We start from the raw sequence: 167,479 nt of genomic DNA on the forward strand, positions 1-167,479 counted from the left end.
TGGCGCCAGCGCATTGACCCAGCGGATCGCATTGATGATGGCGGGATAGCGGCTGTCCTGCGTGGGGTTCGACATCACCCAGCGCAAGATATTGCCGCCATTCGAGTGCGTTTCCACCACCAGGTCCGTGATGTTGTTGTTGACGATGAACGGATGCAGCTGGTCGGCCAGGCAGCCTGCCGCGCCGGCGGTCCACATGTACTGGTCGAAATCGCAGTTGATGACGATATACAGATTCTGGTTTGGCAGCCCCTGGCGCACTGAATCAATCATTTCCCGGGTCCAGTAATCGTTGGCCGCGTCAGTTTGCTTACCCGTGCCGTGTACGAACGCCAGTCCCGTATTGCCTGCCATTGCCGGCAGCGCGGTCAAGGCCAAAGCCAGCGCGCTGCCCATCACTGCCAACTGCTTTTTCAACACCATTGTCGTCTCCTGTTTTGGTTTTAAAAAAACGCTCGTGCCAAACCAGTCTAGGAGCCGGATTTGCGCCAAGTATTGTTAAAAAATGTCACGGTATTGATTTATTACGCCATGCGCTTGAAGAACGGTCGTGCGGTTTGACGGGTATGATGTTGCGTTATCTCTACACGCAAGGACACTGTCATGGACACTTCCCGCTTCAACCTTGATCAAGTCAACCTGCGCAGCAAAGGCAAGCTGCCCGAGCACATGGGCATCCGCTTCACGTCCATTCAAGATGGCGAATTACAGGCGGAAATTGAAATCCAGCCCTTCCATTTGGCGCCGAACGGCTTCCTGCACGCGGGCAGCATCGTGACCCTGGCGGACACGGCATGCGGCTATGGCTGCATCGCCCACTTGCCGCAAGGCGCGGAGAACTTCACGACGATTGAACTGAAATCCAACCACCTGGGCACGGCCCGCGAAGGCGTGATTGCCGTGACGGCAAAACCCGTCCACCTGGGCCGCACCACGCAAGTGTGGGACGCGACGGTGATCCACAAAGACACGGGCAAGACCATCGCGTTGTTCCGTTGCACACAAATGGTGTTGTGGCCGAAATAAGCGCTGGCCGGGCGCGGCGGTAAGGGTGTGATCTGTTACATTGAACCGTCAGTGATACATTGTCGAGGACAAACAATGCGGAAAAACACCCTGTTGGCAACCGGCCTGCTGCTCGCTTCTTCGCTGGCGCTGGCCCAGACTCCGTACACGGAAGACTCCACGTTCCGCGGCCTGGGCGGCAAGGAAGGCATCAAGCAGATCACCGATACGTTCCTGGAACTGGTCTTGGCCGATCCCCGCATCAAAGATAACTTTGCGGATTTTGATATCCCGCAAATCAACCAACGCTTGCAAGAGCAATTTTGCGAATATGCGGGCGGCCCCTGCAAATACACGGGCAAATACCGCGACAAGACCATGGATGGCGCCGGCACCGTGCGCGACATGAAGTCGGTCCACATCGACTTGAAAATCACGGACGCCATGTTCAATGCGCTGGCGGAAGATTTGCAACTGGCGATGGCACGCCATGGCGTCTCCACTGAGACGTCGAACCGCCTGATTGCCAGGCTGGCGCCTATGCACCGCGATATCGTCACGGCACACGCTCCCTTGGCGCCATTGCAACCCGACATGGGCCGCTTCCTCGCTACCGGTGGCGTCAGCATGGTGGAAGGCGCGGGCGGCGGCGGTATTTCGCCGTGGGCGCTGATCACCGGTTACGGCACGCGCGACAGCTGGGGCGGCAATGCGCACTTCACGCGCGTGCAAACGCAGGATTATTCGCTCGATACCCGCGGCGTCGCCGTGGGCATTGCCGACCGCGTGGAATTATCAGTGGCGCGGCAAGATTTCAAAGGCGATTTGGCGCCACTGAATTTGCTGCGCATCCAGCAAGATATCCTCGGCTTGAAAGTCAGGCTCGCGGGTAACGCTGTCTATGACCAGGACCGCGCCATGCCGCAAGTATCGATGGGCGCCATGTACAAGAAAAACAAAGGCATCAACGGCTTGCGCGCACTGGGCGTCACCAGCGTCAGGCAGCTGGGCGCCAAGGATGACCGGGGCGTCGACTATTACGTGTCCGCGACAAAAATCTGCCTGGAACACAGCCTGCTCGTGAATGGCACGCTGCGCGCCACCAAGGCCAACCAGATGGGCATCCTCGGCTTCGGCGGCGACCAGGGCGACACGGTGAAGCTGCAGCCGGAAGTGTCGGCCGCATGGCTGGCGCACCGCACGCTGGCCATCGGTGCGGAATACCGGCGCAAGCCGCATAACCTGGGGGTGGATCCGGAAAAGTCGTATTACGACGTGTTTGCCGCGTGGTTCCCGGCCAAGCAAGTGTCGCTGACCGTCGCGTATGCGAACCTTGGAACCATCACTGTCTTCAATCCGAAGACACAGAAAGGGTGGTATTTATCGCTGCAAGCTGGGTTATAAGCCCGGCATGGATCAACCCTGCAGCGCTTTTTCCAGCAATTGATGCAGGGCCGGGAATTCCGGCTCGCCCACATAGCGCTTGATGATGCGGCCCTGCTTGTCGATTACGAACGTGGTCGGCGTCATTTTCACGTCGCCATATGCCTTGGCTGCATCGCCTTTGACGTCCAGCGCCACCTTGAACGGCAACTGGCGGGTTTCCGCGAAATTCAGCACGTAATCCGGGCGGTCTTCCTGCATGGCCACGGCCACGAATTCCAGCCCTTTTGCCTTGTATTTATTGTACGTATCGACCATTTGCGGCATTTCTTTGACGCACGTGGCACAAGACGTGGCCCAGAAATTCACCATCACGACTTTCCCCTGCAAGCTGGCCGGCGTGATTTGTTCGCCGTTGATGCCAACGAACGTCACGGGCGGCGCCGGGTTGGCGCTGTTGAGGGAAAAATAAGCAGTCAAGCCTATGCCGGCCAAAACAGCGGCAGCCAGTGCGGGTTTGATCCAGGCGCGGGAAGAAGTCATGTCAGGCATCCAAGGACAGCAATGAATCCATTATAGGGCGCGTCGGCGCTGTACGCTGCGGCGCCGGCAATAACCGGTACGCCGCCTGCAGATAGCGGTGCGGGTCAGTTACCGGCTTTGGCCTGGTACTGTTTCCACTCATCTTCGGAAATGTATTCGAAGACTTTGACGACCTTGTACACGCCAGGCACGCCACGGGCGACTTCCGCCGCGATGTTGCCTTCGCGCTGCGTCACGCGGCCCATCAGGTACACGTTGCCGCGTTCGCTGACGACTTTGAAAGAATTGGCGGAAATATCTTTCGTGTCCACCAGGCTGGCTTTGACTTTGGTGGTCAACAGCACGTCGTTGGAGCGGGACGTGTAGCTCGACACGCCGGCAATTTCCAGTTCATTGGTCACCGACACGACGCCTTCAATGGCGCGCACTTCGCGCTCGACGGCATTGCGCATTGCTTCATCGCGCACTTCACCAGTCAACAGCACGCGGCGGTTAAAGCTGGCGATATTCACGTGGCCGGCATCGCCCACCACCGAAGGGAATTTCGTTTCCGCTTTGACTGCAATGGCTTTGTCTTCCGTTTGCGCACCAAACGTGCGGCGGTCGGACGCAGCCAGGGTGCCGCCCACGGCGCCGGCCGCCACCAGGCCCACGCAACCGGACAGCGACGACGCCAATGCGGCGCCCAACAACATGACCGCCAGCGGACGCTGGATCTTACGTACTGCCTTATTCATTCACATCTCCACCAAACAGCGCGACATCAATGCCGTCGCACAAGGCATGGATCGTTACCAGGTGCACTTCCTGGATCCGGGCGGTACGGTCCGCCGGCACACAAATATGCACATCCGCATCCGTCAGCATCTTGCCGATCGCGCCGCCGCCTTTGCCGGTCAGCGCAATGACGCGCATTTCCCGCTCCAGCGCCGCTTCGATGGCCGCCATCACGTTGGCGGAATTACCGGACGTGGAAATAGCCAGCAAGATATCGCCAGCCTGGCCAAACGCTTGCACTTGTTTGGAGAAAATTTCACGGTAGCTGTAATCATTGGCCACGGCCGTCAGGATCGACGTGTCGGTGGCCAGTGAAATCGCCGGCAGCGGGAAGCGCTCACGCTCGAAGCGCCCTACCAGCTCCGCCGCGAAATGCTGGGCATCGGCAGCCGAACCGCCATTGCCGCACGCCAGGATTTTGTTGCCGTTAGACAAAGCCGAAAACATCATTTCAATCGCTTGCCCAATAGGCTGCGCCAGTACCGTCGCGGACTGGATCTTGATTTCGGCACTTTCGTGGAAGTGGGAGAGGATGCGTTGAGTATTCATTAATATCCCTGAGAAACCCCGCTATGCAGAGCAAAGAGGAGAAACGGCAATTTTCGTCGATTCTCCAAAAATTTTGAACTTTTTCGCATTTTGATTCTCTAAGTTATAGCGCTTCAGGTCAGTCGTTAGACGCCGGGGTGCCAGCATCACCACGATTTTTCCAGTCTGCGGTCGCCATAGGCGAGGTCGAAAGATATCCCGCAGAACTGAATAAGGCAGCAGGCATAGGCCAGCCGCCCCTCTCGGACGTGAGAGGCCAGCAGTGGGAGTTCCCTCATTTCAGCAGGGGAAGACGTCAAGGCTCAGAATTATAGTGCAGTCATCAGCAAGCTCTGACAAGCGAGGTTAAAAATGCTTACATTCCTTCAACTATGGCGTTTCGCAGCCACTGCAAGCTATCGCCATCGATGGCAATGACATCAAAGCGGCACGGGGGAAGTTTCTTATAGCGCAACAGGTAAAACTGCGCGGCGCGCACCATGCGGCGCTGTTTGACCGGCGTCACGCTGGCCAGCGCGCCGCCGAAATCCCTGCTGTCGCGGCGGCGCACTTCGACAAACACCAAGTTCTGCCAGTCTTGCATGATGAGGTCGATTTCGCCCACCTTGCAGCGGAAATTGCGTTCAACCAGCGTCAGACCGTGGCTGGACAAATACTCCAGCGCGCGGTCTTCGCCCGCCTGGCCGTGCAGTTGGCGGCCGGTGGCGGTCATGTCAGGGTTGCTGGCTCAACGTCAGCGGTACGGGTACGCCATTTTTATAGACGGCTTGCAATTCGCGCCGCTCAAAACGGGCCGTGCCGTCGCCAAAGCTGACATTCAACTGGCCGGTTACCCCATCGAGGCGGAACTTGGCCGTGGGTTGGTCTTGCTGGCGGGCGATTTCACGGGCCACACGGTACGCGTCAATACCCAGCGCATATAAACGCTCCATATCCGCATCCGGCTTGCGCTCGCTGCCGGGCGCCAGTTGTGGATAGACCATGACAGCCGGATGGTCGCGCTGCAATTGCCACGGCATGTCCAGCAAGCGCACGCCATCCATTTCCGTGCCGGCAATTTGCCGTGAACGGCCCGGGTTCAGCGACGACGTGCCATAAATGGGGACATCGCCCAGCGGCGGCGCGGCCAGTGCGATGCGCAGCTGGCGGGTCTGGTCCGGGTCCAGCGCGGCAAAGACGACGGCGCCCGGTTCCATTTGCAGCTTGCCGCGCAGCGCCACCAGTTCGCCATCGTTGAGGTAGCCGTTGGCGGTGCTCAGTTCCACCATCTTGGCCGACAGGCCGACGCGCTGCCACTGCGCGGCAAACGCACCCGCACTGCGGCGCTGCCACGCCACGCTGCCGCCCACGACATAGGCTGTGGCGCCCGGCTGTTCACGGCTGGCCCAGTCCGCCATCTGGCGCGCTTCATCTTCAATCGACAAGCCGATCAGCATCATTTGTGGCGGCAACGATGCGGTATCGCGGTTATCGGGGTAATTCAGCGCAATCGTGGGTTTGGCGACTTTGCGGCTGTTCGCCACGGCGGAGACGGCCGAACGGGATAGCGGGCCGACTATCATGTCTTGCTGGGGCAGCGCTTCGGTATAAGACGCCAGCACATCCGGCGCCGCGTCACCGGTTTCAATCACGGACACTTCGACGCCTTGCCTGTCGCGCTCCCAGGCGGCCAGGAAACCCGCGCGCAGGGCTTCGGATGCCTGGCGCAACGCATCGGAACGCAATGGCAGCAGCAAGCCGATGCGGTAGGGGACGGCAGGCGCGCCTTGCTGGGTGGCGGCAGCTTTGGTTGCCAGGCTGCCCGGCGCGATGGCGGCGCCCGGCAGCGCCGCCCCGCCGGAAAGGCCGGACACGGTTGCAGTACCGGCGGCAACCGTTGCCCGCGACGTGCCCGATGTACCCGATACACCGGACACACCGGAAACTCCCGAAACGCCGGATACTCCCGAAACACCGGACACGCCGGACGAATTGCCGTTATCCGCGCCGCCAGCCTGATCTTCCTGCGTACCGGCAGCATTACCCTGCTGAGGCGATCCATGCGCGTCCGAACTGCCTGAACGGCCGTCCGCGCCGGATCCGCCAACCGTGTCCGGCTCAAGTGGCGTCACGTTTTCAACTTTCAGCCGCGGTTGCGCACTAGGCATGACGCCAGCCAGGTCAACCGGGAACACTTCCACCTCGGCAGGCGGCCCCATTTCACGGCGCGGGGCGGTCGAATATACAGGGGCAGGTTTGGGCAGCGGTACGGCTTTTGGTACGGGCGCACTTGTCACGGCAGGGCCGGACGCGCACAATGGGCCGCTTGTGCCGCAAGACATCTGCGGCATCGGCGAGTTGCAGGCGCTGGCGAGTCCGGCTACCAGGCAAACCAGCAGCAATTTCACTTTTATCGGCAGCATCCCAATCTCCAATGACAGATCAAGCAACCAGCATTGCCACCCTGCCCGTCCTGGGCGAAGCAGCCAACCAGACCTATCCTATCGCAACATTGTATGTAGTGGCGACGCCCATAGGAAACGTTGCGGATATTAGTGTCCGGGCCTTGCATGTCTTGAGTTTAGTCAATGCGGTGGCCTGTGAAGATACGAGAAATACCGCGCAATTGCTGACCCGCTTCGGCTTGAACAAGCCCTTGATTGCCGCGCACCAGCATAACGAGCGGGAAGCCGCGGAAAGTTTGATTGCGCGTTTGCAGGCAGGGGAACGGATTGCCCTCGTGTCCGATGCGGGTACGCCCGCCGTGTCCGATCCGGGGGCGCGGATTGTCGATGCCGTACGGGCCGCCGGGTTGCGCGTGATGCCATTGCCGGGTGCGTCGGCTGCCGTGACGGCCTTGTCCGCCAGTGGCCTCGTCAACGACCAGTTTCATTTTGTCGGCTTCCTGCCATCGAAAGCGAAACAGCGCGAGACCACTTTGCAGCAATTGCGCACCGTGGCCGCCACGATGGTGTTTTATGAAGCGCCACACCGCATTGTTGAATGTGCGGAAGCGCTGGCAGCCGCGTTTGAGCCCACGCGTCAAGTCGTGTTTGCCCGCGAATTAACGAAATTATTTGAAGAGATCCACCGCTGCCCGCTGTCGGAAGCTGCGCAATGGCTGGCAGCGGATGCGCACCGGCAAAAAGGCGAATTCGTCGTGCTGGTGGAAGGCGCACCGCAAGCCAGCGATGCGGAAGATGCTGAAGCGGAACGGATTTTGAACATTTTACTGGCGGAATTGCCTGTTAAACAGGCAGCGGCACTGACGGCGCAGATCACGGGTAAGAAGAAAAATGCGCTGTATGACCGGGCATTGCAAATTAAAGGTTGACGCTCAGTCCAAGACCCGCTATAGTCTTGCTTCTTCGGAGTGTAGCGCAGCCCGGTAGCGCATCTGGTTTGGGACCAGAGGGTCCAAGGTTCGAATCCTTGTACTCCGACCAAATTTAAAAGCCTGTGAAATGGAAACGTTTCACAGGCTTTTTCCTTTCCCGGCTTCAATAAAATATCGCTTATCCGCCGCCAGCTATTTGACCAACGGGCTTGCAGCGGGTATGATGTGAACCATTCGGAGTGTAGCGCAGCCCGGTAGCGCATCTGGTTTGGGACCAGAGGGTCCTAGGTTCGAATCCTAGTACTCCGACCAAATTCAAAAGCCCGTGAAATCGCAAGGTTTCACGGGCTTTTTCGTTTTCTGCTCATTCCCGGCTAAGCCAAGCGCCGCAAGTTTTCAATATCGCGCCGCGGCGGCGCGCCAAACAGCCGGCTATATTCGCGGCTGAATTGGGACGGGCTTTCATAGCCGACGTGGAATGCTGCCGTGGACGCATCCAGGTGTTCCGCCAGCATCATGCGCCGCGCTTCGTTCAAGCGCAGCCATTTCTGGTATTGCAACGGGCTCATCGCCGTCAACAGGCGGAAATGGTGGTGGAATGTCGATGCGCTCATTTGCACGTGCGCGGCCAGCGCATCGATGCGCAGCGGACTCGCATAGTGCGACTTCAGCCATTCGATCGCGCGGCCGATGCGGTGGCTCTGGCTGCCCACGGACGCAATTTGCCACAGGCGCGCGCCCTGGTCGCTCATCAGCAGGCGGTAGCAGATTTCCCGCTGGATCAGCGGCGCCAGCACGGGAATGGACGATGGATCGTCCAGCAATTCCAGCAACCGGGTAAATGCCGTCAACATGGCCGGCGTGGTTTCCCCCAGCATCATGCCGCTGTCGGCCTGCTGTTCGGACGGCGGCGCCATCCCGCTCTGCATCACGACTTCCGCCACCACCCGCAAGTCCAGCTTCATCACCACGCCCAGATAGGGCTTTTCCGGGCTGGCGTCGACCACGCGCATCATGGCCGGCAAATCCAGCGACGTAATCAGGAAACGCGTGATGTCGTAGTTATAGACGTTATCCCCCAGCAGCGCCTGTTTGGCGCCCTGCACGATCAGCGCCACGCTGGGTTCCACCATGCACGCCGCAGCCTGCGACGGTTCTTCGCGGCGGAAAAAAGTCAGGCCGGGAACCGGCGTCACGAACTGGCCGGCGCCGCGCGTCCAGCGTGCTACTGCGGCAGCCAGCGGCTGGCGCAGCGTTTCAATGGCGTTGGTGTCCTGGCGGGGGATATGGGCGAGCTGGTTCACAAAAACTCCTGATTCAATGCTGCCGATGGTAATCCACCTTTATCCATCTGTGGCGGGCTTCACAGGATTAGGCAAAAAACTCACAGGATCGTGCTATCGGTTCGCGCGTGGCGCGGACGAAAATGCAGACGCGAATACAGTCGGATACCTACCAGGAGCTCCCATGATCACTCTCGACATCAACGGCAAAGCGACCCGCGTCGACGCCGCCCCCGATACCCCGCTGCTGTGGGTATTGCGCGATACGCTGCAAATGACCGGCACCAAATATGGCTGCGGCATGGGCTTGTGCGGCGCGTGCACCGTCCACCTGGCCGGTGAACCGGTGCGCTCGTGCAGCACGCCCATCTCCGCCGCAGTTGGCAAGAAAATCGTCACGATTGAAGGCGTTGATCACGCAAAGACCGCCAAGGTGGCCAAGGTGGTGCAAGACGCCTGGCAAAAGCTCGACGTCGTGCAGTGCGGCTACTGCCAGTCGGGCCAGATCATGAGCGCCGTCGCGCTGCTGGAAAAAAACCGCAAGCCATCGGACGCCGATATCGACGCCGCCATGGCCGGCAATATCTGCCGCTGCGCCACGTATGTGCGCATCCGCGCCGCCATTCATGACGCGGCCAAATCGCTGGCTTAAGGAGACACCATGAACGCTCGTATTGAAAACGCCAGCCGCCGCAACTTCCTGCAAGGCGCAGCAAGCCTGACACTGGCCCTGTACCTGCCGGGCGCGGTTGCCTCGGCTGCAAACGCTGCCACTGCATCCGCCGCTGCGCCATTCGAGCCGAATGCCTTCCTGCGCATCGGCGCGGACGGCACAGTCACCGTGATTTCCAAGCACCTGGAAATGGGCCAGGGCACGTACACGGGCCTGGCCACGCTGGTGGCGGAAGAACTCGATGCCGCGTGGGCGCAAGTGCGCATTGAGGGCGCGCCTGCGGATGCGAAACGCTACAACAACTTGCAGTGGGGCCCTGTGCAGGGCACGGGCGGCAGCACGGCCATGGCCAATTCGTGGGACCAGTTGCGCCAGGCCGGCGCATCGGCGCGCGCCATGCTGGTTGCGGCGGCGGCCCAGCAATGGCAAGTGCCTGCAGACAGCATCACGGTCAGCGAGGGCGTCGTCACGCATGCGCCGTCGCAGCGCAAGGCCACGTTTGGCCAGTTGGCGCAGGCGGCGGCAGCACTGCCGGTACCGGCCAGCGTCCAGCTCAAAGACCCAAAGGATTTCAAGCTGATTGGCAAGCGCGCGCCGCGCAAGGATACCGCCGCCAAGATCCGCGGCCAGGCCCGCTTTACGCAAGACGTGCATTTGCCCGGCATGCTGACCGCCGTGGTGGCGCACCCGCCCCGCTTCGGCGGCAAGGTGAAATCGTTTGACGCCAAAGCAGCCCTTGCAGTGAAAGGCGTGGTCAACGTGGCCGCCATTCCGTCCGGCGTGGCGGTGCTGGCCAAAGACACGTGGAGCGCGAAGAAAGGCCGCGATGCCTTGCAAGTCGAATGGGATGACACGAACGCGTTCAAACTGGGCACGGATGACATCTTTGCGCGCTACCATGAACTGGCGAAATCCCCCGGCGCAGTGGCCCGCAAGGAAGGCGATGCCAATGCAGCGTTTGCGGCGCCGGCGCGTGTGTTGCGCGCCGCGTATGACTTCCCATACCTGGCCCACGCGGCCATGGAACCCATGAATTGCGTGGTGCACCTGCAAAAGGACCGCTGCGATATCTGGAATGGCGAGCAATTCCAGACCATCGACCAGGCCAAAGTGGCCGGCCTGCTGGGCTTGAAGCCGGAACAGGTAAATTTGAACATGCTGTATGCAGGCGGCAGTTTCGGCCGCCGCGCCAGCAAGGATGCCGACTATATCCTGGAAGCCGTGCAAGTCGCCAAAGCCATCGATGGCAAGGCGCCCGTCAAGCTGGTGTGGCTGCGTGAAGACGACATGAAGGCGGGCTACTACCGCCCGGCCTTCCACCATGCGCTGGAAGCCGCGCTCGATGCGCAGGGTAAGCTGATTGGCTGGCGCCACCGCCTCGTGGGCCAATCGATCCTGGCTAATACCGCATTCGCCGGCATGATCAAGGATGGCATTGATTTCGTGTCCGTCGAAGGGGCGGCCAACCTGCCGTACGCCATCCCCAACATGCTGGTGGACTTGCACTCGCCGCAGGATATCGGCGTGCCGGTGCTGTGGTGGCGCTCCGTGGGTTCCACGCATACGGCCTATTCCACTGAAACGTTTATCGATGAAGTGGCAGCGGCGGCAGGCCAGGACCCGGTGGCATTCCGCCTGGCGCTGCTGGAACACCATCCGCGCCATGCCGCCGTGCTGAAACTGGCGGCGGAAAAAGCTGGCTGGGGTACGCCGCTGGCCAAGGGCGCCAATGGCGAACGGCGCGCACGGGGCGTGGCGGTGCACGAGTCGTTCAAGACGTATGTCGCGCAAGTGGCGGAAGTCACCGTCAAGCTTGACGGCAGCGTGGTGGTTGACCGCATTGTGTGCGCGGTCGATTGCGGCATCGCCATCAACCCGGACAACGTGCGCTCGCAAATCGAGGGGGGTGTGGGCTTTGCGCTGTCGGCTGCGCTGCAAGGCGCCATTACGCTCAAGGATGGCGTGGTGGAACAATCAAACTTCCACGACTATGCGCCGCTGCGCATCAACCAGATGCCGAAGGTCGACGTGCATATCATGCCGTCCGCCGAGAAGCCGACCGGTGTCGGTGAACCAGGCGTGCCGCCGGTGGCGCCGGCCGTGGCCAATGCGATAGCCGCGGCCACGGGCAAATACCTGCGCAACCTGCCGTTCAGCACGGATGCATTGAAAGCATAAGGAGCCGACATGGATTCCGCCGATATCTCTGTGCTGAAACAGGCGCATGCCTGGTCCGCCGCAGGACATGACACCGCGCTGGTGACGGTGGCCGCGACGTGGGGTTCATCGCCCCGCCCTCCCGGGTCGCTGATGGCCATCCGCGCCGATGGCATGGTGGCGGGGTCCGTGTCGGGCGGCTGCATTGAAGATGACTTGATAGCCGGCGTCCATGAACGAGGACTGGACGGCTTGTTCAATGGCCGCCCTGCCTTCGCCGTCCGGTATGGCATTGATGCCGATACGGCGCACCGTTTCGGCTTGCCGTGCGGCGGTACGCTGGAACTGGTGATTGAACGCGTGGGTCCCGGCACACGGCTGGCTGAATTGCTGGAAGCCTTGCAGGGGCGGGGCCTGGTGGCGCGCGAACTGCATTTGCCGTCAGGCCGCGTGACCTTGGGCGAGGCGGAAAGCTTCCGTGAAGTGGCGCTGGACGGCGACATGCTGACGATGGCGTTCGGCCCGCGCTACCGGCTGCTGGTCATCGGCGCCGGGCAACTCAGTGCGTATCTGTGCCAGGTGGCGCTGGGACTGGGTTTTGACATCACCGTGTGCGATCCGCGCGACGAATATGCGCAGTCGTGGCACGTGCCGGGTGTGACGATGGTGCGCGGCATGCCGGACGATGTGGTGCTGGCCATGCAGCCGGATTGCAGCACGGCGGTGATCGCGCTGACGCATGATCCCAAGCTGGATGACCTGGCTCTCATGGAAGCATTGCGCTCGCCTGCGTTTTATGTGGCGGCAATAGGTTCGCGCTTGAATAACGCGAAACGCCGCATGCGGCTGATGCAGCACTTCGGGCTGGAACATGAACAGCTGGACCGCTTGCATGGCCCGGCCGGGCTATATATCGGCAGCAAGACGCCGCCGGAAATTGCCCTGTCGATTTTGGCGGAGATGGTGGCCGCGAAGAATGGCGTGTCGCGCACCGTTAAAGGCTTGGCAGTGCAGGAAGCAAAAGTCGCATTGGCCGCGTAGGGCGGGTTTGGCTCGGCGCCCCCGTAAAACCCGCCCGCCAACGGTACCGCTTAGCCCGCGCGCTTGGCCGCGATGGCGTTGCCTGCGCGGCTGGAACCTTTGCGGTTCAAGATGCCGGAAATGTACTGTCCCGCATCGACCACGATATCCAGGTCGATGCCCGTCTCGATGCCCAGTCCATTCATCATGTACAGCACATCTTCCGTCGCCACGTTTCCGGTGGCGCCCTTCGCGTATGGGCAGCCGCCCAGGCCCGCCACGGACGAGTGGAAAATCGATACGCCCACTTCCAGGCTGGCGTAGATGTTCGCCAGCGCCTGGCCGTAGGTATCGTGGAAGTGGCCGGAAATGCCATCCAGGCGGAATACCGACGCGGCGCGCTCCATCACGGCCTGCGTCTTGCGCGGCGTGGCCACGCCGATGGTGTCGGCAATATCGATTTCATCGCAGCCCAGGTCGCGCATGCGGCCCACCACGTCGGCTACCGCGTCCAATGGAACGTCGCCCTGGTATGGGCAGCCAAACGAGCAGCTGATGGAACCGCGCAAACGCAAGCCATGGTCTTTGGCGGCTTTCGCCACGTCGACGAAGCGGGCAATCGATTCTTCGATCGAGCAATTGATGTTCTTTTGCGAGAACGCTTCAGACGCAGAACCAAAGATCACCACTTCATCGGCTTTCGCTGCCAATGCGCCTTCCAGACCTTTCATATTCGGCGTCAGCGCGGAATAAATCGCACCGGCGCGGCGCGTGATGCGCTCCATCACTTCGGCGCTGGTGGCCATTTGCGGCACCCACTTCGGCGACACGAACGATGCCGCTTCGATATTGGCAAACCCTGCCGACGACAGGCGGTTCACCAGCTCGATTTTCACGTCGGCGGAAATGGTTTCTTTTTCATTTTGCAGGCCGTCGCGCGGACCGACTTCAACGATTTTGACTTTCTTGGGTAGTGCGTTCATCTCAACTTCCTCTCAATATCCTATGCTGCGGTCAATCACGTCAGCGACAGGCTCACCCTGCGCCATTTGCCGCATCTTGCCCGCGATTTGCTGCACGCTTTCGCGGCGCAACGTCAGCGCGGAAATATGCGGCGTAATCGTGATGCGCGGTTCTTTCCAGAACGGGTGCTGCGCCGGCAGCGGTTCATGGCGGAACACGTCGAGCGTCGCCGCTTCGATATGGCCGGTGCGCATCAAATTCAGCAAATCCGGTTCCGACACGTGGCCACCCCGTCCCACGTTCACGATGAACGAGCCTTGCGGCATCTTCGCCATGTTGGTGAGGTTGAGGATGTTGTTGGTCTCTTCCGTCAGCGGCAGCATGCAGACTGCCACGCGGGTGCCGCGCAGGAAGGTATCGAGGCCATCGGCGCCGTGGAAACACTGCACGCCATCGATGGCGCGCGCCGTGCGGCTCCACGCGCGCAGCGGGAAGCCAAACGGCTTTAACGCTTCCAGCACGCGCGAACCCAGCACGCCGGTGCCCATCACGCCCACGGCGAAATCTTCGCGCACGGGCGGCAGCAGTGGCGCCCACTCGCCGGCACGCGCCAGTTCTTCATATTCGTGGAAGCGGCGGTAGTAGCGCAGCACGGCATGCACGACGTATTCCGCCATCTGTGCGCCCATGCCGGCATCGGTCAGGCGAACGACAGGGATGTGCAGCGGGATGGCGTCGCCAAACCGCAGGATGCCGTCGGCGCCGGAGCCCGTCAGGAAAATACCTTTCACATTCTGTAAATCTGGCAGCATCTCTTCCGGCGGTACAAACACGACGGCGTAATCGCACGGAGGGGCTGGCACGCCTTTCTCCCACACGACCACTTCCGCCTCCGGCAAATACCGCGCGAAGTCCTTGATCCATGGCTCAGTCTTGCCATCCGCGCGGTGCAACAAAATACGCATTTGCTCCTCCTGCAACTGCGTCATCAGGCTGCGCGGAACGCCAGCAGTGGCGCGCCGTCCGCCACCTGGTCGCCCACCGCATACAGCACGTCATCGACCACGCCATCATGCGGCGCGGAGATCGTGTGTTCCATTTTCATGGCTTCCATGATGACCAGCGGATCGCCCTTTTTGACTTCCTTGCCTTTTTCCGCCAGCACCGCCACGACCTTGCCCGGCATCGGCGCCGTCAGGCGGCCGCCTTCTGCTTCAGATTCGCCCGCATGGGCCATCGGGTCGTTGTAGTTCAGCGTGTAGTGCAAGCCATTGGTAAAGACATGGAACACGTCGCCATCGCGCCGTACGCTGCCATGTACCGCCGTCTCGCCCAGCTTGATGCTGATATCGGCGCCCTGCTGCGACATCAGCGTCAGCAACTGCGGCTGCGTATCCGCGCTGCCGAACATCCAGCCATCGTTCAGGTACGTCACGTCCACGCGATAATCCTTCGATGCATCGTCGGCAAACGACAGCTTGCGCACGTATGGCTGGTTCATGCGCCAGCCTAATGCCTGGCCCCATGGGTCGCCGGCATTGGCGCCCGACTGCGCAGCCGATTTTTCTTTTTCCGCTTCGATCAATGCAACGGCTGCCAGCGCCAGCGCACCTGCCGCCGCAGGCTGCGCTTGCGGGAACAGCGCGTCGTGGTTACGCTCGATCAGGCCCGTATCCAGGTCTGCCGTGGCAAACGCTTCGCCCTGCACCAGCCGGTTCAGGAACGCGATGTTCGACGCCAGGCCGACGATCTGGTATTGCGACAGCGCCTGCGACATCCGGGCCAGCGCCTGCTTGCGGTCCGCGCCCCACACGATGAGTTTCGCGATCATCGGGTCATAGAATGGCGAAATCGCATCGCCTTCGCGCACACCGGCATCGATACGCACGCCGGCGGGGTGGCCAGGGATGCCGCCCAGCTCAAAATTCACGGCATCGGGCGTGCCCAAATGGCGCAACGTGCCGATCGATGGCAGGAAGCCCTTTTCCGGATTTTCCGCATAAACGCGTGCTTCGATCGCGTGGCCATTGATCGCCAGTTCGCTTTGCTTCTTCGGCAGCGCTTCACCGGCGGCCACGCGCAACTGCCATTCCACCAGATCGGCGCCCGTGATCATTTCCGTCACTGGGTGTTCCACCTGCAGGCGGGTGTTCATTTCCATGAAGTAGAACGAGCCATCCTGGTTGGCAATGAATTCCACCGTGCCGGCGCCCACGTAGCCGACCGCCTTGGCGGCAGCGACGGCCGCTTCGCCCATGGCGGCGCGGCGCTCAGCCGTCATGCCTGGCGCAGGCGCTTCTTCCAGCACTTTCTGGTGGCGGCGCTGCACCGAGCAATCACGCTCGAACAAGTGGATGCAATTGCCGTGCGTGTCGGCGAACACCTGGATTTCAATGTGGCGCGGGCGCTGCAGGTATTTCTCTGCCAGCACCTTGTCGTCGCCAAAGGAACTGATAGCTTCGCGCTTGCACGACGCCAGCGCATCGCGGAACGCTTCCGACGATTCCACCACGCGCATGCCCTTGCCGCCGCCGCCGGCCGACGCCTTCAGCAGCACCGGGTAGCCAATGCGGTCAGCCTGCGTTTGCAGGAATTCCGGATCCTGATTGTCGCCGTGGTAGCCCGGCACCAGCGGCACGCTGGCTTTTTCCATCAGCGATTTCGCGGCCGACTTGGAGCCCATCGCGCGCATGGCGGAAGCCGGCGGGCCAATGAAGACCAGGCCAGCCTCGATGCACGCATCGGCGAATTCCGCGTTTTCCGACAGGAAGCCATAGCCAGGGTGGATCGCTTCAGCGCCGGTGGCTTTGGCCACGGCGATGATTTTATCGCCGCGCAGGTAGCTTTCCTTGGCGGCCGCAGGGCCCAGCAAGACTGCTTCATCGCACACGGCAACGTGCTTGGCGTTGGCGTCCGCTTCCGAGTAAACGGCGACAGTCTTGATGCCCAGGCGGCGCGCGGTGGCAGCGACGCGGCAGGCGATTTCACCACGGTTGGCAATCAGGATTTTTTTGAACATGGTCTCTCTCTATTCAGCTCGTGGCCGGGATTTTTTTAAGAAATGCGTTCTGGGCCACCATGGCCCAAGCCCGTGGACTTGTGGTGCGGGCTTGGGTGGCAGCGTGTGGGGCGGCTCAGCAGCCGCAGCGTTCCTTCTGCACCGATTCCAGCGTATTGGCGCGGGTCTTCAGGCCCAGCTTGGCCAGCAGCGCGCGGTCATCGTTGGCTTCCGGGTTATCGGTGGTCAGCAGTTTGTCGCCGTAGAAGATGGAATTGGCGCCCGCCATGAAGCACATCGCCTGCACGGCTTCGCCCAGTTCGCGACGGCCTGCCGACAGGCGCACGCGCGCTTTCGGCATCGTGATGCGTGCCACGGCAATGGTGCGCACGAATTCCAGCGGGTCCAGCGGGTCCAGGCCGTGCAGCGGCGTGCCTTCCACCTGCACCAGGTGGTTGACCGGCACCGATTCCGGGTACGGGTTCAGGTTGGCCAGCTGCGCAATCAAGCCGGCGCGCTGGGCGCGCGTTTCGCCCATGCCGACGATACCGCCGCAGCACACTTTCAAGCCCGCGTTGCGCACGTGGCCCAAGGTATCCAGACGGTCCTGGTATTCGCGGGTCGAGATCACGTTGTTGTAGAACTCCGGCGCCGTATCGAGGTTGTGGTTGTAGTAATCCAGGCCCGCAGCTTTCAGGCGCTCGGCCTGCTGCGCTTCCAGCATGCCCAGCGTGGCGCAGGTTTCCAGTCCCATGGCCTTCACTTCGCGCACCATGTTTTCCACTTTATCCATGTCGCGCTCTTTCGGGCTGCGCCATGCGGCGCCCATGCAGAAACGGGTCGCGCCATTGTCCTTGGCCTGGCGCGCCGCTTCCAGCACGGTGTCGATGTCCAGGATTTTCTTGGCTTCCACGCCCGTGTCATAGCGCGCCGCCTGCGGGCAATAGCCGCAATCTTCTTCGCAGCCGCCGGTCTTGATCGACAGCAGGGTCGCCAGCTCCACATCGCCTTCCGGCCAGTACGCCTTATGCGTCTGCTGGGCGCGGAACATCAGGTCGTTGAACGGCAGCTCGTACAGCGCCATGACTTCTTCCAGTGGCCACGTGGCCGCTTCGGGCAAGGTAATGGCTTTCGCTGGGCGGTGCAGCTCCACGGTCTGTGCAGTCTTAGGTTCTTGCAGGGTCGCTTGCGACATCATGTTTCCTTCACATTCATTGAGTATTGCGGCGGGTGGGCCAGTTCGGCAGGCCCGCCAGATTCAAATATTCGGCAGCGGCGGCAGCGGTAGGCTGCGCCAGGCGCGGGATGCGCCCCAGCAGCGGCGCACCAATGCGCTGCTTCAACGCTGCCACGTTTTCATCGGCGAACGCCATGTCCGGCTGGACTTCATTGGCAATCCACCCCACCAGTTTCAAGCCGCGCGCGGCAATGGCTTCGGCTGTCAGCAGCGCGTGGCTGATGCAGCCCAAGCGCAAGCCCACCACCAGGATCACCGGCAAGTCGAGCTGCTGCGCAAGGTCGGCTGTGTCAAAGCTGTCGTTGAGCGGCACGCAAAATCCGCCCACCCCTTCCACCACGACGGCATCCGACGCGGCCGCGATTTCAAGGTACGCGGCCAGGATCGGCACCGGATCGATGGTCACGCCTTCCAGCGCGGCGGCGATATGCGGCGCGGCAGGCTCCATCAGCATGTACGGCGTCGTCAGCGATTGCGGCATCGTCACGTTGCCGGCCGCGATCAGCATGTCGGCATCATCGTTATGCAGCACGCCGTTGCGCAGTTCCGCGCCGGCTGCCACCGGCTTCATGCCGCACGCACGCACGCCCTGGCGCACCAGCGAATGCAGGATCGCGGACGATGCCAACGTTTTGCCGATTTCCGTATCCGTCCCCGTGACAAAGCACGTGAAACGGGGCGGCCAGCCCGCAGGCGCCGACGACGGCTGCGGTTCAGCTTTGGGTTCCTGATGAGCGACAGCGGCGCCCACCACGGTTTCTCCCACCACCACAACCGGCAAATCCGCCGTCGGGGTCAAATTCGTAACATCCGGCTTGCTCATGACTGCTCCTCCAGCACATGAATTGCCGCGATCACACGGTCCAGCTCTTCCAGCGTGTGGCCGGCCGCCAGGGTCAGGCGCAAACGCGACGTTCCCACCGGCACGGTTGGCGGACGGATCCCCCCCACCCAGAAGCCTTGCGCGTACAGCGCGGCGGATACGCGCATGGTTTCAGCATTATCGCCGATCACGATCGGCTGTACCGCCGTATCGGATGGCATCAGTTGCCAACGTTTCAACTTCAAGTTGGCTTTCAGATGCGCAATCAGCGCCTGCACGTGCGCGCGGCGCTGGCGCCCTTCTTCACCTTCAATGATATCAACGCTGGCCAGCAATGCGTGCGCCAGCGCCGGCGGCGCGGCCGTCGTAAAGATGTAAGGGCGGGCGCGCTGGATCAGCGTTTCAATCACGAGTTCGTGCGCGGCAACGAAGGCGCCGCCGACACCGGCCGCCTTGCCCAGCGTACCGACATAGACGAGATACGGCGAGCGCAAATTGAAGTGTTCAAGCGCGCCGCGGCCGTTTTCACCGAGGGTGCCGAAGCCGTGCGCATCATCGACCACCAGCCACGCCCCATGTTTTTCACACAGCGCCAGCAATGCCGGCAGCGGCGCCAAATCGCCGTCCATGCTGAACACACTGTCCGTGACGACAATCTTGTTGGCTGCCGTGCTTTGTTCCAGCAACGTTGCCAGGCTTGCCACATCAGCATGGCCGACTACTTTGACCGTGGTGCGCGACAGGCGCGCGCCATCGATCAGCGACGCGTGGTTCAGCGATTCGGAAAAGATTTCTGTATCCTTGTCGCCTACGGCGAGACCCGTCAATACCGCCAGGTTGGCCATGTAGCCGGTGCAGAAATACAGCGCTTTCGGCGATTCCAGGTATGGGCCGACAAAACCGGCCAGGCGTTCTTCCAGCTGCGCGTGGGCGCGGCTGTGACCGGAAATCAAATGCGACGCGCCACTGCCGGCGCCATACAGGGACACACCTTCCTGCAGCGCAGCCATGACCTTCGGATGGCCGGCCAGGCTCAGATAATCATTGCTGGAAAAGCACAGCATGTCGCGGCCATCGACTTTGACGCGCGGGCCGGTCGGCGTTTCCACGTGGCGGCGCTTGCGGATCAAGCTTTTTTCTTCGAGGCCGGCCAGCTGGAGCTGTAATTTATTCAACAAATCCATGGTCACTCCCCGGCGATGGTGGTTTCGAACACCGACAGGGTGCGCGCAGCCAGGCCGTCGATTTCCTCATCATTGAGGATATACGGCGGCATCAGATAAATCGTGTTGCCGATGGGGCGCAGCAGCAATTCCTGACGCGTGGCTTCCGTAAAGAAGCGGCGCGAGAAGCCTGGTCCGGCATCGATGGCGTCAAACGCCCAGATCATGCCGCGCTGGCGCGCGTTCGTGATGCGTTCGTGATTCGCCAGCGGCGCCAAGGCTTTGGTCAATTTGTCCGCACGCACCTTGTTCGCTGCCAGCACATGGTCTTCTTCAAAGATATCGAGCGTCGCCAATGCAGCACGGCACGCCAGCGGATTGCCCGTGTACGAATGCGAATGCAGGAAGCCGCGCGTGACGTCGGCGCTGTAAAACGCCTGGTAAATTTCTTCGCGCGCCAGCACGATCGACAGCGGCAGGTAGCCGCCGGAAATGCCCTTCGACAGGCACAGGAAATCCGGCCAGATACCGGCCTGTTCGCACGCGAAGAACGTGCCGGTACGGCCGCAGCCGACGGCAATTTCATCGAGGACCAAGTGCACCCCGTGCTGGTCGCACAGTTCGCGTACCAGCTTCAAATACAGCGGGTCGTGCATCGCCATGCCGGTGGCGCACTGCACCAGCGGTTCGATAATGATGGCGGCAATGGTGGAAGCCTTTTCTTCGAACAGCTTTTGCACGTCGGCGGCGGCGCGGCGGGCCACGTCCTGCGCAGTTTCGCCTTCGGCAGCCTGGCGCGCATCGGGCGACATGACAATGCGCGACGAACGCAGCAGCGGGCCATACGCATCCTTGAACAGCGCCACGTCGGTGACGGCCAGCGCGCCGATGGTTTCGCCGTGGTAGCTGCCCTTGAGGCAAACAAATTCCTGCTTGTCCGTGTGGCCGGCATTACGCCATGCATGGAAACTCATCTTCAATGCGATTTCCACGGCGGATGCGCCGTCCGAGGCGTAGAAAGCGTGGCCCAGCTGGTGCTGCGTCAATGCGGATAAGCGTTCCGACAGGCGGATCACGGGTTCGTGCGTGAAGCCGGCCAGCATCGCGTGTTCCAGCATGTCCAGCTGCTCTTTCAGCGCGCCATTGATGCGCTGGTTGGCATGGCCAAACAGGTTGACCCACCACGAACTGATGGCGTCCAGATAGCGGTCGCCATGGTGGTCATACAGCCACGGACCACGGCCGTGGCTGACCGCGATCAGCGGGACCGTTTCATGGTGCTGCATCTGCGTGCATGGGTGCCAGACGCTGCGCAGGCTGCGCGCCACCCAGTCGCCATCGGCATTTGCGCTCAGACTTGCGCTCTGTTGATTTGCTTCCAAAACTGCTCCGTTTCCGTTACCGCCACGGGCTGCGTGCGCGCTACAGCCAGGATGGCTTGCGCTTCTCCAGGAAGGATTGCACGCCCTCGCGGCCCTGCTCTGACGCGCGGATATTGGCGATGCGCAGCGCCGTGTCAGCCAGTAGCGCATCGTCGACGGGACGTCCCGCCACATCGCGCACCAGCGTTTTCGCTTCGCGCACCGCGTTCGGGCTGTTGCCCAGCAGGGCCTTGACGAGTTCCGCCGTCTTCGCATCGATCGTGTCTGGGGTCGCCAGTTCGTGTACGAAGCCGATGCGGTGCGCCTCGGCCGCTCCAAACCGCTCGGCGGTCAGGAAATAGCGGCGCGACGCTTGTTCGCCCATGGCTTTAATGACATAAGGTGAAATGGTGGCCGGGATCAATCCCAGCTTCACTTCGCTCAGGCAGAAGTTTGCCACGTCTGCGGCAATCACGATGTCGCATGCCGCCACCAGGCCCATGCCGCCCGCGTAGCAATCGCCATGCACTTTGGCGACCACGGGCTGCGGGCACTGGTATATGGTGCGCAGCATTTCTGCCAGCAGCATCGCATCTGCATTGTTTTCGGCGTGCGTATAGCCCGCCATTTTCTTCATCCAGTTCAAGTCGCCGCCGGCGCAAAAGGCGGGGCCATTGGCCGCCAGCACAATGGCGCGCACGCCGTCCTGCTTGGCCAGCGCATCAAACGCCAGCGTGATTTCACTGATGGTCGTGTCGTTGAACGCGTTGCGCACGTCCGGACGGTTCAGGGTGACGGTGGCCAGTTTACCGTCGATCGTGACATTCAAGGTTTCGTAAGTCATATACCGATCCCCCTTACATGCGGAATACGCCGAACTTCGTGTCCGGGATTTCCGCATTCAACGCGGCGGACAGGCCCAGGCCCAGCACCATGCGGGTGTCGGCCGGATCGATGACGCCGTCGTCCCACAGGCGCGCCGTCGCATAGTACGGGTGGCCCTGGTGTTCATACTGGTCCTTGATCGGCTGCTTGAACGTGGCTTCTTCTTCCGCCGACCATTGGCCGCCCTTCGCTTCAATGCCATCGCGTTTCACGGTGGCCAGCACGGATGCCGCCTGTTCGCCGCCCATGACGGAAATACGGGCATTCGGCCACATCCACATAAAGCGCGGCGAATACGCGCGGCCGCACATGCCATAGTTGCCGGCGCCGAAGCTGCCGCCGATCACCACGGTGAATTTCGGCACCGCTGCCGTGGCAACCGCCGTTACCATCTTGGCGCCGTTGCGGGCAATGCCTTCGTTCTCGTACTTGCGCCCCACCATGAAGCCGGTGATGTTTTGCAGGAACACCAGCGGGATCTTGCGCTGCGCGCACAGTTCGATGAAGTGCGCGCCTTTCAATGCGGACTCGGAGAACAAAATGCCGTTGTTGGCGACGATGCCGACTTTCATGCCATAGATGTGGGCAAAGCCGCACACCAAGGTGGTGCCGTAGCGCGCCTTGAATTCATCGAATTCGCTGCCATCGACGATGCGGGCAATGACTTCGCGGATATCGAATGGCTTGCGGGTATCGACCGGAATCACGCCATACAATTCATTGGTCGGATATTTCGGCTCGACGGCTTCCCTTAACGCGCCCTGCTGCGGCTTGGTGCGGTTCAAGTTCGACACGATGGTGCGGGCCATCGACAGCGCATGCAAATCATTTTGCGCCAGGTGGTCGGCCACGCCGGACAAGCGCGTGTGCACGTCGCCGCCGCCCAGGTCTTCCGCGCTGACCACTTCACCCGTTGCCGCCTTCACCAGCGGAGGGCCGCCAAGGAAAATCGTGCCCTGTTCCTTGACGATGATGGATTCATCGCTCATGGCAGGAACGTAGGCGCCGCCCGCCGTGCACGAACCCATGACGACGGCGATTTGCGGGATGCCTTTGGCCGACATATTGGCCTGGTTGAAGAAAATGCGGCCGAAATGGTCGCGGTCCGGGAACACGTCATCCTGGTTCGGCAAGTTGGCGCCGCCCGAGTCCACCAGGTAAATGCACGGCAAGTTGTTCTGGTCCGCGATTTCCTGCGCGCGCAAATGCTTCTTGACCGTCATCGGGTAATACGTGCCGCCCTTGACGGTGGCATCGTTACACACGATCACGCATTCCTGGCCCGATACGCGGCCGATACCGGTAATGATGCCGGCGGCCGGCGCCGCATCGTCATACATGCCATAGGCTGCCATTTGCGACAGTTCGAGGAACGGGGTGCCGGGATCGAGCAGCATTTGCACACGGTCGCGCGGCAGCAATTTGCCGCGCGCAACGTGCTTGGCGCACGCCGCTTCGCCGCCGCCCAGGGCCAGCTTGGCGACTTTGTCGCGCAGGTCGTCGACCAGCGCTTGCATGGCGGCGGCATTGGACTTGAAGTCGTCGCTGCGCGGATTGAGTTTGCTTTCGATGTGCGGCATTCTGGTTCCTCTTCTCAAGGCGGCGTCTCCGGCCGCGTCTCAGTTGATCACTGAGTTGGTCAGTGGTTATTCGGGAAAAGTACCGTCAACGTAGAACCAGCGCAGCCCCTCTGGTGAAGGTTCGCGCAAAAAGCGGCTGACTTCGTGCAAGCGCTGGCCTTTGCCTTGAACGCGGAATCTTGCAACGAATTCAACATAATCTTCGTTTTCTGCTTTACGTTGACGTAAACGTAAAGCAGATTTTACCTCAAGTCCCAGCCATTGCAATTTTTCATTTGGGCTGACAACCGGCTCATTCGGGCGCGTGCTGGGGTGCCACGTGGCCTGCAGGTACGCCTCGTTTTTTTGCGTGTACGCCGTGTAGCGCGAACGCATCAGTTGCTCGGCGGTTTGCGGTACGGCGGCGCCTTCTATATAAGGGCCGCAGCAAGTGGCGAGGGAGGAACCTCCGCAAGGGCAGGCAGGGGACTTGGATTTGGACATCGGGATGCTGATATGTGAAAGCCTGGCCTGAAGGCCCGGCACCCAGGTTTCTTAAAGAAGCGGAAATCCCGCCATTATCCGCCATATTGGGTATCCCGGCGCATGTTGCTAATTTGACAGCACTAGCCCGTTCAGCGTCGTTGGCGTGGATTTTCCCTGCATCAAGTCCGCCAGCAGTGCCGCCGTTCCGCACGCGAAGGTGAACCCCAGCGCCCCGTGCCCCACGTTCAGCCACAGGTTCGGATAGCGGGTGGCGCCGATAATGGGAGCGCCGTGGGGTGTGGCGGGGCGCAGGCCGGCCCAGGATTCCGCGTGGCCATAGTCGGCTGCGTGGGGCAGGGTGGCGCGGGCCAGGCGCTGCAGCGACGCGATGCGGTGCGGGTCGATGGCCGTGTCATTGCCCACCAGATCGGCCATCGCGGCCACGCGCAAATGGTTGCCGATGCGCGCATACAGCACTTTGCGCTCGAAATCCGTCACGCTGATTTCCGGCGCACGATCGTGATCGCGGATCGGCGCCGTCAGGCTATAGCCTTTCAGCGGGTAGATCGGCAAGGCTATCCCTGCGGTTTCAGCCAGGCTGCGGCTGCAGACACCGGCCGCCAGCACGTAATGGTCCGCATGCAGGCTGCCGGCGCTGGTCAGCAGTCCATCGATGCGGCCCCGCTGCACACGCAATTGCCGCACGGCCGCCTGCACCATGCCAGTAAACCGGGCATGCGCTCGCACCCGCAGCGCCAGTGCTTCGCAAAACGCATGGCAATCCGCCACGGCTTCGCCATCGTTATAAATCCCGCCCGCCAGTTGCGGCGCCAGTTCCGCCAAGGCCGGTTCGCGCTGTACGATTTCCGCCGGGGACAGCACGTAACGCACATGGTCCGGGTCAGGCCGGGCGACCACCGCATCGAACGCTGAACGCGACCGGTACACCACCAGCTTGCCTGCGTTGCGCCATGAAAATTCCGATAGCGGTAGAACCAGCGCCAGCTGCGCCATGGCATTGCGGCTCAACTCTCCCAATTGCAACAGCGTGGCTGTCGTGCGCCGATTGGCTCTGGCATTGCAACAGGCAAGAAACCGCGCCAGCCAGCGCCACTGGCGCCAGTCCGCTTCCGGCTTGAAGCGCATTGGCCCATCCGGCTGCAGCATCCATTGCAATGCTTTTAACGGCACGCCCGCGTCGGCCAGCGGAGCAACATAGCGGTAACTGAGTTGCCCGCCGTTACGGTAGCTGGACCCGAGGCCCACTGCTGCCGCCTGTTCCACCAGTGTCACCCGGTAGCCTGTTTCCAGCAGCCACCAGGCCGACGCCAGCCCCACGACGCCGCCGCCGATGACTATCACCTGTTGCGCAGAAGTTGACCTGTTTGCCATGCCTCCAGCTTACCGGTGAAATGCGGCATGTGCGGCACATAACGCAGTCAATAAGGTTGGTTCAAGCAAAGATGGACGCAAAAGCGCCGCCCCGTTTACACTGGAGGCTTAGGAGAAAACCGTATGAGCCAGACCAGCGTTGAATTCCACGCAGATGTATCAGACAATTCGCCGCTGTATATGCAGATCGCGCGCAAGCTCAGTGACGACGTGCGCAACGGGCGCTACCAGGTCGACCAGGCGTTGCCGTCCGAGCGCACGTTGTCGGAACTGTTGAATGTTTCGCGCGTCACGGCGCGCAAGGCCATCGACCAGCTGGTCGAGCAGGGCCTGGTGGTGCGCCGCCGCGGTTCGGGCAATTACATTGCGCCCCGCATCGAACAGCCGTTGTCCAACCTCACCAGTTTTTCAGAACAGTTGCAACAGCGCGGCTACACGCCGAAATCGCGCTGGCTGAAGCGCGCCATCGTCACGGCATCGGCCGACGAACAAATGAGCCTGGCCCTGTCGCCCAGCAGCAAAGTCGCGCGCCTGGAGCGGCTGCGGATGGCGGACGACGTCGTGATGGCGTATGAGGTGTCCGTGCTGCCGCAGCATATCGTGCCGAAACCGGAAGCCATCGGCGATTCGCTGTATGCGTTCCTGGAATCGACCGGCAAGGCGCCGGCGCGCGCGCTGCAGCACATCCGCGCCATGAATGCGCCGGCCGAACTGGCGCAGCAGCTGGAAGTGCCGGAAGGGCAGGCGGTATTGTTCATCACGCGTATCGCCTACCTGGATTCCGGCGAAGCCGTGGAACTGACCCACTCGTATTGCCGCAGCGATCATTACGACTTCGTGGCGGAAATGCGACGCGCCCCCGCATAGCAACCCTAACTTCCAGGCCGAGCGATGCTGAAAACTGAAACCCCCAGTGTTCGCCACGCACAACTGGACCAATACGCCGATGCGGACCTGGTCGGCGCCTTTGTCGACGACCAGCTGCAGGCCGTGCACGCCGTGCGCCGCGCCGCGCCCGAGATCAGCGCCGCGATCGCCGCCGCCGTGCCCCGTTTGCAGGCTGGCGGGCGTTTGCTGTACGTCGGCGCCGGCACGTCCGGCCGCCTTGGCGTGCTTGACAGCGTTGAACTGTATCCCACGTTTTCCTGGCCCCATGAGCGGGCGGTCGCGCTGCTGGCAGGCGGCGCGGGCGCCATGTTCCAGGCCGTGGAAGGGGCGGAAGACAATGCGGAGCAGGGGGCGGAAGATATCAAAGCCGTCACGCCGGGACCGCATGATGTCGTATTCCTGCTGGCCGCATCGGGCGGCACGCCTTATGTGCTGGGCGCACTGGCGGCGGCGCGGCAAGCAGGCGCACTGACGATCGGGATTGCCAACAACCGCGATGCGCCCGTCGCCATGCGAGCCGATATCGGCATTACGCTCGACACGGGCGAAGAAGTCATTTCCGGCAGTACGCGGTTGAAAGCGGGAACGTCGCAAAAAATCGCGCTCAATACGATTTCCAGCGCCTTGATGGTGCGGCTGCATAAAGTGTACGGCAACCTGATGGTAGACTTGCAGGCCACCAACGCCAAGCTGGTGCAGCGCGCCGTGCGCCTGACCATGCACGCGACAGGCGTAGACGAAGCCACTGCCCGCGCCACGCTGGAACAGTGCCGCTACCACGTGAAAACCGCCATTGTCGCGCTGCTGAACGGGCAGACGCCGGAACAGGCTGAAGCCGTGCTGGCGCAAGCTGGCGGCAGTGTGCGGGCAGCGCTGGCATCCGACCGAACCAACTGAAAGTCCACTTTGGAAGCAACCGAACAACGCAACGCCTGGCGCTGGATACCGTCGCTGTATTTTGGCCAGGGCATACCGTACGTGGTCGTCATGACCTTGGCCACCGTGATGTACAAAAACACGGGCTTTTCCAATACCGACATTGCGCTGTACACGGGCTGGCTGTACTTGCCATGGGTGATCAAGCCATTGTGGTCGCCGCTGGTGGAAATGTTCGGCACAAGGCGGCGCTGGGTCGTCGTGCTGCAATTCCTGCTGGGAACCAGCATGGCCATGGTGGCGCTGACCACGCATTTACCCGCGTTTTTCCAGGCCAGCCTGGCCGTGCTGTGGCTGATGGCGTTCAGTTCCGCCACCCATGACATCGCGGCGGACGGCTTTTACATGCTGGCCTTGCGCAAGCAGCAGCAGGCCGCGTACGTCGGCGTGCGCAGCACGTTTTACCGGGCTGCGACCATATTGGGGCAGGGCGCGCTGGTTTCCCTGTCGGGCGTCTTGATAACACGCTATGGCGATGCCCATACGGCGTGGGCCATCGTGTTCGTGGCGCTGGGCGCATTGTTTTTGGCGCTGTTCGCGTGGCATGCGTTGGTCTTGCCCCGTCCCGCAGCGGATCAGCCGCCGGCTGCCGGCCATGCGCTGTACCGCGAATTCTTCGACACCTTTGCTGCTTTTTTCCGCAAGGAGGGCATTGCCGTCATCCTTGGCTTCCTGCTGCTGTTCCGCCTCGGCGAAGCGCAATTGCTGAAAATGGCCACGCCATTCCTGCTTGACCCGCGCAATGTGGGCGGGCTGGGATTGTCGAACACGGATTATGGTTTTGCCTATGGCACGGTGGGCATCCTGGCACTGACGGCGGGCGGCTTGCTGGGCGGTGTGACGATTGCCCGCTTTGGCTTGAAACGGTGCCTGTGGCCGATGGCGTTTGCCGTGCACGTGCCGGACCTGGTGTTTGTCTGGCTGTCCACGATGATGCCGTCCAGCCTGGCCGTGATTACCGGCGCCATCGCGCTGGAACAGTTTGGCTATGGCTTCGGCTTTGCGTCCTACCTGATGTTCATGATCATGGTGTCTGATGGCGCGCACAAGACGGCGCATTATGCGATTTGCACGGGTTTCATGGCGCTGGGCATGATGGCGCCGCAAATGGCCAGCGGCTGGATCCAGCAGCAGCTGGGCTACCAGCACTTCTTCATTTATGCGTGCCTGGCCACGATCCCGGCGTTTGCCGTGACGGCGCTGATCAAGGTCGATCCCGCGTTCGGGCGCGAGGGCTGACACACTTACCGCTACAATACGGGCGCAATCACTGAATCGAGGTATGGTTTTGAATCCGAAAAAGCGGCTGACCCTGACCGCCGGCGCTGCCGCCGCCCTGGCGGCGCTGATGAGCGCCTGTTCCACCACGTCGCTGGCGCCGCCGTTGCCTGACGCGCAGCCATCCGGCGCGGGTACGGTTCCCGGCGCGGCGCCTTTGCCCGCCACTGGCAAAGCGCCAGCCACCAATGGTGTGTTGCCGCCGCCCGCACCGCGCGAATTCCGTGCGGCGTGGGTATCGACTGTCGCCAATATCGATTGGCCCAGCCGCAGCAACTTGCCGGTAGCAAAACAGCAAGCAGAAGCCATTGCGATTTTGGACCGCGCCCGCGCGCTGAATTTGAATGCCATCGTGCTGCAAGTGCGTCCCAGCGCGGATGCGATTTACCCGTCCGAACTGGAACCGTGGAGTGAATTCCTGACAGGCCAGCAAGGTAAAGCGCCTTCGCCGGCCTATGATCCGCTGCAATTCTGGATCGACCAGGCGCACGCGCGGGGGCTGGAATTGCATGCATGGTTCAACCCTTACCGTGCGCGCCATGCGACGGCAAAATCCCCGGCAGCGCGCAGCCACATTTCCGTAACGAAGCCCAATACGGTGAAAACCTATGGCCGTTACCAGTGGATGGATCCGGGCGAGCAGGAAGCGTCGAAACACACGCTCGACGTGGTGCTGGACGTGGTGCGGCGCTATGACATCGATGGCGTGCATATCGATGACTATTTCTATCCTTATCCGATTGAAGCGCCTAGCGCCACGGGGGCAGAAACGGCTGCGCTGGATGTGCCGTCTTCCGGCGGCATGAAGCCGGAGCTGGAATTCCCGGACCAGCCGGCATGGCAGCGCTACGTGCAGGGCGGCGGCAGGCTGGATCGCGCGTCGTGGCGCCGGCAAAACGTCAACCAGCTGATTGAAGCGCTGTACACGGGCATCCACAAGGAAAAAGCGTGGGTGCGCTTTGGCATCAGCCCATTCGGCATCGGCCGCCCGGACCGCCGGCCGCCCGGCATAGTCGGCTTTTCCCAGTATGACAAGCTGTATGCGGATGCGGAACTGTGGCTGAAAAATGGCTGGCTCGATTACCTGGCGCCGCAGCTGTATTGGCCGATTGCCCAGCAACCGCAGGCGTTTGACGTGCTGCTGGATTACTGGCTACGTGAAAACACGAAGGGCCGCCATGTGTGGCCGGGGCTTTACACGAGCAGGATCGACAACACGGCGAAGTCGTTTGATGCGGAGGAAATCGTCAAGCAAATCGGCATCACGCGCAGCCGGCAGGGCGTCAATGGGCACGTGCACTTCAGCATTGCCGCATTGATGCAAAACCGCAAAGGGGTGGCGGACCAGCTGCGCACGGCCAGCTATACCAGCGCGGCGCTGGTGCCGGCCACGCCGTGGCTGGGGGCCGATGCACCGGCTGCGCCGCGCGTATCGGCGCGGCGGGGCGTGGGCGGGCTGGATTTGAGCCTGTCCACCGGCAAAACCACGACGCAGTTTGCGATCTGGGCGAAATACGGCAACGAATGGCGCTTTATCACGGCGCCATCGAATTTGACGGAAGTGACGTTGGCGGACGATGGCGCGTTGCAGCCAGTCATTGCCGTGGTCAGCGCCGTGGATCGCCTGGGCAATGAAAGCGAAAGAGTCACTGCACAGCTATAACGAATCGGCATTTCGTTGGCTGGAAATAGTTGCAAATCACGTTGGTGCCTGGCACCAAATTATTTCGAAAGATTTGACATGACAACGCTGGGCTTGGGGATTGATGCTGGCGGGACGCAAACGCGTTGGGCGCTGGCGGATGCCGAAGGGCCGATCGTGGCGGAAGGGCATGTCGCGGGTATGTCGGCGTTGCAAATGCACAGCGACGCAGGGCGGGACGTTATGCACAGTGTCTTTGCAGAAATGGCCCAGGCGGTGCTCGCTTGCGGACAACCCACGCGCGTTTGCGCCGGGTTGACAGGCTGGGGCAGCGATAACACGCTGCCCGCGCAATGGCTGTCTGAATTGCTGGGCATCACACCCGATCGCGTCACCATGTCAAACGACGTGGAAATCGCCTACCTCGACAGTTTCACACCTGGCGCAGGCTACCTGGTCTACGCAGGCACCGGCTCGATAGCCGCCTATATCGACGAACACGGCGCCTTCCACCGCGCCGGCGGCCGTGGCGTGGGCCTCGATGATGGCGGCGGCGGTTACTGGATTGCCCGCGAAGCGTTGCGCCACATCTGGCGCCGCGAAGACGAACAGCCCGGCGCCTGGCGCGATTCTCCCATGGCGCAAGCCGTCTTCGATTATGTCGGCGGCAGCGAATGGGACCGCTCGCGCCAATTCATGTATGGCAGCGAACGGGGCGCCATCGGCAAACTGGCGCTGGCCGTTGCCGCCAGCGCGGAACAAGACCCGGCGGCGCGCACGATCCTGCAGCAGGCGGGCCGGGAACTGGCGCGCATCGCGATGGCGCTGGTGTCGCGCTATGGCGTGCGCCCCGTAGCGCTGTCCGGCCGCGCGGCGGATTTGCACCCGCTGATCGAAACGGCTATGCGTGATACGCTGGCGCCCAATGTCCCCATGCACCGCCATGCCGCTCAGCCCCATTACGCGGCGGCCCGCCTGGCGGCACGGCCCCAGAACTGATACCGGAGAATATCCTTGCTTAAAAAGCTGCTGTTGCCCCTGACCGCTGCATTGCTGACCGGCTGCGCCACCGCGCCCCCAGCCGCGCGGCTCGATAACACCTACACGGCCCGCAGCCAGAGCAGCCGCGTCAAGTTTGTCATCCTGCATTACACGGTGGGCAATTTGCCAAGCGCGATCAAGACGCTGACGGAACAAGTGGTCAGCAGCCATTACCTGCTGACGGATGAAGCGGAACCGAAGTTTTATGTGCTGGTCGATGAATCGCGCCAGTCCAACCACGCAGGCTTGTCGAGCTGGAAAACGTTCTCCAACCTGAACCCCGCATCGATCGGCATTGAAATCGTCAATCCCGGCTATACGGACAACGCGCGTGGCGCGTATGCGCCATTCAGCCAGGCCCAGATCGACCAGTTGATCCTGCTGTTGAAAGACATCGTCAAACGCCACCAGATCGCGCCGCAAAACATCCTCGGCCACGCCGACATCGCGCCGCAGCGCAAGCAAGACCCCGGCCCCATGTTCCCGTGGAAGCAATTGGCGGACGCCGGTTTGATTACCTGGCCCGATGCAGCCCAGGTAGCGGCGCAGCAAGCCGTGTTTGAAACACAAATGCCGGACATCATGTGGATCCAGAAACGCCTGGCGCAGCATGGCTATGCACTGGCGCAAACCGGCGTGCTCGATGACGCCACCCGCAACGTGCTGTTTGTGTTCCAGTCCAAGTACCGCCAGTCCAAATACGATGGCGAACCGGATGCGGAAACCGCCGCCATCCTGGACGTGCTGACCCGCCCGCAAGCTGCCGCGCCAGTGGCGGCGACGCAGGAACTGCACTAAGCTGTAGTAACGATGCCGGCCGATACAAAGCCATACACGCCGGCAGGAGAGCATGGCATGACCCGTACCATCGACAGCGAAAACGTGCCAGCGCATCCGGACTTCCGGGCGCTGGCCACCATTGCCGGCATCCGCACGGATTTGCGCTACGCCACCGCCAACAACTTTGTCGGCCGCGACCTGTATTCACCTTATGACTGCGCCTGGCTGCACCGCGACGCAGCCGCTGCGCTGGAACGGGCCGCCGCATGGCTGGCGCATGAGCGTCCCGGCTATACGCTGCTGGTACTCGATGCGCTGCGTCCGCAACGGGTGCAGCAACTGCTGTGGGATGCGCTGCAGGGCACGGACTTGCAAATCTACCTGGCTGAACCGGCACGCGGTTCGATCCATTCCTTCGGCATGGCAGTGGACGTCACCATTTGCGATGAACAGGGCAATGAGCTGGACATGGGCACGGGCTTCGACGACATGACGGACCGTTCCCACCCTGCGCTGGAAGGACAGATGCTGGCCCGCGGCGAACTGACGGAAGCGCACGTGGCCAACCGCGGCTTGCTGCGCGGCGCCATGCAATCGTCGGGCTTTGCCGGCATCAATACCGAATGGTGGCATTTCGATTGCGGCGACCGGGCACTGGTACGCCAAACCTATACCCGCGTGCTGTAACCCTGGGGTCAGACGTGCATTCGTGCGTATCCCTGCTGGGGTCAGACGTGCAATCATGCATCGGGATTTTCCGCTGGCTCCCCAAAGAACCAGCAGAACCGGGCACGCCTGCAACCATGCTTGGCCAGCCATCACTCGCCGCTGTGCAAATTAAACTCAGCTCGGACGCAAAACGCCATCAATTGAAATGGCTTCGCAGGGTGCGGAAAGCCCAATGCACTAATGCACGCCTGACCCCACTGGGTTGACGCATCAATGCACGTCTGACCCCTGCGCTGCCACCCATTCGATCAGCGCATCGCCCACTTTGCGGCCGTTGCCATTGCCTGCCAGGTCGTGGTTGATGAACGCCACCACGATGCACGGCTCGCCATGCGCATCGGGTGCGTAGCCGGCAATTGCCGCCACATTTTTCAAGGCCCCGGTTTTCATGCGCGCCCGCATGGCGGCGGGCGTGCCTGCCAGGCGGCGGCGCATGGTGCCATCCACGGCGGCAATCGGCAGGCTGGAAAGGAATTCCGGCTGCCACGGCGAACGCTGCGCCGCTTGCAGCAGCGCTGCCATTTGCGCAGGCTTGATGCGCTCAATGCGCGACAGGCCGGAACCGTTTTCCAGCACCAAACCCGTATCATCAATGCCCTGGCGGCGCAGCCAGCCACGGATGGCCTGCTCGGCACGCACGGCGGTCAGTTCCGGCGCGGAGGGCAAAATGGCCGCCGCAGGCGCACCGGCATTGCCAGGGGCCGGCCCGCCGCCGATGACGGGAATGCGCGACGCTGGCACGGCCAGTGGCCTGCTGCCCAGCCAGCCGTCCGCTTCCAGGCTGCCAAGGCTCAGGTACAAGGTGCGCGCCAGGCCGTTGTCGGATGTCTTGTTTATATCGCGCAGCACGTCCGCCAATGGCCGCGACACGTGTTCCGCCAGCACCCTGGAGGACGCAGGCGTGGCGTTCTCCACCTCCGCTTCGCGCGCCGCGCCCCTGAACGTCCCCCCCAGCTTCGACCACGTATTGCGGAACAGCCGCTCCGCATAGTCGCTGCGGTCCAGCAAATTCACGTTGACCGTCTTCGGCCCGCAATGGCGGGGAAACGAGCCGCGCAATGTCACTGTGATGCGCGATCCATTGCGCGTCCACGTGGGCGGCTTCCACGCATCTTCCCATTTGGCGCAATCGATATCGGCCAGCACCATCTCCGAGGCCACCGATACGTTGTCCAGCTGCGGCAACATATCAAAGCGCAGCTTGCCGCCCGTGGAATCGATCGTAATGCGCGACATGTTCATGTTCAGCAGCAGCGCATCGGGAATCACGTTGTAATACGCATCCGGATATTCATCGAACTGCACGGCGCCGATATCCGGCCGCGCCGGCTGGAACAGCGTGCGGTCCAGCACCAGATCGCCGTCGATCTTGCGGATGCCCGCCGTACGCAGCTTTTCCAGCATGTGCACCAGCGCATCTTCATTGAAGTCCGCATCGGCCCCGCCCCGCAAATACAGGTCGCCTTTCAGCGTGCCGCCCGCCACTTCGCCCGTGCTGCGCAATTCCGTGCGCCCGCGGAATACAGGCCCCAGCAAGTCAAGGCCCGCCAATGTCGTCACCAGCTTCATTGTCGATGCAGGCTGCATGACCTTGTCCGCCTGGTGCGACAGCAGCACGGCATTGCCCCGCAAAACCACCACACCCACGGCGTCTTCCGGAATATTGGCAGCCTGCAGCTGCTTGGCCACAGGTTCAGGCAACGCGGCATGCGCAGCGCCATACGCCAGCAGAATGGAAAACATCAGGCAGCGCATCGTCAGGCACCTCCTCAATGGAAGAACAAATAGGCGACCGCAATCGCCGCGACCACACCAGCGAAATCCGCAATCAGGCCGCATGAAATCGCATAGCGCGTGCGGCGAATGCCCACAGAGCCGAAATACAGCGCGACGATATAAAACGTCGTATCGGCCGAACCCTGGAACACGCACGTCAGGCGGCCGACAAATGAATCCACGCCATACGTTTTCATGGCGTCGATCATCATGGCCTTGGATGCGCTGCTGCTCAACGGTTTCATCAATGCAGTCGGCAAGGCCGGCACAAAATCCGTATTGAAGCCCAGCCCGGAGAAAATCCAGTTAAAGCCGGACACGACGAAATTGAAAATACCGGCATTGCGGATCACGCTGATCGCCACCAGCATGCCCACCAGGTAAGGAATCACCGTCAGCGACGTCTGAACGCCCCCTTTGGCGCCCTCGATAAACGCTTCATACACGTTGACTTTCTTGCGCAGCGCGCCGACGATAAACACGGTAATGACGCCAATCAGCACCAGGTTGCTGAACACCTTGGAAAACGTCTCGATTTCCGTCTTGGTCAGGTATTGCGTGAAGTAGTAAATCATCGACACGATGGCGGCCGTGATGCCGCCCAGCCAGGACAACACGACGCTGTCGAACAAGTTGATGCGCTGGCGGATAGCCACCGCAATGATGCCCGTCACTGTAGCGACGTAGGTGGCGATCAGGCACGGGATGAAAATGTCGGACGGGTCAGCTGCGCCGAAAATGGAACGCTGCGCCATGATCGCCAGCGGAATCAGGGTCAGTCCCGACGTATGCAGCACGAGGAACATGATTTGCGCATTGCTTGCTTCATCCTTGCTGGGATTGAGCGTTTGCAGGCTTTCCATCGCTTTCAGGCCAAACGGCGTGGCGGCATTGTCGAGGCCGAGCAAGTTGGCAGCGAAATTCATCACCATATGGCCCGTGGCGGGATGGTCTTTCGGCACATCCGGGAAGATGCGGGAAAAGAACGGCGAAATGATTTTCGCCAGCCAGCCAATGGCGCCCGCCTTTTCGCCCACGTTCATGATGCCCAGCCACAGCGTCATCACCCCGGCCAGCGGCAGCGCGATATCCATGACGCCCATGCGCGCGGATTCAAACGTGCCATCGATAATGCGCTTGAAAATCTCGTTGTCGCCAAGGAGTATCCACTGCGCCAGCGCGGCGGCGAAGCCCACGAGGAAAAAGCCGGACCAGATGTAATTGAGGGACATGGGCGTAGAGAAACCGGAAGTAAAGGCTGACGAAGTCCCAAAGTATACCGGTCCGGCATGGCTTTGGCTTATGCTGTTGGCCGTAGCTTATCAAACAGGACGACATGACACGATTCCGCATACCCGCGCTGGCAGTGCTGGCCGCCTTGCCCCTGCTGTGCGCTGCGGCCGATACCCTGCCGCCGCCCGCACCGCATGACAAGGTACTGCGCACGTTCCTGTCCACCGGCGAGACGGCGCTGGACCCTGCCACGGCATCGGATATCGCCACCCTGGCGCTGCTGGAAAACCTGTTCGATCCGCTGCTGCGCTACGAATACCTGGCGCGCCCCGTCAAGCTGCAGCCGAATACCTTGCGCGACATGCCCCGGCTGGACAAGGATGGCGTCACTTACACGTTTCACCTGCGCCCCGGGATCTACTTCACGCCGGACCCCGTCTTCAAGGGGAAACGGCGCGAAGTCACGGCGGAAGACTACGTGTACAGCATCAAGCGCCTGTATGACCCCGTATTGAAGTCGCCATGGCTGTTCCTGTTCGACGGCAAGCTGGCAGGCGATGCGGCGCTGAAAAAGCAGTTCGGCTATGCGACGGTGATTCCCGGCTTGCAGGCCGTCGACCGCTACACGTTGCGCATCCGCCTCAACGGACCCGATCCCAATTTCCTGTTTTACCTGGCCATGCCTGCCACCAGCGTGGTGGCGCACGAAGCGGCGCAAGCGTATGGCGCACAGCTGGGCAATCACCCCATCGGCACAGGCCCGTTCATCGTGGGCGAATGGAAGCGCAGCGACAAGATCACGCTGCTGGCCAATCCAGCCTTCCGCGACACGGTGTTCCACGCCGGCCCGGATACACCGCGGGAAACACGCAGCTATGCGGCCAAGCTGGAAGGCAGGCGCCTGCCGCTGGTGCAGCGCATCGAAGTGAAAATCATGGAGGAATACCAGTCGCGCGTGCTGGGCTTTTTGAACGGGGAATTCGACTATATCGAGCAAGTGCCGGAATCCATGCGCGACATGGTGCTGGCCGACAGTACACCGCCCGCACTGAAACCGGAATTGGCCAAACGGGGCATGGAATTGTCGCCGTTTCCCGTGCTGCAAACGTATTACATGTGGATGAACATGGAAGACCCGGTCATCGGCGGCTATGGCAAGGACAAGGTCGCACTGCGGCGCGCCATTGCACTCAGCTATAACGGGCAGGAAGATGTGGCGCTGTTGAAGAAGGGCCTGGCGCTGCCCGCGCAATCGCCGCTGCCGCCGAATGTGCGCGGTTACGATCCGGCCTACAAAAGCCCTGTGGCTTACGATCCCGCGCTGGCCCGCGCGCTGCTGGACCGCTTTGGCTACAAGACCGGCAAGGATGGCTTCCGCACGTTGCCGGATGGCCGCCCGCTGCTGTTGACGATGCATACGGAGCCTACCACCGTGGGCCGCCTGCGCGATGAACTGTGGCGCAAGAACCTCAATGCCATCGGGCTGCGCGTGCAATTCAAGAGCGACAAGAAAACAGAAATCATCAAGGCGTCACGGCTGGGCAAAGTCATGATGTTCGAGACCAACTGGATCGCCGATTTCCCTGACGGCGACAATTACTACCAGCTGCTGTATGGCCCCAACAGCGGCCGCGCCAATTACGCGCGCTTCAATTTGCCCGCTTATAACGAGCGCTATGAACAGGCCCGCACGATGGATGACACGCCGGCGCGGCGCGCGCTGTACCGCGACATGAACCAGTTGATCCACGCGTATAACCCCTGGGTCGTGCTGACGCACCCGATTTCCGCCGATATCCGCCAGCCTTGGCTGAAAAACTACAAGCGCCACCCCGTCGAACAAACCAACTGGCGCTACCTGGATATCGACGTTGCTGAGCGTAATAAGGCTGTAGCGCGCTGAGAACTGCCCAGCATGCGTACAATAAACGCATGCGAATACTCAACCGTAAGGCGGCCGCCTGGGTTGCGGCCCACCCCGTTGCATTTTTGCTTCAGTGCATCAATGGCTTCCGCGCCAACCAGGGATTGCTGCTGGCGGGCGCGGTGGCGTATTACTCGCTGCTGTCCATCGTCCCGTTGCTGATGCTGGTGGCTGTCGTACTGTCGCACTGGTTTGACGATGTGGAATTGCTGCAAACCATAGGCCGTTACCTGGAATGGCTGATTCCGGGCCAGTCGCGCGCCATCGTTCGTGAAGTCAGCCTGTTTCTGCAGCAGCGCAGCGTGATTGGCTGGGTGCTGGGCGTGACGATGCTGTTTTTCAGTTCACTGGCCTTCACCGTGCTGGAAAACGCCATGTCCGTGATCTTCCTGCACCGGGTGGCGATCCGGCGCCGCCATTACCTGGTTTCCGCCATCCTGCCGTATTGCTACATCCTGTCGCTGGGCATTGGCGCGCTGCTGGTGACGGTAGCGGCAGGCGTGCTGCAAGTGCTGGGTGAAAAGGAAGTCGTGCTGCTCGGCCATACGTGGTCGCTGCAAGGCGTGTCTGGTTTCCTGCTGTATTTGCTGGGCGTGGCCGGTGAAGTGCTGGTGCTGACGTCGATTTACCTCGTGATGCCGGTGGGGCGGCTGTCGTTTTCCCATGCGCTGATCGGCGGCGTCACGGCCACGGCGCTGTGGGAAGTGGCGCGCCATGTGCTGGTGTGGTACTTCACGACGCTGTCGCAAGTCAATGTCGTCTATGGCTCGCTGACGACAGCCATCGTCGTCATGTTCAGCCTGGAAATCGGCGCCACATTGCTGCTGTTTGGCGCGCAAGTGATTTCAGAATTCGAGCGGGTGGGGCGGGACAAGCACAAACCGGTTCCCATGCGCGTTTAAACCGGCAAGCGCACGGTAAAGCGTGCGCCGCCCAGCGGGCTGTCTGCCGCCTGCACGCTGCCGCCATGCAGCGCCACGGCCTTGCGCGCAATCGATAAGCCCAGGCCAAAGCCGCCCGTATTGCGGTCGCGGCTGCGGTCCAGCCGGTAGAACGGTTCAAAGATGTGCTCCCGTTCATCCGGCGGGATACCCGGGCCGTCGTCATCCACGATGATTTCCACACTGTCCGGCAACCGCGCGGCCGCCACCACGACGCGATGCGCCGCGTATTTACGGGCATTGCCCGCCAGGTTGCCCACGGCGCGCATCAGCAGCCGCGCATCGCCATCCACTGTACCCAGGTCATCCGCCAGTTGCAGTTCGATGTCCGCGCCTGGCGGCAAGCCGGCCACGCAATCGCGCAGCGCATCGGCCAGGCCAAACGGCTGCCGCTGCAAAGGCTGGCCACTGTCGAGCCGCGCCATGCCCAGCAACTCGCTGACCAATGCATTCAATTCATATAAATCCTTTTCCATCGCGGCGATGCGTTTTTCCAATGCCGGATTGGATTCCGCATCGGCCGCGCTGCGCAGCAATTCCAGCCCGAATTCCAGGCGTGCAATGGGCGTGCGGATTTCATGTGATACGGAATGCAGCAAGCTGCGCTGCGACTCCAGCAATTGCCCGATACGGGCCGCCATCGCATTCATGCGCTCAGCCAGCGGATAAATGCTGGCGGAACGGGGCATGACAGCCCGCGCCGACAACTGCCCCGCGCCAAAGTCATCGGCCACTTGCGACAAATGCTGCAATCCCTTCCAGTGCGACCGTGACCACAGCGCAATCGGCGCCAGCAACGCCAGCGCCACGACTGCATAGCGCAGCCCTTCCTGCCACAGTGCCTGCGACGTATCGATCGGCAGCCCTTGCGCGTGGATCACGTCTTCGTCGCTGCCCACATAGCGCTCGCCCTTCAAATCCACACGGCGGAAAAACGCTTTATGCGCCACATCGATGACGACGTCGCCCCGCGCCAGCGCCGCGTGGCGGCTTTCCGGCAACGCGGCGCGCACTTGCGCCAGCGGCACCAGGTCATAGCGCACGTCGGACACTTCACGCACCTTATTCAACCGCGCCAGCCATTCGTCGGGCGGCGCCTGGTCCACATAGTGCTGCAACAGGAAAATCTGGGCCGCAGCCTGGCGCCGCGCGATATCTTCCAATGGATCGCCATACAGCCGGCTGATCGCAAAATGCACGGCAAACGCCGCCCCCGTGATGGCCAGCATCACGAACAGGAAGAAGCGGAAGAACAGGCGGTTCATGGGCCGGGATTGTATAAGGATTAACTTCCGGAAAGCCCGAAATTACAAATTTTAGACAATTCGCGGACATTTCGAAGGGGAAGTTTCTGCCCCGGCTGCCTAAAATGGTTGTATCAAATACAAAAATCCCCTTTAGGAGGCATCGTGATCAAACTGGCTGGACTGAAAAATTCTTCGCTGCGGCTGGAACCACTGGCGCTGGCAATGGCAGCACTTGTTTCACTGAGCGCCTGTGGCGGTGGCGGCGGCATGGCGGAACAAATGAGCGCGGCGGTGACGCCCGGCACGCAAGGCATCGCCGTGGGCGAACCGAATCCTTCCGCACTGGTGGACAAGGCAGTCTTCACGAAAATGGCGCAGGGCGCCGCCTGCAGCGACAAACTCAATCGCCTGTACATCATCGACAACGCGCAAGTATTCTGGGATGTGGCCGGAAGCTGCGCCGATGCGTCGTATTCGCAAGCCTTGTTTGGCGCCACGCCGGAGTTGAAGCGCTGCTCGTCGGGCGACTCGATTGCCGGTCCACGCACCAGCTGTACGGATGAGCGCTACCGTGAAACGTTTGACACCATCATCAAAAACCGCGACAAGGCAGACCTGGGCCTCGGTACTTCGCACAAGATCGAAGTGGTGGATTTGACGCCGCAATTGAAAGCAGGCGACACGGTGCCATTCGAACAGCTGGTGGTGAATCAATACTCCGGCAATAGCGAATTCAAAACCGCGGCGGTCACCGATGCCAAAGGCTGGACGGTACTGTGGCGCCAGATCAACGCCAACCGCACCGAAGTCCCTGTGGAGCCATCCATCGACTTCAACAAGAAAATGGTGTTGGCCGTGTTCACCGGCTATGGCGATGGCTGTGCCGGCGTCAGTATCGTCCGCACTTCCGTGCTGGAAGGCGTACTGCACGTGGAATATGCCAAGGCGCCGCCTCCTGCACCCGATGTCGCGTGCACCATGGTGGTCACCAGCCCTGTTGCTGTCGCCGTCGTGGATAAATTCGATGGCAAGATCAGCTTTGATGAATTGAAAGCCACGCCGGTGAAATTCAAGCGCATTGACGCCCAAATGAGCGCGACCGACAAGACCGCGCCATTTACCGCCACCGTGACGGATGAACTCAAGCTGCGCAAGCTGTGGAACCAGTATGTGGATGCCGCCACGCCGATGCCATCGATCGACTTTTCCACGCAAACGGTCTTGTTTGCGTGGGGCGGCCTGGGCATGACGTGCCAGTCGGCCACGTTCACAGGCGTAACGCGCGCCGGCGGCAAGCTGTATGCCAGCGTGCAAAACCGTACGCCTGGCCCGGCAACCGATTGCATCCAGGGCATGAAAGGCGCCGGCGACGTGGTGATCATCGAACGCAGCGACGAGCCGGTCATCTTCGCCACCAGCGTGGCGCAGTTTTAACGGAGACGGATGGAGAGCAGGGGCGCTAGAATGACGGCCTGTCCCGTCATCCGGCTTTGACTATCCATCCATTATGCGCAAGTCCCTCTCCCTCTTCCTGGCCGGCGCCGCAACCTGCGGCGCCGTTTCCGCTTGGGCGCAAGCACCCGAACCTGGCCTGATGCCGGACGGTAGCTATGACATGTATGCCGGCCTCGGTGTGCGTTCGGCGCCGAATTATGAAGGGGGAGGCGACCGCAAGGTGCGCGCGCTGCCGGTGTTGCAAATCGGCTGGAGCAATGGCGTCTTCATTTCCGGCATGAACGCCGGCTGGCACCTGTCCTCGGCGCCGGGTATCGAATTTGGTCCGCTGCTGTCCGTGCATCCGGCCCGCAGCAAGAATGGCTCATCCGTGCTGGATTCGGCCGTCGCCATTACCAACACAAATTCTATGGGCATTACGCTGCCACCGGGTATGGTCACCACGGCAGGCACGAAATACAACCTGTCGTACCGTTTCCGCGATATCGGTGCACGCGCAGAAGGGGGCTTCTTCTTCAACTATTACCTGGCCGACCGCCTGCGCATCACCAACAGCGTGCTGTATGGCGCTGGCGAAGCGCGCAATGGCTTGCGCTGGACGATTGACGTGCAGCGGGGCGCCATCGAACTGGCGCCACACCATACGCTGTCGCTGACGGCAGGCGCCACGCTGGGCAACCGCGCTTACAACACGGGCTATTTTGGCTTGCGCTCGGAAGACGTGCTGAGTGTCATGCCTGTTGCCGCCATTTACGATGGCAAGCCTGTTGCACCTGCGCCGGTGTGGGCGTATTCAGCATCCGGCGGCATCAAGGATCTCCACGTGGGCGCGCGCTGGAACTGGGCGCTGTCCCCGGCATGGCTGCTGACGACCAATGTGCAGGTCACGCAATTGCGCGGCGATGCGAAAAACAGCCCCCTGACCGACCGCGCCAACGGCATGGCGGTGTCCACTGCGCTGGCTTACCGCTTCTGACCATGAAACAGATCCAGTCCCTCATCGCCTGCCTCGCACTGGCCGCCACCGCGGCCTGTGTGCCGGCGCATGCGCAAGAGGGCGACTGGCTCAGTTACCGCGACGCTTACCGCGGCATGGTGGCGTTTGAAAAGTACGGCAAGCCGAAACAGTTCCTGCAACAGCATTACCAGGTCAGCGCCCGCGATGGCAGCCCGCTGCCACCGGATTTCAAGCTGGTCTTGTCCGGCAAAAGCATGCAGCTGAATTTGCCGCTCGATGCGGTGGGGCGGGCCGTATTTCCGCTGCTGAAAGCTGCGTATGACGAAAACGCGGCGTTGACCATCAACCGCAAGCTGGGCGCCTATGTCTTCCGGCCGCGCGTCTCGATAGCCGTGCGTCCGGATGGCGTGTATGAAGGCGCGGAATTGCGTGCCGCGTGCGAACAGGCGCTGGATTTCCAGCGCACCGTCAATGCGGCCGGTTACCGCGACAAGCATTGCGTGGGCGTGCGTTTCACGTTCGCTAAAAAATCGGATGCGGACGTGCGCTGGAAAGGCCGCGATGGCGCACCGCTGCCGGTGTTATCCGGCCCGGCCTTCCCGGACGAAGCAGGCAATGCCTACAGCGTGGTAACGGTGCGCTTCGATGCGGCCACGGACAAGGGACAGGTGATCAGCCAGAATGCGCCGCTGGCACTGGCGCCCGTGTTTGAATAATTACGGCAAGCTGTAGCTGAAGGTGTACGCGTGCTTGCCGCCTTCCATATTGATGGTCATCGTTCCCTTCAACCCCTGCAATTCGCCGGTACCGGAATCCGGCACCACATTGACCGTCAATGTTGGCGTGCCTTTGTCCATCAAGCCCGAATGCTGCAGGAAGAACATCCCCTTGCGGCCGTCCAGGGTCGCGGTCACCTGTTCCAGCGCCACGTAGCCTGCCGACCCTTTGGTGGCGGTCCGCACCGCCAGCATTTCACCTTGGCTGACGCCATCGAGCGGCCCATGGAAAACCTTTTCAAGGCGCTGCCGGCCCCACGGCTGGGCGTCTTGCTGGGGCGTCAACGTGATGTCAAACGTACCGCTGGCTTGCATGGTATTACCTCCCGCTGCATGGGCTGCCACGCACGTGGCGAAAAGAAAAAGGGATACTGCGCGCTTCATCATGGCTCCTGTAAGATGCGAGTCCCACAGTAAACTGCATCCACCGCCGCCATGATTGGAAAAACGCGACACGCAACGCCGTCCGGGGAACCACGCGGCGTGCTGGTTCCCCGCCTCGGCCAGGGCCAGTTCAGCCATGAACGGCAGTTGCCTTGCGCGGCGCTGGCAGAACTGGTTGAACATTACTGGCACGTGGCGTGGAACATGCAGGGCCACCCGCCTCAGACGCAGGAAACGCTGCCGCATCCGAATGTGCACCTGGTGATCGAGCACGATACGGAAGGGATACATGGCGTGCATACGGCGCGCTTTACCAAACTGCTGGAAGGACAAGGCTTCGCGTTCGGCATCAAGTTCCGTCCTGGCGGTTTCCAGCCATTCCTGGGCAAGCCATTGGCCGCCATCGCAGACACCACGCTGCCGCCCGATGCCGTGTTCGGGGTGGAAGGCGTGGCGTATGTACAGGATATCCGCGCCTGCTGCGATGCCCAGGCAAGGTTTGCTGCCGCGGAACGCTTGCTGCTGGCACGCCTGCCGCGATTGAACGTGCATGCCGACGTTGCGCGCGCCAATGCACTGGTGGCAGCCATTGCCGCCGATACCGGCATGGTGACTGTGGAAGCGCTGGCGCAGCAGTCAGGCTTGACCAAACGCAGCCTGCAGCGCCTGTTCCAGCATTATGTCGGCGCCAGTCCCAAATGGGTCATCAAGCGCTACCGCATGCATGAGGCAGTGGCGCAATTGCAGGCCGGTGTTCCCGTCAAACTGGCGCAACTGGCGCTGGACCTGGGCTACTTCGACCAGGCGCACTTCATCAATGAATTCACGGCGCTGGTGGGCAAGCCGCCGGGAGAATACCTGCGGCAATTGCCAGGCGCCGCATAAAATTCACCCCCACGCCGACGGCGAAAACAAATACCCCTCGCCCCACACAGTCTTGATGCGCTCCCCGTCGTGGTCGTCGAACTTCTTGCGCAGTTTGGAAATGCTGTTGTCAATGCTACGGTCCAGGCCATCGAATTCAATGCCGCGCATTTTCTTCAGCAGGGTATCGCGCGACAGCACGGTGCCGGCCGATTCCGCCAGGACCAGCATCAATTTGTATTCCGTATTCGACAGCGCCATCGGCTTGCCGTGCCAATGCACGACGCGGTCCGTCAAGATGATTTCCAGCGCGCCAAAGCTCAATATGTCCGTGCGCGGCGCGGCAGGTGCAGCCGGGGGCGCCGCGCGGCGCAGCAGGGCGCGCAGGCGGGCCAGCAATACGCGGGGCTGTACGGGCTTGTTGACGAAATCATCGGCGCCGTATTCCAGCAGCGCCACCTGGTCGTAGCTGTCATCGCGCGCCGTCAGCACCAGGACCGGAACCTGGCTGACCGCCCGCAACTGGCGGCACACTTCATTGCCGGGCAAGCCTGGCAACATCAAGTCCAGCACCACCACATCCGGCATAAACGCGTGAAAGCAAGCCAGCGCTTCATCGCCGCGCGCCACCACGTGCACGTCGAATTCGTTGGCAGCCAGGTATTCCGCAATCAGCGACGACAGCCGTTCGTCGTCTTCCACCAGCATCAGTTTCGTCATGACACCTCCTGGCCGGTATTGTAGCCAGCCAAGCGGTTACATGCCATGGCCAGTGTGGTGTGTTTTGTAACGGTACATGGCGGCATCCGCTTCGCGCAAGATCGCCGCCGGGTCCATCTCGCCTCCCATGAAGACACTGACGCCGATACTGGCGCTGCCGTGGTGCAGCAGCGCGCCCAGCAAATACGGTGCGTCGAGCGCTTCGTGCAGCTTCTCCGCCAGGAGCGCGGCCGCGGCTTCCGCCTGTCCCCGGTCTTCGCCCAGCCCCTCGGCCAGCACGACAAATTCATCGCCCCCGAGCCGCGCCACCGTATCGCTGGCGCGCGCCGCCAGCAATAAGCGGTGCGCCACTTCCATCAACAGCAAGTCGCCCGCTTCATGGCCATGCTGGTCATTCAATTGCTTGAACTTGTTCAAGTCGATAAACAGCACGGCGCCATGGCTGTGGCGGCGCTGGCTGGCTTGCGCCGCATGGGCCAGGCGGTCCATGAACAGGCGCCGGTTCGGCAAGCGTGTCAGCGCATCGTTCAGCGCCAGCTGGCGCAATTCTTCTTCCATCTGCTTGCGCCGCGTCAGGTCCGTCAACACCAGCACCAGCCCGCCGCCCTTCATGTTGCGGCCATCGATACGATTGCAGGCAAACAGTAGCCAGTGCTGCCCCAGCCGCACTTCATGGCGCAGCGTGCGTCCCGGGCTGTCGAACCAGCAATTGACGGCATGTTCCCATTCCGCGGTGTCGCCGTCAGCTTGCGTCATGCGCAACGCCAGTTCCACCCAGCGCTGCCCGGCCAGCGCGGCGCGGGGCAATTGCACCAGTTGCACGAACGGTTCGTTGAACAGCACCAGCCGCTGCGCGCTGTCAAATACGGCCACGCCGTTGGGCATGGCCTGGATCACGGACGCCAGCTGCGATTCCGCCGCCTGCAACGCCTGCTGCGTGTGATGCAATTCCAAGGCATTGCGCTGGAACACCGCGACTGCCGCCGCCATTGCACCCAAATCATCTTGCCGGTGCGCCCCCAGGTCACCCAGCTGCGTATCGCCGCCGGCCAGCCGCGTCATGGCGGGCGCCAGGCGGTGCAGGGGCCGCAACGACAGCCATGCCGAGACCACGGCAGATAACGCCGCCAGCGTGGCCAAGGCCAGCGCCAGCGGCCAGTACACCCCATAGGGCTTGTCCAGCATGGCGTCCAGTTCCGCCTGGGCCGCTTGCGCCTTGCGCTGCTCCGCTTCCAGCCGCACCGCCACCGCATTGCGCAGCGCCGCGTAGCGCGCCGCCGCCAGTTCTGCCGCCACGCGCCCGGCAGCGGGATCGCCGCTCATTTGCGATACCGCCAGTTCCACCTGCGCCTGATATGCGCTGATGCGCTGTTCCAGGAATGGTTCCAGCTCGTGCGCCAGAAGCTGCACTTGCCTGCTGTCTTGCCGCAACCGGGTACGCAGCATCGCTGCCAGCATTTGCCCGCCGGAGCCCGGTTCCACGCTGGCCAGCCGGTGTACATCCACCTGCATTTGCGCCAGGCCCGCTTGCAGCCGCTGCAGCGCCGCATTGCGCATGGCGGCAGACGCGGGCTCCCGCAGCGCCACCGCCTGCTGCTGCACTTGCCGCGCATGGTTCCATCCGGCTGCCAGCCCCCCCGTCAGCAACACCATGCATAGCATCGGTACCGCCAGCATGCGCAGCGCCAGCGGGCAGCCGCACCAGAAGCGCCGCACAGCGTCAGCCAATGCGCGGCAGCGTACCCGCAGGCGCAGCGTGCGGCGGCTCATGAAGCGCCTTGCGGGGCGGGATGGCAGGGCGGCTGGCATGGCAGGCAATCAATTCATGCGCCACTCGGCGCCATTGCCCGGTTCATACACGAGCTCATAACCCATGCGCAGGCGGGGAAAATGCAAATGCTGCCCGAGGTGCTGGTCATGCTCGGCAATTTCAGCGAGACAGTGGCGGATCGCGCTGCCCACGGACTTGCGCATGCGTTCACGGTCCGGCGACAGGAAGCGCTTATCCTTGCCCAGCGCACCGGCCCGTTTCAACTCGCCCACCACCCAGTCCATGCCGGCCTGGGCCTGGCGCAGCATGGTCAAGTCGCCTTGATCCAGCGCGTCGTGGCGCTGCGCTTGCAGCTTGTCGACCTGCACCGAGTAATGGCGCAGCGTATGCGCATCCAGCATTTGCCGCGCATCGGCAAGGAAATGCGAACGCTCTTGCGGCGACAGGTGAAACACCAGTTCTTCGACAGGGAAATAGCGCCCCGGGTACAACAGCAAATGCATCAGATAGCACGCGCCCGGCGTATCGGACAGCACAAACGGCGCGGCGGACTGAAACCGCACTTGCCAGCCGTCGCTGGTCCAGCGAAACAGGTTGGTTTCGTGAACGGTTTGCCCGCTGCGCTGGCGGTGCAATTCATCGATGCGCGCCTTGACCGCCAATTGCCGGCGCACGCGCGCCAGCACGACCTGCCCATCGAACGGCTTCGTGATGTAATCCGCGGCGCCCACTTCGAAGCCATGCGTTTCATCTTCCGTTTCATCCTTGGATGTAATGAAAATCACGGGAATGTCGCAGCTGCGGGGGCGCCGCTTCAATTCACGGCACACGGCATAGCCATCCATGTCCGGCATCAGGATGTCGAGCAAGATCAGATCCGGCGCATCAGATGCGACAGCGTCCAGCGCATCGTCGCCGCGTGTGGCGACGCGGATATCGTAGCTGGGCGACAGCAGGCCGGCCAGCGCCCGCAAGTTCGACGGCGTATCGTCAACAACAAGAATGGAAGGGGTGGCATGCACGGCGGCGTTTCCTGTCACAGTGTCAGGTGGAGCAGGAAGCGGTCTGGCTGCGCACTTGCGCCAGCGCGGTTTCCGCTTCACGGTAATCGAACCGGTCCAGCGCCTGGATGAACGTTTCCAGCGCCGGCCTGGCGTCTGCGCTGCACAGGGCGCGCATGGTGGCTATCTGTTCTTCGGTCACCAGGCGGCGTGTTTTCAGCCGCTGCGCGGCATCATCGAGCAATGCTGCGAAGCCGCCGTCTTGCGCAGCGGGATGCAGCGCCACCGCCCCGCTGTTTTCCGGCATGGTACGGTCCACTTCCAGCTGCGCCACGCTATCCTGCACTTCCGCCATGCCAGTGCGGATACGCTCCACCAGCGCCGCCGCGCCGCTTTCCTGCACGGAGTTTTCACCGCCATCTTCGGCAATTTGCGCGCACAGGCGTTCCAGCGCGGCCGCCGCATGGAATACCGCCAGCGCGCCGCTGTTGCCGGCCGCGCCTTTGAGCGCGTGCGCCAGGCGGCTTGCTTCGCCCCATTCGCCGATGGCAGCATGGCGCATCAGCGCATCGGCCACACCCATAAAATCTGCCGTAAAGCGGCGCGCAATGCGCACGAAGTTGGCGCGGTTGCCCGCCACGACTTTCAGGGCGGCGGCAATATCAATGCCTGGCAGGGTGGCAGGCAATTCAGGCCCCTGGTCCGCCACGCCGGTAGTGGTTGCGGGCGGCGCCGCATCCAGGGCAATCTGCGCTGGCAGCCATTCTTCCAGTGTGCGGTACAGCTGTTCCGGGTCGATGGGTTTCGTCAAGTGCGCATTCATGCCCACGGCCAGGCACCGTTCGCGGTCCGACGCCTGCGCGTGGGCCGTCATGGCGATGATAGGCAGGCGGCGCCACGCAGCATCCTGGCGGATGATGGCTGTCGCCTGCAAGCCATCCAGGCGGGGCATCTGCAAGTCCATCAGCACGGCGTCGACCGGCATGCGGTACAGCTTTTCCAGCGCATCTTCGCCATGCTGGGCCAGCACCACGCTGACCCCGACTTGCTCCAGCAAGCCTTGCAGCACTTCCTGGTTGACGCGGTTATCTTCCGCCACCATCACCGTACGGCCATTCAGTGCGCGCTGCCAGCGCGCCATGCGCTGTTCAAAGCCGCCATCATCAAGCCCCGGCGCCAGGTCATGCTGGCCGATCAATTCCAGCACCGTATCAAGCAGCGCGCTGGGGTTGACGGGCTTGGTGAGGAAACGGCGGATGCCTGCACTCTCGGCTTCCTGTCGCACGGCTTCGCCATCGTAAGCGCTGACCATCAGCAAAGTCGGCTGCACACTGCCGGCATAGCGCGCCGCGATGCGGCGTCCTGTTTCCAGCCCATCGAGTCCTGGCATGCGCCAGTCCAGCAAGATCACGTCATACGGCGCCGGACTGGCGGCATCGCCCAGCAGCGCCAGCGCTTCTTCGCCGGATTCCGCCGCCACCACGGTGCGCGCCACGCCGCGCAAGGTTTCACTGAGGATTTCACGGGCAGACAAATTATCGTCCACCACCAGCACGCGCAAGCCGCGTCCTTCCAGCAGCGGGCAAAACGCGGCGCGGCGGCTGTCGCCATAGGCCAGGCACAGCGTAAAGGAAAACGTGCTGCCGGCGCCCGGTTCGCTGGCCACGCCCATCTGGCCGCCCATGCGGCCCACCAGTTCCTTGGTAATCGATAAACCCAGTCCCGTGCCGCCAAAACGGCGCGTGATGGAGCTGTCTGCCTGGGTAAATGGTGTAAACAGTTTTTCCAGCTTGTCGTGCGGGATGCCGATGCCGGTATCGCGCACGTGGAAGCGCACCGCCACGGTATCGGGCCCCACGGGCCCCGCCAGTTCCGCCGTCACCACCACTTCACCCTGTTCCGTGAATTTCACGGCATTGACCACCAGGTTGGCCAGCGCCTGCCCGAGACGCAGCGGATCGCCGATCAGCGTGCCGGGAATGGCGGGATCGAGGTGAAACGCCAGTTCCAGCCCTTTCTGGCTCGCCTGCAGCGCGATCACGTTGGCGATATTGGAAAACACATCTTCCAGGTTGAACGGCACCCGTTCCAGTTCCAGCCGGTTCGCTTCGATCTTCGACAAGTCGAGGATGTCGTTGATCAGGTTCAGCAGGATGTAGGTGGAGCCCTGCACTTTTTGCAGGTAGGACTTGACCTTGGGCTCGGGCGACGCGCGCAGCGCCAGCTGGGTAAAGCCAATGACGGCATTGATGGGCGTGCGCACTTCATGGCTGACATTGGCGAGGAAATCGCTTTTCGCCTGGCTGGCCGCTTCCGCCGCCCAGCGCGCCGCCTGTTCCGCCGCCCTTGCCAGCTCCAGCGCGCGCCGGTATTTCAACTGCATCCACGTGATCACCAGCACCAGCACGCTGAGCAACGCAGCGCCGGCATACAGCATGCTGCGCCCGGGCCAGGTGGCGCTCCAGCCGCCGGCGGGGCGGCCAGCCAGTTGCCAGTAGCCGGCCGGCAGGCTGACAGTGGCCAGCACGGAGTCCGGCCCAGGTTGTGCCGGTCCAAACAGCGCGGGGTCGCCGGCTATCACGTCGCCCTGCGCGCCCTTGCCATCCTTGCCCCGCAGCGCCCATTCGACATCGGCCACGGCGTCCGACAACCCCGTATCGCGCAGCAAATCCGTCCAGTTGATGAGGACTGTGGCAAAGCCCCAGAAATGCTCGCCTGCCGCCGCGCTTGGCGGCACCGGGCTCGATAAACCCGTGCGCCCCGCTTGCTGCGCCATCGCCGTGGCGGTACCGGGGCGGTGTTCCGACGCCAGCTCGCCTTCCTGGAACGCTGCCGCTGCGGCGGCCGCCGTGCTGGTATAAATGGGCATGCGGCCGATCAGGCCGACGCCGCCCTGGCGCAGCGGCATGGGGCCGGCCAGGCGGAATTCACGGGTTTCCAGCATTTCCAGGATGACGCTGCGGGCCCGTTGATCGCGCAGCAAGTCATGGCCCTGCGCCCCTTCGTTGCCGGCCAGCGGGTACAGATAGGAAATAACGCCACCGGGCGCCAGTTGCAGGCTCATGATGCCGGCCTGGCTGCCCAGCAATTCCCGCGCATAGACCTCGAACGCCTGGCGGTCGATTTTCGGCTGGCTGCGGGCAAACGCCGCCAGCCCCCGCACCAGGTGCAGACGCTGGTTCAGTGTTTTTTCCAGCTCGGCGCGGATGCCGCCCACTTTGCTTTGCACGGCGGCGCGCTGGTCCTGCAGGAAGCGTTCCCGCTCCGACCCATCGATGCGCCACACAGCCGCCCATATCAGCGCCAGCATCAGCGACGCCGATACCACGGTCAGCCAAAAGTCCTTGGAGGGGCGCCGATCCATCATGGTGGTCCACATTGCAATATGGAAGCCTGTACATTATGTCACGCGGAAATAGGCCAGGCGCAAGACCGGCGGTAAATGTTGCAGGATTGCCGCTACCAGTTCACAGCGGCAAGAAAAATGCTATCGGTTTTGCTGATCCGATTAAGCGGAGTCAGGCGGATTCACGCAGGCGCGCGGCCACTCAGCCGCTCCAGCTGCTCTTCCAGACGGTCCAGGTTTTCGCCATTGGCGGAAATGACAAAATCGCGCACTTTGGCGCAAGCTTCCGCAGTGGGGAAGCGCATGGTCCAGTGCAGCAAGGTTTTACCTTCCTGCTCGATAAACGCGAAAATGGCCTTGAACGGCGTGCCCAGCACATGGTCGAATTCAATCCGTTCCGGGCGCGTGATCAGCGAAAAAACTGATTCATTGGGATAATTGACACCGTCCGGCCCGTGCATGGTGAATTTCCACAGGCCGCCTGGTTCGAAATCAAATACTTTGAAAGTATTGGTGAAGCCATCCGGCCCCCACCAGCGGGCCAGGATGGAGGGATCGCTAAAGGCGCGAAACACGCGCTCGCGCGGTGCATCGAAGATACGTTCAGTGACGACATCGCAATCACTCATCGTAAGCTCCCTCATAATGTCGGTTTTGGCATTTTAATGCGATTAAAACATTTTTTCCGGAGATATGATGCAAAACAGGCTAGTTTCGCTGCCGCCCCTCGATGCCTTGCGCGGATTTGTAGCCGCCGCGCGGCGTTTGAGCATTACTGCCGCGGCGGCAGACCTGTGCCTGACACAGTCGGCCGTCAGCCGCCAGATCCAGGCGCTGGAAGAGCGGCTGGGCGTGCAATTGTTTATCCGCAATAGCCGCAGCATTGCGCTGACGGAAGCAGGCGAACAATTATTCCACCTGGCGTCGCCATGGCTGGACAAGCTGGCGGATTTGTCGGATGCGCTGCAACAGGAAAAGCGCATCAAACCGGTGACGATTTCCGCCAGCATCGGCGTGGCGTCGCTGTGGATCTTGCCGCGCCTGGGTGCGTTCCAGGCGGCGCACCCGAATATCGATATCCGGCTGGCGACCAGCAACCGCCTTGTTGATTTAAAGCAAGATGAAGTGGACTTGGCGATCCGCTATGGCGGCCGCACCCACGTGCCGGACGATGCCCTGCATTTGTTTGGCGAAGCCGTGGTGCCGGTGGCCAGCAGGGCGCTGGCGGAAACCGCTTTTAAGCAGCCAGATGGCGTGCTCGATCACGTGCTGCTGGACCTGGACGACCGCGGCCGCACGTGGCTGCACTGGATGCCTTGGCTGTCGGCGCACAACATGAACCGGCGCCCACCCAAGGGTTACCTGCACTTCAACCAGTATGACCAGGTGATCCAGGCTGCCATCGAAGGCCACGGTGTGGCGCTGGGCCGCCTGGCGCTGGTGCTGCCGATGCTCAAGGATGGCCGCCTGGCGGCGCAAATGGACCAGCGCATGCAGGTGGAAGGCTATGGCTACTGGCTGCTACAGGCGGCGCCCCATCCGCGCCCTGACGTAGCCGTGTTCCGCGACTGGCTATTGCAGCAGGTGGCGCAAACGTCGCAGCAGATGGCGGTACTGTGATGTGATTGCCCCGAGCGCCGTTATCCGGCCGTACTCCACGTCTTCGCGCTGCAAATCAAATGCCGCGTGCGGCACCCGCCCCAGCGCAGAAAAATAATGCCGTTCAGTGGGTGGCAGCACGGCACTGTCGCCCGCCCCCAGCACGACGTCTTCGCCGTTGCGGAATCCCGTAATCCACAAAAAACCTGCGTGGCAGCGCACCCGTACCGTGCCTGCCTGCGCCAGCGCGGCGCTTTCCCCTGCTTGTAGCGTGAATTGCATGATGACCTCCGTTGCGTGTATGCCTGCATTGTCGGCGGTCAATATTGGCGGGACAAACGGTGAATTCGCATCCATCGCATGCATAGCGCGCATTGGTGGCATGCCAAATGACCGTTGGCGCGCGCGGACCCTGTGCCGCTATGCTGGATTCACGGTAATCCAACGGAGACGGGCATGGACAAGCTGAAATCGCCGCTGGCCGCCATCGTGTGCGGCGGCATCATCATGGGACTGGCGCTGGGCATGCGCCACGTGCAGGGTTTATTTATGCTGCCGATGACGTCCGCACGGGGCTGGGGCAGGGAAGAATTCGCGCTGGCGATAGCGCTGCAAAACCTCGTGTGGGGCATCGCGCAGCCATTCACGGGCATGATGGCGGACCGCTGGGGTTCGCGCCGCGTGCTGGCTGGCGCGTGCCTGCTGTATGGGGCGGGACTGTACCTGATGGCCCATGCGGCGACCGGCGTGGAACTGGCGCTGGCGGGCGGGCTGCTGATCGGGCTCGCGCTGTCCGGCACGGCGTTTGGCACCGTGTACGGGGCGCTGAGCCGTATCGTGCCGCCATCGCGGCGCAGCTGGGCATTGGGACTGGCGGGCGCCGTGGGCGGCGTCGGCCAGTTCGCCATGGTGCCCGCCACGCAAGGCTTGATTTCTGCGCTGGGCTGGCTGGTGGCGCTGGTGCTGATTGCGTTCGTCTTGGCGTTTGCCGCGCCGCTTGCGTATCCGCTCGATGACAGCGCGGCAGCGCGCAATGGGCAGCAGGGTGGCCAGTCCATGCGCCAGGCCATCGCGGAAGCGCTGTCGCACCGGGGTTTCTGGCTGCTGAACCTGGGCTTTTTTGCCTGCGGCTTCCAGCTGGCTTTTATTGCCGGGCATTTGCCGGCTTATCTGACGGATAAAGGGCTGTCTGCCAACACGGGCGTGGCGGCGCTGGCCATCGTGGCGCTGGCCAACGTGGGCGGCATTTACGTGTGCGGGGAATTGGGCAATGTGTACCGCCGCAAGCATTTGCTGGCTTACCTGTATCTGGTGCGCTCGGCGGCCATGCTGCTGTTTGCCACGCTGCCGCTGTCGGTGGGCGGCGTGTATGTATTTGCCTTCGTCATGGGCGCCACGTGGCTGGGCACAGTGCCGCTGACGAACGGGCTGGTGTCGCAAGTGTTTGGCGTACGCTATATCTCGACACTGTTCGGGCTCGTGTTTGTCGGCCACCAGCTGGGCGGCTTCCTCGGCGTATGGCTGGGCGGACGCGTGTTCGATGCAACGGGGTCGTATTACATCATGTGGCTGGCGTCCGTCGTCATCGGCTTGATCGCGGCAGCACTGCACTGGCCCATCGACGACCGCGCCATTGCGCGCGTGCAGCCGGCATGAACAGCAAAGCGCAATGGCTGCTGGCCATGCTGCTGGCCGCAGTCAGCGCCTGGGCGCTATGGGCGATGCAGCAGCCGGACATGGTGCACCAGCTAGCCATGCTGGGGACCCTGTGCTGACTTTATGCGGCGACCGCACGTTTGATGGCCATCGCGGCAGGCGGCGCCAAACGCCCCGTCTCAAAGCACTTGCGGTATTGCGCGCAGCGGTGGCAACCCGGCGGATGCATGTCGTGCCGCCCCAGCTTGTCGCCCAGTTCGCGGAAGATAAACCGCTTCCATTTTAAATCCGTGACATTGCGCTGGAACAGCGGCTGGAAATACAGCTTCATCAGCGCCGTCACTTCATGCCGGCCCGCCAGGCCCAGGTCTTGCCACAGCATGCGGTTCCCCAGACTGGCAGCGGCAATGGCGCGCGCCAGCCAGTTCACATGCTGCGCATCCGCCTCCGGCGTGCGCGACGCCATCAAATGCCCCACCACTTCATGGAACAGCGGCGGCACGGTGCCCAGCACCACGGCATATTTGAGTTCGGAAATCGGCACATACGCGTCATGCGGCCGGCAGCACTCCAGCGCGGCCATCAGCTCGGCCTGGGGCAAGCCCAAGGTGCGCACAAACGGCGGCAGCACATCGACACTGGCATGCCGCAGCACGCCGGACACGGCCTTGGTCAGCAATTCGTAACCAGACCGCATGGGCGACAGCTCGGCAGCCGGCCACAAAGGGAAAGTCGGACTCATACAGGCGATACCTCCGAGATCAGCAGTAAAAACGGCTTGCTACATGCTTACTTCAGGTGAAGCGATATCAACAAGAGCCTTATTACTTTGATACGATTATTAATTTCTGCGCCCGGATAACTATCAGTTGCACAAGATAGTAAATATGCATGAATCGATCTGGACATCGCGAAACCGTCTGCTTGCGGTGTATCCTATCGGGATGGAAAGTACGAAACCAACCATTCCCTCGAATCCGGATGCGGCCCCGCCCCGCAAGCGCGTCAAAGTCTCCCGCACCACCAAACTGATGGGCCGCTTTGCATGCGCCGTGCTGGCTGCCGCCTTTGCCTGCTACGTGACGATCAATAACCCCGTGCTGCTGTCCTATGGCACGCCGGCCGTGGCAGGCATGTCGCTGCTGGGCGCCGTCATTGGCTTTTTTGTCAGTGAAATGGTGGTCATGGTGGCTGCCGTCGTGATCGGCATCGTGCTGTATTCGCTGCTGCGCTGAATGTGATCAGCGCGGCAGCAATTTCTGCGCTTCCCGCCCGATTTGCACGGCAAGGCTGCGGTCTTTCTGATACAGCGCGTAATACGCGGCGGCGCATGCGGAAAAACCTGTCGCCGGGCTCAGATAGCGGGCAATGCCATCGCTGAAATCGCGGATGTCCGCCGCATCGGCAGCCAGCTCTTTTCCCCTGAGCGCAAGATACAGCGCCGCGATGACTTCCGCGCGGCGCGTCGTCAAATCTTCGTGGTTCAAGTCAAAAAAGCGGATCGTCACTTCGGCCCGTTCATACAACGGCCCCGCCGCATGCACCGGTACCGCCAGCACGCCGATAAACGTGATGAGTTCCGCCGGGTCCACGTCCAGCCCCGCAATCGGATAGACCAATAATGGATCTTCCGAACGCAGCAGCCCCGCATCTTCTTCGCGGAAGTTGCGGGTACCCCGCACGGGAAAATAGTCGGACTTCAAACTGGAATTGCAGCGCGTGCACGCGATCGCGTAATTGAACGGGTTATACGCATGCAGGTAATAGCCCGTTGCGCTGGCGCCACCGGTCGCGCAGGGCGGCGTATAGCCCTTGAGGCGCTTGATGTCGCCCGGCCACGCACGCAGCCGGCTCTTGGGCCGGAAATGCTCCACTTCGTGCACCTTGGCCGCATACGCTTTACCGGCCAGCTTCATTTCACAGTACGCGCATTTTTCGTGCTGCAGCGCGATGTACACACCCTTGATTTCGCCCCAGAATTCGCCGCCTTCCACATAGGCTCGCGCCTGCGCATAAGCATCCTTGCGGTCGCGGGCGCGCGCCAGCCAGCCCGGCTTTTCCTGTTCAATGCGGGCAATTAACTCAGCCGGATCGATCGGATAAGCGATCACGATGCGATCTTCCGCTTGGCCAGCAATTTCAGGTATTCCAGCGCCGCTTTCGGGTCGTCGGCGGTAGCCTGGTCGGCCAGCTTGCGCAAGTCTTTCGCCACTTCGCGCGTACGTGTGCTCTCCAGGCCGAAATAGGGACTCAACAGGATTTGCTCGGCGCTGGCGCCATGTACTTTTTCAGGACGGCGCGTCACCAGCGCGCCATCGCCAGTCACGTCCAGCACGAACAGGTTCGATGCTTCCAGCGAGCCCACTACCAGCGGACTGTGCGTCGTCACGATGAATTGCACGTTCGGCAGCGCCTTCGACAACGTCGGCAGCACGGTCTGCTGCCATTCCGGATGCAGATGCAAATCCACTTCGTCAATCAGCACCACACCATGGTTTTCCACCAGCTTTTTGCCGCTCGGGCTATTCATGCACACGTGGTACAGCATGTCGCCGATCCAGCCGATATAGGCTTTGTACCCGTCAGACAGCGCGCGGAACGGCACCACCGTGCCAGCCATCTCGAACAGGTAATCGCGCTGGGCGCCATCCGGCAAGACTTCCGCCAGGCGGCAATTCGGCGGCAACAGCTTGTTGATCAGGTGGATCACTTGCGTATAGCGGCCGCGGTTCTTCTCGCGATAATCCGGCAGCCACGATTCCAGCGGAATCAGTGCGATATGGTCTTCAAACAAGCCGGCCACACGGGCGTAGCGGGGCGAGCGCGCCTTGTCGCGCGCGGTGGGATCGAGCCGCTCCGACGTTTCCACGCGGCGCGTGGCGCCATAGCCTGCCAGGAAAAATGCGGAACTCTGGCGCTTGTAATACGTGTCGGTCAATTGCGCGGCCACGTCTTTCGCCGGCTGGTCGGTCCACACGAAGCTTTCAAAATCGCCCCGCACGGCGATTTCACCGGCCAGCGACAGTTCGCCCTTCCCAGGCAACGCAGGGGCGGTTGCGGGCCAGTCCTGTGCGTGCAGCGTCAAGGTTACGCCGGCGCGTCCCGTCAGCGGCGGCGCGCCTTTGGCCGCCTTGCTTTTGGCGCTGCGGCCCTTCACCGATGGCGCACGCCGCACCATGGAATCCGGCCGGTAGCCGGAATCGCCCAGGCTGGGGGCCAGGATGCCCATGGCAATCGCACGCAGCAGCGTACTCTTGCCCGCGCCATTATTGCCCAGGATGACGTTGACGTTTGGGTACAGCATGCCCCGTTCAGCGGGATTGTTCAAAGCCAGCCTGGCGCTGGCAATGGAGCGCAGGTTATCGATGGTGGCGGAAAGGACGTGCATACAAATCCAGTCTATGCATGGGTTCAAGCCCGGCCAGGGCCGGGCGCTCTCCACACATTATCGGATATTCCGCGTCCTTACGGCAGGCGCGTCAGCTTCGCGTCGGCCAGCACCAGCTGTTCCACGTCGAAGAAGCGCAGATTGCCCGTGACGATGGCCTGGCGCTGGCCCATCAGCTTGCGCGCGGCGTCGCGTTCGAACGGCACGTCGATGGCGACGTCGCCCACTTTGACGGAATACGTTTGCGTATCGGCGTTATAGCCGACCAGCGTGACCAGCGCGCTGTAAGGCGACGTCCAGTTGCTCATGCGCTTGTGGTATTCCGCGCTCGACTCGAACTGGTCTTTCACCAGCTGGTTCGCTTCGCGGATTTCCGGCAGCGCCCACAGCTTGGCCACGTTATCCGTGCCCACCGTCACGAGGCGGCGGCCATCATCGGAAAACAGCGCGCCCGTGATGGCGTCCAGGTGGCCTTTCAAGTGGCCGATGGCGTCGCCGTTTTCCAGGCTCCACAACGTCAGCAAGCCCGTTTCCGTACTGGTCACGAACAAGCCGCCTTTCGGCGACATATACGCGCTGACCTGGCCCGGCATGCGCGCGATCGGCGACAGCGTCTGCACGTCGACCAGGCGCACGCCTTCCGTTCCCTTGACGATGACGCGGCGGCCGTCCGGCGACACGTGCAGCAATTCCGCGCCGGCCAGGGTCGACAGGCGCTTCAAGTTGTTCATGTCGAACACGTACAGGTTGCGGTCGCCCGCATTGACGAACAGGCGCGAACGGTCCGGCGAGAAGCGGTAATTGCGCACGGTGATGCCATCGCCCAGCAGGCTGCCGACAAAGTTGCCGCTGGCCGTGTCCCACACGCCCAGATGCATGACGGCGCCCAGTTCCTGGCGCGCGCTGCGCAGCACATACGCCAGCAAGCGTTTGCCGTCCTGGAAGAAATCGGCAAATTGCGGTACCGGATTGCCGTCGCCGAAATTGAAGCGGCGCAGGCTGTCGCCATCGGACATGCGGAAAATCACCGCCTTGTCATTGGCTGCGGCGCTCATCAAGAAGGCGCCGTCGCGGGAAAAGCGCGTCATCGCCACCGGGTCCCAGTGGTCGCTCATGCGCGCCACCTTGGTGCCCTTGTCGCTGTCCCACAGTTTCATCGTGCTGTCACGGCTGCCCCACGTCAGCAGGCGGTTGCCGGTGGGCGCAAATTCATAACGGGGTTCGCCATCGACGCTGTCCAGCTTTGCCATGCGCTGGCCGCTTTCCGCGTCATACAGCATGAAGCCATCGTCGCGCGTATAAATGACGAGGCGGCGGCCATCCGGCGACAGGCCGGCTTTGGTAATCCCGGCCGGCAAACCCGCCAATACTTTCGGCGCCGCCTCGTTGTGCAAGTCCGTCAGCGTAACTTTGCCATTGTCGGCAAGGCCCAGCAGGAAGCGGCGGTTGGCCGACTGCGACGGCACGCCGTAGCCGGGCTCCGTCACGGTCGCCATGCCGGTATCCGTATTCCATACATGCAGCGTCTTGTCGCCCGTCACAAGGGCGAAGTGGTGGCCGCTGGCAGAGAAGCCGCCTTGCGCCGCACCGGACTGGATCGCGAAGTTGCCGGCCAGCTGATAGTTTTCAATCAGCTTGCGGGGAATCAGCGTTTGCGACGCGTTGCGCGCCATCGCGCCCACGCGCGGCGCCTGCGTGGCGCTGACGACGGGTTGCGCCTGCTGTTCCGCCGTCGGATTGAAATAGAAATTGCCGGTAATCGAAGACATTTCCCACGGCGTTTGCTTGCCTTCCGACTCCGCCTGCACGCCTTCGCGCACGCGCTTGAACACGTCTTCGACTTTCATGCCGGGTTCCGCCATGGCGGCCAGCAGCTGGGCCGTGTACAAGCCATTGCCGCCGCTGCCGTCCGACGCCGTGGAGCCGGGCGACGTTGCGTACGCCACCAGCGTGCCTTTCGGCGTTGAATCCATGCTGGCCAGGCCGCGCGAACCGGAACGGAAGCTGCGCGCAAACGGGTTGTCGCGGCACGCGTCGAGCACCACGAGGTTGATACGATTCTTCGCCGTATCCATTTTTTCCAGCACTTCGTTGGCGTTGTAGGCGCGCGTCGCCAGTTCATCTTCGCGTGCGATATTCGCGTCGACCGGCACCAGGTAATTGACGCCCTTGGCCTGGATGCCGTGACCGGCGTAATAAAACAGGCCCACGCCGCCGTTTTTCAGCTGGTTGCCAAACTCGCGCACGGCCGACATCATTTCTTCCAGGCTGGCGTTTTCCTTCTTGATGACGGTAAAACCCAGTTGCTGCAACTTGATCGCCATGGCGCGCGCATCGTTGATCGGATTGATCAGCGGCGACGACTTATAGGCGGAATTGCCGATCACCAGCGCCAGACGCTGTTCAGCGCCCATGGCCACCATTTCCGGCGTGGCAGGAGCGGCGGGCGCCTGCGCGTCCTGTGGCGCGGCGGCAGCCTGCTCGGCGCCGGCGGCCGGCAGGGCAGCCGTGCCTGGCGCCGCAGCGCCCCGCATCAGCGCCGTCGGCGACAGTGTCGGCGCCGCCAGGGCTTCCTTGATACGCGCCTGGCGTTCGGCTTCCGCTTTCGCGGCTTCGATGCTGCCAACGCCGGAATCGGCCTTGCGTGCATTGGCCTCCGCGACAGCCGCAGTGAGTTCCTGCTTCAGCTTCTCGGCAGCCGACATTTTCTGCGCGTGGACGGGAACGGAAGTCAGGGCCAGCGACGCGCACACGGCAGGCAGACCGGTACGCACGAACGATTTCAAAGTCATGGTGTATCAGGGGAAGGCGCCACACCTGGGCAAGCATGGCAAGGCTTACAAGATTGAACAGCTAAACCCCTCACTCTAAAGGGTTTTTTGTCCGGTAGCAATCATTGTTGCATTGCATAGATGGTATGGATGTAGTTAATTTGACACTTCACGCGCCAAACCGGTCCACGACAAACTCGACAAAACTACTGAGTTTAGGCGTAGCCTGGCGGTCGCGTGGATACATCAAGTGCATGGGACGGGGTTCCGGCATGTATTCGCGCAGCACCGGCACCAGCCTGCCCGCCGCGATATCGTCCGCCAGCACCACTTCCGCCTGCATCACCAGTCCCAGCCCTGCCAGCGCGGCTTGCCGCAGCGCGGGCCCCTGGTTGGAGCGCAGCCGCGATACCGGCAATGGCGCGCCAGGCTCCATCCCTTTCAGCCGCCACCGCACGTCGCGCCGCCAATGCTGGAAGTCCACCGAATCATGGCGGCCCAGATCGGCCGGCGTCTGCGGCGTGCCACGGCGCGCCAGATAAGAAGGAGCGGCGCAAATCACCATGCGGGTAGGCCGCAGCGGCCGCGCCACCAGCGCGGAATCCTTCAAGTCGCCGATGCGGACGATGGCGTCCAGCCCCTCTTCCACCAGGTCCGCCGCCCGGTTCGACAATTCCAGCTCGACGCTGACGTCCGGATAGCGGGCCAGGTAATCGGCCAGCGCCGGGGCCAGGCAATGGCCGCCAAATGCCGCCGGGGTACTGAGCTTGATGGTGCCGCGCGGCGTGGCGCGCATGGCTTGCGCACCTTTTTCCGCTGCCTCCACCAGTTGCAGGATGTGGCGGCATTCGTCGCAATAGCGGATGCCGATTTCCGTCAAGCTCAGGCTGCGCGTGGTCCGGTACAGCAGGCGCGCGCCGACCAGCTTTTCCAGCGCCGCGATATGTTTGCTGACCATGACCGTGGAAATCGCCAATTGCCTTGCCGCCGCGGTAAAGCTGCCCGCGTCAACGACCCGCACGAAGACTTCCATGCTGCGCATTTTGTCCACAATTATTAACCTTTAGTTCACGATATTGTAAATATTACGGGATTTATTCCATTTCGTATCGATGTGATACTGGCTGCTCCTGACCCTCGCGGAGACGCCATGTTGAAAATCCTTGGAAAAGCCCCTTCGATCAATGTCCGCAAAGTGTTGTGGACCTGTGCGGAAATCGGATTGCCGTATGAGCTGGACGAGTGGGGGATGGGCACCAGCCGTCCCGCGCCCACGCGGGAATTCCTGCAACTGAACCCGCACGGGCTGGTGCCGGTGCTGGTCGATGGCGATAACGTGCTGTGGGAGTCGAATACGATTTGCCGCTACCTGGCCGGGCGCCATCAGCGCGCGGACTTGCTGCCGCCCGATCCGCTGGCGCGCGCCCACGTGGAAAAATGGATGGACTGGCAAGCCACGGATTTAAACGCAGCGTGGCGCTACGCGTTCATGGCGCTGGTACGCCGCCATCCTGACTTCACCGATCCGGCAGCCATCGCCGCCAGCGCGGCAGCGTGGAACCGGCAAATGGCCACGCTGGACGCGCACCTGGCGGCGACCGGCGCCTTTGCAGCGGGCGACACGTTTACGCTGGCCGATATCGTGCTGGGCGTCTCCGTGCAGCGCTGGCAAGCGACGCCGATCAGCCATGCGGATTTGCCGGCGGTACGCGCTTACTATGAGCGGCTGCGCCAGCGCGCCGCATTCGTCAGCCACGGCGCCACCCATCCGTGAGGCGCACATGCCACTGTCGCTGTGGTTATCGTTTGTCGCGGTCGCACTGGCCGCCACCTTCAGTCCCGGTCCCGGCGTGCTGCTGGCCATTTCCACCACCCTGGCGCTGGGCGCCCGCCGCACGCTGTACAGTTCCGCCGGCAATGCGGCCGGTGTCTTTATTGTTTCCTGCGTGGCGGTCAGCGGCGCGGGCCTGCTGTTTTCCCATTCACCCGCCGCCTTCTCCCTATTGAAGACCGGCGGCGCCGCTTACCTGGCGTGGCTCGGCATCCAGCAATGGCGCCAGGCCGCGACGCCCGCCATTCAGACGGCGGATGGCGACGGCAGCCGCCGTGCTGTCTTCATGCGCGGGCTGGCCGTCGCGTGCAGCAATCCTAAAAGTATTTTGTTCTTCACCGCGGTTTTTCCCCAGTTCCTGCCCATGCAGCAAATGACGGGCCCGCGCTTCCTGCTATTGAGCCTGACCTTCGTCGTGTGCATGTTTGTATCACACGCGACCTACGTTTTACTGGCTGCCAAAGCCGGTACGCGCCTGCTGCATGGCGGCGCCATGCGGGTTCTGCGCCGGTGCATGGGGGCGCTGTTCGTGCTGATGGCGGCGGGCCTTCTGCTTACAAAGCTGTAAGCATTTTCATCAATTGTAAGCACGTGTAAAGACCGTCAACGGCGGGTTTCCTGCGCCCGTTTTAGGCTCAAGTGACACAGCAAAGTGCACGAAACGAAGCAAACCAAACTACTGCAGCACATCTCAGAAAGAGAACTGAAACATGAAAAAAGTGACCGCCGTACTGATCGCCAGCCTGTTCGCCAGCGCCGCGTTTGCACAGTCCCAAACCTCCGCACCGGCCACGCCTGCACCAGCAGCCCCGGTAGCCAAGGCTGAAGTGAAAGCCGAAGCCAAGCCTGAGGTAAAAACCGAATCCAAAGCCGAAGTTAAAGCAGAAGTCAAAGCAGAAGTCAAAGCAGAAGCACAACCGACCAAGTAATGCCAGACAAGCGTTAATACTGAATAAACCGTTTATATAGAATTTAAGGACTACATATCATGACCAAAACCATCGCTACCCTGATCGCCGGCCTGTTCGCTACCGCAGCTTTCGCTCAATCGCCAGCTCCAGCCGCCGCACCGGCTGCAACGCCAGCCAAGACCGAAGCCAAAGCTGAAGTCAAAGCGGAAGCCAAGGACACCAAGGTTGCTGCCAAGGCCGACACCAAGGAAGTGAAAAGCGAAGTGAAGGCTGACGCGAAAACTGAAAAAACCGCGTCGCACACCAAGCACAAAGAACACAGCAAAGAAGCCAAGCCGGCTGAAAAAACCGCAGCGGCGACGCCGGCTCCGGCAGCAGCACCAGCCGTCGCCGCCACCACCAAGTAATCAGCAGCCGTACTGAATAAACCGTTTATACCGAATTTAAGGAACGAATATCATGACCAAGACCATCGCTACCCTGATCGCCGGCCTGTTTGCTACCGCTGCTTTTGCTCAATCGCCTGCCCCTGCCGCCGCCACACCGGCTGCAACGCCTGCCAAGGCTGAAGTGAAGGCGGAAGCCAAAGACACCAAGGTTGCCGCCAAAGCCGACACCAAGGAAGTGAAGAAGGAAGAAGCCGCGAAGACTGAAGCGAAAGGCGAAGTGAAGGCGGAAAAGACCGCGTCGCACACCAAGCACAAGGCCAAGGAACACGCCAAGAAAGATGAAACCAAGCCGGCTGAAAAAACCGCAGCGGCACCGGCTCCCGCCGCAGCACCTGCGGTAGCCGCCACCACCAAGTAATACACCGCCCCCTCCATAGAAAAGCTCCTGTCACGGCAGGAGCTTTTTTATTTTTCAGCGGAATTGCTTGCGGTATGCCGCCGGCGACACGGCGAACTTTGCCGTGAAGTGCTGCCGCAGCGACGCAGCGGAACCAAATCCGGCCTGGTCCGCCACCAGATCGATGGCCAGTGCCGTGGTTTCCAGCAAGCGCTGCGCCACCGCCAGCCGGCAATTGATCAGCCATTGCGCCACAGTGGTTCCCGTCTTCATTTTGAAGCGCCGCGTGAAATTGCGGCGGCTCATGGCTGCCCGCTCCGCCAGCAGATCGACGCTGACCGGCTGCGCCAGGTTCGCGATAGCCCAGTCCAGCGCCACGCTGAGCGGGTCGTTGCCCATGGACTTGGGCAATGGCTGTTCAATGTATTGCGCCTGTCCGCCATGGCGCACGGGCGCCACCACCATGCGGCGCGCCACCCGGGCCGCCACTTCCGCACCGTAATCGCAACGCAGCAAATGCAGGCAGCAATCAATTGCGGCCGCCGTGCCGGCTGACGTGAGGATATTGCCATCGTCGACGTACAGCACGTTGCGGTCCAGCGTCACGTTCGGATATTTGCGGGCGAAATCATCCGCCCACACCCAGTGCGTGGACGCCGTGCGGCCATCGAGCAACCCTGCTTCCGCCAGCACGAATGCCCCCAGGCACAAGCCGGCAATGCGTGCGCCGCGCGCATGGGCATCGCGCAGCGCCTGCAGCAGCGGCTGCGGCGGCGCGATATCGGGATCCGGCCAGGCGGGAACAATCACCGTGTCGGCTTGCGCCAGCGCGGACAAATCACGCTCGACCACGATGTCAAAGCCCGACATGGTGGCAATCGGGCCCGTTTTCTGACCGCAAATGACCAGGCCGTAGCGGGGCACATCAAGACGTAACACGTCGTCGCTGAACACCATGCAGGGGACTGACAGGTGGAAGGGACTGATGCCGTCGAATGCAAGGACAGCGACGGTGTGCGCAGGTTTCAACATGGCCCGATCCTAGCATATCTTGTCTTTTTGACGGCTTTCGGCAAATGCATACCAGCCCGATACTTCGCCCTGTTCTCAACTCAACACAGGAGCTTCAAATGAACCACCCGACCATCCGCACCATGGTGGGCGCTACCGCCCCGCACACGATCGAAACCGCTCGCACGGCGCTGCTGGTGATCGATTTTCAAAATGAATACTTCACCGGCAAGATGCCGATTCCCGATGGCTTGAACGCGCTGCGCAACACGCGCAAGCTGGTGGCCCATGCAGACCGCCACAACATCCCCGTCTTCCATATCCAGCACGTGACGCCTGCCGGCAGCCCCATCTTCGCGGCAGGCAGCGACAGCGCGCAACAGCACAGCGAGCTGCAGCCGGCGCCACGCCACACGGTATTGCAGAAATCCACCGTCAGTGTCTTCCAGAGCACCGGCCTCGATGCGCGCCTGAAAGCAGCCGGTGTGCAGCACGTGCTGATCACGGGCCTGATGACGCATGCGTGCGTGGCCGGCGCCGCGCGCGACGCGGAACCGTTGGGTTATAGCGTGCTGGTGGCCAGCGATGCATGCGCTACGCGCGACCTGGACATGCAGGATGGCGCCGTGCTGCCACACGCCGCGCTGCACCGTGCATCGCTGGCGGCGATCGCCGACACATTTGGCGACATCCTCGCCACAGAAGAGATCCTGCGCCTGCCAACAGTATAAAAATCAGCATCGATACAGGCCGCACCGGCAAACATGCCGGTGCGGCCTGCTTGCGTTTACAGAGGTGGATGACACGCAGATTGTAAGTAATCCCATCAATTGTAAGCACGTGTAAAGACCGTCAACGACAGTATTCCGGCGTCCGTTTTATGCTCAAGTGACACAGCAAAGTGCACGAAACGAAACAAGTAAAGCCAGCAGCAGAACAGACCAAGTAACACCAGACAGCCGTTAATACTGAATAAACCGTTTATATAGAATTTAAGGACTGAATATCATGACCAAGACCATCGCTACCCTGATCGCCGGCCTGTTCGCTACCGCAGCTTTCGCTCAAGCGCCAGCACCTTCCGCCACCGTTACCGCTCCAGCTGCGGCGCCAGCAAAAGCGGAAGCCAAAGCTGACGTGAAAGCGCCGGTGAAGGCGGAAGTCAAGGAAGCTGCGAAGACGGAAGCAAAAAGCGAAGTGAAGGCCGACGCGAAAACTGAAAAAACCGCGTCGCACACCAAACACAAAAAGCATCGCAAGGCAGCCAAGCCGGCTGAACAAGCGGCAGCGGCTCCGGCAGCACCAGCCGTAGCTGCCAAGTAATCCCGAAATACAGAATAAACCGTATATATCAAATTTAAAGGAAAACTATCATGACCAAGACTATCGCTACCCTGATCGCCGGCCTGTTTGCTACCGCTGCTTTTGCTCAATCGCCTGCTCCTGCCGCCGCGCCGGCTGCAACGCCGGCCAAGACCGAAGCCAAAGCCGAAGTCAAAGCCCCTGTGAAAACTGAAGTTAAAGCGGAAGCCAAGGACACCAAGGTTGCCGCCAAGGCCGACACCAAGGAAGTGAAGAAGGAAGAAGCCGCGAAGACCGACGTCAAAGGCGAAGTGAAGGCCGATGCGAAGACTGAAAAGACCGCTTCGCACACCAAGCACAAGGCCAAAGACCACGGCAAGAAAGAAGAATCCAAGCCAGCTGAAAAAGCTGCGGCAGCACCAGCGGCAGCGCCTGCAGTTGCCGCCGCCACCAAGTAATCCCGCTTCAGGTAATACAATAGTACAACTCCCGCCACGTCCAACCTGGCGGGAGTTTTTTATTTCACGGGCAGCCAGGAAGGCTTGGTGTCCGTGTGCAGTTCCCGCTGCACGGTTCCCGTATAAGCGGGATCCAGCGTACCCAAGGTCACTGCAATCCGGCCTTCCGCCTGCGTGCTGCGCCAGTACAAAGTGGAACCACAAACCTTGCAAAAGCCGCGCCGTCCGTGATCGGACGACGCATATTCCGTTACCAGGTCTTCGCCCCGCTCATACGCGAACGTGGCGCGCGCCACATTCGCATACGTTCCGGACGCCGCGCCATGCTGCTTCTGGCACATCGTGCAGTAACAGTGGCTGGTATGCTTCACAGGACCATCGGCCTTGTATGCCACGCCACCGCACAAACAGCTGCCACGCAATACGTCGTCGCCCATTGCAATCTCCTGATCAGAATTTCGCTGCCACGCTCATGCCGATCGCGCGCGGCGTCACACGGTAACCCTGCACGATGGACGCCACCTGCGGATGCTGGATCACCGTATGGTTGTCAAACGCGTTCTTCACGTAGGCCGTGAACTTGTAGCGGTCAACGGACAGGCCCGCACTGAAATCAGCCGTGTGGTAGGCAGGGCGCTCGTAATCCGTGCTGGTGGTATTGAGCGAGCCTTTGGATGGGCCGACCCACTGCACGCCGCCCGCGACAAACGCGCTCTTGTCGCCAAACACGGCGAAGTTGTATTGCGCGCTGACGGACGCGTTATATTTCGGCACGCCCTGTACCTGCGCACCGCGCACGGCTCCCAGCACGCCATTGTTGATGCCTTCGTCATTCGACAATTCCGCTTGCACATAGCCGCCCGCCGCGCTCAACGTCAGGCCGGATACCGGCTTGGCCTTGATGTCGAATTCAAAGCCCTTGCTGACGGCATTGCCCGCGTTGGCGTTGTACGTGTACGTGCAGGTCGGCAGATATACGCCCTGCTGGATATTTTTCCACTTGATGTAGAACACGTCCGCATTGACGGACACGCGGTTGTTGAGGAAGCGCGATTTGCTGCCCGCCTCATAGCTCCACAGGCTGTCCGATGCGTAGGTCGCCGGGCCTTGCGTCAGGCCGTTGGCCGCCAGGTCATCGCCGCACGTGGTAGGCGGCACGAAGACGTTGGAGCCGCCCAGGCGGAAGCCCTTAGCTGCCGTCGCATACACGGTGTGCTGCGGGCTGATGTCCCACGTCACCGCATACTTCGGCGTAAAGGCTTTCGACGACAGGCTGGTGCTGCTGTTGTTGCCCGCCCCCGCCAGATACAGGCCATTGCGCTGGTTCAGGATGGAATCGCCCTTCAGGTAGCGCGCGCCAATGGTCGCGTGCAGCGCCGGCGTGAAGTAGTAATTCGCTTCGCCGAAAATCGAACTTTGCTTTTCACGGTAGCGGAACACGCCCTGGAACGAGTTATCGCCCGGGAAGGAACCCGCGTTCCAGCCCGGCAGCAAGTCCGGATCCGGCGTCTTGTAGCCAAAGCTGGCAAACGTCGCGTTAACGCCGAAGATCGGGTCGTTTTCATCGATGCCTGTATGCTGGTTCGAGAAGTACATGCCACCCAGCCACGTCCACGGCGACACTTTTTCATCGTAAGGACGCGACGCCAGGCGGAATTCCTGCGCCACCTGGCGCACGCGGTTATTGATCAAGACTGCCGACGGCAAGCCTGCAATCGCATCGATCAATTCAGGCGGTGCATTGCCGCCGTCGTCGGTCGACGTCAGGAACGTGGACAGCGAATAACTGTTGTACGCGGAACCATTTTGCGTGCGGTCGAACTTGCGCTTGAAGTAGCTGGTGCTGGACACGAAATCAGCCCAGCCCAGATCCCAGTTCACGGCCAGGTTCGCCGTTTGCAGCACGTCCTTCGATGGCTCGCGCACCTGCTTTTTCGCCTGATAGGGCGGCAATTCGAAATTGAACGCCGCAATATCCTTCGCATCCACTTTTTGGTAATAGAACGATGGCGTGACGGTCAACGTGCGCAGCGGCTTCCACTTCAGCGCCATGCGCAATTCCTGGTCATCGATCTTGTTGATGTCGTTCGCCAGCACCTTGCCCGCGCCATCGACCTGGTCGATAAAGCCGCCGGCGCGCTGCGTCTGCACGCCGATGCGCAGCGCCAGTTCATCATCGATCAGCGGGAAGTTCGCCACCGCATTGGCGGAATAGCTGGTGCTGCCGCCCTTCAGCGCGGAGACATCCGCATAGGTGGTGAATTCGCGCTCCTTCAAGTCCGGCTCATTCGGCACGAACTTGATGGTGCCGCCCATCGAGCTGGCGCCGTACAGCGTCGCCTGCGGGCCGCGCAGCACTTCGACCCGGTCGATGTCGAAGAATTTCGGTTCCACCGTCCCCATCGTGTACACATTGCCCACGGTGAGCGACACGTCGCCCAGGTAAATGCCGACCGTGGCGGCGCCCGCGGCGGAACTGATGCCGCGCACTTCGATGTTCGACGTGCCGGGACCGGCCCCGCCATTGCCAGTGGCCGCCGTGAACGAAATATTCGGCACCACGCGCGTCAAATCCGTGAAGTCCGCCACGTGCTGCGACTGCAGCTGCGCACCGCTGACCGCCGAAATACTCATCGCCACTTTGTTCGGGTCTTCCTTGCGCTTTTGCGCCGTCACCGTGACGACTTCGATCTGGTCGGACTGCTGCTGCGCCCACGCGGCAGAGGGGAGAAAGGCAGCGGCAATGGAGTAAGCTAAGACGGTGCGGCGGATATGCATGGGAGCTCTTTCCTTGATCTAAGTTATAACTTTGTATTTTAACAATCCCATATTGTAACCACGTCCGTTACCCCGGTTGCCATCAAAGTAAAGATAGATATGTCGTGATTTTTCATATGCATATGCGGCGATAGACTACTTCACATCAATAAGCTAAAAAGCAGGAGATGGAGATGAAGGGCGCTATCGAAAAGTGTTTCAAGGACGTCAAGCTGTTCCCTTATTGGCTGGACAACCCGCTGGCGCCGCAAGTCGAACGTGAACTGATCGGCCAGACCACGGCCGACCTGGTGATTGTCGGCGGCGGCTTTACGGGCCTGTGGGCTGCCGTGCAAGCCAAGGAATTGATGCCGCACCTGGACGTGGTGGTGATCGAAGCCGGCAAAGTCGCCTATGGCGCATCCGGCCGCGCGGGCGGCATCATTTCCACTTCCGTCATGCACGGCCTGCCGAACGCCACCCGCGTTTTCCCTAAAGACCTCGACATCCTCGAACAATTCGGCCACGACAACCTGGATGGCTTCAAGGCCACCGTGGCGCGCTATGGCATCGACGCCGACCTGGAATGGAATGGCGAAATGACGGTGGCCGTCGACGACGCCCACCTGGAACACCTGGAACAGGATTTCATGCTGCACAAACAGCATGGCCACAACGTCGTGCTGCTGAACCGTGAAGAAGCGCAGGCGCAGCTTGGCTCGCCGCTGTATGCAGGCGCCATGTGGTCGCGCGACCGCAGCGGCATCGTCCACCCGGCCAAGATGGCGTGGGGCTTGAAAGCCGCTGCGCTGAAACTGGGCGTACGTTTGTATGAAATGTCGCCGCTGACGAAATTCGAAGATTGCGGCGCCACCATGCTGGTGCATACGCAGGCCGGCCGCATCCGCACGCCGCGCGTACTGCTGGGCACCGGCACGGCGCACGTCGGCATCAAGGATATCGGCCGCCGCGTCATGCAAGTGCGCGACCACGTGCTGGCCACCCAGCCTTTGAGCAAGGAACAGCTGGACCGCATTGGCTGGAAAAACCGCCAGGGCGTGTATGACACGCGCACGCAATTGAATTACTACCGCCTGACGAAAGATAACCGCATCATCTTCGGCGGCCTGGTGAGCTACCACTTCAACGGCAACAACAACCCTGCGCAAGACCGCGAAGAATCCACATATCACCCGCTGGGCAAAGTGTTTTATCAAACCTTCCCGCAACTGCATGACGTGCACTTCTCGCACGCGTGGGGCGGCCCGATCGACTATTGCTCGCGTGGCGCCGTCTTCGCGCGCCGCTACTTCAACGAGAAAGTCGTGTACGTGGCCGGCTATACAGGCTTTGGCGTGGCAGGCAGCCGCTTCGGCGCGCTGATGGGATTAAACATCCTGTTCGACCGCAAAACGCCTGAGCGCTCGCTGGATATTTCCACGCAGGGCCCGTCGTGGATCCCCCCGGAACCATTCCGCTGGGCTGGCGCCAAGATCACCTTCCACGCCTTTGATGGCGCCGATTCCGAAGGCGGATGGAAGCGCATGTGGATCAACGGTATCAAGAAGCTCGGCTTCCCCATGTAATTCCCGGCCGGCCCGGACTCCTCTTACTGCACATTTTTCTCTGCTGGCTGTGGCGCGACCACGGCCCGGCGGGACCGTTATCGAAAGGATTTGTTCAACATGCAAGCGCAAACCTCCCTGAACCAGCCTTTGGGCGGCAATGAGATGCCGCGCAGTGGCGGCATCGCGACCATGATGCGCCTGCCGCACGCGCCAACCGCCGAGGGTCTTGATGCCTGCTTCGTCGGCATCCCGTTTGACCTCGGCACCTCGAACCGCACGGGCGCCCGTTTCGGCCCGCGCCACGTGCGCTCCGAATCCGTGCTGCTGCGCCCTTACAACATGGCCACCCGCGCCGCGCCATTCGATTCGCTGCAAGTGGCGGACATTGGCGACGTCGCCATCAATTCCTACAACCTGCACGACTCGATCCGCCGCATCGAGGAAGCGTATGACGGCATCCTGGCCCACGGCTGCATTCCGATTTCGCTGGGCGGCGACCATACGGTGACCTTGCCGATCCTGCGCGCCATCGCGAAAAAGCACGGTCCTGTGGCGCTGGTGCACGTCGATGCGCACGCCGACGTCAACGACACCATGTTCGGCGAAAAAATCGCGCACGGCACGCCATTCCGCCGCGCTGTCGAAGAAGGTTTGCTGCAAACGGAATACGTGACGCAAATCGGCTTGCGCGGCACCGGCTATGAAGCGGAAGACTTTGACTGGTGCCGCAAACAGGGTTTCCGCGTGGTCCAGGTGGAAGAGTGCTGGAACAAATCCCTCGCTCCGCTGATCAGGGAAATCGCGCAGCGCATCGGCGACCGGCCCGTGTACCTGAGCTTTGACGTCGACGGCATCGATCCTGCCTTTGCACCGGGCACCGGTACGCCGGAAGTGGGCGGCCTGACTGTCGCCCAGGGCCTGGAAATCATCCGCGGCATGCGCGGCCTGAATATCGTCGGCGCCGACGTGGTGGAAGTGGCGCCGGCATACGACAACGCGGGCCTGACGTCGCTGCTGGCCGCCAACCTGGCGTTCGAAGCGCTGTGCGTACTGCCTGGCGTCGCCTACCGCTGATCCTTCGGAGACTCCCCATGAATACCCGCGACACCCAATGCCAATTCACCGTGGCCCCCACCGAACTGGCTTCCGCGCTGGCGCAAGGCGCCGCGCTGTCCCTGCCTGGCGCGCTGATTAACGGCAAATGTGAAAACGGCGGCGGCGGCCAGCATTTCGTGCTCGATCCGGTCACCGGATCCGCCATCGGCGAATTCCATGCCGCCACGGCTGTGCAAGTGGAAAAAGCCGCGAAAGCCGCCGCCCGCGCACTGCCATCGTGGAAGGCCAAAAACCGCCTGGAACGCGCCCGCGTTTTGCGCGCCATTGCGGACCGCATCGAACAGGCGCACGACGAACTGGCCGCGCTGCAGCGCCACAACAATGGCAAGCCTGCCGGCGAAGCGGAAGTCGACGTGCTGGATGTCATCAACACGTTCCGCTACTACGGCGACGTGTGCGCCAATATGAAAAACCTGCAGGTGGAAGACCTGGACCTCGGTGTGGCCAGCTATTGCGCGCAAATGCACTATGAAGCGTGCGGCTCGGTGGCGCTGATCGTGCCATGGAACTTCCCGATGGTGACGACCGCATGGAAAGTCGCGGCAGCGCTGGCGGCCGGCTGCACCATTGTGCTGAAGCCGTCGGAATTGACGCCGGTTGCCGAACTGGCGCTGGCCAATTTGATCCATGAAGCGGGCTTGCCGCCAGGTGTGTTGAACCTCGTATTCGGCAGCGCCGACACGGGCCGCGCACTGGTGTCGCATCCCGGCATGGCAAAAGTATCGTTCACGGGCAGCACGGAAACCGGCGTGGCCGTCATGCGTGAATGCGCGCAGCGCATGGCCCGCGTCAGCCTGGAACTGGGCGGCAAATCCGCGCTGATCGTGTGCGCCGACGCCAACCTGAACCTTGCCGTCGAACTGGCCGTCAGCGGCGCCTTTTGCAACGCCGGCCAAATGTGTTCCGCCACGTCGCGTATCCTCGTGCAGGACAGCGTCTACGATGAATTCACTTCGCGCCTGAAGGCGGCAGTGGAAGCGCTGAAAGTGGGCGGCCCGGACGCGAATATGGGGCCCGTCATCAGCGCCCGCCAGCTGGAAAAAATCCTGGGCTACGTGGCGCGCGCCCACGCCGACAACATTCCCGTGCTGGCCAAAGGCCATTTGCCGGAAGACACGCCCCCCGGCTTCTTTATCGCGCCGCGCGTGTATGCCGATGTGCCGCATGACCACCCGTTATGGACAGAAGAAATCTTCGGTCCGGTGGCGTGCGTGCGCCGCTTCAGCACCTACCAGCAAGCCGTGCAAATCGCCAACGACAGCCAGTTCGGCCTCGTCGCCACCGTGGTAACGGAAAACAGCGAAGCGGCAAAAACCATGTCGGACGGCTTGCAGGCTGGCCTGGTGTGGATCAATGCGCCGCAAATGATTTTCCCCGGCACGTCCTGGGGCGGCTTCAAACGCAGCGGCATCGGCCGCGAACTGGGTGTGGCAGGGATGCGCGCCTACCAGGAAATGAAACAGGTTTTGCGTACTGCCTGAAATTTAACCAACAAACGAATACGCACCATCACCAAGGAGATATAGATGACCAAGACCGTAGCAGATATCGTGGCCCTGAATGCGGGCATCGCCAGCTTCCAGAAACTGGACTATGGCATGGATGAAGGCGACTGGCGCGCCGCCGAAGGCGTGAATAAAGGTTATGCCGTCGGCCTGTGGGAAGGAAAACAGGGCGAAGTGGAATTCCCTGCCATGCCATACGACGAAGCGTGCTGGATCACCGAGGGCCGCGTGGCCCTGATCGACAGCGCAGGCGGCCGCCGCGAATTCGCGGCCGGCCAGGGCTACGTATTGCCGAAAGGCTTTGCCGGCCGCTGGATCACGATGGAAGACGCCAAGAAATTCTACGTCGTACTCGAATAAGGCCCGCCGGGTGGATGGCGTACCGGCGCGACCCACCCGACGCTGTGCTGAAGTTTTCGCATTCAACAACTGGGAGAGTTGAAATGAAATCGATCAAACATGTAGTGACCGCCGCCATGCTGGCAGCTTGCGCAACCGTATCGGCTCAGGAAGAAAAAGTCCTGAATATCTATAACTGGTCCGAATACATCGCGCCGGAGACCGTCGCCAATTTTGAAAAAGAGACGGGCATCAAAGTCCGCTACGACATTTACGACACCAACGAAATCCTGCATGCGAAGCTGGTTGGGGGAAAAACCGGCTACGACATCGTGGTGCCATCGTCGATCTGGGCCAAGATGCAGATTGAAGCGGGCCTGATGCAAAAGCTGGACAAGAACCAGCTGCCCAACCTGCACAACCTTGACCCGGTGGTGCAGGAACAGATTGCCAAGGTCGATCCGGGCAATGCCCACCTGGTGAACTGGCTGTGGGGTTATACGACGATCGGCATCAACGTGGACAAGGTCAAGGCCGCGCTGGGCAATACACCGATGCCGGCCAATGCGTGGGACTTGATCTTCAAGCCCGAATACGCGTCCAAACTCAAATCCTGCGGCGTGTCGCTGCTCGATGCCGCCTCTGAAGTCTTCCCGTCCGCCCTGCACGCCATGGGCAAAAACCCCTACAGCAAGAACACCGCCGATTACCAGGAAGCCTTCAAGGTCCTGCAGCAAGTGCGTCCCTATGTCACGCTGTTCTCCACCACCGGCTACATCAATGACATGGCGAACGGCTCCATCTGCGTGGCGCTGGGCTGGTCCGGCGACTTCAACTCGGCACGCCAGCGCGCCATCGACAACAAGACGGGCCAGAAAATCGAAACGCTGATTCCTGCCAACGGCGGCTTGCTGTCGTTCGAATCGATGGCCATTCCCGCCGATGCGCCGCACCCCAAAAATGCGCACCTGTGGATCAATTACATCTTGCGCCCGGAAGTGCATGCATCCATCACCAACAAGGTGTTGTACGCCAACGCCAACAAGGAATCGCTGAAGTTCGTCAAACCCGCCGTGGCGCAAAACAAGGCCGTATTCCTGCAGCCTGACGACATGAAAAAGATGGTGGTGCCCGACAGCGTCGGCACCGACATCCGCCGCACGATGACGCGCCTGTACACGAAGTTCAAAACCGGAGTCTGACCTTCCCCCCGCCCGCGGCCATGCCATGGCCAGGGCGTTATCCGATTCCAAAGCAGTTGAGGAGATCCATCATGGCCGAGATGAGCCAGGGCAGCGCTTTGCCCACCAAATTCCTTTCCATCGATAACGTCAGCAAGGTGTACGACAATGCCGTCACCGCTGTCGACGACATCAGCCTGAGCGTGAATAAAGGCGAAATCTTCGCGCTGCTCGGCAGTTCCGGCTGCGGCAAGTCCACGCTGCTGCGCATGCTGGCCGGTTTTGAAACGCCCACCAAAGGCCGCATTTCGCTGGCGGGCAAGGACATCACGGCCATGCCGCCGTATGAACGGCCCATCAACATGATGTTCCAGTCGTACGCACTATTCCCGCACATGACGGTATGGGACAACATCGCGTTCGGCCTGCGCCGCGACGGCATGCCGGCCAAGCAGATTGCGGAACTGGTGGAACAAAACCTGCGCCTGGTGCAGCTGGAAAAATACGCGCAGCGCAAACCGCACCAGTTGTCCGGCGGCCAGCAGCAGCGCGTGGCGCTGGCCCGCTCGCTGGCAAAGCGCCCGCAATTGCTGTTGCTGGACGAACCATTGGGCGCGCTCGACAAGAAGCTGCGCGAACAAACGCAGCTAGAACTGGCCAACATCATCCACCAGGTGGGCGTCACGTGCGTGATGGTGACGCACGACCAGGAAGAAGCCATGACGATGGCGTCGCGCATTGCCATCATGAGCGAAGGCCGCTTCCTGCAAGTGGGGACGCCGGAAGAAATCTATGAATCGCCGAATTGCCGCTTCGTGGCGGACTTCATTGGCAGCGTCAATTTGTTCGAAGGCACGGTGGAGGAAGACCACAGCGACCACGCGCTGATCAAGACGGCCAATTGCCCAATTTACGTGGGCCGCGGCGTGTCCGCCGTGCGCGGTTCGACTGCTGGTGTCGTGCTGCGTCCGGAAAAAATCTCGATTTCGCGCGAACCCGCCAACCAGACGTACAACACTGTGGCCGGCAAGGTCGAAGAACTGTCGTACTACGGCAATTTGACGGCATTCCACGTACGCCTCAAGGACGGCCAGCGCGTCAAAGTCACGCACTTGAACCATTACCGGCACGACGACCTCGGATTCAACGCAGGCGACCACGTTCACCTGCACTGGAGCGACGACGCCATGGTTGTCGTGGGCCGCTGAGGAGCCGCCATGTTCGAACGCATACAACAATGGCTGCTGCGTGGCGGCCTCGGACAGCGCCTCGTAATCGGCGTGCCGTTCGCGTGGCTGCTGACGCTGACGGCCATTCCCATGCTGATCATCCTGCAGTTCAGCTTTTCGCAAATGGGCGAAGCCACCATCATCAAGCCCTGGACGCTGGTTGATGGTGTCTTGAGCGTCAAAGTCGACTTTAACAAATACCAGTTCCTGTTCACGGATTCGCTGTACGTGGCGACCTACCTGTCGTCCGTCAAATACGCGGCCATCAACACGGTGCTGTGCCTGGCGATCGGGTATCCATTCGCCTATTTCCTGGCCCGCTCGCCTGAACATATCCGCCCGTCGCTGCTGATGGCCGTGATGCTGCCGTTCTGGACGTCGTTCCTGATCCGCATCTATTCGTGGAAAGGCTTGCTGGCCACGAATGGCTTGTTCAACAACGTGCTGCTGTCGCTGGGCGTCATCAGCGAACCGCTGCAAATGCTGAACACACCGTTCTCGCTGACCCTGGGCATGGTCTACACATATTTGCCGTTCATGATCTTGCCGCTGGTAGCCAACCTGCAAAAGTTCGATACGCGCTTGCTGGAAGCGGCCGCCGACCTTGGCGCCACGCCGTGGAAAGCCTTCTGGCTGATCACGGTGCCGCTGTCAAAAAACGGCATCGTGGCCGGCTCCATGCTGGTGTTCATTCCTTCGCTGGGCGAATACGTGATTCCGGAACTGCTGGGCGGCCCGGAAACACTGATGATCGGCCGTGTGCTGTGGGATGAATTCTTCGGCAATAACGACTGGGCCATGGCGTCCGCCGTAGCCGTCGTGATGATCATGCTGATCCTGGTGCCGATGGCAGTCTTCAACAAATTCGGAGAAAAATCATGATCCGCTGGTTTTCCCGCGCCTGGATGGCTGCCGTCTATGCCTTCCTGTACCTCCCTATCCTGTCACTGGTGGTGTTTTCGTTTAACGAATCGTCACTGGTGACGGTGTGGACCCGTTTTTCGCTGAAGTGGTATCAAGCGCTGCTGCGCGACGATGAATTGATTGCAGGCTTCTTCCTGTCGATCAAAGTGGCGCTGCTGTGCGGCCTGCTGTCCGTGATTCTTGGCACGTTCGCCGCATACACGCTGGAACGCTATAAACGCTTCCGTGGCCGCATGCTGTTCTCCAGCCTGATGAATTTGCCGCTGGTGATGCCGGAAGTGATTCTGGGCTTGTCCGTCATGCTGCTCTTGGTGATGGTGCAAAGCGCATTTGGTTTCGGCCAGCGCGACATGAGCACCATCCTGATCGGCCACACGATGCTGGGCATGGCGTATGCGTCCGTCGTGATTTCATCGCGCCTGCGCGAATTGAATGGCTCGCTGGAAGAAGCCGCGCAAGACCTGGGCGCCCGTCCGCTGCAAGTGTTCTTCCTCATTACGCTGCCACTGATCATGCCGGCGCTGCTGTCGGCCTTCCTGCTGACGTTCACCTTGTCGTTTGACGATGTCGTGATCTCGGCCTTCCTCGCTGGTCCGGGCGCCACGACGCTGCCGGTCGTGATTTTCTCCCGCGCGAAATTCGGCTTGAACCCGACTGTCAATGCCGTGGCGGCCGTGACCATCATGGTGGTGACATGCGCCGTCATCGTGTCCGGCCTGCTGGAAGCCCGTGCACGCCGCCGCCGTCTGGCGGAAACGCGCCGCGCCATGGCGGCGCCGGTGGCCGCGCCGGCCATCAAGCCAGTCACGCATACCCAGCCATCCGTATCCAAAACTGCTGTTGCCTCGACCGCACCAGCTCCAGTCAGCAGCACACATTAAAAAAGGAGACACCATGTTCAAGCACCTCACCCTGGCATTGCCTTGCCTGATCGCAGCGGCATCGTCGTATGCGGCGGATACTGAAATCGAACAGCTGCGTGCGGAAGTCAAGCGCATGCAAGTGAAAATCGATGCGCTGGAAGATGCGAAAACCGAGTCCGGCATGGCCGGCCTGAAGATCAGCGGCATGCTGGACCCAACGTATATCGCTAGCCGCAACCGCCGCAGTTCCGGCTTCAATTTCTTGAATAACTTCGACGCGATCGACCGTGGCGCCGCCGCGCAGGATTCGTCGTATGCGTTCGACAATTCCTTCTTCGGCATGGCCATGCTGCAAATCGATAAGGAAATGGAAGGCGGCACCAAGTGGCACTTGCAACTGGTGCCGCACAAGAGCGCCAGTTCCACGTTCAACCTGGGTTCCGTGATCCATGAAGCGACAGTGTCCGTGCCGCTGGAAGAACAGGATGTGAAACTGGTAGCGGGCCAGTTTGCCGACTTCACGGGTTACGAATACTTCCTGTCGCACCAGACCAAGCTGGTCACGCACAACTTGCTGTTTGATTTCACACAGCCCAGCTATTACGCGGGCGCCGGTGTGGAATTCGTGCGCGGCGCGTGGACCACGAAAGCGCTGCTGGCCAACATGAACAAGTCCAGCCACGCGGACAACAACCGCAGCCCGGTCTTCGTGTTCCGCACAGATTATGCGCACAGTGAATTTGCCGGCATCGGCGTGACAGGCCAGTTCGGCAAGTACATGGACAAGGGGTTGCGCATGCTGTCGACCGATGCGTTCTATACGCGCGGCGCGCTGTCGATCAATGGCCAGATCAATGTGGGCCGCTGGAAGAACATGGCGTTCAACGGCAGCGATGCGCAGTGGGCCGGGGTTTCCGTGCTGGGCACGTACCTGGTCTCGCCACGCCTGGAATTGATGGCGCGCGCCGATTACCTGAAGAACGACAAGAATGGCGGCGGCACGCTGGGCACGGTCTTCACTGGCTGCACTGACGCCACGGGCCTTCCGTTAGCGTGCTCGGATGCCTCCGTAGCCATGCTGGGCGCAGGCGACTACCGCAATGGTTTTGGCCCGACCGAGGCAGCCTTAAGCAATGCCGCGGCAGCCGGCACGCCGGGCAAAGTGCGGGGAACGAACCGTTCGGAAATCACGCTGGGTGGCGCGTACACCATCAACGCCAACACCAAGCTGAAATTCGAGTACCGCTACGACTGGGCCAACCAGGCAGTCCTGCTGGCGCAGAAAGCGGCGCTGTACCGCAAGAACAACTCGCTGCTGGCCACGTCGCTCGTTGTAACGTTCTAACCGGTATAGACGGGCCGCGCAGCCAGGCGGCCCGCCGTCCGTTAAAATGGGCCATCATCACCAAGCTAGCCAGCCACCTGATCCGCCATGCTGACCAACCTGTCCGATCTCGATTTGCGCCTGATCCGCGTTTTCTTAGCGGTGGCGGATGCGGGCGGCCTGTCGCTGGCGCAAACCATGCTCAATGTGAACCAGTCGACCATCAGCACGCAATTGTCGACCCTGGAAGCACGCCTGGGTTTCCGCCTGTGCGACCGTGGCCGCGCAGGTTTCCGCCTGACGCCGAAGGGCGAGCGCTTTGCGCAGGCGGCACGGCGCATGCTGGACGTGGTCAACGACTTTTGCGAAGAAGCGCGCAACATTGAAAAGAAACTCAGTGGTTCGCTGCGCATCGGCTTGATCGGCCATACGGCGCCTGCACAAAACGCCAAGCTGGGTGTGGCGATTTCGAATTTCCGCAAGCGCGATGAAGCCGTACGCTTCCACATCTTCAACCGCTCGCCCAATGAAATCGAAGAGCAGATGCTGGCCGGGGAACTGGACCTGGGCATCGGCTATTTCTGGCACCAGTTGCCGGAACTGGAATACGTGCCGCTGTACGTGGAAAAGCAGATCGCGTATTGCGGCCAGGGCCACTCGCTGTATGGCACGTCCGACAAAATCAGCACGGTCGACGTGGCCAATTATGAATGGATAGGCCGCAGCTACCCGGTACCGGAATTTGAAAGCCGCTTCGGCCAGCAAAACTATGGCGCCCGCGCCGACAACATGGAAGCGGTGGCGGTATTGATCATGTCCGGCCGCTATTGCGGCTTTTTACCTTCGCACTTCGCCGAGCCTTATGAAAAACTGGGGCTGCTGCAGGCGCTCAATACGGACGAACTGGCGTACCGCGTCACCATCCACACGTGCGCGCACAAGGCCAGCCGGCGCGGCGACATCATCGAAGCCTTCATGAGCGACTTGCGCGCGGTGATGGCGCTGCCGTAATTGACAAATTTGGTGCCAGGCACCAGCGTGATTTGCAACTATTTCCCGGCCGCAGGACCCACACCGCCACGCGCCTCGCCATCCTCCTTCTCCACCGGTACCCTCACTTGCGGTTTTTATATTCGATTTTTTCGACAATAAGCCAATAACTTTTCCGTTTTTTAAATCCGGATTTGTTTCGCATAATGGCTCCATTGGGTCGCGCAACACAGCATCCATCTGTGAAGCCGGCCAATTAACCAGTCACCGCTTTGTGCGGAAAACCTGTCGAAATTTTTGATTATATGGAGATGACATCATGAACTTCAAAACCCTCGCCAAATTCGCCATGCCAATCGTGATGGCCTTTGCCGCCGCCGCACCGTCGCAAGCCGCACAGCCGGCAGCCCAGCCATCGCCAAAACTGCTGTCCCCGGACAACCACACGCTGCTGCTGATCGACCACCAGCCACAGATGGCGTTTGCCACCCGTTCCATCGATATCGCGGAATTGCGCAACAACGTGACCGGCCTGGCCAAAGCCGCCGCCACGTTCAAGGTGCCGACCATCCTGACCACGGTGGCCGCCAAATCGTTCAGCGGCCCGATCTTCCCTGAACTGCAGGCCGTGTTCCCGGACCAGAAGCCGATCGACCGCACGACGATGAACACGTGGGAAGACCAGCGCGTGGTGGACCAGGTCAACAAATACGGCAAAAAGAAAATCGTGATGGCTGCGCTGTGGACCGAAGTGTGCCTGCTGCAGCCGGCGCTGTCGGCGATGGACCAGGGTTACGACGTCTATATCGTCACCGATGCATCGGGCGGCGTCACCAAGGAAGCACATGACATGGCCGTGCAGCGCATGGTGCAGGCTGGCGCGCACCCGATCACGTGGATGCAATACATGCTGGAACTGCAGCGCGACTGGGCGCGCGGCGCCACCTACGTTCCAGTCACGAATACCGCTAAACAGCACGGCGGCGGCTATGGCCTGGGCCTGATTTACGCCAACGACATGTTCAAGGCGCAAGAAGGCAAGTAAGCAACCGGCAACGCCGGCGCACCACGCCGGCTTTACAGTTCCAGGAGAACGCCATGTTCAAGCCCATCACCATGCTGATGCTGGCCGTGCTGCCGGCATTGCCGCCCACCGCCCAGGCCCATGACATGGCCCAGCGCCTGGCCCAGGGAAAAGCGGTCTACCAGGCCGTCTGCATGGCCTGCCATGCACCGGAAAACGTGATGGTGAGTTCCCCCAAGGCAGGCGACGTCCAAGCGTGGGCGCGGCGCGCGGCGCCTGATGCAGCCGGATTAAAGCAACTCACTGACCATGCAATCGACGGGCTGGGCGCCATGCCGCCCAAAGGCGGCCGTCCCGAACTGACCCGCGACCAGATCCGCGACGCCATTGAATTCATGCGCCAGCCTTCCACCAAAGGATAAAAACCATGCAAACCGTTTCTAAACATGCCCTGCTTGCCGCGCTGTTCGTGGCCGGCTACGCCCATGCGCAGGCAGACTTGATCCTGACCAACGGCAAGATCGCCACCATGGCCAAACCCGGCGAATTCGTGCAGGCGGTCGCCATCAAGGATGGCAAGATTGCCGCCACCGGCACCAGCGCCCGCATGCTGAAACTGAAAGGCAGCGCCACCAGCATCGTCGACGTGCAGGGCAAGACCGTGATACCAGGCTTGAACGATTCACATACGCACGTGATCCGCGAAGGCTTGAACTACAACATGGAATTGCGCTGGGACGGCGTCACGTCGCTCAAGCGCGCCATGCAAATGCTGAAGGAACAGGCAGCCCGCACGCCGGATGGCGAATGGGTCAAGGTGGTCGGCGGCTGGACCGAACACCAGTTCGAAGAAAAGCGCTTGCCCACGCTGGACGAAATCAATGAAGCGGTGCCGGACAAGCCCGTGTTCATCCTGTACCTGTACGGCCTCGGTTACCTGAACAAGAAGGGCATAGAAACACTGGGCTACAGCAAGGATACCCGCTACCAGGATGGCGAAGTGCAGCTCGATGCGCAGGGCCAGCCAACCGGATTGCTGGTGGCCAAGCCCAACGCCATGGTGCTGTATTCCACCTTGGGTAAAACCAGCAAGCTGGGACGCGCCGACCAGTTGAATTCCACGGTCCACTACTACCGCGAATTGAACCGGCTGGGTGTCACCAGCGCCGTCGATGCGGGCGGCGGCGGACAAGCATTCCCCGACGATTACGGCGTCAGCATCGAACTGGCGAAAGAAGGCAAGCTGACGGTGCGCACGTCGTATTACCTGTTCGCACAGAAGCCCGGCAAGGAATTGCAGGACTTCCAGCGCTGGGTGGAACGGACCCAGTTGAACAAGAATGACCACATGTTTTATCCAAATGGCTTCAACGCGGAAGGGGGCGGTGAAAACCTCGTGTGGAGCGCCGGCGACTTTGAAAACTTCCTGCAGCCACGGCCGGAGCTGCCGGAACACATGGAGGGCGAACTGGAAAGCGTGCTGTCGCTGCTGGTGGCCAACCGCTGGCCGTTCCGCATCCACGCCACGTATGCGGAAAGCATCGAGCGCGACCTGGCGGTGATTGAAAAGGTCAATAAGAAAACGCCATTCAATGGCTTGCGCTGGATAGTCGACCATGGCGAGACCATGACCGATGACCAGATCCGGCGTATCAAAAAGCTGGGCGGCGGCATCGCCGTGCAAAACCGCATGTACTTCCAGGGTGAAGCGTACTGGCAGCAATATGGGCCGCAAACGCGGCAAATGCCGCCGATCCGCAAGATGCTCGACCTGGGCGTGCCGGTCGGCCTGGGCACCGACGGCACCCGCGTCAGCAGCTACAATCCGTGGCCGTCGCTGTACTGGGCCGTGACGGGCAAGAGCGCGGGCGGTTTGCCGATGTGGCAAGCCAAGGATGTGCTGAGCCGCTATAACGCGCTGCGCCTGATGACGCAAGGCAGCGCGTGGATGAGCGGCGAGGAAAAAGTCAAAGGCAAGATCGCCCCAGGCCAATATGCGGACCTGGTGGTGCTGCCGGACGATTATTTCTCGATGCCGGCCGAGAAAATCAAGAACCTGGAAAGCGTGCTCACCATCGTCAACGGCAAGGTGGTGTATGGCGCGGGCGCTTATGGCGCACTGGCGCCGCAAGCGCCGGCGGTATCGCCGGCATGGAGCCCAGTGGCAACGTATGGCGGCTACCAGAACCGCTGAGCATACACCCTAGTCCCGGCCGCGCCGCCGCAGCAGCCAGTACAGTGCTGCGCCGGCCGCTGCCGTCACCGCCGCCTTGCGCACCAGCCCCGCCTTGTTGTGCTGCCACTCGGCTTTGATGCCCATTTCCGCCAGCACGTTCGGCACGTGGCCCCGCGCCAGGTCTTCACCCAGCCCTTCCACCATGTCGACCCGGTCGGCCAGCACCAGCATGAGGAAGTGGCGCACATCGTTTTCCGTCATCTTGTACGCCTGGCGCCGCAGCCATCCACTCAATCCTTTGGGCGGCGCCGTGGTGCCGAACACGGGCGTCAAGCCGTCCAGGTGTTCTGGCGACACCAGCACTTCGACCGATGGCGGCTGCTGTTTCAACGGCAGTGGCTGCACGTCCAGGCGCGGCGGCGTGCGTTCCATCGGCACGGCGGGGCGGTTTTTGCGGTCCAGGTCCGCGCCCCAGCCCTGGATGTGCGACATGTCGGGCAGCGGGCGCCGCGGCGCATGCAGGTGGTCGTGTTCGTGGCCTTCGTCGTAGCCGTGGCTGTGCGCCTGCGGCGGTTGCGGTTTCATTGCATCGGGGGTATGTCCGGTCGGTTCCATGGCGCCTCCTGTCAATGCATGGGTGCAGCGGTAAGCGACTGCACCTGCCGCGCGCCCGGCGTCACCAGGATGGTCTTGATGCAGTGATCGAGCTTGCCGGAAAAAATATGGTACGCATCCGACACTTCTTCGAGTGGAATGCGGTGCGTGATGATGTCGCTGGGTTTCACGTTGCCTGCGCGGACATGCTCGATCAGGCGCGGCAAGTGGCGCTTGACGCTGGCCTGGTTCATGCGCAGGGTCAGCCCCTTGTTCAGCGCATTGCCGATCGGTACCGCATTGAACGTGGGCCCGTAGACGCCGACAATCGACACATTGCCGCCCTTACGCACGGAATTGATCGCCCAGTGCAGCGCCGTGGCGGAACCAGCCTGCATCATCGTGTACAGGCCGGTCAAGGTTTGCGCGGCATTGCCGGCCGCTTCGCAGCCGACCGCGTCGATGCACACGTCGGCGCCGAGGCCATCGGTCATGCGCTTGATGTGCAGCGCCATGTCCTGTACTTCGCGGAAATTCACGACTTCACACTGCGCAAAGCGCTTGACGAATTCCAGCCGGTATTCGACGTGGTCGACCACGATAACGCGGCCGGCGCCCATCAGCCACGCCGACTTGGCGGCAAAGATGCCGATCGGCCCGGCGCCAAACACCACGACGGTGTCGCCCGCGTCGATGTCGCCCATTTCCGCTGCCTGGTAGCCGGTCGGGAAAGCGTCGGTCAACAGCACGGCGTCGTCTTCGTCGATATCATCGGGAATCACGGTCGGCCCGACGTCGGCCATCGGCACCCGCACCAGTTCCGCCTGGCCGCCGTCATAGCCGCCGGCCGTGTGCGAATAGCCGAAAATCGCGCCCACTGCCGTGGCTTCCGGATTCGTATGGTGGCAATTGCCGTACAGTTCACGTTCGCAAAAGAAGCACGCGCCGCATGCAATATTGAACGGCACCAGTACACGGTCGCCGGGCTTGAGCTTTTGCACGTCGGGCCCGACTTCTTCGACAATGCCGGTAAATTCATGGCCAAACGTGCTGCCGACGCGTGTATCCGGCACCAGGCCGTGATACAGGTGCAAGTCCGAGCCGCAAATGCAGGAGCGGGTGACGCGCACGATGGCGTCGCCCGGGTGTTCGATATGGGGGTCGGGTTTGTGGGCGGCACGGACACGGTAGGGACCGCGGTAATCCATCGCAAGCATAAGTCCTCCTCAGCAGTGATCCAGGGATGACGCTGCCATAAGCCGATGGCAGGGCCGGAATCATCGAGCTTAGAGAAGAAGCGCAGCACCGAATGTGCGCGGACGCACGCAGGCTGTCGTTCGCGCGGTCAAGCGGCGCCATGGCCACGGTGCACCCGCGCGCACGACACCACGCCGGCCAGCAGCAGCGCCAGCGCCACGCATTCCAGCGTAGCCGGCCAGCGCTGTTCCCACAGGTAGCCGTACAGCATGGCAAACAGGGTTTCAAACACGATCATTTGTCCCGTCAGCGCCAGCGGCAGCACGCGGCTGGCGTGGTTCCACAAGGCGTTGCCCGCCACAGAACACAGCACGGCAACACTGGCCACCAGGCCGATAAAAACGCACCACTGCTGGGCTGTATGCGCCATCGGGGCAGCCAGTGAAGCCGGAACCAGCAGCAGCGCCTCGGCGCCCGTGACAACGCCTGTCAGCAAGCTCCAGTCACCGGCCGACACGGAATGCAGCCGCGCCAGCCAGCGGCTGTTCTGCACAGCGTACGCAGTCCACGACACCAGCGCCCCCACGGCGCACAGCAATCCCGTCATGGAGCCCATGCCGCCGGCCGACAGCGATTGCCACGCAACACACGCCAATCCAGCCACGCTCAGCGCCACGGAAGGCAACAGCCGCCGTAGCGGCGCCGCACCGGCATGGCGGCTGCCTGCCAGGGTCACGGCCACCGGCAGCAAGCCGATCACCAGCGACGTCATGGCGACACCGCCCCGTTGCACAGCATTGGCGAGGAACACGTAATACAGGATATTGCCGAGAAAACTGAGCCACAGCAGCGCCCACCATTCGCGTCCCGTGAGCCGCGCTGTCAGCCTGCGCCATGAAGGCGCCACCAGGATGGCGGCCACGATGCCATAGGCGAGATAACGCCCGGCGGACAGTTGCACAGGCGCGAAGTCCGGCGCCAGCCGGGGTGCGATAAAGACCAGGCCCCACATGGCGCCTGCGGCGACGCCGGCCATGAGGCCGGAAGCCATCCCCGGCACCGAGGTATTGAAAGAATTCGTCGTCGATTGTGCTCCGGCCATCATGCGTCTCCCTGAAAGCAGGGATGTTGGCCGGATTGCGCGTGCCATTCCTGTCGCGTTCTACTGCGTTTTTGTCAAATTCTCCAGCATGCGCTTGCGGTACGCGGCAGGCGTGGTATCCATGGCCTGGCGCATGGCTTTGGTCAGCGCGCTCTGGTCGGCAAAGCCCGCTGCCAGCGCAATGTCCGCCACCTGCCGGCCACTGCCGGCCAGCCACGTGCACGCGTATTCCAGCCGCTGTTGCAACAGCCACGCGTGCGGTGTGGCGTCGAGTTCTTCGCGGAACAGCGCATGCAGCCGGCTGACGCTGACGCCGGCGCAGCGCGCCATCGTATCCGTGGTCCATGGCAAGCCCGGTTCGCCCTGGATGCGGGCCAGCAACGCCGCCAGCCGCGATACCGGCTGCGGGTCCACCAGCGCCAGCGTATCGAGCAGCAGGGGCAGCCAGCCTTGCAGCACGGCCGGTGGCGCCGCATGCTGTTCCGACATCATGCCGAGGTAGTCAATCAGTTTGCGGGCGGCAGGGCTGAGCGTCATGAACGGTTGATCCAGCAGCCGCGCCCACATGCCGTGCGTCATGGCGCCGGCATCCACATCGAGGATCAGCGAACGGTTGCTGACGGCGCTGCATTGCGCATGCCACGCGCCGGGCGGCACCAGCGCGCCATGCACGGGATCGAGCCGTCCCGCCTTGCCTTCAATGTCGAGCCGCACTTCGCCCGCCACGGGCAGCACCAGCTGCGCGTAGGCGTGGCGGTCCGGGTCTTGCAGCGCGCCATAGCTGCGCTGGTGAAGGGCAAGGGTGGGAATCATGGTCCCATGAGTCTAGCATGATGGCCGGCCGGGGACCGTGACGGCGGGTGCAGCGGCCCTCTCCACTTTATCTGCCGCACAAGGCTTCAACCGCGCCACCCCCAGCATCACGAGCGCCAACCCGCCCAGCTGGTAAGCCGACAACGCTTCCCCCAGCAGCGCCCAGCTGGCCACCACCGTCAACACCGGCCCGAGGCTGCCAAATGCCGCCGCCTGGGCCGCCCCCATGCGCTGGATCGCCAGCGCCATCCAGTACACCGGCAATGCCGTCGACAGCACCGCCATCAGCCCCGCATTCCACCACACGCCCGCAGGCAATGACAGCAAGGCAGAAGGGCGGCCCGCCATCCAGTAATGCGCCAGCACCAGCAGCGACGACGCGCCGCCGGCCAGCCCCGTCAACCGCATGGAGCCAATACGGCCCACCATGGCGCCCGTGCCGAGGTAATACAGCGCATACGTGACGGCGCTGGCAAACACCCACGCGCCACCGAGCCACACATGCGCGCCTTCCGATGCGGCGCCCGCGTCATGGATAAATGCAATGGCCAGCCCCGCATAGCAAACCGCCATGGCCTGCGCCACGCGGCCGGACGGCATGGCGCGGCGGGCGATGGCCTGGAACACCAATACCAGCGTTGGATACACGTACAAGATCAGCCGTTCCAGTCCCGCGCTGATGTATTCCAGGCCATAAAAGTCGAACAGGCTGGACAGGTAGTAGCCGAACAAGCCCAGTAACAGGATATGCACGATGTCCGCGGCGCTGAGCGGCGCCTTGGGCGTATCCCTGCTCAGCCACACCAGCCATGCAAACAGCGGCAGCGCAAATCCCATGCGCATCGCCAGCAGGGTCAGCGCATCGACCGGACCGGCCGCATACCCAAGCTTGACGAACACGGCCTTCAGGCTGAAGCCAGCCGCGGACAGCACGGCATACAGCCGCCCATCATGGAGCCAGGTTTGCAAGGGGATGGGTGCGCGTTTCATATCAGACCTCCGTGATCGAGCCTTATTTTGGCGCGAAGCAAAGTTCGCTAGAATGCTTGTTTCACATACCCACCCTTCTCGTAGGGAGAAACCCCATGCATTTCGACCTGGTGGACTTGCGGCTGCTGGTGGCCATTGCCGATGCGGGCAGCCTCAGTAAAGCCGCGGCAGCCTTTCCCATCGCGCTGTCCGCCGCCAGCAACCGGCTGCGGCATTTTGAAGAGCGCTGCGGTTTAACCATCTTCCAGCGCCATGCGGACGGCATGGACGCCACGCCGGCGGGCCGCCTGGTGCTGGACCATGCGCGCCACGTGCTGCAAGGCGTGGAAGGGTTGAAGGACACGGTGCGCGATTTGACGGGCCAGCGCCGCATCACGTTGCGGCTGGCCGGCACCACCGTCGCCAACAGCACGTTTTTGCCTGCCGCACTGGGCCCGTTCCTTGGCGATTACCCGGAAGTGGATTTACAGCTGGTGGAACAAAACAGTACCGACGTGCTGCATTCCGTGCAAACCGGCCTGGCCGATATCGGCGTCCTCGATGGCAATGTGGCCACCGGCAGCGTCACGTCGCTGCCATTCCGGCACGATAAGCTGGTGCTGCTGGTCCCGGCCGGCCACCCGCTGGCGCACAGCCGCGCCGTGCAATTGAAAGATGCGCTGGACTATCCGTTCGTGTGCCTGCCGCCGGAGCGCGCCATGCAGCGCTTTATCGAAGACATGGCCCGGCAAAATGCGCGGCCGCTGAAGATCCGCGTGCGGGCGCCCAGCTTTTCCGCCATCGCGCAACTGGTGGCGGAAAAAGCCGGCATCGCCATGCTGCCGGAAGTGGCTGCAGCGCGCTATATCCACGATTTGCCTGTCACGACGGTGGCGCTGGATAACGCGTGGGCGACACGCGAGCTGCGCATCTGTATCCGTGCGTGGGATACGCTGTCGACCCATGCGCGGCAGCTGGTGCATTACCTGTCCGGCGCTTCCAGCACAGGCCGCACGCCGCTGTTATCGTCAAAGTCATAGCCCACGTTGCCGAAGTAGACTTGCAAGTCATCTGACACCGGCAATGCCGTCATTGGCCTGGGCAGGCGCCCCCATGCCTGCGCACAATGTAAGCGCATGTAAAAGGCGGCAACACCCCGGCGCAGGATACGTACTCTAGATGCAATTCTTCCAAGCATCAGGAGCTCGTTATGACCAAGGCCATACTCTTTGCCGCCGCCGTGCTGCTGTCCGGCTGCGCCGCTGTCTCCACCACCGGTACCGCCGCTCTGCCAGACGGGAATGTCAGCTATGCACTGGTGGGACCGGCCAGCCCGGGCAATCCTACCGTGGTTTTCCAGTCCGGCCTCGGCGATGGAAAAGTCGTATGGAGCCAGGTACTGCCTGCCGTTCAGCAGCATGCGCAGGTATTCGCCTATGACCGCCCCGGCTATGGCGCCAGCCGCATGATCCCCGGGCCGCGCGATGCATGCACCATTGCAGCGGAAGAGCGGCGTGTATTGCAAGTGGCAGGCGTGAAGCCGCCATATCTGCTGGTCGGCCATTCGCTGGGCGGTTTGTACCAGTATGTATTTGCGAAGATGTATCCGGCCGACGTGGCAGGTATCGTGCTGCTGGACCCGACGCATCCGCGGCACTGGGAAACCCTGCAGCGCGACATGCCCACAACGGCTAGCGCCATAAAAACCATGGGTAGCGTCATGTTCCAGGCTGCCATGCGCCGGGAGTTCGATGACCAGACCGGCTGCCTGAACACCATCAACATGGCAGCGCCGCTGCATGTACCAGCGCGAGTCCTCATCAGCACGGAAACCAGCATGCTGATGTCCGCATCATTCAAGGAATCCGTCGATGGCCTCAGCGCGGACTGGGCCCGCATGACGGGTGCTGCCCGTGCCGAACCCATCGCCAAATCCGGCCACTACATCCAGCGCGAACAGCCACAGGCCGTCATCGACGCCATTACTGCCGTGTTGCGCTGATACGGCACGCGGCCTTTTACAGCGAGAAATCGTACGACACGTAATCCTGTTCCAGCTCCCAGCCATTGGCTTGATATAGCTGGCGCGCAGTGGCATTGTCCACGGCGGTCGACAACGTCAGCGCCAGCGCACCGTACTCGCGGGCAACCCGCTTGGCGTATTCCAGCAGTGCCGTGGCCACGCCGGCGCCACGTGCTTCAGGCAGCACGAACAAGTCATTCAAGATGAATTTCTTGCGCATCGAGACGGACGAGAAAGTGGGATACAACTGGCTGAATCCCACGCACGCGCCCGCGTCGTTCCGCGCCAATAAAATCACGGATTGCTGATGGGTCATGCGCTTGGACAGGAAACGTTTTGCCGCATCCAGGTCGGATGGTTTGCCATAAAAAACCCGGTATTGGTCAAACAGGACGGCAGCTTCGTTGACGTTGAAAATGGTGGCGATTTCGACAGGCATGCTGGATTCCGGACAAGTGATTGATCATGCCATTTTAGCAAGTGCCTTGTTTTTTCGCAGGGAACCAGTCATCACCACCGGCCGCGTCCCCGTATTGGTCAAACAGACATGCAGAAAAATCGATACATGTTATCTGGATGGCTGAATTCCCAATATATCGGCGGGCCGCTATAGTCGGCCGGCATGGAGAAGGGGAACCAGATGACCGATGACTGCCGCTACCTGCGCAGCGCAACGACGCGCGAGAAAACCGTTCCCGCCGTGCTGATGCTGGCCGCCATCGCCGCCGTGGCGCTGAACTTGCGGCCATTCATTACCGGCATTGGCCCGCTGGCCGCCGATATCGGTGCGCAGACGGGCCTGGATTTGCAAGGCTTATCGCTGCTGACCCTGGTGCCGATGCTGCTGATGGGCGTGTTTGCCTTTGGCGGCCCCTTCCTGCAAGCGCGCATCGGCGCGCGGCGTTCCATCATTGCCGCGCTGGCCTTGCTGGTGCTGGGGTCGATGCTGCGGCTGTACACGACGGCGGGCTGGCAAATCGTGGGCACCGCTGCCTTGATGGGGCTCGGCGTCGCCGTGATCCAGGCCGTCCTGCCCGGCATTATCAAGCGGCAGTTTCCAAAGCACGTAGGCGTTGTCATGGGGCTGTATTCCGCCATGCTGATGGTGGGCGGCGCACTGGGCGCGCAAATGGCGCCACGGGCCGCCAACGCAGCCAGCGACTGGCACGCAGGGCTGGCGTGGATGGCATTGCCGGCCGCCGCGGCGCTGGCGCTGGCCGCCTGCAGCCTGCCGCGCGATACCGGCACGCAGCCGGGCCATCTGGCCGTCATGGATTACTTGCGCAAACCCCGCGTGTGGCTGCTGATGGTTTGCTTCGGCTTGATGAATGGCGGCTTTTCCACCGTGGTGGCCTGGCTGGCGCCGTTTTACCGCGAACATGGCTGGAGCGCCGCCGCCAGCGGCAGCCTGTTCGCCATCATGTCGGCATGCCAGGCGTGTTCCGCACTGCTGCTGCCGATCCTGGCCCGCAAGCATCAAGACCGCCGCCCGTGGCTGTGGCTGACGATGGGGCTCCAGGCGGCCGGTTACGCGGCATTGGCATTCGTCCCTGACGTGGCGCCGGTTGCATGGGTATTGCTGCTGGGCGCGGGATTGGGCGGCTGTTTTTCGCTGTCGCTGATTGTCGCGCTCGACCATTTGCCAGACCCGGCCCAGGCTGGCGCGCTGTCGGCGCTGATGCAGGGCGGAGGATTCCTGATGGCGTCGCTGCCGCCGTGGATCGTGGCGGCGCTGCATGGCATGACGGGCAGCTATCTGGCCGGATGGCAGCTGCATCTGGCGTGCGTGGCGGTCGTGGCAGCGCTGTACTGGCGCATCAGCCCGGCCAGTTATGCGGCCACGATGCAGCCGGCGGCCCGAGCCGCGTAAGGCTGGCCATCAAAAGAATTTCGTTATCCGCAACTGCGAAAAATTCCCATGCCGGGCATTGCGGGACGCGGTGGTGGCCATGTACTGCAACGTCATCGCCGCATTCACCGGCTCCAGCCGCACGGTGTAAAACACGCCCGCATTGGTCGAGCGCAGCTTGCCGCTGCCCCAAGGATTCCCGCTGTCGGCCTGGTATTGCTGGACGCGCAAGCCGTTCAATCCCAGCACGCCCAATGAAGTCTGATAGCCTGCGGCCAGCTCCAGGCCGGCCCAGTTCCCGCTGCGTACATCATTGTCCCGGTTGCGGGTATTCACGGCCCACGTCACCTTGCCGGACAGCGCCACGCCGGCAACAGGCAGCCATGTTGCCTGCACTGCCGGCCGGAACGTGGTGTAATTGCCATAACCAGTGTCCGGCCCCGCCGCCGCGCTGTACTTACCGGTCGGGAGCACCACGGATGCCCCGGCCAGCACGCGCAACTGGTCCTGCACGTAGCGCCACCCAGCCTGCACTTCCACATCGCCCATACCGGTGGTTTCACCGCTTGATTCGCCAGCCTGTATTCCGATCTGCGCCTGGTACTGGCGATTGAAACTCGCCGTGACGGCGGCCCGCACGGGCGCCGGTATCGCCGGGCTCCAGTTCAGCGCCGGCGTCGCGGCCATGGCTTCGAAGCGCTGTGTTTTTTTAGCGAATGGGACGTTCAGCAAAAACGCCAGCCGCCCGCCGCCATAGTGTTCTTCAGTGATGTAAGCCAGTCCCAGATTGGCCTGCTTTTGCGTGCCCGTACCGGCAACCTGCGCCACGCTGGCGCTGTAAGCAGGGTATAAGGCGCTGGGCGTATTCGGCAACGGCACGGTCCCGCCGGGAATCGTGCGCGTCAGCGCCAGCCCGTTATCGCCCGTCACCCTGCTGTTTTCCATTGCGGTCAACGCCAGGCCGCCAGCCCAGCCAACCTGGTCGCGCGCGGCGAACAATTCGCCGCCGAGGTTGCCGGCCAGGTTGTACCGTAATTGAAAGTTGTCCGCTGCGGCCGCAGGTTGCGTTGCTACGCAAGCCGCAACAATGGCGGCCGCCGTGGTTTTCCAGGTGTGCATGTCGTCTCCGTTTCTGCGCGTTGCGGCCGGCATTGTCGGGCCGAAAAAGAGACTGCGCAAGGGGTGTCACTCCCCTTATGCGAAAGCCGTGTTACTGCTGGTTTTCCACAAACGCCTGGATCAACCGGTTAAATGCTGCCGGATTCGTCACGTTCATGCCGTGCGACGCGCCGGCGATGGTCTGCTGTTCCGCATGCGGCATCCACTCCACCAGCTTGTCGATATTGTCGCGGTACATGCGCGGGCTTTTTTCACCGTTGATCAACAGCGTCCGGCATGTCACTTCGCCGGCTGCCACGCGGCTATAGGCGGGCAGCGGATCGCGGAATTGCTTCGGCAGCGTGGCGGCATTGTCGATCGCCATGGTGCGGAAATTATTGGAACTCTTGCGCCAGATGCCGGGCATGCTGACGGAATCCACAAACATTTCCAGTCCCGCTTCCACGTCGCCCTGCTCGATCAATTCCGCAGCCTTGGCGCGTACGGCCAGGGTTGCGGCAGGCAGTACGGCTTCCGGCATGCCGTCGATTTGCAGCGGGCCGCCCGGATCGGCCAGCACCAGCGATTTCACGAGGTGGGGGTGCTGGCGCGCCAGCTGGAATGCCACGGCGCCGCCGCGCGAATGGCCCACCAGGTGCACGGGGCCCACGTTCATGGCCGTGATGAATTCCGCCAGTTCGTCCACGTGCGCCTGCCAGCTGAATTCACTGTGGGTGCGGGCGTCATCGGCCGGCCAGTAGTGGCTCAGGCTGGTGGAAACGCAGAAGAACTGTTTAGACAACACGTTGATCTGGCTATTCCAGTAGCGGTAGTCGCACAGGGAGCCATGCACGAAAAACACGGGTTCCCCAGCGCCGGACGCCACGTATGGCACGCGCATGCCGGACAACAGCGTGGCGAAGTACAGTTCAGGCGAAGCGAAGATGGATGGGTTGGTGCGTGCGTTCATGTGACCTCCTTTGCCACTACTATGCCCGACGTGTTAGCCTAAGAAAATCGCATAATATTGATTGCATCAATCAGTTTTTCTGATACCAACACCATGAAAGCACTCGACCTTGACGTTTTGACCATGCTGGTGGCCGTGGCCGACACGGGCAACATCACGCGCGCAGCGGAAGTCGTGCACCGCACGCAATCGGCGGTCAGCATGCAAATCAAGACGCTGGAAACCGCGCTGGGCAAGCCGCTGTTCGTGCGCAAGCCGCGCAGTGTGACGCTGACGCAGGACGGCGAAGTCTTGCTGACATACGCACGGCGCATGCTGGCGCTGCGCGACGAAGCGTGGGCCGCCATCGTGCGGCCAGACATCACGGGCCGCGTGGTGATTGGCGTACCGGACGATTACGCGTATTCGCTGCTGCCATCGATCTTGAAAAAATTCTCTGCCACGTACCCGAAGGTGCAAATCCAGGTGGTGGGACTGCCCAGCGTGGCGCTGGCGCCGATGGTCAAGGATGGCTCCGTCGATCTGGTGTGCGCCACGCGCGTCAAAGGCTTGTCGGGAGAGTTCATCCGCTTTGAACCCATGGTGTGGGCCGCCACGCCGAGTGCGAAAGATATCTGGCGCGAACGGCCGCTGCCGATTGCGGTTTTCCTGCCCGGCAGCGTGGCGCGCGAAAATGCGATCCGCAGCCTGGAGCGCGCCAGGATTCCTTACCGGACATCGTATGAAAGCCCCAGTTTGATGGGGCTGTTGAGCATGGTGGAAGCGGGACTGGCCGTGGCGCCGCTGGCGCGCTGCGCGGTGCCGGCTCACCTCAGCGTATTGGGCCAGGCACAGGGGTTGCCGGAAATTGGCGAGCTGGAGGTGATCCTCGCGCGCAGCAGCAAATCCAACCGGCCGCCGGTGGATTTCCTTGCGGAGAAAATCATGTCGGAATTGCGGCGCTGACGGTCTTACTTCAGCTGGCGCTGCACAAACGCCACCACGCGCTGGCGCGCATCGATTGCCGCTTTGCCCTTCTCGCTGAAATCAAAACCATGCCCTTCGCCGGGATACACCACCAGCTCCTGCGCCGCGCCCAGCGCCTGGGCTTGGGCATAAGCGGCTTCGCCATCCGCCAATGGAACCACAGTATCCCCGCTGCCGTGCAGCAGCAGCGTCGGTGGCAATGCAGTGATATCCGCATCCAACTCAGCGGTGCGCGGGAAGGCGGCGTACACCCCTACCAGTGCCTGTACGTCGGGGTTATTGGCCGCGCTGGCAATGGCCAGCCGGCCGCCCTGCGAAAACCCGAGCAGCGCCACATGGCCATCGGAACGCGGCTGCGCTTTGACGTTGTGGATGGCTGCACGCACGTGACCGGTCCATTTTTTGAAGCGGGCTGCATAAGCAGGGCCCTGGTCGAGGGTGCCGTCAGCGAGCGCACGCCGGTCGCTGTCGTCGTAATACTTGACGAAGTACACGTCGAGCCCCTGGGCATTGAGCATATCGGCATAGCGCTTGAAGGCCGGCATGCAATCGTCGATGCAGCTATAGCCATGCAGCATTACGGCAGACGCGTGCTTGCCGTCGCCAGTGGCGGGATAGAACAGCACGCCGGAATCGGCATTGGCGCTCGCATTAAAGGTCAACAGGATGCCGGCCAGCATGGCCAGCGCTTTGCGTTTGAAGTGGGTCATGGTTTTCCTGGATTGGACAAGTGCGCCAGGTAAGCGCACAGCATATCGGCCAGTGCATCCGCATAGGCCGTGATTTCTTCGCTGGTACGAGGCGTTTCTGAAAATTTCTGGCCGACGGCGCTCATGGCCGCCGTGACCAGATCCGCCGCGATGGCACGCGCGGCTTCGTCCACGCCGGGCAGCGCTTCTTGCATGAAGACTTGGAACATGCGGTCGCAAGTTGCTTTGGCTTCCAGCGCTTCCGGCGCGTCGCGGTAAAAGGGCGCCGCATCGTTGAGCGCAGTGCGGACATCCGCTTCCTCGCATTCCGACCGCACGAACGTGTGCACCAGCTTGCGCAACCGTTGCAACGGCGGCATGCGCGCATCCTGCAAAATCGCCGCCAGCATGGCAGTGGTTTGCCGCCATTCATCGCTCTGCAAGCGGAACAGGATCGATGCCTTGTTCGGGAAGTACTGGTACACCGAGCCCACGCTGACACCGGCCCGTTCCGCCACCCGCGTCGTCGTGAAGCGATGCGCCCCTTCTTTGGCCAAAACCTGAATAGCCGCCTGCAAAATCGCGCTGACGAGGTCATTCGAGCGGGCCTGTTTCGGCTTGCGGCGCGAGGAAATCCGGGAACTTGGGCGGTCGCTCATGGCGGGGACTGGGAACGCGAATATGAAATGTGAAGGATTCTTCATATTATTTCAGCTCTTACTTCAGAAAGGAATACCCCCATGACGACCCTGATGTCCGCCCCTGTCGCCGCGCTGCTGGAGCGCTTGTTTTCCGAAGCGGAAAACGTGCAAACCCCGGCGCTGGCCGAATTTGCCGCACTACCGGTAGCCGAGCGTGAACGCATGTTGAATAGCAAAACCGAATACCGCGCCGTGTATGCGCGCCTGAAGGATGTGGCAATCCCCGTGTCGCGGGAAACCGGCACGCTGCTATACATGCTGGCGCGCAGCAGCCAGGCGCGTGTGATCGTTGAATTCGGCACGTCGTTCGGCATCTCGACGCTGCACCTGGCCGCCGCCCTGCGCGACAATGGTGGCGGCCGATTGATCACGACGGAATTCGAACCCTCGAAAGCGCAGCGCGCCCGCGACAACCTGGCGGCGGGCGGCTTGCTGGACCTGGTGGAAATCCGCGAAGGCGATGCACTGGAAACCCTGCGCACCGGCTTGCCGGAACAAATCGACATGCTGCTGCTCGATGGCGCCAAAGGCTTGTATTTCGACGTGCTGCGCCTGCTGGAAGACCGCCTGCGCCCCGGTGCGCTGATCATTGCCGACAATGCGGATTACTGCCCGGAATACGTGGCGCAGATACGCAATCCGGACGGCGGCTATCTGTCGCTGCCATTCCCTGGCGAAGTGGAATTGTCGATGAAGCGCTGACGCGGATCGGGCTGCTAATCAAGCACCTTGCCCCGCAGCGCCTTGATTTGCCCGCTGCGGGCTTTGCCATCGAGCCGGCGGCGCTGCGATGCGCGGGTCGGGCGGGTGGGGCGCCGCACCGCTGGAATATCGGCAGCCTGGTCGACCAGTTGCTGCAGGCGGTTCAGCGCGTCCTCCTTGTTTTGTTCCAGGCTGCGCGATTGCTGCGCCTTGATGACGACAACGCCATCTTCCGTGATGCGGCTGTCACGCAGCGCCAGCATGCGCTGCTTGATATGCTGCGGCAGCGACGATGCGGCAATATCAAACCGCGCATGCACGGCACACGAAACCTTGTTGACGTTTTGTCCGCCTGGTCCCTGCGCGCGGATTGCGCTGAACTCGACTTCGGCGGGGTTGATGGTGACGGGCATGTAATCCTACAAATTCCTACACATTGCCGGGTGGCGTTCCGACATTGTACCGGTGGCGAACAGGTAAGCTGGCATCATCACTGCCAGGAGACACGCATGAACTTTCGCAACCTGCTTCCATCCTTCCTGATTGGCGCTGTCGCCAGCGCACGCGCCATGACGCCGATGGCCACCTTGGCCACGGCGCGCCTGGCGGACCGCCATACGTCAGGAAAACTGGTATTACTGGACCGCCCGCTGTTCAAGTATGGCGCGCTGGCCATGGGGGCCGGAGAGTTATTCGGCGACAAATTGAAGTCGGCTCCCGACCGTACTGTGTTGCCGGGACTGGTGGCGCGCGTGATGAGCGCCGGCATTGCGGGCGCCGCGCTGGCGCCACGGGGCCGCGAACCGGCCGGCGCCGTGGCGGCTGTCGCCACTGCCGTGCCGCTGGCTTACCTGACGCTGGCGGGCCGCAAGCAAGCCATGGCGAAAATAGGCCAGACCCGCAGCGGCTTGATTGAAGATGCGCTGGTCATCGCTGCCGGCGCCGCCATCGTGGCGCTGGCGACGCGGCGCGATCAATTTGCCGGTTAAAGCGCCTCCCGCATCATCGGCGGTTGTCGGTATTCCTTTCATCCGGACCTCATTCTTTGTCTGGGATGGCCGCAAACGCCTGCCCACCAGCGTGTCGCCGGGCAGGCATGGCTCCTGCATATCTACGCTTGGCCTGTGCAAGGCCATAGACCGTGATCGATCCAGGAGAGTTTGCCATGACAACGCTATATTCAAAGTGGGCAATGCGTACCGCCAGCGCATTGTTCGTACTCGCGTCCATCAGTGCGGTACCGGCCCGCGCCATGCCAATGGCTGAGGCACAGCAAGCCTTTGCCGCGCAATTGGAAAATGGGCGGTTTTTCTACCCCGTCGTTGAAAGCGGCCCGGATGCCGGCATGCTGGCGGTATTCCAGGATCCCGCCACCGCCTATGCCACCCATGATGGTTTCTGGCGCAGCCTGCTCAAAGGCGCCACCGTGGTGGCAGGCGGTGTGGTGGGGTCCGCTGCCGGCCCTGGCGGCGCCGCTGTCGGGGCGCTGGCCACCGCCACGGTGGTCAATGACATCAACCGCCAGGGCCCTGGACCCGGCCGGCGCTGGCTGATTTCCGATGCGCGGATTTACCGTGAAGTGCAGGTGGCCAGCGTCGGCAATATCCTGCCGAATGTGCTCTCTGCCGCGCAAAGCAACATCATTGCCAGCTACGGACTGTCGCCCGGCTTGACGTTATCCTTCGTCGATCCATCCGTCATCGGTGTGCACGTCAAGGACGCTGGCGGCAATCCGGTCAATTCCACCGATTTTGCTCAAGCGTTTGTACTGACCCGCACCGTCGGCAGCACCACGGAAGACCTGCTTGGCTCCGTCGTGCTCAACACCATCGGCGCCCCCGGCAACCGCGCGCTAAATGAAACGGACTACCTCGACATGGACGTCGGCCCGCTACTGACGGCGCCAGACGGTACACCGGTGACAATGAAGTCGACACTGATCGTTGGCTATACCGAGGTGCCGGAGCCTGGCACGCTGGTGTTGCTGGGCCTTGGATGGGCCGGCTTGCTGGCCACGGCCTGCCAAGCCCGGCGGCGTGGACATGGCGGGCGCGTTACGCCGCCGGGCCAGCCGCATCCATCAAGTTGGTCCGCAGCTTGACCACGGCCTTTTGCAGCGCCCGGAATTCATCGGGCGCCAGTCCCGCCGCCTTGGCGGTAATTTCGCGGTAATCAAACGCTTTTTCACGCAGCGCGCGCCCCGTGTCCGTCAGCGATACGCGCACGCTGCGCTCATCTTCCGCGTCGCGCTCGCGGCGCACGTAGCCCATCGCTTCCAGGCGCTTCAGCATCGGCGTCATCGTGCTGGGTTCCAGGAACAGCTTTTCACTCAAGCCCTTCACCGTCTGCCGGTCTTCTTCCCACAGGCAAATGATGGTCACGTATTGCGGGTACGTCAGGCCCAGCTGTTCCAGCACTGGCTTGTATACGCGCGAGTAGGCGAGGTTGGTCGAATAGATGGCGAAACACATGAAATCGCCCAGTTTTGCCGCGTTCTTGCGGCTGTTTTCGTCGTTGCTCATCTGACAGCTCCAAAAATTATTTATCGAGATAATGATTATCGTACTTGAAAAGTGCAGAAACCTTGGATATATTTACGAACATAATGATTATCGCAGTAATTAATTTGCCGCACCGAACCCCTCAATCACCCTGAACGGAGCATGTATGAACAAGCCAACCAGCAGTGTCCGCACCCGTATCGCCGCCATGGCCGCCCTCGCCGCCGCCGCACAATTTGCCCAACCGGCCCTGGCGCAGGCGCCAACCTTTGCCGCCATCAAGCAAATCGATGCAGGCGTACTCAATGTCGGCTATGTCGATGAAGGTCCAGCCAACGGTCCTGTCGTGATCTTGCTGCATGGCTGGCCATACGATATCCACAGCTACATCGACGTGGTGCCGCTGCTGACGCAAGCCGGCTACCGCGTGATCGTGCCGCACCTGCGCGGCTATGGTTCAACCCGCTTCCTCGACGCAAATGCCGTGCGCAACGGCGAACCGGCCGCACTGGCTGCCGACGTGGTGGCGCTGATGGATGCGCTGAAGATCGACAAGGCCGTGCTGGCCGGCTATGACTGGGGCGCGCGCACGGCCGATATCGTCGCTGCGCTGTGGCCGCAGCGGGTCAAAGGCTTGGTGTCCGTCAGCGGCTACCTGATCGGCAGCCAGCAAGCAGGCAAGCAGCCGTTGCCGCCCGCCGCCGAACTGCAATGGTGGTACCAGTTTTACTTCGCCACCGAACGTGGCCAGGCCGGCTATGAAAAAAACCGCCACGACTTCGCCAAGCTGATCTGGCAAACCGCGTCGCCGCAGTGGCGCTTCGACAATGCCACGTTTGACCGCAGCGCCGCTTCGCTGGAAAACCCGGACCACGTCGCCATCACGGTGCACAACTACCGCTGGCGCCTCGGCCTCGCTGCGGGGGAAGCGAAATATGCGGACCTGGAAGCGCGCCTGGCCCAATTCCCATCCATCACGGTGCCCACCATCACGATGGAAGGCGACGCCAACGGCGCGCCGCACCCGGAACCAGCTGCGTACGCCAAGCGCTTCACGGGCAAATACAAGCACCAGCAATTGCCCGGCGCCATCGGCCACAACTTGCCGCAAGAAGCGCCTGCCGCCTTTGCCCATGCGGTTATCGAAGTCGGCCACCTGTAATCTCTCTTATCAAGGAAAAACACATGAACGCCACCAAATTGCTGTCCGCCATCACCTTTGCTGTTAGCGCTGCCTTTGCCGCGCTGCCCCAAGCCCATGCGGAAGGGTCGATTACTGCCGCGCAGGGCACCCCGGCCAAGCCCACGATTGTTTTCGTACACGGCGCTTTTGCCGATTCCAGCAGTTGGGATGGCGTAGCGAAAAAGCTTGCTGGTAAAGGGTATCCGGTACTGAGCGTGGCCAATCCGCTGCGCGGTGTCGGCGCGGATGCGCGCTACGCAGCCAATGTGATCCAGTCCGTCAAAGGCCCCGTCGTGCTGGTCGGCCACTCGTATGGCGGCATGGTGATTTCCAAGGCGGCGGAAAACAATCCAGACGTCAAAGCGCTCGTGTATGTGGCGGCGTTTGCGCCGGAGCAGGGCGAGACTGTCGCGGGCCTGGCGCACAAATTCCCCGGCAGCACGCTGGGGCAGGCACTGGCGGATCCGGTATCGCTGGACGATGGCAAGGACCTGTACATCCGCCAGGATAAATTCCGCGCGCAGTTCGCTGCGGACGTGCCGGCGCCGCAGGCTGCGCTGATGGCGGCGGGCCAGCGTCCTATTGCCGTGGCCGCGCTGGAAGAACCGGCAACCGGGACAGCGTGGAAGCAATTGCCGTCGTATTTCGTCTACGGCAGCGGCGACCGGAATATTCCGTCAGAAGCGTTCCGCTTCATGGCGCAGCGGGCGGGGGCGAAAGACGTGCGGGAAGTCAAAGGCGCGTCGCATGTGGTGATGGTGTCGCATCCGGACGTGGTGGCGCAGGTGATTGAGGAGGCGGCGGTACGCTGAGTGCGCTCAATTGCGCCGGTATGATGGCGTTGGCCTGTTGCGGTGTCACTTGCGGCTGCGAGCCCTGGCTGAGGAAATTGCCGATGGTACCCGCCAGCGACGCCAGCATGGCCGGGCTGACATGCGACAGCAGCTGGTTCAGCATGCCTGCGCGCTGCGTGGGATCGCTGCGGCCAAACAGCTGGCTGACCATTTGAGCAAACGGCGGTGTCTGGTCCGAGCGCAACGCTTCAGTAATGCCCTGCGCCATCGCCGAGGAGGGCGCGTGCTGCGCCACGGTACCGAAATCTCTCTCGGCCTGGGCCGGATCGGCGGCAGCCAGACCGCCCACATATTGCGGCAATAAGTTTCCGAAGTCGAAAGCCATAGGTCCTCCTTTGGTGAAAGGACCGGCATACTGGCTTGGGTGGCGTGGTCTGTTCGTGCTTTAGCAGGCGAGAAGTCAGCATTTCATGGCTTTGGCTGCTGTGGTTAGTTTTTCAGATTTAGTACTCATATATAGGCCATTAAATTGCTTTAATATCCATATTTAGGCGATTAAGTGAAATTCTTGACGACACCTGCCGATTGCCCAATAATCACTCATAAAAGAGCATTTAAATTGATTAAAGTGCCTTTTGGAGGTATTAAAAATCATGAGCAGTCCAATTCCACTTCCCGTCGAGCGGGCCTTGGCCCAGTTGGGCCAGAACATTTCGCTGGCCCGGCGGCGACGCAACATGTCCCAACAAATGCTGGCGGAACGCATAGGCGCGTCACTCAACACTGTGCGCCGGATGGAGGAAGGTTTTGCCGGTACAGCGTTGCAGTACTTTGCCCGTGCCCTGCAAGTCTTCGGCGAGCTCGACAAGCTTGAAATGCTGCTGGATACGTCACAGGACAGTGTAGGGTTGGCGCTGATGGATGAGAAACTGCCGCAGCGCGTTCGTTCGCGGCGGCGCACACCGGACACGGGGTCATTCTGAGCATGGCAACGCACACACGCAAACCGCCTGCCACGACGCAAGTCGAGTTGGACGTGTTTCTCGGTGCAGCCGAGCATGCTGTCGGCAAACTTGTCTATGTACGAAACGGCCCCCGTGAATTTTCCCAGTTCGCTTACCGCGAAGACTGGCTGACGGATACGCGCTACTTCGACATCTCGCCTGACTTGACGAAAACAGCGGGATACCAAGTGCGCAAGGCCCCGACCAAGGATGACTCCACGTTCTTCTTTGCGCTGGCGGATACGGAACCTGACACCTGGGGCCGTCGCGTCATTGCGCGCGCCCACGCCAAAGAGCGTCAAAAAAATTCGTCCCTCGGGCCGTTAACCGAGCTCGACTACCTGTGCGCAGTCGATGACTACAGCCGCATCGGCGCGCTGCGTCTGCGCGATGCGCGCAAGCGCTATTTGCGCAACATCGAAGCCGGGCAGCGCACGACGCCACCACTACTGGAGCTCGAACACATGATGACTGCTTCCCGTGCGGTCGAGCTGAGCAAGGAATCGTCAGAGGACTTGAAATACCTGCTTGGCAAGGCGACGTCGCTTGGGGGCATGCGCCCCAAATGCAGCATATTGGATGAAGATGGTGCGCTGGCGCTGGGCAAATTTCCAAGTGTAAAGGACGAACGCAGTGTCACCCGTGGCGAAGTGCTGGCGTTGCGTTTGGCAAGTCTTGCAGGCATCGATGCCGCGTCGGCCCGCGTCGTCATGGTCCACAGCGAACCGGTGGCCGTCATTCGCCGTTTTGACCGCACCGCTGAACAGGCCCGCATCCCGTATATCTCCGGTACGACGTTGCTACAGGCCCGCCGTACCGATGAACACGCGTACACTGAGGTGGTCGATGCGATGCGTTCGAAAAGCCTGGCTTTTAAGGACGACGCACAACAGTTGTGGCGGCGGATGGTGTTCAACCACCTCATCACCAACGTGGACGACCACTTGCACAACATTGGTTTCCTTTACTCAGGCGCAAACTTGTGGCGTCTGGCGCCTGCATTCGACCTGAACCCGTTTCCGGACAAGGAACGGGAGTCCAAGACTTGGCTCAGTGAAGACAGCGGGCCAGTCACGTCAGTGGATGAGCTGTTGAAGCAGGCTGCGCGATTTGAATTGAGTGTGGATGATGCCAAGCGGGTAATGGCGCAGGTCGTGTCAGCTGTCGAGCACTGGCGGGAAGTCGCGCTGTCGCCGGGGGTTGGGATGGCGGCTCTGGAACTTGAGTCCTTCGCACCTGCTTTCGAACATGCTGAATTGGAGCGTGCCCGGGACAGGCTGGCCTGAGTCAAACGTAAGCACTATCACCCAGATCCCCCGCCTACGGCTTCAGAGTAATCTTCAACACCTGCGTATTCGTATTGTTCGGCACACTGTCCTTATCCCCCGCTGCATCGCTGGTGGTCATCCACAAATTCCCATCGATCGCTGGCTCCAGCGTACGTATCCGGCCATAGGTGCCAACAAAATATTGCCGCACGTTGACCAGGCTGCTTCCACTGATTTCACTGCGATATAAGCGCTTGCCTGCCAGGCAGCCGATGTACAGCGCATTGCCGACAATGGCGATGCCGCTGCACGATGCTTCCGTATTCCGGTACGTATATTTCGGTGCAATGTAGCCTGCCGTGGCGCAGCCCGTTCCGGCGCGCGAGATCACGCCTTCGCAATTCGGCCAGCCATAGTTGCCGCCTTTAACGATCAAGTTGGTTTCGTCCTGTGAATCGCCAAATTCCTGTTCCCACAAGCGGCCGCTGGCATCGAACGCCAGCCCCTGCGGATTGCGGTGGCCGTAACTCCACACATAATTGCCGAACGGATTATCAGGCGGCGGTGTGCCATTCGGGTTCAACCGCAGGATCTTGCCGGAAAGCCGTTGAATGTCTTGCGCAAACGGGCCGTTTTGTCCATCGCCCGTGGACGCGTACAGCTTGCCGTCCGGACCAAAACGCAGGCGTCCGCCGTTGTGGAATTTATTGCGCGGAATGCCCTTCAACAAGACTTCCAGCGATGCCATGTCGAGCTTTCCATTCACGTAGCGCAGGCGCACGATGCGGTTGTCTGTCGGGCTGGTGTGATAGACGTACAGCCAGGCATCCTGGTCCGGGAATCCTGGCGCGAAAGCAATGCCCAGCAGGCCGCCTTCGCCATCGGTCCCCTGCACGTTGGGAATCATGCCCAGCGACGTTTTGGCGCCGGTGGCCGGATCCAGCCGTATGATGTCTTGCGCGTCGCGCCGGCTGTACAGCACTGTGCCATCCGGCAAAGCGGCCAGTCCCCACGGGATATCCGTCTCGGCAGCGACTTGCGTTGCCGAGCAAATGACATCGGTGCAGCTCTTGCCCGAGGTCAGGGACAAAGCCGGCCCGCGCGGCGAGACATTGCCTTGTGCATCGCGGGCTGCGACCGTGTACTGGTACGTGGTGTTGGCAGCCAGGCCGGTATCGATGTAGCCGAGTGCGCTGGTGGTGCTGATTTTCGTGCTGTTGCGGTAGACGTCGTAACCTGTGACGCCGATATTATCGCTGGACGCATCCCATGCCAGGGTCGCCGTGGTTCCCGACACGGTGCCACGCAATCCAGCCGGCACTGACGGGGCTTGCGTGTCCGCCTCGCACTGCGGCACCTTGAGCGGAAGCGTCGTGCTGGCCTGTGACACATTGCCAGCGCCATCGCGCGCATTGACATACAAGCCCCAACTGGTCCCCGGCGTCAGCGCGAGCTGGACAGCCAGTGTGCTGGAATTGACTGTCCCCAAGGCTTGGCCATCACGGTAGACGTCGTAATAAGCGACGCCGACATTGTCGGTGGCAGCCTGCCATGTCAGCGTGGCAGAGCGGCATGTCAGCGCGCTGATGGCCAGCCCGCTTGGCGGTGTTGGCGGCTGCGTATCGTTGGTGGATGGCGGTACCGCGCTGAATGCCCACTGTTGATGAGACAGGCCCTGGCAGGGCCACATGTCGATGCCGGTGCCGTTTGCCGTGCGGCCGCCCAGCACTGTCAGGCACAGCCCGGACTGTACGCTGGCAATGGTTTTATCCGGCCGGATCGTCCATTTTTGATTGGCGCGGCCGTGGCACGGATACGATTGCACGATGGCCTTGGGCTCGGTGCTGGCGGCCCTGACGTCCAGGCAGCGGGCGCCGTCGAAGGTACGCAATTCGCCGGCTGCCGTGTATTCCCACTGCTGGTTAATTCTGCCGTGGCAGTCAAAAATGATGGCCGGGGTCTCGGGCTGCTGACTGCCGGAGTAGATGTCCAGGCAGCGTTGCGAGGCGCTGCCGACCAGTAGTTGAGTTGGGGCTGCGGTGGCGGTGGGCGGGATGCTGCACACGCCTATGCCAGCGATCACTTGCACCACTGCCATGCGGCGCGGATGAAAGGTTGCCGGCAAGCTTGCGATGAAGGGGACAGGTTTCATCAAACTCATCCTTACGAAGGTGATGCAGGCTAGCCGCAATGGCGACGGCCGCTTCATATGGAAAGACCGCTGGCGTGGCAGGCTATTGGTAGCCTTGGAGATGTCGGGAGGTTAGCAAATGCTGGAGGAATGCGGTTTTCTTTAGAAGCGGCGGGGGCTTTCGACAGCGCTGTTGCTCAAGAACAGCTGGTCGGCCATGCCTTAGGGCGGCCGAGAAAGGCATCCAAATTGCTGCGGGTAATTTGCGGGCGATATTTGCCTCGCAGTGATGGAGGGTAATGATGAAGTCGTGGTTAGTTTTTGTTCTTCCAGCCAGATTTTGGAAGTGCCTTGGCGGCATCCTCCAAGGCTCGTACGTTTGCCTCGGCACCTTCTGCTTCCATCATTAATCGCCGCCGGGCAGAAAAACTGCTCATACTGATCTTCGGCGTGGGCATCGGCCTGTTTCTTGGACACCCGTCCTGCGCCTTCAGGGACATCACGGTCGTTAAACTTGAGGAAGGCGTCCAGTTTTTCAGCCCAGTCCTTCAAGAAAACTTCCTTTCGGCGACGCGCCTGATCCTATGCGAAATCCAACCACATTGTTACGACGCCGCCAGCGGGCAACTGAAGCCGATTGTCTTGGCATCGAGTTTTGCCTACCGTCTGAACCACCTTACATACGCTTTTATTCGGGAAGTACCTGCAGCCGGGAAGTATCGTAATTTTGCAGCGCCTCTGCTGGCAGGAATTACAGGACCGGCCTCACCGCGCCTGCTGCGCCAATTTCACGACCTCAAACCCAACTGGCGATGGCAGCTCGTTGAGCGCTTTGATCGTATCGGCATTGCTTGTTCCCACGGCATGGCGATACGCCACATATGGCGCGCTGGTCTCACCGTAACCGGACGTGGAAAACACCACGATGATTTCACGCGGCGCCAGATACAGCCATCTTGGCCGGCTTTTTTCGGCAAAGTCCATTCGTTCCGGCGAACTTGCGCCTGGAGCGTACGTGACCACAAAGCCTTGCAGCGCGTTGGCCGTGAATTCACCAGACACAATCAACGCCCGCAGCTTTTTCCCGGCACACTGGACCAATATCGAGTCCCCCCTGGACTGCTCTGTTGTGCCAAAAAAGGGAATCCGATTGCCGTCCTGTTTCAGATAGTAGAGGTAAGTGGACGCGACTTTGGCGTCCTTGATGACGGAAACGTTTTGGTGGCGAACTCCCCCCACACTGCATGTCTTGACGACCGGCATCGCAAACGACACAGACGCTGCGCCGAAGCTGACAATACCAAGAAGTATCCTCATTTGACCATCTCCCTCAATACTTGCATCGATTCTGGATTGCTCTCCAGTTTGGCAGCGGCGGCCTTTGCTGTAGTAAATTCCGTTCCGCACGCCTCGGTAGTCCTTGTACGCTTCTTCGATTGCAGCGGGCATGCCAGCCGAAGCATGCTTATTGATCAGCGCTTGCAAGTAGGCGGTGCCCGTTTGAATATTGGTCGCCTCGTCAACGAATTCCGGGCTGTCGTGAAAGGTGTCGGCCTCGGTGTACAAAATCTGTTCCGGGCGGCGTTCGGCCTTTGGCTTTGCAAGATTGTTCAGGCGGGCGAGTTCCTTCACCGGCGACTTCAGTAGCTGCATCAATCCTCGCGCGGAACTGCCTTGTGCATGGGCATCCTTGTCAAAGCGTGACTCCATGTAGATCTGACAGATGATGATGTCGGTGCTGACCAAAGATCGGTTGTTTGCCACGACCAGCGCCCGGATCTCGCGCAGCCGCGCGGAGTCGTCAACTTTCACTTCCTCCGGCTCGGTATTTGAAATCGGCGTGAGCTTTGCCTTGTGGGTTTTGACAGCTTTTTTCTGCGTCATGTCAGCGGTCCCAAAACGGATTGATCGGGGTCGGATCCGGCGCATACACGTGGACGACGGCGTCCGCCGCATAGGCCGCGGTGATCTTAGATGTTTTACCGTATTGGTCAGTTCGGCCTTCAAGGCGCCAGCCATTGGCCAGTTCGATGGTGTAATGCCAATCCGATGCCGGGAGGCCGCTCAGCTCATCAATCACCAGAAAGTCCAGGTCATAGCCATCCGCATCCGGCGCCGCTGTTGAACTTAACTGCTGTCTCGTTGGCCGGGCGGATCTTGCAACGCCAACATTGGAGGAACCTTCGCTGATTGTTTGATAGCGTACGAACTGATTGGGCAGGAGTAGCGGCGGCGGCTGGCAGCCGCAAACGCACAAATCATTTTCCAGCGCGACTTGCTTGCCGTTCCATTTCTCTGGGATGCGCGGACCAACGCAAAGTATCTTTCCTTGCGATTTACAGGCTGGGCAAAATAGCATGTCGTCCTCTAACGCGATTCGCGCGCCGTTGATGCTGCCATGGCTACTTGCCTCAATGACTTTACCACCTGCTGTGGTTAATGCTCCGAGCGTTATAGTATGACGTCTCATGAGGTCTCCTGATTCGGATCGCGTGCGAAATCGAGGTTGAACAGGAAATAAATGCCGAGAGTCAATTATTGAACAAAGGCATCTTCATGATTTGCGGAAAGACAAGCCTTGCTACCGCGCTACCTGCACTTGAGCCTTGGTCCCGCAAGACAGGCATGCCTACAATGCGAGGCGGCTCGGGAAGCGATGCTGTGCCGGGACGCGGCGAACGCAGAGCGGGTGAAGATGGAAAAACGCTTGCGGCCCAGGCACTGGCCACCAAGGAAGCGAACGCTGTCCGACGGAAGGCAGCACAGGCCCACCTCCCTGTGCTGCATAACAGCATGGCCGATGGCGGTATGGTGCCGGCCATTCCAACTGGCGGTGACGAGCGTGTAGGCTGGGCGCTTTGCGCGCCCTCGCCGCTTATTCCACCGTCACCGACTTCGCCAAATTACGCGGCTTATCCACATCCGTCCCCCGCGCCAGTGCCGAGTGATACGCCAGCAACTGCAGCGACACCACGTGCAGGATCGGCGACAGGTGGCCATAGTGTTCCGGCATGCGGATCACGTGCACGCCGTCGCTGGACTGGATGCGCGAATCCACGTCGGCAAACACGAACAGCTGGCCGCCGCGGGCGCGCACTTCCTGCATGTTCGATTTCAGCTTTTCCAGCAAGGTGTCGTTCGGCGCAATCGTCACCACCGGCATTTCTTCCGTCACCAGCGCCAGCGGGCCGTGCTTCAGTTCACCTGCCGGATATGCTTCCGCGTGGATGTACGAAATTTCTTTGAGTTTCAATGCGCCTTCCAGCGCGATCGGGTAGTGCATGCCGCGGCCCAGGAACAGCGCGTTTTCCTTGCGGGCAAATTCGTCTGCCCACGCAATGATTTGCGGCTCCAGCGCCAGCACGGCAGAAACCGACGCCGGCAAGTGACGCAGCGCTTTCAAGTGCGCCGCTTCTTCCTCTTCGCTCAAGCGGCCATTGACTTGCGCCAGCGTCATCGTCAGCAGGAACAGGCCCACCAGCTGCGTCGTGAACGCCTTGGTCGATGCCACGCCCACTTCCACCCCGGCGCGGGTGATGTAGGCCAGTTTGCATTCACGCACCATGGCGCTGGTCTGCACGTTGCAAATGGTCAGCGTATGTTCCATGCCTTGCGCGCGGGCGTGTTTCAGCGCCGCCAGCGTGTCGGCCGTTTCACCGCTTTGCGAAATCGTCACCACCAGGGTTTTCGGATGCGGCACGGAATCGCGGTAGCGGTATTCGGACGCGATTTCCACGTTGACCGGCAGCTTGGCAATCGATTCGATCCAGTACTTGGCCGTCAGCCCCGCGTAGTAGCTGGTGCCGCATGCCAGCACCAGCACGCGGTCGATGTCCTTGAACACGTTATACGCGCCGTCGCCGAACAGTTCCGGCATCACGCCCGTGACGCCTTCCAGCGTATCGCCGATCACGCGCGGCTGTTCAAAGATTTCCTTTTGCATGTAGTGGCGGTACGGGCCCAGTTCCGCCGCGCCCGTGTGGGCGTGCACGGTCTTCACTTCGCGCTCGACTTGCTTGCCGTTGGCATCGACAATCCACACGCGGCCCAGTTGCAGGTCGACCACGTCGCCTTCTTCCAGATAAATGATCTGGTCGGTGGTGCCGGCCAGCGCCATCGCGTCGGATGCAACAAAGTTTTCACCTTTGCCCAGGCCGACGATCAGCGGCGAACCCTGGCGCGCTGCCACCACGCGGTGCGGTTCTTCGCGGCAGAACACGGCAATCGCGTACGCACCGTGCAAGCGCTTGACGGCCTGCTGCACGGTTTCAAACAAGTCGCCCTGGTACATGTGGTCAACCAGGTGGGCGATCACTTCCGTGTCGGTTTGGCTCTGGAACACGTAGCCCAGGTCTTGCAATTCCTTGCGCAGTTCGTCGTGGTTTTCAATGATGCCGTTGTGCACCAGCGCGATGCGGGCATTGTCCGACGTAGGCGAGAAGTGCGGGTGGGCATTGTGCGAAGCTGGCGCGCCGTGCGTGGCCCAGCGGGTGTGCGCGATGCCGGTAAAGCCGCTCAGGCCGGTTTCTTCCACTTGCTTGCCCAGGTCCGCCACGCGCGACGTCGAGCGCGAACGTTGCAGCTTGCCGTCCACGTGCAGCGCCACGCCGCACGAATCGTAGCCGCGGTATTCCAGGCGCTTCAAACCTTCAACCAGGATAGGGGTGATGTTACGTTGCGCTACCGCGCCGACGATGCCGCACATAGAAGTTTCCTCGAATGGGTGAGTTATTTAACACGACCCAGTGTAGAGCAGCACCTATGAAATATGCTTTCCAAATTCAATTGTGCATGAAATATTATTTCAACCATGTATCATGTAGAAATTAAATTTCATATTTAACTTGAATCTGAATGAATATTCCATCTTTCGACGACATCGACCGCCGCATTCTTAATGCGTTACAAGACAATGCAGCGCTGACCAATGCGGAACTGGCGCAACTGGTACATGTTTCCGCGCCGACGTGCCTGCGCCGCGTCAAGCATTTGACGGAAACCGGCGTCATTGCGCGCCAGGTGGCGCTGCTGGCGCCGGACAAGGTCGGAGCCGGTTTGACCGCCATCGTGGAAATCACGCTCGACGTGCAGGCGGCCGAGCGCATGGAAGAATTCGAACAGCATGTGGCGGGCGAACCGGCTGTGCTGCAGTGCTACCGGGTGTCGCCGGGGCCGGACTTTGTGCTGGTGCTGCAAGTGGCCGATATGCCTGCCTATCACGCGCTGGCGCACCGCTTGTTTGCCACCCGCACCAATGTGCGCAACGTGAAGACGTACTTCTCTACGTTCCGCAGCAAGTTCGAGACGCGGATACCCGTGTAAGCGCAAAGTTTTCCACTGCGGAGCCACGGTTATGCAACGGGTTCCCACAGCGTTACCCACACTGTTATTCACATTTCAAGCTTGAGATGGTGCTAAAAGCCTGTGGATAGTTATTCCAGCACTATCCCCTGTTTTTACACAGCCTTATGCACATGCGCATTCAGGTTATCCCGGCTTATTCGATGGCTATCCCCTGCTTATCAGACGCTTATCCAGCCCTTTACCCACAAATTTATGCACAGCCACACTGTCTCGGTGCACCACCTGCCCACAGGCTTTCCCAGCTAAATCACAGCCTGTCCTCTGGATATTCCCAGCTTTTCCGCACACTTTTCAACAAGGTTACCCACAGAAGCAATCCTGTCATCCGGCATACAGCTGATAGGCAATGCCGCCCGTGGTCGAGCCGATGACTTGCGCCTGGAATTCCGCACTATTGCAAAAGCCCAGCAAGACATCCGCTTCGCTGGCGCCGTGGTGGTCCATCTGGCCGGTCCACCATGCCAGGCCTGCCGCGTCGGGCTCACGCTGCAGCACGTTGCGGTACAGCGCCTGCAGATACGCGTCATGGCTGCCGCCATACAGGCTGGTGAATTCGCTGGCGCTGGTGAAACAGCGGGCTGCATCGGCCATGCTCATGCCCTGGTCCAGCATCTTGATCCAGTAGCCCAGCCCTTCCTGGTCCGGCGTCCGGCCCAGCGCCGCCCGGTACAGGCGATAGATGGCGCCGGCATTGCCGTCGATATCCAGCGCCAGCATGCCGTCGGCAAACGCCACGCGCTCGATACCGGTCAGCACGTCGTTCCCCTCGGCGCCCGACACATGCACGCCGTCCGCTCCCCGCAGCACGGTATAGGCGCTGCGCGCACCGCCATACACGGCCGTATCCGTCCCCGCGCCCCCATCGAGCCGGTCGTTGCCTTGCAAGCCCGCCAGCACGTCATTGCCCGCGCCGCCTTGCAGCACGTTGTCGGCGCCATTGCCGGACAAGGTGTCGTTGCCGCTGCCGCCCACCGCGTTTTCAATCACAGTGCCGTAATTGACGGTGATCTGGCCGGCGTCCGTGATCAGGTGGCCGCGCTGGCCGATATAGCCCCAGCGGCCAGGCTCCAGGTACAACGTGATGTCGTCGGCCAGCGCGGCGCCGCTGATGGTGTCGACGCCATTGCCGTCCCAAATGAAGTTGTGCACATCGGGCTGGTTGACGTCAAACGCCGCCTTAGTGAGCACATAGGTATCGTCCCCTGCGCGCGCAGCCGGATTGGGACCATACAGGTATTGCAGGGCGGCGATGTCGAGGCGGCCCAGGTCCGGCGGATCGAGCAGCGCATTGACCTTGGACGTGTACGACATCAGCGAGTTGTCCATATTGTCTTCCAGTCTGGGCAAGACGCCGCCCGGTCCCGCGTCAAACGGATGTTTCAGGCCCAGCGTGTGGCCCAGTTCGTGCTGCAGGATGGCGCTCCAGCGCACGGCATTGGCTGCCGCATCCCCCTGGCGGAAGTCGGTAAACGCCATCCACAGCTTGGTGCCGCCGTCATTGGGATAGCTGCCCTGGCCGGCAATCTTGCTTTCGCCGTCGCGGATGAAGTTATACAGTTCCAGGCCGTCGCTGCCACCGGACCGGCCCGCGACATAGTGCACGTTGACGATACCGGCAATCTTTTGCATTTGCGCTTCCACGAACGCGCGCTCACTGGCCGTGTACGTGCCATGCGCGGCATCGGTGGCAAACGAATACTTGATGGTATGGTCCGGTCCCAGCAACGCGCGCTCATTGGCCGCCATCTGTTCGGCAGTCTTGCCAGCCGTCCGGTACAACAGGCTGTCCACCCAATATGGAGTGGCATTGGGCTGCAGCGCCACCGTTGTCACGGCCGTGGCGGCAAGGGCGCCGTCGCTGAATGTCCACCCCAGGCGGATGGCTGACGCGGTTGACGCGGTGACATTCTGGTAAGCGATGGCGGCCAGCGCGTCATTGACGAGGGCGCCGGTGGCCGCCCCATTGAAATCGATGCGCAACATGCCGCCGCCAGTATGCACGGCGCCAATATCGATGCCATGCATCAGGACATGGCCCTGCTGGAAGGACAACGCGCCAGTCGCGCCAAACATGTCGTCCGCCACCGCACCGCCTTCCCGCTGCAACACAAGGTACGCACCCTGGTAATTGCCGCGGCCTTCCGCCAATTGCATCAATTCGCGGTCGTAGACGGCAATGCCGGCATTGAGCACGGCATCCGGACGGCCCTGTACATAATCAATGCGGTTGGCCGGCTGGGGCGGCTGCCAGGTCAAATCCGGCGTGCCATCGGCCAGGTATTTGGCAAACATGGGCGCGGCGGCGGTTTTGCCGGCCGTATCCATCACGGTTCCCACCAGCGTGACGCCGCCATCGGACGCCGGCAACAGCGTGCCCAGGTTAATCTGCTGCAGCGGTTCGAGCTGTTGCAGCGTGACTTGGCCCTGTTCGCCAAAGTGCGCGTCGGCTTGCCCGTCAGCCTGCAAACGCTGCAGGGCCAGCCGCGTCACGACGGTATGGTCGCCCTGCCGTACATAGACCAACTGGGCGCCCACGATGATACGTCCCGCACTGTCCACCGCTGCGCTGACCGGGCCCAAGGCACCCAAGCTTTCTTCGCCGGCCGTCATCGCGGCGGGAACGCGCACCACCGGCGTGGCCCAGCCCTTCGTGCCAAAACCCTGGTCCAGCGCGCCATCCGGGAGGAAGCGGGCGACCGCAAAATATTTGACGTCGATATCGTGGCCGGCATATGGGGCTTCGCTGTCGAGCGCGACCAGATACTTGCCGTCTTGCTGCAGCGTCAGCGACGGGCCAAACCTGCGGCTCTGGGTCAGGCCGTCGGTCTGGTTCAGATTGGCCGGGTATTCAAGGATTTGCAGGCCGCCTGTGCCGAACTGCGTATCGGCCGAACCGTCCGCATGGAAATGCAGCAGGGCAGGCGCATTGGGCCATGGCTCGATGGCCTGGCCGGCCAGCGCCGCCGGCAGCTTGCCATTCCAGCTTTGCGCCGCCACCAGCAAGCCGCCGTTCGGCAGTATTTCCATGTCCGTTGCCACCGACATCTTGTCCGGCGCAATGACCACGCCATCCTTGCCAAACTGGCGGTCCGGCACGCCAGTGCTGTCAAAGCGTGCCAGTATCACGTGGCGTTCGCTGCCCGCCCCGCTGGTCGCCTTGGCATCGATGGCCGCCATGGTGCCCGCGAGGACGATCTTTCCATCGGGCTGTACGCGCATCGCCTTCACGGCTTCGATCCCGCCCGCATCGGCAACCACCTTGCCCCCCGCGCCAAACGTGGCGTCCAGGCTGCCATCGGCGTTATAGCGGCGGATGAACATATGCGGATCGAGTCCCCGGTATTGTTCAGGCAAATACGTACCCGGATCCGCCACTGCCAGGCCTCCTTCATGGCCGGCCACCAGATACTTGCCGTCGGCGGTGACGGCCAGCGCGGTGATGGTTCCCCCCGCCAGCGAAGTAAACAGCGTGACTTTGCCGTCCCCGCCAAAAGTTGGATCGGGTTTGCCATCCGCGCCGAAGCGGAAAATACCAAACGGTCCCGTTGCCAACAGTTTGCCGTCGGCCAGCGCCACGGCACATTCGATTCCCCGCTCTCCCGGAACCGGGTCGGTTACATATACATTTGGCAAGCCAGTGGCGATCAGGGGAGCAGTATTTGCCATCACAGTGTCCGTAAAATTTCCAAAAGGAAATATTAAACAGCGATGTCAAATCAGCATACTTTTTTTACAATCGCGGCGACGATTTCTCATATATACAACATTTACCCACACGCTATCCTCAGGCTGCCCACAAGATATCCGCTGCTTAATCCCAGCTTCTCTACATGCTTTTCAACAAATTTATCCACAGCGTGCAAACGTAAAAAATGGCGCCACAAAGGGCGCCATTGCGAGGAAGCAGGCTGAATTACTTCTTGATCTTCACAGGGCGCTTCCAGCCCGCCAGCGACATTTGCTTGGTGCGCGACAAGGTCAGCTGCTCCGCCGGCGCATCCTTGGTCAACGTCGTGCCTGCGCCGATGGTGGCGCCGCGGCCCACGGTGACTGGCGCCACCAGCTGGCAATCACTGCCGATGAACGCGTCGTCTTCAATCACCGTACGGAATTTGTTTGCACCGTCATAGTTGCAAGTGATAACACCGGCGCCCACGTTGACTTTGGAACCAATGGTGGCGTCGCCCACGTAAGCCAGGTGGTTGGCCTTGCTGTGCGCGGCGATCTGGCTGTTCTTGACTTCGACGAAGTTACCGATGTGCACATCTTCGCCCAATTCCGTGCCTGGACGCAGGCGCGCATACGGTCCCACTTGCGAAGCAGCGCCAACAACGGCCTCTTCGAAATGGCAGAACGGCTTGATGTTGACGCCGGCGCCGACTTTCGTATTGACCAGCACGCTGTGCGCCCCCACGGTGACGCCATCCGCCAGTTCGACTTTGCCTTCGAATACACAGCCGACGTCAATTGTCACGTCGCGGCCGCAGATCAGCTCGCCACGCACGTCGATACGGGCCGGATCCATCAGCGTCACGCCTTTTTCCAGCAGCGCCTGGGCAATGTTGAGCTGGTGGATGCGTTCCAGCTGGGCCAGCTGCACTTTACTGTTCACGCCAGCCACTTCCCACTGGCCGGACGGCTGCGCCGACACGACCGGCACGCCATCGGTAACCGCCTGGGCCACGATATCGGTCAGGTAATACTCGCCTTGCGCGTTATTGTTTTGCAATGCGGACAGCCATTTTTTCAAGTGGCGCGTTGGCGCCACGATGATGCCGCTGTTGATTTCCTTGATGGCGCGCTGTTCAGGCGTCGCATCTTTTTCTTCCACGATCCGTTCAATGGCGCCGTCCGCATTGCGGATGATGCGGCCCAGGCCAAATGGATCGTCTTGTTCCACGGTCAGGATACCCAGCTTGTCGCCACCCGCCGCGTCCACCAGGCGCTGCAGCGAGCTGGCTGTCGTCAGCGGCACGTCGCCGTACAGGATCAACGTCGGGTGCGCTTCATCCAGCACCGGCAGCGCTTGCATGACAGCGTGGCCCGTACCCAGCTGCGGTTCTTGCAGTGCGGCGGAAATGTCGGTGCCGGGAATTTGCTTCTCTTTTTCCAGATGAGTCAGGACAGCTGCGCCTCCATGCCCGTAAATCACGCATAATTTGGACGGGGACAAGCCGCGCGCCGTGTGAATAACGTGCGACAACAGCGGCTTGCCGGCAAGCGGATGCAACACTTTAGGCAAAGCGGACTGCATGCGTTTGCCCATGCCGGCGGCGAGAATAACAACGTTCATAGGCCGAAAAAATGAGAGTTGAAAATATGGAAAAGTTTAACACGCAGCCCCTGTCTCACAGGGGCGCACGCTACTTTTTCGTCGTGCTGGTGCTGGCGCTGCTGGGCGCCTGCAGTTCGCTCCGACTGGCGTATAACAATGGCGATACCTTGCTGTTCTGGTGGCTCGACGCCTATGTCGACCTGACGTCCGACCAAAAACCCGGCGTGAAATCCGATATCGGCGACTTGTTCCGCTGGCACCGCAAAACCCAGTTGCTAGACTACGTGCAACTGTTGCGCACCGGCCAGCGCCAGCTGCAGGGCACGCCGACGGCGGCGGATTTACAGGCGGATTACCGCGAAGCGCGCGCCCGCGCCGAGACGGTGCTGATGAAGGCGGTGCCGGATATTGCGGAACTGGCGCTGAAACTCACGCCGGAGCAACTGGTTGCCATGGAAAAGAAGTTCGAAAAAAACAACCGGGATTTCCGCCGCAAAAACATGAAGGGCGACCGCACGGAACAAATGAAGTTCCGCTATAAAAAGTCGATGGAACAGTTCGAGTTGTGGTTTGGCGATTTCAGCCGGGACCAGGAAGCCATCATCCGCAAGGCGTCCGACGCCCGTCCGATGGATAACGAATTGTGGCTCGATGAACGCATGCGGCGCCAGCAAGCCATTTTTGAGCTGGCCAAGAAAATCCAGCAGGAAAAACCTTCGCAAGCCGTGGCGGAAGGGTGGATCCGCGACTTGGTGAAGGAATTGTTCGACCGGATGGAAAAGCCGTCGGACCGCAAGGCGTTCTTTGATGCCTATTTGGCGGGCAATATTGAACTGGTGCACACGGTGATCCGGATTGCCACGCCGGAGCAGCGCGAACATGCGCAGAAGCGCATGCAGGGGTGGATCGATGATTTAAATGCGCTTGCCCAGAAGTAAGGGGCAAAAACCGGCATGTTATAGTTCCGCCCATGCAAAAGAAGTCCACTAAAACCCCTAAAGTCCCGGTCCACGGCCCGAAACAAAGCAACCAGGTGCGCATCATAGGCGGCGCGTGGAAACGCACGCCCTTGCCAGTGCTGGAAGCACTGGGTTTGCGTCCGACGCCGGACCGCGTGCGCGAAACCGTGTTCAACTGGATCAACCACTTGCGCGACGCCAACTGGTCGCAGGCCAAGGTATTGGACTTGTTTGCCGGCAGCGGCGCCCTGGGCTTTGAAGCAGCCAGCCGCGGCGCAGCCAGTGTGCTGATGGCGGACACCAATACCGCCGTGATCCGCCAGCTCGACACCATCAAAACCAAGCTCAATGCCGCCAATGTCACGTTGCAGCGTGCCGATGCGCTGGTGCTGGCGCAATCGCTGGCGTCGCGCGGCCAGCAATTTGATGTGATTTTCCTGGATCCGCCCTATCAGCAAGACTTCCTGTCCCGTACGCTGCCGCTGTGCGCGAAACTGCTGGCGCCGGGCGCACTGGTCTATGCGGAATCCGGTTTGCCATTGACGTTCGAAGGGGAAGACGCCCCGGACTGGATGGCAGGCTGGGACGTGGTGCGCGCTGACAAGGCGGGCATGGTGTACTACCATTTACTACAGTACAACGGCTGACCTGAACGCTTGCTGCACTGCAGTAACGCTTTCAGGCATAATGCGCGTTCTATTGTTTGGAGTCACTGTAGGGAGCCGCAATGGTTGTAGCCGTTTATCCGGGAACATTTGATCCGCTGACGCGCGGTCATGAAGATCTGGTGCGCCGTGCATCGGGCCTGTTCGACCAGCTGATCGTCGGCGTGGCGGACAGTCAAAACAAGCGTCCGTTCTTTTCGCTGGACGAGCGCCTGACCATCGCCAACGAAGTGCTGGGCCATTATCCAAACGTCAAGGTCGAGAGTTTTTCCGGGCTGTTGAAGGATTTCGTGCGCGACCATGATGCGCGCGTGATCGTGCGCGGCTTGCGCGCCGTGTCTGACTTTGAATATGAATTCCAGATGGCGGGCATGAACCGCTACCTGTTGCCGGATGTCGAAACGCTGTTCCTGACGCCGTCCGACCAGTACCAGTTCATTTCCGGCACCATCGTGCGGGAAATCGCGCAACTGGGCGGCGACGTGTCGAAGTTCGTGTTCCCGTCGGTTGACCGCTGGCTGCAAAAGAAAATCGCCGCCACGCGCGGCACCGGGGTGTAAGGAGATCCATCATGGCGTTGATGATCACTGACGAATGCATCAATTGCGACGTCTGCGAACCGGAGTGCCCGAACGATGCGATTTACATGGGCCTGGAAATCTATGAAATCGATCCCAACAAGTGCACCGAGTGCGTCGGACACTTCGATGAGCCGCAATGCGTGCAAATCTGTCCGGTCGAGTGCATTCCGTTGCATCCGGACTGGCAAGAATCGAAAGAACAGTTGTTTGCCAAGTTTGAACGATTGACTGCGGCGAAAACGCCACCAGTTTCCGAAAAGAAATAAACGTCCTTCTCCATGGTGTTATAGTCGCCAGCACCTATAACGACACCACCATGGAGACAGCATGCAATCTTTCCGCAGAACTATTCTGAAATCCGCCGCTGCGGCCGTTATGCTGGCGGCCGCGTTCCCTGCATTTGCCGCCGTTGACGTGGCTGGCGTGAAATTCGACGATACCGTGACCGTGGCGGGCCAGACGCTGAAGCTTAATGGCGCGGGCTTGCGCACCAAAGTCGTGTTCAAGGTCTATGCGCTGGGCCTTTATTTGCAAGACAAGAAAACCACGGTGGCCGACGTGCTGGCTGCGCCTGGCGCACGGCGCGTGCATATCCACGTGCTGCGTGAACTGACGTCGGAAGATTTCGGCAAAGCGTTTATGGCGGGCTTGAACGACAACACGGATGCGGCCGAGCGCGGCAAGATTGTGCCGCAGACGAAACAATTCGGTGAAATGTTCGCATCGTTTCCCGGCTTGAAGAAGGGCGACGTATTGACGGTGGACTGGATCCCCAACAGCGGCACGCAATGTTATCTGAACGGCAAACCAGTCGGCGCCGTATTGCCGGACCAGGCGTTCTACAACGCCATCCTGCGCATCTGGATCGGCGACAAGCCGGTGGACAGTTCCCTCAAGCCGCAGCTGCTGGGTGAAAAGTAATTCTCATTCCGCAAAATGTTGCAATTTCGTTTGGTGCCTGGCACCAGACGTTTTTGCAATAAAAATCGGCGCCGGCTGTGGATAAGTCTTACGCGCGGGCGGCCAGCGCGCGCAGTTCGGCGGCGTGGCTGGGGGCAATTTCCATCGAGTTCAGCATGCGGTTCAAGACCAGCGCATCGCGCATCTTACGGCGCTGTGCGCGTTCTTCGCGGCTTGGCTTCGGGTGGATCACCAGCGCCAGCGCGCGCACCACACCCAGCAGCAGCGGCTTGAACAGCAACACCAGGAAAACTGCCAGCAGGGAGCCCAGTACCGCCTGCAGTGCGGTCATCAGCGAGACTTCCAAAAGTAGAGCTTGGACTGCAGAAATGAAGGTAGACATCGAAGTTCAGGAAACATTACAATCAAGCGTAACTATAGTGCGCTGCAACATATAAATCCAATTTCGTTTCCCGATATCAATCATTCGGGAAACGAATAAGTCCACACTTACATACCATGAGCTTTCTGACGCTGGACTTGAACTTGCTGCGTGTATTCGACGCAGTCATGACTGAACAAAACCTGACCCGCGCGGCCGGCCACCTGGCCATGACGCAGCCCGCCGTCTCCAACGCCATCAAGCGCCTGCGCGAAAGCCTCGGCGATGAATTGCTGATCCGCACCGCGTATGGCGTCAAGCCGACGCCCCGCGCCGAAGCGTTATGGCCTTCCGTGCGCAGCGCACTGGCCAGCTTGGAAGCGGCCGTCACGCCGGAAACCTTCGACGTGTCCAAAGCGCACGCCACTTTCCGCCTGGCGATGGCCGACGCGACCGCCGCCTTCTGGCTGCCGTCGCTGATGCGGTCGATCGAACGCGAAGCGCCCGGCGTCAATGTACGCATGGTGCCGCTGACCACGCGTGAGCCGCGCCCGATGCTGTTGCGCGGCGACGTCGACCTGGCGGTCGGCTTCTTCCCCGGCGTGGCGGCCCAGCTGTCGTCCGACACCAGTTCCCCGATCCGCCACGAACGCCTGTATTCCGGCCATTACGTGTGCGTGATGCGGCGCGACCACCCGCTGGCTAAAGTGGAACTGACTTTGGATAACTATTGCGCCGCCAACCATTTATTGGTGAGCTTTTCCGGCCGCGCGCACGGCCTGGTCGATGAAGCGCTGGCGCAAATGCAGCGCGAACGCCGCATCCTGCTGACCGTGAACCAGTTCTTCACAGCCGGCCGCGTGGTGGCCAACTCGGATTTGATTACCGTGCTGCCGAAGCACCTGATTGCATCGACCGGCATGACGGACGCGCTGGTGCACAAGGAATTGCCATTCCAGCTGCCAGCCGTGCACCTCGATATGCTGTGGCACGAACGCGATGCCCGCAGCCCGGCCCACAAATGGCTGCGCGCCAACCTGGAAGCCATGAATACCGTGGTGCAGAAAACGGCGCCGGGAACGGCGCCGCGCAGCGATATCGACTAAGCAGCAATGCCGGATTACGGCGGTTCCCGCCTAATCCGGCCTACAGCTACAGCCGCAGTAAGAGGTAGGCTGGATTAGCGCAGCGCGCGTAATCCGGCAAGCAGGCCCCGGACAGCTCAATGTCCCGCTGACTTGTACCCGATCCGGAACCCGCCCCAGTGCCGCCCATTGACGTAAATGGGCGCCGACAAGTCGTGCATGACTTCCCCCGTATCCCGCTTGTACGTCTGCAGCAGGAACGGCGCCGTATTCGAGCCGCACCGTTTCCCCGTGCGGTCGCTGAAGATCCGCTTGGTGCGGTTGTTGACGATGTCGATGTCGTAATTGCCCGTCAGCGGCTGGGAAAACTTCTTGTTATGTGTAGGGAAGTAGCCATTGTTGTCCACCGCGCCCGCATAGGCCAGCTGCGGCATGGCCGTCAGCAAGCCTTCCTGCAAATCCGGCAACACCTTGTCCGTGAAGCGGTCAAATTGCGTCGTATACTTGGGCGGGTCGGTATTCGGGATCGGCTTGTATTGGCGGTCGAACAGCGCCGCTTCACTGATCACGCCGCGCCTGATCGCATCTTCAAACAGCAAACCGACAGTGCGCGCGGCCTGCTGCGCCGCCTGCTTGATGTCGTCGTGCGCAGTCGGCACCTGGGCGCTGCCCAGCGCTGCCGTAATGACTTCGGCCCGTTCCGCCACCGCCATCGCGGAACCGGCCGCGCGGGGCAGTTCACTTTCCGTGGTCAACATGCTGTCGCGGATCTGTGCAATGGCTTCCGCAATCACGTGGGTGGTATCGACGTGCTTGCGCGACGCGCGCGCAATCTCGCCGATTTCCGTTTCCGACGCGGCCGATGATTGCTCGATCGATGACAGCAGGCCGTGGACGGTTTCCACATTCTGCGCCGCCTCGCTGACGCTGGACGCCAGCGACGTCATGCCGCGGCTGGCGGTTTCCGCCTGCTCGTTGATGGCCCGCACCATCAGCGAGATTTCATCGGTGGCTTCCTTGGTGCGCTGCGCCAGTTGCCGCACTTCGCCCGCCACCACGGCAAAGCCGCGTCCCTGTTCCCCGGCGCGCGCCGCTTCAATGGCGGCATTGAGCGCCAGCAGATTGGTGCGGGCCGAGATTTCTGTAATGGCGGTGGTAAAACCGTAGATGCGCCTGGCCTTGTCTTGCAATTCCGCCATCACGCCCGATGCCTGCTGCGCATCGGCGCGGGCGCGGCGGATGCGTTCCAGGCCCTGGTCTGCTTCGCTGCGCCCGGTTTCCGTTTCAGCGCGTACGCGGGCGGCCACTTGCGCAGCCCGTTCCGCGTTGGCGGCGATTTTTTCCGTGGTGCGCGCATTCTGGCCCGAGCCGGTGACGATTTCGCCGGCCGTGCGCACGTCGGATTCGATTTTCTTTTTGACGGAATCGACAAAATACGACGTTTCCGCCGCGCCGATCATGATGGCGTCAATTTCCTCGCCCACCGTGCGCGCAAAGCGCTGCGGGCCGTCGTCAGGGCGGCGCGCGCCTTTGATGTGCAGCGCCAGCACGCCTGTCAGCGCCGCCAGCGCGGATGGCCAGATCGATGCGGTGCTCCCCGCCATCTGTTGCGCCGTCCATGACACCAGGGACCCGGCTGTCACAGCCCCCACTACCCAACCAACGTGATGCACCTGCTTGCGCTGCAACTTCATTCTCTCCTCCAAGTCGCGCAAGCTTGCCTTGCATCCGCAAGTACGGGCCTGGATGGGTCAGGACAGGCGCGAAGGGGCGCCTGCCTGCCGGTCCTTGTTATGGCTGCGCCCGTGCAGCGGTTACTGCTGTTACTTGATAGGCAGCTTGCTTGTATTTTTCACTTCTTCCATCACCGCATAGGTATGGGTTTCCCGCACACCCTTCTGTAACAGCGTCTTGCCCAGGAATTCCCGGTAAGCCGCCATATCCTTGACACGCGCCTTGACCAGGTAGTCGAAGCCGCCGGCCACCATGTGGCACTCCAGCACTTCGGGGATCAATTGCACGCTTTGTTTAAATGCATCAAATACTTCCGGCGTGGTACGATCTAGCACGACTTCGATAAACACCAGCAACGACACATCCAGCAATTGCGGATTGAGTTGGGCGGTGTAGCCCATGATGTAACCGGACTCGTGCAGCTTGCGCACGCGCTCCAGGCAGGCGGCCGGCGACAGGTTCACGCGCGCAGCCAGTTCGACGTTACTGATGCGTCCGTCGCTCTGCAGTTCCATCAGGATCTTTTTGCTAATCTTGTCCAGCATGGATAAATTCCCCTTCTAATTTTATTTGGTGAAATTCTCTCACCAAAAACAATGTATGGCTAGTCCTAAGTAATACCAGAATTAATCCAGAAGAAATCCCTCTACAATCGAATCATCAGCAGTTGCACGGAAATACGCTCGCCCAGCCACAAGCCGGACGGGCGTTTTTTTAACAGGTTCCGTGCAGCGCGCTCCAACAATGACAACCTTTGTAGAGAGTTCACATGCAAGCAGCAGCAAGCACCACCACTCCGTTTTCCGCCCTGTCGGCGGAAATCCTGCGCGATCCTACCCCTCTGCGCGCAGCCATCACCGCGGCTTACCGCCGCGACGAAACTGACGCCGTGCAATGGCTGCTTAGCCAGGTACGGGATGACGGCAGTACGATGGAAGCCCAGGCGCTGGCACATAAGCTCGTGTCGTCCGTACGCAAGGAGCGCACCCGCGCGTCCGGCGTGGATGCGCTGATGCATGAATTCTCTCTGTCGTCGGAAGAAGGCGTGGCGCTGATGTGCCTGGCCGAAGCACTGTTGCGTATTCCCGACGCCGCCACCGCCGACCGCCTGATCGCCGACAAGATCAGCAAGGGCGACTGGCGCAAACACCTGGGCGAATCGCCGTCGATGTTCGTCAACGCGGCCACGTGGGGCTTGCTGGTGACGGGTAAATTAGTGTCTTCGTCGAGCGAAGAAGGCTTGGGTTCGGCCATCACGCGTTTGATTGCCAAGGGCGGCGAGCCGCTGATCCGCAAGGGCGTTGATTTGGCCATGCGCATGCTGGGCAACCAGTTCGTCACGGGCCAGACCATCGATGAAGCCATCAAGAATGGCAAACCGAATGAAGCGCGCGGCTACCGTTATTCGTTCGACATGCTGGGTGAAGCGGCGCTGACCGCTGCCGATGCAGACAACTACTATGCCGCGTATGAAAAAGCGATCCACGCGATTGGCCGCGCGTCAAATGGCCGCGGCATCAAGGATGGTCCCGGCATTTCCGTGAAATTGTCGGCGCTGCACCCGCGCTATTCGCGCGCCCAGCGCGCCCGCGTGATGTCTGAACTGTTGCCGCGCCTGACCGCGCTGGTGAAACTGGCCAAGCAATACAACATCGGCCTGAACATCGATGCGGAAGAAGCGGACCGCCTGGAACTGTCGCTGGACTTGATGGAAGCCATGGCGTTCGACCCGGAACTGGCCGGCTTTGACGGCATCGGCTTCGTCGTGCAGGCGTACCAGAAGCGCTGCCCGTATGTGCTGGATTACCTGATCGACCTGTGCAAGCGCAGCGGCCGCAAGTTTATGGTGCGCCTGGTGAAGGGCGCTTACTGGGACGCGGAAATCAAGCGCGCGCAAGTCGATGGCATGTCCGGCTACCCGGTGTATTCGCGCAAGGTGTACACGGACTTGTCGTACCTGGTGTGCGCGCAAAAGCTGCTGGCCAATACCGACGTGATTTACGCGCAATTTGCCACGCATAATGCACAAACCCTGTCGACGATTTACACGTGGGCCAAGCGCGACAACGTCACCAACTATGAATTCCAGTGCCTGCACGGCATGGGTGAATCGCTGTACGACCAGGTGGTGGGCAAGGACAACCTGGACAAGGCGTGCCGCATCTACGCGCCGGTCGGTTCCCATGAAACGCTGCTGGCGTACCTGGTGCGCCGCCTGCTGGAAAACGGCGCCAACTCGTCGTTCGTCAACCAGATCGTCGATGAAGCGATTCCGATTGAATCGCTGATCAAGAACCCGGTGGAAGTGGCGCGTTCGCACGGCGGCCAGCCGCATCCTGCGATTCCGCTGCCAGTGAACATGTTTGGCGCCGAGCGCCGCAATTCCGCCGGTATTGACCTGTCGAATGAAAATACGCTGCGCGAAGTGGCGGACGTGCTGGCGCAGCCGCGCACGTGGACGGCCGGTCCCTTGCTGGCGGGCGCGCTGACCATCGGCCAGCCTTCGCAGCCGGTGATCAACCCGGCACAGCGCACGGATATCGTGGGCCAGGTGACGGAAGCGGCTGCCGCCGATGTGAATACCGCATTAACGGCCGCATCGGCCTTTGCGCTGGAATGGCAGACGACGGAACCGTCCGTGCGCGCCGCGGCACTGAACCGCGCTGCGGACTTGTTTGAACAGCACCAGCTGGAACTGATGGCGCTGGCCATCCGCGAAGCGGGCAAATCGCTGCCGAACGCGATTGCGGAAATCCGCGAAGCGGTGGACTTCCTGCGCTACTACGCAGCAGAAATCTCGGGCAAGCCGAACACGCTGGCGCTGGGTCCTGTCACCTGCATCAGCCCATGGAACTTCCCGCTGGCGATCTTCACGGGCCAGGCCGCCGCCGCGCTGGCTGCCGGTAACGTGGTGCTGGCCAAACCGGCGGAACAAACGCCGCTGATCGCCTACCGCGCCGTGGAATTGCTGCACGAAGCGGGCGTACCGCGCGCGGCGCTGCAATTCCTGCCGGGCCGTGGCGAAGTGGTGGGTGCGGGCCTGTGCAACGACGCCCGCGTGCGCGGTGTGATCTTCACGGGTTCGACCGAAGTGGCGCAGCTGATCAACCGTACGCTGGCCAAGCGCGCCGTGATTGAAGGCGCGGACATTCCACTGGTGGCGGAAACCGGCGGCCAGAATGCCATGATAGTCGATTCGTCGGCGCTGCCGGAGCAGGTGGTGCAGGATGCCGTGTCGTCCGCGTTTGACAGCGCGGGGCAGCGCTGCTCGGCGCTGCGCGTACTGTTCCTGCAGGCAGATATCGCCGATAAGACCATCAAGATGCTGAAGGGCGCGATGGGTGAACTGAACCTGGGTTCGCCGGACCGCCTGGTGACGGACATCGGTCCCGTCATCGACAGCGAAGCGCAGCAAAACCTGCTGGCGCACATTGAAAAAATGCGCAAATCCGCCCTGGCATGCCATGCGCTGAACGTGCCGGCGGGCGCCAATGGCACCTTCGTGCCGCCGACCGTGCTGGAAATCCGTTCGCTGGAAGAATTGACGAAGGAAGTGTTTGGCCCGGTGATGCACGTGATCCGCTATCAGCGCGCGGACTTGGGCAAGATCGTCGACCAGATCAATGCCAGCGGCTATGGCCTGACCTTGGGTGTGCATTCGCGTATCGATGAAACCATTGATTTCATCACGTCGCGTGCGCACGTGGGCAATATCTACGTGAACCGCAATATCGTGGGCGCGGTGGTGGGCGTGCAGCCATTTGGCGGCGAAGGCAAGTCCGGCACGGGCCCGAAGGCGGGCGGTCCGCTGTACCTGAAGCGTTTGCAGCGTGGCGCCGTCGTGGCGGGTGCGCCGCAGCGTGCTGCGAATCCGGCACTGGATACGCTGGCGGCGTGGGCGAAAACCTCGGGCCGCGAAAAAGTCGCGGCGCTGGCGGAACAATATGGCCTGCAATCGATGCTGGGGGTGACGCTGGCGCTGCCTGGTCCGACCGGCGAGCGCAATACGCTGAGCTTTGCCCCTCGTGGCGCCATCGTGTGCCATGCGGCGACCCAGGCTGGCTTGCTGAACCAGCTGGCCGCCGTACTGGCGACGGGCAACCAGGCCGTCATCGTGCCGAAATCGGGCGATATCGTGCCAGTAGACCTGCCGGCAGCCGTAAAAGGCCGTATCGCGGCCGTAGGGGCCCTGGAAGCCTTCCGTGGGGACTTCCAGCTGGCCTTGGTGGAATCGCCGCTTGTAGCGGCTGTACGCGAGCCTATGGCGGCCCGCGACGGCGCGCTGGTCGGCATTATTGAAACTGACGACAGCGGCGCCATCCCGGTATGGCGTCTGCTGGCGGAACGTGCGCTGTGCGTGAACACCACCGCAGCGGGCGGCAATGCGAGCCTGATGACCTTGGGCGCGTAAATAGGTTGGTTGTGGAAAAGGGCTGAGTTATCCACGCAGCCTTTTTCATCCATACGCGTTCAGGCTGCCACACGCCGGTTCGAGCAGGGAACAACTGATTCTTTACATGCTGTGGAAAAGCGCCGGGTTATCCACCCGGCGTTTTTTATTGGGGCCTGGCCCCAAAAGCACTATCGTTCGCCCCATTTCTGCCATTTGAAAGCTATGACAGGGGCCTTGGCGCGCGTTCCATGATTTTTTGATGTATACCTCGCCAAACAGCGCCGGCATGCTTAATTCCCCGCAAAAGCTCTTGAATGCGCAAATGGCATGCTGATGGGATGCCTAGACTTCTTCGAATTCCATCTACATGTGCACCGCTGCACGTCGTGCAACGCGGTCACAATCGCTGCGAAGTATTCCGCCGCGAATACGACTACCTGATGTACTTAGCCGCACTGCAGTGGGCATTGGAACATTACCGATGCGATTTGCATGCTTACACGCTGATGACAAATCACGTACATATGCTCATCTCTCCCAGAGATTTGGATAGTTTGCCGCGCTTATTTATGTCGCTGGGCAGCCGCTACGGCGGATATTTCAACCAGAAATACCAGCGTTCCGGCTCGCTGTGGAGTGGCCGTTACTATGCATCCTTGATATTGAGCGACGAACACCTGATGCGTTGCTACCGTTACATCGAACTCAATCCCATTCGGGCTGGCATGACCGATGCGCCAGGAGAGTACCGATGGACCAGTTACCGTTGCAACGGGGAAGGACAGCTCGACGAATTAATCGTTCCCCACGAACTGTACCTGCGGTTAGGCCGGGACGACGCAACACGCCAGGCTAATTACCGGGATTTATGCGCGCAAGCACTGCTTCCCCAAGAAATGACAGAAATACGCCGCGCATTAAAACGCGGCACTCCGCTCGAATAACCATCAGCCCCTGTGGAAAAAGCCAAGGTTACCCACATGGAACGCTGTAGTCGATATTTCAGGGCCTGGCCCCAAATTTAAGTACGGCAAAAGTTTTGCAGCACGCCAAACGCATAGCGCGACGCCACCTTGTGGACAAACTCCATGAAATCCACAGGCGCATCTTCGTTGGCGTTGTCGGAGATGGTGCGGATCACGCCAAATGGGATGCCCAGTTCAAAACATACTTGCGCAACGGCCGCGCCTTCCATTTCCACTGCCAATAAATCCGGCAACGCATCTTTCAACGCGCCCAATTGCGCCCGGTGCTTGATGAATTGATCGCCACTGGCAATCAAACCACGGTGCAATTGCGGGGTGTCTGGCTCTTCTTGCAAGAATTCACGGGCCGCCAGCGCCAGCCGGCGGGTCAAATCACGGTCGGAAGCGATGTGCGATTGCCCGGTTAACGGAATTTCAAAGCGGGGAAACAGGGGACTGGCATCCATATCGTGCTGAACCAGTGATTCCGCCACCACGATATCGCCGACACGCACGCCCACATCGCCACTCCCAGCGACACCGGTAAAGACAATGTGGGTAACTCTAAACTTTTCCACAAGAATGCTGGCAGTCATGGCGGCAGCGACTTTGCCAATACGGGACAGCACACAGACCGCATCGATGTCCCACAGCTTGCCAGCAGTGTATTCACGCATGCCGTGCACCTGTTTTTCCACGTGTTGCATCGCATCGATCAAGCCCATCTGTTCTTCAGCTAGCGCGCTGATGATTCCTAAACGCATTCTTCCCCCGAGTTTTTAGGCTTTTGGTTTACAAGAAAAATATATAAAAAACATAGTAGTAGATAGTAAACCACCAGTTTTTTGTGGATAAGCCTGTTAACAAGCGAAAAATCAGCGGTTTACGCGTTTCAAAACCTGCTGAACAAGCATTGTATCGATGCAGGACGACTTTTGGACAACAAAAACCATTCACGCCAACCCTGGTTTTTCCACTATTGATCCTGTGGATATCCAACAGGTTGTTCACATTCGCTCTTTTTTGCGTTTTTCAGACCTGTCTACAGAACAACGCCAAACTACCTTAAACACTAAAGCTTTTTATTTAAAATGATAGTAGTAGTAAACGTGGCCTGAACTGTGGATAACCACGTTAACCATCAAAAAATCAGTTGTTTACGTTAACGATAAGGAGCTGGACAACCGCTGTACCAGCGTAGGGGTAAAAACTGGACAAAAAAATCCCGGTGCACAACCTGCAGGTTTACTCACATGCTGTCCTGTGGATATTGATGGACTTATCAACAGCCGACAGCATTTCATCGAGTTCATCACTGGTGATGGGAGCGGAAAACACGTAACCCTGGCCAAAATCACACCCAGCGGCCAGCAATTGCACTTGCTGGCGCTGGTTTTCCACGCCTTCGGCGATGACACGGATGCCCAGTTTGTGGGCCAACGCAATCACGGCTTCACACAAGGCGGGGCCGGCCTCGTTTTCCATGAGGAAGGATGGGTCGATTTTCAAGAAATTCAGTGCGTAACGCTTTAAAAACGCCACGGAACAGTAGCCGGTGCCAAAGTCATCGAGCGACAGCGCGATGCCAGCCTCATGCAATGCCTGTAATTTGTGCACCACGGCGTGGTCTGTATCGAGCAGCATGCTTTCCGTGACTTCCACGATGATGCTTTTCGGCGCCAGCCGCTGTTCGCCCAGGTAATCAAGCCACTCCGCCACGTTGACGCCCCTTTCGCGGAACTGGCAAATGGACCCATTGACGGACACCTGGAAGTTTTTATCGTGCAGCAACTGCATGCGCTTCACGGTTTGCACTGCCTGGCGGAATACCCAGTCGCCTATGCCGACGATGGCGCCCGTATGTTCTGCCACAGGAATGAATTCAGAAGGGCACAGTAACCCCCGCGCCGGGTGTTGCCAGCGCACGAGAGCTTCCGCTTTCACGACGTTGCCAGTGGATAACTCAATGACAGGCTGGTACAGCACGCGGAACTGGTTATGCATCAGTGCATCACGCATTTCATTGGCCAACGTCATGCGCGCACGCGTGGCTTCCTGCATGAACGGCGCGAAATAATTGAAGCGGTTGCGGCCCTGCTGTTTTGCCGCATACATGGCCTGGTCCGCATTTTTCAACAGGGTATCGGCATCGCGCGCATCGTCCGGGTAAAACGTGATGCCCAGACTGGCGGAAATATGGACAATATCCGTTCCCAGCTGGATCGGCGCCGACGTGGTTTTCAAGATTTCTTGCGCAATGCGCAACACGTCGGGCGGATCATTGAGCTCGGCCAGGATGACCGTGAATTCATCGCCGCCCAGCCGCGCCACGGTATCCGTGCCGCGCACACAATTGCCCAGCCGCGCCGCCACTTCTTTCAGCAACACGTCGCCCATGTCATGGCCCAGCGTGTCGTTGACTTCCTTGAAGCCATCGAGGTCAATAAAGACCAGCGCCATGGGCAATTGCGTGCGGTCGGATTTCTTCATTTCCTGGCGCAAGCGTTCGCCAAACATGCGGCGGTTCGGCAAGCCCGTCAGCGTATCGAAGTTCGCTTGCTTCCAGATCAATTCTTCCGATGCTTTTTTCTTCGTGATATCGGAAAACAGGGCGACGCGCCGGTAGGCTTCGCCATTCTGGTCAAACACGGCGTCGAAACGCAGCGCCACCAGGTAATGTTCGCCATTTTTGGCTTGCTGCCAGACTTCGCCTTCCCACTGTCCTGTATTGCGGATGGCGTTGCGCATCTTGCGGAAAAATTCATAATCCTGGCGGCCGGACGTCAATTCATATGCCCAGTGCCCCAGCACCTCCGCTTCCGTATAGCCGCTGATGCGGGTAAACGCGGGATTGACGGATAAAATCATGCCTTCCGCATCCGTCACCATCATGCCTTCGCTGCTGTTTTGGTACATCAGCGCGGCCAGTTTCATGGATTCATTGTTTTTGCGCCGCTCCGTGATGTTTTCCGCCATCACGAATAAGCCCCGCACTGCTTTGTCGGGCCCGAAATCCGGCACATACGTGATGGCGTCCCAGCGCAGGTTGCCTTCCCTGGTGCGCAGCGGACGTTCAAAATGCACGGATTCCCCCAGGAATGCCCGCTGCAGGTAGCGCGCCGACAACGCATACGCTTCCGGCCCGATCATTTCCTGCACAGTCTTGCCCAAGGCGCCGCCTGGCGGCATGTTGAACACTTCTTCAAAGCGCCGGTTGGTGAACGTATAGCGCTGCTCGCAATCAACATATGTGACCAGTGCCGGCAAATTATCGGCAATCAGGCGCAGCCGTGTTTCACTGGCCGCGAGTTTTTCTTCCATTTCCCGGCTGGACGCATACAGCAAGCGGTAGCGCGCTTCCCGGTCTTCGACTTTGGCATAGGATCTCAGCGCGAAGTGGCCGGATAACACCATCAGCACCAGCAACAGCGCCAGTCCGGACGTGCCCACCACAAACGCCGGACCGGAAAACCACAAGGCGTCGAGGTCGGAACTGCCCACGGCCACGATCAGCGGCAAGTTTTCCATGGCCCGGTAGCTGAAAATGCGGGGCAGCTTGTCGATTTTGCTCAATACCTGGTACGAGCCGGCAGGACTTTTCGCCAGGCTGCGGAATAACACGGTGTCCGATAAATCCGTGTTGAATGCGGTTTCAAAATTCGGCACCCGGGCAATGACGCGGCCATTGCGGTGGATCAAGGCAATGGTGACATCCTGGGCCATGCGGGCATTTTCAAACACGTTGGCAAAGCGCGCCGCATCGAGCGGCGCAGTAATGACGCCCAGGAACTGGCCATCCGGCCCCTCTACACGGCGTGCCAGGTAAAACAATTTTTGCTTGGAAATCTTGCCTATCGTGGGGCCACCCACGTAAAGCCCTTGCGCAGTCCCGTTTTTCAGCGCGATGAAGTAATCGCGGTCTGAATAATCTGTGCCGCTGACGGGAAAACGGCTGGTGCTGGCAATGGCTTTGCCTTGCGCATCAATAAATGTGATCCAGAAATCATGGTTGAACGCGTCACCGGGAGAAGACAGCAGCGCCCGCATCGTGGCTTCCGATGCAGTTTTTTCAGGTGGTAACACCTTGATGGCATTGGCAAAGCCTATCAGCGACAAGTCCACGAACTGGATCGCGTATTTCACGTGGGCTTCCATGGCCCGGACGAAGTGCTGGGTTTGCCGTTGCAATCCCGCCTCCCGCTCCAGCGCAGAAGAACGAATTTGCCAGGCGACCAGGGCAGTTGCCAACAACGCCATCAAGAACAACCCGGCCAGCAAACGGCGGCGAAAACGCAAGTAAGCGTTCGAGCGGGCGATTTCCGTTCGTTTGCGCAGTATAGGCACGGCAACTCCGGCGGGGTCTGGGATGGACGGTTGCCAATTCAGTATAGAAGAAGCCGATGTTGTCGAGAATCAGTTTCAATGGTGTAGCGGCTTTTCTTCGACGGCATGTGGGATTTTGCCGTCAGTGGCGCGTAAGATGCCTTTGGTTTACTTTAAAAGGATGTTTACAAAATAATAGTATTTGTTAACACCCCCGGTTTTCTGTGGATAAACCCGTTTACTGGAAAAAAATCAGCGGTTTACGGCCTGTACAAGCACCTGCGTAAACCGTGTATGTAAACGGGACGACTTTTGGACAAAAATCCGGGCGGGAACAACATCGCGGTTTACTCACATTTCATGCCTGTGGATATTCATTAGGTTATCCACAGGGCTATAAGGGGGAGGTATGACGTGGCTTTCACTGTTTGAACATCCGATTATTCAGGGGCCCACCGCAGGTGGCGCCAATACGCCAGACCAGGTGGCTGCCGTGTCGAATGCTGGAGCGCTGGGCTCGCTGGCCGGTTCTTTGCTGTCGCCAGACACGTTGCGCAACCAGGTTGCCGCCATCCGTGAGCGCACGGACCGGCCTTTTTGTCTGAATTTCTTTGTGCAAAACACGCCGTCGCCATCGGCGGACGAAGTGGCGCGGGCCGAAGTATTGCTGCGTCCCGTGCTGGATGCGCTGGGCTGGGACAAACTGCCGCTGCCCGCCAAATGGTGTGAAGATTTCCAGGCGCAATTTGAAGCGCTGATTGATCTGAAACCCGCTGTTGCCAGTTTCACGTTCAACCAGTTGCACAAGGAACAAGTCGCGCAATTGCAGCAAGCCGGCATTGCCGTGCTGGGCACCGTGACCACGGTCGATGAAGCGTTGGCGTGGCAAGCGGCCGGCGCGGATGGCGTGATTGCTTCCGGCATCGAGGCGGGCGGACACCGGGGCACGTTTATCGGACCGCAAAAGGAAGCACGGCTGACGACGTTTGAATTGCTGCCTGCTGTCGTGGCGGCGGTGCATATTCCTGTCGTGGCTGCCGGCGGCATCATGGATGGCGCGGACATCAAGCGGGCGCTGGCGCACGGGGCCCAAGCCGTGCAAATGGGCACGGCCTTCCTCGTGACGGATGAATCCGGTATCCATCCCGCGTATAAACAGCGGCTGTTGCAGGCAAAAGAACATACCACGCGGCAGACCCGCGCATTTTCCGGCCGGTATGCGCGGGGACTGGATAACCGCTTCATGCAATTGATGGGCGACGTGGAAGAGCAAGTGCCGGCTTACCCGGTGCAAAACGCATTGACGGGCAGTATCCGCGCGGAAGCGGCCAAGCGGGGCGATACGGAATGGATGTCGCTGTGGTGCGGGACGCAAGTACACCGGTCGCGCGGCATGCCGGCCGCGCAGCTGGTCCGCACGCTGGTTGAAGAAATGAAGCAATAAGGGGGCGGATTGGAATCGGCTGGCCAGTTTGACTACATCATCATCGGCGCCGGCACAGCCGGCTGTGTCTTGGCAAACCGCCTCACGCGCGATAAAAACGTGTCCGTGCTGTTGATCGAAGCCGGTGGCAAAGATGATTATTTATGGATCCACATCCCCGTCGGCTACCTGTATTGCATTAACAACCCGCGCACGGACTGGCTATACCGGACGGAACAGGATCCCGGCCTGGGCGGACGCAGCCTGATTTATCCGCGTGGCAAAGTATTGGGCGGCAGTTCGTCCATCAATGGCATGATTTATATGCGCGGCCAGGCCGGTGATTATGACCGCTGGGCCGACGTATGCGGCGATACCAGCTGGCGCTGGGAATCCGTGCTGCCCTTGTTCCGGCAAAGCGAAGACCACCATGGCGGCGCCTCTGCCTTTCACGGGGCCGGTGGCGAGTGGCGGGTCGAGCGCCAGCGTTTGTCGTGGCCCATCCTCGATGCATTCCGCAAGGCGGCGGCGGAAACCGGCATCCCCCAAGTCGATGACTTCAACCGCGGGGATAACCTGGGCTGTGCGTACTTTGAAGTCAATCAAAAGAAGGGGTTGCGCTGGAACACGGCGCGGGCGTTTTTAAAGACGGCGTTACAGCGCGGTAACTTGACCGTGATGACGGGCTGTCATGTGGAAAAGTTTGATATTGTCCACACGCCCGGCGGACCTGCGTGCCGCGGCGTGATCTTCACGGGTGGCGGCACACGCTGGCATGCCGCATCGGCCCGCGAAACCATTTCCACGGCAGGCGCCATCGGTTCGCCGCACTTGCTGCAATTGTCCGGTATCGGACCGGCCGATGTGCTGCAGCCATTGGGCATTAGCCCGCTCGTCGAATCGCCTGGAGTGGGCGCTAACTTACAAGACCATTTACAGTTGCGCATGATTTACAAAATCCAGGGCGCCACCACGTTGAATACGCTGGCGGCCAGCTGGTTCGGCAAGATGCGCATCGGCCTCGAATATGCGCTCAAGCGCAGCGGTCCCATGTCGATGGCGCCGTCACAGCTGGGCGCCTTTGCCCGTTCGCGGCCCGATGTGGCGACACCGAATCTGCAATACCACGTGCAGCCGCTGTCGCTGGAAAAGTTTGGCGAACCGCTGCATGGTTTCCCCGCGTTTACCGCCAGCGTATGCAATTTGCGGCCCACATCGCGCGGTTATGTCCGGCTGGTGTCGAGTGACCCGTATGCGGCGCCGAAAATCGCGCCCATGTACCTGGCTACGCCGGAAGACCGGCAAACCGCGATGGAAGCCATCCGTTTGACGCGCCGCATCGTGCAAGCGCCATCGCTGGCGCGTTTTCAGCCGGAGGAATTCCGTCCCGGTCCGCAATACCAGACCGATGGCGACCTGGTGCAGGCCGCTGCGGCAATCGGCACGACGATTTTCCATCCGGTCGGCACGTGCCGCATGGGCAAGGCGGACGATGGGCTGGCCGTGGTCGACAGCCGGTTGCGGGTGCGGGGCGTAACGGGACTACGGGTGGCCGACGCCTCCGTCATGCCTTTCATCACGTCCGGCAACACCAATTCGCCGACTGTCATGATTGCTGAAAAAGCTGCACAAATGATCCAGGAATGCAAAATCTGATGCCGCGCAATGCAGTGAAAAAAGCGGGAACTTTACCAGCATAAAAATGGTCAAAACAGCAAATTTACCCGTAAAAATACTGTATTGTTCAAGGTTTCCAAGCTGTGTATGATCGGAGCACAATTTATCGGTTTTACAAGAATAACCGGGGGACGTGATGTCAAACTACATCTTGGAAACAAGACATTTGACCAAAGAGTTCAAGGGATTTACCGCCGTCAACGACGTGAATTTGCGTGTGCAGCGCGGCCATATCCATGCATTGATCGGCCCAAACGGCGCCGGCAAAACCACGTGCTTTAACTTGTTGACGAAGTTCCTGGTCCCCACGTCCGGCCAGATTCTGTTCAACGGTAAAGACATTACTGCGGCCAAGCCCGCCACCATTGCCCGCATGGGCATCATTCGTTCGTTCCAGATTTCCGCAGTGTTCCCGCATTTGACGGTGCTGCAAAACGTGCGCATCGGCTTGCAGCGCCAGCTGGGCACGACTTTTCACTTCTGGAAAAGCGAAAAGTCGCTGGACCAGTTGAACGACCGCGCCATGGCGCTGTTGGCCGAAGTGGATTTGACCAGCTTTGCCGACACCATCACGGCCGACATGCCATATGGCCGCAAGCGCGCGCTGGAAATTGCCACCACGCTGGCAATGGAACCGGAATTGATGCTGCTTGATGAACCGACCCAGGGCATGGGCCACGAAGATGTACACCGCGTGACGGAATTGATTAAAAAGGTCTCGTCCGGCCGCACGATTTTGATGGTGGAGCACAACATGAAAGTGGTGTCGGGTATCTGCGACAAAATTTCCGTGCTGCAGCGCGGCGCCATGCTGGCCGAAGGCAGCTATGCGGAAGTGTCTAGCAATGCGCAAGTGATGGAAGCATATATGGGCAGCGAAGCCACCGAACTGGCGGGAGCGCACTGATGGCGGCGCCGGCATTGGAAATTTCAGGCTTGCGCGCGTGGTATGGCGAATCGCATATCTTGCATGACGTGAATATCAAAGTGCAGCCGGGCGAAGTGGTGACTTTGCTGGGCCGTAATGGCGCAGGACGCACGACGACCTTGCGCGCCATCATGGGATTGACGGGCGCACGCAAAGGGTCGATCAAAGTCAACGGCGTGGAAGCCATCCACTTGCCGACGCACAAAATTGCCCACCTGGGCATCGGCTATTGCCCGGAAGAGCGGGGCATTTTTTCGTCGCTGTCGACGGAAGAAAACTTGATGTTGCCGCCGCAATTGAATGGCGGTCCCGGCATGTCCGTGGACGAGATTTACCAGATGTTCCCGAACTTGCAGGAACGCCGCCACAGCCAGGGCACGCGTTTGTCCGGCGGCGAGCAGCAAATGCTGGCTGTGGCGCGCATCCTGCGCACCGGCGCGAAATTATTGCTGCTCGATGAAATATCCGAAGGCTTGGCCCCCGTCATCGTCCAGGGGCTGGCGCGCATGATCACCACATTGAAATCCAAGGGCTACACCATTGTCATGGTGGAGCAGAATTTCCGCTTCGCCGCGCCGCTGGCGGACCGGTTTTATGTGATGGAGCACGGTCAGATTGTCGAGACCTTCGCTGCATCGGAGTTGAACGCCAAGATGCCGGTCTTGACCGAATTGCTTGGCGTTTGATTGAAAACAATTTTTAACGGAGACAAAATGAAACTCAAGACTATCGCCGCTGCTACTGCTCTCAGTGTACTGTCGTGTGCTAATGCCCAGGTCTCCGGGGACAGCATCAAGATTGGTTTTATTACCGACATGTCGGGCCTGTATTCCGACATTGACGGCCTTGGCGGCGCGGAAGCCATCAAGATGGCGATTGCCGATGCGGGTGTGGTGATTGCCGGTAAAAAAGTTGAGTTTGTGTCTGCCGACCACCAGAACAAGGCCGACATTGCCGCGTCGAAGGCGCGTGAATGGTTTGACCAGCAGGGCGTCGACATGCTGATTGGCGGCACCAATTCCGGCGCCAACCTGGCCATGGCGAAAGTCGCGGCGGAAAAGAAAAAAGTGTTCATTGCCATCGGCGCGGGCACCAACCGCCTGACCAATGAAGAATGCTCGCCGTACACCGTGCACTATGCGTACGACACGGTGGCGCTGGCGCGCGGCACGGGCGGCGCCATTGCCAAGCAGGGCGGCAAGAACTGGTACTTCCTGACGGCCGACTATGCATTCGGCCAGTCGCTGGAAAAAGATACGGCCGACGTCGTAAAAGCGGCCGGCGGCAAAGTGCTGGGCAGCGTCAAGCATCCACTGGCGGCGTCGGACTTCTCGTCGTTCCTGTTGCAGGCGCAATCGTCGGGCGCGCAAATCCTCGGCCTGGCCAATGCCGGCGGCGACGCCATCAATTCCATCAAGGCCGCCAACGAGTTCGGCATTGCCAAGAAGATGAAACTGGCTGGCCTGCTGATCTTCATCAATGACATCCATTCGCTGGGCTTGAACACGACAGCCGGCATGTACCTGACCGATGGCTGGTACTGGGATGCCAACGCGGATACCCGCGCGTGGTCGAAGCGCTACTTTGAAAAGATGAAGAAGGAACCGTCGATGCTGCAGGCAGCCGATTATTCCGCCACGGCGAATTACCTGAAAGCCGTGAAAGCCGTGGGCTCGGATGATCCGGACAAGGTGATGGCGCAACTGAAGAAAACGCCGATCAACGATATGTTCGCGAAAAATGGCGTGATCCGCCCCGATGGCCGCATGGTGCACGACATGTATTTGATGGAAGTCAAAAAGCAGTCGGACTCGAAATACCCATGGGATTACTACAAGCTGGTGGCCACGATTCCTGGCGACCAGGCATATCTGACCAAGGCGGAATCGCAGTGCAAGCTGTGGAAGTAATGTGATACCTCGTCATCGCCGCGCAGGGCTGGCTGCCTGCGCGGTGATTCACGCGCAGCCCAGTTCCTGTAGCCCTGACGCGCCATCCCCGCGCCCGGCTCGGCGCTTCCGCGGTGATCCATGCTGAGCTGGTGGCGGCTTGCGCGGCGATGACGATGGATGCGCTGGCTGCCCGGCAGTTGCGCTTCTTCTTTGTTCTCACCGGTCTGGATTGTTATGGAAATATTCGGCATTCCCTTTTCCGCACTGTTGAGCCAATTATTGATCGGCCTCGTCAACGGCTCGTTTTACGCGATGTTGTCGCTGGGCCTGGCGGTGATCTTTGGTTTGCTCAACGTAATTAATTTCTCCCACGGCGCCCTGTACATGATGGGGGCGTTTCTCGCCTGGATGGGGATGACGTACTTCGGGCTCAATTACTGGGCCATGCTGGTGCTGGCGCCCGTCATTGTCGGCGCGTTCGGCATCCTCATTGAAAAGACCATGTTGCGCTGGCTGTACAAGCTGGACCATTTATATGGCTTGCTGCTGACGTTCGGCATCACGTTACTGGTGGAAGGGCTGTTCCGTTCGTTTTACGGCGTGTCCGGCCAACCGTTTGAAACGCCGGCCGCGCTGCAAGGCGCGACCGACCTGGGCTTCATGATCTTGCCGAACTACCGTGCGTGGGTCGTGGTGGCTTCTCTGGTAGTGTGCCTGGCGACGTGGTTTGTCATCGAGAAAACCAAGCTGGGCGCGTACCTGCGGGCCGGCACGGAAAACCCGAAACTGGTGGAAGCGTTCGGTATCAACGTGCCGCTGATGGTGACGCTGACGTATGGCTTCGGCGTGGCGCTAGCCGGCTTTGCCGGCGTGCTGGCCGCGCCCATCATCCAGGTGACGCCGCTGATGGGCTCGAACCTCATCATCATCGTGTTTGCCGTGGTGGTGATTGGCGGCATGGGTTCCATCATGGGATCGATTTTGACGGGCCTGGGCCTGGGCGTCATTGAAGGATTGACGCGCGTGTTCTATCCCGAGTTTTCCTCCACGGTCGTGTTCCTCGTGATGGTGGTGGTATTGCTGCTGCGTCCGGCCGGCTTGTTCGGCAAAGAGAAATAAGGAGCCCACATGAACAAGAAACTGGGCTATGGCATTGCCCTTGGTATCGCGGTGGCGGCGCCGTTTTACGGCTATCCCGTGTTCCTGATGAAGTTGCTGTGCTTTGCGCTGTTTGCGTGCGCCTTCAACTTGCTGATTGGTTTTACCGGCTTGCTGTCGTTTGGCCACGCGGCATTCTTTGGCGGCGCCGGCTATATGGCGGGCTATGCGCTGAAGGAATTGCACTGGCCATTTGAGCTGGGGCTGCTGGCCGGCGTAGTGGGCGCGGCGCTGATCGGCCTGGTGATGGGCGCGCTGGCCATCCGCCGCCAGGGTATTTATTTCTCCATGATTACGCTGGCGTTGGCGCAGCTGGTGTACTTCGGCGCACTGCGGGCGCCGTTCACGGGCGGTGAAGATGGCTTGCAGAGTGTTCCACGTGGAACATTGCTGGGTGTGGCGGACTTGTCGAACGACCTGGCGCTGTATTACGTGGTGCTGGCGACTTTCGTGCTGGGCTTTGCGCTGATCGTGCGCACCGTGCATTCGCCGTTTGGCCAGGTATTGAAGGCCATCAAGGAAAACGAACCGCGTGCGATTTCGCTGGGCTATGACGTCGACAAGTACAAGCTGATGGCATTTGTGTTGTCGGCGGCGCTGGCGGGGCTGGCGGGCGCCACCAAGACCGTGGTGCTGGGTTTCGAAACGCTGACGGACGTGCACTGGGCAATGTCCGGCCTGGTGATCCTGATGACCCTGGTGGGCGGCATGGGAACGCTGGCGGGGCCGATCCTGGGATCGATGCTGATCATCATGTTGGAAAACAAGTTAGGCGATATCGGTACTTACCTTGGCAAGAGTACCGGGATCGAGTGGTTTAACACATTAGGCGAAGCAGTGAGCATGGTGACGGGGTTGATCTTCGTGGCGTGCGTGCTGCTGTTCCGCAAAGGGATAGTGGGGGAGGTGGTGGACAGGATGGGACGCAGACGACCAGCCTGAGCTTACCCGTGCAAGTTATACGCCGGCATAGTCCGGCGTTTTTTTCGGCTGTTATTACGAACTGAGGAGAACGACAATGCATCAACAGCGTATTTTTCGATTAACCGCCATGGCTGCCAGCCTGGTGGCGTGCGGTGTCCTGGCCGGTTGCGGCGACAAGGGCAACGATCCGGAAGTCTTGAATGCCGCGCCCACTTTCCTGGGCGCCGTCACCGTCACCAATTATGACGGCCAGACGGATGACTTGCTGACGGCGGGCCTGGGCAAGACGGGGCTGGCCGCCGCAGCGGCGCCCGCCTATGCTGACCCGCGCAATCCCACGGCAAAAGAGTTGCGCCGCAATGCCATCTTTGCGAATTACCGCGCGGTGCTCGATATCGCTGCCAACAGCGGCTATGGCACGCTGTATGGCCCGAACGTCAGTGCAGCCGGTGTCCCGGGCAGCGGCGAAGGGATGGTGGCTGGCGCGGAATATATCGCGTACGCCGATGACGGCACTGGCCGCATGAACGTGACCTTGATGGTGCAAGTGCCGAACACGTTCGATACGGCGAATCCGTGCATCGTGACGGGTACGTCCAGCGGTTCGCGCGGCATTTATGGTGCGATCGGCAGTGCCGGTGAATGGGGGCTGAAAAACAAGTGCGCGGTGGCGTATGCGGACAAAGGCAGCGGCACGGGCTTGTATGCGTTTGACGATGACAGCGTGAACTTGCAAAACGGCGTGCGCGCCACCCGCACGGCGGCCGGCAAGAATGCCATCTTTGCACCGGTGCTGACGGACGCGGAGCGCACCGCGTACAACACCAGTTACCCGGGCCGCGTGGCGTTCAAGCATGCGCACTCGCAAATGAATCCGGAAAAGGATTGGGGCAAGGTGACGCTGCAGGCGGTGGAGTTTGCGTACTACGTGTTGAACGAGCGCTTCGGTACGCTGGCGTCCGATGGCAAGAACCACCTGGTGCGTTTCACACCCCAGAACACGGTGACGATTGCGTCCAGCATTTCCAATGGCGCGGGCTCGGCATTGCTGGCGGCGGAACAGGATACCAAGGGCTTGATCAGCGGCGTGGCGGCAACGGAACCGCAAATCCAGCCGAAGACAGCGGCCGGCTATACGGTGCGCCAGGGCGGTGCGCCGGTAGCAGCGCAAGGCAAGGCGCTGTTTGATTATTCGACGTATGCAGCGCTGTACCAGCCGTGCGCGGCAGGCGGCGCGGCCAGTGTGGGCCGCTGCACGTCGCTGGTGGCAAAAGGCTTGCTGACGGGCGCCAATGCGTTGGAACAGCAAGCCAACGCTTTGGCCAAGCTCAAGGCGTATGGCTGGACTGCGGATGCGGAACCGCTGCAAGGTTTGCACGCTGGCACGAATATCCTGGTGGCGGTGACGTATGCGTATGCGTACGGCAAGTTCTCCGTGACCGATAAAGTGTGCGGTTTCAGCTTCGCGCCGACCGACGCCGCCACGGGTGTGGTGACGCCATTTACGGCAGAACAAAAAGCCGCCAGCTTTGCCACGCAAAACGGCATCATCGGCAACGTCGTGTATGAAGACAGCACCAACGGCGCGCGCCAGTATGCGTTCGGCATGTCGCCATCGACCGGCGTGGCGGACCAGTCGCTTGATGGTTTCCTGTGCCTGCGTGCACTGGCAACGGGCAGCGACCCGGTCACGGGCGGCGCACTGAATGCCGTGCTGGCGGCGCAAAGCGAGCGGGTGCGTGCGGGGATTGCAGAAGTGCAGGCGACCGGCAATTTGAAGGGCAAGCCGGCTGTGATTGTTGCAGGCCGCAGCGATGCACTGATTCCCGTCAACCACGCATCGCGTGCGTACCTGGGTTTGAATGCGGTGGCGGAAGGCAGCGCAAGCAAGCTGCGCTATATCGAAGTCACCAATGCCAACCACTTTGATTCGTTCAGCAACGCATTGCCGACCGTGATCGTGCCGCTGCACGTGTACCTGTTCCGCGCATTGGATGCCGTGTATGCGAACGTGAAAAATAGCGCCTCGTCGCCGCTGCCGCCATCGCAAGTAGTGCGCACGACGACGCGCACCAGTAACCTGGTGCCAATCACGGCAGCGAACCTGCCGCCCATTGCCGCCACGCCCGGCGCGAATGCCATCAACGTCGCGGGCACCACGGTCGACGTGCCGAACTGATGCCGCAGTGACCTTTAGCCGGCGACGAGGGGCCAGGCCCCGAATTGTCGACTAAAGAATTTCCCTTCCGAAAAAAGTGCCAGGGACTTTTCTGCCGTAAGGCAAGAAATCCCTGGCATTGCTATTTCCGCTCTGGAAAGGTTACTGGCACTTTTGTGCAGCTTGGCAACTATCCGGCGCCGCAGTCTTTCGTACCGAAGCGTTTACAGCCGTTTTGAGGCTGTAAACGTGGTATGGATGAGTATTGCCTCCTATTGTGCCAAAAAACGCCTGTAAAGCCCGTTAAAGGGCTGCAGCGTAGATCGCGCGCGCGTCTGCCCGGGTCACTTCGCGCGGGTTATTGCCCAGCAGGCGGGTTTGCAGCATGGCGTCGTCAGCCAGGCGGTCGAGGTCGCCTGCGGTGATACCGACTTGCTGCAGCGTGCGCTCGATGCCGGTGGCAGCCGCCATTTGCTGCATGGCGACCGCCAAGGCTTCCGAACGGGCTTCCACGCTGCCGCTGGCATGGGGCACGACGATACTGGCCAACTCCGCGTACAGGCTGGCGGCAGCTGGCGCATTGAAGCGCAGCACGTGCGGCAGCACCAGCGAATTCGACAAGCCGTGCGGCACGTGGAAAATGCCGCCGATCGGATAAGCCAGCGCATGCACTGCCGCCACCGGGGCATTGGCAAATGCCTGGCCAGCCAGCAGGGCGCCCAGCAGCATCGATTGGCGCGCAGCCAGGTCGCTGCCGTGTTCGCATACGCGGATCAGGTTTGCCGACAGCAGGGTCAGCGCCTGGCGCGCCAGCATGTCCGACAGCGGGTTTTTTTTGTGGCGGCTGGTATAGGCTTCGATGGCATGCACCATCGCATCGATGCCGGTGGCGGCGGTCACAGCCGGCGGCAATCCCACCGTGAGTTCCGCATCCAGCACTGCCAGGTCGGCATACAGCTGCGGTGCGACCACACCCATCTTCGTGGTTGCACCGGTGGTGACAATGGCAATGTTGGTGACTTCGGAACCCGTGCCGGCGGTGGTCGGTACCTGCACCAGCGGCAGGCGGTCCCCCTTCACGTTGCCGATGCCGTAGATGTCCGCCAGCGGCTGCGCGTTGTCGACCGCCAGCACGGCAATCAGTTTGGCTACGTCCATGGAACTGCCGCCACCGAGGCCAATGACTATATCGGCGCCGAATGCTTTCGCGGCAGCCATTGCAGCGTGCACGATGGCTTCCGGTGGATCTGCCACGACATCGGCATGGATGTGCACATGGAATCCTGCCGCTTCCAAACTGGCCGTCGGCGCCTGCACCAAGCCGGTACGCAAGAAGCCCGGATCCGTCACCAGCAGCGCATGGCGGGCGGCAGGGAAGCGGTTGCGCACGTGCGTGCCCAGCTTGCGGGCCGCGCCCAGTTCTGAAACGAGGTGAGCGACAGTGCTGAAGGCGAAGTCATTCATGTCGGATACCGGAGAGTGTCGGGCGTTCCAGATTACACCGGCGCCCTGGCGCCTGCAACGCCATGCCCACTGTATGCGTATTGCTGCGGAAGCGACGCGCAGCCGAGTTCCGTACAATGTCGGCTTTGCTTTTTCCGGAGGCCGCGCACGCGGCAGTTGCATGGTTGATTACTTGACGCTGGGCGTCGCTGCATTTGCCGCAGGGCTGGTCGATGCGGTGGTCGGGGGCGGGGGGCTGATCCAGATTCCCGCGATTTTTTCTGTCTTCAATACCACGGCGCCTGCGACCCTGCTGGGGACGAACAAGATGGCGTCCGTGTTTGGCACGGCCGCTGCCGCCGTGAATTATGCGCGCCGCGTGCGCATTGCGTGGTCGACTGCGGCGCCCGCGTCGATGGCCGCGCTGGTGTTTGCTTTCATCGGCGCGTACACCGTCACCAAAATCCCGCCTGACTTCCTGCGTTCGCTGCTGCCGCTGGTGTTGCTTGCCGTGGCGATCTACACATTCAAGCGCAAAGACCTGGGCAGCATCCACGCGCCGCTGTTTACCGGTGTACAGGAGAAGGCGTGGGCGGTGGCTATCGGTTCGCTGATTGGTTTTTACGACGGCTTCTTCGGCCCCGGCACCGGCAGCTTCCTCGTGTTCTTGTTCGTGCGTTTCTTTGGCTTTGATTTCTTGTCTGCGTCGGCCGTGGCCAAGATCGTCAACGTGGCGTGCAATATCGCGGCACTGGCATGGTTTGGCTGGAGCGGCCATTTGATCTGGCAACTGGGCCTGACCATGGCGGTGTGCAATGTGTGCGGTTCACTGGTCGGCACCAAGCTGGCGCTGAAACATGGCAGCGGTTTTGTGCGCCGGCTGTTCCTCGTGGTGGTCTCGGTGCTGATAGTCAAAACCACATACGATGCGTGGATCCGGTGGTGATTTGTTCCACGTGAAACAATCTGCGAGGTGAGGAAGGGGCGCTGCGGCGTCCCTTTTTTTATACCTGCATTGTTTCACGTGGAACAATGCGTATGAGCCCTGAAGATGTTTCACGTGGAACCAACCCATAGTGAAAATCGCTGTTCCACGTGGAACATTTTCACTAATTTGCGTGCCTAAAAAATTTGCAGACGCAAAACGCTCTATAATCGAGTTTCAATTCTTCGCTTTTCTCACATTCCCAAACATGTTATTTCCTACTGAATTCGACGTAATCGTCGTGGGTGGCGGCCATGCCGGTACCGAAGCGGCGCTGGCTTCGGCCCGCATGGGCCAGAAAACCCTGCTGCTGACGCATAACATCGAAACCCTCGGCCAGATGTCTTGCAACCCGTCCATCGGCGGGATTGGCAAGGGCCACCTGGTCAAAGAAGTCGACGCCATGGGCGGCGCCATGGCCATTGCTACCGATGAATCCGGTATCCAGTTCCGTATTTTGAACTCGTCCAAAGGCCCGGCAGTGCGCGCCACGCGCGCCCAGGCCGACCGAATTCTTTACAAACAGGCAATACGTTCACGCCTGGAAAACCAGCCGAATTTGTGGTTATTTCAACAAGCCGTCGATGACTTGATGGTGGAAGGCGACCGCGTGGTCGGCGCCGTCACGCAAATCGGCTTGAAATTCCTGGCCCGCGCGGTCGTGCTGACGGCCGGCACCTTCCTGGATGGCAAGATCCACGTGGGCTTGCAAAACTACTCGGCAGGCCGTGCCGGCGACCCGCCAGCGATCTCGCTGTCGTCCCGGTTGAAGGAACTCAAGCTGCCGCAAGGCCGCCTGAAAACCGGTACGCCGCCGCGGATTGACGGCCGCAGCATCGACTTTGCCGCCATGACGGAACAGCCCGGCGACCTCGATCCGGTCCCCGTGTTTTCGTTCATGGGCAACACGGCCATGCACCCGAAACAGCTGCCGTGCTGGGTCACGCATACCAATGCGCAAACGCACGACATCATCCGTGGCGGGCTGGACCGTAGCCCGATGTACACCGGCGTGATTGAAGGCGTCGGCCCGCGTTATTGCCCGTCGATTGAAGACAAGATCCACCGTTTCTCCAGCAAGGAGTCGCACCAGATTTTCCTGGAACCGGAAGGCTTGACCACCAACGAATTCTATCCAAACGGCATCTCCACCAGCCTGCCATTCGACGTGCAAATCAACCTGGTGCGTTCGATGAAGGGCTTGGAAAACGCACACATTTTGCGTCCCGGCTATGCCATTGAATACGATTATTTCGACCCGCGCGGCTTGAAAGCGTCGCTGGAAACCAAGGCGATTTCCGGCCTGTATTTCGCCGGCCAGATCAATGGCACCACGGGCTACGAAGAAGCTGCCGCACAGGGCATGCTGGCCGGCATCAACGCGGCCTTGCAAACCCAGGGCCGCGACGCATGGACCCCGGCGCGCTCGGAAGCGTACCTGGGCGTCATGGTCGATGACCTCGTCACGCAGGGCGTGATGGAGCCATACCGCATGTTCACCAGCCGCGCCGAGTACCGCCTGAGCCTGCGTGAAGACAATGCCGATATGCGCTTGACGGAAATCGGCCGCAAGCTGGGCTGCGTCGGCGATGCGCAGTGGGAAGCGTTTGAACGCAAGCGTGAAGCCGTGGCGCTGGAGCTGGAACGCCTGCGTTCCACGTGGGTCAACCCGCGTATTCTGGCCGCTGCTGAGTCCGAGCGCGTGATTGGCCAGGCCATCGAACGCGAATACAACCTGGCGGATTTGCTGCGCCGTCCGGGCGTCGTGTACGACAAGCTGATGACCCTGGAAGGCGTCGAAGGACAGGCGCTGGCCGGCCCTGGCGTCGAGGATGCCGCCGTGCGCGAACAGGTGGAAATCACCCTGAAATACTCGGGCTACATCGAACGCCAGAGCAAGGAAGTCGAGCGCCACGAGCACTATGAAAACCTGAAATTGCCGGACGGCGTCGACTACATGCAGATCACGGCCCTGTCGATGGAAGTGCGCCAGAAACTGACGAAAAACAAGCCGGAAACCCTGGGCCAGGCATCGCGTATTTCCGGTGTCACGCCGGCCGCGATTTCGCTGCTGCTGGTGCACTTGAAGAAAGCCGGGTATGGCGCGTTTGGAAGCGCTTCCAATGCCACGCAGGCTGAGCAGGAAGGGGCTGCTTGATGAAATACTTCGACCGGGCAGCATTGGCCGAAGTATTGAAAAACGGCGTCAATGAACTAAAACTGGAGTTATCTGCTGCGCAGCACGAGCAGTTGCTGGATTACCTGGCGCTGCTCAACAAGTGGAACAGCGTCTACAACCTGACGTCGGTGCGCGATCCGATGCAAATGATGACGCTGCATTTGCTGGATTCGCTGGCGGCCGTGCCTGCGTTTGCGGGCGTAAAAAACGTGCTGGACGTGGGCGCGGGCGGCGGTTTGCCGGGTATCGTGCTGGCCATTGCGCGGCCGGATATGAAGGTGTCGATGATTGATACCGTGCACAAGAAAACCGCTTTCCTGACCCAGGTGAAGGCGCAGTTGGGCCTCGCCAACGTGACCGTGTACACGATGAAGGTGCAGGATTTGGCCGTGGCGCAGTTGTTCGACGTGATCACGTCGCGCGCCTTTGCCGACCTGTCTGATTTCGTCAACTGGTCGGGGCATTTGCTGGAAGAGGGCGGCCGTTTTATCGCCCTCAAAGGCACCGCGCCACAGGAGGAGCGGGAGCGCCTGCCAGCCCCATGGCAAGCGACGGATTTGCAGCCCCTGCAGGTACCGGGACTGGATGCGGAGCGCCATTTGGTGATCATCAAAAAGATGTAATTCCCGAATCGGTATAAACGGTATAAATCATTTATATCGTATAAACCGAATAAACAATATAAACCATTTATACGATATAAATCGTTTACCTCAATAAGAGATAACAAGAAGATTCATGGCCAAAATTTTTTGCGTAGCAAACCAGAAAGGCGGAGTTGGTAAAACGACAACGACAGTCAACCTCGCAGCAGGGCTGGCCAAACTCAAGCAGCGCGTGCTGCTGGTGGACCTGGACCCGCAAGGCAATGCCACCATGGGCGCCGGCATCAACAAGGCCGGCCTGGCGGCGTCCACTTATGAAGTCATGCTCGGTACGGCCGACGTGGCCACGGCGCGCCAGCGTTCGGAATCGGGCCGCTTTGACGTGCTGCCGTCGAACCGCGAACTGGCCGGCGCCGAAGTGGAAATGGTGGAATTGGATAACCGCGAGCGCCGCCTGAAAGATGCGCTGGCCGTGGTCGACAAGGAATACGACTTCGTGCTGATTGACTGCCCGCCCGCGCTGTCCTTGCTGACCCTGAACGGCCTGTGCGCCGCCAACGGCGTGATTATTCCCATGCAGTGCGAGTATTACGCGCTGGAAGGGTTATCCGACCTGGTCAACACCATCAAGAAAGTGCACGCGAACCTGAATCCGGATTTGAAGATCATTGGCTTGCTGCGCGTGATGTTCGACCCGCGCATGACGTTGTCGCAGCAAGTGTCGGCCCAGCTGGAACAGCATTTTGGCGACAAAGTGTTCAAGACCATCATCCCGCGCAATGTGCGCCTGGCCGAAGCGCCGTCTTATGGCATTCCGGGCGTGACGTTCGACCCGAGTTCCAAGGGCGCGCAAGCGTATATCGCTTTTGGCGCGGAAATGATCAAGCGCATCAAGAAGATGTAAAGGGACCAAAGAATTATGGCAACGAAAAAACTCAAAGGTTTGGGCCGCGGCCTGGACGCGCTGCTGGGCGGCGACCTCGATCCCTCCAACCCTGCGTCCAATCCGGCCACCGCGAATGGCCACACCACGCAGGAAATGTCCGTCACGGTGATGCAGCCGGGCAAATACCAGCCGCGCACGCGCATGGATGAAACCGGCCTGACGGAGCTGGCCGCGTCGATTAAAACCCAGGGCATCATGCAGCCTATCCTGGTGCGCCCGGTCGGCAAGTCCGGCGGCAAGATGAAATATGAAATCATTGCCGGTGAACGCCGCTTCCGCGCCGCGCAAATGGCGGGCCTGGAACAAGTGCCGGTGCTGGTGCGCGACGTGGATGACCGCACGGCTGCCGCCATGGCGCTGATTGAAAACATGCAGCGCGAAGACCTCAATCCATTGGAGGAAGCACAGGGCATTACCCGCCTGATCAATGAATTCGACTTCACGCACGAACAGGCGGCTAACGCAGTGGGCCGTTCCCGTTCCGCCGTGTCGAACTTGCTGCGCCTGATGAACCTGGCCAGTCCCGTGCAAACCATGCTGATGGCGGGCGATATCGACATGGGCCACGCCCGTGCGCTGCTGGCAGTCGATGCCGCCACGCAGATTACATTGGCCAACGTTGTGATTGCCAAGCGCCTGTCCGTGCGGGAAACGGAAAAGCTGGTGCAGCGCGCGCAGGAAGAAGCGGCGGGCACGGCGGAACAGCGCCCGGTACGGGAAAAGTCCGGCGACATCTTGCGCCTGGAAGAAGAACTGTCTGATGTACTGGCCACCCCGGTGGTGTTCAAGATGGGCGCCAAGGGTAAAGGCCAGGTGGTGATCGACTTTGCGGATCTGGACGTCCTGGACGGGGTGCTGGCCCGTCTGCGCGGCACCCCTGCCTGATTTTCGCGTACCGTAAAAATACGAGGCCCGTGATGAGTTGCATCACGGGCTTTTTTACGTCGAGCCATTCGAAAATTTCATGGATCAAAAAAGCGTAAAAATTTGTATCAAGGTAGTGAAATGGCAACAAAATTACGCAAATCGCGATTTTCGTTGCCCTTTATATCAAAAAAAGTCTTTCTCCACAGGAAACATCATCACGCCGAGTTATAACCATAATCTATATAAAGCGCTGCCGATAAACACTGGAATAGATAACAAAATCATATGAAAATGCGCGCTGATAGCGCGCACATGGATTGCTAAGTTGGTGCAACTCCTCTAAACCCGCCGTAAATCCGTCGCGTTCCGACAGCAAAACCCCCCAAATCGGTGCATCTTCGTTTGACCGGATGGCGAAATTCCTAATATAATCCTGTGTCTTTAGTTGTATACGCTTTCTCTGGGAACCTGGCAAGTGAGTGATGTTACGCAAACCGTTGCCCGGCCCGTGTTTAAAGTAGTTGCCCTGCAGTTCACAATCGCCGTCTTCTTCTCGGCCGCCACCGGATTTTTTGGCAGCCATGAGAGCGGCTGGTCTGCCGCCATCGGCGGAGCAATCGCGGTCATCGGAAGTCTGGTGTACGCGATTATTGTCATGCGCGGAACTAATGACGCGAAACAAGCTTTCCGCACGCATTTTCGTGCCGAAATGGTAAAGGTTTTAATAACAGCAGTGCTGTTTGCGTGCGCCCTCGTGATGTTTTCGTCGGCCGGCACAGTTTGGCTGATTCTAGGATTTGCGGTAGCGACCCTCGCCTATTGGTTCGCGCTGCTAGCGGTTTAATTAACAAAATCTGACGACATTATGACCACTGAACACGGGGGCCACGCGGCCCCGGCTAACGCCACAGAGTATATTCAGCACCACCTGTCTCACCTGAAATCCGCCGATGGCACGATCAATCTGGATACGTTCTGGATTTCCGCCATCCTGGGTCTGGTTTTCCTGACCATCTTCATGCTGGCTGCCCGCCGCGCCACGTCCGGCGTACCAGGCAAGCTGCAAAACTTCGTTGAATGGGTCATGGAACTCGTCAACGACACCGTCAATTCTGCTTTCCACGCCAAGAGCAACGTGATTGCACCGCTGGCCATCACCATCTTCGTATGGGTGTGGCTGATGAACGCAATGGACTTCCTGCCAGTGGACCTGATGCCGAAAATCCTGGAATTCTTCGGTGTTTACAAGCTGCGCGTGGTGCCAACGGCTGACGTGAACCACACGTTCGGCATGTCGATCGGCGTCCTGATCTGCATCATCGGCTTTTCGATCAAAGCCAAAGGCGCTGGCGGCTGGACCAAAGAATTGTTTACCGCACCATTCCATGCTCACGGTGTTGGCGCCATCTTCCTGGCCCCAGTGAACTTCATCTTCCAGATGCTGGAATTGTTTGCCAAACCAATTTCGCTGTCACTGCGACTGTTCGGCAACATGTATGCCGGCGAACTGATTTTCATCCTGATCGCTCTGCTGCCATGGTGGGCACAGTGGCTGCTGGGTGGTCCATGGGCAATCTTCCACATTCTGATTGTAACTTTGCAAGCTTTTGTGTTTATGGCGTTGACGGTTGTGTATCTGGCCCTCGCGGTTGAGAAGCATTAATCAACAACTTTTTGATTTGTAATTTTCGTATCTTTCGTTTTTTTTAAATTAGGAGAAATCTAATGCAAGCTCTGATCGCACAAGTACAAGGCATGACCGTTCTGGCCGTAGCAATCATCGTTGGCCTGGGCGCCATCGGCACCGCACTCGGCTTCGCTATCCTGGGCGGCAAGTTCCTGGAAGCTTCGGCACGTCAGCCTGAACTGATGCCACAACTGCAAACCAAACTGTTCGTTATCGCTGGTCTGCTGGACGCGATCTCGATGATCGGCGTTGGTGTTGCTCTGCTGTTCACGTTCAACAACCCATTCCTGAACGCTGTTAAAGCAGCCGCTGTTGCCGTAGCTCAGTAATAACCGCTCCAACAGGGGAACTTTTTAGGAGCAAGGTATGGACATTAATATGTCGCTCGTCGGCCAGATGATCACCTTCGCGGTGCTCGTTTGGTTCTCGATGAAATTCGTATTCCCAGCGCTGAACGGTGCGCTGGACGAGCGTGCCAAGCGTATCGCCGACGGTCTGGCTGCTGCCGACCAGGGCAAGGCTTCGATGGAAATCGCTGCAAAGCAATCCGCACAAGCCTTGGCCACCGCCCGTGACGAAGCTGCAACGCTGGTGTCCGACGCGGAAAAGCGCGCGCAACTGGTAGCCGAAGAAATCAAGGCAAATGCCAAAGCTGAAGCGGAGCGCATCGTCGCTAACGCCAAAGCTGAAGCCGATCAGCAAATCACCCAGGCCCGCGAAGCACTGCGCGCGCAAGTGGCTGACCTGGCTGTCAAAGGCGCCGAGCAAATCCTGAAGCGCGAAGTCACCGCGTCGGCTCACGCTGACCTGTTGAATCGCCTGGCGACCGAGCTGTAATCATGGCTGAAATCGCAACCGTCGCCCGTCCTTACGCGGAAGCCCTCTTCCGCGTAGCTCAAGCTGGCAACCTCGCGCAATGGTCCGACCTGGTGTCCGAATTGGCCCAGGTCGGCGCCCATGCCGACGTGCTGGCATACGCGCGCAATCCGAAAGTTTCGGATAGCGACATCGCCGCCACCATTCAATCTCTGCTGAAATCGCCGCTGACCCCGGAAGCGAAAAACTTCCTGGACATGCTGCTGGCCAATGGCCGTATCGAGCTGCTGCCGGAAATCGGCGCCCAGTTCGCCCAGTTGAAAAACTTGGCGGAAGGTGCAGCCGATGCTGACATCACCAGCGCATTCGAGCTGAGCGCAGCACAGGTATCCGAGCTGGTCGCGACGCTGGAAAAGAAATTCAGCCGCAAGCTCAACCCGACCGTAACCGTGGACCCATCGCTGATCGGTGGTGTGCGTGTGGTAGTTGGTGACGAAGTGCTGGACACTTCGGTACGCGCCAAGCTGCAGCAGATGCGTACCGCCCTGACTTCTTAATCAAGTCACAGGCGGCAACGCCGGCAGCATCGGCAGACCACATACCCTCGCGCAAGCGGAGAGAAAACATTTAGGAGTTAGTATGCAACTCAACCCATCTGAAATCAGCGAGCTGATCAAGAGCCGGATTCAAGGCATTGATGGCGGCGCTGAAGTGCGCAATCAAGGCACCGTCATTTCCGTTGCCGACGGTATCTGCCGCATTCACGGTCTGTCCGATGTGATGCAAGGCGAGATGCTGGAATTCCCTGGCAACACCTTTGGCCTGGCAATGAACCTGGAGCGTGACTCCGTCGGCGCCGTTATTCTGGGTGCTTACGAGCACATCTCGGAAGGCGACACCGTTAAGTGCACCGGCCGTATTCTGGAAGTACCAGTGGGCCCGGAACTGCGCGGCCGCGTGGTGAACGCCCTGGGCCAGCCGATCGACGGCAAAGGTCCAGTTGACGCCAAGCTGACCTCGCCAATCGAAAAGATCGCTCCGGGCGTTATTGCCCGTGAATCCGTGTCGCAGCCTATGCAGACCGGCCTGAAGTCGATCGACGCGATGGTACCAATCGGCCGTGGCCAGCGTGAGCTGATCATTGGCGACCGCCAGACCGGTAAATCGGCTGTGGCAGTTGACGCGATCATCAACCAAAAAGGCCAGGGCATGACGTGTATCTACGTCGCCATCGGTCAAAAAGCATCGACCATTAAAAACATCGTGCGTTCCCTGGAACAGCACGGCGCGATGGAATACACCATCGTTGTTGCCGCGACCGCTTCGGAATCGGCTGCAATGCAATACATCTCGGCCTACTCGGGCTGCACGATGGGTGAATACTTCCGTGACCGCGGCGAAGACGCACTGATCGTCTACGATGACTTGTCGAAGCAAGCAGTTGCTTACCGTCAAATCTCGCTGCTGCTGCGCCGTCCACCAGGCCGTGAAGCGTACCCAGGCGACGTGTTCTACCTGCACTCGCGTCTGCTGGAGCGCGCAGCACGTGTTAACGCTGACTACGTTGAAGCGTTCACCGGCGGCGCCGTCAAAGGCAAGACCGGCTCGCTGACCGCACTGCCGATCATTGAAACCCAGGCTGGCGACGTTTCCGCGTTCGTTCCAACCAACGTGATTTCGATTACCGACGGCCAGATCTTCCTGGAAACCTCGCTGTTCAACGCCGGTGTACGTCCTGCAATTAACGCAGGTATCTCGGTGTCCCGCGTGGGTGGTGCTGCTCAGACCAAGGTCATCAAAAACCTGTCCGGCGGTATCCGTACCGACTTGGCACAGTACCGTGAACTGGCTGCGTTCGCGCAGTTCGCTTCCGACCTGGACGAGTCGACCCGCAAGCAGCTGGACCGCGGCGCCCGCGTGACGGAACTGCTGAAGCAGACCCAGTACGCGCCACTGTCGATCTCCCTGATGGGTGCATCGCTGTTCGCCGTGAACAAGGGCTACCTGGACGACGTGCCTGTGAAGAAGGTATTGGCTTTCGAAGCCGGTCTGCACAGCCACCTGAAATCCAAGCAAGCTGCGCTGCTGGCCAAGATCGAAGAAAGCAAGCAACTGGACAAGGACGGCGAAGCTGCGCTGGCCGCCGCCATTGCTGATTTCAAGAAATCCTTCGCAAACTAATATCCGGCGGCCCTGAAACACGGGCCGCCACTGCAAAGGAGAAGGACTCATGGCAGTCGGCAAAGAGATACGTGGCAAGATCAAGAGCGTAGAGAATACGAAGAAGATCACCAAGGCGATGGAAATGGTCGCTGCATCGAAAATGCGCAAAGCGCAGGACCGTATGCGCGCCGCCCGTCCTTACAGTGACAAGGTTCGTAATATCGCCGCTAATCTGGCTTCCGCCAATCCGGAATACACGCACCCGTTCCTGGCTACGGCCAAGGGCGACCAGGCCAAGAAAGTGGGTTTCATCGTTGTGACGACCGATAAAGGTCTGTGCGGCGGCATGAACACCAACGTTCTGCGTCAGGTGACGAACAAGACCCGCGAGCTGGAAGCTCAGGGTAACAAGATTGAAGCGGTAGCTATCGGTAACAAAGGTTTGGGGTTCCTGAATCGCGTCGGCGTTTCTGTCGTTGCCCAGGCAACGCAGATCGGCGACACGCCGCACCTGGAAAAACTGATCGGACCTGTCAAGGTCGTGCTCGAGAAGTTCCAGGAAGGCAAGCTGGACGCTGTATACCTGTGCTATACCAAATTCATCAACACGATGAAGCAAGAGCCGATGGTGGAGCAGTTGCTGCCCCTGACGGCTGACAAAATCAAGGCGGATGCCAATACCCACCAGTGGGATTACATCTATGAGCCTGATGCGCAAACCGTGATCGATGAACTGCTGGAGCGCTACATTGAAGCGCTGGTATACCAGGCAGTGGCAGAAAACCTGGCGTCCGAGCAATCGGCGCGGATGGTGGCCATGAAGGCCGCCAGCGACAACGCAGGTAATGTCATCGGCGAACTGAAGCTGGTCTACAACAAGACCCGCCAGGCAGCGATTACCAAAGAACTCTCCGAAATCGTGGCCGGTGCGGCAGCGGTTTAAACGAATTTAACTATATTTGAAGGAACGAACATGGCTGATGGCAAAATCGTTCAGTGTATCGGCGCGGTGGTGGACGTTGAGTTCCCACGTGACGCGATGCCTAAGGTTTTCGACGCCCTGAAAATGGCAGGCTCGGAACTGACCCTGGAAGTACAACAGCAGCTGGGTGACGGCGTGGTCCGTACCATTGCTCTGGGTTCGTCCGACGGTCTGCGTCGCGGCATGCAAATCCAAAACACCGGCAAGCCAATCATGGTGCCAGTGGGTAAAGCAACCCTGGGCCGTATTATGGACGTGCTGGGTAACCCGATCGACGAGTGCGGTCCAGTTGCTCACGACCAGATGGCTTCGATCCACCGCGTAGCTCCTGCGTACGACGAACTGTCGCCATCGCAAGACTTGCTGGAAACCGGCATCAAGGTTATTGACCTGGTCTGCCCGTTCGCCAAGGGTGGTAAGGTTGGTCTGTTCGGTGGTGCCGGTGTGGGCAAGACCGTTAACATGATGGAACTGATCAACAACATCGCTAAAGCGCACTCGGGTCTGTCCGTGTTCGCCGGTGTTGGTGAGCGTACCCGTGAAGGTAACGACTTCTACCACGAAATGGCTGACGCCAAAGTGGTGGATCTGGAAAACCCAGAAAACTCCAAAGTGGCGATGGTGTACGGCCAGATGAATGAACCACCAGGCAACCGTCTGCGCGTGGCGCTGACCGGTCTGACCATGGCGGAAGCATTCCGTGACGAAGGTAAAGACGTTCTGTTCTTCGTGGACAACATCTACCGCTTCACGCTGGCCGGTACCGAAGTTTCCGCACTGCTGGGCCGTATGCCTTCCGCAGTGGGTTACCAGCCTACCCTGGCCGAAGAAATGGGCCGTCTGCAAGAGCGTATTACGTCGACCAAAACCGGCTCGATTACGTCGATCCAGGCCGTCTACGTTCCAGCCGACGACTTGACCGACCCATCGCCAGCGACCACCTTCGGTCACCTGGATTCGACCGTCGTTCTGTCGCGTGACATCGCTTCGCTGGGTATCTACCCTGCGGTTGACCCACTGGATTCGACCTCCCGTCAGCTGGACCCGCTGGTGGTTGGCCAGGAACACTACGAAACCGCACGCGCTGTGCAGGGCACCCTGCAGCGCTACAAAGAACTGCGTGACATTATCGCAATTCTGGGTATGGACGAACTGGCGCCGGAAGACAAGCTGACCGTGGCACGCGCTCGTAAGATGCAGCGTTTCCTGTCCCAGCCATTCCACGTTGCTGAAGTGTTCACCGGCGCGCCTGGTAAATACGTTTCGCTGAAAGACACGATCAAGGGCTTCAAGATGATCGCTTCCGGCGAACTGGATCACCTGCCAGAACAAGCGTTCTACATGGTTGGCGCGATCGAAGAAGCAATCGAAAAAGCCAAGAAACTGGGTTAATTCCCGGTAAAAGGCAACGTTCCCGGCACGCCGGGAACGTTTACCCCCGATAGGACACACATGGCAAATACCATACACGTTGATGTGGTCTCCGCTGAAGAGCAAATCTTCTCCGGCGAAGCCACTTTCGTCGCGTTGCCTGGTGAACAGGGCGAGCTGGGTATCTACCCAAAGCACACGCCGCTGATCACCCGTATTCGTCCGGGTGCGGTGCGTATCCAGGTGCCAGGCCAGGCTGAAGACGAATTCGTCTTCGTTGCCGGCGGCCTGCTGGAAGTGCAACCAAATTCCGTGACGGTACTGGCTGACACCGCGATCCGTGGCAAAGACCTGGATGAAGCCAAAGCCAACGCCGCCAAGAAACTGGCGGAAGAAGCTCTGGAAAACAGCACCGGCAAGATGGACTACGCAACTGCGCAGGCCGAGCTGGCTGCGGCGGTGGGCCAATTGGCCGCGATCGCCAAACTGCGTAACTTGAAAGGCTGATTTCAGCGTTCAGTGGCAGTGACAAAAAGGCAGCTTCGGCTGCCTTTTTTTTTTCGCCTGGCTGTACGCAGCCTGCGCCGCGTTAGTTGACTTTTAATGCAATAGTATTTAAAAATCAATTTCCAATTGACAATTGCAAACTTTGTAATTTACGATCCGGGTTTTCTTTTTTGAAACCGGAGGGTTGCAATGGTGTTTCGCGGTCGTTTGAAATTGCTTTGCACGTATTTGGGATGTGCAGGCTTGTTAACTTTGCCGGCGCTGGGGATGGCCCAGTCAGTGATGCCGGACCCGTATGTCGAGCCGGGCATTTATCCCAACCGTAATCACATCACTCAAACCAATTTCGAAACGATCGACCCGTTTTCGGGGGCATTGAATCACCAATATACGGACATTTTCCTGCCAGGTAATGGCGGGTTTGACCTGAGCGTCATCCGTTCGTATAACAGTACGGCGGCGCAGCCGGGCGTATCGCATCTGGCCGGCTTGGGCTGGAACATCCACTTCGGCCGTGTATTGCAACCATGGCTGCAAAACGACCCCTACAACGACGTATGCAACAACTCGGACGCCACTGTCATTGGCGACAACCCTGTGCTGGAAATGCAGGATGGCGGACGCCAAATGCTGGCATTTACCGGCACTTCGCCATTGATGATCAGTACGCGCCAATGGCGTGTCGATTGCCAGGCGAGCCCGAAAGGTCTGGTGGTGTATTCGCCGGATGGCATGCGCTATGAGATGACCCAAAAGGTCAAGTTGCCCAATGGCGTCACTGGCTGGTACACGACGAAAATTACCGACCGCAATGGCAACTACGCGATCGTCAGCTACAAAACCCCGGATACGAATGAAATTACCCGCGTCGATACCAACGATGGCCGCTGGGTCACGTTTGAATATCTGGACAGCGGCTTGACGGGGTGGACCCGTGTTTCCAGGATTCAGGCTTCTGGCAACCAGTACTTGAATTATGCCTATGACCAGGTTCCCAACTACCCGAGTTCATTCCAGTTGACGTCGGTAACGCGGCCGGACGGCTTTGCGTGGAAATACGAATACAACACGACGGTTTATGCGCCTAACGGCGGGCCGTATGCAATGAAGAAAGTCACCACGCCGGAAGGCGGTTCCACCAGCTATGAATATACGCTGATTGAATTCGACCGCTTCGTCATCGCGACCGGTACCAGCAAAATCACGGTGAATTCGGCGGTGACCAAAAAAACCGTCAGCCCGATCAGCCCGTATTCAACCATCAGCCCGGACGGCGTCTGGACGTTTAAATACACGCCAAGCGCAACGGCAGGCGTTTATGACATGACGACGATGACGGCGCCGGACGGCAAGGTGACGACTTATCGCCACTATGGTCCCCGCTACACTGCCGACGGCATTGGCACGGTCTGGATGGTGGGCTTGCTGATGTCTAAGGATATCGACGGCAAACAGACTGAAACCTATAGCTGGACCAAGCAGCGCATTTCCGGCGAAAAATATTATCGTCTCGGCGCTTACGAATACAAGCGTTCCGATCCGGATACCAGCGTGCCGTTGCTGAGCCAAAAAGTCATTACCCGTGACGGCGCCACGTATTCGACCACGTATTCGAACTATGACGCCTATGGCAATCCAGGCCAGGTCGCGGAAAGCGGCCCGAATGGCGGCAGCCGCACGACCACGCTGACGTACAACATCAACACCAACAAGTGGCTGGTCAAGCAAGTCAAGGATGAAAGTTTCCCTGGCAGTTCCATTACCCGCAGCTTCGATACGAATGGCAACTTGCTGAGCCAGACCCGTGACGGCGTCAGCACGTCGTACACGTACGATGCACAGGGCAACGTTGCCACCGTGACGTACCCGCGCTCGCTGACCCATACGCTGTCGAATTACAAGCGCGGCATTCCACAAAGCGAGTCCCAGCCGGAAGGCGTCAACATCACGCGCGTGGTCAGCGATGCCGGCAACATCACGTCGGAAACCAACGGCGACCAGCGTACGACGACGTATGGCTACGATTTGCAAAACCGCCTGACGTCGATTACACGTCCTGCCGGGGATGCGGTATCGATCAGTTATACGGGACCCACAATCGGCTACACGTCGAAGATCGTCACGCGCGGCACCTTGAAGGAAACCACCCAGTATGACGGTTTCATGCGCCCGATCAGCGTCGACCTGGGGGGCGTGGTCCGCACCACCACTTACGACAACAATGGCCGCAAGAACTTCGAATCGAATCCAGGCGCAAGCATTGGCACCAAGTTCCAGCAGTATGACGGGCTGGGCCGTGTGGGGCTGATCACCAATGCCGACAATACCACGCGCACGTTCACCTATGGCGCCGGCACCCGGACCGTGACCGATGAGCGCAACAACGCGACCACGGAAACCCTGCGCGGCTACGGCAACCCGGACCAGACGTTCGTGATGGGCATCAGCAAACCCGATGCCTCGGCCAACGTTACGCTGGCCCGCAACAGCAAGGACCTGGTGACCTCGGTGACCCAGGCCGGCCTGACCCGCAGCTACGGCTACAACAGCAATTATTACCTGACCTCCGTCACGGATCCGGAAACGGGTACCACCACCTACGGGCGCGATGCCGCCGGCAACATGACGTCCCGCACCGTGGGCGCGTCCGGCACCACGAACTATACGTACGATAACCAGAACCGCCTGACGGCAGTGAGTTATCCAAATGGCGCGCCGGCGGTCAGCAAGACGTACAGCAAGACGCACCGCCTGCTGACGGTCAATTCCTCGTCCGCCAACCGCAGCTATGCCTATGACGCGAACAACAATCTGACCTCGGAATCCGTGGTGGTTGATGGCCGCACGTTTACCACCGGCTATGGCTACAACACGCGCGACCAGCTGCAATCGATTACGTATCCGCAATCGGGCAAGGTTGTCTCGTACGCGCCGGATGCCCTGGGCCGTCCAACCCAGGTGTCGGGCTATATCACCAGCGTGAGTTACTGGCCGTCCGGTATGCCGAAGCAGATCAACTATGCGAACGGCACGGTCACCGAGTACGACCAGCACAGCCGCCTGTGGCCAAGTACTTTCCGCACGCAAAAATCGGGTACGTACTATGTCAACAGCAGCTACGGCTACGATGGCATGGGTAACCTGAGCAGCATCAGCGACAGCGCGGATGGCAGCTATAACCGCAGCTTCGGCTACGACAGTTTGGACCGCCTGACCACCGCCAACGGTCCATGGGGTAGCGGAACGATCGCATACAACGGCGCCGGCAACATCACCAGCCAGGTGCTGGGTGGTTCCAACCTGTATTACAGCTATACCGATGGCACCAACCGCTTGAACAGCGTAACCGGCAGCCGTACCACGACCTATGGCTACGACGCTTACGGCAACGTGACTTCGGGCTCTGGCAACACCTACACCTACGATGGCGTGCCGAACCTGACGTGCGTGAACTGCGGCAATGCTGCAGCCAAGATCGAGTACACGTACGACGGCCTGAACCGCCGCGTCAGCGCCACCAAGGCGGGCGTCAAAACGTATGAAGTCTATGGCAGCCATGGCAACCAATTGATCGAGTTTACGCCGAGCCAGTCGAACCGTCTGGTCGAGTACATCTACCTGGGCGGCAAACGCATTGCACAACGGGTGACGCCATGATGCCCGCTGATCGTTCCTCTTTCGCATCCACTACTAATGCCATGAAAATTTTGGAAACGCTTATTCAATCGACCGGTGCGGCGTGGCAGCGCGTCCTGCGCCTGGCCGGGTATCACTTGCGCGCTGCCGGCAGCGCACTGTTGACGGTGTTGGCGCTGCTGATGTGCTCCGGCGGCGCGCTGGCGCAAACCAACAATGCGCAATTTATTTCCCAGGTGGTGCCGTCCGCCATGATTTCCGGTTCGACCGGCAATCAGGTCTGGGTCACGGTAAAAAATACCGGCACCAGCACGTGGACGGCTGCCAGCCAGTATTTCCTGGGGTCGCAAAACCCGCAGGACAACGGCACCTGGGGCATGGGCCGCGTCGCCTTGCCTAATTCGGTCGCGCCAGGCGACAGCGTCACCTTTAACTTCACGGTGACGGCGCCGAGTACGGCGGGTGGTTACAACTTCCAGTGGCGCATGCTGCGTGAAGGTGTCGAATGGTTTGGCGAATTGACGTCGAACGTGCTGGTGAACTCGACGCCAACGGCGTTTAACGGCGCGGAATTCGTGTCGCAAAATGTGCCTACAAGCATGACGCCGGGCCAGAGCTATACGGTTCCGGTCACGATGCGCAACAGCGGCACCACCACCTGGACTGCGGCCAACGCCTATAAGCTCGGCTCGCAGAATCCTGGCGACAACTCCACATGGGGCACCGGCCGCGTCGACGTGGTGGGCAGCGTGTTGCCTGGGCAGCAGTACACCTTCCAGGTACCGGCCAAGGCGCCGACGACCCCGGGTACTTACAACTTCCAGTGGAAAATGGTGCGCGAGTTTGTCGAATGGTTCGGCGTACCGTCGACCAATGCGATCGTCGCAGTGGGCGTTGCAGGTGAAACCATCACGTATTTCCACAACGACGCTGCCGGTACGCCGCAAGTGGCGACCGATGCCAACGGCAACGTGCTGTGGAAGGAAACCTACCGTCCATATGGCGACAAGCTGAACAACCAGCCAGCCAGCACCAACAACAACCTGTGGTTCACGGGTAAACCGCATGACAGCAACACCGGCCTGACCTACATGGGCGCCCGCTACTATGATCCGCTGCTGGGCCGCTTCGTCGGCATGGATCCGCAAGGCGTTGTTCCGGATAACGTCCATAGTTTCAACCGCTATGCGTACGCGAACAACAACCCGTACAAGTTCGTTGATCCGGATGGGCATAGCCCGATTGACGTGGCATTCCTCATTTACGACATAGGTAAATTGGGGGTAGCAATGTATACTGGCGTGGGCGTTGGGGCTGCAGTGGTCGATGTTGGCATGAGCGCGGTTGGCGTGATGAGCCCGATCCCATTTGCAGGCCAAGCCATGAAGGCTGCACGCGCGGCCGAACGGGCAGTTGAGGTTGCGCGCGTGGCGGAGAAGGCGAATGAAGCCAAGCATGCCGCTAAGGGTGTATCTACCCTGAAACCTGGACCTTTCGCCAAAGAGTCGATCCCTGGGCATATGGGTAAGCCAACCGCAGCTGAGCAGCGTGAAGTCAATAAGCTGATGGAAAAGCATGGCTGCCACACCTGTGGTACGAAGAACCCAGGTACGAAGAGTGGTAATTCCATCGTCGATCACCAGCCCGCTCAGGCGCTCGGCGAAACGACAGAATTCTTCCCGCATTGCATCGATTGCATGCGGCGCCAGGGTGGCGAGGTATTGCAGGAACTTATTAAGAGAGGAACCAACTGATGCTTCAAGCTACGATTAGCCCTCCGAACGCGATTTTGTTTGTTTTTGATCCGGCCAACAAAAACGTGATTATTCCTGCCTACGTGGACGGGGAGCTGACGGCAGCAAATGACACATGTGTTTCTGTCGGAACTCAAGCCGATGTTGATGGCGAGACTGACGTGTCGCTGGGTTTTTTCGATGAAGCGCCAGTTGGGCTGCAGCAGGTGTTCTTGGGGACGATTCACATCCCAAGTGGACGGGTGGGCATCGTGACTTCGCAGTTCCAACGCGTGCTGGAACTCGAAGTGCCAATCGGTCCTCTTGCCGTCATGATTTGGGCCGATGATCTTCGTATGCCAGCGCGCATTGCTGTGCAGGTCAAGCCTGAATAAAGCGATGAAGCACTGATAGTTTGAGCTGAACATGCGGGCAGGTTGAGGCGTGGCGTCTATGAATAATAGGCGTCACGCCGACGTTTGTGCGGCTGGCGCTCAAAAGGCACACAGTTAAAGAATGCTACTGGCAGCAAGTATGAGAGAGCAGAGAGCGGGGAACGATACGCTGTTATTGCACGGCGTAGACGTCCGCGGCCACACTGCCATACTCCGCTTCGAAGGCATCACCGAAGCCGAAGCCCTGCGTCTCGCCGCAGCGCGCGGCTTTCGCGTTGCCTCGGTAGAGTTGGAAGCGGCGGCGCGCCCGGCAGCAAGCGGGCGCGCCGCTTTTCCTTTGCTGCTGTTCACCCAGGAACTGCTGGCCCTGCTAGAAGCCGGCCTGCATCTGAACGAGGCATTGGCCAGTCTGCAAGCCAAGGAGAGCCATGCCGGCGTGGCCGGCGTCATGGCCGGCATGCTGCAGTCGCTGCTCGAAGGGCACAGCTTTTCCGATGTATTGGCCCAATGGCCACAGCACTTCCCCGATATTTTTGTCGCCACCGTGCGGGCTGCGGAGCGTACCGGTGACCTGGCGCCGGCATTGTCGCGCTATATCGCCTATCAGCTGCAGTTCGATCAGTTAAAGAAAAAACTGGTCACCGCGGCCATCTATCCCACCATGCTGCTGGCCGTGGGCAGTTTCGTGACGCTGTTCTTGCTGGGGTACGTGGTGCCGCGTTTTGCCGTGGTGTATGAATCGGCGGGGCGCGACATGCCATGGCTGTCCGGCCTGCTGCTGGGGTTTGGCCGCATGGTGGCGGGCCATTGGCAACTGGCGCTGGCCATGGCCGTGGGCGGCGCCGTGCTGTTGGCCAGCACCCTGTTGCGGCGGCAAGGCCGGACCTGGCTGCTGGAGCGCGTGCTGCGCCTGCCGTGGCTGGCCAGCCGCGTACGCCAATTCCGCCTGGCGCGTTTTTACCGCGCGCTGAGTTTGCTGCTGGCGTCCGGCATTGCGTTGCCGCGTGCGCTGGGCATGGTGGGCGGCTTGCTGGGACCTCAGTCGCAAGAACAGCTGGCGCAGTGCCTGCTGGCGGTACAGCAAGGCCGCAGCCTGTCGTCCGCGCTGGCGGCAGCGGGCCTGGTTGGACCGGTCACGGATTCGCTGATCCAGGTCGGCGAACGGTCCGGCCAATTGGCGGACATGCTGGAGCGGGCGGCCCGTTTTTCCGACGACCAGTTTGCGCGCTGGGTGGACTGGGCGTCGCGGCTGCTGGAACCAGTGCTGATGATCGTGATCGGTGTGGTCATCGGCGGCATCGTGGTGTTGATGTATTTACCGATATTTGATTTGGCAGGGAGTCTGTAGTGAGGGATATGGACGGCGCATGGCTGACGCCGGAACTGATGGCGCAGGCGCGTTTATGGGCGGCCGAGCATGGCTGCCCGCCAGTCCAGGGGCTGGAGCACCTGGCCGGACGCGATGGCGCCGCCGTGATGCAGGCGCTGGCCAGCCATTTCGCCTTTCCATTGCTGGACATGCAGCAGCTGCAGGCGCTGCAGCCAGACTTCGAACGGATTCCTTTCCCTGATTGCGTTGCCCGCGGCGTGCTGCTGGCGGCGCCTTCCTGCCTGGTGCTGACCGATCCCTTCGACAGCGCTGGCGAGGAGTGGGCGCTGCGCCGCGCCGGCATGGCGGCAGGCATGCCGGCCGTGGTGTTGGCGCATCCGGATGACGTGCGCGCTTTGCTGGCGCAGCATGAACGTGAAATGCGGGCAGTCGATGGACTCGATACCCAGGAAGCGACGGGGGAAGAACACGACGTCGCAGCCGTCATTACGCTGGCCAGCATCAGTGAAGACGCCAGCGCCGTCGTCAAGCTGGTCAACTCGACCATCTACGATGCGCTGAAGTTGCGCGCCAGCGATATCCACCTGGAATGCGACGCGGGCAGCCTGCACGTGTCTTACCGTATCGACGGCGTGCTGGTTCCGATTACCCAGGCGCATGGCACGGAAATGAGCGAGCAAGTCATCTCCCGTATCAAAGTCATGGCGGAACTCGATATTGCCGAGCGGCGCGTGCCGCAGGATGGCCGCTTCAAGGTGCGGGTCAATGGACGGGACATTGATTTCCGCGTGTCGATCATGCCCAATATCTTTGGCGAAGATGCGGTATTGCGTTTGCTGGACCGGCAATCGCTGACCGAGCAGGCCAAAGCCTTGCGGCTCGATCACCTGGGGCTGGACCCTGCCGCGATGGCGGCGGTCCGCAAGCTGGCCCGCAAACCGCACGGCATGCTGCTGGTGACGGGGCCGACGGGTTCCGGCAAGACCACCACGCTGTATGGCGCCATTACGGAAATTCACATGGGCCGCGAAAAAATCGTCACCATTGAAGACCCGGTGGAATACCGCCTGCCGCGCGTGCTGCAGATTCCCGTGAATGAGAAGAAGGGCCTGACATTTGCCCGCGGCCTGCGCTCCATCCTGCGCCACGACCCGGACAAGATCATGGTGGGCGAAATCCGCGACGACGAAACCGCCCAGATTGCCGTGCAGGCGGCGCTGACCGGGCACCTGGTGTTTACCAGTGTGCACGCCAATAACGTGTTCGATGTGCTGGGCCGCTTCTTGCACATGGGGGTTGACGCCTACAGTTTTGCCGCGGCGCTGAACGGCATCGTTGCGCAGCGCCTGCTGCGCACGAATTGCCCCCATTGCAGCGTTCCCGTGCAGCCGGACGAGGCAGCCTTGCAGGAAGCCGGGTTATCCGCTGCGGACGTGGCGGACTGGGATTTCCGCGCAGGCAAGGGATGCGGCCACTGCCGCGGCGCCGGCTACCAGGGGCGGCGCGCCGTGGCGGAAGTGCTGGTGCTGGACGACGCGCTGCGTGAAATGATCGTGGCCCGCGCCCCGATCTCGGCGCTGAAACAGTATGCCGCGAGCCAGGGCATGCGCCCTTTACTGGACAGTGCGCTGCATGCCGTGGCAAGCGGCGCCACCACGCTGGAAGAGGTGCAACGTGTGGCAGGGTAAGAGAGCGCGCGCCGTGCTGTTCGTGGCGTTGCGCAGCGATATGCTGGAATGGGCGCTGCGCAAGGGCGGGCGCTGGGATGCGCAGGGCAGCTTGCCGCTGCCGGCCGATGGCGGCGGCATGGCCGGCGTTGCCGGTGCATTGCGCCAGCTGGCAACGCGATGGGGGGATGGCGTGGCGTCCAGTCCCGGCGAAGTGCGCGTGGTGGTGGCGGATTATTGGCTGCGTACGGCCACGCTGCCATGGAACCGCGCTTTGCAGCGTGATGTGGAGGCGGCCGCTTATGTGCAGGCGCAACTGGCCGCCGCCGGCCACGCGCTGGAGCCGGGCGATGTGGTGCGCCATGGCGATGGCTTGCCGGGCCGCCCCGTGCTGGCGGTGGTCTATCCCGTGGCGTTATGGGCGGCGCTGGCCGACCTGCAGCGTGAACTGGGTGCCGCTGTCACGTCCGTGCTGCCGTGCAGTGTGCTGGCATGGACTTGTCTGCCGCGGCGGGGTTGGCTGCAGCCGGCCATGCTGGGCGTGAGCGATGGTGTCCTGGCAATGCTGTTGCGCGGCGCCGGAAGCGAATTGCAAGAGGTGACAGTACGGCAAGGCGGCAAGCCGATGGTGACGATCCTGCGCCAGCGGGCGCTGATGCGGGAAGCCGGCGCCGTTGCTGCGGCGGAGTTGCCGGTGGTGGATCTGGCGCCCGGCGAACCCGTGCCGGCCCACAGCGGCCAGCACGTCATTTGGCCGCGCCACCCGGCCGCCGCCGCATCCCATACCGCAACGCCCTGACACCTCATCAAAAGCCGGTGCACCCCGCCCCCGCGGGAGTTCCGCCGCGGTACCCC

At 60.7% G+C, this 167,479-nt stretch carries 155 protein-coding genes and 2 tRNA genes (1 of these 157 running past the window's edge); 94 read left to right on the forward strand and 63 right to left on the reverse strand.

The window, feature by feature from the left end; all coding sequences use genetic code 11:
• Window positions 1-423, reverse strand: partial view of a hypothetical protein gene (locus GM668_RS12800; protein ID WP_155439357.1) — the start only. It extends 450 nt beyond the left edge of the window; 423 of the gene's 873 nt are visible here — the first part of the coding sequence; the start codon lies at window positions 421-423; its stop codon lies beyond the left edge, outside the window.
• Window positions 424-603: 180 nt separating this feature from the next.
• On the opposite strand from GM668_RS12800, the gene GM668_RS12805 reads away from it, so the two are divergent.
• A complete protein-coding gene (locus GM668_RS12805; protein WP_155439358.1) occupies window positions 604-1,026 on the forward strand; it encodes a PaaI family thioesterase in 423 nt (140 codons plus the stop codon).
• Between the two features lie 75 nt (window positions 1,027-1,101).
• Complete coding sequence (locus tag GM668_RS12810; protein ID WP_371868691.1) at window positions 1,102-2,409, forward strand: DUF3034 family protein; 1,308 nt, start codon at window positions 1,102-1,104, stop codon at window positions 2,407-2,409.
• A gap of 12 nt (window positions 2,410-2,421) precedes the next feature.
• Here the strand turns inward: GM668_RS12810 and GM668_RS12815 are convergent, their stop codons facing one another.
• The 5 genes from GM668_RS12815 to GM668_RS12835 form a co-directional block, all read right to left on the reverse strand.
• On the reverse strand, window positions 2,422-2,931 hold the full coding sequence (locus tag GM668_RS12815; protein WP_155439359.1) for a peroxiredoxin family protein: 510 nt from the start codon (window positions 2,929-2,931) through the stop codon (window positions 2,422-2,424).
• Between the two features lie 104 nt (window positions 2,932-3,035).
• Entirely contained in the window at window positions 3,036-3,668 is a 633-nt protein-coding gene (locus GM668_RS12820) for a BON domain-containing protein (protein ID WP_155439360.1), read from the reverse strand.
• A complete protein-coding gene (locus tag GM668_RS12825; RefSeq protein WP_155439361.1) occupies window positions 3,661-4,257 on the reverse strand; it encodes a phosphoheptose isomerase in 597 nt (198 codons plus the stop codon). Before GM668_RS12825 ends, GM668_RS12820 begins: the two co-directional genes overlap by 8 nt.
• Before the next feature lie 355 nt (window positions 4,258-4,612).
• Window positions 4,613-4,969, reverse strand: coding sequence for a YraN family protein (locus GM668_RS12830; RefSeq protein WP_155439362.1), 357 nt, complete (start codon window positions 4,967-4,969; stop codon window positions 4,613-4,615).
• 1 nt (window position 4,970) lies between these two features.
• Window positions 4,971-6,659: a penicillin-binding protein activator gene (locus GM668_RS12835; protein ID WP_229499259.1), complete on the reverse strand. Its 1,689-nt coding sequence runs from the start codon at window positions 6,657-6,659 to the stop codon at window positions 4,971-4,973.
• A gap of 11 nt (window positions 6,660-6,670) precedes the next feature.
• Between GM668_RS12835 and rsmI the strand changes: the two genes are divergently transcribed.
• The 3 genes from rsmI to GM668_RS12850 all read left to right on the forward strand — a co-directional run bounded on the left by rsmI (window position 6,671) and on the right by GM668_RS12850 (window position 7,885).
• A complete protein-coding gene (gene rsmI, locus GM668_RS12840) occupies window positions 6,671-7,570 on the forward strand; it encodes a 16S rRNA (cytidine(1402)-2'-O)-methyltransferase (protein ID WP_155439363.1) in 900 nt (299 codons plus the stop codon).
• 35 nt (window positions 7,571-7,605) lie between these two features.
• A tRNA-Pro gene (locus GM668_RS12845) sits at window positions 7,606-7,682 on the forward strand.
• Window positions 7,683-7,808: 126 nt separating this feature from the next.
• A tRNA-Pro gene (locus GM668_RS12850) sits at window positions 7,809-7,885 on the forward strand.
• 62 nt (window positions 7,886-7,947) lie between these two features.
• Here the strand turns inward: GM668_RS12850 and GM668_RS12855 are convergent.
• A complete protein-coding gene (locus GM668_RS12855) occupies window positions 7,948-8,877 on the reverse strand; it encodes an AraC family transcriptional regulator (RefSeq protein ID WP_170305620.1) in 930 nt (309 codons plus the stop codon).
• 163 nt (window positions 8,878-9,040) lie between these two features.
• Between GM668_RS12855 and GM668_RS12860 the strand changes: the two genes are divergently transcribed.
• Genes GM668_RS12860 through GM668_RS12870 form a run of 3 tightly spaced genes read left to right on the forward strand, consistent with a single transcriptional unit; the run spans window position 9,041 to window position 12,727 of the window.
• Window positions 9,041-9,508 carry a (2Fe-2S)-binding protein gene (locus GM668_RS12860; RefSeq protein WP_155439364.1) on the forward strand — a complete coding sequence of 156 codons (468 nt, stop codon included), beginning with the start codon at window positions 9,041-9,043 and terminating at the stop codon, window positions 9,506-9,508.
• A gap of 9 nt (window positions 9,509-9,517) precedes the next feature.
• Window positions 9,518-11,707 (forward strand): xanthine dehydrogenase family protein molybdopterin-binding subunit, encoded by a 2,190-nt coding sequence (locus GM668_RS12865; RefSeq protein ID WP_155439365.1) that lies wholly within the window; start codon window positions 9,518-9,520, stop codon window positions 11,705-11,707.
• Between the two features lie 9 nt (window positions 11,708-11,716).
• Window positions 11,717-12,727 carry an XdhC family protein gene (locus GM668_RS12870; protein WP_155439366.1) on the forward strand — a complete coding sequence of 337 codons (1,011 nt, stop codon included), beginning with the start codon at window positions 11,717-11,719 and terminating at the stop codon, window positions 12,725-12,727.
• Window positions 12,728-12,777: 50 nt separating this feature from the next.
• Here the strand turns inward: GM668_RS12870 and GM668_RS12875 are convergent, their stop codons facing one another.
• The 11 genes from GM668_RS12875 to GM668_RS12925 form a co-directional block, all read right to left on the reverse strand.
• Window positions 12,778-13,689, reverse strand: a complete 912-nt coding sequence (locus GM668_RS12875; protein WP_155439367.1) for a hydroxymethylglutaryl-CoA lyase — start codon at window positions 13,687-13,689, stop codon at window positions 12,778-12,780.
• Between the two features lie 12 nt (window positions 13,690-13,701).
• Window positions 13,702-14,634 (reverse strand): 2-hydroxyacid dehydrogenase, encoded by a 933-nt coding sequence (locus GM668_RS12880; protein ID WP_155439368.1) that lies wholly within the window; start codon window positions 14,632-14,634, stop codon window positions 13,702-13,704.
• A gap of 23 nt (window positions 14,635-14,657) precedes the next feature.
• On the reverse strand, window positions 14,658-16,688 hold the full coding sequence (locus GM668_RS12885; protein WP_155439369.1) for an acetyl/propionyl/methylcrotonyl-CoA carboxylase subunit alpha: 2,031 nt from the start codon (window positions 16,686-16,688) through the stop codon (window positions 14,658-14,660).
• Between the two features lie 115 nt (window positions 16,689-16,803).
• Window positions 16,804-17,862, reverse strand: coding sequence for a biotin synthase BioB (bioB, locus tag GM668_RS12890; RefSeq protein ID WP_155439497.1), 1,059 nt, complete (start codon window positions 17,860-17,862; stop codon window positions 16,804-16,806).
• 16 nt (window positions 17,863-17,878) lie between these two features.
• Complete coding sequence (gene bioD, locus GM668_RS12895) at window positions 17,879-18,727, reverse strand: dethiobiotin synthase (protein ID WP_155439370.1); 849 nt, start codon at window positions 18,725-18,727, stop codon at window positions 17,879-17,881.
• Window positions 18,724-19,911, reverse strand: a complete 1,188-nt coding sequence (gene bioF, locus GM668_RS12900) for an 8-amino-7-oxononanoate synthase (RefSeq protein ID WP_155439371.1) — start codon at window positions 19,909-19,911, stop codon at window positions 18,724-18,726. The genes bioD and bioF overlap by 4 nt, the downstream gene beginning before the upstream one ends.
• 2 nt (window positions 19,912-19,913) lie before the next feature.
• Window positions 19,914-21,272, reverse strand: coding sequence for an adenosylmethionine--8-amino-7-oxononanoate transaminase (bioA, locus tag GM668_RS12905; protein WP_229499261.1), 1,359 nt, complete (start codon window positions 21,270-21,272; stop codon window positions 19,914-19,916).
• Window positions 21,273-21,312: 40 nt separating this feature from the next.
• Entirely contained in the window at window positions 21,313-22,095 is a 783-nt protein-coding gene (locus GM668_RS12910) for an enoyl-CoA hydratase/isomerase family protein (protein ID WP_155439372.1), read from the reverse strand.
• 13 nt (window positions 22,096-22,108) lie between these two features.
• Window positions 22,109-23,716 (reverse strand): carboxyl transferase domain-containing protein, encoded by a 1,608-nt coding sequence (locus GM668_RS12915; protein ID WP_155439373.1) that lies wholly within the window; start codon window positions 23,714-23,716, stop codon window positions 22,109-22,111.
• 66 nt (window positions 23,717-23,782) lie between these two features.
• On the reverse strand, window positions 23,783-24,199 hold the full coding sequence (locus GM668_RS12920) for a YchJ family protein (protein ID WP_155439374.1): 417 nt from the start codon (window positions 24,197-24,199) through the stop codon (window positions 23,783-23,785).
• Window positions 24,200-24,307: 108 nt separating this feature from the next.
• Window positions 24,308-25,573 (reverse strand): D-amino acid dehydrogenase, encoded by a 1,266-nt coding sequence (locus tag GM668_RS12925; protein WP_155439375.1) that lies wholly within the window; start codon window positions 25,571-25,573, stop codon window positions 24,308-24,310.
• Window positions 25,574-25,696: 123 nt separating this feature from the next.
• Between GM668_RS12925 and GM668_RS12930 the strand changes: the two genes are divergently transcribed.
• The 7 genes from GM668_RS12930 to GM668_RS12960 all read left to right on the forward strand — a co-directional run bounded on the left by GM668_RS12930 (window position 25,697) and on the right by GM668_RS12960 (window position 32,825).
• Entirely contained in the window at window positions 25,697-26,440 is a 744-nt protein-coding gene (locus GM668_RS12930) for a GntR family transcriptional regulator (protein ID WP_155439376.1), read from the forward strand.
• A 24-nt stretch (window positions 26,441-26,464) separates the two neighbouring features.
• Window positions 26,465-27,358, forward strand: a complete 894-nt coding sequence (gene murQ / locus GM668_RS12935; RefSeq protein WP_155439377.1) for an N-acetylmuramic acid 6-phosphate etherase — start codon at window positions 26,465-26,467, stop codon at window positions 27,356-27,358.
• A gap of 9 nt (window positions 27,359-27,367) precedes the next feature.
• A complete protein-coding gene (locus tag GM668_RS12940) occupies window positions 27,368-28,636 on the forward strand; it encodes an MFS transporter (RefSeq protein ID WP_155439378.1) in 1,269 nt (422 codons plus the stop codon).
• Window positions 28,637-28,679: 43 nt separating this feature from the next.
• Window positions 28,680-30,338, forward strand: a complete 1,659-nt coding sequence (locus GM668_RS12945) for a glycoside hydrolase family 10-like protein (protein ID WP_155439379.1) — start codon at window positions 28,680-28,682, stop codon at window positions 30,336-30,338.
• Window positions 30,339-30,416: 78 nt separating this feature from the next.
• Window positions 30,417-31,316, forward strand: a complete 900-nt coding sequence (locus tag GM668_RS12950; RefSeq protein ID WP_155439380.1) for an N-acetylglucosamine kinase — start codon at window positions 30,417-30,419, stop codon at window positions 31,314-31,316.
• A gap of 9 nt (window positions 31,317-31,325) precedes the next feature.
• Window positions 31,326-32,156, forward strand: coding sequence for an N-acetylmuramoyl-L-alanine amidase (locus GM668_RS12955; protein WP_371868694.1), 831 nt, complete (start codon window positions 31,326-31,328; stop codon window positions 32,154-32,156).
• 57 nt (window positions 32,157-32,213) lie between these two features.
• On the forward strand, window positions 32,214-32,825 hold the full coding sequence (locus GM668_RS12960) for a M15 family metallopeptidase (RefSeq protein WP_155439382.1): 612 nt from the start codon (window positions 32,214-32,216) through the stop codon (window positions 32,823-32,825).
• A 252-nt stretch (window positions 32,826-33,077) separates the two neighbouring features.
• Here the strand turns inward: GM668_RS12960 and dacB are convergent, their stop codons facing one another.
• Entirely contained in the window at window positions 33,078-34,610 is a 1,533-nt protein-coding gene (gene dacB / locus GM668_RS12965) for a D-alanyl-D-alanine carboxypeptidase/D-alanyl-D-alanine endopeptidase (protein ID WP_155439383.1), read from the reverse strand.
• A gap of 26 nt (window positions 34,611-34,636) precedes the next feature.
• Entirely contained in the window at window positions 34,637-35,875 is a 1,239-nt protein-coding gene (locus GM668_RS12970; RefSeq protein ID WP_155439384.1) for a spore maturation protein, read from the reverse strand.
• A 104-nt stretch (window positions 35,876-35,979) separates the two neighbouring features.
• Here GM668_RS12970 and GM668_RS12975 point away from each other — a divergent pair, with 104 nt between their 5' ends.
• Entirely contained in the window at window positions 35,980-37,779 is a 1,800-nt protein-coding gene (locus GM668_RS12975; RefSeq protein ID WP_155439385.1) for an ABC transporter substrate-binding protein, read from the forward strand.
• Window positions 37,780-37,808: 29 nt separating this feature from the next.
• Window positions 37,809-38,702 carry a YihY/virulence factor BrkB family protein gene (locus GM668_RS12980; RefSeq protein WP_155439386.1) on the forward strand — a complete coding sequence of 298 codons (894 nt, stop codon included), beginning with the start codon at window positions 37,809-37,811 and terminating at the stop codon, window positions 38,700-38,702.
• Here GM668_RS12980 and GM668_RS12985 read toward each other — a convergent pair.
• Window positions 38,699-40,006: an ATP-binding protein gene (locus GM668_RS12985; RefSeq protein ID WP_155439387.1), complete on the reverse strand. Its 1,308-nt coding sequence runs from the start codon at window positions 40,004-40,006 to the stop codon at window positions 38,699-38,701. The two genes, GM668_RS12980 and GM668_RS12985, sit on opposite strands and share 4 nt — an antisense overlap.
• Window positions 40,007-40,150: 144 nt before the next feature.
• Between GM668_RS12985 and GM668_RS12990 the strand changes: the two genes are divergently transcribed.
• From GM668_RS12990 to GM668_RS13000, 3 genes are all read left to right on the forward strand, one after another.
• Window positions 40,151-41,422 carry a hypothetical protein gene (locus GM668_RS12990; RefSeq protein ID WP_155439388.1) on the forward strand — a complete coding sequence of 424 codons (1,272 nt, stop codon included), beginning with the start codon at window positions 40,151-40,153 and terminating at the stop codon, window positions 41,420-41,422.
• 73 nt (window positions 41,423-41,495) lie between these two features.
• Window positions 41,496-42,419: a MipA/OmpV family protein gene (locus GM668_RS12995; protein WP_155439389.1), complete on the forward strand. Its 924-nt coding sequence runs from the start codon at window positions 41,496-41,498 to the stop codon at window positions 42,417-42,419.
• A gap of 2 nt (window positions 42,420-42,421) precedes the next feature.
• Window positions 42,422-43,117: a hypothetical protein gene (locus GM668_RS13000; protein WP_155439390.1), complete on the forward strand. Its 696-nt coding sequence runs from the start codon at window positions 42,422-42,424 to the stop codon at window positions 43,115-43,117.
• Here the strand turns inward: GM668_RS13000 and GM668_RS13005 are convergent, their stop codons facing one another.
• On the reverse strand, window positions 43,118-43,564 hold the full coding sequence (locus tag GM668_RS13005) for a DUF3224 domain-containing protein (RefSeq protein ID WP_229499263.1): 447 nt from the start codon (window positions 43,562-43,564) through the stop codon (window positions 43,118-43,120).
• 96 nt (window positions 43,565-43,660) lie between these two features.
• On the opposite strand from GM668_RS13005, the gene GM668_RS13010 reads away from it, so the two are divergent.
• Window positions 43,661-44,446 (forward strand): DUF6597 domain-containing transcriptional factor, encoded by a 786-nt coding sequence (locus GM668_RS13010; protein WP_170305621.1) that lies wholly within the window; start codon window positions 43,661-43,663, stop codon window positions 44,444-44,446.
• 3 nt (window positions 44,447-44,449) lie between these two features.
• Here the strand turns inward: GM668_RS13010 and GM668_RS13015 are convergent, their stop codons facing one another.
• From GM668_RS13015 to GM668_RS13035, 5 genes are all read right to left on the reverse strand, one after another.
• On the reverse strand, window positions 44,450-45,145 hold the full coding sequence (locus GM668_RS13015) for a response regulator (protein WP_229499265.1): 696 nt from the start codon (window positions 45,143-45,145) through the stop codon (window positions 44,450-44,452).
• Window positions 45,146-45,181: 36 nt separating this feature from the next.
• Window positions 45,182-46,915, reverse strand: coding sequence for a sensor domain-containing diguanylate cyclase (locus GM668_RS31165; RefSeq protein ID WP_155439392.1), 1,734 nt, complete (start codon window positions 46,913-46,915; stop codon window positions 45,182-45,184).
• Between the two features lie 48 nt (window positions 46,916-46,963).
• Window positions 46,964-47,938 carry a response regulator gene (locus tag GM668_RS13025; RefSeq protein ID WP_211923384.1) on the reverse strand — a complete coding sequence of 325 codons (975 nt, stop codon included), beginning with the start codon at window positions 47,936-47,938 and terminating at the stop codon, window positions 46,964-46,966.
• Window positions 47,939-47,960: 22 nt separating this feature from the next.
• Complete coding sequence (locus GM668_RS13030; protein ID WP_170305623.1) at window positions 47,961-51,284, reverse strand: response regulator; 3,324 nt, start codon at window positions 51,282-51,284, stop codon at window positions 47,961-47,963.
• Window positions 51,285-51,445: 161 nt separating this feature from the next.
• Window positions 51,446-51,892 carry an SRPBCC family protein gene (locus tag GM668_RS13035; protein ID WP_229499267.1) on the reverse strand — a complete coding sequence of 149 codons (447 nt, stop codon included), beginning with the start codon at window positions 51,890-51,892 and terminating at the stop codon, window positions 51,446-51,448.
• 67 nt (window positions 51,893-51,959) lie between these two features.
• Here GM668_RS13035 and GM668_RS13040 point away from each other — a divergent pair, with 67 nt between their 5' ends.
• Window positions 51,960-52,883 (forward strand): LysR substrate-binding domain-containing protein, encoded by a 924-nt coding sequence (locus GM668_RS13040; RefSeq protein ID WP_155439395.1) that lies wholly within the window; start codon window positions 51,960-51,962, stop codon window positions 52,881-52,883.
• On the opposite strand, the gene GM668_RS13045 is transcribed toward GM668_RS13040, so the two are convergent.
• Window positions 52,836-53,144: a DUF2917 domain-containing protein gene (locus GM668_RS13045; protein ID WP_170305624.1), complete on the reverse strand. Its 309-nt coding sequence runs from the start codon at window positions 53,142-53,144 to the stop codon at window positions 52,836-52,838. The genes GM668_RS13040 and GM668_RS13045 overlap by 48 nt on opposite strands.
• Before the next feature lie 174 nt (window positions 53,145-53,318).
• Between GM668_RS13045 and GM668_RS13050 the strand changes: the two genes are divergently transcribed.
• Together GM668_RS13050 and GM668_RS31440 are read left to right on the forward strand one after the other, a co-directional pair.
• Window positions 53,319-54,518 (forward strand): MFS transporter, encoded by a 1,200-nt coding sequence (locus GM668_RS13050; protein ID WP_229499269.1) that lies wholly within the window; start codon window positions 53,319-53,321, stop codon window positions 54,516-54,518.
• Complete coding sequence (locus GM668_RS31440; RefSeq protein WP_260115508.1) at window positions 54,515-54,637, forward strand: hypothetical protein; 123 nt, start codon at window positions 54,515-54,517, stop codon at window positions 54,635-54,637. The genes GM668_RS13050 and GM668_RS31440 overlap by 4 nt, the downstream gene beginning before the upstream one ends.
• A 2-nt stretch (window positions 54,638-54,639) precedes the next feature.
• On the opposite strand, the gene GM668_RS13055 is transcribed toward GM668_RS31440, so the two are convergent.
• Complete coding sequence (locus GM668_RS13055) at window positions 54,640-55,260, reverse strand: nitrogen fixation protein NifQ (RefSeq protein WP_155439397.1); 621 nt, start codon at window positions 55,258-55,260, stop codon at window positions 54,640-54,642.
• A gap of 202 nt (window positions 55,261-55,462) precedes the next feature.
• Between GM668_RS13055 and GM668_RS13060 the strand changes: the two genes are divergently transcribed.
• On the forward strand, window positions 55,463-55,753 hold the full coding sequence (locus GM668_RS13060; protein ID WP_155439398.1) for a hypothetical protein: 291 nt from the start codon (window positions 55,463-55,465) through the stop codon (window positions 55,751-55,753).
• A 6-nt stretch (window positions 55,754-55,759) separates the two neighbouring features.
• Here GM668_RS13060 and GM668_RS13065 read toward each other — a convergent pair whose 3' ends face one another.
• From GM668_RS13065 to GM668_RS13080, 4 genes are all read right to left on the reverse strand, one after another.
• Window positions 55,760-56,629: an HNH endonuclease family protein gene (locus tag GM668_RS13065; protein WP_155439399.1), complete on the reverse strand. Its 870-nt coding sequence runs from the start codon at window positions 56,627-56,629 to the stop codon at window positions 55,760-55,762.
• On the reverse strand, window positions 56,626-57,906 hold the full coding sequence (locus GM668_RS13070) for an AAA family ATPase (RefSeq protein ID WP_155439400.1): 1,281 nt from the start codon (window positions 57,904-57,906) through the stop codon (window positions 56,626-56,628). Before GM668_RS13070 ends, GM668_RS13065 begins: the two co-directional genes overlap by 4 nt.
• 77 nt (window positions 57,907-57,983) lie before the next feature.
• Window positions 57,984-60,698 carry a caspase family protein gene (locus tag GM668_RS13075; protein WP_155439401.1) on the reverse strand — a complete coding sequence of 905 codons (2,715 nt, stop codon included), beginning with the start codon at window positions 60,696-60,698 and terminating at the stop codon, window positions 57,984-57,986.
• Between the two features lie 148 nt (window positions 60,699-60,846).
• Entirely contained in the window at window positions 60,847-61,728 is an 882-nt protein-coding gene (locus GM668_RS13080) for a LysR family transcriptional regulator (protein WP_170305625.1), read from the reverse strand.
• Window positions 61,729-61,827: 99 nt separating this feature from the next.
• On the opposite strand from GM668_RS13080, the gene GM668_RS13085 reads away from it, so the two are divergent.
• From GM668_RS13085 to GM668_RS13105, 5 genes are all read left to right on the forward strand, one after another.
• Entirely contained in the window at window positions 61,828-62,451 is a 624-nt protein-coding gene (locus GM668_RS13085; RefSeq protein WP_155439402.1) for a glutathione S-transferase family protein, read from the forward strand.
• A gap of 7 nt (window positions 62,452-62,458) precedes the next feature.
• The gene (locus GM668_RS13090) at window positions 62,459-63,076 is read left to right on the forward strand and encodes a LysE family translocator (RefSeq protein WP_155439403.1); all 618 of its coding nucleotides are present in this window, start codon (window positions 62,459-62,461) and stop codon (window positions 63,074-63,076) included.
• Between the two features lie 142 nt (window positions 63,077-63,218).
• On the forward strand, window positions 63,219-63,437 hold the full coding sequence (locus GM668_RS13095; RefSeq protein ID WP_155439404.1) for a hypothetical protein: 219 nt from the start codon (window positions 63,219-63,221) through the stop codon (window positions 63,435-63,437).
• 59 nt (window positions 63,438-63,496) lie between these two features.
• Entirely contained in the window at window positions 63,497-63,826 is a 330-nt protein-coding gene (locus GM668_RS13100; RefSeq protein WP_155439405.1) for a hypothetical protein, read from the forward strand.
• Between the two features lie 52 nt (window positions 63,827-63,878).
• The gene (locus tag GM668_RS13105) at window positions 63,879-64,226 is read left to right on the forward strand and encodes a hypothetical protein (RefSeq protein WP_155439406.1); all 348 of its coding nucleotides are present in this window, start codon (window positions 63,879-63,881) and stop codon (window positions 64,224-64,226) included.
• Between the two features lie 54 nt (window positions 64,227-64,280).
• Here the strand turns inward: GM668_RS13105 and GM668_RS13110 are convergent, their stop codons facing one another.
• Window positions 64,281-65,237, reverse strand: coding sequence for a GlxA family transcriptional regulator (locus GM668_RS13110; RefSeq protein WP_155439407.1), 957 nt, complete (start codon window positions 65,235-65,237; stop codon window positions 64,281-64,283).
• Between the two features lie 98 nt (window positions 65,238-65,335).
• On the opposite strand from GM668_RS13110, the gene GM668_RS13115 reads away from it, so the two are divergent.
• The 3 genes from GM668_RS13115 to GM668_RS13125 all read left to right on the forward strand — a co-directional run bounded on the left by GM668_RS13115 (window position 65,336) and on the right by GM668_RS13125 (window position 66,976).
• The gene (locus GM668_RS13115) at window positions 65,336-65,947 is read left to right on the forward strand and encodes a cysteine hydrolase family protein (protein WP_155439408.1); all 612 of its coding nucleotides are present in this window, start codon (window positions 65,336-65,338) and stop codon (window positions 65,945-65,947) included.
• Window positions 65,948-66,224: 277 nt separating this feature from the next.
• Window positions 66,225-66,539 carry a hypothetical protein gene (locus GM668_RS13120; RefSeq protein ID WP_155439409.1) on the forward strand — a complete coding sequence of 105 codons (315 nt, stop codon included), beginning with the start codon at window positions 66,225-66,227 and terminating at the stop codon, window positions 66,537-66,539.
• Between the two features lie 50 nt (window positions 66,540-66,589).
• Window positions 66,590-66,976, forward strand: a complete 387-nt coding sequence (locus GM668_RS13125) for a hypothetical protein (protein WP_155439410.1) — start codon at window positions 66,590-66,592, stop codon at window positions 66,974-66,976.
• A 59-nt stretch (window positions 66,977-67,035) separates the two neighbouring features.
• Here the strand turns inward: GM668_RS13125 and GM668_RS13130 are convergent, their stop codons facing one another.
• Complete coding sequence (locus GM668_RS13130) at window positions 67,036-67,413, reverse strand: GFA family protein (RefSeq protein WP_155439411.1); 378 nt, start codon at window positions 67,411-67,413, stop codon at window positions 67,036-67,038.
• Window positions 67,414-67,426: 13 nt separating this feature from the next.
• The gene (locus tag GM668_RS13135; RefSeq protein WP_155439412.1) at window positions 67,427-69,754 is read right to left on the reverse strand and encodes a TonB-dependent receptor; all 2,328 of its coding nucleotides are present in this window, start codon (window positions 69,752-69,754) and stop codon (window positions 67,427-67,429) included.
• Window positions 69,755-69,927: 173 nt separating this feature from the next.
• Here GM668_RS13135 and GM668_RS13140 point away from each other — a divergent pair, with 173 nt between their 5' ends.
• The 13 genes from GM668_RS13140 to GM668_RS13200 all read left to right on the forward strand — a co-directional run bounded on the left by GM668_RS13140 (window position 69,928) and on the right by GM668_RS13200 (window position 83,990).
• Entirely contained in the window at window positions 69,928-71,319 is a 1,392-nt protein-coding gene (locus tag GM668_RS13140; RefSeq protein ID WP_155439413.1) for an NAD(P)/FAD-dependent oxidoreductase, read from the forward strand.
• Between the two features lie 99 nt (window positions 71,320-71,418).
• On the forward strand, window positions 71,419-72,375 hold the full coding sequence (gene speB, locus GM668_RS13145; protein ID WP_155439414.1) for an agmatinase: 957 nt from the start codon (window positions 71,419-71,421) through the stop codon (window positions 72,373-72,375).
• 17 nt (window positions 72,376-72,392) lie between these two features.
• Entirely contained in the window at window positions 72,393-73,898 is a 1,506-nt protein-coding gene (locus tag GM668_RS13150; RefSeq protein WP_155439415.1) for an aldehyde dehydrogenase family protein, read from the forward strand.
• A 45-nt stretch (window positions 73,899-73,943) separates the two neighbouring features.
• Window positions 73,944-74,282: a cupin domain-containing protein gene (locus tag GM668_RS13155; RefSeq protein ID WP_155439416.1), complete on the forward strand. Its 339-nt coding sequence runs from the start codon at window positions 73,944-73,946 to the stop codon at window positions 74,280-74,282.
• Window positions 74,283-74,365: 83 nt separating this feature from the next.
• Window positions 74,366-75,463, forward strand: coding sequence for a polyamine ABC transporter substrate-binding protein (locus GM668_RS13160; protein WP_155439417.1), 1,098 nt, complete (start codon window positions 74,366-74,368; stop codon window positions 75,461-75,463).
• Window positions 75,464-75,534: 71 nt separating this feature from the next.
• Window positions 75,535-76,650, forward strand: coding sequence for an ABC transporter ATP-binding protein (locus GM668_RS13165; protein WP_155439418.1), 1,116 nt, complete (start codon window positions 75,535-75,537; stop codon window positions 76,648-76,650).
• 9 nt (window positions 76,651-76,659) lie between these two features.
• Window positions 76,660-77,553, forward strand: coding sequence for an ABC transporter permease (locus GM668_RS13170; protein WP_155439419.1), 894 nt, complete (start codon window positions 76,660-76,662; stop codon window positions 77,551-77,553).
• A complete protein-coding gene (locus GM668_RS13175; protein WP_155439420.1) occupies window positions 77,550-78,476 on the forward strand; it encodes an ABC transporter permease in 927 nt (308 codons plus the stop codon). Before GM668_RS13170 ends, GM668_RS13175 begins: the two co-directional genes overlap by 4 nt.
• A 13-nt stretch (window positions 78,477-78,489) precedes the next feature.
• Complete coding sequence (locus GM668_RS13180; protein ID WP_155439421.1) at window positions 78,490-79,803, forward strand: DUF3138 family protein; 1,314 nt, start codon at window positions 78,490-78,492, stop codon at window positions 79,801-79,803.
• Window positions 79,804-79,890: 87 nt separating this feature from the next.
• Window positions 79,891-80,793 carry a LysR family transcriptional regulator gene (locus GM668_RS13185; protein ID WP_155439422.1) on the forward strand — a complete coding sequence of 301 codons (903 nt, stop codon included), beginning with the start codon at window positions 79,891-79,893 and terminating at the stop codon, window positions 80,791-80,793.
• Between the two features lie 340 nt (window positions 80,794-81,133).
• A complete protein-coding gene (locus tag GM668_RS13190) occupies window positions 81,134-81,817 on the forward strand; it encodes a hydrolase (RefSeq protein WP_170305633.1) in 684 nt (227 codons plus the stop codon).
• 53 nt (window positions 81,818-81,870) lie between these two features.
• Window positions 81,871-82,218: a c-type cytochrome gene (locus GM668_RS13195; protein WP_155439423.1), complete on the forward strand. Its 348-nt coding sequence runs from the start codon at window positions 81,871-81,873 to the stop codon at window positions 82,216-82,218.
• A gap of 5 nt (window positions 82,219-82,223) precedes the next feature.
• Complete coding sequence (locus GM668_RS13200; RefSeq protein WP_155439424.1) at window positions 82,224-83,990, forward strand: amidohydrolase; 1,767 nt, start codon at window positions 82,224-82,226, stop codon at window positions 83,988-83,990.
• A 9-nt stretch (window positions 83,991-83,999) separates the two neighbouring features.
• Here GM668_RS13200 and GM668_RS13205 read toward each other — a convergent pair whose 3' ends face one another.
• The 5 genes from GM668_RS13205 to GM668_RS13225 all read right to left on the reverse strand — a co-directional run bounded on the left by GM668_RS13205 (window position 84,000) and on the right by GM668_RS13225 (window position 88,668).
• Window positions 84,000-84,587, reverse strand: coding sequence for a hypothetical protein (locus GM668_RS13205; protein WP_229499271.1), 588 nt, complete (start codon window positions 84,585-84,587; stop codon window positions 84,000-84,002).
• A gap of 11 nt (window positions 84,588-84,598) precedes the next feature.
• Complete coding sequence (locus GM668_RS13210) at window positions 84,599-85,783, reverse strand: zinc-dependent alcohol dehydrogenase (RefSeq protein WP_155439425.1); 1,185 nt, start codon at window positions 85,781-85,783, stop codon at window positions 84,599-84,601.
• Window positions 85,784-85,911: 128 nt separating this feature from the next.
• Window positions 85,912-86,865 carry a DMT family transporter gene (locus tag GM668_RS13215; RefSeq protein ID WP_371868695.1) on the reverse strand — a complete coding sequence of 318 codons (954 nt, stop codon included), beginning with the start codon at window positions 86,863-86,865 and terminating at the stop codon, window positions 85,912-85,914.
• A 60-nt stretch (window positions 86,866-86,925) separates the two neighbouring features.
• Entirely contained in the window at window positions 86,926-87,678 is a 753-nt protein-coding gene (locus tag GM668_RS13220) for a helix-turn-helix transcriptional regulator (protein WP_155439427.1), read from the reverse strand.
• Window positions 87,679-87,690: 12 nt separating this feature from the next.
• Window positions 87,691-88,668: a DMT family transporter gene (locus tag GM668_RS13225; RefSeq protein WP_155439428.1), complete on the reverse strand. Its 978-nt coding sequence runs from the start codon at window positions 88,666-88,668 to the stop codon at window positions 87,691-87,693.
• A gap of 95 nt (window positions 88,669-88,763) precedes the next feature.
• On the opposite strand from GM668_RS13225, the gene GM668_RS13230 reads away from it, so the two are divergent.
• Together GM668_RS13230 and GM668_RS13235 are read left to right on the forward strand one after the other, a co-directional pair.
• Entirely contained in the window at window positions 88,764-89,687 is a 924-nt protein-coding gene (locus GM668_RS13230; protein ID WP_155439429.1) for a LysR family transcriptional regulator, read from the forward strand.
• A gap of 170 nt (window positions 89,688-89,857) precedes the next feature.
• Window positions 89,858-90,649: an alpha/beta fold hydrolase gene (locus GM668_RS13235; RefSeq protein ID WP_155439430.1), complete on the forward strand. Its 792-nt coding sequence runs from the start codon at window positions 89,858-89,860 to the stop codon at window positions 90,647-90,649.
• A gap of 16 nt (window positions 90,650-90,665) precedes the next feature.
• Here GM668_RS13235 and GM668_RS13240 read toward each other — a convergent pair whose 3' ends face one another.
• Window positions 90,666-91,109, reverse strand: coding sequence for a GNAT family N-acetyltransferase (locus GM668_RS13240; protein ID WP_155439431.1), 444 nt, complete (start codon window positions 91,107-91,109; stop codon window positions 90,666-90,668).
• 201 nt (window positions 91,110-91,310) lie between these two features.
• Between GM668_RS13240 and GM668_RS13245 the strand changes: the two genes are divergently transcribed.
• Window positions 91,311-92,540, forward strand: a complete 1,230-nt coding sequence (locus GM668_RS13245) for a cyanate transporter (protein ID WP_155439432.1) — start codon at window positions 91,311-91,313, stop codon at window positions 92,538-92,540.
• 9 nt (window positions 92,541-92,549) lie between these two features.
• Here the strand turns inward: GM668_RS13245 and GM668_RS13250 are convergent, their stop codons facing one another.
• Together GM668_RS13250 and GM668_RS13255 are read right to left on the reverse strand one after the other, a co-directional pair.
• Window positions 92,550-93,638 (reverse strand): transporter, encoded by a 1,089-nt coding sequence (locus GM668_RS13250; RefSeq protein ID WP_170305626.1) that lies wholly within the window; start codon window positions 93,636-93,638, stop codon window positions 92,550-92,552.
• Between the two features lie 91 nt (window positions 93,639-93,729).
• Window positions 93,730-94,587 carry an alpha/beta fold hydrolase gene (locus tag GM668_RS13255; protein WP_155439434.1) on the reverse strand — a complete coding sequence of 286 codons (858 nt, stop codon included), beginning with the start codon at window positions 94,585-94,587 and terminating at the stop codon, window positions 93,730-93,732.
• A gap of 93 nt (window positions 94,588-94,680) precedes the next feature.
• Here GM668_RS13255 and GM668_RS13260 point away from each other — a divergent pair, with 93 nt between their 5' ends.
• Entirely contained in the window at window positions 94,681-95,532 is an 852-nt protein-coding gene (locus tag GM668_RS13260) for a LysR family transcriptional regulator (protein WP_211923385.1), read from the forward strand.
• Window positions 95,533-95,537: 5 nt separating this feature from the next.
• On the opposite strand, the gene GM668_RS13265 is transcribed toward GM668_RS13260, so the two are convergent.
• Both GM668_RS13265 and GM668_RS13270 read right to left on the reverse strand, forming a co-directional pair.
• Window positions 95,538-96,263: a dienelactone hydrolase family protein gene (locus GM668_RS13265; RefSeq protein ID WP_155439435.1), complete on the reverse strand. Its 726-nt coding sequence runs from the start codon at window positions 96,261-96,263 to the stop codon at window positions 95,538-95,540.
• Window positions 96,260-96,901, reverse strand: coding sequence for a TetR/AcrR family transcriptional regulator (locus tag GM668_RS13270; RefSeq protein WP_155439436.1), 642 nt, complete (start codon window positions 96,899-96,901; stop codon window positions 96,260-96,262). The genes GM668_RS13265 and GM668_RS13270 overlap by 4 nt, the downstream gene beginning before the upstream one ends.
• A gap of 81 nt (window positions 96,902-96,982) precedes the next feature.
• On the opposite strand from GM668_RS13270, the gene GM668_RS13275 reads away from it, so the two are divergent.
• Window positions 96,983-97,645 (forward strand): O-methyltransferase, encoded by a 663-nt coding sequence (locus GM668_RS13275; RefSeq protein WP_155439437.1) that lies wholly within the window; start codon window positions 96,983-96,985, stop codon window positions 97,643-97,645.
• A gap of 14 nt (window positions 97,646-97,659) precedes the next feature.
• Here the strand turns inward: GM668_RS13275 and arfB are convergent, their stop codons facing one another.
• Entirely contained in the window at window positions 97,660-98,058 is a 399-nt protein-coding gene (gene arfB, locus GM668_RS13280) for an alternative ribosome rescue aminoacyl-tRNA hydrolase ArfB (protein ID WP_155439438.1), read from the reverse strand.
• Between the two features lie 96 nt (window positions 98,059-98,154).
• Between arfB and GM668_RS13285 the strand changes: the two genes are divergently transcribed.
• Both GM668_RS13285 and GM668_RS30925 read left to right on the forward strand, forming a co-directional pair.
• Window positions 98,155-98,634 carry a hypothetical protein gene (locus GM668_RS13285; RefSeq protein ID WP_155439439.1) on the forward strand — a complete coding sequence of 160 codons (480 nt, stop codon included), beginning with the start codon at window positions 98,155-98,157 and terminating at the stop codon, window positions 98,632-98,634.
• 176 nt (window positions 98,635-98,810) lie between these two features.
• Window positions 98,811-99,746 carry a PEP-CTERM sorting domain-containing protein gene (locus GM668_RS30925; RefSeq protein WP_211923386.1) on the forward strand — a complete coding sequence of 312 codons (936 nt, stop codon included), beginning with the start codon at window positions 98,811-98,813 and terminating at the stop codon, window positions 99,744-99,746.
• Here the strand turns inward: GM668_RS30925 and GM668_RS13300 are convergent.
• Window positions 99,700-100,167, reverse strand: coding sequence for a MarR family winged helix-turn-helix transcriptional regulator (locus tag GM668_RS13300; protein WP_155439441.1), 468 nt, complete (start codon window positions 100,165-100,167; stop codon window positions 99,700-99,702). The genes GM668_RS30925 and GM668_RS13300 overlap by 47 nt on opposite strands.
• Before the next feature lie 187 nt (window positions 100,168-100,354).
• Between GM668_RS13300 and GM668_RS13305 the strand changes: the two genes are divergently transcribed.
• Both GM668_RS13305 and GM668_RS13310 read left to right on the forward strand, forming a co-directional pair.
• Window positions 100,355-101,308, forward strand: a complete 954-nt coding sequence (locus GM668_RS13305; protein WP_229499293.1) for an alpha/beta fold hydrolase — start codon at window positions 100,355-100,357, stop codon at window positions 101,306-101,308.
• A gap of 23 nt (window positions 101,309-101,331) precedes the next feature.
• Complete coding sequence (locus tag GM668_RS13310) at window positions 101,332-102,141, forward strand: alpha/beta fold hydrolase (protein ID WP_155439443.1); 810 nt, start codon at window positions 101,332-101,334, stop codon at window positions 102,139-102,141.
• On the opposite strand, the gene GM668_RS13315 is transcribed toward GM668_RS13310, so the two are convergent.
• Complete coding sequence (locus tag GM668_RS13315) at window positions 102,062-102,508, reverse strand: hypothetical protein (protein WP_155439444.1); 447 nt, start codon at window positions 102,506-102,508, stop codon at window positions 102,062-102,064. The two genes, GM668_RS13310 and GM668_RS13315, sit on opposite strands and share 80 nt — an antisense overlap.
• 268 nt (window positions 102,509-102,776) lie before the next feature.
• On the opposite strand from GM668_RS13315, the gene GM668_RS13320 reads away from it, so the two are divergent.
• Both GM668_RS13320 and GM668_RS13325 read left to right on the forward strand, forming a co-directional pair.
• Entirely contained in the window at window positions 102,777-103,106 is a 330-nt protein-coding gene (locus tag GM668_RS13320) for a helix-turn-helix domain-containing protein (protein WP_155439445.1), read from the forward strand.
• A gap of 2 nt (window positions 103,107-103,108) precedes the next feature.
• Complete coding sequence (locus tag GM668_RS13325) at window positions 103,109-104,413, forward strand: type II toxin-antitoxin system HipA family toxin (protein ID WP_155439446.1); 1,305 nt, start codon at window positions 103,109-103,111, stop codon at window positions 104,411-104,413.
• Between the two features lie 34 nt (window positions 104,414-104,447).
• Here the strand turns inward: GM668_RS13325 and GM668_RS13330 are convergent, their stop codons facing one another.
• The 5 genes from GM668_RS13330 to glmS all read right to left on the reverse strand — a co-directional run bounded on the left by GM668_RS13330 (window position 104,448) and on the right by glmS (window position 111,231).
• The gene (locus GM668_RS13330; protein ID WP_211923387.1) at window positions 104,448-106,547 is read right to left on the reverse strand and encodes a PQQ-dependent sugar dehydrogenase; all 2,100 of its coding nucleotides are present in this window, start codon (window positions 106,545-106,547) and stop codon (window positions 104,448-104,450) included.
• 201 nt (window positions 106,548-106,748) lie between these two features.
• Window positions 106,749-107,078 carry a RhuM family protein gene (rhuM, locus tag GM668_RS13335; RefSeq protein ID WP_211923388.1) on the reverse strand — a complete coding sequence of 110 codons (330 nt, stop codon included), beginning with the start codon at window positions 107,076-107,078 and terminating at the stop codon, window positions 106,749-106,751.
• 213 nt (window positions 107,079-107,291) lie between these two features.
• Entirely contained in the window at window positions 107,292-108,410 is a 1,119-nt protein-coding gene (locus GM668_RS30930) for a transglycosylase SLT domain-containing protein (RefSeq protein ID WP_211923389.1), read from the reverse strand.
• A gap of 1 nt (window position 108,411) precedes the next feature.
• Complete coding sequence (locus GM668_RS13350; RefSeq protein ID WP_155439448.1) at window positions 108,412-108,996, reverse strand: PAAR domain-containing protein; 585 nt, start codon at window positions 108,994-108,996, stop codon at window positions 108,412-108,414.
• Between the two features lie 405 nt (window positions 108,997-109,401).
• Window positions 109,402-111,231, reverse strand: coding sequence for a glutamine--fructose-6-phosphate transaminase (isomerizing) (glmS, locus tag GM668_RS13355; RefSeq protein ID WP_155439449.1), 1,830 nt, complete (start codon window positions 111,229-111,231; stop codon window positions 109,402-109,404).
• Window positions 111,232-111,380: 149 nt separating this feature from the next.
• Between glmS and GM668_RS13360 the strand changes: the two genes are divergently transcribed.
• Window positions 111,381-111,848: an Lrp/AsnC family transcriptional regulator gene (locus tag GM668_RS13360; RefSeq protein ID WP_155439450.1), complete on the forward strand. Its 468-nt coding sequence runs from the start codon at window positions 111,381-111,383 to the stop codon at window positions 111,846-111,848.
• Between the two features lie 363 nt (window positions 111,849-112,211).
• On the opposite strand, the gene GM668_RS13365 is transcribed toward GM668_RS13360, so the two are convergent.
• Both GM668_RS13365 and glmU read right to left on the reverse strand, forming a co-directional pair.
• The gene (locus tag GM668_RS13365; RefSeq protein ID WP_155439451.1) at window positions 112,212-115,556 is read right to left on the reverse strand and encodes a DUF4214 domain-containing protein; all 3,345 of its coding nucleotides are present in this window, start codon (window positions 115,554-115,556) and stop codon (window positions 112,212-112,214) included.
• A gap of 247 nt (window positions 115,557-115,803) precedes the next feature.
• Window positions 115,804-117,183, reverse strand: coding sequence for a bifunctional UDP-N-acetylglucosamine diphosphorylase/glucosamine-1-phosphate N-acetyltransferase GlmU (gene glmU, locus GM668_RS13370; RefSeq protein WP_155439452.1), 1,380 nt, complete (start codon window positions 117,181-117,183; stop codon window positions 115,804-115,806).
• Between the two features lie 26 nt (window positions 117,184-117,209).
• Here glmU and GM668_RS13375 point away from each other — a divergent pair, with 26 nt between their 5' ends.
• The 5 genes from GM668_RS13375 (at window position 117,210) to GM668_RS13395 (ending at window position 120,291) form a co-directional block, all read left to right on the forward strand.
• The gene (locus GM668_RS13375; protein WP_155439453.1) at window positions 117,210-118,103 is read left to right on the forward strand and encodes a DUF6279 family lipoprotein; all 894 of its coding nucleotides are present in this window, start codon (window positions 117,210-117,212) and stop codon (window positions 118,101-118,103) included.
• Between the two features lie 32 nt (window positions 118,104-118,135).
• A complete protein-coding gene (gene rsmD, locus GM668_RS13380) occupies window positions 118,136-118,771 on the forward strand; it encodes a 16S rRNA (guanine(966)-N(2))-methyltransferase RsmD (protein WP_155439454.1) in 636 nt (211 codons plus the stop codon).
• A gap of 80 nt (window positions 118,772-118,851) precedes the next feature.
• Complete coding sequence (gene coaD, locus GM668_RS13385; RefSeq protein ID WP_155439455.1) at window positions 118,852-119,349, forward strand: pantetheine-phosphate adenylyltransferase; 498 nt, start codon at window positions 118,852-118,854, stop codon at window positions 119,347-119,349.
• 11 nt (window positions 119,350-119,360) lie between these two features.
• A complete protein-coding gene (locus GM668_RS13390) occupies window positions 119,361-119,636 on the forward strand; it encodes a YfhL family 4Fe-4S dicluster ferredoxin (RefSeq protein ID WP_155439456.1) in 276 nt (91 codons plus the stop codon).
• A 61-nt stretch (window positions 119,637-119,697) separates the two neighbouring features.
• Window positions 119,698-120,291, forward strand: a complete 594-nt coding sequence (locus tag GM668_RS13395; protein WP_155439457.1) for a chalcone isomerase family protein — start codon at window positions 119,698-119,700, stop codon at window positions 120,289-120,291.
• An 88-nt stretch (window positions 120,292-120,379) separates the two neighbouring features.
• On the opposite strand, the gene GM668_RS13400 is transcribed toward GM668_RS13395, so the two are convergent.
• Window positions 120,380-120,622 carry a hypothetical protein gene (locus GM668_RS13400; protein ID WP_229499273.1) on the reverse strand — a complete coding sequence of 81 codons (243 nt, stop codon included), beginning with the start codon at window positions 120,620-120,622 and terminating at the stop codon, window positions 120,380-120,382.
• A gap of 167 nt (window positions 120,623-120,789) precedes the next feature.
• Here GM668_RS13400 and GM668_RS13405 point away from each other — a divergent pair, with 167 nt between their 5' ends.
• Complete coding sequence (locus GM668_RS13405; protein WP_155439459.1) at window positions 120,790-121,758, forward strand: LysR family transcriptional regulator; 969 nt, start codon at window positions 120,790-120,792, stop codon at window positions 121,756-121,758.
• Window positions 121,759-121,874: 116 nt separating this feature from the next.
• Here GM668_RS13405 and GM668_RS13410 read toward each other — a convergent pair whose 3' ends face one another.
• Both GM668_RS13410 and GM668_RS13415 read right to left on the reverse strand, forming a co-directional pair.
• Window positions 121,875-123,431 carry a methyl-accepting chemotaxis protein gene (locus GM668_RS13410; protein ID WP_155439460.1) on the reverse strand — a complete coding sequence of 519 codons (1,557 nt, stop codon included), beginning with the start codon at window positions 123,429-123,431 and terminating at the stop codon, window positions 121,875-121,877.
• A gap of 129 nt (window positions 123,432-123,560) precedes the next feature.
• A complete protein-coding gene (locus GM668_RS13415; protein WP_154371290.1) occupies window positions 123,561-124,016 on the reverse strand; it encodes an Lrp/AsnC ligand binding domain-containing protein in 456 nt (151 codons plus the stop codon).
• Window positions 124,017-124,240: 224 nt separating this feature from the next.
• Between GM668_RS13415 and putA the strand changes: the two genes are divergently transcribed.
• Window positions 124,241-127,882, forward strand: a complete 3,642-nt coding sequence (gene putA, locus GM668_RS13420) for a trifunctional transcriptional regulator/proline dehydrogenase/L-glutamate gamma-semialdehyde dehydrogenase (protein WP_155439461.1) — start codon at window positions 124,241-124,243, stop codon at window positions 127,880-127,882.
• A gap of 102 nt (window positions 127,883-127,984) precedes the next feature.
• Here putA and GM668_RS30935 read toward each other — a convergent pair whose 3' ends face one another.
• Complete coding sequence (locus GM668_RS30935; protein WP_155439462.1) at window positions 127,985-128,152, reverse strand: hypothetical protein; 168 nt, start codon at window positions 128,150-128,152, stop codon at window positions 127,985-127,987.
• 98 nt (window positions 128,153-128,250) lie between these two features.
• Between GM668_RS30935 and GM668_RS13430 the strand changes: the two genes are divergently transcribed.
• Entirely contained in the window at window positions 128,251-128,808 is a 558-nt protein-coding gene (locus GM668_RS13430) for a transposase (protein ID WP_170305627.1), read from the forward strand.
• Window positions 128,809-128,885: 77 nt separating this feature from the next.
• Here the strand turns inward: GM668_RS13430 and GM668_RS13435 are convergent, their stop codons facing one another.
• Together GM668_RS13435 and GM668_RS13440 are read right to left on the reverse strand one after the other, a co-directional pair.
• Window positions 128,886-129,593: a 5'-methylthioadenosine/adenosylhomocysteine nucleosidase gene (locus GM668_RS13435; RefSeq protein ID WP_155439464.1), complete on the reverse strand. Its 708-nt coding sequence runs from the start codon at window positions 129,591-129,593 to the stop codon at window positions 128,886-128,888.
• 481 nt (window positions 129,594-130,074) lie between these two features.
• A complete protein-coding gene (locus tag GM668_RS13440; RefSeq protein ID WP_155439465.1) occupies window positions 130,075-133,173 on the reverse strand; it encodes a bifunctional diguanylate cyclase/phosphodiesterase in 3,099 nt (1,032 codons plus the stop codon).
• 388 nt (window positions 133,174-133,561) lie between these two features.
• Here GM668_RS13440 and GM668_RS13445 point away from each other — a divergent pair, with 388 nt between their 5' ends.
• The 8 genes from GM668_RS13445 to GM668_RS13480 all read left to right on the forward strand — a co-directional run bounded on the left by GM668_RS13445 (window position 133,562) and on the right by GM668_RS13480 (window position 143,333).
• Complete coding sequence (locus GM668_RS13445; protein ID WP_155439466.1) at window positions 133,562-134,596, forward strand: NAD(P)H-dependent flavin oxidoreductase; 1,035 nt, start codon at window positions 133,562-133,564, stop codon at window positions 134,594-134,596.
• A 9-nt stretch (window positions 134,597-134,605) separates the two neighbouring features.
• The gene (locus GM668_RS13450) at window positions 134,606-136,231 is read left to right on the forward strand and encodes a GMC family oxidoreductase (RefSeq protein ID WP_155439467.1); all 1,626 of its coding nucleotides are present in this window, start codon (window positions 134,606-134,608) and stop codon (window positions 136,229-136,231) included.
• Window positions 136,232-136,388: 157 nt separating this feature from the next.
• Window positions 136,389-137,159, forward strand: a complete 771-nt coding sequence (locus tag GM668_RS13455; RefSeq protein WP_155439468.1) for an ABC transporter ATP-binding protein — start codon at window positions 136,389-136,391, stop codon at window positions 137,157-137,159.
• Window positions 137,159-137,866, forward strand: a complete 708-nt coding sequence (locus tag GM668_RS13460; RefSeq protein ID WP_155439469.1) for an ABC transporter ATP-binding protein — start codon at window positions 137,159-137,161, stop codon at window positions 137,864-137,866. Before GM668_RS13455 ends, GM668_RS13460 begins: the two co-directional genes overlap by 1 nt.
• Window positions 137,867-137,893: 27 nt before the next feature.
• Window positions 137,894-139,090, forward strand: a complete 1,197-nt coding sequence (locus tag GM668_RS13465; RefSeq protein ID WP_155439470.1) for an ABC transporter substrate-binding protein — start codon at window positions 137,894-137,896, stop codon at window positions 139,088-139,090.
• A gap of 216 nt (window positions 139,091-139,306) precedes the next feature.
• Entirely contained in the window at window positions 139,307-140,191 is an 885-nt protein-coding gene (locus tag GM668_RS13470; protein ID WP_155439471.1) for a branched-chain amino acid ABC transporter permease, read from the forward strand.
• Window positions 140,192-140,200: 9 nt separating this feature from the next.
• Window positions 140,201-141,172 (forward strand): branched-chain amino acid ABC transporter permease, encoded by a 972-nt coding sequence (locus tag GM668_RS13475; RefSeq protein WP_155439472.1) that lies wholly within the window; start codon window positions 140,201-140,203, stop codon window positions 141,170-141,172.
• A gap of 76 nt (window positions 141,173-141,248) precedes the next feature.
• On the forward strand, window positions 141,249-143,333 hold the full coding sequence (locus GM668_RS13480; protein ID WP_229499275.1) for a 3-hydroxybutyrate oligomer hydrolase family protein: 2,085 nt from the start codon (window positions 141,249-141,251) through the stop codon (window positions 143,331-143,333).
• A gap of 282 nt (window positions 143,334-143,615) precedes the next feature.
• Here GM668_RS13480 and GM668_RS13485 read toward each other — a convergent pair whose 3' ends face one another.
• On the reverse strand, window positions 143,616-144,776 hold the full coding sequence (locus GM668_RS13485; protein ID WP_155439473.1) for an iron-containing alcohol dehydrogenase: 1,161 nt from the start codon (window positions 144,774-144,776) through the stop codon (window positions 143,616-143,618).
• A 160-nt stretch (window positions 144,777-144,936) separates the two neighbouring features.
• Between GM668_RS13485 and GM668_RS13490 the strand changes: the two genes are divergently transcribed.
• From GM668_RS13490 to GM668_RS13585, 20 genes are all read left to right on the forward strand, one after another.
• Window positions 144,937-145,701, forward strand: coding sequence for a sulfite exporter TauE/SafE family protein (locus GM668_RS13490; RefSeq protein ID WP_155439474.1), 765 nt, complete (start codon window positions 144,937-144,939; stop codon window positions 145,699-145,701).
• 247 nt (window positions 145,702-145,948) lie between these two features.
• A complete protein-coding gene (mnmG, locus tag GM668_RS13495; protein WP_155439475.1) occupies window positions 145,949-147,898 on the forward strand; it encodes a tRNA uridine-5-carboxymethylaminomethyl(34) synthesis enzyme MnmG in 1,950 nt (649 codons plus the stop codon).
• Window positions 147,898-148,542, forward strand: a complete 645-nt coding sequence (rsmG, locus tag GM668_RS13500; protein WP_155439476.1) for a 16S rRNA (guanine(527)-N(7))-methyltransferase RsmG — start codon at window positions 147,898-147,900, stop codon at window positions 148,540-148,542. The genes mnmG and rsmG overlap by 1 nt, the downstream gene beginning before the upstream one ends.
• 115 nt (window positions 148,543-148,657) lie before the next feature.
• Window positions 148,658-149,428 carry a ParA family protein gene (locus GM668_RS13505; RefSeq protein WP_155439477.1) on the forward strand — a complete coding sequence of 257 codons (771 nt, stop codon included), beginning with the start codon at window positions 148,658-148,660 and terminating at the stop codon, window positions 149,426-149,428.
• 15 nt (window positions 149,429-149,443) lie between these two features.
• Window positions 149,444-150,355, forward strand: coding sequence for a ParB/RepB/Spo0J family partition protein (locus GM668_RS13510; protein ID WP_155439478.1), 912 nt, complete (start codon window positions 149,444-149,446; stop codon window positions 150,353-150,355).
• Window positions 150,356-150,812: 457 nt separating this feature from the next.
• Window positions 150,813-151,181, forward strand: a complete 369-nt coding sequence (locus tag GM668_RS13515) for an ATP synthase subunit I (RefSeq protein WP_170305628.1) — start codon at window positions 150,813-150,815, stop codon at window positions 151,179-151,181.
• Window positions 151,182-151,202: 21 nt separating this feature from the next.
• Window positions 151,203-152,000, forward strand: coding sequence for a F0F1 ATP synthase subunit A (atpB, locus tag GM668_RS13520; RefSeq protein ID WP_155439479.1), 798 nt, complete (start codon window positions 151,203-151,205; stop codon window positions 151,998-152,000).
• A 62-nt stretch (window positions 152,001-152,062) separates the two neighbouring features.
• Complete coding sequence (gene atpE / locus GM668_RS13525; RefSeq protein ID WP_155439480.1) at window positions 152,063-152,353, forward strand: F0F1 ATP synthase subunit C; 291 nt, start codon at window positions 152,063-152,065, stop codon at window positions 152,351-152,353.
• 37 nt (window positions 152,354-152,390) lie between these two features.
• Complete coding sequence (locus GM668_RS13530) at window positions 152,391-152,861, forward strand: F0F1 ATP synthase subunit B (RefSeq protein WP_155439481.1); 471 nt, start codon at window positions 152,391-152,393, stop codon at window positions 152,859-152,861.
• A 2-nt stretch (window positions 152,862-152,863) separates the two neighbouring features.
• Window positions 152,864-153,397, forward strand: a complete 534-nt coding sequence (locus GM668_RS13535) for a F0F1 ATP synthase subunit delta (protein WP_155439482.1) — start codon at window positions 152,864-152,866, stop codon at window positions 153,395-153,397.
• 82 nt (window positions 153,398-153,479) lie between these two features.
• A complete protein-coding gene (atpA, locus tag GM668_RS13540) occupies window positions 153,480-155,021 on the forward strand; it encodes a F0F1 ATP synthase subunit alpha (RefSeq protein WP_155439483.1) in 1,542 nt (513 codons plus the stop codon).
• A 49-nt stretch (window positions 155,022-155,070) separates the two neighbouring features.
• Entirely contained in the window at window positions 155,071-155,946 is an 876-nt protein-coding gene (gene atpG / locus GM668_RS13545) for a F0F1 ATP synthase subunit gamma (RefSeq protein WP_155439484.1), read from the forward strand.
• Between the two features lie 30 nt (window positions 155,947-155,976).
• The gene (gene atpD / locus GM668_RS13550; RefSeq protein ID WP_155439485.1) at window positions 155,977-157,377 is read left to right on the forward strand and encodes a F0F1 ATP synthase subunit beta; all 1,401 of its coding nucleotides are present in this window, start codon (window positions 155,977-155,979) and stop codon (window positions 157,375-157,377) included.
• Window positions 157,378-157,437: 60 nt separating this feature from the next.
• Window positions 157,438-157,863, forward strand: coding sequence for a F0F1 ATP synthase subunit epsilon (locus GM668_RS13555; RefSeq protein WP_155439486.1), 426 nt, complete (start codon window positions 157,438-157,440; stop codon window positions 157,861-157,863).
• A 267-nt stretch (window positions 157,864-158,130) separates the two neighbouring features.
• Complete coding sequence (locus GM668_RS13560) at window positions 158,131-161,520, forward strand: RHS repeat domain-containing protein (RefSeq protein WP_211923390.1); 3,390 nt, start codon at window positions 158,131-158,133, stop codon at window positions 161,518-161,520.
• A gap of 50 nt (window positions 161,521-161,570) precedes the next feature.
• Window positions 161,571-163,253 (forward strand): RHS repeat-associated core domain-containing protein, encoded by a 1,683-nt coding sequence (locus GM668_RS13565; protein WP_170305629.1) that lies wholly within the window; start codon window positions 161,571-161,573, stop codon window positions 163,251-163,253.
• The gene (locus GM668_RS13570) at window positions 163,253-163,627 is read left to right on the forward strand and encodes a hypothetical protein (RefSeq protein WP_155439488.1); all 375 of its coding nucleotides are present in this window, start codon (window positions 163,253-163,255) and stop codon (window positions 163,625-163,627) included. Before GM668_RS13565 ends, GM668_RS13570 begins: the two co-directional genes overlap by 1 nt.
• A gap of 139 nt (window positions 163,628-163,766) precedes the next feature.
• Entirely contained in the window at window positions 163,767-164,975 is a 1,209-nt protein-coding gene (locus GM668_RS13575) for a type II secretion system F family protein (protein ID WP_155439489.1), read from the forward strand.
• Between the two features lie 8 nt (window positions 164,976-164,983).
• The gene (locus tag GM668_RS13580; protein ID WP_155439512.1) at window positions 164,984-166,645 is read left to right on the forward strand and encodes a GspE/PulE family protein; all 1,662 of its coding nucleotides are present in this window, start codon (window positions 164,984-164,986) and stop codon (window positions 166,643-166,645) included.
• A complete protein-coding gene (locus tag GM668_RS13585) occupies window positions 166,632-167,423 on the forward strand; it encodes a hypothetical protein (protein ID WP_155439490.1) in 792 nt (263 codons plus the stop codon). The genes GM668_RS13580 and GM668_RS13585 overlap by 14 nt, the downstream gene beginning before the upstream one ends.
• Window positions 167,424-167,479 lie beyond the last annotated feature (56 nt).

The sequence above is a fragment of the Pseudoduganella ginsengisoli genome, assembly GCF_009720865.1.
GTDB classification, from domain to species: Bacteria; Pseudomonadota; Gammaproteobacteria; order Burkholderiales; family Burkholderiaceae_D; genus Rugamonas; species Rugamonas ginsengisoli.

Coding starts and splice junctions, on each gene's coding strand:
- GM668_RS12805 (WP_155439358.1), top strand. CDS start 604: ATGGACACTTCCCGCTTCAACCTTGATCAAGTCAACCTGCGCAGCAAA.
- GM668_RS12810 (WP_371868691.1), top strand. CDS start 1,102: ATGCGGAAAAACACCCTGTTGGCAACCGGCCTGCTGCTCGCTTCTTCG.
- GM668_RS12815 (WP_155439359.1), bottom strand. CDS start 2,931: ATGACTTCTTCCCGCGCCTGGATCAAACCCGCACTGGCTGCCGCTGTT.
- GM668_RS12820 (WP_155439360.1), bottom strand. CDS start 3,668: ATGAATAAGGCAGTACGTAAGATCCAGCGTCCGCTGGCGGTCATGTTG.
- GM668_RS12825 (WP_155439361.1), bottom strand. CDS start 4,257: ATGAATACTCAACGCATCCTCTCCCACTTCCACGAAAGTGCCGAAATC.
- GM668_RS12830 (WP_155439362.1), bottom strand. CDS start 4,969: ATGACCGCCACCGGCCGCCAACTGCACGGCCAGGCGGGCGAAGACCGC.
- GM668_RS12835 (WP_229499259.1), bottom strand. CDS start 6,659: ATGCTGCCGATAAAAGTGAAATTGCTGCTGGTTTGCCTGGTAGCCGGA.
- rsmI (WP_155439363.1), top strand. CDS start 6,671: ATGACAGATCAAGCAACCAGCATTGCCACCCTGCCCGTCCTGGGCGAA.
- GM668_RS12860 (WP_155439364.1), top strand. CDS start 9,041: ATGATCACTCTCGACATCAACGGCAAAGCGACCCGCGTCGACGCCGCC.
- GM668_RS12865 (WP_155439365.1), top strand. CDS start 9,518: ATGAACGCTCGTATTGAAAACGCCAGCCGCCGCAACTTCCTGCAAGGC.
- GM668_RS12870 (WP_155439366.1), top strand. CDS start 11,717: ATGGATTCCGCCGATATCTCTGTGCTGAAACAGGCGCATGCCTGGTCC.
- GM668_RS12875 (WP_155439367.1), bottom strand. CDS start 13,689: ATGAACGCACTACCCAAGAAAGTCAAAATCGTTGAAGTCGGTCCGCGC.
- GM668_RS12880 (WP_155439368.1), bottom strand. CDS start 14,634: ATGCGTATTTTGTTGCACCGCGCGGATGGCAAGACTGAGCCATGGATC.
- GM668_RS12885 (WP_155439369.1), bottom strand. CDS start 16,688: ATGTTCAAAAAAATCCTGATTGCCAACCGTGGTGAAATCGCCTGCCGC.
- bioB (WP_155439497.1), bottom strand. CDS start 17,862: ATGTCGCAAGCGACCCTGCAAGAACCTAAGACTGCACAGACCGTGGAG.
- bioD (WP_155439370.1), bottom strand. CDS start 18,727: ATGAGCAAGCCGGATGTTACGAATTTGACCCCGACGGCGGATTTGCCG.
- bioF (WP_155439371.1), bottom strand. CDS start 19,911: ATGGATTTGTTGAATAAATTACAGCTCCAGCTGGCCGGCCTCGAAGAA.
- GM668_RS12910 (WP_155439372.1), bottom strand. CDS start 22,095: ATGACTTACGAAACCTTGAATGTCACGATCGACGGTAAACTGGCCACC.
- GM668_RS12915 (WP_155439373.1), bottom strand. CDS start 23,716: ATGCCGCACATCGAAAGCAAACTCAATCCGCGCAGCGACGACTTCAAG.
- GM668_RS12920 (WP_155439374.1), bottom strand. CDS start 24,199: ATGTCCAAATCCAAGTCCCCTGCCTGCCCTTGCGGAGGTTCCTCCCTC.
- GM668_RS12925 (WP_155439375.1), bottom strand. CDS start 25,573: ATGGCAAACAGGTCAACTTCTGCGCAACAGGTGATAGTCATCGGCGGC.
- GM668_RS12930 (WP_155439376.1), top strand. CDS start 25,697: ATGAGCCAGACCAGCGTTGAATTCCACGCAGATGTATCAGACAATTCG.
- murQ (WP_155439377.1), top strand. CDS start 26,465: ATGCTGAAAACTGAAACCCCCAGTGTTCGCCACGCACAACTGGACCAA.
- GM668_RS12945 (WP_155439379.1), top strand. CDS start 28,680: ATGGTTTTGAATCCGAAAAAGCGGCTGACCCTGACCGCCGGCGCTGCC.
- GM668_RS12950 (WP_155439380.1), top strand. CDS start 30,417: ATGACAACGCTGGGCTTGGGGATTGATGCTGGCGGGACGCAAACGCGT.
- GM668_RS12960 (WP_155439382.1), top strand. CDS start 32,214: ATGACCCGTACCATCGACAGCGAAAACGTGCCAGCGCATCCGGACTTC.
- dacB (WP_155439383.1), bottom strand. CDS start 34,610: ATGTTTTCCATTCTGCTGGCGTATGGCGCTGCGCATGCCGCGTTGCCT.
- GM668_RS12970 (WP_155439384.1), bottom strand. CDS start 35,875: ATGTCCCTCAATTACATCTGGTCCGGCTTTTTCCTCGTGGGCTTCGCC.
- GM668_RS12975 (WP_155439385.1), top strand. CDS start 35,980: ATGACACGATTCCGCATACCCGCGCTGGCAGTGCTGGCCGCCTTGCCC.
- GM668_RS12980 (WP_155439386.1), top strand. CDS start 37,809: ATGCGAATACTCAACCGTAAGGCGGCCGCCTGGGTTGCGGCCCACCCC.
- GM668_RS12985 (WP_155439387.1), bottom strand. CDS start 40,006: ATGAACCGCCTGTTCTTCCGCTTCTTCCTGTTCGTGATGCTGGCCATC.
- GM668_RS12995 (WP_155439389.1), top strand. CDS start 41,496: ATGCGCAAGTCCCTCTCCCTCTTCCTGGCCGGCGCCGCAACCTGCGGC.
- GM668_RS13000 (WP_155439390.1), top strand. CDS start 42,422: ATGAAACAGATCCAGTCCCTCATCGCCTGCCTCGCACTGGCCGCCACC.
- GM668_RS13005 (WP_229499263.1), bottom strand. CDS start 43,564: ATGATGAAGCGCGCAGTATCCCTTTTTCTTTTCGCCACGTGCGTGGCA.
- GM668_RS13015 (WP_229499265.1), bottom strand. CDS start 45,145: ATGACGAAACTGATGCTGGTGGAAGACGACGAACGGCTGTCGTCGCTG.
- GM668_RS31165 (WP_155439392.1), bottom strand. CDS start 46,915: ATGAGCCGCCGCACGCTGCGCCTGCGGGTACGCTGCCGCGCATTGGCT.
- GM668_RS13030 (WP_170305623.1), bottom strand. CDS start 51,284: ATGATGGATCGGCGCCCCTCCAAGGACTTTTGGCTGACCGTGGTATCG.
- GM668_RS13035 (WP_229499267.1), bottom strand. CDS start 51,892: ATGAGTGATTGCGATGTCGTCACTGAACGTATCTTCGATGCACCGCGC.
- GM668_RS13040 (WP_155439395.1), top strand. CDS start 51,960: ATGCAAAACAGGCTAGTTTCGCTGCCGCCCCTCGATGCCTTGCGCGGA.
- GM668_RS13045 (WP_170305624.1), bottom strand. CDS start 53,144: ATGCAATTCACGCTACAAGCAGGGGAAAGCGCCGCGCTGGCGCAGGCA.
- GM668_RS13050 (WP_229499269.1), top strand. CDS start 53,319: ATGGACAAGCTGAAATCGCCGCTGGCCGCCATCGTGTGCGGCGGCATC.
- GM668_RS31440 (WP_260115508.1), top strand. CDS start 54,515: ATGAACAGCAAAGCGCAATGGCTGCTGGCCATGCTGCTGGCCGCAGTC.
- GM668_RS13055 (WP_155439397.1), bottom strand. CDS start 55,260: ATGAGTCCGACTTTCCCTTTGTGGCCGGCTGCCGAGCTGTCGCCCATG.
- GM668_RS13060 (WP_155439398.1), top strand. CDS start 55,463: ATGGAAAGTACGAAACCAACCATTCCCTCGAATCCGGATGCGGCCCCG.
- GM668_RS13070 (WP_155439400.1), bottom strand. CDS start 57,906: ATGCACGTCCTTTCCGCCACCATCGATAACCTGCGCTCCATTGCCAGC.
- GM668_RS13075 (WP_155439401.1), bottom strand. CDS start 60,698: ATGACTTTGAAATCGTTCGTGCGTACCGGTCTGCCTGCCGTGTGCGCG.
- GM668_RS13085 (WP_155439402.1), top strand. CDS start 61,828: ATGTTGAAAATCCTTGGAAAAGCCCCTTCGATCAATGTCCGCAAAGTG.
- GM668_RS13090 (WP_155439403.1), top strand. CDS start 62,459: ATGCCACTGTCGCTGTGGTTATCGTTTGTCGCGGTCGCACTGGCCGCC.
- GM668_RS13095 (WP_155439404.1), top strand. CDS start 63,219: ATGAAAAAAGTGACCGCCGTACTGATCGCCAGCCTGTTCGCCAGCGCC.
- GM668_RS13100 (WP_155439405.1), top strand. CDS start 63,497: ATGACCAAAACCATCGCTACCCTGATCGCCGGCCTGTTCGCTACCGCA.
- GM668_RS13105 (WP_155439406.1), top strand. CDS start 63,879: ATGACCAAGACCATCGCTACCCTGATCGCCGGCCTGTTTGCTACCGCT.
- GM668_RS13110 (WP_155439407.1), bottom strand. CDS start 65,237: ATGTTGAAACCTGCGCACACCGTCGCTGTCCTTGCATTCGACGGCATC.
- GM668_RS13115 (WP_155439408.1), top strand. CDS start 65,336: ATGAACCACCCGACCATCCGCACCATGGTGGGCGCTACCGCCCCGCAC.
- GM668_RS13120 (WP_155439409.1), top strand. CDS start 66,225: ATGACCAAGACCATCGCTACCCTGATCGCCGGCCTGTTCGCTACCGCA.
- GM668_RS13125 (WP_155439410.1), top strand. CDS start 66,590: ATGACCAAGACTATCGCTACCCTGATCGCCGGCCTGTTTGCTACCGCT.
- GM668_RS13130 (WP_155439411.1), bottom strand. CDS start 67,413: ATGGGCGACGACGTATTGCGTGGCAGCTGTTTGTGCGGTGGCGTGGCA.
- GM668_RS13135 (WP_155439412.1), bottom strand. CDS start 69,754: ATGCATATCCGCCGCACCGTCTTAGCTTACTCCATTGCCGCTGCCTTT.
- GM668_RS13140 (WP_155439413.1), top strand. CDS start 69,928: ATGAAGGGCGCTATCGAAAAGTGTTTCAAGGACGTCAAGCTGTTCCCT.
- speB (WP_155439414.1), top strand. CDS start 71,419: ATGCAAGCGCAAACCTCCCTGAACCAGCCTTTGGGCGGCAATGAGATG.
- GM668_RS13150 (WP_155439415.1), top strand. CDS start 72,393: ATGAATACCCGCGACACCCAATGCCAATTCACCGTGGCCCCCACCGAA.
- GM668_RS13155 (WP_155439416.1), top strand. CDS start 73,944: ATGACCAAGACCGTAGCAGATATCGTGGCCCTGAATGCGGGCATCGCC.
- GM668_RS13160 (WP_155439417.1), top strand. CDS start 74,366: ATGAAATCGATCAAACATGTAGTGACCGCCGCCATGCTGGCAGCTTGC.
- GM668_RS13165 (WP_155439418.1), top strand. CDS start 75,535: ATGGCCGAGATGAGCCAGGGCAGCGCTTTGCCCACCAAATTCCTTTCC.
- GM668_RS13170 (WP_155439419.1), top strand. CDS start 76,660: ATGTTCGAACGCATACAACAATGGCTGCTGCGTGGCGGCCTCGGACAG.
- GM668_RS13175 (WP_155439420.1), top strand. CDS start 77,550: ATGATCCGCTGGTTTTCCCGCGCCTGGATGGCTGCCGTCTATGCCTTC.
- GM668_RS13180 (WP_155439421.1), top strand. CDS start 78,490: ATGTTCAAGCACCTCACCCTGGCATTGCCTTGCCTGATCGCAGCGGCA.
- GM668_RS13185 (WP_155439422.1), top strand. CDS start 79,891: ATGCTGACCAACCTGTCCGATCTCGATTTGCGCCTGATCCGCGTTTTC.
- GM668_RS13190 (WP_170305633.1), top strand. CDS start 81,134: ATGGCCTTTGCCGCCGCCGCACCGTCGCAAGCCGCACAGCCGGCAGCC.
- GM668_RS13195 (WP_155439423.1), top strand. CDS start 81,871: ATGTTCAAGCCCATCACCATGCTGATGCTGGCCGTGCTGCCGGCATTG.
- GM668_RS13200 (WP_155439424.1), top strand. CDS start 82,224: ATGCAAACCGTTTCTAAACATGCCCTGCTTGCCGCGCTGTTCGTGGCC.
- GM668_RS13205 (WP_229499271.1), bottom strand. CDS start 84,587: ATGGAACCGACCGGACATACCCCCGATGCAATGAAACCGCAACCGCCG.
- GM668_RS13210 (WP_155439425.1), bottom strand. CDS start 85,783: ATGCTTGCGATGGATTACCGCGGTCCCTACCGTGTCCGTGCCGCCCAC.
- GM668_RS13215 (WP_371868695.1), bottom strand. CDS start 86,865: ATGGCCGGAGCACAATCGACGACGAATTCTTTCAATACCTCGGTGCCG.
- GM668_RS13220 (WP_155439427.1), bottom strand. CDS start 87,678: ATGATTCCCACCCTTGCCCTTCACCAGCGCAGCTATGGCGCGCTGCAA.
- GM668_RS13225 (WP_155439428.1), bottom strand. CDS start 88,668: ATGAAACGCGCACCCATCCCCTTGCAAACCTGGCTCCATGATGGGCGG.
- GM668_RS13230 (WP_155439429.1), top strand. CDS start 88,764: ATGCATTTCGACCTGGTGGACTTGCGGCTGCTGGTGGCCATTGCCGAT.
- GM668_RS13235 (WP_155439430.1), top strand. CDS start 89,858: ATGACCAAGGCCATACTCTTTGCCGCCGCCGTGCTGCTGTCCGGCTGC.
- GM668_RS13240 (WP_155439431.1), bottom strand. CDS start 91,109: ATGCCTGTCGAAATCGCCACCATTTTCAACGTCAACGAAGCTGCCGTC.
- GM668_RS13245 (WP_155439432.1), top strand. CDS start 91,311: ATGACCGATGACTGCCGCTACCTGCGCAGCGCAACGACGCGCGAGAAA.
- GM668_RS13250 (WP_170305626.1), bottom strand. CDS start 93,638: ATGCACACCTGGAAAACCACGGCGGCCGCCATTGTTGCGGCTTGCGTA.
- GM668_RS13255 (WP_155439434.1), bottom strand. CDS start 94,587: ATGAACGCACGCACCAACCCATCCATCTTCGCTTCGCCTGAACTGTAC.
- GM668_RS13260 (WP_211923385.1), top strand. CDS start 94,681: ATGAAAGCACTCGACCTTGACGTTTTGACCATGCTGGTGGCCGTGGCC.
- GM668_RS13265 (WP_155439435.1), bottom strand. CDS start 96,263: ATGACCCACTTCAAACGCAAAGCGCTGGCCATGCTGGCCGGCATCCTG.
- GM668_RS13270 (WP_155439436.1), bottom strand. CDS start 96,901: ATGAGCGACCGCCCAAGTTCCCGGATTTCCTCGCGCCGCAAGCCGAAA.
- GM668_RS13275 (WP_155439437.1), top strand. CDS start 96,983: ATGACGACCCTGATGTCCGCCCCTGTCGCCGCGCTGCTGGAGCGCTTG.
- arfB (WP_155439438.1), bottom strand. CDS start 98,058: ATGCCCGTCACCATCAACCCCGCCGAAGTCGAGTTCAGCGCAATCCGC.
- GM668_RS13285 (WP_155439439.1), top strand. CDS start 98,155: ATGAACTTTCGCAACCTGCTTCCATCCTTCCTGATTGGCGCTGTCGCC.
- GM668_RS30925 (WP_211923386.1), top strand. CDS start 98,811: ATGACAACGCTATATTCAAAGTGGGCAATGCGTACCGCCAGCGCATTG.
- GM668_RS13300 (WP_155439441.1), bottom strand. CDS start 100,167: ATGAGCAACGACGAAAACAGCCGCAAGAACGCGGCAAAACTGGGCGAT.
- GM668_RS13305 (WP_229499293.1), top strand. CDS start 100,355: ATGGCCGCCCTCGCCGCCGCCGCACAATTTGCCCAACCGGCCCTGGCG.
- GM668_RS13310 (WP_155439443.1), top strand. CDS start 101,332: ATGAACGCCACCAAATTGCTGTCCGCCATCACCTTTGCTGTTAGCGCT.
- GM668_RS13315 (WP_155439444.1), bottom strand. CDS start 102,508: ATGGCTTTCGACTTCGGAAACTTATTGCCGCAATATGTGGGCGGTCTG.
- GM668_RS13320 (WP_155439445.1), top strand. CDS start 102,777: ATGAGCAGTCCAATTCCACTTCCCGTCGAGCGGGCCTTGGCCCAGTTG.
- GM668_RS13325 (WP_155439446.1), top strand. CDS start 103,109: ATGGCAACGCACACACGCAAACCGCCTGCCACGACGCAAGTCGAGTTG.
- GM668_RS13330 (WP_211923387.1), bottom strand. CDS start 106,547: ATGAAACCTGTCCCCTTCATCGCAAGCTTGCCGGCAACCTTTCATCCG.
- GM668_RS30930 (WP_211923389.1), bottom strand. CDS start 108,410: ATGACGCAGAAAAAAGCTGTCAAAACCCACAAGGCAAAGCTCACGCCG.
- GM668_RS13350 (WP_155439448.1), bottom strand. CDS start 108,996: ATGAGACGTCATACTATAACGCTCGGAGCATTAACCACAGCAGGTGGT.
- glmS (WP_155439449.1), bottom strand. CDS start 111,231: ATGTGCGGCATCGTCGGCGCGGTAGCGCAACGTAACATCACCCCTATC.
- GM668_RS13360 (WP_155439450.1), top strand. CDS start 111,381: ATGAATATTCCATCTTTCGACGACATCGACCGCCGCATTCTTAATGCG.
- GM668_RS13365 (WP_155439451.1), bottom strand. CDS start 115,556: ATGGCAAATACTGCTCCCCTGATCGCCACTGGCTTGCCAAATGTATAT.
- glmU (WP_155439452.1), bottom strand. CDS start 117,183: ATGAACGTTGTTATTCTCGCCGCCGGCATGGGCAAACGCATGCAGTCC.
- GM668_RS13375 (WP_155439453.1), top strand. CDS start 117,210: ATGGAAAAGTTTAACACGCAGCCCCTGTCTCACAGGGGCGCACGCTAC.
- rsmD (WP_155439454.1), top strand. CDS start 118,136: ATGCAAAAGAAGTCCACTAAAACCCCTAAAGTCCCGGTCCACGGCCCG.
- coaD (WP_155439455.1), top strand. CDS start 118,852: ATGGTTGTAGCCGTTTATCCGGGAACATTTGATCCGCTGACGCGCGGT.
- GM668_RS13390 (WP_155439456.1), top strand. CDS start 119,361: ATGGCGTTGATGATCACTGACGAATGCATCAATTGCGACGTCTGCGAA.
- GM668_RS13395 (WP_155439457.1), top strand. CDS start 119,698: ATGCAATCTTTCCGCAGAACTATTCTGAAATCCGCCGCTGCGGCCGTT.
- GM668_RS13400 (WP_229499273.1), bottom strand. CDS start 120,622: ATGACCGCACTGCAGGCGGTACTGGGCTCCCTGCTGGCAGTTTTCCTG.
- GM668_RS13405 (WP_155439459.1), top strand. CDS start 120,790: ATGAGCTTTCTGACGCTGGACTTGAACTTGCTGCGTGTATTCGACGCA.
- GM668_RS13410 (WP_155439460.1), bottom strand. CDS start 123,431: ATGAAGTTGCAGCGCAAGCAGGTGCATCACGTTGGTTGGGTAGTGGGG.
- GM668_RS13415 (WP_154371290.1), bottom strand. CDS start 124,016: ATGCTGGACAAGATTAGCAAAAAGATCCTGATGGAACTGCAGAGCGAC.
- putA (WP_155439461.1), top strand. CDS start 124,241: ATGCAAGCAGCAGCAAGCACCACCACTCCGTTTTCCGCCCTGTCGGCG.
- GM668_RS30935 (WP_155439462.1), bottom strand. CDS start 128,152: ATGCCGGCGCTGTTTGGCGAGGTATACATCAAAAAATCATGGAACGCG.
- GM668_RS13435 (WP_155439464.1), bottom strand. CDS start 129,593: ATGCGTTTAGGAATCATCAGCGCGCTAGCTGAAGAACAGATGGGCTTG.
- GM668_RS13445 (WP_155439466.1), top strand. CDS start 133,562: ATGACGTGGCTTTCACTGTTTGAACATCCGATTATTCAGGGGCCCACC.
- GM668_RS13455 (WP_155439468.1), top strand. CDS start 136,389: ATGTCAAACTACATCTTGGAAACAAGACATTTGACCAAAGAGTTCAAG.
- GM668_RS13460 (WP_155439469.1), top strand. CDS start 137,159: ATGGCGGCGCCGGCATTGGAAATTTCAGGCTTGCGCGCGTGGTATGGC.
- GM668_RS13465 (WP_155439470.1), top strand. CDS start 137,894: ATGAAACTCAAGACTATCGCCGCTGCTACTGCTCTCAGTGTACTGTCG.
- GM668_RS13470 (WP_155439471.1), top strand. CDS start 139,307: ATGGAAATATTCGGCATTCCCTTTTCCGCACTGTTGAGCCAATTATTG.
- GM668_RS13475 (WP_155439472.1), top strand. CDS start 140,201: ATGAACAAGAAACTGGGCTATGGCATTGCCCTTGGTATCGCGGTGGCG.
- GM668_RS13480 (WP_229499275.1), top strand. CDS start 141,249: ATGCATCAACAGCGTATTTTTCGATTAACCGCCATGGCTGCCAGCCTG.
- GM668_RS13485 (WP_155439473.1), bottom strand. CDS start 144,776: ATGAATGACTTCGCCTTCAGCACTGTCGCTCACCTCGTTTCAGAACTG.
- GM668_RS13490 (WP_155439474.1), top strand. CDS start 144,937: ATGGTTGATTACTTGACGCTGGGCGTCGCTGCATTTGCCGCAGGGCTG.
- mnmG (WP_155439475.1), top strand. CDS start 145,949: ATGTTATTTCCTACTGAATTCGACGTAATCGTCGTGGGTGGCGGCCAT.
- rsmG (WP_155439476.1), top strand. CDS start 147,898: ATGAAATACTTCGACCGGGCAGCATTGGCCGAAGTATTGAAAAACGGC.
- GM668_RS13505 (WP_155439477.1), top strand. CDS start 148,658: ATGGCCAAAATTTTTTGCGTAGCAAACCAGAAAGGCGGAGTTGGTAAA.
- GM668_RS13510 (WP_155439478.1), top strand. CDS start 149,444: ATGGCAACGAAAAAACTCAAAGGTTTGGGCCGCGGCCTGGACGCGCTG.
- atpB (WP_155439479.1), top strand. CDS start 151,203: ATGACCACTGAACACGGGGGCCACGCGGCCCCGGCTAACGCCACAGAG.
- atpE (WP_155439480.1), top strand. CDS start 152,063: ATGCAAGCTCTGATCGCACAAGTACAAGGCATGACCGTTCTGGCCGTA.
- GM668_RS13530 (WP_155439481.1), top strand. CDS start 152,391: ATGGACATTAATATGTCGCTCGTCGGCCAGATGATCACCTTCGCGGTG.
- GM668_RS13535 (WP_155439482.1), top strand. CDS start 152,864: ATGGCTGAAATCGCAACCGTCGCCCGTCCTTACGCGGAAGCCCTCTTC.
- atpA (WP_155439483.1), top strand. CDS start 153,480: ATGCAACTCAACCCATCTGAAATCAGCGAGCTGATCAAGAGCCGGATT.
- atpG (WP_155439484.1), top strand. CDS start 155,071: ATGGCAGTCGGCAAAGAGATACGTGGCAAGATCAAGAGCGTAGAGAAT.
- atpD (WP_155439485.1), top strand. CDS start 155,977: ATGGCTGATGGCAAAATCGTTCAGTGTATCGGCGCGGTGGTGGACGTT.
- GM668_RS13555 (WP_155439486.1), top strand. CDS start 157,438: ATGGCAAATACCATACACGTTGATGTGGTCTCCGCTGAAGAGCAAATC.
- GM668_RS13560 (WP_211923390.1), top strand. CDS start 158,131: ATGGCCCAGTCAGTGATGCCGGACCCGTATGTCGAGCCGGGCATTTAT.
- GM668_RS13570 (WP_155439488.1), top strand. CDS start 163,253: ATGCTTCAAGCTACGATTAGCCCTCCGAACGCGATTTTGTTTGTTTTT.
- GM668_RS13575 (WP_155439489.1), top strand. CDS start 163,767: ATGAGAGAGCAGAGAGCGGGGAACGATACGCTGTTATTGCACGGCGTA.
- GM668_RS13580 (WP_155439512.1), top strand. CDS start 164,984: ATGGACGGCGCATGGCTGACGCCGGAACTGATGGCGCAGGCGCGTTTA.